Origin of the sequence: Anatilimnocola aggregata, assembly GCF_007747655.1 — a bacterium.
In the GTDB taxonomy this organism is placed as follows: domain Bacteria; phylum Planctomycetota; class Planctomycetia; order Pirellulales; family Pirellulaceae; genus Anatilimnocola; species Anatilimnocola aggregata.
In genome coordinates, this window is sequence record NZ_CP036274.1 from 8,014,762 (window position 1) to 8,245,447 (window position 230,686).

The window sequence follows — 230,686 nt, forward strand, 5'->3', positions numbered from 1 at the left end:
CGAACGTGGGGCGAAGTGCTGAGGGCTCGCTGCATCGAGCGGGATCCTGCTGGGGCATCAAAGCGAACGACTTTTGAGGAGCGAACTAAACAACATTGGCGCGTGCTGCGCGGTTCGTCCCCTATGTAGCCTTTCGGCAACTTGAGGCCACGAGTGTGGCGAATGCTGTAAGGTGGCCTTGTATCAAGTGTTACGACCACCGGCCAGAGCAAACGTGGCGAAAGCTCCACAGCGAACCAAGGTCTGCGAAAATCCTTGATTTGTCGCAACCGCTTAATAGCCATAAACTTACGCAACGCACAACGAGCCGTACCCAGGGACTGGTACGCCGGCTGCTTTTAATGCTGGCATAAGACCAACCTCTGGGAGAAATCACTGATGTCGACTTCGCCGCGAATCACTGCTCAAGCCACCGAAGAACTTCCTAAGGACGTGGCCGACCTGGCCGCGGCCGTTGCGGCCTTGCCGGCGGAAGTTCGCTCGCGGCTTGAACCGTTGATGTTTCGCGTAGTCGACAGCACCAAACGCCGTCGGCGAATTCTCAACCTGGTGCAGGAAGCTTTGAGCCAATTGCGGCTCGACATGAAGTACCTGGTCTTCGATCTCGAAGCAACCCGCCGCGAACGGGATTCTCTGAAACCGACCAAAGACGAAGGCTCTGCCGGCGACGACGATCGCTTGTAAGCTTGCCGGCCCTTCGACCAGCCACGTTCGCACTCCTTGTGCCGACGCTTCGCGCCAACTTGCCCGGTTGGCGCGAAGCGTTTTTTTATGCGCCGAGTATGCTACAAACGGTTGTCTAAACGACGAACTGTGTTGTTCAACTCCTCAAGCAAACCTATCATGCCCCAGCATCCTTCCCGTTTGATGTTCGCTGCATGCTGGTCGTTGGTTGCGTTATTCGCCATCGCACAAGATCCCGCTGCCAAGCTTCCCGCCAAGCCATTGAAGGACATTCCCCCCGCGGTGATGGAAAACGTCCATCAACTGTCGGCGAATGTCTATAGCAGTGGCGGCCCCAACGGCGAAGTCGCATTCGAGACGTTGGCGAAGCTCGGCATTAAGACCATCATCAGTGTCGATGGTGCTCAGCCCGACCTCGTGAATGCCAAAAAGTTCGGCCTGAAGTATGTCCATGTGCCGATTGGCTACGACGCGCTGCCCAAAGAAAAAGCGCTGCTCATCGCCAAAGCCGTGAAGGAATCGAAGGGCCCAGTTCTGATTCACTGCCACCATGGTAAACATCGCGGACCAGCAGCTGCTGCGGTCGCTTGTGTAACGGTGGACAACTGGACTCCCGAGCAGGCTCTCGCCTGGATGAAACAGGCCGGCACGTCGCCCAATTATGCTCAGCTAATTAAGGACGCGGGCTCGTTTCAAAAGCCACTGGCAGCCGAGCTCGACAAGATTCCAGCGGACCTTCCCGAAGCCGTCGCGCCGACGCCACTCGTCGATGCGATGCTCAAGATCGACGATCGCTTCGATACGGTCCTCAAGCACTTCAATGTAGCCATTGATGTGAAAGGTCCTAACTGGAAGCAGGCGACCACCGACGCAATTCAACTCGACGAGGACTTTCGCGAGTTCCAGCGCTTGCCTGCCGTCACTAAGTTGCCGGTTGATTTTCAGAAGTTGGCGGCCGACATGCAAAAATCGGCAGCGGAACTTCATCTGGCTATCGAGGCACTTGCAGCCGGCAAGGTCAAAGACACCGCTCCAGCGCGCGACCTCGTCACGCGCATGCAGCAGCAATGCGTCACGTGCCATAAGCAATATCGGGACCAGAAGTGAATTACAATTACAGTGCCCACCTTCCGGCACTTGCTAAGGCTCTGCCCATGATTCGCACGCTGGTTGTTTCGACTCTCTTCGTTACTTTTGTCAGTGCCGCGCTTGGTCAACCGCCACAGTTGCCGGGCAAGTCCGACGCCGATACCACCTTCGACTTACCCGAAGTCTTGCAGCCCGCCAAGACGCGCAGCGAAGCTGCCGAAGACAAGCTAACCGCGGCCACACACTACGCGCAAAGTCGCCTGTTGCAGCAAAAGGGAGAGACACTCCTCGCCCTGCGGCACCTGCAACGTGCCTGGCGTTACGATCCCGAGACCGATTTTCTTCTGGCCGAAATTGTGCCGCTGGCCTTCGAAGCAAAACAGAGCGAAGCTGCTGCCCGCTATGCCGTACTTGCAGCCGAGCGCGATCCCAAGGACGCGCTGCTGGTGCGCCGGCTGGCCATCTATCTGACCGATAAGCAAGACTACACCCGCGCGCTGCGGATGTATGAAAAGTCGCTCGCCAAGGACGATCAGTTGCAAGCTGGTGTCCCCACCGACCTGGGCGCCGCCACAGTCTATGCCGAACTTGGCCGGCTTTACTTTCTCACCCAACAATATCAAAAATCAGCTGCAGCCTTCACAGCAGTCCGTCGCGCACTGGAAGAAGAGAAGTCGTCACTCGACGACAGCGCGAAGAAGTCGCTCATCGGCGAAGCAGCAATCACCTATGTCCTCTGGGGCGAGAGTTTTCTCGAAGCGGGCCAGCATGCCGACGCGGAGAAGGCCTTTCGCAAAGCCGATCTGGCCAAGCCCAATGCTCCGCTATTGGCCTTCCGCCTGGCGCGAGTCGCCGCAGCACAAGACAAGCGTGACGACGCCATCAAACTGTTGAACGAATACTTCGCCGCCAAGACCGCTGACAGCGGCCGCGCACCGTACGAATTACTCGCCAAGCTGCTTGGTCAGCAAGCGGCGAATCCGGCCGCAGCGCACGAACAATTGATCGCGCGCTTGCGCGAACTCCACCAGGAACAGCCCGAGAATCATCCCTTGGCACTTTCGCTGGCCAATGCCCTGTGGACGACCGGCAAGTTCGACGACGCTATTCCACTCCTCACCGCCACACTCGCTAAGCAGTCCGATACCGACAGTTCGCAAAAACTGATCGAGCATCATTGGCAGCAAAAAGAGTTTCGCGAATTGCTGGCCGCAGCGGGCCAACTGGCCGAGCGGAGTGGCTCGCTCGATTCGCTGGGCGAGCTACTAACGCGATTGCAAAAAGATACTGCCGCTGTCACCGCTTGCATCAAGGTCGCGCAAGAACAAGCTGCCCAAACCGATCCCAAGGCCAAGCACGCGCCCATTCTGGCCGCTGCGATCATCGCCCGCGGGGGCGGAAAGATGGAGGCTGCCGGCCAGTTGTTCCAAGCAGCGCTGGCGCTCGATCCGCCCAACAAAACCGAACTCCGCACGCAGTGGGCGCTGGGTCTGTTTCTCGAAGATAAGAACGACCTCGCTGCAGAGATGTTTCGCCAGGTCCTTGCCGCCGAACCGGCCCCGGGGAATCCGGCCGCCATTCGCTACTATCTGGCTGGCGCTTTGGAGATGCTCGGGCAGACCGATGCCGCCTTGCAGGAAATTGACAAGGCTTCGCAACTGCAGCCGACCAATCCGCGCTACGAAAGTCGTAAGGCCTGGATCCTCTATCACGCCAAACGCTGGCCCGCCGCCGCAGCCGAGTATGAGAAGTTTTTGGACAAGCATTCCGCCAAGCAACAAGCGGCCATGCGCGAGCAACTCCGTAGCGCGAAGCTGGCCCTTTCGAACATCGCGCTCGAGCAGGGTGACTTTCCTGCAGCTGTCGAATGGCTCGAACAGGTGCTCGATGAATATCCCGAAGATCCCGGGGCCTTGAACGACCTCGGCTATCTCTGGGCCGACCGCGGCTTGCATTTGCAGCGTGCCCTGCGCATGACACAGCAGGCCGTGGCGCTCGAACCAGACAATCACGCCTATCGCGACAGTCTGGGCTGGGCCTATTTTCAGTTGGGTCAATACGAAGAGGCTGCGCGCGAGTTAGCCGTTGCCGTACAGGAAGAGAATCCCGACGGGGTGCTGCTAGAGCACTATGCCGATGCCCTGCACAAGTTGGGCAAAACCACCGCGGCCCGCAGTCACTGGCAACGCGCCGCAGAGGCCTTTCAAAAAGCGGGCGAGACGCAAAAGCAAAACCGTGTGCAAGAAAAACTGAAAGCGTCGTCGTAATCTTCACGCTGAATTCGCACTGAAGTCGTCCCGCAGGGACGCTGCCTGTAGCCGGCTTCCCTGCGGGACGAATACAGGTGGAGCAGCCGCTTTGGAGCGAGCAATGCAACACCTCAATCCGCTTGAGTAACAAATTGGCAGATGACGGCTGGTGAATGGCGTTTCGCTAGCGGCGCGGGCCGTTGCCCCCCGCAGACCCGTTTGGGTTGGTTTGGTATCATCCAAGGTTGCTGATTTGGTTTGCAATTTCAGTACTCAATAGGAACGGTTCGATGTCTCGATTTGGATTGCTGATGGCCGCACTGGCCCCACTTTATTTTGCCTCGCTAGGAATCGCTCAAGTGCCAACTCCTCCAGGCGGCCAGCCCGCAGTCCGGGCACCACTTACCACGGTTAGTCAACAAGCCAGTTATGCGATTGGGCTCGACTTTGGTCAGCGGTTGTCGCGCGATGGTGCTGCTGTCGACCTCGAACCGATTTTGCGCGGCCTGCGCGATGGTTTGACCGGAACCAAGCCCGAACTGACCGACGAGCAGATTCAAGGCGCGATGGATAAGTTCCTGGCCGCCCTGCGTGCCAAGCGCGAAGAAGAGGCCAAGGGGGCGGGCAATAAGAACAAGAAGGATGGCGAAGCTTACCTGGCCGCGAACCTGCAAAAGCCCGGCGTGCAGCAGACCAAGAGCGGTCTGCAAGTCAAATCGCTGAAGGCTGGCACTGGTGCCTCGCCCAAAGCGACCGACACAGTCAAGGTGCACTATCACGGCATGCTGATCGACGGCACCGTGTTCGATAGCAGCGTCGAGCGCAAGGTTCCTGCCGAATTTCCCGTGAATCGCGTCATTCCCGGCTGGACCGAAGCCCTGCAGCTGATGAAGGTCGGCGACAAGGTGCAACTCACCATTCCCGCCGCGCTGGCCTATGGCGAAGAGGGGAGCGGCCCAATCCCGCCGAACTCGGTGCTGGTGTTCGATGTCGAACTGCTCGATATCGTGAAGTAGTCATGATTTCATCGTGCGGCGTGGACTAAAGTCCACGCTACAACAAGCGAAGACCTAGCGCGATGGCGTTTCTTACTGCTGCCAGCTTTCGCGCGATTGTCAGCGGGCAACAGCGAGGGTTGCTCGCAGGAACATTGCGCTCGCTGCTCAGTGCTGCCGAGCCCCTGTACGGTGCCGTCGTGGCCCAGAAGAATCGCCGGTTTGACTCTGGCGCACTGCAGGCAACCAAAGTCGACGCGCCAGTGATTAGCGTCGGCAATCTCACCGTTGGCGGTACCGGCAAAACGCCGCTGGTCGTTTGGCTGGCCAAGTGGTTTCGTCAGCAAGGACGAGATGTCACCCTCATCAGCCGCGGTTATGGCAAGCGGCAGGGGCCGAACGACGAAGCACTCGAAATCGCTGCTTCGCTCCCCGCTGTGCCGCAAATCCAAAATCCCGATCGAATTGCCGCAGCGCGCGAGGCCTTGCGCAACTCGCGCGCAGCAGTGCTGATTCTGGACGATGCATTTCAACATCGGCGGCTTGCTCGCAATCTGGATATTGTCCTGCTCGATGCACTCGAGCCATTCGGCTATGGTCACTTATTACCCCGTGGCTTGCTCCGCGAACCCATCGCCAGTCTTCAGCGCGCGCAGGTGATCGCCCTCTCGCGCGCCGGTGCCATATCCACGGAGCGACGCGCCGAGATTCGCGCAATCGTGGCGCAGCACGCGCCGCAGGCCGATTGGCTCGAACTAACGCACGCGCCTGTCGCGCTGATCGATCACTCGGGGCGTGAAGAAACGCTAACTGATTGGCGTGAGAAACCGTTAGCTGCCTTCGCCGGCATCGGCAATCCCGCGGGTTTTCAATTCACGCTAGCGCAATGCGGGCTGCAGATCGCTGCCTGGAAAGAATTCGCCGACCATCAAGCCTATGGCCCTGCCGAACAGCAGGCTCTCGCGAACTGGTTGAATGCGCACGGTTCACTTGCAGGAGTAATCTGCACGCATAAAGACCTGGTGAAGTTGCCTGTGAACTCAATTGGCAAGTTGCCGCTGCGGGCACTTAAGATCGCTCTGCAGATTACGAGCGGGCAGGATCGATTGGAGAATCGATTGCGAGAGTTGCTAATTGCCTCGGCAGGAGCGCGGTGAAATGCAGAGTCACCGCGCGTGAGGACTTACCGGGTACCGGTCAGATAGTCCGACTTCGGCGTGTACACCACTTGCAGCGAATTGAGGACTTCCACTCCCTCGACCGCAGCGCGGACAAGTTCCTGGGCCAACTGCTTGTGATAGAACGATTCGACATGGCCTCGCAGTACGATGCCGCTTCCTTCACGGTCGACCTGCAGTTTCCGCAGCACATAGATATTGCTGGACTGCAGTGCTGCACGTGCGTCGACGAGTTGGCTGACTGCCGCATCGTCGTTGACTAAAGACTCACGCCTGAGTGTTCGCGTTTGCATTCGATTCCTCCTTGCCCAGGCTTCCTCGCCTGGAACGATCTCATTCATATCGGCCGCGCGCCGCCTACTGCGCATTCCCGCCGAATTCCATAGACCTAACTGTAGGAATGGCCTGGAGGGTGTCAAGCTTCCGAGCTCGCTTTTACGCAATCTTGCCACATTTCTTTAAGTGCGACAGCACTTCGGCCGCTAGCAAGTCTGGCGTCTTCTCGCCAGATAATAGGTGAAGATCCGGCGTTAAAGGGGCCTCATAGGGGTCATGAATGCCCGTAAAATTTGGCAGCTCGCCGGCGCGGGCTTTCTTATACAACCCCTTGGGGTCGCGCGCTTCGCAAACCGCAAGTGGCGCATCGACGAACACCTCGATGAAATCTCCTACTTCCCCGCGCTCTTCCACCAACTTGCGCACGGCGTCTCGATCGGCCCGATAGGGGCTGACGAAGGCAGTCAGGGTGATCAGTCCGGCCGAGGCGAACAGTTCGGTCACCGCGCCAATGCGGCGAATGTTCTCGACGCGATCTTCGGGCGTGAAGGTCAGACCAAACCGCTTGGCAAATGCTTCGCCATAACTACTGAGCATTTGCGGCGACGCATTGAGCCCATGGCGCACGTTGTCGCCATCGAGCAGCATGCTGTGAGCGCCACGCTGATGCAGTTGACGATCGACTTCATTCGCGATCGTGCTCTTGCCGCAACCCGATAGCCCGGTGAACCACACGACGCAGCCTCGGTGGCCATTCAGTCTTTCGCGCTCGGCGCGCGTCACGCTGTGAGGATGCCAAACGACTTGCGTAGCGGATGATGGATCAGACAACTTACACCTTTTATGTAGTCTTGGCTTCAGCCGACACGCATGTTGAGCATCGCGTGGGCTAACGCCCACGCTACGAAATTTAGTGCAGTCCTGCAAACTCGCACAAGTTCACCGCGAGGACATTTTGGGGACAACTCCAGACGAGAAAAAAGAGGGCTTCGCGGCACCAGCGACCGGCGGAATGGGTCGCCACGAAACCGGCTCCTTTGGCAGCGACGAGCGCCGCCTGCGTGGCGCGCAGCGACAGGCTGTTTGCTCGTCCCCGCGCATCTTCGGCCGCGCACGGCTGCTCGCCCTCGGCCAACGCGAGTAAATCATGAATCAATTCGTTCAACTCGGCGCGCATGGCAGTGGCAGGTTCGGCGAGCATATTCCGCTGCTGCGCCTCTTGTTCGAGATAATCAAGCGCAGCGGTCGTCAATCCTGCCGCGAGAGTAGAGGTCTGCAGCCCGCCTGTTTTTGCGCCCAAACCTTGCTTCATCACGTTTTCGATCGGGCCCCCAAGGAGCCACTGGCGATTGACCAGCACCTCGTCGCAATGGACTTCGCCGGTGCGCGAAGCCGTCAGACTCACCAGTTCCGGAGCCGGCGGAATTCTTACGCCGGGCAAGTCGGTTGGCAGAGCAACGAGGATTTGCCGGCCGTCGACCAGCGTCGCGCCGAGCACAATCGATTGCGCATGCTCAGCGCCCGTCACCCAGGGTGAATACCCTGTCAACTTGAAGCCGCTGCTGGTTTCTTCTGCGCGCATCACCGGTTGCATATGCTGCCGGCTGGTGGTCAGGTGCGAGATGCCCACTGTGGCGAAGATTTGGCCATCAATTAAGGACGGCAATAGTTTTTGCCTCGCGAAGACATTGCCACTGGCCGCAATTCGCGTGCAAGCACCGACGCGCTGCGTGATGACAAAGGCCGTGGTGAGGCAGGCCGCACTCAGTTGTAAATAGCCGCGCAGCAAGTCGGCTTCGCTCCAACCTTGGCCACCTACTTCGGGCGGCAAGAACCACTCGTGCACGCCAGCTGCTGCACACAATTCCAACTGTTTAGCTGGCCAAGCTTGGGGCGCATTGAGCGTGGGAGCCAGTTCGCGCAAGCTCGCGCACAGTTGCGAGAGAGATTCATCGTGCGGCGAGGTAATGCGAGCCATCACCCGATTATAGCAACTGGGTCGTACCTGGGGCCGATTCTCGTTTGAGCCGCGCGAATGCGATACACTCTACGAACGTACTTGCAGTCAAACGCATTTAGCATCGTAGGGTGGGCCGAGCACTGCTCGGCCCACCCTAACCAACAAATTTCGCACGTGAATGGTGGGCCTCGTTTCACTCGGCCCACCCTACGTTCACCGTGACCCTCCATTGAGCTCACCCATGCCCGTCACCATCGATCAGATCTTTGTCGAAACACCTCAGTACGAAGAAGTAGCCCGCGAATACGCCGAGCTCGAAGCTTCCTTCGCCCGCGCCAAGACCGCCGAACAGACGGCGGAGGTCGTTCATCGCTGGGATCAGATTCGCCGCCGCTTGGAAACGTGGGGCGCGCTCGTCTCGTTGCGGTTCAATCAAGACACGCGCAACGAAGAATACAAAAAGGAGCGCGAGTACAGCGACGAACTCCAGCCACGGCTGACCGACCTGGATGTCAAGATCAAGCGGCTCCTACTCGCTAGTCCGCATCGGGGGGCCCTCGAACAAAAGTACGGCACCCAGGCGTTTGCCCTGTGGTCTGCCGATGTGATGACGTTCGAGCCAGCCATTCAAGACCACCTGGTTCGCGAGGCCAAGCTGCAGGCCGAGTATGGCGAAGTGATGGCGACCGCCAAGTTACAGTTCCGGGGCGAAACGCTCAATCATTCGGCGATTGTCAAGTTTCGCGAAGATCCCGACCGAGCCACGCGGCACGAAGCCGAGCAAGTCCGCTGGCAATGGTACGCCGATAATCGCCCGCAGCTCGACCGAATCTATACCGACATGGTGAACCTGCGCCACGAGATGGCCCGCACGCTGAAGTTCAACAATTTCGTCGAACTGGGTTACCAGCGGATGAAGCGAGTCGATTACAACGCGGCCGATGTCGCCCTTTTTCGCGACGAAGTCCGCAAGTATGTCGTGCCATTGGCCGTTGAGTTGCGCAAGAAGCAGGCCAAAGACCTGGGCGTCGACAAACTCATGTTTTGGGACGACGCCATTCACGACGCGCAAGGCAATCCCGCGCCTCAGGGCGACCACGATTGGATGGTCGAGCGGGCGCACGAAATGTTCGCCGCGATGGGCCCCGAGCTGGCCGACTTCTTTCGCTTGATGACGACCGCCAAGCTGACCGACCTGAAGAACCGCGAAGGGAAAAGCCCGGGCGGCTTCTGCACGTCGTTCCCCTCGTATGGCTTGCCGTACATCTTTGCCAACTTCAACGGCACCAAGCACGACGTCGAAGTCTTCACGCACGAAGTAGGGCACGCCTATCAGGGCTACCTCAGCCGCGAGCAACCGCTGAGTGACTATCTCTGGCCAACGTACGAGTCGTGCGAGATCCACTCGATGGGGCTCGAGTTCCTCACCTGGCCGCACATGGAAAAGTTCTTCGGTGCCGATGCCGAACGGTTCCGTCGCATCCATCTCACCCAAGGCCTGCTGTTCCTGCCCTATGGCGTGGCCGTCGATCACTTTCAACACTTGGTTTATGAGAAGCCCGAAGCGACCGCGGCCGAGCGGCATGGCATGTGGCAGGAAGTGGAACGAATGTATTTGCCGTGGCGCGACTACGGCGACTTGCCCCACGTCGTCGATGGCGGCTTTTGGCAATTCCAACGGCACATTTATCTTCACCCGTTTTATTACATCGACTATACGCTGGCGCAAACCTGCGCGCTGCAGCTGTGGGTCCGTTCGCGTAAAGATCCGCAGAAGACGCTCGACGACTACAACGCCCTGTGCCGTCGCGGTGGCGAAGCTCCCTTCCAAGCCCTGGCACGCGGTGCCGGTCTGATCAGTCCCTTCGAACCGGGCTGCCTGCGCGATGTCGTCGAGCAGGCCCGCGTGGTGCTAGCGGAAGGAAAGCAGGGCTAACGGGACGCAGCACGGAAGGGGTGAAGAGAAGGGAGTATGATGAAGTCGCGCCTCAACCTCGCTCACGCGTCGGGCTATGTAATACAACTGCAAACTCCAAACTCCATCCCTGCCGAACTGCATTGAAACTTAAACTCCCGCACTCCTAACCTCCCGCCGGTACCCATCATGCCTAGCCGTCGTGCGATTGTTTGGTTGACGTTATTGTTTTCCCCGCTCGTGGCTGTTGCTGCCGAGCCCGACCGGAGCCCGGTCGACTTGGTGCTCGGTCCCGATGAATCGTGGCTGGTGACAATCAATCAGACGAGCGACACCGCGTCGCTCGTTCGCACCAGCGACGGCCAGGTGCTGCACGAGTTGGCCATCGGCGATCATCCCACCGGCATCTGCCTGCTGCCCAGCGGCCACGAAGTGCTGATCGCCTGTCATCACTCGGGCGAATTGCAACGGCTGCAAATCGTGGGAGATAAATTGAACCTGGTGAGCCAGCTGGCTGTCGGCTATTTGCCGCACAGCGTGGTGACGACCAAGGATGGCAAGACAGCTTATGTTTCGCTGCTGGCATCGGCTGAAGTGGCCATTGTCGATCTCGCCAAGAACGAAGTAACCGAAAAGATCACCGTGGGCCGTTGGCCGCGCAATTTGGCGCTATCGGCCGACGGCAACACGCTGGCTGTGGCGGCGAGTGGCGACCGGGGCATTTCAGTCGTCGATCTGCCGACCAGGAAGCAGAAGTTCCACGAAACGTTCATGGGGCTGAATATCGGCCAGTTGCAGATCGGCAAAGATCAGCAGCACGTCTACACCACATGGATGACCTACCGTGGCTTTCCGCTCAACATCTCGAACATTCGCCAGGGCTGGGTACTCGCCAGTCGCGTGGGGCGCGTGCGGCTCGATGGTCCCGCGCGGCGCGAAGCAATGGCGCTTGATCCGCGCGGCCGGGCGATTGCCGATCCTTATGGCTTTGCGCTCACCAGCGATGAACAGCGGATGATCGTCGCCGCCGGGGGCACGCACGAACTGCTCGTCTATCGCGCGCACGATCTCCCGCTGAAGGCAATCGGCAGCGACGACCATGTTCCCGACGATGTGCTCCGCGATCGCGACCGCTTCGACCGCATCGAGCTCGGCGGCCGCCCTCAAGGGTTGAAGATCGCCAAGGATGATAAGTCGGTTTACGTCGCCAACTACTTTTCCAATTCGGTGCAGGTGGTTGATATCGTCGGCAAGACGGTGACGAAAACCTTCGCGCTTGGCGGGCCCGACAAACCGTCACTCGCGCGGCAGGGAGAAACCATTTTTCACGATGCCCGCCGCAGTCTCGATCAGTGGTACAGCTGTGCCACCTGCCACGTCGATGGCGGCACCAACAGCATTCCCATGGACACCCTCAATGACAACACCAACTTCACCAGCAAGACGGTCCTGCCTCTTTATCACCTGGCCGACACCGCTCCCTGGACCTGGCACGGCTGGCAAAAAGATCTCTCCGCCGCGATGCGCAAGAGCCTCATCGACACCATGCACGGCCCCGTCCCGAACGACGACGACGTCGCCGCCGTCCTCGCCTATCTGCGCGAACTCAAGCCCGCCCCCAATCCGTTCGTCGCCAAAGATGGCCAACTCACGGCGGCGCAACAACGGGGGCAGCAGCTCTTCACCGGCAAAGTGGGCAACTGCATCCAGTGCCACACCGGCCCGCACTTCACCGACGGCCAGGTTCACGAAGTGGGACTCGAATCGAGCAAAGACTATTACCGCGGCTACAACACTCCCACGCTCCGCAACGTCTACCTCAAGACCACCCTCCTTCACGACGGCCGCTCCGCCACGCTCGCCGACGTCCTCCGCGAGCCCCACTCCCCCGACAAAGTTGCCGGTGAGAGAGCTTTGACTGAGGAGGAGATTAGAGATTTGGTGGAGTATTTAAAGACGTTGTAGGTAGTGAGATCGCCGGGTGCCTGTCGTTTTGCGGAGCAAAACACAGTGAAGTGTGAGTTGATACGGATTGGCTCTGGCGGCAAAGGTCTGCTAAAAAAGCTGGGCCAGTATGGTTGATTGGCCGGAGTGGTTCGAGCTGCTGCTGTGTTTTGCTCCGCAAAACGACAGGCACCCAACTTCAGTGCCGGTAGGCATCCCATTGCAAAGGTTGACAGGCACTCAAATACGTGCAGCGAAGCCACCTGCCAATCAGCTTTCAGCAGCCATCGATTCGTTCCCTCACTCAAGAGTGCGGTATGCGTGGCCGGCCCCAGCGTGTTCACCGACAGGACTTCAATACCCCAGGACATGCGCACGAGCTGACGTTCTCTTGCTATCGCAGGTTCAATTTCTTGAAAGCGGAACGAACTTGTAACTGGCTCGTTGAATCAATCGAGCGGGCTCGTGTGAAACACGATTTCGACCTCTGGGCCTTTGTGATCATGCCCAATCATGCACATGTGATTGTGCGGCCAAGACCCGAGAAGTATCGAATCGGCAGGATCAGGTCCGGCATCAAACTGCCGGTGGCAAAACAGGCGATTCAGTTTCTTATTGATAACGAATCGCCTTGGCTGGAGCGAATCACACGACGACGCGGACATCGCACCGAGCGATTGTTTTGGCAATCGGGAGGTGGCTATGATCGCAATATCACCAATGGCAAGACGCTGCTCAAAATGATTGAGTACTTGCACGACAACCCAGTCCGCAAGGAATGGTGCCAGAGGGGAAGTGAGTGGAAGTGGTCGAGTGCGGCCTTCTATGAAGGTGGTAAGTCGCCGCTGACTCCCGACCCCATTCCAGCCGAATGGTTGACTGATACCTGAGCTTGGAGAGCTGTCGGTGGCATTGGGTGCCTATCGTTTTCCGCAGTAAAGCAGAGCGAAGTGGCCGAGTTGGTTTGAACAGCTGCTGTGTTTTGCTGCGATTGAGAACCTAACATCGGCTCACATTGCCAGTTAAGTGGCCTTGGCCGTTGTGATGCTGTGCGGAATGAGGTTCATCCCGGTGTAGAGCACGCTTTCGCCGTTCTCAGTCACTTCGACACCTAGTTTTTGAACATGCTTGCTCAACTGCTCCAAGCACAGCTTGCGGCTCACTCGTCTTTCCCCGTTTTGCTCGCAGTGAACGGAGTAAGCAGAGAGGATTTTGGCCCGCGTGATTTTGGCCCCACGTCCACCCACGCGGAGCTTGGTTTTCAGCCACTTTTCGAAGCTTCCTCCGCTTCGCGGATTAGCAAGGGAGGTATCGTTCAAAGGCTTGGCTTGTTTCAACACCCGAATCACCAACTGCAAGCCGAACTTTCTCCCGCCTGAGCACACGTTACTTTTAGATTCAACCAGCTTCCGATGAATCTCTCGCAGGCTGAACCCTTTAGCCCTTAAATCACAGATTAAGTCGATGGTGGTCTGGGGAAGCTCACGAAAGAACACTCTGTTCTTGTTGCCTCTAGCCCCAAACATGCGACAGTTGTAAACATGACTCAAGCTAAGTATATCTTGAATAAGTTCAGCTTGATAATCGACAGATTCTTCAGTCTCAGTTTGGATTATGGTGATTCCTTTGGACTCACAAATCGTCTTTATTAAATCGAATCCCTGTCTTACAAGACGTTCACGATAAGTGATTATTAAAAAACCATTGTTGAACTTGTTGTCGATAATGTCCCGAACCATTTTCGTCAGAACACTTGAGTTGTAATTTAAGCCGGAGGTCGTCCGGACGTACTTGTGGATAGTGCAGCCGTCCTTTCCCCACTTCTCTTTTGCGAATGCCTCTAGGCGTTCAACTTGACGTTGTAAATCAGCTTTCTGAGAACTGGTTGAAACTCGCGCAACTAATAGCACAGCAGGCCGCGTGGGTTCATTGGAATCTCCCTGAACTGATTTCCCCTGCTCTAATCCGAGCCACTCGTGAACGTCCTCTAATCTGAAACGTCGGTGGCTCTTTCCGTCGAAGCTGGCCGCATTCAGCCTATAGCTTCGCAACCGGCCAGCGTTCGCCGCGTTTCTCGCCGTGTTGACGTGAACTTTGAACCTCCTGCTGAGTTCACCGATTGAAAGCCACTCCGTTGCGGTCCCTGATTCTGCGTTGATAGACTGGTAGCCAGACATTGCTTGCTCCATACGCAAGTGATGTTCAGGCGGGAGTGAGTGCTTGTAACACTTGCTCTCGCCGCTTTCATTTACGGGGCCAGCTAGAGAGCCGAACCCAGCGAAGGAAACGCCCCTCGCCGCTAGATTATGGGGAATGAAGCAAGAGAGAATGGCTCAAAAAACCTGCCATCGGCTCACAACGGCCACTCTTGCCTGCCATGTTCAGCCCGCTCCGCAAAACGACAGGCACCCAGCTTCGTAATTACAAGTCGACCGGAATGTACCCAAGACGGCAGAGAGAGAAACTACCCCTTCACCTGGCTGGCGGCGAAGTGGGCGGCGAGACGTTCGCGGGAAAGGGGCTTGTTGAAGATGGCGAGGTCTCGCAGGCGGCCTTGCAGGGCGAACAAGGCGTCGCTGCGGGTGGCGGCGTACAGAGTGCGGGTGGTGAACTGTTTGGCGAGCGACCCGCTGAGCTCGGGCTGGGCGAAGTTGCCGTTGAGATAGACACTCACGTGTTCGCCCTCGCGGACCAGAGCCACGTGATACCAACGGTCGACTTCCAGCTTGGTCTTGCCAACGAGCAGGCCGCGCGGTGAATCGTCGCCGTTAAAGACGATCAACTTTCCTTGCAGCGACTGCTGAGGATTGAACGTGCCGCCAATTCCCAAGTGCTCGCCGCGGTCGCGGTCAGCACCGGCCGCTGCACCCTCGCGGCTGAACATATAGCCTGTCACCGGCAAGCGATCGACGGCCAGCGAATTCAAAAAGCAGAACTCGACGGTGTAGTTGTCGGCCCAGTCGCGCACATCAGCCTTCACGCGCTGATCGCCGGTCGCGACATCGCCCAGGTAGGCAGCCGGCGTGCGACCGCTGGGCAATTCCACGCTGCTATTGGTCGCACTGCTGCCGACCAGGTCGCGGGCACTTTTGCCACTCCGTTCTTGCAGCGGCCAATAGGCCAGCGGTGCATCGGCGAGAATCGCACTGTTGGGCTGCGAAACCAATTGCTCGGCCGGTTGCACCGAATCGTTGTCGTTGGGCTGGGCTTCGCCGCGGAGGATATCGTCGACAGGGCGGCCGTGGGCAATGGTGTGCGGCCGCTGTTCGCGGTCGTGGACCACGCCGTGCGGATCGACTCCGAGCAAATGAAAAATCGTGGCCGTCACATCGGCGGGCCCGACGGGATTATCGGCCGGATAGGCGGCGTGCTTGTCCGAGGCACCATAGACTTGCCCACCGGGAACTCCGCCACCGGCGAGCCAGACCGTGTTGCACGGGCCCCAGTGATCGCGCCCCGCATTGCCGTTGATCTTCGGCGTGCGACCGAACTCGCTCGACCAGACAATCAGCGTATCGTCGAGCAAGCCACGATCATGCAAATCGCTCAGCAGCGTGGCCACGGGCTGATCGATCTGCGGCACCAGCCGTTCTTTCAGCTGCTTGAAGTTCTGGCCGTGCGTGTCCCAGGTCGTATCGACCCCCGGCATGTCGCGGTGCCAATAGACAGTGACCAACCGCACGCCCGCTTCGAGCATCCGCCGCGCGAGCAACAAGCTTTGCCCAAAGGTTCCCTTGCCGTACCGTTCGCGCAGGGGCTGCGGTTCGCGCGCCAGGTCGAACGCTTCGCGGGCCTTGGTCGAATTCACCAGGTCGGCGGCCTGTTGATAGTACTCGTTCATCGCGTGGACGCGCCGGCTGGCGTCGAGCCCCGCAGCCGCTTCGCCCATCAGTTGCCGCAAGTGCTGGCGACCGGCGACGCGGACCGGATCGATTCCTTTGCGCAGGGCCACCGCATCGATCTTGAAGTTCGGCAAGTCGGGATGCTGGTCGATGGTGAACGGATCGTACTTGCTGCCCAGCATGCCGCCGTTCTGCCCCGGGACAATGGCCCCGGCAGTGGTCGCGATGCGATCGGGGAGCGAGACAAAAGGGGGCATGCTCGCCTGGCTGGGGAGCAGCTTGTTCAGGACCGAACCGAGATGCGGATGATCGCTGGGGGAAGCCCCAAAATTTTCGGCAGCCAGGCGATGCTTGTGCCCGGTAAGCATCCAGTGGGCACCGGTCGAGTGATTGTTGTCGGTGTGCGTGACCGAGCGGATGAGGGCGACCTTATCCATCTGCTGCGCGAGGTTCGGCATTAGCTCGCTGATTTGCAGGCCGGGGACGTTCGTCGAGCGGGGCGAAAACTCGCCGCGAATGGTCGATGGCGCGTTCGGCTTCATGTCCCACAGGTCTTGATGCGCGGGACCACCCCACATGAACATCAGCAAGCAGCGCTTTGCCTTGCCAAAGCCAGGCCCATGCGCAGCGGCCGCCGCTTGCGGCAGGAGTAACGACGGCAGCGAGAGACCCAGCGGCGCGAGCGCACCGACTTGCAGCATGGCTCGTCGCGAGACACGGTCGCACAGCGGAGTCGAATTACCGAGAAGTTCGAGCATTGTCAGTCTCCGGCTTCTCTTAAGTGGCATAGGCTTCCAGCCTGTGATGCCAACTCGTCCTGACAGGCTGGAAGCCTATCCCACTAAGCAAACAAAGCGGTGATCGGTTCGCCGGCGTAAACGGCGTGTGGTCGGCCGTCGCGGTCGTGCAACTTCGCGCCGGCTTCAATGCCCAGGGCATGCAACATGGTCGCGGCATAGTCGTGCGGCGAGCAGGCGTTCGTCGCCGGATAGGCCGCGTGGCGATCGCTACTGCCGTAGATCGCACCGCCGGCGATTCCCGCGCCAGCCAGCAGCCCGCTGTAACAGTAGGGCCAATGTTCGCGACCGGTGCCGTTGGTGGTCTGCGGCTTGCGACCAAACTCGCCGACCCAAGCCACGAGCGTATCCTCAAGCAGGCCGCGGTCACTCAAGTCGGTCAGGAGTGCCGTGAGGGCGCGGTCTGCGGGAGGGATGAGGTCATCCTTCAAGCGGTTGAAGTTGTTGCCGTGCGTGTCCCAAAAGTTGCGGCCGTCGTCGTGCCAGTTGATGTTCACCAGTGGCACGCCATGCTCCAGCAATCTTCGTCCCAGCAGCACGCTTTGGCCGTGAATGTTTCGGCCGTAACGCTCGCGCGTCTCGGCCGATTCCTTGGCCAGGTTGAAGGCCTCGCGGACTTTGGGCGAAGCCAGCAGATCAAGCGCGCGGGCCTGATGCTGAGTCATGGCCGCTGGTCGCGGGAGCGCATCGAAGGCGGCCCGCTGAGCATCGATCTGCTGCAACAGTTGATAGCGACTGTGGAGCGTCTCGGGAGTCACGCCTGGCGGCAGTTCGATCGCCGGCAACTTCCAATCAGCTTTGTTCGGGTCGCCGGTGGCCAGCAGGGGATCGTAAGTGGGGCCGAGCCAACCGCCGTGCTGACCGGGGGCTTGTCCGCCGGGTGCGGCGGGATGAAAGACCTTCCAGGGCAACATGACGAAGGGTGGCACCGCCGATTGCGGTGGACGAAGCTTGCTCAGGACCGAACCGATGTGCGGCGTATCGCGCGAGCTGGGGGGCGTGGCATCGCTGCGCACGACCGGCGCGAGATGCCCCGTCACGCAAGTGTGTCCGCTGGAGAGGTGGGCCGGATCGTTATGCGAGAGCGAGCGAATGACCGCGACCTGATCCATCACGCCGGCCAGCTGCTTGAAGTGCTCGCTGATGTGCAGCCCGGGAACCTTGGTGCTGATGGGCTGAAACGGGCCGCGAATATCGGCGGGGGCGTTGGGCTTCAAGTCGAACGTATCGAGCTGGCTCGGGCCGCCCCACATGAACAGGAAGATGCAGCGCTTGGCCTTGCCAAAACCTGGGAGCAAGCGATTTGCTGTCCCCGTGAAATCGGCCCGCGCTTGATTGGCCGCTTGATGGGCAAACAGGGCCGGCAAGCCCAGCCCCAGCAGACTCGCAGCCCCGGCCTGCACCACCGCTCGCCGCGAAGTTTGCAGCGCGCGAAACTCCGCGCAGGCTCGATCGTGCTTCGCGCTCTTAGGCATGCGGAGGTTTCTCGCGGGGTGGGAAGTGTGTTGGGTGGGAAGCCTTGTCGATGGTCTGCTTCGCAAGCGGGCATCCATCAGCGGCGGCTAATGGTGTTTATCGTACCTTTCCGGCTGGCTCAAGGGAACATTATTCAGGGGGGAGTCATTTCCTCAATCTCGCGGTCACGCCGCTCGGTCTCATCCGTAACGGCGTCTAGATTGCGTTTTAGCCGTCCGGACTTGGTGTTCGGATCGCTAGTCATCCAACCGATAACCGTTGCGGCAACGGCAACCGTAACGAGCAGCACTCCAAGTGCGATAGCCAGCGAATTCTGCTTGGATCCCATCACTCCATTCTACTCGTGCATGAAAAAGTCCCGCTAGGTTCGCGGGCCGGGTAGTGCGTCAGTTTGAAATTCGCTACCCGGCGATTGCTTGCTGTCGTGGGTGAGACGGGTTGCGGCCGCCTGCCACTCGCGAGATCCCAGCGCCCCCTTCATTATTTTCGGTAGCGCAATGTTGCGGCCATAGGTGTAGCCGCAACCATTTGCGCGAGTCACCTTAAGGTCATCGTGCCACGCTTGGAGGTCGTAGCCAAAGTCCTTGCCGGTTATCTTTACTAGCCGAGCACGCCCCTCGTTCATCCGTTCATCGATGCTGTCAGACGTACGAACGAACGGCGGGAGTTTGAGTCCGCAGATTAGATGAACCGCCATTTGGGCTGGAGTCATTCTCATAGCCCTATTCTACCCATGCACGAAAAACCCCCGCCAGAGTGACCGGGCCGAAGCCCGCGCGTAGAATCTTCTCATGCCCAACAACCGCTCTGCCGCGCCGATTATCGCAGGCATTCTACTGCTGGCCATTCTTTATGTCGGGAGTTATCTGGCGCTGGTAGTGCCGGAAGGGCACATGGTCATTGGTAACGTGACCAGTCGAGGAGCCATTGCGACACCGGAGCACTACCGATTCGGTTCACAATTCTTCAGCATTTTCTTCTTGCCTATTGAGCAGTTGGATCGGAGAATGCGACCAGGAGCTTGGGTCGGCGACCTTTCCCATTACGGCAGTGGCGCCACATATCAGGAAATACCGGACCTGAGTCCGTGATTCAGATTGCATTCAAAAAGAGAGCTTGCGACGTAAGTCGCGCTTGCACGCAAAAGGGGGGTGTTGATAAACCCCCGGGGAATTTCAACACCGATGAGCATATTCCTCGGTAATGGCGCATATGTTGGTTGAAAAACTCGACTCGTTTATCAACGAATAGGATGATTTCGGTGGCGTGTACAAGACAAGTTACGTCGAGGCGGGAATGAGTTTTCAACGGCCGGTACAGACTGGCATGAATCAGGAAACCCGAAGCGTCAGCGAGGAGAGCGATGGTGTGGTACAGAATTGAATCGTGTCGCAATTCGTTCGCTCGAATCTCGTAACGAATCAAACGCGGTCGGAACCAATGGCTAAACGGCGACAATAAATCAATGCGGCGAAGAGCACTCTCCCTCGCTAACGCGCCGGGCTAAGGGGGAAACGAATTGCTTCCCGCCGTAGTGGTGCGACAATGACCGGCGCAGTTGGTTCCGCTGATGTTCTTTCTATGAGGGTCCGCGAATGTCTGCTTCTCCCGATCACGACTCGAAATCCTCGCTCAGCCGGCGCGAGGTGTTTGCTTATTCGGCTGCATTTGGTTCGTCGTTCTTGGCTGCCCAAGGTCTGCTGGCCAACGAGCAGGGCACAACGCCCGTGGCGGCCAAGAACGCCAAGGAACCGACCAAGCGCTACGACATGAAGAAGTCGATCAATCTTTGGGCGCTCCCCTACCCGCAGAAGATGACGCTCACCGAGTGTTTTCAGCTGTGCAAGGATGCGGGCTTCGAGGCGGTGGAAGTGAATTACGCGCTGGAAGGGGATTTGTCTCCCGAGACGTCGCCGGCGCAGATCAAGGCGATTGGCGAGCAGGCGCGGAAGCTGGGGCTGGAGATCAGCGGCGTCTGTTCGTTCTTGTTCTGGCCCTATGCCTTTACGCACGAGGATCCAGCCCGGCGAAAAAAGGGAACCGAACTGGCGCTGAAGATGATCGAAGCGGCCCGCCTGCTGGGGTCCGAGAATTTGCTCTGCGTGCCTGGTTCGGTCTATGCCCCCTGGATTCCCGATGAGCCGCCCGTGCCCCACGATGTGGCCCTGGAGCGAGCCACGGCCGGCGTGAAGGCGATGCTGCCGGCCGCTGAGAAGAACCAGGTCTATATCAACATCGAGAACATTTTTGCCAACGGCTTTTTGCACAGCCCGCAGGAGATGAATCAATTCGTCGATAGTTTCCATAGCAAATGGGTGAAGGTCCACTTCGATACTGGCAACATCATGCAATATCACTTTCCCGAACACTGGATTCCAATGCTGGGTAAGCGGATTCAAAATATTCACTTAAAGGAGTACAGCAAAAAGGTACACGAGTTCAATCTGAACGCCTTCCGCCTGCTGCTCGACGGCACCACCAACTGGCCCGCGGTGCTCGCCGCGCTCGACGACACCGGCTATCGCGGCTATCTGACGTTCGAGTATTTCAATCCCTTCCCGCACTGGCCCGAAGCGATCGTCTATCACACGTCCGATGCCATGGACCGCATGCTGGGGAGGAAGGGGTAGATGATGCCCTGGCCAGGTTTGGTGGTATAATTCCGATATCGGTTCGGTCTGTTTTGCGGAGGACTCTCATGAGCCAGCAGTTGATTATCCAGCTTAGTGACGATGCTTTTGCCCAATTGCAACTGCAAGCCGCGTCTCAGTCAATGTCACCGGCCGAGATTGCGACTGCCGACATGGAACGACTTTATTCTCGTTCTCAACATGGCGACGGTAATGCCCCTCTGCGGACAACGAAACAGCCAGCCCGCGGTCTCTTAAGAAAACACTTCGGGACGTTCGATTTGGGCTGTCCCGTGGGTACGGACAATGAGCAGATCGATGCTGACCTGGCGCGAGAGTACGGTAGCACTCACGAGGAATAGTGATGTTCCTCGATACGTCGGGTCTGTTCAACGTCTGTTCGCCCCGCGAACTATTCAATCGGTTAGCAATAAAGCTGTATGACTCGGCCGGTTACCGGATAACTCATGGCTATGTGCTATCTGAGTTTGTTGCCCTCGCCACGGCAAGAGGCTTTGATCGATACAAGACATTGGAGTTCGTGGACGACATCGTTTACGATCTCGATGTAGAAATAGTTTGGGTCGACAAGGACCTTCATCAACGCGGAATGGCCCTACTCCAATCCCGTCTCGACAAAAACTATTCCCTCTGCGACGCCATCAGTTTCGTCCTGATGCGCGAGAAGAGAATCGAAGATGCGTTAACCACCGATCGCCATTTTGAGCAGGAGGGTTTTCGCAGGCTATTGGATTGAGGCACGACTGGCGGAGTTTCCCTTGGCACAGCATCTGCGAGAGTTGTGGCTATGACATTCTCTCATACCAGCCGCGAAGTCGCCAAGCAGCAAATGCTTCACCAACACCTCCGTGCACGCGGCATTGCCGACGAGCGGGTGCTGGCTGCGATGGCGCTGGTGCCGCGCGAGCAGTTTGTCCCCGAGAACGAAGCCCAGCGGGCCTATGCGGACGAAGCGCTGGCCATTGATTGTGGACAGACAATCAGCCAGCCCTATATGGTCGCGCTGATGACGCAAACGCTGGAACTGCTGGGGCACGAACGAGTGCTGGAAATTGGCACGGGCAGCGGCTACCAGACGGCGATTCTGGCGGAGTTGGGGGCCGAGGTTTATTCCCTCGAACGACACGCGCACCTTTCGGAGCAAGCAGGGGTGCGGCTACGCACGTTGGGGTACACGAATGTGCATTTGCGCGTCGGCGACGGCAGCCTCGGCTGGCCGGAAGCGGCCCCCTTCGAGCGAATCATCCTCACGGCTGCGGCCCGCCATTGTCCACCGGCACTGTGGCAACAGTTGGCCGAGAACGGGCTCCTCATTGGTCCCTTCGGACCGACCGATCAACAGATCCTGACCATCATCCGCAAGATCGACGGCCGCGCAGAACTGCAGCCCTCGATCGGTTGCCGCTTCGTGCCGTTAGTCGCTGACTAACATCCTGGCTTTCATTCTGCCTTCTTACTTCTGCGTTCTTACTTCAATCTGGTCGTTATTCTCGGCCCGGCCTTCGGTATAAAACCAATTGTGAATCGGCTTAAGAATCTGCTGCACTTCACTTAGCAATTGTTGATCGATGGGGAGCCCGGCCCACTCGACCCACTTCTTCACGTTCTCGGGATTAGCTGAACCCACGATGCACGTTGTCATCCCCGGATGAGCAATGCTGAACTGCACGGCCAGCTGCGCGATATCAACCCCGCGGCTGCTGCAGTGGTCAGCTGCCTGTTTGGCGATGGCGCGCACTTCCGGCGTCGCCTTGTGCCACGGGGGCAATGGTTGCCGCGTCAGGAGCCGGGCCGAAAACGGCGCGGCGTTCATGACCCCTACGCCCTTGCTTTGGAGATAAGGCAGGAGGTCGGCGAGCATCGTGTTCTGAAGTGTGTAGTGGTTATAAGAGAGGACCACATCGAGCGGCTGTTGATCGAGCACATAGCGGAAGATATTCATCGGATAGCCGCTAATGCCGATGAAGCGGACTTTTCCCTGCTGTTGCACTTTGCGCAGGGCCGGCAGGGTTTCGTCGATGATCTGCCGCATATCGACGAACTCGATATCGTGGCAGAGCATGATGTCGAGATAGTCGACCCCCATCCGATGCAGACTGATGTCGACACTCTCAACCACGCGCCGCGCAGAAAAATCGAAGTGCGCGCCGTCATAACGCCCCAGTTTGGTGCCGAGCAGGTACTTATCGCGGGGCACATCCCGCAAGGCGACGCCAAGCAACACTTCGCTCATGCCGCGGCCGTAATAGGGGCTAGTGTCGATAAAGTTCATCCCCAAATCGAGCGCCGTGCGAACCGACCGCAGCGCTTCGTTCAGGTCGACACTTCGAAATTCCTGCCCCAGCGACGACGCGCCGAAACTTAACTGCGAAAGTTTTAATCCCGTTTGACCTAGAGGTCGCAATTCCATCGCCGGCTGCTCCACAAAGGCTGAATCTCATAACGTGAATTGAATTCCCCTCATCATTGCCCGAATGTTGGCGGCGGAGCCAGTAGGGGAAACCCTAAATTCCCACCAGCGAACTCGGAGGGGGTATGACACTCACTTGTCACCATCGCAGTCGATACTGTAGCGGTGACCAATACTCCATTTGGGGTGGTATTGCCGGCCCCTCCGCCGTATTCTGGAGCCCGGCTAACCATGAGCGGCAACCTTGCTGAAGGAACAGGATGGGGACCAAAGCGCATTCAACGGTCGTCAATCGAATTATCGATATCTACCAAGGAGAACTACAAACCGCGGCAGACAGTGTGATTGATGTCATTGCCGGCGATAAATTAATCGCCGTCGAATCATCGGCCAATCTGGAAGAAGCCGTGAAACAACTGATGGCCATGACCGGCCTGCGTTATATCGCCACTACCAATCACGATTCCCTGGTGTATGCCCAGCGCCTGTGTGCGGGCACCCCCATTGGCCTGATCAATAGCCAAGGGGACATTGTGAAAGAAGCCGCCGAGAATTAGTTGGTAGCCCGCCGGGCCTTACTCGGGAATAAAGTCGGTTCCCACGGTGATCTGCCGCGCTTGACGCGTTTGCGGCTCATAAACTCGAATGCGAACTTGCACCCCCCGCAGCGGAGCGGCATAGGGTGGTTGAGTCTGCCGCTCGCCTGCGTCATCAACGCCGTTGACTCCATCGGTATCGAGACCATCGAGCCCGGTTCCGGTGTTATAAGGCGGCAACTCATAAGCGAGAGGCCAGGTGTCCCAAAAAGGAATACTCGCCCCCGACGAACCAGAGAAGGAAGACGAGGGGCGCGATCCTGCAGCAACGCCTTGTGCGGCCAAAACCTGGTTGTAATAGAGATCTACCCAGGCTCCGACGCCGATGCGGGTGGGGGTACCTGAACCGAAAAGTGCGGCAAATCCCGGGTCGCCAGGCGTTAACGCGGTCTGAGAACTTGAATCCTCGTAGATTGGTGCGGTCGGATCAAAGGCCCGAATATCAAACGCCAATACATTTGAAAGAACCCGATCCTCGCCAAACGCATTGCCCGAAAGCGTATAGACATTGAGCGAATTCACGTCGCTTGGCTTGATGTCGATTTCTTTCCATGAAGTTGAATTAATGGCGGTGCCATTTCCCTGCAGTGCACATCCAAAGCGATTTTCGCGGAGCGATAGGTCGGCCAGTGAATTGGCGACAACCTGAAACTGCATCGATGTAGAGTTATAAGAAATTCGTGCAGAGACATCGTTATCGTCCCAGAAGTCGATGGCATTACTCAAAGTGCCATACGTCCCCAATACGCCGAGATCCGGCCGAATAATCAGCTGCCGCCGGCAAAGCAAGCGCGGTTCGCCCAGGTCCCAATCGCCGTCTCCATTCGTATCCGTAAACGTGGCAAACCAAACCACCTCAGCAAACTGAGAGGTCTGCGTGCCGCCGTTGTACCGCCCCTGAAACGGCACGTCCCCTGCCCGAATCGTCATTGCAATAACGTCGTCACCGTCTCCCACCAGCGTTGTGACGTTGTTGTTCACCACGTCCGGAATCTGATTCGTGTTGATCGTGGTAATATCGTTCGTTCCGCTATCGGGTCGCGAATCCGAATAGGGCCCTTCATAAATCGTGAAATAACCCGGCGAAGCATTCGGGTCAATCCACGGTTCCGGGCGCAGCGTGAGCGAGTCGAGATCGTCTTGAAGCTGTTGGCCGACGGATCGCAGCTGGCCGCCGAGTTCGATCATAGCGCGGCTATCGCGCACGGCATTGCCGACGTAGGCATAGAACTCTGCAATGGCGTACACCAAGATCAGCGTCAGCGCCATGGCAATCAGCAGCTCGATGAGCGTGAACGCACTACGAACTGCTGACGTGTTATGAATTCTCTTACCCATTCCCCACCCCAATTCCCATTCGCATTTCAGACTGAACCGCTATCGCTCTGCACTTCTCAAGTAGCCCGAGGCGTGCGAGGGAACTATTCTGATGGCCCGTTTTGCTGGGAGGAAAAGTCGTTATCGACTTCCCCTCGCTGACGCGTCGGGCTACCTGAAGAACCCTTGGCCTCTACTCAACACCGACTCTCGTATCTTCCTTCATTCTGCCTTCGTTCACCCCAGCTGCGGGTACAACTCGCTGGCCCAGCGCCACTGGCTGTCACCTTCGCGTAGCACCTGGCAGCGAGAGGTGACGGCTCCCAGCCGCAGCCAATAGTCGAGCAGTCGGCGGTCGACGGGCCCGTACTGGCGGCCGGAGGCAGTTTGCAGGAACCAATTGGCTTCGTCGCCTGTCACCTGTGCCCCCTTGCCGCTGCCCGCCCATTGCATGAAGTCGCTCAGGGCCTGCCCGTGGTTGGCACCATCGGTCGCCGGCACTGCCAACTTGCCCTGGCACGCCGGGCACTTAATCTTCTTGCCTGCCCATTGATCATTGATATGAAACGCATGCTCACAGTGCGCACAAACGAGTGATATGGACATCGCTACCCCTTCGCATTTCTCAAGTAGCCCGACGCGTTAGCGAGGATGCATTGCCAATCTCCCTCGCTGATACGTCGGGCTCCTTTTCAATCTCCGACTCCCTTCCCTAACTCCCAGTCCCTAGTTCCCAACTCCCACCCTAATCGATTTGCCGCCGCAGCAGCACGCAATTATCGGCGTTCAACTTCAGCCCGGGGATGAAGCCCACAGGAATCGAACGGTCGAGCAAGTAAAACGCTCGATGCCGCTGAATGTCCCCAGTGTCCATGCCCAGTTCCTGTCCCAACATAAATCCATCGGGATGAGCCGCGCCAATCGTTGCTTCTTCCACTTCGAAGTAGCCAACCGTCACCCACACGGCATAGCAGTTCGACTGCGTGCTGACGATGTTGTTGATTTTCTGAATGCCTTGATAGCGGAAATATGGATTCCGGTCGGTATTGATTGACGCTTCGGAGGAACGATAGCCAAATAGCGGCTCGCCGGTTCGCGAGGTCGACGACCGGAAGAACGTAGCTTCGACCGGCGACTTACGCATGTTCCCGGCAGCGGGCATTAAGTCGGCGGAGTTCGCAGGACGGAACGGATTGGCAAAGATGGTGGGATGCGTCTGGCTGATTCGCCCGAGCGAGCCCCCCGAAATCCCTTGCCGACTGACCATGACCTCGCTGAACGGGACGCGTAACCCGGGCAGAATTGAAGGCGAGCCCGTATAAGTAGAATCGCTGGGATCGTAACCAATGATCGAGTTCCAAATGGGCTCGTCAAAAATGGTGTTGATATTGATGCGCCCCGGATCGCGAAAACGCGACAAGCGATTGAACGGAGGCCGGTACAAGTAAGGCGGCCGATACTCGGGGCGTGGCGACGGCAACGTATCGGTATTATTCACCGAGTTGGGACTGTACCACTTTTCGGTCTTCACAAAGTTCGAGGGCGTTTCGACAAAGTCGAATAGCCGCGACAGGTTAAATCCGTCGGTATCGGTTGGGTTACTCTGGAACATGTTCAGCAGGTAACCAAACCCGCCATTGAAATCCGGCTCGCTCGTAGCTGTGTATGGATTTGCGCCAACAGCCACGTAGGGATTGTCGGGAGTGATTTCGAGATTCAACCGATTCGGAGCGCAGGTGGGAACCAGCAACAGTTCGGCCGGGTTCATAAAAGGACGATTGTGAAACGGAATCCACGGGAACGGCTTGTCGGTATCGCCTGGATCACCAGTATAAGACGCATAGTTACCACTCTGGGCAGCGGTGCGCGGGGTACCCATCGCCGGATTGATGTAGCCCAGCGTGTGGTGCAAACCGAGTCGCATGAAGCGATCGCCAGAGTTCTGAACGGCTGGGTTCGTCGGCGTATCGATAAACTGCGGGAACCATGGGTTTCCCCTTTGGACGCCACGTTGACTCGTGAATAATCTGCTGGGGCGAGCATTTCCAGTCGGATCCGGCGGATCATCACGGTCGATGTTCACCATCATGGAAGGCGTGCCCGAAGGAACTTGCTGATCGGTATCTTCCTCACCGTTGAAGACAGAGAGATCAACGGGAGCGAAATCGACGGTGATGTATGGATTCGAGAGTGGATCCCAGTCTTGAGTTGGGTCCGCCAACCGCTGCAGGAACACGCCAGCTTTGCGGGCATGGTATCGAGTCTCCAGCAGGCCGGAAGTACCAAGCAAACGGGTGTTATCCTGCGGCGCATCTGGGATCAGCGGCGGGTCGCTGTAGGTCACCGGATTGTCGTAGGAATCGAGCGGATTCGACCATAGATTGTCGACGTTGTACTCGGGGTAATAACTGCCGCCGACCGCGGGAATCGCATTCGGAAGGGGTTCGGTGATGTTAACACCAACGCGACGGTTTACATTCCCGGCGTTCATCCATGTCGTTGGTGGACGGATATCGACGACGAGTGCAGCCGGGGGCTGAATTTCGGCCGTTGCCGAAGGCGTGGAAAGCTTGGAAGTGGTATTGCCGCCTGCATCCGTAATCGACACACCGGTCGTACTGCTGAGGTTGATCTCTTGCAATGAAGGTCCGTGCCAATCGCCGACTTCGCGTCCGACGTCCTTGTTGTTGGAGCCAAGAACGGTCTTTTCGCGCGGACCAACGACCATGTATTGGCCCGGAGCGACTTGAGCGGTCCAATCCTTTTGATTGTAAAAAACTCGATCCTGTTTGGGATTCGTTGCACCGCCATCGGTGTTCGTAAACCAAACGTAACGCTCAATCTCGACGATGCGACCTGGGTTATTTTCATCGTATTGCAGGTTGATGAACTGACGCCCCGTGATCGTGGCGTCAGCTGGTTCGGCATAACGCGAGGTTTCCCAAGCGTTTTCGGTGAGCACCTGCGAATGGGGAAGTCCATCTTGATTGGCATTGACCGAACTAATCGCAACTTGCCAGACCGGCGAAGCCCGCCCGGAAGTTCCGGGCGACATCCGACCTAGATCCAGTTTTCCCGTGCTCTTGTCGTACAGTTCAAACGGCATCTGCGGGCTATACATGGCCTCGTAAGTACCGGGCTGGTTGTACATGGTGTGCGTGCGCGGGCAGTAGAGTTCAAAGAAGAGTGATCCCTGCGGAACGCGGAACTGGTCAAGATCGTCATCGGGGGTCGTCGGCTCTTCGACCTTTTTCTTGGTCGTGTCGTGAGCAGTATCACGCACGCGACGATCATGAAAGGCGAGTGCTTCTGTCAGTAACAATTCCGGTGCTTCGCAGCCCCAAACGACGCCACGTTCCGAAGTTTCGACCGTGGCCAGATTGCCATCAACCGACCAGCCATTCCAAGGATTGGTGTCGTATTCGAAGCCGGTCATGATGCCATCGACATCGCGAAAATCGACGACATTCACGGCCCATTGTGCCAATAAACGCGCTGTCTCCGCATTCGACAGGTTGCCACCACCGTTGGGCTTCGGCGGGTTGTAGCTGTTTCCTTTAAGTGCCATTGCAAGGCAATACAAATGTCGGGCAAGTAAATGGCGTGCATATCTGCGGTCGTTCGTGGCGCCCGACGCGCCGTCTTGCGCACCATCACGATCCACATCAACGCTGTTGACCGGAAAGGCACGCTGACCGCTGAAGCCACCGGTGCCTGGCAGAGCGCCACCCGAAGGAGCCGACGATTGAGTGCCGGAGGAGTTGGTGCCCCAAGCGTCTTCGTTGCTGGTGGCTTCCAGCACTTCGTCGATGGCCTTGTTGGTCGTCGAGTTATCGTTGATGCCGTTGCCGAGATAACGATTGATGTTGAGTGGCGTTCCTTGCCAGAATTCCCACGGCATAATCTTGGCCAGTTCGGCCTTAAGGTTGGTGGTATTCGTGGTATCGAAGCCACCTTGCTGTAACTTCACAATGTACATGCCGACAATCGTCGGTGCATTGGTGGCGCTGAGCTTGGCATTACTGGAACTGAGCGAGCCATGCTGATTGCGATCTTCCTGTCGAAGAATGGCCGGCACCGTGGGAATGTACGAGCCCATGGTAGAGAGCGATTCGCGCACGCGTTGGTAAGCACCGCTGTTCGAGTCGGGCTGACCCGCACCGCTGAACAGGGCATTGGCAGCATTCACGAGACGGCCATTGAAGTGCCCCATGTCGTTATCGTGATTGCGGAGCATCCGTTCCATATCGAGGACTGAGTAGGGCGTATCGTTGATCGCGGTCGCTGCATCCCACTCCATTTCGTAGGGGTCATCCCACGTTTCTGGTGCGGTGGCAAACGTCCCCACATTCGGCAAGCGGCCGCGAAAGAAGAATGGCCTTCCGCCAAAGTCGATGGCAACAGCACTGCGTCCCCAGACATCGGGTGGGCTGCCATACCAGGAATCCATCGAGACGTAATAGCCGGGTATGCCCGACGTGCGCAGGACGCTCAGCGGGTCATCCTCACCACTCTTGCCCGGCGCGTTGTCGCTGCCGTAGCGGCCGAGCAACAGATTGCCATAGTTGCCGTTCAACGACGCCGAGTTGAGCACCAGCCGATAGTCGACTTCCGCCGGTCCAAAACCCAAGCCGCGCGGCAGTTTGAGTGAAGCGGTTTGAGTGCCACCAACTCGGTTGTCGTTGGGAAACGTGGCAGCTGCGGGCTGCGCGGTAGTGGAAAAGATTGGGAAAGGATACGGAATATCGTAGCTAGCCTGATTGGCAGTATCGAGCTGCGAGCGGTTGCCGTGAACGTTTACGTTGATGCGGCCATCGAGGTCTTTGATGAGGAACGCATACAGCCGCTTGTAGCGCCGGCCTGTAGGGCTGGTCATCACTGGCAGGCCAATATCGACCCACACGCTTTCGCGCACACCGTCGCCGTCGTTATCGACGTCCCAGATGGCTTCCCAATAGCCGTTGGGGTTGGATGCAGATAAGTCCTGCATGGCATTCTGTTGGGCCATCTTGCGGATCAACGTTTCATATGCGGCATCGGTATTGGCCGAGGGAGTCAGATCGGGATTGCTTCCGGTAAAGTTGGTGTGGTCCCAGGGCATCGGGCGGAAGATGATCTGCCGGGCAAAGTCCTTTTGCGATTGGTTGGTTAGTTGAATGCTGCCGCTTGGCCAGCGCGACGACTCGAGCCAGTAGTTAATGAGTTCGGGGCGGACGTAGGACGGGATCAACGGCACGCCAAAGCGATTGTTGGCTTTGCGCGAGGCGATCAGGCTGGGTGGCACAACCGACAGATGCAAGTTCTGCAAGTCGGCCGCATCCCAGGGTTCATCGGCACCGCCCCCATCGACGGAGAACGGGCCTGCGCCACCAACAGATGAGTAGACACCCTGCTCCGTATAGCCGGCGTAATGCGGCAGCAGCACGGCCGGGCGATTATTAGTAGTGTTGTCGACTGCATCCAAGCGATAGGTCGACGAATCGTAGCCAAAACCCATGCCGTTGAACGGCTGGCCATTGATGACAAACTGATCGTTGGCCGCGGGCGAGATGGTCGTCCCACCGTTGCCGTTGATGGGCTCTACAAACAGCTCGCACTCGCTCGTCGAAACATCTTCGGGTTCATAGCCGGCGATTCGCGTGCTGAGATTGCGAGCATTGCCGGTGATGAAGGTGATGACGCGACCATTGTAGTAGCCTGGCCTGGTCGAGAGGGATGCGGTCGTCGAAAAGACGAGAAAGTGGCCACTCAGGGTTTTTTGCGTGTCAGTGCTGACCGCTTTTACGGTTCCCCTGACGTAATCGGTGCCGTACAGATCGCGCAGCAGATCGTGCCCTTGCAGCGAACTGCGGGTGTCTGTGCCGTACAGAACCTGCCCAAATGCCAGATCGAGCTCCATCATCGGATCGTCGCCGTAGCGATTGACGCCGGCGTGCATTTTGGCAGCGGTGTTGTACTGCATGGCGAGCACGGCGAAGGTGACGCCCATCAGCAGGAAAAGGGCGAGCAAGCTGACGACCATCAGCAGGACGATGCCGTTTTTTCGCTTGCGCGATTGGCCATGTTCGCGCTGGCGCGCGGGGCCGTAACGCCGGGGCTGATCTGCGAGTGTGCGAGCCATCCTAGGAGCCTCTCGAACAAAGGTGCTTTGGCCTGTTCCGGGCCGGGGCACTGCCTCTGGCCACTGCCGCCGGGTGCGGCTGGTGGTTGGTCAGCTGGCCTGCGGAGTCGCGCCTGGCTGACAGTGGTGATAAGGTTGTATGGAAAACGGGCCGAGCGAACTTGCGGGGACGTTCGGCGTCGATGGGGTGCGGCTGCAGGCCGCGGGGACTATTCTTTCGGTTCGAGCTTGATCGTTTTTTCATAGACCGCGACGACACCTTGGCAGACGATAACTTCGGCTTCATTGGCTGGATCGGTCTGCGAGGTTTCCCAATCGGAGCCGGCCAGTGTGACCTCAACAGTATTGGCCGAGGTATCGGGTTCGTCGGCATCCATCACGCGATACCAACGGCAGAGGGGCATATCGCGATTCGTGCCGGAGGCGGTACCCCTGGTCTTGGCGCGGAGCATGACCCACTGACCCGCATGAATGTTGAGCCGGCGAGCACGCTCGTCAGCGGTAAGCGAAGTTGAATTCTCCGTCAACGTCACGGAGCCGCCGTTGATGCCGGCATCGTGAAAGTCGCCGCTGTTGATCTTCAGTGCCCACTCGGTCGCCAAGCGGTCACCGGTTGAGTCAGCCGTGAGATCGCCGGGGCGATCGTAGAAGACAACGATCGACAGAACATAGCGATCTTCCAGCACTCCGCCTGTCGGCATTCGTTCGAGTTTGGGAGCGAGGGTTGCCATCCACGACATGTGCCCTTCGGACTGGCGTTTAAGAGCGTTGCTGCTGCCATCGCGAACAAAGATCGAAGCTGCTTGCAGGGTGTTATCGCGAACGACGACACCATCGCGAAAACGGTCGTAGGAGATATCGTCGTCGATCTGAAAGTTCAAATCGGCGAGAAGCTTACCCATGTAGTTGGTCGTGCCAATTCCATTGCTGAGCGTGACTCGTCCCATCAGGCTCGACGAACTGTCGTAAGGAAACTTATGTGCCTTGGAGTCGTTGAGATTTGCTGCGACGAAGCGAGGGTCGATACAATAAGCCATCGTGCCATCGGGATCGGCAACTTGTGCAAACGCAGAACCGTTGTAGTACAGCCACTTGGCCGGTTGGCGCATCCCTTGGGCATCGAACGCATGAACGTTCGTGATGCCGGCGACCGCCGTGGCATCGGCCTGGGCACCGCGACGGGCTTGCATCATGGCGGCTGGGAAGATGGCGATCGCCCCCATCAGCCCGATGCTGGTGATCATGATGGCAAACAGCACTTCGAGAATGCTCACGCCGGGGCGAGTACCAAACCTCTCGCGAGCGAACCTGCTTTGAGCCATTAGAGGCCCCCCTTCTGCTCACGAGCCGTGGCGTAAGTGCGGGCGTAGGTCAAATAATTCTGCGCCTGGGTTAGATCAGTGGAGTAAGTCGATAGATCGGTGGGAACTAAGTTCTCGGTGGAGGTGACCAGTCCCGAGGCGCGGCCCACCGAGACCCACAGGGCGTTGTTATCTGCCAGGTTCGAGAGTTCGAGATTGGCCATGTTGCTGGCCGTCGGGAGGTTCACCTTCGACGTCAAGCCAATCAACAAGTGAATGGTGCCCGGGGCAGAAGTTCCTGGTGGTGAAAAGTCTGGGTAGTTCGGCGAGTCCATTTCGGATGTCGTCGAGTCGAAGGCGACAGAGTGCACACTGCCGTTGGGCGAAAACATGATTCGCAGCCCGCCATCTTTATTGATCAGGCTGAAATCGATTCCCTCTTTGGCCGACATCGTGGCCGACTTATCGACGCCCGTCCCGAACCCGCTGTAGTTCATATCGATGGCGGTCGACTTGGGGAGTTCAATCGGATTGCCGATGCGAACCGGGGGACGCAGAATTTGAAAGGCGTAACCGCCAGTATCGGAAGTGGGCGGGTAAACGGATGGCGCGGTGATGTAGTACTTGCTACTCATGGTGTTGTAGCTTCCCACGTGCCAGGGGCCGCGGTAGTTGATGCGAATAAAGAATACGTTTGAACTGTCGAGCAGCGAGGGCAGATTCGTCGCGCAGGAATTCTGAAAGGTGAGTTCCCAGGTGGAAGTGTTGACGGTGACGCGCGCGTTGGTCGTATCGCCCGAGTACATGGCGGGCACTTCGCACAGAAACAGTTGGGTCGATTGCTGCGCGACTGGTGTTGCCGTGGGATCGCCCACCGGAGTGAGCAGGAATTCGAGGCCACAGGGTCGTCCCGTCGAAGCCGCGCGGGCTTTGGCGGTGGCAAAGGCGGCGTTGAGAATGCGCGACGCTTCCCGCGGCCGAGCATTCTCCATGATCGACTTGGCAGCGGGCAAGGTGACGGCCATCAGCAGAATGGCGATCATGATTACCACGAGCAACTCGATGAGCGTATAACCGCGAACTGGCTGCAAATGACAAGGATGGCGAGCGGCCATTACTCAGCCTCCTGATAGTGATTGGTGATGTTGTCGACCCAGTTCGAAACGCCATCGCCATCGCGATCCATCGGATAGCCCGGCAGTTGGCCATCGGTAAATGCGGTGAACGGTTGCGGCGCGGCGTTGCTGGCCGAGTAGTGATGAAAGCCGGAGGTATTGTCGGTGAAGATATCGAGCGATTTGTCCGTGCCGGGCGACATGATCAGCGGTCGCAGGGCAAAGCCGTTCGAGTCGAGCTTCAGCGGATCGAAGGGATCGGGAGCATTCGCGGCATCTGAGGTTTGCATCGTCAGCGCGCCATTTTCGATCGTGAAGCCAGGCGCCCAGCGGAGGAACTCGATGGGGCGACCCCAGGCGTCGAGAATCTCTTTCATGCCATCGCCGTCCGTATCGCCAATTTCGGACTCGGTGAAGTAGTCGAGGGCGTTTCGATCACCATCACGCATACACGAAACGATCAGATACAGGCACTCAGCACCCTGTGAAACCTCTGTCCAGCCGGTGGTGGCCCACGAAGAACCGGCGGCCGCCTGAGCCTTGCGTTGATACGCACGGCGAAGGGCGGGCGAAGCCATTGCTTGGGACGTTGCGTAATAGCATGGACCGTCCACCACATCGGTTTTGCGGTCGGGCATTTCCATCCGCATCAAATCGCGAATGGCATTGAGTCGCATTTGTCCTGCGGTTCTAGGATTCACTGTCGAACTAAGGGAAACGCGAATCGGTACGGGCCGCGTGCGATAGCTTTCCCACTTTTCCATGATGAGCTGATCGAGTTTGGCGACGATGACTTTCGTGCGCGAGACGCGCGACTGTTCGACGGCAGCGTTGAAGGCCGAAAGACTCATGGCGACGAGTAGCCCGAGAATCAACATCACCACCAGCATTTCGATCAACGTAAACGCGCGGGGCAGCGGAGCCCGCTGTCGTCGGTCGTCGCGATTGATAAGGGGCTGTGTCATGAAGTTGATCCTGAACTGCAGTTGCTCGCCGAAGGTCGCGAAATACGGAAACGAAGGCTACTGCGGGCGAGAGTCGCCCAGCGTTCTGCCTTCGCTGAAGTTCGTGAGGTTGTCTAAATCGCCTTCTTCGAGCTTGGTGCCACTGGGATAGAGCTTCAGATCGCTGTAGGTGCTTCCCGTGTTGTTGTAGATCTTGCCGAAATCGCCATCGAGGCCCGCAGCGATGATCTGAAACTTGGTGGGGTTGATTCCCTTTAGCGTTGTCGCTGTATTGCCGGTACCATCGGCGAAGTAGGGCTGAGCGTAGTACGAATCGCTCAAGCCTGAAGCTGCATTCGCGGAACTCAAGTGCTTACCGTAAGTTCGATTCTCGATGTAGATATACGGCGTATCGCGGCAATATTTCGCAATGTAAGCGGGCACGCTGTCGCCGTCGTCGTCGTTCAGGCGCCGTTCGTCAAACTCGTAATAGCCTGATCGAGTTGCCGTCATCTCAAAAGGATCGGCGGGATTGGTTCCCACCAATCGCAGCCACAGGACCAGCGCCTCGGCCTGATCGACCTTGTCTGAGTCGATCTTGGAGTAGAAATCCATCTTTTTGGCGGCAGTCATCTTGGGATAACAGCGCTGCAGATGGCGCTCGACGACGGTGGTATACGGCGTGCCGTAATCCTCCCCAAAGCTGGGTGGGTACTCGCCTTTCTGCTGCTTATAGGTCTCGATGCCGTTGGCCAGTTGGCTGATCTCGAGCGAAATCGCGGCCCGGCGGGCGGCGTTGACGGCCATGTTGATGGCAGGCAGGAGCAGGCCGACGAGGACGGCAATGATGCCAATCACCACCAGCATTTCGACCAGGGTGAAAGCTCGGGAAGCCGAGGGCCGACGCGTAAACATAACCAACTCCTTCGAGAACAGACGCAGCATTGATTTGATGAGATTTGGGTTGAAGCGAAAGTTGCAACGTGGGACAGGCATCCTGCCTGTCGGTATTTACTGTTCGTTGTTCACAGGCTGGAAGCCTATGCCACGGATTAGGTCAAACCTTGAATGAGCGAAATCAGCGGCAAGAAGAGTGCGATGACGATGAAACCGACCGCACCACCGAGGAAGCAGATGAGCAAAGGCTCGATCAACTTCATCAAACCGTCGGTGAGGGTGCTGACTTCTTCGTCGAATAAGTCGGCCACTTTGTAGAGCATGGTGTCGAGTTCGCCGGTTTCTTCGCCGACGTCAACCATGTTCACCACCAGTTCGTCCACCACGCGGGCATTCATATTCAGCAGGTAATAAGCCAGGCCGCAAATGCCCGCCGCCCCGGCAAAGCTGAGGAAGTTCGTATAGCCAGCCTTGGCCGCCACACCAGGGAGCATCATGATCAGAAGCGGAATGAAGGCACCGCTGCCGAACCAGAGGAAGGCCGTCACTGGATGAAAACCGGGGCGAGCATTCGCACCCATCGGCTTGGCGATCGTTTCGCCTTCGCGAATGGCATCGGTCACTTTGCCATACATCCGCTCGAACATCGCGTTGCCGGCGGTTTCGCGAGTAATGGTGAGAGCTTCGAGAATAGGCACACCGCTGGAGACGAGCGTTCCCAACGTCCGCGTGGTGCGGGCCATGATGTTCTTCTCGGTGAGCATGCCAATGATCGGCAGCTTGAGCCAGTACAAGTCCCAGCCCATGCGACCTTGCTTGAACTTGCGAATCAACTTCACGCCGATCCATAACACGACCGGCATCAGCGGGAGCGACCACCAACCGTCTTTCACAATCCACTTCGACAGGTTGATGAGAACTTCTGTCATCACCGGTAGTTTGAGACCGAACTCTTCGAACATCTTTTGGAACACCGGCACGATCTTGAGCATGATGAAGATCAAGATGAGGCAGGCGACGAGAACGACGACCACGGGATAGATCATCGCGCCTTTGACTTTGCGCTTCAGCGATTCCGACCGGTCGAGAAACTCGGACAAGCGGCGCAAAATGACTTCGAGAGCACCGCCCGCCTCACCCGCCTTAATCATGTTGATGTACAAGCGGCTGAAGACGCCCGGGCTTTTGCCCATCGCCTCGGAGAGGGTGGCACCACCTTCAATCTCTTCGCCAACGTCCATCAGCGCGTTTTTCAGTTTGCCGGGCTTCTGTTGCGTTTCGAGAATTCGCAAACTGCGCACGATGGGGAGACCAGCGTCCTGCAGAATCGACAATTGCTTGGTGAACAGAGCCAATTGCTTGGTACTGGCCCCACCGAGCGCGAAGCTCCGTTTCTTGCCACTCTTGCCACCTACTTTCGCGCCAGCTTGTTGGCGCTTGACGGCGATCTTGGTGACGAAGTAACCCATCTGCCGAATAGTGGCCTGGGCTTCTTCTTCGGACCCCGCGTCGATGACGTCGCGAATCTCGGCACCGGTGGCATCCATCGCTTCAAACTGAAAGGTAGGCATCGCCAAATCCCCTACTTGGTCAAACTCAATCGAATGATCTATGGGTTGGAGAGTCAGCCGCTCGGCAGGAGCGATGCTCTCGGTTCAGGACAAATCGTTCAGGACTAGACTTCTTGAATGGTTTCGCGGGCCACTTCTTCGAGCGTGGTAATGCCCTCATAGGCTTTGGACAGGCCCGACTCGCGGAGTGTCACCATGCCAAAGCTTTGAGCGCACTTGCGCAGGTCGTCGACCGAGGCGTTTTGCATGATCAGGTCGCGGATCGTATCGTTGGCGATCAGCAACTCGAACAGACCAACGCGTCCCTTGTAGCCCGTGTTGTTGCAGGTTTCGCAGCCGCGGCCGCGGAAGAATCGCTTGTCGGCGACGTCTTCCAGCTTCATGCCGATTTCGGCGAGCAACTCTTCGGACGCTGGCGTTTCTTCGCGGCATTGAGCACAGATGCGGCGCACCAGACGTTGGGCGAGAATCGCTTCGACCGTAGCGGTGATGAGGAACGTTGGTACGCCCATGTCCTTCAAACGCGTGATCGTGCTGGGCGAGTCGTTGGTGTGGAGCGTGCTGAACACCATGTGGCCGGTAAGGGCGGCTTGAATTGCGATTTCGGCAGTTTCCAAGTCGCGGATTTCGCCGACGAGGATCACATCGGGATCTTGCCGCAAAATGGCGCGCAAGCAGGCTGCGAACGTGACGCCGATCTCGTGATCGATGGGAATCTGCACGATCCCTTCAATCTCGTACTCGACCGGGTCCTCGGTCGTGATCAGCTTATCTTCCATCGTGTTGAGTTCGGTCAGCGCGGAATAGAGCGTGGTGGTTTTGCCAGAGCCCGTGGGTCCCGTCACGAGCACGATGCCGTTCGGCCGATCGATAAGCGTGCGGAAGGTCTTGAGCATCGCGGCATCGAGCCCCACCTTCGCCAGGTTGAGCGATACGACCGAGCGATCAAGCACTCGCATAACGACGCTCTCGCCGAACAGCGTGGGCAACACGCTGACGCGCAGATCGACCGGGTGACCACCGACGGTAAGTTCGATCCGACCATCTTGCGGCATGCGGCGCTCGGCGATGTCGAGATTCGCCATCACCTTGATGCGCGTAGTAATCGCAAACGCCAGGTGACGTGGCGGTGGCACCATTTCGAACAGCACACCATCCGCCTTGATGCGAATGCGAAACTCGTCTTCGAACGGCTCAAAGTGAATGTCGCTCGCGTGATCTTTGATCGCGAGGAGGAGCACCATGTTCAGCAGTTTGCGAACCGGCGCGCTATCGGCGAGGTCTTCGACATTCAAGCTGTGCTTGCCCGATTCGGCCTCTTCAATGGCCTTCTTCAATTCGCCATCGTCTTCGAGTTCGTCGATCAGCCCCTGAATCGTGTCTTTGTCCGACGCATAATAACGGTCGAGCGTCTTCTTGATTTCCGTCTCGGTTGCGATAACCGTGCGGATTTCATGCCCCAGGAGCGAACGAAGTTCGTCCTGAATGGTGATATTTTGCGGATCGCAAGTTGCAACGGTCAGGCGATTCCCTTCGAAGTGAACGGGAATGACGCGATATAACTGCGCCATCGACTCGGTGACTTTGCTGAGCAACTCGGGGGTGATGTTGATATCGCCGAGTTCGACGACCTTCATCCCCATCTGTTCCGACAGGGCCTGCACCAGCTGGTCTTCTGTTACCAGGTTGAGTTCTTGCGCGATCTTGCCGAGCAAGGTACCGGGACGGTTTTGCTGTTCTTCGAGCAACATCTCCAATTGGTCATCGGAGATGAAACCCATATCGACCAGAATTTGTCCGATGCGACGAATGGCCATGATTGGGAGCTAATGCTTGAGAGCTGGGAGTTAGGATCTGGGAACTGGGAACTGGGGTAATACTGCTTGCTGCAGCAACAACTAATGTCCGCCGCCGCGAGGGGTTGCGTTCAAATCGGGACCGGGTGCTTGATTCGGATCGTCCATAATGCCGCGTTGTGCGTTGTGAATGCGCTTGGCCAGTTCATCCTGGTTCTGCGCCTTCGTCAGCACGTCTTCGAGCGTAACCTTTTGCTCCAGCCACAGGCGGAACAAGTGGTCGTCCATCAACTGCATGCCGAACTTGGTGCCGGTTTGAATAGCGCTGTTAATACGGAAGGTTTTGTTTTCGCGAATCAGGTTCGCAATGCCCGGCGTGACGACGAGAATCTCGTAAGCCGCGCAGCGCCCGCCGCCAATCTTGGGGAGCAGCGTTTGAGCCACGACGCCGATAATCGACGTCGATAACTGGGTGCGGACCTGATCCTGCAGGTTGCCGGGGAAAGCATCGATAATACGATTGATCGTCCCCTGGGCACTATTCGTGTGCAGCGTACCGAACACGACGTGCCCCGTTTCAGCAGCTGAGATCGCCGCTTCGATCGTTTCCAAGTCACGCATTTCGCCGACGAGGATTACGTCTGGGTCTTGTCGCAATGCGCGGCGAATGGCTTCCGAAAAGCTGGGAACGTCGACGCCGATTTCGCGCTGATTGACCGTCGACTTCTTGTGGTAGTGATAAAACTCGATCGGATCTTCAATCGTGATGATGTGATGGTCGACCGTCTCGTTGATGTAGTTCACCAGGCTCGCCAGGGTCGTACTCTTGCCCGAACCGGTGGGGCCCGTAACAAGAAACAGGCCGCGGGGACGCATCACCATCTTGACGCAGACGTCGGGCAAGCCCAACTGCTGCGGGGTGAGCATGTTGTTCGGGATTTGCCGGAGCACCATCGAGACATTGCCGCGTTGCTTGAAGATCGAGACGCGGAAACGGGCCAGGTCGCCGAAGGCAAAGCCAAAGTCGGCGCTACCTCGCTCCTGCAATTCGCGCTGGCAACGCTCGGGGGCGATGCTCTTCATCAGGGCGACCGTATCTTCGGGCTCGAGTGTTTTGGTCTCGAGTTTGCGCATCCGGCCGTGCAGACGGAACACTGGGGGCTGACCGGTCACAATATGAATATCGCTCGCGCCTTGCTTGATCGCTGCCTGCAGCAGCTTGTCGATCAGAATGGAGGCCATGCAAATTCCTTTCGAGATGTTCCATCAAATAGAAGGGCGCTGCGAGACAACTGAGGACCGAGCGCAGTCCACTGCGCAACGGGCTCAACCGCGTTAGTTCATCCGAGGTATATGAATAAAGAGTAGAGGTGAAAAGAAGATTTCGCCCCGCCTCTCGCGAATCTGTTCCGAGCCCGAACCGTTGCCAGGGACCGAGAGCAGGGAAAATGCTTGAGTAAGCACCCGCCTGCGCCAGGCCGTTGTGTTGCCGCACCGCTGGGCAAAGTTCGAATGAATAAGTTGTCTGGTAGATGAGTAGAGTCTGTTCCGAGCAGACGTGTTGATTATCCCAAGCCTCAGCCGCTGGGACAAATCTTCCCAGGAAAAAACGAGATTTTGGGGAGCGATTTTATTTGAACGGCAACCAACGATCCGGTCGCAACGGTCGGCGATAGGGTCGAAACGAATGCCGGACTGGCCAGCCCGAGGTCAGATTTTCAGCAACCAGATCGATGCCGTCCGGTCAGCCAACACAATCCGCAACCAACTAACTGGCTGTTCTATGTGGGCCGGTAAGATCCTAACCCGACTGAATCTGGAAGTCGGCCGGCACCGCCGCCAGCGCCATCAATGTGACGCGGCCGATGCTCCGCGGCGGGCAAAAATGCTTCGCCAGCTAACCAATCACATCCTGCTCGGTACGCTTGGCGTTGCGATACACTTCTTCCAGGGTTGTTATACCCCTCATTACCTTGTGCATTCCATCTACATAGAGGGTGCTCATCCCTTGACTGATAGCTACCTTGCGGATCTCAGTAGAGGAGACGTTTTTGAAGATCAGCTCGCGAATCTTCGCCGTAATCATCATCAGCTCGAAGATCCCTTGGCGGCCGCGATAGCCACTCTTGTTGCAGTTGCCGCAACCTTTCCCCTTCATAAAAGTTGCCGTTTGCGCCAGTTTCAGAGGAATTCCTGCATCCAGCAAAACCGATTCCGAGAGCTGAATTGCATGCTTGCACTTCTGGCAATTCAAACGGACCAGCCGCTGAGCCAGCACCGCCACCACGCTGCTTGCGACCAAGTACGACGGCACGTGCATGTCGACCATGCGCGTCACAGCACTGGGCGCATCGTTCGTGTGTAGCGTACTAAAAACCAAGTGTCCAGTTAGAGAAGCCTGGATACCCATCTGAGCCGTCTCTTCGTCGCGCATTTCGCCAACGAGGATCACATTGGGGGCTTGTCGCAACATCGCGCGAATGATGCGGGCGAAGTCGAGTCCGATGTTGTGCTTCACCTCCACCTGATTGATTCCGGGAAGGTAATACTCCACCGGATCCTCGGCCGTGATGATCTTCTTGTCGGGCCGATTCATCGAATTGAGCGCGGCATAAAGCGTCGTCGTCTTCCCCGAACCGGTGGGTCCAGTTACGAGCACGATTCCGTTAGGCCGCTTGAGCAGAGTCTGGAATTTGGTGAAGTCACCTTCCGACAAGCCAAGCTGGCGGACGCCAACCTTGATGTTGTCCTTGTTCAGAATCCGCATGACTGCCGACTGGCCGTGCGCCGTCGGAATGATACTGACGCGAAGGTCCAAGTCCTTGTCGCCGACCGTCACCTTAATCCGTCCGTCCTGGGGGCGGCGACGTTCGGCGATGTCCATCTTCCCCAAAATCTTGATGCGGGAAATGATCGCTGCCAGCAGCCGCCGGGGAGGGCTGTCGCGTTTGATTAATATGCCATCGATTCGATAGCGAATCCGAACGACTGTTTCAAACGGCTCCACATGAATGTCGGAGGCTCGGAGCTGGACCGCCTCAGCGATCATCAAATTGACCATGCGCACGACCGGCGCGCTATTCTCGTCGACGATTTCCTGGCTGCTGGCGACCGATGCCGACTCGGTCTCGGTGAAGTCGATTGCCGTATCAGTGAATTCCTGGAGCACCGAGTCCGCCGATTCACCTTCGATCTGGCTGTAGTACTTATTGATCGACTCCAAGATCTTATCGCGGGGCGCCAGGGCGATTTCGATCTTGCGATTCAAGATAAAACGCAGTTTTTCGATCGTATCGATGTCGTAAGGATCGCTGACGATTACCTTTAGGGCGTCATCTTCTTCAGCCAACGGCAGAATGGCATTTTCGCGGGCGACCGATTCCGGAACGAGTTCGATGATGTCCTCGGGAATGGTCACTTCGCTCAGGTCGATGTAATCGCGGCCATGCTCCTGAGCCACCGCCCGCATCACTTCTTCGCCGGTGGCATAGCCCAGTTTGATCAGGGTTTCAGAGAGATTGGCATTCGAATCCTTGGAAACCTGGCGAGCTTCGGTGAGTTGGTCCTGGCTGATGATTCGCCTGCGGAGCAGGATTTCGGTGAAGTCTCCCTTACGAGCCACGTTGCAGTTCTCCAATCCGCGGAATGCCAGAAACAAAGTATCGTTAGCGTCGCCTGGGGTGGGCGAAGCGGCAGCTTAGCCCGCCCTATCTCCGCACGCGGAGACCCACCGGGGAAAATCTCAAACATCAGTCAAGTTCGATGCTGGCCATCAATCGGGGCCAGTTGCCGGCGTCGGTTTGAAGATGAGAGTGGGCAAACCAACGCCTGTTCCGTCGACAAACAGCAAGTTGCTGCAGTTTGCCAAAACTTATTCTGCGCCGCTGCGAAAGCCATTGTCAATTCGCCGCAAATTAGGAACAAGCAAAATTTGCGGATTTTATGGTCGCTAATCCGCAAATCCATCCTTGGCAGGTATTGGAGCGGGAAAGATCACAGACCTATAATCACTTCGGTCGCTTGGCGAACTTCTCTGTTCACTGGTCTATTCGTGATGACCAGCAACTGCTGCCCAGCGATGCGCCCTTCTCGTCCCCGGAGCCCCCTGTGGCCCGATTGTTTCGCTTCCTGGAAAAGAAACGCGGTACACGCCGAACCGGCTCCAACCTGGCCGGTAGCGTCGGCGAAGCGCTCTTTTTCGGAGCGTTGTTTCTCCTTGGCGTTGGCACCCTTTCGAGCCTGCTGGGGCCGCACGATCCTGGCACGTACGACTGGGGAAAGGGAGGCTGGCTGCTGATTCTGGTGGCTGCTTCGTTTGCCATCATGGGTGGCGCTGGTCTGATTTGGACCGCCATGCGCGTGGGCGTCTCGGCCGAGCGTCGCTCGGTCATGGCGCGAACCGCAACCGAACTCGACCCGCTCAGCGATACACTTTCGACCGCACCAGAATACCCCGGCCTGCCAGAACTGAGCGGGCTGATTAACAGTCCGGGCGTCGAGCTGAGTTATCGCCTGCCCCAAACAGAGTCAGCAGGCTGGCGTTTGCTCGCATCCACCGTCTTTGCGCTGATTTGGAATGCCGTGGCCTGCGTGATTACGGTGTGGGCCATTCGTGGCCATCTCTCGGGCCAGGGGGATTGGCTCTTCACACTCTTCTTGTTTCCGTTTGTCGCGATTGGCGGGTGGTCGGTCTACTACTTATTGCGTTTGATTGTCATTCACACCGGCATGGGGCCGACGACGGTCGAAGTTTCCGATCTGCCGCTGCATGCGGGGCGCGAGTATCGCGTGGCCGTCTGGCAGCAGGGACATATCCGCGTTTTTTCGTTCGAGGTATGTCTCGTCTGCGAAGAAGAGGCGACTTACCATCAAGGGACCGACTGCCGTACGGAAGTGCGGGAAGTCTTCCGCCGCGTGGTATTCGAACAGGCCGATTTTTTAATCGAGCCAATTCAGCCCTTTCAGTGCACGTTTCTGCTGACGATTCCCGCCGATGCGATGCACTCGTTCCAAGGTTTGCATAACTCGGTGCAATGGCGACTAGTCGTCCGCGGTTCGGCCGAAGGTTGGCCAGAATTCCGCCGTGCGTTTCCGCTGGTCGTTTATCCCGGCGCTGCCACCTCGCAGTTGAAGGCGAGCCCTCCTGCTGTTCGCACTCCACTGATTCCCTACACACCCGCCATGAACGGGGGCACGAATCAGGGAGCCATCATCAATGGAGCCCTGGCTGCAACGCGGGTGCGGGCATGAAAGGAACGAGCCTCACGGAAGAACCCTTGCTCAGCATTTGCCTGGGGGGGAGTCGCAAGCACTACTCCGCCGGTGAAGAACTGATCGTGGAGTATCAGATCGACGCGATTGACGTGACCGACATTCAAGCGGTCGAAGCTTCCGTCCTCTGGCTCACGGAAGGGAAAGGGGAAGAAGACCTCGGCGTTCATTTTTTCGAACGTCGCTTGCCCGCAGATGCCGAAGAGGGGGATCTGCGGCCGCTGCGGCGGTTCAAGATTATGCTCCCCAACAGCCCGCTCAGTTATGAAGGTGCGATCATGCGCATTCGTTGGTGCGTGCGCTTACGGTTGTTCGCTCGGCGGGGCAAAGAATATGTCCTGGAGCATGGCTTTACACTTGGCTCTGTTCCCCCCGCGCCGGTCCCGCCGCCGGAACAAGCTACGGATGAAGATTGAGTGCCATGACCTCCGGGCCCACTGCAGGCAGCAATCCGTTCGCGACGAAATTCATTCGCCCCGGCGCCATTCCGTATCAATTTCCGCCCGGCATTTCGGTGGAATCATTAACAACTCAATTGAAAGCACAACACTGGCGCGGTTCGATCATCGGTCCGCACGGCAGCGGTAAGTCATCTCTCATCGCCGCGCTAATTCCTACTTTAGAAGCACAAGCCCGAGTGATTGTTCGGCAGCAGTTGCATGGCGGCCAGCGCGCGCTCGATTGGCAATCGCTAAACTGGCGCAACTGGAACGAGCGTACGCTCGTGATCGTGGATGGCTACGAACAACTCAGCTTTTGGCAGCGACTATTGCTGCGCGCTCGTTGTCTTCAGCGTGGCGCGGGATTGCTGGTGACCGCTCATCAGCCCGTGAGTTTGCCGGCGATCTTCACCACCCAGCCGACGTTTGAGTTGGCCCTGCGGATCGTGCAGCAACTACTGCCCGACAGCGACGACCAGATCACTCCGGCCGACGTCGCCGAGGCCTATGCCGCGCAGCGCGGCGACCTGCGCGAAATGCTCTTGAGCTTGTACGACGTTTTCCGCCAGCGAAGTTAGCACCCGCGCGGGTTACCTGGCACGGCCTTTCTGCGGTTGTCTTCAAGGGGGCTGGCGGTAGGATGGTGAGTGGCCTGCCATACCTGGACGCTGTTGCGAAGATCGCCTTTTTTGTCGGTGCATACATGAGCAAATCGATTTCCCTGCTGGCAGCCGCCGGTTTGCTTGCGCTGACGATGCTCGCCGGCAGCCTGCTCACCGCCGGCGAGCCCGAGACGGCAGCCGAGCGCGGCTATCGCTGGCTCACGCAAAAATCGTACTTGCCGGCAGACTTCACACAGGACGTCTTCGACGAGGCTTGGACCGAATGGCCCGAGCCGCTCCGCACTCAGGCGAAGAACGCTACTCCGGAAGAACGTCGCAAGCTTGCTTTTTCTCGTTATGGCCTCACGCCGCGTCCCGATGATCCCACGAGGCCGCTGCAATATGTGGTCGATGAGAAGGGCGTTTGGACGATGAACTGCTTCGCCTGTCATGGCGGGCAAGTCGAAGGAAAAGTAATTCCCGGATTACCGAACTCGCGCTTCGCCCTGCAAACGCTGACGGACGATACACGCGCCTACAAACTGACGCATACCCGGCCACTCGGGCGGATGGACCTCGGCAGTCTGTTTGTTCCGCTGGGAACGAGCGACGGTACAACCAATGCGGTGATGTTCGGCGTCGCGCTGATGAACTTTCGCGATGCCGATCTGAACGTCCATAAGAATCGTCCGCCACCGAAGATGACGCACCACGATATGGATGCGCCTCCGTGGTGGCACTTCCGCAAGAAGGAGTTTCTCTATGCCGATGCCTTCGCGGGCAAAGGTCACCGCGGACTGATGCAGTTCATGATGGTGCCGCAAAACGGTCCAACCAAGTTCCACGAGTGGGAAGCCGACTTTCAGGACGTCTTTGCGTATATCAGTTCGCTCGCAGCGCCACCCTATCCCCATGCCATCGATCAACCGCTGGCCGACCAAGGCCGAGTTGCCTTCAATCGAGTTTGCGCCGAATGCCACGGCACCTATGCTCGCCACAAAGACGAAACAGACACCTGGCCGGCGAAAGTCATCCCGCTCGACGAGTTGAAAACCGACCCGGTCCGACTGCAAGCACTTTCGCCCGCTCAACGCGCTGCATACGGAACCAGTTGGTTCACCGATTATGGCAAGGTGCCGAACATCAACGAACCGAAGGGATACGTGGCTCAGCCCCTCGATGGCATTTGGGCGACCGCTCCTTATTTGCACAACGGCAGTGTGCCGACGCTCTGGCACATGCTGCATCCCGCTCAGCGGCCCGTTGTATGGAAGCGAACCGAGACCGGCTACGACCAAAAACGAGTGGGCCTGGAAGTGGAAATGCTCGATGCCGTTCCCGCGGACCTAAACAGCGCGGAGCAGCGACAGCACTTCAATACGCGCGGCTTTGGCAAGAGTGCCGCCGGGCATGACTATCCGGATGCGCTCAGCGAAGATGAGAAAACCGCCGTCCTCGAATATTTGAAGACGCTGTAGCCAACGCCTAATGAACATCGAGTCGTGGCAATCGCTGCAAGAAAAGATCGTCGCCTGCGAGCGCTGCCCGCGACTGCGTGAGTATTGCCGCGAGATTGCAGCTGAGAAGCGCAAGGCTTATCTGGCCTGGGACTACTGGGGCAAGCCGGTCCCGAATTTTGGCGTGGCTCCAGTGGGGCTGCTAATAGTCGGCCTGGCTCCGGCGGCACATGGAGCGAATCGGACGGGGAGAATGTTCACGGGCGACCGCAGCGGCGAGTGGCTTTATCGCGCGCTCCACCGCGCTGGCTTTGCCAATCAGGGGCACTCGGAGAAGATCGATGACGGCTTGCAACTGCTCGATTGCACGATCACGGCGATGTGCCACTGCGCACCCCCCGATAACAAACCACTGCCGACAGAAATCGCCGCTTGCCAACCGTGGCTGACGCAGACATTCAATTTGGCGCAGCCCCGCGTGCTGTTGGCACTTGGGCAGTTTGCCTGGAAGGCATCGCTCGACCAGGCGCGCCAACGGGGGTGCTTCACGGCAAAAAAGTTGCCGGCCTTTGGGCATGGGGCCGAAGTGCCACTGGCGGGCGACCGGTGGCTGCTCGGCAGTTATCATCCCAGCCAGCAGAATACGTTTACCGGTCGCTTGACCGAACCGATGTTCGACGCCATCTTCACGCGTGCCCGTCAACTTCTCTCACAAACATGACTCCGCATGCCATCGTTCGCCGCGAATCCCCTGCTGCTCGAAAACATCGCTCGCGTTCGCGCAGAAGTAGCTGAGGCAGCGGTCCGCAGCGGTCGCCGGGCAGACGAGGTGACAATCGTCGCGGCGACCAAGTACGTCGATGCGAATATCACACGGCAAGTGGCTGCGGCGGGACTGCTCGACTTGGGTGAAAGCCGGCCGCAAGAGATCTGGTCGAAAGGTCCGGAACTGACCGACCTGCCGATTCGCTGGCACTTGATTGGTCATTTGCAACGGAACAAGGTGCGACGCACGCTCCCCTTCGTCGCACTGTTTCATTCGATCGACAGTTTGCGCCTGTTGGAAGAATTGCAAACCGAAGCAGAAAAGCTAGGCCAAGTTGTGGCAATCCTGCTCGAAGTGAACATCTCGGGAGACGAGGCCAAGCATGGCTTTGCGCCGGCAGAGATGCCAAGTGTGATCGAAACCGCGGCCCAGTTCAGTCACTTGCAGATACGCGGGCTGATGAGCATGGCCGGCCTCGATACCGATGCTGTCACCGCGCAGCAGCAATTCGCCGCGGTTCGCCAATTGCGCGATCAACTCGCACCGAATGCCCCCGCGAACGTCAGCCTCGCTGACTTAAGCATGGGAATGAGCGGCGACTTTCGAGAAGCGATTGCCGAAGGGGCAACCATGGTAAGAATCGGCTCGAGTTTTTTCGAGGGGCTGTTTTAGGGTTGCCCGCCGACAGCAAAGTCTTAAGCTTACTAGGCAGACAAGGAGGTGTTGCATGCTGCGGATCACTTTGTGGTGCCTACCGTTATTGTTGCTCGTTCACTCCGGCTTCAGTTCAGCCCAGGAATCAAAGAGCAATGAACCCCCGACGCCGAACGATTTCATCGTTGCACGGCGAATGCTGGAGCAGCAAGGAAATAGCCTTCAGGAGAAACTCGGCGAGTTAAAGGGGAGCAGCGATTTCGCGCAAAGGTTGCGCTGGCATCTGATGGAGCAGCATCCAGTCTTCTATGGCCAATACCAACTTGGCATGGAATCGCGGCAACTGCTTGTTTATGAACCACTGAAAGTCAGCTGGCCTGGCAGTCAGCCACAAACAATTATCATTTGCGACGATGATTTTCGGCCGCTGGCCTGGAACGAAGATGGCGGTAGCCCGGTGTTCATCAGTGCCGAACTGGAGTTCGGCGAGAAAGATGAGCCGGTACTGGCCATCACGCGAACGCACCGCCAGTCACATCACGGGGCGCGCCATGGTCGATATCGGTTCAAGTTAGCAGACGATAAGATTCAGCCCGTGGGCGAAATCGAATGGCAGTTTGACGACCCTCGTAGAGCCCCACGCCGTTAGAGCAATCACTCACGTTACCGAAGTCAATGCACGTTAGGAGCGACGTTTGAACCAGGATTATCCCGCTGATGCCGATGGCGATGCCCTGCGGGGTGTGGCAGCCGACGGCAACGATCTGAACCAGCCGATGCAAGTCGACTTTCCCGTGGTCTTTGCCAGTCTGGCCGAAGCACAAACGTTCTTGCCGACCGCTCGCAGCCACGGCTATGACGTGGAAATTGGCGAAATAGAAGATGACCAGGTCGATGTCTACTGCGTGCGGACGATGCTGCTCACTTACGAGGCCGTCGTCGCCTGCCAGCATGAATTGAACGAACTGAGTAAGCCGTTCGGCGGCTTTTGCGACGGCTGGGAAACGTTCGGGAACATCGAGCGCGGGAACGGTTGATGAGGTACGTGCGATGATCATTTGGACGGGCTGGGGATTTCTGGTCGCGATCATTACTTTCGGCACGTGCCTCATTGCCCAGTACGTAGTCGATGCGAAACTGGGAGCCGGCTACTATTCGGCCCATCCCTGGGTCGTTGGGCTAGCACTCGTGATCGGAGGCATCGCCTCGTCGCTGGTCGGGTTCATGCTCAAAGCGCGCGGCGATCGGCAGGTCATCGATTCGATTACAGGCGAAGAGTTCACGATTGACAATTCGCACCATTCGTTTTTCTTTGTTCCCATGCACTGGGCAGGCCTGGCAGTAGCCGCGATTGGCATCGGCACGGCGATCTTCGATCTGGCCCGAATGAAGACAGGTTAACGGCCTGCCTGCGAGTAAGCTTCCCGGCTGGAAAGCAGACCGCGGAGCGTGCAGAGCACTAACGAGCAGGGCCTGAGTACTGAAGAGCAGGGCGTTTCGCCCGTCGCGATTGGCCATGAACGATGCGACTCAAGACGGCGTACTACTCAGCTGAATCAAAATCGAATTCGGGTGGAGTTGTGGAAAGCACATCAATGATTTCGTTGCACGCAGCGAACAGATAGTGCTGCACGGGAAACTCACAATAGGCCTGGGCAGACTGGCGATGAAAAAGCTTCGTTAGTTCCGAATCCGAAACCTTCCAAAAAACGTGTGGGTATTGCGGGGTTGGCTGGCTTGGTTGCAGGGCCGCAATGCGAAAACATTCTTCAGAGCCGGCCCAGAAAAGGGGGCGGCAAAACGGACGATCAGCACGCCTTTCGTGGCATCGCGATGTCGCAGCCAAATTCGAAATCCTTCCCGGTCGCTGTGCAAAGCATCAATATCGACGCGACAATTTGACCAATCGGGGTGAACTTCCCAACGTTCCTGATTGCCGTGAAACACGTTGCTGACTTTCCGTGGAGGTGAAATTAGCCTGCATGGATTCTGCCTGCGTCTCGAGACAACGGTCAATCCCTTGCCGGGCGTCAGAGCTGAAACAAGCCACACAGCGGGCGAAGTCGCCACGGCTGGAAAGCAGACCGCGGAGCGTGCAGAGCACTTACGAGCAGGGCGTTTCGCCCGTTGCGATTGGGCAGTGAATCTGCGACGATTGCCGGCTCAGCGCCCGCCTGACGCGAGGACATCTTAACGTTCGGTCGCAGGCGTTCTCTCCCCCTCAAAATTCATCGTTCTGGATAGAAGAGCAAGACATGGCTGCCGCGTTTCCCGAAGTCAGCAAGATTAAGTACGAAGGCCCTCAGTCGAAGAACCCACTGGCATTTCGCTGGTACGACGAAAACGAAGTGATCGAAGGGAAGACGATGAAGGAGCACCTCCGCTTCAGCATCGTCTATTGGCACACCTTCCGCGGCACCGGCAGCGACCCGTTCGGCCCCGGCACCGCCGTTCGCCCTTGGGATGACGGCAGCCCTAGCGTCGAGAACGCCGTGAAGCGCGTCCGCGTCGCCTTCGAGTTGATCGAAAAGCTCGGCGCTCCGTACTACGCCTTTCACGATCGCGATGTTTCGCCCGAAGGGGCCACGCTGGCCGAATCGAACAAGATTTTCGACACCGTCGTGAAGGCGCTGAAAGAAGAGCAGCAGCGGACGGGCATCAAGCTGTTGTGGGGCACGGCGAACATGTTCAGCCATCCGCGCTACATGCACGGCGCGGCGACCACCTGCAACGCCGACGTCTTCGCCTACGCTGCTTCGGCGGTGAAGAAGTGTTTGGAAGTGACCAAGGAATTGGGGGGCGAGAACTATGTATTCTGGGGTGGCCGCGAAGGTTATCAGTGCCAACTGAACACCAACATGAAGCGCGAACTCGACCACCTGGCCCAGTTCTTTCACATGGCTGTCGACTATGCCCAGAAGATTGGCTTCACCGGACAGTTTTTGATCGAACCCAAGCCGAAAGAGCCGACCAAACATCAGTACGATAGCGATGCCGCGGCCTGCCTCAATTTTCTGCGGGCCTACGATCTGTTGCCACATTTCAAATTGAATTTGGAAACGAATCATGCAACTCTGGCCGGGCACACGATGATGCACGAGCTCGACTATGCGGGTTTCCAGGGTGCGCTCGGTTCGATCGATGCAAATACCGGCGACTTGTTGCTCGGGTGGGATACCGATCAGTTCCCCACAAACTACTACCTGACGTCCGAAATCATGCTGATGCTGCTGAAGTATGGCGGCATCGGTACCGGGGGCGTCAATTTCGATGCAAAAGTTCGCCGCGAAAGTTTCGAACCAATCGACTTGTTCTACGCTCATATCGGTGGCATGGATGCCTTTGCTAAGGGGTTACGAGTGGCAGCGGCCATTCGTCAGGAAGGCGAATTTGAAAAGTTCGTAAGGGAACGCTACAGCAGTTGGGACAGCGGCGTGGGCGCTGAAGTAGAATCTGGCAAGGCAACTTTTGAGACGCTCGAAGCGTACATGCTGAAGAAGGGCGAAGTTGCTGCCAACCGCAGTGGTCGACAAGAATGGCTGGAAAACCTATTCAACCGTTACTTGTAAATTACTCTGGTAATTGAAGGTCGACAGATTGTCGTGCGTGAAAGTGCTGTGCGCGCCCCGGATTGGTGTGTAGTCGTTATCCGACTGCACGACAGCCCGCCGTGAATTGCGTTCCTGGTTGAATATGTCTTCTTTGCCCATCCACGATCTGACGCAACTGCGCGCGCAATGTGCCGAACTTGAGCGCGAGCGGAACGAACTGCTGCGCGAGCGCGAGGTCATGAATCATTCGCTCGAACTGCACGAGCGCGATCGACAACTGCTGGCATTTGAGATTCACGATGGCATCGTGCAGGATATGTCTGCCAGTGTGATGTTGCTTGATTCGGCAGCGAGACAAATTCAGTTTGAAACGCCCGCTGCGAAGGAACTGTACGAACAGGCCGTCCGCACGCTGCGCGAAAGCGGTGCCGAGGCGCGGCGCCTGATACGCGGGTTGATTCCCGTGGTACTCGACGAGGCCGGTTTTGTCGCCTCGCTACAAAAACTAGTGCTGCGATTTCAAAACGATTACGGCTTGCAGGTGGCGTTTCAGGCCGACGTGCAACTGCAGCACCTGGCACCCGCCTTCGAGATGATCATCTTGCGCGTGGTGCAGGAGGCACTCAACAACGTCTGGCGACACAGTCAATGTCGGCAGGCAGACGTGCAGGTGCAACAGCTGGGCAGTGAACTGCTGGTTCGCATTGCCGATCAAGGCTTGGGCTTTGAACCGGGTGACGTGAAGCCGACGCGGTACGGATTAACCGGCATGCAAGAGCGGGCCCGGATGCTCGGCGGGGCAACGCAAATCGTCAGTCATCCTGGGCAGGGGACGAAGGTCGAAATGCAGTTGCCGCTGGCGCGAGCAGTCCTGGACGATCCGTTTGCACAGCGTAAATAGGTGCCTGGTTACTCGCTGGGCACGAGCACTTGAGCGCGGCGAATTCGCAATTCTTCCAGCGTTTTCCGCCATCGATCGGTCTTGCGAAACGAGTCGCTGAGAATCTCGAGCAGGGGCTCGAAATTCAGAATCGGCTTGAAGTAGAGAGCTTCGGCGCCGGAGCGGAGCGAGTCGAGCACGGCGTTCATGCTCACCAGGCCAGTCAACATAATGACTTGAATGCCGCCGTCGTAACGCTTGATCTGCCGCAACAGTTCCAAGCCATCGGCCCGCGGCATCGAAATATCGAGCAGCACGATGCGAGCGTTGGTCGAGAGCAGCAGCTCTTCAATATCGACCGGGTCGCTACAGCTGATCACGTCATATCCGTGGTCATGCAGTCGTGCGTTGATTAGCCTTAGTACGGCGGGATCGTCATCAATGTGCAGAATGGTTCGTCGCTCGTTCACGTTTTGCCCCTAGAACGGTTTGCCCCTCCCGGCAGTGCGCAAGCGAAGCTGATCTTCACTCACACGACTGAAACGAGCAGCGGACTACGCCGCAAAAGCTCAAGCCGGGATACTCAAAACTAGGTCCGGAAATGTCTGCAGTCTGCGCGAGGGGGCTGCAGCGACAGATCGGCGTATTTCCGTAGTCGAGCGGTAAGACTTTTACCAATTATGCAGGCTGCGAACCGCGAAAGTTTCACACGGCGAGCCTGCTATTTGCTTGAGTAGCCCGTGCGGCGGACAAAGACCGCCTTATCGTCCCCCGCCGCATAGTAATCTCGCAGCACCGCTTCGAGGGCATAGCCGCAGCGCTCATAGAAGCGACGCGTGGCGGCATAATCGGGACGATTGGAAGTTTCGATATAAATCTGCTGGCCACCTGCCGCGGCAATGCTTGCTTCGACCGCTTGCAGCAATTGCTGGCCAATGCCGCGGCCCTGCAACTCGGGCCGGACGGCAATCCAGTACAAGTCGTAGCTAGCCAGGGTGACAGTGTTCTGACCGTAGCAGGCGTACCCGAGCACTTGGCCAGCCTGCTCGGCGAAGAGAAACTCATAGCCACTGCTTTGGCCATCGCGCAGGCGAACGCGCACTAATTCGGCTGCCACGTCCACTTCGTTCGCGCGGAACATGCCCGTCGCCGCGACGATTTCGCGGACGTGCTCTTCATCGGCAGCGGTCACTTCGCTGCGGAGAGTGGCTTGTACTTGGCCAACTTGCCGTTTACTTGCATTTGGCAATTCTGCACGGGTTGCAGCAATCGGCAGTGCGGTGCAAATGATTCGTTCCACGGATTGCGTCAGACTTAGTCCAGCTTGTTGGACTGCGGCAGCAAAGCCCGCATCGGGAGAGAGGCAAGGATTAGTGTTTACTTCCAGAATCCACGGCTGACCTTGCTCGTCAACACGAAAGTCGACTCGCACCCAGCCGGCGAGCTCCAAAACTTGCCAACACGAACGGGCGAGCGAGCCGAGCCAATCGAGCAGTGGTTTATCAGCGGGAGGGAAGCTAAACATTCGCGGTGTATGGTCGAACTCAAACGAGCCCTCGTCCCACTTGGCCGCGTAACCGATGATGCGCGGCTTGTCTGCGGGGAACTTGCTGAAGTCGATCTCGGCAGCAGGCAACACCTGCGGCTGCGCTTCGGCGGCCAACACCGACAGATTGAACTCTCGCCCGGCGATGAACTGCTCGGCGAAACACGGCTTCTGCAATCGCTCGGTCTGCTGCTGCAAGCGGCCGAGTAAATCAGTGGCCGATTCGGCGTGCACGAGCGCAGTGTCATCGAGACCGAGGGACGCATGCTCGCTGATGGCCTTGAGAATGAACGGACCGGACTGGAAAGACTTGCGGGCTGCGTCACGCTGCAAGTCCTCGCGCGTGTACCAGGCAGGCGTGGGGAGGCCAGCCAGTTTCAGCCGCTCTTTCGTCCGCAACTTGTCGTTGCTCAAATTCAGTGGGCCAGAAGCGCTGCCGGTGCAAGGAACGCCAATGGTTTCGAGCAGACCGGGAATGAGCCAGGCAAGTTGATCTCGCCCCGCGAGCGACTCGACCAGGCTGAAGACTACGTCGGGGCGATAGGCTTCGACCCGTGCCAGCAAGGGTCGCAGATCGAGGTCGCAACTCATCGTGTCGCAGGCGAAGTTCAATTCGCGACACGCGTCCGCGACGACCGCCACCTGCTCGAGCACGTCGCGCTCCGCAGCAGGAGCATCGTCGGGCACACTGTTATGAACGACGAGCACACGCAGGCGAGTTGCTGCCCCTGCGGTCATTGCGCCCGTCCTTGGCGAGAGTCGAACTTCTGCGCCAGCGAAACCGGAGCACTCGCGATTCGCTGCTGGGCGGAAGCCACGATGCGACCGATCAGGTCGGTGTAGGTGATGCCGAGCATCGTGGCCAAAATCGGCAGGTCGGAATGTTCGGGATGGATGCCGGCGAGTGGATTCACTTCCAGGAATGACGGGGCGCCACTGGCATCGCAGCGAATGTCGATGCGGCCTCCATCGCGGCAGTTGAGGGTTCGCCAGGCTCGCAGAGCTACTTCTTCCGCTGCCCGCACGACTGGATCTTCGTCGGGACGCACGAGCCGATATTCGACGCGTCCCTCGCAATACTCCTTGTTGACATAGGAATAGACTTCAGCTTCCGCAGTCGCCAGCAGCAGGATTTCCATGGTGCCCAGCGCGTAAGCTTCGGCACCGGTGCCGATCATGCCAATCGTGAATTCACGACCAGGAAGAAATGTCTCGACGAGCACCGGTTGTTGAAACTGCGCGAGCAAGCGCGAACAGGTTTGCTCGAGTTCAGCGGCATCGCGAACCTTCGAGGCGGGGGTCACCCCTTTGCCAGTTCCCTCGGCAATCGGTTTGGCGAAGAGGGGATAAGGAAGTTGCACGGCTGCGACATCGGCCAATCGCTCAACCACCGCAAAAGGAGCGGTCGGTACACCCGCTGCACGGACGACGGTCTTCGTCAGCCCTTTGTGCAGCGTGAGGGCCAGGACCAGCGGATCCGAAAATGTATAGGGGATTCCGTATACATCGAGAATCGCGGGAACTTGCGCTTCGCGAGCAATACCGCTCATTCCTTCGGCAATATTAAAGACCAGATCCCAGCGACTACCGGCGCTCAGGCGATCGATCAGTTGGCGGGCGTGGCCGATGCGGTCGGTCTGATGCCCCAGTTCGCGCAGGGCACCTTCGAAGGCGGCGACCGTCGATTCGCGGTCGAACTCGGCGGTTTCTTCTTCACCGAGCCCTGCAGCCAAATACTCAGAGCGCAGGTCGTAGGTCAGGCCAATGAGCATGTGCGGAGCAACGTTGCAAGGCAGAACTGCCACGCGCCCGGCGGCGTGGCCCTTGCCAGATACGTTAGCGACAAACCGAGCGGCTGAACATGCCACGCCTGCTCGATCGCCCGGCGAAACAATTAGTAGTTGCCGACTTGCTCGCCACCACTTCGCGTCGTTAAGGCCTTCGTGGTTTGGGGATCGATGCCGCTACTGATGAATCGCACGCTGCCGTCGAGTAAGCCGGCAATCGTGCCGCCGGGATGACTGCCAGGTGGAATCGCCCCGCTGTCTGCATTCCATTCGACAGGCTCCGCCCAGGAACTAGGCCCCGCCTTGGTTTCGACAAAGCCCAGCGTGTTCGACAGGCCATCAGCAACGTCTGAGAAGCGCAACGCCTTAGTCCCTTCGAAGGCGGTCCCCGGTCCAGTCACAAAGACATAGTCGGACCTTGCAGCGTTGTTGCTGGGGTTCGAGGGGTCCTGAAAGACCTTGATTGCCGTGTTGGAAACTCCGGCGTTCTCCGGGCTGTCCCAGGCCTTCGACTGGTCGAACTGGTTGAACAGTGCTTGTTGTTCCATATAAGGCAGAAGCAGCACGCGGCCGCTGAACAGCGGATTCCCTTGGTCGTCAGTAACGACCGCCGGGGGCAGTTGTCCGTGCACATCGTGGTAATTGTGCATGGCCAGCAAGATCTGCCTCAAGTTGTTTGACGACTGCGCCCTGCGGGCAGCTTCGCGCGCGGCTTGCACCGCGGGTAACAAAAGTGCTACCAGTATGCCCGAGCAGAAAAACAGCCCGACCACTGCTCCCACCAGAATGATGGCAATCGTGCCGCCGCCGGCACCCTTGCGCGGTGGTGGCATTGATTGATAACCTGTGCCGCCGGGAATGGTCACCGTTTTGCCGCAACTGCCGCACGGGCCAGACTGGCCGGCATACTGATCGGCAACTTCCGTTTGCTTGCTGCAATGAGGACAGCTGAATTGAATTGTCATGGCTGGGGCCAATCGAACAAGAATTAGAAATCGGGGAGAACTTCACCGCCATCGCGCGTGGTCAGAGGAGTTGAGAGTCGCGCTGAGTCTTCCGTGCGCAGCAATTTCACGTGGCCATCGACAAACCCGAGCATGGTTCCGTTGTGATGGTTTCCCTGCGGAATCGGTCCCGAGGTGGCGTCCCAATCAACTGGCTCGGCCCACGAAGAGGGACCCGAACTCGTTTCGACAACACAAATCGTGTTGGCCGTGCCATCGATGACGGCAGGCATCGAAAGGCATTCTTTGCCGTTGAACACGCAGCGCGGGCCGGTGACGAAGACATAGTCGGTGCGCGCCGGATTCGTACTCGGACTCGACGGATTTTGAAATGGCTTGATTCCCGTTTGCGAAATCGCAATGTTCTCCGGGCTATCCCAGGCCTTGTCTTTATCGAATTGATCGTACAGCGCTCGTTGCTCCATGAAGGGGAGGAGGCAAACGCGACCGCTGTAAAGCGGCTTGCCCGCCTTATCGACCACCACCGCCGGCGGAAAAGTATTGTAGGTGTCGTGATAGTTCTGCAATGCGAGCACATACATTTTGATGTTATTCCCTGACTGCACCCGCCGCGCAGCTTCGCGCGAGGCTTGCACTGCGGGCAACAACAGGGCGATCATAATTCCCGAGCAGGCAACCAGGACGACTAGAGCCCCAACCAGCAGAACGGCCAGGATGGCACCGGTTATTCCTTTACGCTGCGGTGGTGGCGACGACTGAAAGCCACTGCTGCCAGGAATGGTTACCGGCTTGCCGCAACTGCCACAGGGGCCAGACTGCCCGGCAAATTGGTCGGCGACGACGGTTTGCCGGCCGCAATGAGGACAAGAGAATTGAATCGACATTCAACTGCGCCTGGAGAGGATGAGTTTCCCAATGACGGAAATAGTATTACCGAGCCATAAGGATTTCGCTATCCGCAGGAGTTTATTCGCAGCGAGTTAGATCAAATTGGCGATCAAAATGGAATCACTTCGCCGCCGTTGCGTGTGGCGGCGGCGCGAATGATTTGTTGTGCGGCCGCGTGATCCATGGGTCGCACGCTGCCGTCGGCATACAGGATGAGACGAACGCGCTCGTGATTGCTCGGCGGGAGTGTGCCGGAGTCGACATCCCACTCGCCGGGCGCGGCCCAACTCGCGGGGCCCTGAGAAGTTTCGATCGCGATCACCGTATTGCTCGTGCCATCGGTGATGTCCGCAAACCGAACCGTGCTATTCCCCTCCAAGATTGTGTTCTTGCCCGTGACAAATACATAGTCGCTACGAAATGGTCCGCCGGTCGTTCGTGCTGGATCGAGAAAGGTATCGATCATGGTTTGCGAGACGGCGAGATTCTCCGCACTGTCCCAGGCCTTCGCTTTGTCGAAGCGGTCGTACAAGTCGCCGCGCTCAATGTAGGGGAGCAGAAGCACACGACCACTATAGAGTGGCTTGCCGTCCTTATCGGTGACGACAGCCGGCGGAAAGGTATTGTGCGTGTCGTAATAGTTGTGTAGCGCCAAGCCAATTTGCTTGAGGTGATTCATCGAATTCACGCGCTGGGCTGCGCTGCGAGCCGAAAATACAGCTGGAACCACGATGGCTGCGAGCAGTCCCCCGCAAGCGAGCATCGCCACCACGACCACTGCCAGAATGATTAGCAGTGGGGAAGTTCCCTTGGAGCCTCCGGTTGGTGGACCGATGGTTCCCGTGCCCGAGTAGGGAACCGTCACCTGCGCTCCACAACTCGCGCAGGGGCCAGTTTGGCCAGCGTATTGGTCGGCAACCACCGTCTGCTTCCCGCAGTGAGGGCAAGCAAATTGAATGGACATGGGAGTCGGCTTCGCTGTTGAAAAGAGGTTCTGACTGTCGTGCGTCCGTCGCCAGGCCAGCCTGCGCCGATTATAGGAAGTGGGGCGTGAACAAAGTAGCCCGACGCAGTTTCGAGGGGAGTCCCATTGGCAGTGCTGCAAGGTTAGTTGCGGCTGGCAATGCGGATGGCGATCAACGCCCCCAGACCAATCACAATCAACACGACGGCCACGATCGCGCCCTGCAACCAGGCCTTGCTAAGTTTGGCCATGCGGATCATTTCCAACTCTTCTTGCTGCCGCTTGAACTCGACGCTGTTCTTGCGCCGGAGGGTGAACTGTGCCTGGCACTGGGGGCAGAGGACGTCCTGGTCGAGCATTTCTGGTGGGGTTTCGAGTTCATGCCCGTTGGGGCAGGGAATATGCAGCAGTTCGGGCCCCTGGGGTGCGAGCGGATTGCCTCCAGCCGCGGGTGCACCGGGGAAGACGATGCCGGGCGGCGAAGGAGCTTCGACGACCGGTTCAGGAATCAGAAAGAGCATGCCGCACGTCGGGCAGTGGCATTGCTGACCAGCCTGGTCAGGGGTTCCCTCCAGCAAATGGCCGTTAGGGCACTCGAACTGAAACGACATTCCAAACTCCTGTTCGCTGCAATCCGCCTGTTCTGGCTGGCCGATCATACCCAGGCGGCAGTCCCTGGCATCATCTGCCGGGGATCGAGTTCTTGAATCTCACTCTCAAGACCGCAATTATAACTCGCACCTTAGCTGCGGGGCTTGTGCGCGGCGCGTAACGGACGCCTTGCAATAAAGGCTTGGTCGAGCGCATCTGATTTTCAGCCATCACAGGGAAGAGTCGCAGCAGACGGCGGCCTCTATTCCCCACGCTTGTCAGTTCTGCAGTTTCGCTCGCAAGTGCTGCCCTGAAAACCCTTTGCAGCCCGGGATATCCCAGCCATGAAGCTTTGTTGCAGCGTGCTTGCCTTGCTCTTGTTTGGTACCAACCTGGCTCAGGCAGCCGAAGTCGATGCCGTGGGAGTGGACTTTTTCGAGAAAAAAATTCGCCCCGTTCTCGTCGCCAACTGCTATCAGTGCCATTCGGCGAGCAGCAAGGAGATCAAAGGGGAACTTCGCGTCGATACCAAGCAGGGGATTCGTAAGGGTGGCGAAACCGGCCCTGCGGTCATCCCCGGCAAACCGGGCGACAGCCTGCTGATTCAAGCTTTGCGACATGAGGACGGGCTGGAAATGCCCCCCAAGCAAAAGCTGTCGGACGACGTGATTGCCGACTTTACGAAGTGGGTCCAGCTTGGCGCACCCGACCCGCGCGAGGCTACCGCGTCGACTGTGGGTAAGAAAATCAACCTCGCCGAAGCAAAGAAGTTCTGGTCGCTGCAGCCTGCGAAGTTGACGCCCCCGGCGGCTGCCCAGAATGCGGCCTGGGCACGCACTCCGATCGATCGCTACGTCATCGCAGGTCTGGAAGCAAACAAACTGGCCCCGGTTGCCGATGCCGACAAGGCGACGCTGATTCGCCGCCTGTATTTCGATCTAATCGGACTGCCACCAACGCCTGAAGAAGTGGACGCCTACGTCCACGATCGGTCACCCAAGGCGACCGAAGCCTTAGTCGATCGCCTGCTTGCCTCGCCACGGTTTGGCGAGCGTTGGGGGCGGCATTGGCTGGACGTGGCCCGCTTTGGAGAGTCGACCGGCAAGGAACGAAATGTCCCTTATCAATATGCCTGGCGTTATCGAAATTATGTGATCGATGCCTTTGCCAGCGATAAGCCGTTCGATCAGTTCATTCGCGAACAGATTGCCGGCGATCTACTTCCTGCAGCGACGAACGAGCAGCAGAACGAACACATCACCGCGACCGGCTTCCTCGCGCTCAGCCCACGCAGTTTGAATGAACGAAATCCCGAACAGTTCGCGATGGATGTGGCCGACGAGCAGATCGACGTCACCACCCGCGCTTTCATGGCGATCTCGGTCGCTTGTGCCCGCTGCCACGATCACAAATTCGACCCGATTCAACAGCAAGACTATTACGCCCTGGCTGGCATCTTCCGTAGCACTCAATCGTTCCCGGGCGTGAAGCGCGGCAATAACAAGACAGGCTACGAAGGAGACTTTGTTTCGCTGGTCAGCACCGCCAAGTCAGCTGGCAGCGAAGCAGACCGCCGCGAACTCGCGCGGCTCGACCGGGAAATTGCCGAGGCTAAGCGCGACCTGGCGAGGGCGAAAGAGGCTCTCGGGGATGTTCCAGCAGTCGCTCCCAACAGGCTGGCTGCCAAGCCGAAAAACAAAAACAAACTCGCCAAGGAAAACAAACGCCAGAAGCCCAATCTGGCCAATCCCTTCCAAAAAGAAGAGCGGCGGTTGAGTGAACTGAGCAACGCCCGCACAGAACTGGAAAAGAAGCTCACCCCGCCCGGCGAAAACGCCATGGGTGTGCGGGAATCGGCCAAGTTGATGGACTGCCACATTAACATTCGGGGCGAAGTCAACGACCTGGGTGACGAAGTCGATCGCGGGCTGGTCCGCGTGCTGATGTATCCCGGTGCTCCTCAAATCGACAAAACACACAGCGGGCGCCTGCAACTCGCAGCATGGATTGCCAACCGCAGCAATCCACTCACTGCCCGCGTGATGGCGAACCGGGTGTGGTTCCACTTGTTCGGTCGCGGCCTGGTCGAGACGATCGATAACTTTGGAGCGCTGGGCGAGACACCTTCGCACCCCGAATTGCTCGACTATTTGGCCGTGCGGTTCATGGATCAGAAGTGGTCGACTAAACAGCTAATTCGCGAGATTGTTCTCAGCCGCACCTATCAACTTTCGAGTGCTCATCAGGCGGCCAATTACAACAGCGATCCGGAGAACAAGTATCTGTGGCGAATGAGCCGTCGCCGCCTCGAAGCCGAAGCGATTCGCGATGCAGTGCTGGCCACCTCGGGCCGCTTGAATTTGGAGCGCCCCGCAGGTTCGCCCGTGATGAAGCTTAGTGGCGAACTGGGCCGCCAGATTAAGGGAGAGGAACTGCTGCAGGAGAACACCTACCGCAGCTGTTATTTGCCGATGGCGCGGGGTTACGTTCCCGAGTTTCTCAACGTCTTCGATATGGCTGATCCCGAACTCGTCACTGGCCAGCGAGACGTGACGACGGTTGCCACCCAGGCGCTCTACCTGATGAACAGCCCGGTCGTGCAAAAGATGTCCGAGGGGGCTGCCGATCGCGTGCTTGGTAACAGCAAACTGACCGACGACAATCAGCGCATCGATTATGCGTTTCGACTAATCGTCGGACATGGTGCTACCAGCGATCAAATGGGCGAGGTGCAGCAATTCCTCAACGACTACGCGGCCACGCAAGCGGTTGGCATGAAACCCGAACAACGTCGCCAGCAAGCGTGGACGGCGCTATGCCACACGTTGTATGCGTCGGCTGAGTTCCGTTACGTGTATTGATCGAAATTAGCAGCAGGCGCAGCCTGCATTAATACTCCCTCTCCTCGTGTACTCACGGGGAGAGGGAACTAAGAACAAGCCAAGTTACGAACCAAATCACGAATCACGTCATTTCACGAAACCAGGTGCCCTATGAACCCTCTCTTCTCTCGTCGTGAGTTGCTCAAGAGCTCTTCCTGCGGCTTCGGCTTGCTCGCGCTCGCGGGACTTTGCGAGCAGCAGTTGAAGGCTTCGCCGGCTGCAAGTGAATCGGCGTCGAGCAATCCCTTGGCACCTCGCTTGCCTCACTTCACCCCCAAAGCCAAGCGCGTGATCTTCATGTTCATGCAAGGCGGGCCCTCGCACGTCGATACGTTCGACTACAAGCCAGGGCTGGAAAAGGACGACGGCAAGTCGCCCGGGCAGGTGCCAGGCAAGGGAAACCGCAAGCTGCTCAAGTCACCTTGGAAGTTCAATCCCAGCGGCAATAGCGGCCTGCCGATTTCGGAACTCTTTCCGCACCTCAGCAAGCATGCCGACGATCTGTGCCTGCTGAACAGCTTGCATTGCGACCTGCCAAATCACCCGCAGGCTGCCGTGCAAATGCACACCGGTAATTTTCAGTTTGTCCGCCCCTCGCTGGGCGCTTGGGTGCTGTATGGCCTGGGGAGCGAGAACCAAGAACTTCCTGGGTTCATCACGATTAATCCCATTGCCCGCATCGGTGGCGCGCAGAACTACGGCAGTTCGTTTTTGCCCGCAGCGTTTCAAGGAACGAAGATCGGCGGCGAAGGAGTGCAACTAGCCAGGGCCAGCGTGCCGAACATTCGCAATGCCGAACTGAGCGGCCCGCAGCAGCGGCAACAACTCGACCTGCTGCAAAAGTTGAATCAAGACCGCTTGAGTGCCGACCAGGTGAATCCGCAACTCGAAGGGGTAATCGAGTCGTACGAACTGGCTTTCCGCATGCAGTCAGCAGTTCCCAAGGTGATGGACTTCGCCGATGAATCTCCCGCCACGCTCGCAGCTTATGGCATCGGCGGTGCGGCCGGTGCGAAAGCAGTCGGCAAGGGTGGCGGCGGAACCGACAACTTTGGCCGTCAGTGCCTCATGGCGCGCCGCTTTGCCGAAGCGGGCGTGCGGTTTATCGAGGTCGGTTTCGGCGGCTGGGACCAACACGCCTCGCTGCGGAATCGGCTCACCGCGAATTGCTCCGGAATCGATCAACCGATTGCGGCCCTGCTCAACGACCTCAAGCAGCGCTCGATGCTCAAGGACACGCTCGTCATCTGGGGCGGCGAATTTGGTCGCACGCCTCATGCGCAGAACGAAGATGGCCGCGACCACAATGCGACCGGCTTCAGCATGTTCATGGCTGGCGGCGGCGTGAAGGGTGGTCTGCGATATGGTGCCACCGACGAGCACGGCATCAAGGCCGTCGAAGATAAGATGCACATTCACGACCTGCACGCGACCGTGCTTCATCTGATGGGGCTCGATCACGAGAAGCTCACGTACCGTTACAGCGGTCGCGACTTCCGCCTGACCGATGTCCACGGCAACATTGCCACGAAGATCATCGCGTAGCTGCCTTGCATGCGGTGCGAACTATCCGCAGCACGTCGAACTATCGATCGAACTTTGCGAATCCCGTGGTTGCAGGCTCAGGGCAGAACTTAGTCGCACCTGCTTGACAACTATTCACTAAGTTGTCACAATTATGGCGACAGGTCTGGCAAGCGGGTGGAAGGAGCGCGCCTGCGCGGCAAGATCGGTTCGCGCCGCTGAGAGGAACTCATCTTGGGTCTTGGCTGGTAAATTCACCAACGGCGACGAGAGTCGCGGTGGAGTTTATCAACAAAGAGGATGAATTCAGGATTCGAAGATTGGGCGCAATTCGTTGTCACCAAACGACTTGATTGTGCTGCACGCAAAAGGGGGGTGTTGATAAACCTCGCTGCACAGTCGGGCAGGGAGATTACAGCGCGGAGGCGAAGGAGCGGGCCGTGAGGGACTCGCCAGAGGGGGCGGTGGCGACAGGACTGTCGTTCCAGCCGAAGCGACGGGAGAAGCGGCGACTCCGATGCTGGGCATACCAGCGGCGGCGGGCAGCGTTCACACTATGTCGTCGTTTTCGTTTACCGTCTGGCATCGGACCGCCCTCACGCCTTGGTTGAGTTCGGCAGCTAGCGTATTAGCTGCAGAAGCCCGCGAACTCGACCTTGGTGAACTCTTCGGCTTCTACTGTTTGTAAGCGTTAGTCGCGGTGAAAAGTTTCAAAAGGGGTGGGTTATAGCGACTCGGCGACCGAGCCAGAAAATCGAGAGCACAATGAGGGCGTGCCAAGAAACCAAAGCGACCGTGTAAATAAGCATCCGTATAACCATCCCCTGCGAGAATCTTCGACCATGACGATTCCCTATAGAGCAGTCGGAGTGCCAACCACGAGCCCGGGCAGGGGGAATGTGCGTAAGGTGTTGGACGCACAGCAAGATAGGAGAATTCCTGCGCTTGGCCGCAGTTTTGGACTGCTCCTAAAGTGTATTCGTTTTGATTGTACGAACTTCAAAGTGATACAACGGAGCCGCTGCTAGCGGAGGAAAAGCAATCGTTGTGAGCGGCAAGACGACGTTGACCCAAATTGCCTAAACCGATACGCTGCCTCCCCTTGATGCTTTCATCGGAGCGTGCGAAAGGACTTGCCCGCCATGCCACGTCTGACCGTTCTCATTCCCTGTAAGGACGAAATCCGCCACATCCGGGCCTGCATCGAATCGGTTCGGCCAATTGCCGACGAAATTCTGATTGCCGACTCGGGATCGACGGACGGCACACTCGAGGCCGTGCGCGAAATGGGTGATTGCCGGGTGATTGAGCGCGAGTATGTGAACTCGGCCAATTTCAAGAACTGGGCCATTCCCCAGGCCAAGCACGAATGGGTGATGGTCGTCGATGCCGACGAACGCGTGACGCCCGAGCTAGCGGCGGAAATTCGGGAAGTCTTGCAAGCTGAACCGAGCGTCGATGGTTACTGGCTCCGCCGGGACTTCTATTTTTTAGGTCACCCGATTCGTCACGGGGGCTGGGAAACCGCGACCCTGGTGCGTTTGTTTCGGCGCGACTGCCAGTATCAACCACGGCGCGTGCATGCCGATGTGGTCGTGCCGAGCGGGAAAGTGGCACCTTTGAAGGGTCGACTCGAACACTTCACGGCCATCGACCTGGCACATTTCATCGAACGGCAGCATCGCTATAGCACCTGGTCGGCGCTCGACAGTTTCGAGAAAGGCAAGCGAGCTGGCATTCTGAAAATGCTCACGCATGCTCCCCTGCGATTCTTTCAACTGTACTTTCTACGGGGTGTGTTTCTCGATGGTGGCGCCGGCATGCTCATTTGCGGCTTGCAGGCCTACTACACCTTTTTGAAGGACATCAAGCTCTGGGCACTCGCCAACGACCGCTCCGAGGAGTGTCAGCAATTGGCCCCGCGGCAACCGCGGGGAGCCGATGCACCCGGGAAGAGTCCGCAACTGCTGCGGGCCTCGGCATAAGCGGCACCATCGCCACGGTCGCTATCGCCACCGAGCAGTTTTGCAGTTAGCTCGATTTTTATGATTGCCGCGACGTGCGCAATCACGAAGACATTTCCAGCGATACCGCACTGGGGAGTACTGTGTCGCTGAGGTGGTGACTGCCGCTGGCCAAGACGCTGGGCAAGTGGCGAGTCGCCGAGGTGTTGACCGTCCGCAGCAGGACGGCGCAAAGGATTGCTATTGCTTTGGCTCGCGGCTTTGTATCCCGCTGGCCCATCGGATGGAGCGCTCACCCTTAGCGATTCGAGGCGACATCCTGCTGCGGACTCTTTCTTTCTGCCGCCAGTTCCCACTGCAAGAAACGGCCGATCACAAATTGCCCTTCAGCCTCGCAGGATCATTTCCCGGCTGGATCCTGCGAGTCACTCATCTGGACGACGAAAAACGCGAGATATTGCGGCACCCACAGGATGAGTGCCGCGGGTAGAATCCAGGCCGCGACCGGCCCATCGAACGATTCGCGCCACTCGCCTGCACTCCACAGGCCAATAGCAAACAGCCCGAGCATCAAGGCGTGAGCAATGGTGCGCCGCAGGGCCTCCGATCGGAGCGGCAAGCATTCGCTGGCCAAATGGGCAAACCAAGGTCCCACCGCAAACAGCAGCAGCCCATAAGTTGCCAGCGCTCGTAGTCCTGCCTGGCGATAAACGCCCAAGGCAAGGCTCAGGAGCACGGTGACCACCATCAGACTTTGCAGCGAGAATTGCAGCAGTGGTCGCGGGGGCTGAGGAGGTTGCTTCGGCATCGGTTCATTCTAACGGCGAACGAGGGGCAGGGAGTCAGAGTTCAGGGGGTCAGTAGCAGCAGATCGTCCAACGCGGTACCTTGAACTCGTTGTTTTTGGCTTCCCCCTAGTTCCAGCCCCCGACTCCCTGCCCATGCCCGCGACTGTAAAACACTTGGAAGTTGATGAAGAATCGCCCTATGTCGGCGACCGGGCTGATCGAGCGGTGCAGACGCTGTGCGGGCTGTCGCGGTCGCAGGTGAACGGACTGTTCGACCATCAGTGCGTGAAGGTGAATGGCCTGATGTGCGACGATGCATCCCGCCGCTTGATGGCTGGAGATCGAATCGAACTGACCTACCATGCTGGCCAGCGCTATCACCCGATGAACAAGCCCCGGAAGAATCTGGGCTTTGAGATCGTTTTTGAAGACCGGCATTTGATTATTGTCAACAAGCCGGCTCAACTCCTCACGGTGCCAACGAAGAAGGGGGAGACGAATACGCTGCTCGACAAGGTGAGCAACTATGCTCGCCACGTCGGCCACGTGCGGGCGGCCTTCAATGCCCATCGCTTGGACCGCGGCGTATCCGGACTGCTGGCGTTCGGCAAGAGTATGGAGATCTCGCAGGCCATTCGCGATCAGTTTGCCCTGCACAAGCCCGAGCGCGAGTACGTGGCCATTGTTGCCGGCCACATGAAACCGCAAGCCGGCACGATGAAGAGCCTGCTGGCCACCGACCGCGACTTGAATCGCTTTTCGACCGATGACGAAGAAGTGGGGCAGCTGGCGATTACGCACTTTAAAGTTGCCGAGCATTTGCACGATACGACCGTGATGTCGATTTGGCTGGAGACCGGCCGGCGCAATCAGATTCGCGTCCATTTTGCCGAACAAGGGCACCCGGTCCTCGGCGACCCGCGCTATGAGCCGGAAACAGCTGCCCACAGGCATTGGGCAAATACGCGGATCGCCCTGCACGCACGCAAGCTGGGGTTCGAACATCCCGAAACGGGCGAGATGCTGAAGTTTGAAGTGCCGCTGCCCGAAGAAATGATTCGGTTCATCAATGGGCAGAAGGCAGTGCTAAAGCGGAAGTAGGCTTCTTGTAGCGTAGGCAAAAGCCCAGGCTACAACACCTGCGCGGCGGCAAAGTGCCGTTCGATCGTCTCGTAGCGGAAGTCGAAAATCCGCTTTAGTAAGCGCTGCACCGTCAGCCGATGCGTGAGCGTGCCGAGCGGACCGAAAGGCAACTGGTAGCGAACCGTGTCCTTCATCAATGTGCCAGCGGGGGTTTCGCTGAACTCGTGCGTGTGATGCCACCGCTTGTACGGCCCGCGCAATTGCCGATCGACAAATCGCTCGCAAGGCTCGTATTCTTCAATGCGAGTGCGCCACCAAATGGGCAGGCCATATAGCCGCAGACGATATTCGATCAACGCTCCCGTCCGCATTTCCAAAGGAAGTTGCGTGAGGATACGAAAATGGAGCCACGGCGGCGTAATCATTTGCAGATTGCCGGCATCGGCAAAGAAGGCAAAGACTTCGTCGCGCGAGCGGGGAATCAGTTGCGCGCGTTCGAGCACGTAGGTGGATGACATGAGGAGGGACTTGGCTAGCGACAACAGAAAATCACTACGGCATAGTACCGCTGCGGCAAGCTCGGATTAACTGCGAGCGCGGTACGAGGCTGCCTAGTAAAGTCGCTGATAGGCTCCGTCGAGCAAGACTTGAAGCTTGGCCGCGTCGAACTCCGGCATTTGAGCCTGGTCGGCAAACATCTCGGCCGCGCAGGGCAAGCTGCTTAGGTCGGGCCTTTCGTGGTTCTCCCACAACTTCGACCGCAACAGAGCTTTGGCACATTGCAGGTAGCATTCTTCCACTTCCACCGCGATGGCCAGGTGGGGCAGTTGGCCACCGGCGATCAGCGGGGCTAAATGGTCTTCATCGCGGATGATGGCTGCCCGGCCGTTGATCCGCAGCGTTTCGCCCATTCCCGGCACGAGGAAGAGCAGGCCAATCCGACGTGTCTCAAGCAGATTGCGAAAAGTATCGACGCGGCGATTGCCGCGGCGATCAGGAATGAGCAGCGAATGCTCGTCCAGCACGTGGACGAAGCCCGGCGCGTCACCGCGTGGCGATGCATCGCAGCGACCATCGGCCCCATGCGTGCTGATGACAACGAACGGCGAATTGGCAATGAACCGCCGCATATGATCGTCGAGTTGTTTCAACTCCTTGCGCAGCGCCAACTCGCCCGGCGTGCCGATCACCTCGACCAATTCATCGACGGAAGTAACCTGTTGCTTGAACTGAGTCAGGGACATGGCGTTGTCTCTCCAGGAGATTGGGAGCAGTTAGTGTAAGTCCCGCAGGCAACTCTTGGCCACGCCTGAGTGCTACATAGCAGCCCGCGCCGGACTCATTTAGAATGAAGCCTGTGTAGATTGCCAATTCGCAAATTCGATTCGCCCTGTGGGTTTCGCCAAACATGATCAATACTGCGTGGTTCAGTCGTCGCCTGATTGCGGCGAAGTTTAATCGTTCTCTGCTGGCGGTTGCCCTTGCTAGTGTCAGCCTCACAATCGCTGCTTCAGCTGCCGAAAAGGCCAATGTGGCCGCGGAATCGCAGGCCCGGCTGAAAGAGACGGTCGGCTACCTGTCGTCCGACGAACTGGAAGGGCGTGGCGTAGGTACCGAAGGACTGAATAAGGCAGCCGACTACCTGGCCGCGGAGTTTCGCAAACTCGGGCTGAAGACCGACCTGTTCGACGGCACTCCCTTTCAAAAGTTTGAAGTAACCGTCACCACCGAGATGGGCCCAGCCAAGCAGAACTTCCTCTCGCTGGTTGGTCCGCTTGCACCGGGGGCGAAGGAGCCGGAGAAGGTCGTGTTCAAGTTGGGCGAAGACTTCAATCCGCTGGCCGCGGGCGGCACGGGCGCGTTCGATGCAGACCTTGTTTTCGCCGGCTATGGAATCACGTCAGCCAAGGATCCCGAATACGACGATTACAAAGATCTGAAGGTCGAAGGGAAAGTCGTTGTCCTCCTTCGCAAGGAACCGCAGCAGCAAGATCCGAAGAGCAAGTTCAACGGCGACAAGCCTTCGCCCCACGCGATCTTCATGCGCAAGATTGGGAATGCGTACGAACATGGGGCGGCAGCTGTCATCTTTATCAATGACGGCTTGGAGTTGAAAACCGCGCGCGAAGTGGCGCAAAAGGTGTGGACCGATGCGGTCGCCAAGTTGGCCGAAGAGCGGACCAAGTTCGGCGAAATCAAAGAGCCGACAGCCGATCAACAAGAAGCCTATACCGCCAGCATCAAGAAACTGGCCGAGCGGATCGTCGAATTGAGCAACGATTTGGCCAATCCCGATCAAGTCCTGACGTTCACAGGTGCTGGCGACGAAATCCAGCAGCGGAAAATGCCGGTGCTGTTCGCCAAGCGATCTCTCATCGAACCCATCGTTAAATCAGTTACTGGCAAGTCGCTGGCCGAAATCGAAGCTGGCATCGATGCGGACCTGAAGCCGCAAAGTGCCGTGCTGACCGGCTGGAAGGCGATCGGCGAAGCCAACGTCGTACAGAAGAAAACGGAAGTGAAGAACGTTATTGCTGTGCTCGAAGGGGAAGGGCCCCATGCCGACGAGACCATCGTCATTGGAGCGCATTACGACCACTTGGGCCTCGGAGGTGCTGGCTCGCTCGCGCCGTGGACGAAGGAAATTCATAACGGGGCAGACGACAATGCTTCCGGCACTGCCCTGCTGTTGGAAGTGGCTCATCAACTGGCAACTTCGGGCAAGAAACCACAGCGGCGAATTGTGTTCATGGCCTTCACGGGTGAAGAGCGAGGCTTGCTCGGCAGTGCGCATTACACCCGTCAGCCACGTTTTCCACTCGATAAGACGGTGGCCATGTTCAACCTTGATATGGTTGGTCGCCTGACCGACGACAAGCTCATTGTCTATGGCACCGGCACAGCGAAGGAGTTCGATCCGCTCGTGGAGTCGCTGGCCAAGAAGTACGACTTCAAGTTGACGAAGAAACCAGAAGGCTATGGTCCCAGCGATCACAGTTCGTTTTATGCTAAGAAAATTCCGGTGCTGCACCTCTTTACTGGCACGCACAGCGACTATCACCGCCCGAGCGACGACTCGCCCAAGTTGAACATCGAAGGCATGCAACGGATTGCCGCGATGCTGGTCGATGTTGTCAACGACACCGACGCGCTCTCCACGCGGCCCGAGTACATCGAAATCAAAGGGATGGCGATGATCGGCGGGGCTGGCGATTCGGACCGGCCGTACTTCGGCAGCATTCCCGACTTTGCCAACAACGAAGAAGGAGTGCTCCTCTCGGGTGTGGCGCCGGGTGGACCGGCGGAAAAAGGTGGCCTGAAGGGTGGCGATCTGATCATCAAGATCGGCGACAGCAAGATCGGCAGCCTCGAAGACATGCAGTCCGCCCTGGTCAAGCACAAGATTGGCGAGAAGGTCAAAGTAATCGTCAAACGCGACGGCAAAGAGCAGACGTTCGACGTAACGCTGACGAAGCGCGGTCGATAGTCGGGTTTTGCACTTTGTCCTCCCCCGTAGCTCGGTCACTCCGCGACCGAGAACGCGAGTCATGGAATGACTCGTCTACGTTGCTCAGTCACTCCGTGACTGAGTCTGATGTAAAGAGAGACTGAAATGGCGCTGCCTCGCGTACTTGAGCCCGAAGTGATGGATACCGATGCCGAGGCTTCATCGTACAACTCGATGGATCACTCAGCAGTGAACAGGCTGTTCGTCGCTGACTTGCTGGCAGTGCTCGCCACTCAACCTGCTCCCAAATCGCGCAGCCGACTCGTGCCCGACGATGATGACGCAGCCACACTCGATGTTCTTGATCTGGGGACCGGCACGGCGCTGATTGTGGTTGAACTTTGCGACCAGCTTGCTGAGTGCCGCGTGATGGCCGCCGATGCTGCCGCAGCGATGCTGAACCTGGCGCACTACAACCTGGAAGTGGCCGGGCACATGCACCGCGTACAACTCGACCAGATCGATGCCAAGCAGTTGCACTATGTGAATGGCCAGTTCGGCATTGTCATGTCGAACAGCCTGATCCATCACATTCCGGAACCGATTATCGCCCTGCGCGAAGCCGTGCGCGTCACACTGCCCGGCGGGCTCCTCTTCTTCCGCGACTTGCTTCGTCCCGAATCGACCGCGCAGCTGGCTGAACTCGTGCAAACCTATGCCGGCAACGAAACAGAGTTCTCTCGCAAAATGTTCACTGAATCTCTGCACGCCGCTCTCTCGCTCAGCGAGATTCGAGAACTGATTGCCTCACTCGGCTTTCCCGCCGAAAGTGTGCAACAGACCAGCGACCGACATTGGACGTGGACGGGCTGGAGAAATGCAGAATGAAGAATGTAGAACGCAAAAGTTGATGCAATCGCTGCCTTGCCCGGTTTCGTTCTGCGTGCTCACTTCTGCGCTCGAATCGTATTGGCTAGCGCTGGACTCTCACCGCTCAGCATGTTGTAATTGCAGCGTTGCGTGTGCCCACCCTTTCACTCTCCCGCCGAGGATCAGAGTCGATGAGTAAATCGTTATTATCGCGTCGTACGGTGTTGAAGGCCGCTGCGGCCAGTTCGGTGTTTCCGCTGTTTACCATCGCCGGGACCAAGGCGAGCGGCAAAGTGATCGGCGCGAACGATACGATTCGGATCGGCGTCGCGGGGATCAAAGGGCGCGGCGGTTCGCACATCGATGGTTTTGCCGGGCAGAAGAATGTCGAAGTCGCCTGCCTGATCGATCCCGATTCGTCGTTGTTCGAATCGCGTACGAAGCACGTCAACTCCAAGGGTGGCAACACCCCCAAGTGCGTGCAGGACATTCGCAAGGCGCTGGAAGACAAAACGCTCGACGCCATTTCGGTCGCCACGACCAATCACTGGCATTCGCTGATCACGATCTGGGCTTGCCAGGCCGGCAAGGATGTCTACGTCGAAAAGCCGATCAGCCATAACGTGTGGGAAGGTCGCAAGTGCGTCGAAGCGGCCAAGAAGTACAACCGCGTGGTGCAACACGGCACGCAGCGCCGCAGTAGCAGCGGCGAAGCCAAAACCATGGCCGCCATTCACAGCGGCGACTACGGCAAGCTGCTGGTGAGCAAAGGCTATTGCTGCAAGAGTCGCTGGAGCATCGGTACCAAGGCCGTCGAAACGCCGCCGTCGTCGCTCGACTTCGACATCTGGAATGGTCCCGCGCCAAAGCTTGACTTCCATCGCAACCTTGTCCATTACAATTGGCACTGGTTCTGGGAAACCGGCAACGGCGACATCGGCAACCAGGGCGTTCACGAAATGGACGTCGCCCGCTGGGCCATCAAAGACGGCACGCTGCCGACCAAAGTCTGGACGATGGGTGGCCGCTTTTTGCCCGACGGCAAGGACCAAGGCGAAACTCCCAATCAACAACTTTCGGTGATGGAGTTCGGCGATACGCTGTTAGTCTTCGAGACCCGCGGCCTCACCGGCAATAAGTCGCACCCCGACTGGCCGACGCAGGTGACGAACGAGTTCTACATGACCGATGGCGTCATCAAGGGTGGCAAGTTCTACGCGAAGGGGAGCGACAAGGGGGAATCACTCAAAGGTGGCGACGATGCCACCGTCGCGCCCGGCGGTCCGTTCGGCAGCTTCACTGCGGCCATGCGGTCGCGCAATCCCAAGGACAACAACGCCGACGCGGAGACCGCGCACTACTCGGCGGCGCTCTGCCACCTGGCGAACATTTCCTATCGCCTGGGCAAGCAGGTGCCTTACAGCAAGACCGCCCCGAAGGAAGCTGGCGATAACAAGATCGTCCACGAGTCGTTCGCCAAGATTCGCGAGAACTGCGCCGGTGTCGGCGTCAAGCTCGACAATGCCGAGTACACCCTTGGCCGCACGCTGACCTTCGATCCGGCCAAGGAGCAATTCGTCGGCGACGATGCCGCGAACCTGCTCCTCACGCGGCCCTATCGGGCACCGTATGTGGTGCCGGAAAAGGTGTAGGGGACAACGAGCATTCGCTTCCGCCCCCGCCCCTGCGGCGGGGGTTAAACGGCTTTTGCACAAGTGGCAGACCTAACCAACGAACACCGACTTCAACAGTCGGCAGAAGCGCACACGCCAATGAACCACCGCCGCAGGGGCGGTGGCGTAACGAACTATTTCGTGGCCAGTGGTGCGCCGCCCATTCGGGGTTCGAGCACGCCGAGCGACCAGAGAACGCCATTCTGCAATAGCTTGCGGAAGGCTGGACTCTCGAAGTCTTCAGCATGGCCCAGCGAGGTGTAAAACACGCGGGCTTTCTTCTCGCCTGCCAGATTGGTCCAAGCGACGGGTTCGATGGGCGTATTCGGAATGGTTCCCATTAGTAGCGGAGTGGTGCTCGCCGCAAGAGGTGCGGCTTTGTAAAGCGAGCCGTTGCCGGCGAAGCCTTCGAGATTCACGCCCCGCAAGATCATGTGAGAACTGCTGCCATCTGCGAGTGAGATGGTTGTCTTTGGTCCCGCTCCGTGATGGCCCGTGTAGTGCCCGCCGAATACCGCTGGATCAAAATCTTGCCAAAAACTCAAGCCTTGCTTTTCGAGAGCATCTGCGTCCTTGGTGTTCCGCAGCGCCCAGGCATGACTGGCGGTGCGAATGCCAACCAGCGGTTTACCGGCGGCAACGTGTTCGCGCAAGGCATCAAGCTGTTCCTTGGGGGGCGTGCGACGGCGAACGCTCACGAGCACGACGTCGGCACTCTTCACGGCAGCTGCCATTCCAGGAAACTGGTTCTTGTCTTTCGGATCGGAGTGAACGATGGTCACGTTCAACCCAAGTGGCTTGAGGTCGGTCTCGGCAAAGGAGGGGAGCGTGACTTCGGTTTTGTACTCGTCGTCGCCAATCAGCATGACTACGTTCTTGCGCTGATCGGAATAGCGGAACGGTTCGCCCCCGACAAAGTCGACACTGGTGATTGTTGGGCAGACGAACTTTTCAATGTGCTCGACGATTAACTGCGTACCCGCATGATGGCTGACGAACGGTGCCTTGGCCGGGTTGTACATCGTGTCGGTCAGATCCCGCATGAGCACCACGTTCTTACCATTCTTGGCCATTTGCCGCAGGCCGAAGGGGCGACCAAGGACGCACATGTTCGTATGCACGCCCATCAGAATGACGTTCTTCACGCCGCGCGCTTCTAGCAGATTCCAAATCTCGACGCCGCTGTCGCTGATGACGTCTTGCTTCCCATCGATGGTGAGAAGATCGATCTGGCTCTTCCAAGGCGACTTGGGATTGCGTCCCCTGGCGGCTAATTGCTCGGCCCAGCGGCGATGTTCATCCAGGTCGTCGTCTTCGCCCCCATCGGTCTGATCGATGGGGTACTTACCGCCGTCTTCTTCGGGAATATGCCGGCACCAGGCCGCGATATCCTTGGGCAAGTTGGCAGCTGTCGGCAGGCCTTGGGCCCGCAGACGCGCGGGGTGTTCTTTATAGGCTTCCATGCAACTACTGGGGGCGTGAATGATGAGCACGCCCTTGCTGCGGGCATTTTTCAGCACCTGTTCCATCCGCGGAGCCAGTTCCAATTCGCGCCGCACCGCGTTCAAGCAATGATGGGCGTCCCACATATCGCAAACGATGATCGCCGTTTGCGCGGGCTGCCATTTCTCTGTGGTTTGCTTGAGCGACCACTGATCGCCGTCCGCTTTGGTGCGCGACTGCTTGTTCACCGTGATTTCAGCCGCGGAGAGCGCGCCAGCCAGGGCCCAAACAAGAAACGCGAAACTGCGAAGCACTGGCAACGACATAGCCGCCTCCCGGAGAAGTGATTGGCCTACAACTGCCGCTAAGATACTACAGTTCCCAGACGGCTGCTTTGCCGTGGCCGCACGCGAACAGCTTGTCGGCCGTTTCGCTCAGCGTGATCGAGTGAACGTGCATGGGCACTTTTTCGCTGCGGGCGACCTTTTTGGCCTCTAGGTCATAAATCTGGACAAACCCACCATTATCGCCGCCGGCACCGATCAACCACTTGCCATCCGGGCCGAAGGCAAAACTCTCGACTAGCCCCTTGGCATCGCCGAGAAACTCGTGCACTTTCTCGGCTTTCTCCCAGGCAAACAGTTCGACGCGCGACGGACCATCAAGGTGGTCGATGTTGCCGATGTGCCCAATCCCGCCGACCACAATCTGGGTTCCGTCTGGCGAGAACGCAAGCGAACGAATCCCGCCGATCGAGTGAATCCGCTGCTTGGCGTCCCAGGTGTAGAAGCCCGGAGCATCGAGCGATTGAACTTTGCTCCCCGTCGAAGCATCCCAAATGCAAATGTGCCCGACGCGGTCAGCTGTTGCCAGGTGTTGGCCGGTTGGCGAGAAAGCGACGGTATAGAGCATCGACGGGAAATGATTCGGAGTGCGAGCCTCGTGCCCGTGGAGTTCGTGCACCTGCTTGCCTGTTTCGATTTCGAACACGCGGCAGACCATATCGTCGGCAACGCTGGCCACGCGTTTGGCATCGGGTGAGAGGGCGAGCTTGCGAATCCAACGCGAATGGGCTTCGAGGGTGCGCTTGATTTCGCCTGAAGTGATGTCGCGCCAAATCAGCTTGCCGTCGTAACTGCCACTGACGAGCGTTTCGCCCGCGAGGGCCAGCCCGGTGACGTAGCTTTGATGCCCTTCCCACGATTTGAATTCAGGCTTCTCGGCCAGCAGATCGAGATCGTAAATCTTGCCGTCGGAAGCGCCGAGAAACAGCCGGCCAGTATCTTTCACACGTGCCAGCGAGAGCAGGATTTCAGGGCGACCCTGGTCTTTTAGCAGCTTGAATTTTTCGGGAGTGGCCATCGCATGTTCCTTGTTAGCCCGACGCGTTAGCGAGGGAGAATCTCGTGCCGATGTGATTTTGCAGTTCACCCTCGCTAACGCGTCGGGCTACTTGAAGACAAAGCCAGGCACTAGGCAAGTACTTCTGTTACTGGCTTGGTCCCTGGATCGGTAAGTGGCAGCGGGCGAGCGCCGACGTGGTAGTCTTTGCGATGATCGATGCCGACAGCACGGTAGATCGTGGCGAACAACTCGGCCGCGCCGATCTTGCCGTCTTTTACGGTGCGGCCATCTTCGTCGCTCGCTCCATACACGGTGCCGGGCTTGATGCCGCAGCCCGAAAGGGACGAGCTCCAAGCGCTGGCGAAGTGATCGCGGCCGAGACTTGAATTGATTTGCGGCGTGCGGCCGAATTCGCTGAGCGTCACGACGAGCGTATTCTCGAGCAACCCGCGTTCGCTCAGATCGTCAAGCAGCGCGCTCATCACGTGGTCGAGTTCGCTAACGAGCTCCAAGTGCGTTTCGAAATTTTGCCCGTGGCTGTCCCACCAGGCGCGAGAGATTTTGACAAAGGGGACGCCCGCTTCGACCAGTCGCCGCGCGACGAGGCATTGCTCGCCGAACAACGTGGGGCCGTACTTATCGCGAACGGACTGCGATTCCTTCGAGATGTCGAACAGGGTTTCGCTGGCCATCAGGCCACGCACGCGCGAGTACGATTCGTTATGGCTGGCCAGCGACGCCGACTGCCGTCCGTCGGCAAAACGCTCGCTAAGCAGCTTGCGCAGTTCGCCCCGCTGCTGATGATCGAGATCGCTGATCTCGGCGAGCCGACTGAGATTTGGCGGCACGTTCCCTTGCGTGAGGAACATCGCGTTGTAGCGAGCCCCGAGAAAGCCCGATTGGCTGATCGCATTGCCGCGACCTTCGGTGGCCGTATAAAAGCTGACGTAGTCGGGAACCTGGCTATCGATGCGTCCCAGTTCGCGGGCGAGGACCGCGCCGAGATCGGGATACTTGACCGTTGGCTCATCACGGCGACCGAGATGCATTAGCCGTGCGCCGCCGCCGTGATCGGCGTTCTTGGTATCGAGCGAACGAATGATCGACGTGTACTTCGACAAGCGCGAAGCCATCTTTGGCATCAGCTCGCTGATCTGTACTCCGGGGACCGAAGTGTTGATGGCCCGGTAAGGACCACCCGTCGGTCGGCCGGGCTTGGGATCGAACGTTTCGAGCTGACTCGCACCACCGGCGAGCCAAAGGAGGATCACCCGTTTGCCCTGCTGCTTCAACTCGCCGGCCAGAAGCGGATTCTGCAGCACGTCGAGCGACGTCATATCGGCAGCAACGGCCGCGGTTGCTGCAGTAGCAGCTGATGCCCCGAGAAAATTGCGACGGGAAAGGCTGAGGTCGGTCATGATGGAATCCTAAGTAATCAAATCCTGCGTTTTCGCGGGTCGGCCACTCACTATCTCTCCCCTGAGTACCGAGGAGAGGGAGTGAGGAGGTTGATCGTTAACTAATAGTTGAATCGGCACTCGCTGCTGGTCAGCAGAGCCCAAACGATTTGTTTCACGGCATCGTCGCGGCGATCGGCCCGCGCTTGGAGGTAGCTTTCGAGCGCCTGCACTTCTTCGGCGGTCGGTTCGCGGCCAAAGATGTTCCAGACAGCGGTGGTGGCCACTTCGCGGTCATCGGTCAACTTGGTTAGCTTGCCGAGCAGATTGCCACCATCAACACGGAGCAATTCGGTGCTCGTTCGTTCGGCATTGCTCAGTGAGAGTGCTTCGTCAACGCTGACTTGAAAGTCTTCGCCTGGGAGTTCGAACTTATCGCCGAAACTGCGGCCCGCGTTTTCGAGTTGCTGAGCCTTGGTATCGAGCGCGCTGCCAGCCAGATCGGCTCCGTATTGATCGGGATTCACGAGAGCCACTTTGAGTGCGGTTCCGTATTGCCAGGGTGTGAGCGGGCGGACGATGCCGACGGCGAACAGTTCATCGCTGGGCCTTTTGTCGGTCGATTTCCACTGGCTGCTGCGGGCGTAGGCGTCGCTGAGAACGATGCCGCGCGTAAGCCGCGCCAGATCGTAATTGTGTGCTTGCAGGTCGCGAGCCAGCCAGTCGAGCAATTCCGGATGGCTGGGCAAGTTGGCCGAGTGCATTTGATCGACGGGCATTACCAGCCCGCGGCCGAGCAGGCGATTCCAGACGTGATTCACGATCGCTCGTGAGAAGAACGAGTTGGCTTCCGGAGCCAGGGCAATCTCGACGAGCTTCGCGCGGCGGCTGTACTCCGGCGCAGGAGGAGCCTTCTTGTCCTTCTTCAGTTTTTCGAGCAGTTCTTTCTCAGCCTTCTTTTCTTTGTCATCGGGCTCTTTGTTTTCGGGCTCGTCGAAGACCTGGCTAGTCAGAAACATCAACTTGGCTTTGCGCGATTCGCCAGCGGTCGTTTTGAACTCGACCATGCCGTACGGCTTTTCGCCGACGTAGTCGCCGTTTTCGAACGAACGGGCGAAGAACGACTTCATGCCGAAGTAGTGATCCTGCTTCCAATCGTCGACCAGCGGATGATCGTGACACTGGGCACAGCTGACATTCACGCCGAACAGCAGCGAACTCGCTTCAGCGGTCAGTTTGTCCTGGTCCTTCATCCGCGACTTGACGAAAGCAATGGCACCCTTTTGTTCAGGATCGTTCTCTTGCCCCAGCAGCAACTCGCGGAAGATGCGATCCCAACTGCGGTTTTCTTTGAAGGCTTCGGTCAGGTAATTGCGTAGTGAGGCATTGGTGCCGCGCATTAGCAGGGCATCGAACGTGGCACCTTGTTGACGGGCAAAGGCGGGAGCAGCGAGCAGACGCTCGACCATCTCGCGTCGCTTGGCGGCATCGCTGGCTTGTTGATAGGCCTTCACTTCGGCCGCAGTCGGCGGGCGGCCATGCAGATCGAGCATCGTCCGCCGCAGCAGGTTGGCATCATCGGCCAAGGGGGCGGGCTGCACACCTAGCAACTTTTGCTTCGCGCCAACGTAATGGTCGACCGCTTCTTCGATCGACTTGTCGGCAGAGAGTAATTCGTCTCCGCGCGCAAGCGTGGCGAAAGACAAACAGAGCAGACTAAAGGTCAGGAGCCATCGAGGCATCAGCGAGCCTCCTGGTTGCGTGCTTCGTCAGGTTCGACGTGGCCGCAAAATCAGGCAAAACGGAAGGTGGGGACAGAACGGCGGGAGGTCTGTTTATTGTCAGCCAGTTTGCGGATCAATGCAAGCTGATTTGTGTGAATGCAACCGGCGCGGAAACTGACGAGGATTGGCTCCTTCTCAAGTTCAAACCGGCCAGACCAAAGACGACAGCCGTGGCGTTGGCATGCTGAATGGGAAGCTGGGCAAGGTTCGAAAAGGCATACGCGCCGTGACCAGACGTGTCACGACCGGAAAGTCTAATGGCGGCTGAACGATCCCTGACAATCTGGCAGTAAGTGCGTGCAAATTACGCGGCATTTCACGATCAGTTTGGCATTATGTCACGATTATTTTCATTCTAACAAAGGAGCAGACTATTCCCTAGGCACAAGCCCGCGCAAGAGGCGAGATGTCCCCAGACGGCCTGAGCGAAACGGAAAATTGCCTCGCCATTCCGGAAATGGATTTTGGAAACTTTTGATGCTTAGTAAGGACTTGCGACTTGCTCGCGAAGCATAAGCCGTTCGTGCTGAAGCCATTGCGAGGCGAGGAGCAAATGCGCAGAAACTTCGAATTATGGAAATTTTCAAATGGCAATTGTCGACTGATAGGCGGCTGGCGAGCAGTGAGGCGGAAAGCGACAAGGGCGGACGAATTGCCGCTGGCACGAGAGAAGCAGGACGGCAGCGACTACTGTGCTGGGGGTGCAGAAGGAGCTGGAGAAGCCTGAGATGTCACTTCGGCAAAGCGTTCGGGGTAGTGGGCATGGTTGGTCCCCATCAGGCGGTCCCAGAAGTTGAAGTAGAGGCCAAAGTTGGCGCGGTTGGTTTCGTGATGCTGAGCGTGATGGGTGGTGGTGTTGAAGAGGCAACCGAGCGGGGAACGAACGAACCAGCGGGGGTAGAGTTCGTAGCCGCAGTGGCCGAGGACATTGAAGCCGATCTGCCAGATCATGAACGAGGAAAAGGCGAGCGGGTGAATAGGAACCGTGAAGATGACCAGCGGAGCGATGCCGGCCTGCACGAAGGCTTCCCACGGACTGAAGGAATAGGCGGCCCACGGTGACGGGTTGGTCGAGTAGTGGTGAGTGCCGTGCATCAGGCGAAAGAGACGCGGGTGATGCATCAGCCGATGGGTCCAATAGAAGTAGGTATCGTGAATGACAATCGTGAGAGCGAAGCTGGCAAAGAACCAGGGCCAGCCGAACCTCTCGATGCGAAAGTACATGGGCGTCCAGCCCGAGATGACGGCGAACGTGATTCCGCCACCAACGAGGCCATAGATGGCCAGACTGCGGAGCGAACATAGGAGTTCCCAGCCAATTTGAGCGGCGGGAGTCGGCTTGGTGCTGATCTTCCGCCCGGCCAGCCAGCGAGCCAGCATCAAATGCAACGTCACCCAAGCAAAGCCCGCCAGGCCCGCGTACCAAAAGGCCCGCTCCAGCGAAGCGGCTGGGATGGCCATCAGTGCGATCCAGATGCGTTCGGACATGGAGGAATGGGGCTTGGGTGCTAGGGAAATGCGAAAGGAGTAGAGGAATGTTTTTAAGGTAATGGTTGCGATTGCACGTAGCTACTCCAGTGATGCGAGGGACACGGAAGTAGTGAAGAAAGACTGAGGTTGCTAGCAGGCGATGGTTGCCTGAGCACATTCACGCTCGGTCGCTGCCACCAAGTTCGCTCTTGGCGACGAACGGTTGCAACTCGGTCCCCGGCGCGAGCCAGAGGAGGAGCGGTGTCGTCATCAGCGTGGTGAGTAGCGCAACAAGAACCAGGATACAGAAGATACTCTCGGGAATGACGCCCAATTCGCGTCCGACATTGATAACCATCAGGCCCATCAGGCCGCGGGTGTTCATGAGCGCGCCGATGCAAGCTGCTTCGCGCAGCTTGAAACCGCCGAGCCACGCGGCGAACGTGCAGCCGCCCCACTTACCGCTGATGGCGGCGGTCATGACTGCGGCCAGAATCAGCCAGTGGGTGACTGTTTCGAGCGAGCCGATGTTGGTGTGGAGGCCGGTATAGGTGAAGAAAATTGGAAGGAAGAAAACCGAGAGAAAGTCCCGCAGTTCGCGGCCCAGCGCTTTGCGGAGAGGTTCTTCATCCGAGAGAGCGGCACCTAGCAGGAAGGCTCCGAAGATCGCGAAGATGCCAATCAGACTGGTCGCGATTCCGCAGGCGAAGAGCGCAACAAGCACAAGCGCCAGACCGCCGGGTGTGAGGTCGCTTTGGTCTTCGCCCACATAGCAGCGGCGGAGGAGCCACTTCATGACAGGGCGAATGATGAAGGTCACGATGGCGAGAAACGCGACGGTAAGTAAGGTCATTTGCAACAGTCGCCAGGCGTTGAACTGCGCCTGCACAATGCTGGAGACTGCGGCGAGCAAGATCCAACCAATGACGTCGTCGACGGCGGCAGCGGTCATGGTGACCGCACCGATGCGAGTGCGGACGATGTTAAGTTCGAGCAGAATCCGGGCGAGGACTGGGATCGCCGTGATCGACATCGAGACGCCCATAAACAACAGAAACCCAGCGAACGAAACCGGGTGGCCACCGTCTTGGTATACGTAGGGGTAGATGAGGGGTGCGAGACCCGCCCCCAAGGCGAATGGCAAGATGACACCCGTCAGCGAAGTTGCGATCGCTGCGGAACCGTGCCAACGAAGGTGACCGAAATCAAATTCCAAGCCGACCAGAAATAACAGGAGGATCAGCCCGAGTTGACTGAGGATTTGCATGACACTGGCGGTTTCCGGCGCGAAAATCCAGCCAGTCACTGTGGGGAACAGCCAACCGAATAGCGAGGGGCCGAGTAAAAGACCAGCGGCAATTTCGCCAACGACCGCTGGCTGCCGACACCACTTGGCGACCCGCGCTCCAACCTGCGAAGCCGCAATGATGACAGCCAGTTGCAGCAGCACTCGGAGCAAGAGTGTTTCGGTTTTGGCATCGCCAGCAGCGAGAATTGGGAGGCAAATCATGCTCCCAATCATCCTCAGTGGCAAACCGATGTCAAGACAACTATTGTTTGAACGTTTAATTTCCTGGTTTGTTCGCCCATTCGGCCGAATTGTCGCCCTCTTTACCCGACTTCGTGCCCCCGGTCTGACCTTTCTCTCAAGCTTCCCCCATTTCTCCGTAACGCTGGCATGGCCCCGAGTCATATCACAACGGCTGTAACGATGTTGCGCCCTGGGAAAGCAGAAACAGTTAGCGATGCTTGACGGCCCCCTTGCCGGCAAATAACGTAGCGTGATGCACCCTTGCCGCTCGTTAGACAGCTGGACGCCCAATCCCGCCTGACGATTATCCCGCCTGCCGATGCGTCCGCTCAGACCCTTTTTCCAGTGGGGAAGTTGCCCATGCCGCGCCCTGTCGTCGCTTGGTTGTTCATCGTGTGCCTTAGTGGTTCGCTGATTGCCGTCGCTCAAGAGAACCCTGCAGCTGCTCCTGCCGAGGGAGATGCGGCTGTCCGCGGCTCCATCGTCGAAGACCGCTTGGCAAAGAAACTGATCGAAGCGGGCGATGCTCGTGTCGATGCCGACGAAGGGTCGAAGGCGATTGAGATTTGGAAGTCGGTTATCGAGCGCTATCCACGCAGTAAGTTCCGCTTCGACGCACATCTGCGTTTGGGTAACTACTTCCTCGATAAGGAACGTGCCTACGAACGGGCCCGACCTCACTTCGAAGCAGCAGGCACCGAAGATAACCGCAGCGAAGAGCAGCGAGCCGAAGCGACACTAAAGCTTGGCGTTTGCTACTATCACAATCGCAACTACGGCAAGAGCTTTCAGATCATGCGTGATGTGATCGAGCGATTCCCCGTCAGTCCGCAGGTGAACGAAGCTTACTACTACATCGGCCTGGGCCACTTTCAATTGGGCCACTACAGCCGCGCCATTCAAGCGCTCGAAAAAGTCGGTACCACCCTCAGTGGCGAAGCCGGTCAATCGTCCAAGCTTGAAGCGGGCAAGCGGTTCTTCTTGAAAATCGAAGATGCCGATCTCGCGGTGCTCGAGCCGAACCAAACGATCAAGGTGCGGGCCAAAACTACCAGTGGCGACGAAGAAGACATCGAGTGCTTCCCAGTCGGTCGCAACGTTCGCCTGGTGCTGGGCAGCATTCCTTCGCGCTTGGGCAAACCGCGCAAGCAGAACGGCATGCTCGATGTCCGCGGTGGCGATAAAGTGCAAGTCACCTATACCGACGAACACACTGCCGATAAGAAACTGAAAGTGCCAATCGACCGCGAGGTGCTGATTGTCGGCACGGCGAATGTGGCGGTTACTGATGGTGCCTTTGCCGAAACCGTGAATGGTGTCGTGCTCGGCAAGACGGTGAATGTGCGCATCAACGATGGCGATCGCGATGCTTCGGATGGTGCCGACACGATTAAGGCGGTCGTCGAAGTTTATCGTCAGAAGTCGGAACAAGAAGTCGAAGCTGAGATTGCCGCTCTCAAGGGGAAGCCTGCGGTTCCCGCAGCTGGTGACGAAGAGAGTACTGAACTCGAAATCGAACGCTTTAAACTGGTCGACAAACTCGAACTCACACTGACCGAAGCCAAGCCGAACATAAGCGCAGCTTCTCGCGAAGCACCGACCCGCTCGGGCGAGCAACCGGTGGATCCGGCCAAGCCGGCAACCACACCTGCCCCTGGTGAAGCTTCTGAAGGTGCAGCACCTGCCGAAACCGCTGCTCCTGTCACGACGACCGCCAGCACCGAAGAGCCAATCGACGATGGCTCGCTCCATTCGGGCTTGTTCCAAGCCACGGTGGTGCTGGTGAAGTCGGAAGAAGTGGTTGCTGACGATCAAATCCTGCAAGCGTTGCCGGGCGATCAAGTGCGGGTGACTTATTTAGACGAAGTCCACTTCAAAGACGGTGTCCGCGATGTGCAAGCTCGCGTGGCCTGCCTCGAAGGAAACATTGGCGGCGTCCGCGTGACGAAAGCCGAGATCACCGATCAGCAACTCCGCGTTCAAACGCAACTCAAGACAGCTGACGCGCTGACGCAGATTGGCAATCGCTATAAGGAATTCGGCCTGAAGGACAAGGCTGTTGAAAAGTACGATCAGGCCCTGGATGTCTGCGACGAGATTGCCGACGAAGCTCGCAAGATCGGCGGCTCGCTGCTGGAACAGACCTATGTGCAACTGTGGAACATCTACTTCGCCATGGACAAACTCGACCTGGCCGCCGCGATGTGCTCGCGGTTGCAGAATGAGTTCCCCGCCAGCGGCTTTGTCGATGACGCCATGTTGCAACTTGGTGATGTCGCTCGCAAAGGTGGCGACTTGCAACGAGCAATCGGCATTTACTCGCGTTTGGCTGGCATGAAGACCAGCCAACTACGTGGTGAAGCTCAGTTTGGCATTGCCGAATGTTACGAGACAATGGCCAACAAAGCTCCGAATCCTGCCTCTGCTTCGCAAATGCAAGATCGCGCTTTTCAGGAATTCAAGAAGGTCTACGATCAGTACCCCGAAAGTGGTCGCGTGGGTGAAGCGGTCGCTAAGATGGCGAATTATTACTACACGCAAAAGGACTATGCTCGCGCTGTTGACACGTTCGAGACCGTTCTTAACAACCATCCCGATGCGAAGTTTCTCGACGTGATCCTGTTCAACTATGGACGCTGCTTGTATCGCATGGAACGCAAGGGTGATGCTCGCCGCCGTTTCGATCAACTCATCAGTGAGTTCCCCGAAAGTCCCCTGGCCACTGATGCCAAGAAGATCTCGGAAGCGCTGGCGAAAGCCGGCTTCTAATCGCTTAATCTCGCAACCATTGTCCACCAGCTAATTTCAACCTGTCAGGAATACCGTATGCGTCGCCATCTCGCCTCCGCAGTGATTGCTGCCTTTGCTTGGACGCTGCCAATCGCCAGCACTTGGGCGCAGGCGCCTGCCGCTCCCATGCCACCCGTTGCCAATCAAGAGGCAGCGAACGACGAGGTCAGCAAGCAGGCCTCGGCGCTGGAAGCGGAGCTTGGCAAGTACAAAGACAATTCGCCCGAAGCGGCCGAGGCGATGTTCAAGCTCGTCGAGCTATACCATCGCGAGGGGCGATTGTTCGGGCTCGTTCGCGTTGGTCAGCAATTTGTTTCGGCTCATGCCGGCGACGCCCGCCATCAAGCCGTGATGCTCAAGCTGCTCGACGGCCTGGAAGCCCTCTCACGCAATAAGGAAATGGGGGCGGCCTGCCGCCAGTTTGTCGCTCGCTATCCCACCTCGCCAGAAGTGGCCAATGTCGAAGTTCGCCTGGCGAATGCATTGAGCCAACTCGAAGATCGCAAAGCCACTGCTGAGGCCAGCCGTGCGGTTTGGCAACGCCAAGGCGGCAGTGAAGTCGGTCGCAGTCACGGCGTTCGAGCGGTGCAACTGTTTAGTGGTTTGAACGCGGAAGGTATTACCGCCTCGGCAGTGCTGGCCGAAGAAATGCTCGACAAGTTGCCCCCCGGCGAGTTTGCTCGTCAATTGGGGGTGCACTCGTTTCACGAGTACCGCCGTTTAGGGCAATGGGCCAAGGCGTCGGTTGTCGGCAATAAATTGCTGCAAAAGAACCTCGCTGGCGACAACGAAGGAAAGCGCCAGATTCATCTTTGGCTGGCCGAAAATCACGGTAATTTGGGGCAGCATGCCAATGCGGCCGAGAGCTTTCGGCAGGCCCGTTCGCTCCGTGACGACCAGTTTTCGCACTTTCAACTGGTCTACCGCATGTTTCACGCCGGGGCCAAGCCCGACCAGTTGCAACCATTGGTCGATCAGTACGTGCAAAAGTTTCCCCAGCGGCCAGATCGCTTTCAGCTGCAGTCTTATCTAGCCGCGTCGTCGATCGCAGCCGGTGATAAACCACGCGGCGTTGCGATTCTCGCTACGCTGTTGCCCGTCGAACCTGCGTTCAACGGCAATGCTTCGTTGTTTGTTCGCGAAAATGGTAACGAGCCAGCGCAGCTGGCCGACAGCGAACAGAAGTTGAAGGCGGCTCTTGGGCAAGCAGCTAAAGATCCGGCGTATTTGCGTTACGTTTTGGCATTCGACTTGTACCGCGATCGTTTGAAGGACGTGGCTAAGGCTAAGCAAACGGCTCGCGAGCTAATTTCGCAATCGCCGACTGATGACGGCCATACGGCGGGCCCCATTGAATGGCTCCTGAGCAATGCCGCTGATGAGAACGAATTCAAGAGCGACCTGGCTCTTATCATGCAGGCTCGGCAGCAATATCCGCAGCTCGGCAACATCCGCGAGTGGGTGCGCAACTGGATCCAAGCTGTTCGCCAGAACAAGGATCTCAAGGAGCGGGCCGCCTTCGCTACTGAAGAGCAAAAGAAGACCGATGCCATTCCACTCGTCGCGCTGTGGATTGAACAGCGGTCGGCCAATTCCAATCAGGTTGAAGCGCTACGAAACAACCTTTTAAAGCCAGAATACTTTAGCAAGGTGAATGACCGTGCCGCCCGAGCGGCCTTGCAGCTTCAGGCTGACTATTACCGCCACAATGCGGCCGCCAATAAGCGCGGCGAGCAAGTGCGAGTCTACGCTCAATTCGCCCAGAAATTCCCAACCGATCAGCAGGTTGCCTATTACTGGCTGGAAACTGCCACCGATTACGGCAAACCCGAGGATGCCAAGGCCGCGGCCCAAAACTGGCTGAAGTTTCAGCCCCAATCGTCGAATGGCGATATTTGGCGGCGCATAATGATCGCAGCTGACAAGAACAACGATCCCGAGATGGCCAAGCAGGCTTTCGCGTGGATTCAAAACTGTGAGAAACAACACGGTCACGATCCGCAATACTCGTCGGGCATAGGCGATATCCTGCTCAAACACAAAATGGAGGCGGAAGCCGTTGCGTGGTGGACGTTTTACTCCACCTACAATCGCCAACATAGCGAAGCCCGCGAGTGTGCCCTGCGTCTGCTTGGTAGGCTGAAGGAGCCTGCCCAGCGTGCACCATTGCTCGCCGACCTGGTAAATGCCGATACCGACTTCTTCGGTCGCTTTGCCCTGATGCAAGCCGCGGACGCGCTGGCCACCAACGATTTGGCCAGCTTCGAGAAGATTCTGAAGTCAACTCGGGCCCGCCAGGCGGAGCGTCCGCTCCGTGGTGCCGATCTCGATATGTGGACCGTCAATGGCTGGGTTGATGGTATTCGCCAGAACGCGATGATGGCCGAGCCAGACAAGGCTCGCGTGCTCACCGCCATCCGCGATTTGCAAGTGCAGCCAGCTGCCGCTGGTGCCACGCTGGCTCTGCTGGATTCCCAACCTGCGGCTGCAGGTCAAAAGATTCAGCGCCTGCTCGAATTGCAAAAATTGACTCGCATCGTTGGTAACGATTGGTGGGACTTCGATCGCATTACGCCGTTCGTCCAGTCCGCCGTCGGTCGTAAAGACTTCCTGTCAGCTGCCACCTTGGCAACTGGCATGTTGGCAAACATTCCGAATGTCGATGAACCACGGAAGAAAGCCGTTCGCGATCTGGCAACTCAATCACTCGCTCGCATGGGAGCAGTGGGACTCACCATTGATGACTCCAGCCCGCTGGCGCCGCTGTTGCAGGCCGCGCTCTACTTCCGCTTGGGTGATGAGCGCTTGGCTTTTGACGCCTACCTCGCAAACAAGGCGCTCTTCGACGCCAATCGAAATCAGCTTCCTCCTGACTTGCTCATGTTCGTCTGCGATCGCCTGATCGCCGGTGGTGGTGACGCGAATCACGACAAGGTCGAAGAGATTCTCCGCGGCTGGCTCATCGCCTTCAGCGAATCGATGCAGGTCGAAGACACCGTCAAGGCACGGATGCAATTGCTGCTCGCCCGCAACTTCTACAAAGCTCAACGCTTCGATATCGCCCGCAGCGAGTTCACGACCGTCGTGAATCGTTACGCCAAGACCCCGCAGGCCATCGAAGGTGAATTCGGCATTGGTGAGACGTATCTCTCGCAAAAGGTGTACGATCAGGCGGAAGCCGTCTTCGAAAAGCTTGCTCGCAGCACCGAAATCGATGTCGTCGTGCGTGCCGAGTTCCTCCGCGGTGTGCTCGCCTTCCGGCGTGGTGACCGTGACGAAGCTCGTGATATTTTCCGCGCGGTGCTCGAACGGGTGCCAAATGTCGAGTTGGCCAACCAGGCTCTCTACAACCTGGCCGAAGTCTACGGTGCCGAAGAACGCTATATCGATCAGCTGAACCTGCTGCGCACGGTTGGTCGCTTGGGTCGCGCCAGCAAGCGGCGTCACGTTCCCGGCATGGCCCTGTCGATCGTGGTACACGATAGCGACTTGGGCATCAGCCGCGGTCACAATCGCATTCCGGTGCGCGTAACCACGGAGCCAGGTGGCGATAGCGAAATGGTCTATCTCACCGGTTCGGGCGCAGGCAAGGGTCTGTTCCGGGTCGATTTAGAAACTCGCCTCGGTCAGGCCACTAAGGATGACCGTGTGTTGCAATTGACCGGCAACGACACCATCAAGTGCGACTATCCCGAAGAGTTCAAGAGCGAGTTCAAGAACGTTCCATTGTCGGACGTGGAGATTCGCGTTGCTTCGGATGCTAAGTTCGAAATGGCGAGCAATCCCATCGTCGACAAGCAAACGGAATCGTTCAGCGAAGCTCTCGCTCGCGAAGCTGCGGAAGAAGATGGCGACCAGCGCCGTTCGCAGGTTCGCCCCGCCACGCAGATCAAGCCGGGCAATCCGGTTTATCTGCGCGTGAAAGATGGCGATCGAGACTTGACCAACGATGCCGACGAAATCGTGGTGAAACTCGCCGCAGACAGTGGCGATCAAGTTCAAGTCAAGCTCAAGGAAACTGGTCCTCATACAGGCATTTTCGAAGCCAGCGCGACAACGGGCGAACTCCCCGCCGGTGCGTTGGCGACCGATACCGCCATCGATCACAGCCCACTCATGGCCATCGATCGCGATCCCAAGACCACCTGGATGAGCCAACCCGACGGCGGAACTCCCAAGTCGCTTACGATCGATATGAAGGATCTGAAAAAGACTGCCCGCGTTCGCGTGGGTGTCGCCGATCCGACGAAGCATGCTCCAGTGCGAGCTGATTTGTATGGCAGTCAAGACGGCGAATTCTGGTTCCGCATTGCCAGCCAACCTGAGAAAGCAACGCTCCCTTCGGCGGGCGAAGCTGGACGAATGAAGCAGAAGGTCTACAACGGCGAATTTACGAACTACACAACTTGGGACCAGATCGCCGCGCTGTGGAAGAACAGCAAAGCCATCGAAGAAGCGGATGCTGAAACACTTCGCTGGGTGCGCCCGGTCGAGCAAGAAGATTCGACCAAGCGTTATGCAGTGATGTGGCACGGCAAGCTCGTGCAGCCCCGTTCTGGTGCCGTCCGAATTCAAGTGCTTGGCAATCGCACGGCGCTGGCCGTGAATGGCCGCGAAGAACTGCCCATCGGTGGTAGTGGACGGAGTTCCGATCTTTGGCTGAATGCCGGCGTTCACGATGTAACTATCTTCGCCGCTTCCGCTACTGGTCAAACACCAGTCGAAGCACTGATTGCTCGTTCGGATTTAGACAGCAGCAAAATCACACTGATTCCTTTCCGCGCCAGCGATTTCGACCTGGAGAGTCCAGTTGCGAAGAAGGCTCTTGCCGAGGCTGCTGCTGCGTTGCCGAACGAAGGCAACATTCCGCTGCTGCTTGAAACCGTCAAGCTGACGAAGAAGACCGAGAAGTTCGGCGTGACGAAAGAAACCAGCAATGTGGATCACATTGGCTTCTGGCAGTCGCCCGAAGATATCGCCGCTTGGGAAGTCGAAATCCCCGCTGCCGGCATTTACGAAGTCTGGACCCAGCATGCTCATGCTGGCCCCGGTGGCAGCTACAAGATCGAAGTCGACGGCCACTCGGCCACCGTGCAAGTTCCCGATACTGGTGCCTGGACCACCTACCGCGCTGAACGCGTCGCTCGCGTGCAGTTCACCAAGGCTGGCAAGCAAACAGTTACCCTCAAGCCTGTCGAGATCAAGGGTGACGGCTTGGTCGATATCAAGGCGCTCGCCCTTCGCCCTGCCAAGGGTGCCAGTTTGATTACGGTTGGCAACGACTGGGAATTCCACTTCCCCGAACAAGGCCTGCGCTACGTTCGTTTCACTTGCAACGAATATCTGGGCGAAGCCCTTGAAGTCGGCAACATCGAGATCGCAGCTGCCGATCCCGCTGTTGTGCACATTCCCACCAAGGAAGACGTGTTGGCACTGGCGGGCAATAACTCGCTTGAGATTGCTGCTGGTGATAACGTCGTCGGCACCTATACCGACGAGCAGACACTCAATGAGAACGGCGGCAGCCAGTTGCTGACAAGCAAGTTGCAAGCCACCTATTTCAACGCTTCGATCCATGCGATCGCCTATGATTTCGAACGTCAGAACAACGGCAACGTCGCCAACATCCGCAAGGAACTGAAGCGCATCGATCCGGGTGAACGAATTGTGGTCGAAGTTACCGACTACGATCAGGACAGCTCCAATCAGCGTGATCAGGTCAAACTGCAGGTCATTGTGAACGATGGCGAGCCACTCGAACTGGTTGCTGTCGAAACCGAAGAGAATACCGGCATTTTCACCAAGGAAGTCGATACCGTTGCTCCGGGCGCTGACCCGAAAGCTGCGGCTGGCAAGTTGGCCGTGAAGATGGGAGATCGCGTTTACATTCGCTATCTCGATACCCACAACACTTTCCCTGGTCATAGCGTGCCACGCGAAGCGGTCGTCTATGTGACTGAACCATCGCTGGCCAAGATTCGAGTGCTTGAAACGCGCGTCGTGCCGCCACCGAAGGGCTCGACTGCCCCTCTAGGAACGGTGGTACTGCCGCCTAAGGAAGGCAAGGAAGTCAGTGGCGTCGCATTCGAAGCCCCGCTGACGGTTGAAGTCATCGATCCCGATGCTGCCAAAGACAGCCGCAGCAGTGTGGTCGTCAAACTCGTCACCAGCGATGGTGCAACGGCTGAAGTTCTCTGCTTGATTTCGAACCAACTCTCCAACGTACCCACGACCGTCGACGGCGAATGGGCCTTGGAAGAAGGTCGCTTTGTCGGCCAAGTGATCCTGCAACTGGGCGGCAAGAACAGCGCTGCCGAAGTCGCTTTGACCACTGCCATGCCCCGCAACCTGATCGGCAAAGTCAAGCTGAGCGAAGAAGCAACGGAAGAAACCGCTGGCGCAAACCTGGTTACGCACGTGCTGAACCTCACGGGCAAAGACCTGGTAACTGCCTCGTATACGGATGCTCGCCGTCCGGATCGCCCAGCCCAAACTCTGTCGGCCCAAGGTCGCTTGATCTCGAATGGCGTTCTGGTTTGCACCGATCGCGACTACGAGAAGGAGCTTGAACATCTGCACGTCGGCGAAAAACTGTTCCTCAAAGTTGTCGATCCCGATCTCGACGCCTCCGATGCGCGCGATGTTGCAGAAGTTGTCATCACAACCGAACTGGGCGAAAAGGAAACGGTTCGCCTGGAAGAAACGCTCGCGCATAGTGGTGTCTTCACTGGCTCTCTGCAATTGAAGGCCGTCGATACTCCCAAGGTCGACAATCTCGATCCGGCCGATCCGGTGATTGAGACTTACTTTGGCGACAAGGTCACCGTTCGCTATAAGGATCTTGCGGCCAGCACCGAATCGGGTGAATTGGAATTGCAGATCGAAGTTCCGGTGGTCGTTGGTACCGATGGCCTGGTGGCTGCGTTCAGCAAGACGTTCAACGACGAAACCCTGGCTGTTGAAACCAAGTTCCGCGTTGCTGAGAGCTACTTCGAACTCTTCAAGAGCCACAAGACGCTCGGCCGCGACGACGAGAAGAAACTCGACCTGGAATCGGGCCGACGCATCCTGCGTGAAGTGATGGAAGACTATCCCGATCCGAAGTACGCTCCGCGCGTGGCTTATCTGCTCGGTCAGTTTGCGCAGGAACTCGGTCAGTGGGACGAAGCCATTCGTTCCTACGACATGATCTTGCGTCAATTCCCCGATCATACGCTCGCACCTGACGCCCAGTACAAGCTGGCTCAGACCTACGAAGAAGCTGGCGATTTCGATCAGGCCCTCGAAGCTTACGTAACGCTGGCCGCTACGCACCCCAAGAGCCCGCTGATTCCGAACGTGATGATTCGCATCTCGGACTACTTCTACAAGACCGAGAAGTTCGATATTTCAGCTCAGGTCGGCGAGAAGTTCCTCGAACGATTCAATGCTCATCAACACGCGCCGCGAATGGCGTTCCGCGTGGGGCAGTGCTATTACAAGTCGAAGAAGTACCTGGTTGCCGGTAAGAGCTTCGATGCCTTTGCCAAGTTGTTCCCCGATGACGCATTGTGTGCCGATTCGCTCTTCTGGGCTGGTGAAAGTTTCCGCATGGGTGGCAGCAATCGCGAAGCGTTCATTCGCTACAACAACTGCCGCTGGAAGCATCAGGAAAGCGAAGCAGCCAAATACGCTCGTGGCCGCCTGGCTCTGCCTGAAATGCTCAACCAGTTCGAAGCCGAAGCTAACAGCGTGGACGAATAAGTTGGAGTTCCGGCTTTAGCCGGTTCCTCCGAACATCATTGAGATCTGCCGGCTGAAGCCGGGACTCCAACAATAAAGTAGTTTGCTCATGACGCTCGCGAGTTTGCTGTTGACCTTGGCCTTGGCTGGCCAGGTCGACGATATCCTGAACGATGAAGCTAGTGCCCAGAAGAACAAGGGTGCGAAGCCTGCTGCGACGGCTCCGGCCACTCCAGCACCAGTCGCCCCGAAGGTGAACGACCCCGCGCTAGCGACAGAGCCGACGGCCGATGCCGCGGCAGCAGCCAAAGCGCCGGGTGGCAAAGGGGACGACAAGAAAGCCGAAGGCAAAGCGGGCGATGCTGAACCGGAGGAGGGAAGCAAAGGGGAGGGGGACGACAAAGAGAAGAGCGACGAACCGACTGGCACAGCCAAGCTGTTTAACGATCTGACCAAGACCGGTGCCCTGGGTTACATGATCGAGGGCGGCATTTTCATGTGGCCGATTCTCTTTCTGGGCATTCTGGCCTTCGGTGTGATCATCGAGCGCTATCGCGCCCTGCTGATGCTCAACACCAAAGACGAAGCACTTCGTTCGCAAGTGCTCAAGCTGATGCAATCCGACAAAATTGAAGATGCCTTGGAATTGGTCGAACGTCACAAGGGCCCCGTCCCTGCGATTCTCGGAGCTGGTTTGCGTAAGTATCTGATCGCGCGCCGCCTGGGATATGATCCCGCCAAAATCGAAGAGCAAGTCACCAAGGGCATGGATGAGTACTCGGTGCACATCGTTGCGGCAATGGAAAAGCACTTGCCCATTCTGGCTACGGTCGCTTCAGCAGCTCCGATGTTGGGGTTCCTGGGAACAGTTTCCGGCATGGTCTCGTCCTTCGCCGAAATTGTTGCCACCATGGGCGAAAAGAACATCGTAGAAGCTGCTGCCGGCGGCATCATGGTCTCTCTGCTAACGACGGTGCTCGGGCTAATCGTTGGTATTCCGGCCTTCGTCGCGTTCAACTATTTCACCAGCACGATCAACGGCTTTGTGCTCGATGTGCAGGAATCAGCCGCGGAACTGATTGAAGCGGTCACGTTCCAATTGGCGCTCGCGGGACGAGAATCAGACGTTGCCGAGTTACCGCCAGTTACTACGCATCGCTGAGCACTTTGAGCATCAGCCCCTCACCCCAACCCTCTCCCCGGAGTACCGAGGCGAGGGAGTTTGCCGAACAAGCTTCTTACTTCTGCCTTCACACTTTTAACTTCTGACTTCGTATGCGTCGCAACGGGATGAATAAACTGCTTGTTGAACCGGCCGCTGTCGCCACTGGCGATATCGCGTTCAACCTGATTGTGTTTTTTCTCGTCTGCGCGTCGACGCAGCCCGACCGTGGTCGCAAGCAAGATATCCCGTCGAGTCAGCAGACGAAGACCGAACAGAAACAAGAGAACACCGAAATTCTGGTCACCAAAAGCGGCATCGTGCTGAATGGTGCAGCAGTTCGCCAGGCAGAGCTGCCAGGCAGGTTAGCCACACACTTCAAAGGCAAGCCTCGACCGGAAGATCGCGTGGTAGTTATCAAGACTCGTCCTGATACCCCTTACGAAAACTGGATCTCGGTCACGTCGCTGGTGCAAGATGCGGGCGGCAGTATCACAATCCAGCGCGAAGAAGAACGAACCGTCACCGTCGGTAATTAACAAAACAATGGCCGGGTTAGTACCCGCCTCAACCCTTCACCGCAACCCTCCCTCCGGAGTACCGAGGAGAGGGAGTTTGTTCAAATGAAAATTGCCCGTCGAACCATGAAAGCGGATGTGCCGTCTACGGCGATGGGGGACATTGCGTTCAATCTGCTGATTTTCTTTGTGATTCTGGCTCGCGCACAGGACGACAGTCATATTCAATGGAAGCCAGCACAGGTCGCCAACTTGGAGAACAACAAGGGTGGCCGCGTGACCGTGGTCATCGATGTCGACGGCAAGATCTTTTTGAACGGCCAGCAGAGGAGTGAATCGGAACTGAGTGGGGCCATTGGTGAAGAACTTGGCGATGCGCCCGCTGGTGAACGAACCGTCATGCTGAAGGTCGATAAAGACGTGACCGCGCCGCGGTTTGAACCAGTCATTGAAGCCATCAGCCAGGCTGGCGGCGAACTAATTCATATTCTCGAACAAGATCAATCGGCTCAGCAGCCTGTGGCTTCGCCCGCAAGCTCGCCCAGCCCCTAGCAATCGATTGAAAAGGTGACGTATGGAAAGCAATCAACCACGCACTTCGGCCGGCTTCGGTCCGCTGAAGGATTTGCATAACCTGAAGAACAACGGCTCCGCGTCGCTGGCGGAGCTGAAAGAGTTTCTCGGCAAGTTGCAGGGACGCAGCCCGCAGGAAGTGGTCGGACTCGTCTCGACTAGCCTGCTTGTGCAAAGCATGGTCATCTCGGTGATCGGCACGATTGCCCTGCTCGCGGTGTTCACCATCGGGCCCTACATGATTTACGGCGCACCAGAGGCGAAAAAGACAGCCGCGGCTCCCCCAGTTGCCGCCGCACCAGCGGCCGCGCCTGCCGCTGAGACCGCGAAAACCGACGCCCCAGTTGACGACAAAACTCGCGCCATGAAGGCTCTGGGCATCGACGAGACCAAAGAGTCGGACCCCAACGCCAATCCGCTGGAAAACAAGCTCGATAACCTGCTCGACAATGTGAAATAACGTGTTTGCCCAATTCCATCGCAGTTTGAACACCCTGCAAAAGATCACGCTCTACTACAGTCCGCTGTGGTTGGCGGGACTTTGGTTGTGGCAGGCTGCGCCGAGTTCGGAATGGGTATTCCCAGTTGTGGGGTTGCTGCTGTTGCCCGCGATCTTGCTCAGCGGGATCTGGTTGCGCAAGGTCCGTGAGAAAAGCACGTCGCAGCTGACTTGGAGTCGCGTCGTTACCGCGGCCTATATCGCCTGCTGGCCGGCCGTGCATTTTCTGAGCGATGCCCTCGGCCTGAACGGCCTTAGCGACACAATTCGCAGCTTCGCGCCCTGGGGTCTCTTTAGCATCGGCCTCGCCTGGGCCATTTGGTATCTGGAAGTAAGTTCGCGGCGGATCGAACTCGGCCGCATTGAAGAGCACCTCAAGCAGGGTGATTTCATCCATGCTGCGACCGATGAAGATGCGCTCGCACCTCCACCCGGCAAGCGCAGCTGGAATCCATTCGATCCGCATGCCTGGTACTACGGCCGCAAGAATCGCAAGCTCAAACAGTCGACGTTCGTTACCATCGCTTACAGCGCTGGCTTCTGGATCGGCTGGGCCTTGTTGCTACTCGGCCTGCAGTTTGGTGGCTGTCAAGAGTCGGCGGACATGCCACCGGGTGGTGGCCAGTACAAACAGGTCGCGCAGCAGGTCAAAATCCAAAAGGTCATCCGTAAGAAATTCGTCATCAACCCGTTCAGTGCTATCAAGTTCGATGTTCCGCCAATCGACGACGTCAAACTACAGCTGCAAGAAGTCACCGAACATGCCTACACGGTTGGCTACGGTGAAGGAACCGGCGCGGGCTTCGGCGGGGGCAAGAAGGGTGGCAAGATTCGCTTCATCCGCCTGCAGTACGACGGTGGCGACTGGGACCAGGAGTTCGGCATCGGTGGCGATGAGAACATGCTCCTGCAGTTCGATTTTCTGACGAACAAGCAGCACAAAATTGCCGAGAATACCGAGTTCCGTAGCATTCAGCAACTATCGAATTTTGCTCCCGAAGCGACACCGCCGTTCCTCTATATGACCGGCCAAGGAAACATCAGCCTGTCGAACAAGGATGTCCGTGTGCTCCGCGAATATTTGATCGACCGTCACGGGATGATTTTCGCCGACAACGGCGGCAGCAAGCATTTTCACAATCAATTCATCGCCGCCATGAATCGTGTACTGCCCGAGATTCGCCCGGTGCCAGTACCGCTCGATGACACGATCCACCGCATTCCGTATCCGCTACCGTTCCTGCCTTATGTCGCGCCTCACGGTGGCAAACAGGCTTTGGGTTGGTCACTCGATGGTCGATGGCTGGTCTATTACCATCCTGGTGATATCGGCGATGCCTGGGCCGATGGTCACTCAGGCGTAAAGCCCGAAGTTTATGAGGCCTGCTACCAACTCGGCGCGAATGTCATGACGTATGCGTACGTCGAACGATCCAAATGGCTGATGGGCAAGCAGCAAAAGGGGAAATGAGCATGACGATGGAATGTTTCGCTGGATCGTACTTGTACCGATCGCTTAAGAGCCTGCTACTTGCGGCGCTCCTTACTCTTGGCCTGCTTGCTCCTGCGGGTCAGGCCGATGAGCTGAACGAACTCTCGCTCGATGGCTGGAAGCAACTGAAAGAAGTTGAACGTTATCAGCTGCAGATTGCCGAAAAGTATGCCCGCGAAGCAAACTGGAAGATCGCCGCAGCCGAGTACGAAAAGTTCATGGAACTGTACGAATCGAGCAGCGGGGCGCCTTATGCGCAACTGAAGTGGAGCATCTGCCAGGTGCAGTTGCGCAAGCAAAACACGGCCATCAAAGAAGGCTTTCAGTCGGTGATCGACTATTGGCCCGATTCACCACAGGCCACGGCAGCTGCCTTTTATATCGGCCGCACCTACAAGGAAATTGGTCGCATCAAAGAAGCGAAGAAGGCCTTGCGCGATGTCGTCGCCAAGTATCCTGGGCATCTCGTTTCGATTTATTCCATGAACGACCTGATCGATATCTCGACGATCGAGAACGACATGCCGGCGCGAGTTGAATTCTGGAAAAAGCTGGCCTTCGATACCAAACGAAATCGCGACTCCAACCAAAGCTGCATCAACGCCTCCGTGAACTTGGCGGCCTATCATTTTCGCGAAGGTGCCTTCGACGACGGTGTCAAGTCACTCGAAACAACCTACAAGCCCCCGCAACTGGCCCATCGCGTTCATGAATACGTTCGCCAGCCGCTGGCCGAATTGATGAGCCAGTCAGAGACGGTTGCCAAGGGTGGCAAGCTGGCCGATCAGGCAATGAGTTGGCTGAAGACACAATCCCCAACCGATCTGGCCACGCCAGAAGCCAAGGCTGAGGCCAAACGCAACGGTCTCAACTTGCTCGATCTGCTCGCCATCGCCAAGCGCGACGATCAGGTTCCCGCTGCTTACGAACAGCTGCTAAAGACACTGGGGGGCACCGACGATGAACTCTTGGGTCGCCTCGCTGGGTTCTATAAGTCGCGCACCAAATGGGATGACGCGCGGACGACGTATCGCCGCTATGCGAACAAGGTCGAAGGACTCAACCAGGTTGCTTCCAGCTATCGCGAACAAAACAATCTGCCGCTCGCCATCGAAACCTACGTGCAAGCGGTTGCCCTGGCCGAGGTGGATAGTCGCGGCAAGTTGCAGTCCGATTTGGCTCGCACTTATCGCGATGCTAAGAAGGTTCCCGAAGCGGTCGCCGTGTACGAGGATTTGTATAAGTCCGACACGACAAACTCGAATCGCTGGCGCTACGCGATTGGCGAAACCTATCGCGAAGCAGGGCAGTTGAAAGAAGCGATTGGGCACTATCGTCAGTGCGATAACTTCCCCGAACAGTACAAGATGATGGCCTGGTGCCATCGCCATCTGAAGCAATACAACGAAGCCATTGTTCTCTATACACAGGTGGCCAGCGATCAGGCTTCGGCCCCTTGGGCGATGCTGCAAATCGGTTACACGCGGGAAGAAGCGGGCCAATCGGAACAAGCAATTCAAATGTTCCAGCAAGTCTGCAAGAAGTTCCCTAGCGACGGAAACGCGAGCGTTGCCCACACTCACCTGAACAACAAGTACAAGATCTTTCTGACCCTCGGCGGCGTGAAGGATGAATAAGCAATGGCGCAGGCTGAGTCGAGGCCTGTTGCTAGTTCAATCCGCGCTCGTTCTAGGCCTCGCCAGCGGCGGTTGCAGTTCGACACCGCCGCGGGTTGCGGCACCGGGGCTGCATCCGGCAAAAATCGCGGCTGCCGCAATGGAAGAGTACGACGCGAACAAAGATGGCGCGCTCGCTGGAGAGGAGCTGACATCCGCTGCTGCAATCAATAGCGCCCTCTCGTTCTACGACACCAGCGGCGATGGCAAAGTCGACTCAGCCGAGATCCAAAACAGGATTCAATCGATCGCGGTGACGAAGGTCGGGCTCATGCCCTTCTATTGCCGTGCCTCTCTCAACGGCCAGCCACTCGCGGGGGCGACCGTCACCTTGCGCCCCGAGCCCTTTCTGCAAGATTCGTTGCTCGTTGCCAGCGGGATGACAGACGACAAGGGGCGCTCGCAGCCGGCCATTGCCGACGATCTGCTGCCGGCCGCCGACCGCGGTTTGCAGGCGGTGCAGCCAGGACTCTACCGGGTCGAAATCACTCACCCGACCATTTCCCTCCCCGTTAGATACAACACGAACACAACGCTGGGGAGAGAAATTTCGGGTGACAGTCTGGTCGGCGTCGATGTACACTTTGCACTGCAAAACAACTAGGTTTTCCCGCCAGGTGCATTGATGTCCCTCCCCGTTCGTGGCGTGCGTCGGGCGCGCGTGCAGTTCGGCTTTACGCTCGTCGAACTGCTGGTCGTGATTGCGATTATCGGCGTGTTAGTCGCCCTGCTGTTGCCCGCGGTCCAAAGCGCGCGCGAAGCGGCGCGACGAACCCAGTGCGCAAATCATCTCAAACAATGGGGACTCGGCGCTCAGTTGCATGTCGACCAGGTCAATGTCTTTCCGCATGGCGGCTGGGGATTTCGCAATCTCGGCGTCCCCGCGCAGGGGCTTGGTCCGCAACAACCTGCGGGGTGGATCTACAGCACTCTGCCATTCGTCGAACAGAAGAATCTATTCGACCACAAGGATCCACTCTTCGTCGTGCAAAGTACGTTCAGCATTCTCACCTGCCCCAGTCGCCGACCGGCCAGGGCTTATCCCGCTGGACCGGCCATTTACGCTCCCTATTTAGCGGCGTCAGCTACCAAGGTGGCGCGCAGCGACTACGCGATGAACGCCGGCACTATTGTGCTTGATGATGGTGGCCCGAACTCGCTAGTGCAGCCTGCCGCCAAAGAAACGGACGGAGTCGCAGGCCGCGCCATTTGCTACGCCATGCGCGAAGTGACTGACGGCCTGTCGAACACTTACCTGTTCGGCGAAAAGTACATGAACCCCGATCACTACACCACCGGCGGCGATAGTGGCGACAACGAGAACGCCTACAGCGGCAGCGATCGAGATACCGTCCGCAATCACAATCCGCCCTGCCAAGATCGCAAAGGCTACGACAACAGCTATGCCTTTGGCAGCGCCCATCCGGGCGGCTTCTTAATGGCCTTTTGCGACGGCAGCGTGCGCCTTATTCCCTTTAACATCAGCGCCACTGCACATCAGCAAACGCTCCTGCGGGGCGATGGAAACACGCCGCAGTAGCGCTCTGTTCACCAGAAACATCCAGAACTACTTGTGCTCCGGCGTCAGCGTCTCCACGGTTACTGCCATCACGATGGGCGCCGTGTCGTCGTTGCCTTTGAGTAATTCGATCGCGGCGATTTTATCGGGCTTCTGGGGAGCGACCGATAGGTAGCGAAGTTGTTGACCGCGAAGCTGGAAGGCGAATTTACTGCCGGGAACATCGACGCGGCGAATGTAGTCGGCAAAGTGTTCGCCGTTCTTCAGTTCGTGATCCTCGCGCGAGCCATCTTCATAGCGCAGGCGAACGATGAGCGACGTCGAGCCTTCTCTTCCGAGCGGTGAGGCCCAGCCCGCGACTCCGCTCAAAAGGTGAATCGCTTTGACCGGCGCGTTGCAAGGCAACATTACTCCCTTGGGCATCGTGGGCGGAAACTTTCCGCTGGGGCCATAAAAGAGAATCGCATTGGGCACGCGATCGCCTTGCGGATCGATCAGCTGAAACGGAACTCCTTCAAACGTCTTCGGCGACCAGTCGGCGAAGACCAATCGCTCTGCTGCGGATTTCTCGTCGTAGAACATTCCCTTGGTCGTCACGATCGAAGCCACTTTATCAAGTGGAATCGGTAGGAACTTGCCGCGCTGCGTCATGAACTCGAGCAGGTCGGTTAGTTCAACTTTCGTCAGTTGTTTTTCGAAGCCCTCGGGCATTAGTGACTTCGTCGAGGCCGCCAGTTCTTCGATTTGATCGCGCTGAATGGCATGCTTCTTCCCTTCGGCATCGATCAGTTCGATGGCCGTTTTGCTTTCCGAGGCGAGCAAGCCGGTGAGCACGCGGCCGTCATCGATCAACACCGTGAAGACACGATAGTTGCCTTCCACACTGCGGCTGGGATCGAGCATGTGAATCATCAGTTCTCGCTTGGGATGAACGGCCATGCCGGTCAGGTCGGGGCCGACTTTTGTCCCTTCGCCGCTATGCGTATGGCACTTGGCGCAAACCTTTTTGAAAGCTGCTTTGCCCGCAATCGGGTCGCCCGTGGTCGTTCCAATCGAGGCCAGCTCTTCGATAACCTTCTGCCGGTCGGCATTGGGCAAGCCACCGCCAGCGGCGAGTAACTTCTTCGCAAGGTCGCGGAGCGTCCGGTCGGGATGCGAAGCGAGCGACTGCTTTTGATCGAGCGATAGATCGGTAAGTGAGAACTCACTTGCCTCGGCCGCATCGAGCATCGTCTTCGTCCAATCGCCACGCGAGACGATGGCCTGCATCACGGCAGGGCGGACTGCGGGAGTGACCTTCGCCAGGCTGGCCAGCAGAGCCTTGCCCGTCGCTGGTGACTCACTCTTGGCTGTGGCTTCAATCAGGCCGGTTGCCAATTGGGGCGAGATGCGCGGCGAAAGAAGGCTGAGTAATTGACCAGCGACTTCCGCATCTGCTTTGCGAAACTCGACCAACTGCTTCGCTGCATCCACACGCGCGGTGTCAGTTGCTTCCGCGTTCTCGACGGTTTTCAACAGCGACGCGGCAATCTCACCCGCAAATTGGTCCAGTTTTTGACTACCGAGTTTACGAGCCAGTGAGATGACGGTCGATTGCTCAGTAGCAGGTACTTTTTTGAGCAGAGATGCCAGGGCCAGTTCTTGTTCGTCACTAAGCTTGGCACTATTTCCGCGTGGCCAACCCTTTTCAAAGCCCGCAAGGATGGTGGAAACAGCTGCCTGTTCCGCTCCGGTCGCCGCGACGAGCAGCTTGCCAATCTTGGTATTCGCGTTCTCGCCACGGGCAAAGTGCTGGGCAACCAACGACACGCGATCTCGCAAGAGAGGATTTGAAAGATCGAGTTTCGCGTCTGCTGAGAGGAGATAGTTCAATAGATACTCGGCATTATTCGCGGCGGCAGCGGTGGCTGCATCGAGCAGCCAACGATCGCGCAGTGTGTCTTCGCGTTTCAGAGCGCCGATGAGTTTTGCTGTCGAGATGGGAGTGGGCCGTAGTTCAGAAAGTGCGAGCAGCATGGCCAGGCGAACCTGGCCATCGGCCTCGCCAGAGAGCGAGATGGGCACTATCGCTTCCTGAAGGGCGGACCCGGCAACCGCCGCCAGAACCGCATTGCAGCGCACACCAGCTGACGAATGCTTGAGGCTAGCCTCAATTGCCGCCTGAAATTGCAGTTGGTCGCCACCTTGCGTTATCGCCTGCAACACCCAAAGTCCATGCATGGCCGCCGGGCAGGTTTCCGCAGCATCGAGAGGAGCAGTCCTGATCAGTTCACTTAAATCCTTTTCTAAGCTGCCGTTACTTTGCTCCACCAACAACCGCTGCGCATGCAACCGCCAGAACATGTTGTCGTTCGAGAGCGTATCGACCAGCAATTCGGCCGATGCGTCTTTTAAGGAACGGTGCTTTTGCTTGTCGGCAGCCGTGTAAACGACGCGATAGATTCGCCCGTGCTTCTTATCGCGGAGGTTGGTTTCGTAGGCATTGCCGCGGCCGTTTTTGAAGCCGGCGGGAGTGGGGTTATGCTGCACGATGTAGTTGTACCAATCGATGACCCATACATGACCATCGGGCCCAACCTCGGCCATGATTGGCGCGGTCCATTCGTCGTCGCTGGCGAGCAGGTTCCAGCTGTTCTTGCTGCTGAAGTCGGCACCATTTCGATTGAGCACGAACGTCGCCGCCAGGTGGCCGGTAGGATCGGTGACGAAGGCGGTGCGATTCCAATACTCGCGCGGATATGTGCGCGCTGTGTAAATCGCATGCCCCGCAGCAGCGGTGAAGCTGCCGTGGTGATCGACTTCGCGAACCTTGTCTGTGATGGGGTGGAACTTGTCGTCTTCGGCGATGCTGCCGAGCACACTGCTGCTCCAGCCACGCACTTGTTCGTAGTAGCGATTGGCGATGGGCATGTACACGCTCGGATTGCCATTGGCCGTGCTGCCGAGCAAGATCCCTTCTTCGCTAATGCCAACGCCCCACGAGTTGTTGTTGGTGTTGCGCAGGAATTCGAACTGCGTGACTTCGGGGCCGTTTTTGCCGGCGTCGACTTTGAAGCGATAAAAGCCCGTGCGAAACGATTGTCTTTGACCGGCGATCTCACCATCAAAGCCCGCATAGCCAACCATGCCGTAGTACCAGTTATCCAGTCCATAGCGCAAGTTGCTCGGGCCGGCGTGCGTGTCGCCCGTCGACCAACCGGTGAAGAGAACTTTGCGCGTGTCGCACTTGTCGTCGCCGTCTTCGTCTTTGAGAAACAGCGTGTCCGGTGCTTGATGCACAATCACCCCGCCGCGGCAGAAGACAAGACTTGTCGGAATGCTGAGACGTTCGGCAAAGACGGTGAACTTGTCGGCACGGCCGTCTCCGTCGGTATCTTCGCAAATGCGAATGCGGTCGCGACCTGCGCCGGGCTTTTGCAACTCGTTGGGGTAATCGACCGTTTCGCAAACCCACAGTCGGCCCCGCTCGTCCCAATTCATGCAGATGGGCTTGCCTTGTAACTCGGGCTCGGAGACGAACAGTTCGACATGGAAACCCACCGGTGTGACGATGTGCTTCATCGACTCCGCAGGGGTGACCGGCAATTGCATCTGCCACTTGCCGGCATCTTGTGAGCCCCACTTCTTGCCGGCGGGATAATACGGGACGTCAGCATCGACGTACTCAAAGGGCTTCACGTCTTTGGCGATCTTGGTCATCTGTGGGCGGTCAGCGAAGACTGGCACGATTGCCGGATTGTCTTTCACCGCCCAGCGAATGCCTCGCTCGAGCAGGTTTTGAAACCCCGGATTGCCCCACGTTCGCTGATCGTGCCCCCAAGCGGTGTAGAAGACGCGGCCATCGCCGTGCGTGCGCACCCACGTCCAAGGTTCTTTCCCGTCCTTGTCTTCACGATACTCCAGCACGGTGCGATCGGTCGGATTGTGCTTGTCGTGAACGTAGGTTTCGTCCCAACTCTCGAAGCCCCCGAAGCCACGCATCAGCGGATGCTCTCCCTCGCTGATCTGCGTGCGGAACGTGCCGGTACCGTGGCGTTTGAACTGCGCGCCGACCAGGGCAATGTATTTGGGCGAATTCAGAAAGCAGTACGACGCGCAGTGCAGCGGAACGAAGCCCTTGCCCGCTTCGATATATTCCAACAGCGCTTTCTCCTGCTCAGGACTTATTTCTGTCGTGTTCGCATAGATCACGAGCCCGTCGTAATCGCCGAGGGTTGTCTTGTTGAGGTCGCTCATCTTCTCGGTGTAAGTCAGATCAATGCCGCGCTCTTTAAGCACCGGCATGATTTGCTTGAAGCGAGCTTCGGGTTGGTGATGGCCCTTGTCGCCGAGAAAGAGGAGATTTAATCGCTGGGTTGCGTCGGCCGCTGAAGCCGGAGCAACAACAATGGCCCCAACGAACAACATGAGAGCGGAACGAAGAGAAAAGAGGAGCATCGAACCACCCTTCGAAGAGAGGACACTGCAGAGACACAGAGTTCGCGGAGAGGAATTCTCCGTGTTCTCCGCGCCTCTGTGGTTTTCATTCTGATCTTATCCCAGCGTAAACTCGGGCAGTCGAACAATTTCGCCACCCTTGAGGGCCGATTCGTGGGCGCAAATGCCGACGCAGGTCCAGTTGGCCGCGGTGACGGCATTTGGCGCGGGATCGCGATTCTCGCTCAGGGCGCTAAGCATCTCGTTGACCAGGTGAGGATGCGAGCCGCCGTGACCGCCGCCTTGAATGAACGACAAGTGATCGGCATCCTGAATTGACTTCGTGAACTTGCGAATTGGTTCTGGCAGTAGATGCGCGAAGTCGGGGACTTCGATCTTCGAGGCAATTTCGTGTTCGGGCTTTTTGGCCGTATGCAACACGTGTGGCTCCCCTTCGACCAGGGTCCACTCGAAACTCTTCTTCGTGCCATATACGTCGAAACTCTCGCGATACTGCCGCGCCACGTCATACAAGAACCGCCAAATGTGCGCGGTAATGTCGCTGTCTTTGACCTTAATGTGGCAACTCTCGACAGCGAACTTGTTGCCCGACTTCTGCGCGATGTCGTCGCGCACGGTGCCACTGCCGAAACAGCTGACGTACTCGGCCTTGCCATCGACAAGACCCAAGCAGGGGCTGACGACATGCGTGGCATAGTGCATGGGAATCATCCGTTCCCAATAATCTGGCCAGCCGTCCATGTCTTGCGGATGCGAAGCCGCCAAGTGTTGAATCTTGCCGAGTTCACCCTGCTTGTAGAGCTCTTTAATGAACAGATACTCGCGGGCATAGACGACCGTCTCGGCCATCATGTACTTGAGGCCGGTCTTCTTCACCATCTCGACAATCTGGCGGCACTCGTCGATCGTCGTTGCCATCGGAACTGTGCACATCACGTGCTTGCCGGCCTTCAGTGCGGCGAGCGACATCAACGCGTGATCGGGAATTGGCGAGTTGATATGCACAAAGTCGACGTTCGGGTCCTTCAGCACATCGTCATAACGGGTGTATCTCTTTTCGATCTGAAAGCGATCGCCGACGACGTTCATCTTCTCGGCATTTCGCTGGCAGATGGCATAGACATTGGCCTGCGGGTGAGCCTGATAAATGGGAATGAACTCGGCACCGAAGCCCAGTCCAATCATTGCCACATTCCACTTCTTGCCATTCATCGTTGCACCACACGTTGCTCGAACCGCTTCTGCAGATCGAAAGGAGAGGTTGTGTTTCCAGGCCGCCAGCTGCACCGCCTGAAGCAGCAGCCAACATTTCTTTCAGTAGTTTAGTTAATTCGCCGCCGCATGCCATCAGGGCGACAATTTCGTCGCCAGACGGCCTGTTTGCTCAACCGGCTGGAGTCGCTCATAATGCCCAGTCCGTCAGCCATCACCATTTTGCAGCACTTCATGAGTACACCGTTCCCTACCACTTGGTCGCCCCCCGAACCGCTACGCATCGCGTTGTGGCAACGGGCTCTGCTATTGGTGGTCGGGTTGGCGCTCGGCTGCTTGCTTGTGACTGCCGCCCTGTTGCCGCCCAGCGAGTATGGCATGGGCACTCACCAGCAGCTTGGCCTGCCGCCGTGTTCGTTCGTGATGTGGTTCGATCTGCGCTGTCCGGCCTGTGGCATGACCACCTCCTGGGCCCACCTCATGCGCGGGCAGATCATTCGATCTGCGGTCGCCAATACCGGTGGCTGCTTGCTGGGAATTTTCGCTGCCCTGAGCACTCCGTGGCTGCTAGCGTCGGCCATTCGCGGCCGTTGGCTCTTTGGTCCCTTGTCGCCCGAAGTCACGCTCTGGGTCTTTGGCAGCATCTTCCTGGTTACGCTCGTGCAATGGGCGTGGCGAATTCTCTAATCGCTCGTTCTTGAGAAAAAATTGCCGATTCGGGCGAAATGCTCTGGCAAGATCTGCCGCATTCCGGCATAGTCCCGCCTTGAGACCTCTCTGGGGGCAGGAAGCGCTCGTACTCAGATTTGCCAGAGACCGGTCTGCTTCATCTGCAAGGGATTGCCGATGCACCGTTCGATAACCATGAATCACCGCCGCTGTTTTCTCCTCGCTGTAACCGCTGCGCTCATGTTGGCGTTGCCAGGTTGCGGCTTCATGTCGCACCTCATGTACTGGGCTCGCGGCAACCCCGTCGACGCCAAGTTTCCCGGCCTCAAGAACAAAACGGTAGCCGTCGTTTGTTTCGATACCAACCTGACCGGCCCCGGCAACGTGGCCGATGCTCTGGCCAAGTCGGTGGGAAGCAAGCTAGCGCTGAATGTTCCCAAGATCAAAGTTGTCGAACATCAAAAAGTCACCGATTGGATCGACGAGCAGTCCGATCACGTGGCCGACTTCAAAGATGTCGGGCGCGGAGTGAAGGCAGACATGGTCGTCGGCATCGACATGGACGACTTCCGCATTCACGACGGAGCCACGCTGCTGCGCGGCAGGTCGCGAATCTCGGTCAAGGTCTACGACCTCTCCAAAGGTGGCGAAGTGGTCTACCAGACCCCCGTCGACAACGTGACCTATCCCGAAAATGGGCCCCGACCGGTTACCGACAACGAAGGAGCCTTTCGCTCCCTCTTTCTCGATATTCTGGCCAAACGCATCTCCAAGGACTTCTATCCTTACGACAAGGCAGAAGACTTCGGCCTGGATGGCCTCTACACCGGCGACTAACTTCGTCGTCGTGCCGCCTGTAGGTTACGTCGGACCCAGCGGTCGGAGCGACTACGACGGCAGCCTTTGAATGCGGCGAATCGCATCGGCCAGCCGATCAATTTCGCTGCAAGTGTTGTAAATCGAAAGTGACGGGCGAACCGTCGTTTCAACCCCCATCCGCCGTAACGAAGGTTGCGAGCAGTGATGCCCGCTGCGGACTGCGATTCCCTCTTGATCGAGGTGGCGGCCGATCTCTTCTGTCCGCTTGCTGGGCAATACGAACGACAGAACGCCCACTTTTTCACGGGCGGTTCCAATCAAGCGCAGGCCATTAATTCGCAGCAGTTGCTCGGTTCCGTATTCCAGCAGGTGATGTTCGTAGGCTGCAATATTCGGCAGCCCGAGCCGATTCACATAGTCGAGCGCTGCCCCCAGGCCGACCGCATCGGCAATGTTGGGCGTGCCCGCTTCGAACTTGGCTGGCGCCTCGCTATACGACGTCTCTTCAAACGTCACGTTGCGAATCATATTGCCGCCACCTTGCCACGGCGGCACAAAATCGTGCAATTCTTCCTTGATGTAGACCGCCCCGATGCCGGTCGGGCCAAAAATCTTGTGCCCCGAGAAGACAAAAAAGTCAGCTCCCAGTTCCTGCACGTTCACGGGAATGTGAGCGACCGACTGCGCGCCGTCGATCAGCACGCGAGCGCCGTACCGTTTGGCAATCTGCGTCATCTCATGCACGGGAAGAATCGTCCCCAAACTGTTCGAGGCCTGCGTCAGCCCGACGATCTTCGTCCGTGGCCCGAGAATCTTTTGATACTCCTCCATCATGATTTCGCCCCGGTCGTTGACCGGAATCACGCGGATGTGAGCACCCTTTTCTTTGGCCACCATTTGCCAGGGAACGATGTTGGCGTGATGCTCGAGATTCGACAGCACGATCTCGTCGCCGGGCTGTAAAAACTTAGCGCCGTAGGTCTTGGCGATGAGATTAATGCCTTCCGTCGTACCGCGGACGAAGACAATCTCTTTCACGCTCGACGCGCCGATGAAGGCCTGCACTTTTTGCCGAGCCGACTCATACGCATCCGTCGCGCGGGCTGCGAGGGTGTGGGCGGCACGGTGAATGTTCGAGTTATCGTTCTCGTAGAAGTGGCTGATCGCATCGATCACGCTTTGCGGCTTTTGTGTCGTTGCCGCGTTATCGAGCCAGGCGAGTGGCTTGCCATGCACGCGCTGCCGCAGGATCGGAAAATCGCCGCGCACGGCGTTCACGTCCATCGGCCGCGAGCCCTGTGCGGAGTACTGCTTATTCAGTGCTTGCCGCTCGCGCAGTTCGACTGCGGTCGCCCCCAGGCCGTTGTTTCGTCCCGGAAAATGCGAAGCGCGAATCGACTGCACAAACGCACTCAAGCCCCCCGATGTTCCTTGCGCGCCGGGTACTTCGGCCGCACTGCCGTGCGCGGGGAATGCAGGCGCATGGATGAACGTCGGTGTCCCGCCGAACGAAGGCACGCCGCCGAAACCCGGTGGCGAGAACGGCACACCGGGGAAGGAAGGACTGGTGGGCAAGTTCCCCATGCCAGGATTGGGGGGAACTGCCGGCGGCGAACCGACTGGCAGCGCGCTCGGGCCAGGCATTCCGCCCGAGTGTACGGGAAAGGAATTGTGCGGCACCGAGACGGGAGGTGAAGGCATACCGGTCGGAGCAACCGACGAAGGTTCTGGCAGAGGAGTTTCGGCAGCAGGGAGCGCCTTGGCATTCGGCGGCTCGTTATAAAGTCGCGAAGCGATCCGTGAAATCATGTCAGGGGTAATCTCGTCCACAGCAGTCACTCCAGCAACCTAATGAATCTGCGCGAATTCAACGTCAGCGAACGATTACTTCACCTTGTTCGGACGATGATCGTAGTCGTGGTAGTAACCGACTTCGACGTTCTCCAGCACGCCCAACGCATCGTCAGTCAACACCGCGCACGACGAATAAAGCGTGAGGAGGTAGGAAGCTACGCCCAGGCTATCGAGCCCCATCAAGCGGGCCGACAAGCTGGGGCTCACTTCGCCAGGGATCCCAGCCTGGTGCAGGCCGACGACACCCTGATCCTTTTCGCCAATCCGCAGCAGCAAGATGCTGGTCGTGCCATACCACTGGTTCGATTGATAGCGGCTCTTCATTTCCAACTTGTCACAAGGGACGAGCGGGATGCCGCGCCACATGATGACCGGCGTACCGAACATGTTCATCGTCACGGGTGGCACACCGCGCCACGTGCATTCGCGCTCAAAGGCCGCAATCGCCTTGGGATGAGCCAGAAAGAACGCAGGTTTCTTCCAAACGAGTGCCAGCAGTTCATCCAGATCGTCGGGAGTAGGAGCGCCGTAACGCGTGCTGATGCGCATGGCCGGATCGACTGAGTGAATAAGCCCGAACTTCTTGTTGTTGATCAGTTCCCACTCTTGCCGCTCTTTGATCCCTTCGATCGTCAAGCGCATCTGCTCTTCGAGTTGATCGTAGGGCCCGTTGTACAGGTCAGAGACGCGCGTGTGAACGCGGACGACAGTTTGAATCGCCGACAGCGAATACTCGCGCGGATGGGCCGAGTAGTCGACGAATGTCTCGGGGATCTCAACGTTCTCCGCAAAGCCCGAAACGAGGTCGATGTTTCGCTCGCCGTAGCGATTCACGGTCGATTGCAATTCGACATGCTCGTTAATCGCGCGCTTGAAGTCATCGGTCTGATTCGGCGTTTCGCTTAGCATCGAATCGAGATCCTTGCGCGACAACGTCAGCAGCACGCACGGTGTTATCGTCCGCACCGTTACATCCGAAGGCTTGTCGCTGACCAGGTCAGACTCGCCGAAGAATTCACCTTCGGTCAGCAGGGCGATGCGCAAATCGCTGCCGTGGACACCCTTGCTCAGGACTTCGACCTGACCCTGAGCGATGATGAAGAACTTGCTGAGATCCTCCCCTTCGACAATCAGCTTGTTGCCGAGCGAGACCTCTTCGGTCTTAAAGCGATTGGCCATCCGGCCGAGGATCGTATCCGAAAGTTTTGAAAAGTGAGGTACGCTCCGGAGCGCTTCGAACGGGAACGTAATCGCGCCGTCGTTGACGTCGACTTCGATCCGTTCCGCCTTCGTCAGTTCGACCTTGGTCCGATTGACGCGGTACGTGCCACCATCGACTTGCACCCACGGCAGCAAGCTGAGGAGCCAGCGCGGGGTGATCGACATCATCTTGGGTGATGTCTTGGTGGTGTTCGCCAGATTGCGGGCGACCGACGTCGTCACGCTACGTTGCAGGAGGTTGTCGGACATTTCGGTTCTCGATAAATGGGATTTCAGATTCGTTCTGGAATTGTGCTTACTTAGCCCGACGCGTCAGCGAGGGGGAAGTGCTGGTCATCGTCGATTGGCAATTCACCCTCGCTGACGCGTCGGGCAAAACGGACTAAATACCGGACCCATACTCAAAGCCGCGATTTTCGCGCATCGTGTAGTCGTGGTAGTAACCGACTTCGACGTTTTCTAGTACTCCCAGCGCATCGTCGGTCAGTACCGCCGCGGAGAAGTAGAGTGTGAGGAGATACGAAGCCACACCTAAGCTATCGAGCCCCATTAAGCGGGCCGACAAACTGGGGCCAATCGCACCGGGAATCGCTGCCTGGTGCAAACCAACGACCCCTTGATCGGCCTCACCGGTTCGCATGAGCAGGATGCTCGTTGTGCCGTACCATTGATTCGACAGATAGCGGCTCTTCATTTCCAACTTGTCGCAGGGGACGAGCGGAATGCCACGCCAAGTGATGACGGGCGTCCCAAAAAGATTCATCGTCACGGGTGGGACGCCGCGCCACGTGCATTCGCGTTCGAAAGCGGCGATCGCCTTGGGATGAGCGAGGAAGAACGCTGGCTTCTTCCAAACCAGCGCGAGGAGTTCGTCCAGATCGTCGGGCGTTGGTGCGCCGTAGCGAGTGCTGATGCGCATCGCGGGATCGACCGAGTGAATCAGCCCGAACTTCTTGTTATTGATGATCTCCCACTCCTGCCGCTCTTTGATTCCTTCGATCGTCAGCCGCATTTGCTCTTCGAGCTGATCGTAGGGGCCGTTGTAAAGATCGGAGACGCGTGTGTGGACGCGAACAACGGTTTGAACCGAAGAGAGCGAATACTCGCGGGGATGAGCTGAGTAATCGACAAAGGTCTCCGGAATTTCAACGTTCTCGGCAAAACCCGAGACGAGATCGATATTGCGCTCGCCGTAGCGATTGACGGTCGATTGCAGGGCAAGATGCTCGTCGATCGCGCGCTGAAAATCCTCGCCCCACTGCGGGAACTCGCTCAGGACCGAATCGAGATCCTTGCGCGAAAGGGTCAGGAGAACGCACGGAGTGATCGTGCGGACGGTGATGTCCGAGGGCTTGCCGCTGACAAGATCGGTCTCGCCGAAGAATTCGCCTTCAGTCAACAGCGCGATTCGCAGGTCGCTGCCATGCACCCCCTTGCTCAGCACTTCGACCTGGCCCTGGGCGATGATGAAGAACTTGCTGCGGTCTTCACCTTCGACGACTAATTCATTTCCCAGTGAGACTGCTTCACTCTTGAAGTGCTGGGCCATCTGCGCGAGCAATGAATCGGGCACGCGCGAGAGGAGCGGCACGCTGCGGAGCGTTTCGGGCGGAATGCTGATGGCATCGCCACTCAGATCGATCTCGATCCGCTCGGCCTTGCTCAGTTCCACCTTCGTGCGGTTCACGCGGTAGGTGCCCCCTTCCACGTTCACCCACGGCAGCATGCTCAGCAGCCAGCGCGGGGTGATCGACATCATCTTGGGTGATGTCTTGGTGGTATGAGCCAGGTTGCGCGCGACCGAGGTCGTTACGCTGCGTTGCAAGAGGCTGTCAGACATAGAGAGTTCCACCCCACGATCAGGAAGGGCATTGGAACCTCCGGTATGTCCGGTCGGCATGAATTGGATTGCTAGTTTATCGGCCCGCAAACCTTCACCAGATTAGCTGTTTCCCCAAGCGTCGACCAGTAGTGCAGGATTCCTGATTGACATGTCGACACATTCCGATATAATCGATTAACGAGGCACAGCAATGGCAACCAAACCAAAAAACAGCTCGCTGACTCCACTTCCCGCCCTCGAGCAGGCAGCAGAGTGCTTGAAAGCGCTGGCTCATCCACACCGATTGCGGATCCTGCAAATGCTGCTGCGGGGTGAGTATGCCGTCGGCGAACTAGCAGAAGCCTGCGAGATTCCCAGTCACATGGCCTCGGAGCATTTGCGACTAATGCAACGGTGCGGCTTTCTCAAGGCAACCAAAGAGGGTCGCTTTGTGTATTACAGCGTGGCTGAACCACACCTGGCCAGCATCATGGCTTGTATCGAAGCTCGCTTCGGGAGTTGATTCTCGTTTTTTGTCATACATATCGTAATCTCGCGACACGTCCATTTTATTGATCGGTCGATTACAGGAGCTTCGTCATGACCCAGACCATCACGCCACAGGACTTTCAGCGCCTTTGCCAAAGCGGACAGGACGTCGAACTCATCGATGTTCGCACGCCGGTGGAGTTCCAGGAAATGCACGTCGAGATCGCTAAAAATGTGCCGCTCGATCGCCTCGACCCGCAGCGCCTGCAACAAGAGCGAACAACCGGCGAAGCGCCGCTGTACGTGATTTGCCGATCAGGCGGTCGCGGCAAACAAGCCTGTGAGAAGTTCCAGGCCGCTGGAGTGACGAACGTCATCAACGTCGAAGGAGGAACCATGGCCTGCGCTGCCGCCGGGATGTCGATGGTTCGCGGCAAGAAGGCGGTCTCGCTCGAACGCCAAGTACGAATCGCCGCTGGTTCGCTCGTCTTCGTCGGTTCAGCGCTGGGTTACTTCGTACATCCTTATTTCATTGGACTCCCCGCCTTCGTCGGCGCGGGACTCGTTTTCGCCGGTGTCACCGATACCTGTGGCATGGGCATGATGCTTGCGCGCATGCCGTGGAATCAGGTTGCCTCTCCAGGCGGAAGCTGTGCGCTGCCCAAGTGACGTCGACGGTGCGCGTTGCCGTGTATTCCATGTGGGTTGAGAATCTCTGATCGGTACGAACAGAAGGAGCATTCCCAATGCGGTTTTTTTCTGGCCTGCTAGTTGTCGCAGTTTCAGCTTGTGGATTCGCGGCCTGTGCCGAACCTCCCAGCTTTCAGTTTCCTGCTGTGGTGGACTACGGCGGCGTTGCGCCCTTGCCCGATGCCGCCGAACAGCCACGCGCGGGCGTAAAGGTCGTGTTCGACATCACACCCGAAGCAAAGCCGGAGGACGTCAACAAGGGGCTCGAAACAGTAGCTCGCTATTTGAATCTCAATGCTCAGGCCGGCCACAAGACGAGCGATGTTCGCATCGCCTTAGTCTTGCACGGCGGCGCTACCAAGGTGGCTTTGAGTGATGCAGCCTATGCGCAGCATACAGGCGCGAAACACAACCCTAACTCCAAGCTGCTTCGAGAACTAAAGAAGTGCGGGGTCGAAGTCTTTGTTTGTGGGCAGTCACTCGCCCGGAACAAGTTCGCTGCCAGCGAGGTCAATCCCGACGTGACCATTGCTGTTTCCGCGATGACAGTGAACATCAACAAGCAGCTGGACGGTTATGCCTATCTTGCCATTCACTAAGCTCAGGTCCACGAATCCCACTCCGCACGCTCCTCTTCTGACGGGAACTCGGCCATGCAACTCAAACAATACTATCTCGCCTGTCTCTCCCAGGCTTCTTACCTGATCTTGGATGAGAAAACAAAGACCGCAGCGGTAGTCGATCCGCAACGAGACATCGACCAATACACTCGCGATGCGGCAGATGCAGGTTGCCAGATCAAGCATGTATTCCTCACGCACTTTCATGCCGACTTTCTGGCCGGACACATCGAACTGCGCGACAAAGTGGGAGCCACCATTCATCTCGGTCGGCGCGCGGACGCTGAGTTTGCCGTGAACAAAGTGAAGGATGGAGATCGGATCGAATTCGGTGATGTGCGATTGCAGATCCTCGAAACGCCTGGACACACTCCTGAAGGGATTTCGATTCTCGTTTTCGATCTCGCCAAGTCGACAAGCGAACCTTTCGCGGTCCTCACTGGCGATACCCTGTTTATTGGCGATGTCGGTCGGCCCGATCTACTCGCGTCGATCGGCGTGACTGCGGACGAATTAGCCGACATGCTGTACGACTCGCTGACGAACAAGCTCGTCACTTTGCCGGATGCCACGCTGGTTTATCCAGCGCATGGTGCCGGGTCGATGTGCGGCAAGAGCTTGAGCAAGGAAACGGTTTCGACGATTGGCGAGCAGAAGAAATTCAACTACGCACTGCAACCAATGAGCCGCGCGGAGTTCAAGCAACTGGTTACTGCCGAGCAACCCGAAGCGCCAAGCTATTTTGTTCACGACGCGATGCTCAATCGCCAAGAGCGGCCGAATCTCGAAGGGACTCTCACCAAGTCGTTGAAATCGATGTCGCTGAACGAAGTCATCAGCCAGCGAGATCAAGGCGCGCAATTATTGGATGTCCGCAGCGCGCTTGATTTTGCCGGAGCGCATTTGGCTGGCTCGCTTAACATCGATCTGCAGGGAAAATATGCTACCTGGTGCGGCACCATGCTCGAACACGAGCGGCCGATTGTCGTGATCGCCGAATCGGGCAACGAGCCAGAGGCTGTGATGCGGCTCGGCCGAATTGGGTTCGATAATGTCGTCGGTTTCTTGCAAGATGGCATGAGTGCGTTGCGCGAACATCAGGAGTTCATTCGCCAGATCGATCGCATCACAGCCGTCGCGCTCAGCGAACAGCGCGCAGCAGATTTGCCGCCACAGATTGTTGATGTACGCTCCGAAAAGGAGTGGAACAGCGGACATATTGCCGGCAGCGTGAACATTCCACTCAATCACCTGCGAGAACGCGCCACCGAGCTTGCTCCCGACCGACCCATAGTCGTGCATTGCGAAGGTGGATATCGTTCGGCCATTGCGGCCAGCCTGCTGGCTCAACTGGGGCATTCCCAGGTGCAAGATCTCGCTGGTGGCTTCAAAGCCTGGAGTGCATCCCAGCTGCCGACAGAAACGAATGCAATGGCAGCCAGCACTTCGTAGCCTCGCGCTACAAATACTATCACTAAGGACATGATCAATGAAACTGCTGATCATTGGCGGCGTGGCCGGAGGTGCCTCGGCAGCGACGCGCGCTCGGCGTCTTTCTGAAACCGCCGAGATCGTGATGTTCGAGCGCGGGCCTGATGTCTCGTTCGCGAATTGCGGGCTTCCCTACCACATTGGCGGCGAGATCAAGGACCGCAACAAGCTGCTGGTCACCACTCCTGCCAAACTGCACGAACGATTCAACCTTGATGTGCGAGTCCGCTCGTCGGTCTTGGCCATCGATCGCACGCAGAAGACCGTACATGTGCGCGAGCTGAATACCGGCCGCGAATACGACGAGTCGTACGACAAACTGATCCTCGCCCCCGGTGCTGCACCTCTTCGTCCGTCACTACCGGGCATCGATTTGCCTGGTATTCATACGCTGCGCAATCTGCCCGACATGGACCGGATCAAGGCGATTGTCGATGCCGGCGCGAAGAGTGCCATCGTTATTGGCGCGGGCTTTATCGGCCTGGAAATGGTCGAAAACCTCATTCATCGCGGCGTGCAAACCACCGTTGTCGAGTTGCAAGACCAAGTCCTGCCACCACTCGATAGGGAAATGACTACTCCGCTCGCCGAAGTTTTGGCCGCCAAGGCCAAGGGAGTCACTCTTTTGCTCAGCGAATCGGCCGAAGGTTTTGAAAGTGCCGATGAAGAGATTGTCGTGCAGCTCAAGTCTGGCAAGCGGCTGCAAGCTCCGCTGGTGATCTTGGGCATTGGTGTGAAGCCCGAAAATCAACTCGCGATTGCGGCTGGACTGGAAGTTGGCCCTCGTGGCGGCATTCGCGTGAACGAACAGCTGCAAACAAGCGATCCCGACATCTACGCCGTGGGTGATGCCATTGAAGTGCGTGACGTGATTTCCGACAGCCCGACGCAAGTTCCCCTCGCCGGACCGGCGAATCGTCAGGGGCGACTTGCGGCCGATCACATCTTCGGCAAGCAGGTTCGCTATCGCGGCACGCAAGGGACGGCGATCGTTGGCCTGTTCGGCAAGACAGCAGCCCTGACCGGTGCCTCCGAGAAGTCGCTCCAGCGGAGCGGCATCCCTTACCGTATGGTTTACATTCATCCCGCCCATCACGCCGGCTATTATCCCGGCGCACAAGCCATGGCGCTCAAGCTCCTCTTCACGCCCGATGACGGCCGCATTCTCGGCGCCCAAGCTGTCGGCGGTGAAGGAGTCGACAAGCGGATCGATGTGATCGCGGTGGCCATTCAGGCGAAGATGACTGTCTTCGATCTGGAAGAAGTCGAACTCGCTTACTCACCGCAATTTGGTTCGGCGAAGGATCCGGTGAACATGGCAGGCTTTGTCGCTGCAAATCTCCTGAGGGGAGATCATCCGCAGATCGACGTCGCCGCTTACGAGAAGCTGGCGGGCGACGATCAGCCTTTCTTGCTCGACGTGCGCACCGCCGATGAGTTCAACGCCGGGCACATTCCCGGTGCGACGAACATTTCCATCGATGTGCTGCGTGCCCACCTGGACGAATTGCCACGCGGGCGAGACATCGTGGCCTATTGTCAGGTCGGCCAGCGTGGCTATCTGGCCACTCGCATTCTGCTGCAAGCGGGCTTTCGGGTGCGCAACCTCAGCGGTGGTTACAAGACCTACCTGCTGTGGCACCCGGCAGAGGCGAAATGAGCGAGCACTAACCGCCGGGACGATTGAGCGTCAGGGAGTAGAGGATCACAACAGCCCCGGTCGACAGCAGGCTCCAAGGAGCCCACTCGGCCGGTCTCCAGTCGCGACTGGCAGCCATGGGTGTGCTGCTTTGAAACATCGACTGCTGCCCAGTCGGGCTTGGGCTGTTGTCACCCGCGAAGACATACGATTCGACGACCAGGCATTCTGCCCCGAAGATGCAGGCATAAATGCCAAGGGCTAAAAAGAAGGCGCGCCACATGAGCATGACTTTCCAAGGGGGCTGAGCGGGGCCATCCTGGCAAACTCTCGTGCTCCGTCCGTACTTGGCTTGTATCGACGCGATCAGCAGTTGAATTCCACAATTCAAGCTGCTGCCGCACGATCGTCAGAAGCGCTCTGTCTTCACTTCATCAATCCGTCGCGACTACTGTCTGGCTCCGCCATTCACGGCTGCAGAAATTTGCCGGATTTGCCGCCCCTGCAGATCGATCTCGACAATCTGTTCGGCAGTGGTGATGAGCGTGCGCCCGCCGGGCAAGCGGAAGGCATCGCTGGGGCGGGCAATTTTGTATTCCCACGTGACGCGACTTTCATCGTCCAATTCCACGACGCGCCCCTGGCCATAGTTGGCCGTCAGCAGGCGCCCCGAAGGGAGCACTTGCAAACTATTGATGCGTCCCTCAATCGTCCACTGCCGCACGCTGCTGCCGTCGGGTGCCACTTCGCGAACCAGGTTGGGGCAGGCGAAAATGGTGTTGCCGTTGTGCAGCCGCTCGGCATCGAAGCACTGATCGGGCGTGCCATGTTCCCACACCAGGTTGCCGCCTGAATCGGCTTCGACGACGCGGTTCCCGCCGAAATCGGCAATCAGCACGCGCCCCCCCGGCAGCGGCTTGGCTCGAATGGCATTCACGCCGCTGAGTTGCCAAACCACTTGGCCGCGATTGTCGAATTCACAGACTCGGTTCTCCCAATGAGAGGCGACCAGCACGTTGCCGCCAGGCAACTTTTCCGCGCTCCAGGCTTGCATGTTCAACTGCCAGGTGATGTTGCCATCGGTGTCCAACTCGCAAACTTTCCCCATCCCGCCGGTGGCAATCAGCGTGTGGCCATTCAAGCTGCCGCGGGCGTGAACCGCCAATCGCTGCGGCGGTTGCAACACAACCTGGGTGCCCGGACCAGCCAGCCACTCGCGCCAGCGCGCCATCGTTGCTTGCCGTTCGGCCGCCGCTGCATAGGGCGAATAGTCGAACTCCTGCCCAGTCAGCCCGCATAGCCATAGGGCAGCTTCACGGCGGACATCGACCTGGGGCGAATCGAGCAGGCGAATGAACGCAGACAGTGCGGCAATCTCGCCCCGCTGGGCGACACCTTGTGCGGTCAGCAGCGACACCTGGTCGTCGCGATCGGCCAGCAGTTGAGCGATCAGCGGACGGTCGACGACTTCAGTACTGCGGCTAATGACAATCGCCGCGGCCAGGCGCGACGACAAGCGTTCGGCAGTCGCTGCCGCCCGAAACTCCGGCAAGAGCGACGCCCGCATGTGGCGCTGCAAGAGAAACGAAAACTCGTCGCGCAAATCGGCGCGCTCCATCACAATCGCCACCACCAGCCAATCGTCGTCGCTCAAAGCCGCGGGCTCGCGGGCGATGAGCTGCAACGCAGCTCGATAGACTTGCGTCGATTCCGAATCATGCCGATCAAGGACGTGCCGCAAGCGCCAGCGCCCTTCCGGCAACTCGGTTGCCAATCGTTTGAGCCATTCTTCCCGCGGAATCGCCGGCAGCTGAATCAGCTGCTGCATGGCCGACTCGCGCAAGTGATACTCTTCCGCATCGAGATCCTTCAACCAGCGATCTCGATCGGCCGGCGTATGCTGCGAGAAGCGCTGCAGCAGTTCAACCGCGCCCGCTGCAGTCCCCGGCACCTTGCGGGCAATGAGCACCTCAGCCGGATCCCAGGTCTGCTGCTTGGGCGCATTGGGCTCGGTGATGACACCCGCCGGATCGCCACCACCCACACGAATGCGCAGCTGAGCGTGCAGCAGCTGTTGGCCGAAGAGTACGAACGCGAGCGCAGCAATCATCCGTTGGACAAACGAGCGGGCAGGCAGGCTCATGGTTCGTTCCTCTCCGTCGACTCGGCAGGTAGGGGGATGACTTCTTTGGTGGGAGAGGTTGGCTGTGGAATTTCGTCGGGCTCAAAAAAGCCATTCTGGTTGCGGTCGAGTGTCGCGAATTTCTCGGCACTCCCCAGAAACTCCTTCGCGCTGATGACGCCATCGCGGCTAGTATCCATGGCTGCGAACCAACTCGGCAGGTTTTCGCTTGGTGCACGCGTTTCGACCGGACCAACGGCGAACAATTGTTCCTGGTTCTCGATGCTGCCACGGGCGATAACAATCACAATCTCTTCGGGAAGTTCGTCGACCGTGATTGCCCCGTCGCTATTTGCATCTAGTTGCTGCAGCCGGGCAGCGGCACGCTCGAGTTCACGGGCATCGAGCCGATCATCGGCATTTTCATCGAGCGCGAGAAAGAGCGAATCTTCTTGGTCTTGCACCCGAGCATGTACTTGCACGCGCTGGGCACCTTGCCTTTGCCGCAGAAAATCGGTGATCTCCAGCAGATAGACCTTGCCATCCGCATCGGCATCGAGCGCTTCGAACCGACCAAACTGCTGTTGCACCGCAGCGCTGACCTCGCTCGATTCCAGGTAGCCATTCGCGTCGGCATCGTACATGGCCAGCCCTTGCTGGGCCTGGGCGGCGAAGTCCACAGTTGCGAGCGTATCGTTGCGCACAAACTTCAGCGAGACGCCCGGACTGCGAAAGGTGACCCGATTGGGCCACGAAATGACTGTGGGAAAGCTGCCTTCGCGGCTGGGCAGCAGGTTGCCGTAAGCGACGTCAATCATTGGCGAAGTTCGAGGAGAACCGGCCTGACTCACTGTGGGCTGGCCAAATTGGAGTCGCAGAAAAAGATTGGATCGCGCCGTATTGAGCCTCGGAAATTCCTTGCGGCCGATCTTGCCATCCTTGTCTTCGTCGAGATGAATAAACAGTTCGCGTTGTTCGCCAAAATCATCCGATCCCAGCGTGCCACCGAGCGCATACTGCTCTTCGAGCGCGGCGCGAATCGAATCCCAGTTCGCATGCTCGCCCAGCACGCGGGCAAAGTCGCCGCGAATGCCGCGTGTGCGGTTGCCGGGCATCAGTTCCACTTCGGTCGTGCGGCGCAATTCGCCGACCACCAGTGTTTCGTCATCGTCGCTATCGAGCAGCCTTAGTTGAGCGGCAGCAGCTTCGATTTCTGCCTTGGTCAATTGGCCATCGTTGTCGGTATCGAGCGCTCGCCAGGTGGGACTGCCGCGGCGATTGCGGCCGTGGAACTGCTCGATGCTGCGGACCGAAAAGGCTCGCGCGCCGCCGGCATTGCGAGTCAGAAAGCGGGGCAACTCCGCCAAATCGACGCGGCCATCGCCATCGAGATCGTATTGCTGAATGATTTGCTTCGGCGCGTTCTCGCGGTCAATCGGCAAATTGCCGAACTGGCCATAGCGAAACTTCGGGCTTGTAGTTACTTCTTTCCAGGTCGCGGTTCCATCAAGGTCGGTATCAGCCAGCTTAAGCACTTCCTGCAGCAGGCGATCGAACTCGTCCGCTTGCGGCTGGCCATCGATCCACAATTCGAACTCGACAATCAGCGGACCTTGCGGCGCGAGGAGCAACAGGCGCTCGGTCGCTAACGGCTTTTCGTCGGGTTTCTCGGTAGGGACTTCGGCGGCAACAACCGGTTCCGGCGGCGCTGGCTCCGGAGTTTCCACTACAGGCATCGGCGGCGGAATCGGGGGTGCTGCGACGACTGGCGGCTTCACCGCTGAAGGGACAACGGTCGGCGTCGAACTGCGAACACAACCAACGACCGCGCACAGCAGCAGAATGCTGACCAGGGACAGCGATCGAATGTTGGAAGTGAACATGGTGGCAGCTGCTGGGGGCAGAAACCAAGGCCTGACTATTCTACCCCTCCCTTGAGCGCGGATCATCCGTTTTCTGCGCAACGCGAGCGAGCGGGACTTGTGTTATCGCTCCATTCGTCACAACCGGACTGCACAAGCCTTAGCCAGATAAATGCCCCAGCCCGACGCGTGGCCCAGCTGAAACCTATAGTTGCCGGGCGAGGTTGTCGCCCGAATTTCCTCATTCAGATGTGCGAGTGGCTCCCATGGGTTTACCTGCTCGGCGAATCCGCCAACCAATTTCGTTCATGGGTTCCCTGTTTCGTCTCGTCGATTTCGCCTCGATTGTCGGCGGCCTTTGGCTGGCCTCGTGGCTGATTGGCCGTTTGCCGCAGCACGAAGTGGTGGCGGGTTGCCTGGCGATTGTCGGGCATCTGCTGATCGCCGAGTTCACCGGCCTCTATCGCAGTTGGCGTGGAGTCTCCAGCGAGCGCGAAGTCTTCTGCACGCTGCTCACTTGGGGTTTGTCGTTGGCATTGCTGGCCACTGTCAGTCTCACCTGGCTCGGCATATCTCCCGCACAGTGGCATGGCCAGGCTCGGCTGCTGATGCTCGTCTGGGCCTGTTCGACCGCCGGCTTCATGGTCATTTCGCATTCGCTCCTGCGCTCCGCCAAGCGGGCCTTATGGACGCGCGGGATGAATCGCCGCCCGGTGGCCATTGTGGGTGTGACGGAGTTGGGCTTTCAACTGGCACGCAATTTAGACGCCTCACCCGAACTGGGTCTGCAGTTGGCCGGTTACTACGACGATCGGCCGGCCGATCGCAATCCAGAAATGCCCGCTGGTCTCAAGCGGCAAATCGGGCGGATCGAAGATCTGGTTGCCGATGCCAAGGCGGGCTTCATCGAGACGATTTACATTACATTCCCGATGCGGGCCGAAGATCGCATTCGTGGCGTGCTGAGCAAACTGAGTGATACGACGGCGTCGGTTTATATCGTGCCCGACTTCTTCGTCTTCCAAATGCTTCACTCGCGCTGGACCGATATCGGCGGCTTGCCCGCGGTCAGCGTGTTCGAGAATCCGTTCTACGGCGTCGATGGCGTGGTCAAACGTGTCTTCGACCTGGTGGCCGGCTCGCTCATTTTGCTGGCCGCTGCCATCCCGATGCTGCTCACGGCCATCGCCATCAAACTCACCTCGCGCGGGCCGGTCTTCTTTCGGCAGCGCCGCTATGGGCTCGATGGGAACGAAATCCTGGTCTGGAAGTTCCGCTCGATGCGGGTGTGCGAGAACGGCGCGAAGGTAACACAAGCGACCAAGAACGACGCGCGGCTGACGCCGATCGGTGGTTTCCTCCGCAAGAGTTCGCTCGATGAACTGCCGCAGTTGTTCAACGTCCTCGGCGGCAGCATGTCGCTGGTCGGGCCGCGGCCCCATGCCACCGCCCACAACGAGCAGTACCGTCAGATGATCGAAGGGTACATGCTGCGGCACAAGATCAAGCCGGGCATCACCGGCCTCGCCCAAGTTCGCGGCTGGCGCGGCGAGACCGACACGCTCGAGAAGATGCAAAAGCGAATCGAATGCGACCACGAATACATTCGCGAATGGTCGCTCGGCCTCGATCTGAAGATCATGCTGCAGACCGTGCTCGTCGTCCTCAAGCGGAAGAACGCGTACTAAGCAGTGCGTGTGGGATGGGCAGCTTGCCAAGCCAGCAACGAGATTTTCGGTGACAGTTGCTTGACAACTAATCACTAAGTATAGATAATTCAGGTGGCTGTTTGGCAACCTGGTGGAAGGACCGTCCCTGCGCGACGAGAGCAATTCGCGCCGTCGCAAGGAGCCATTTCTTGGGGCTCCTCGTTAGGCACCGAGCGCTGCGAAAAGCTCTGCGGAGCTTCAACAACGGGGGTTTATCAACAAACAGGACGATTTCAGAACTTGCAATTTGGGCGCAATTCGTTGTCCCAGAACGACTTAATTGTGTTGCACGCAAAAGGGGGGTGTTGATAAACCTCGCGGCACTGCGTCGTCACTGACCCGAACCAGAGTGACCCTGAAGCGTGAACCGCCGCAGGGGGTGTTCAACAATCGGATTGATTGTTAGGTGCCGAATGGCATAACACTCGTGTTTCCGCGAAATTGACTACTAACAACAGGGCGGATTGTTGAACGTTTAGGGTTTTAAGAACTCTTCCGGCTTGAGGGCTGCGGGGGTGATGCGAATCTGGCGAATGGCCCCCTGATACCAGTGGACCTTGTTGAAGCGCACGCCGATTGAAGTCTGGCCCGCGGCCAAGGGAGTTAGTTCGATGTCAGCTGCCAGTTCTTCTTTGCCGTCGACATAGTGCTGCATCTTCTTCGGCTGGACGACGAGCGCCGCGTGGTACCAGGGGCCGAGCGGGTGCAACGAATCTTTGGCGAATAGAGTGTGTTTTCCTTCGCCCGTTTGCAGGTAGGTATCGAGGAACCATTGTCCATCGACTGGCAGGCGAGTTTCAAAGAGGACGCGGTCTTCGCTGCCGGTGGGCTGAAAGTGCAAGTACCGCTGCTCTTTGGGTCCGCCTGCTGCTGGGCGAAAAATGACTTCCACCGTGAATTCCTTCAATCCCGCGAGCGGATTGGTGTCGAGATACAGAGCGTCTCCTTTGCCATCGAACTCAATGGCCTTTCCTTTTTCCGTCTCAATGACCCGGGGTTTGCCGACGAGAGTTACCTTGTTTCCGCCGATCTTTTCCAAATTGTCGAGTTGCCAGACCACCGACTGCTTGGCCGGAGTTTCGGCTTGGAGCGAGAGGCTGCTAAGAGCGAGGGTCAACAAGAGGGAGAGACAAAGGTTTAGCTTCGGCATCGACGATTCTCCTGGCAGACGCGGATTTTAGCGGAGAGCAATTTACGACTTTGCCCGAATGTACCAACTCTGCGCAGCCCCTAGTATTGCCCGCGACTGCGCTGCCCCGCACAGCGTCGGGCTACTTTGATCGGCTGGTCAGGCGTATATTACCAGGCGCGCGGTTTGCATTACGAAGCGAACCAATTCAGTTCGCTAACGTGCGGAGTTTGCTGGCATGACCCAGAATCCTGAAATGCATTCCGAAATGAAGGTCGTCAGTACTGTCGATCTCGATACGGTCGCCCCGCCCCGCGATAACCCGCCGCTGGCCGTGCGTTGCTTTGGTGCGACCGACAAAGGTCAACACCGGGCCAATAACGAAGATCAGTTTCTGGTGGCGCAGTTGGCGAAGTCGCTCCGCGTCTTGCAGACCAGTTTGCCGCAACCCAAAACGCGGCACAGCAGCGACTGCAGCCATTTGTTTATCGTGGCCGATGGCATGGGGGGACATGCGGCTGGCGAACAAGCCAGCGCGCTGGCCATCGATTCGGTCGAGACCTACATCCTGGAAGCGCTCAAGTGGTTCACGCGCGACGAAGGCGAGTCCGACGATAAGTTGCTTTCCGACTTTCGCCAGGCCCTGGGGCATGCACACGAGCGAGTCCGTTACGAAGCGGTTGCTCACCCCGAGTTGCTCGGCATGGGAACCACGCTCACACTCGCTTACAGTTTGAACGAGGAGTTGTACGTGGCCCACGTGGGCGATAGCCGCTGCTATCTGTTTCGTGACCGCACTTTGTACAGTGTGACGCAGGATCACACACTGGTCGAAGACATGGTTCGCAAGGGTGCGTTATCGCCCGAAGAGGCCATTCATCATCGTTGGCGACATGTCATCACCAGCACTGTCGGAGGTGAATCGGCAAAGGTGCGAATCGATGTGCATCGCCTGCACTTGATGCCCGGCGACACCGTGCTGCTCTGTTCGGATGGCCTCACCGAAATGCAAACCGGCGATGAAGTGGCTGCCATTCTGCAGTCTGCACCCGATCCCGAAACTGCCTGCCGGGAATTGATCAATGCCGCCAATGCCGCGGGTGGGCGAGACAACATTACGACCATCGTCGCCCAATATGCCCGTGGCGAGTGTTAGCCAGGACAATGTTAGCTGGGCTTTAAGCTTTGCTGATCGACAATCCGCGGAGTTCTCGCGGCAGCGGAAAGTGAACATCTTCGAGGCGGAGCGTACGGACTTCGACCGTGGCCTGAAAGTGCTCGCGCAGATATTCGACGCACTCCTGCACGACCGACTCGGGCGCGCTGGCACCGGCCGTGATGACGACGTTTTCGACTCCTTCGAACCAGGCATCGTCCACGTCTGCTTGGCCGTCGATTAGGTAGGCCTTCACGCCATGCTCGGTTGCCAGTTCGCGCAGCCGCTGGCTGTTCGAGCTGTTCTGGCTGCCGAGAACCAGCACCAGGTCGGCTTCGGCGGCGAGCGTGCGTACTGCCTCTTGGCGATTGGTCGTGGCGTAGCAGATGTCTTCTTTCGGCGGGCCGATGATCTGCGGAAAGCGAGCTTTGAGGCAACGAATGATGCGATTGGCATCGTCGACCGAGAGCGTCGTTTGCGTCAGATAAGCGAGCTTGGCGTCATCCGGAAAGTTGAGGGCGTTGATGTCTTCTTCGGTCTCGACCAGGATGATCGCAGCTGGTGCTTCGCCCATGGTGCCGATGACTTCGTCGTGCCCTTCGTGGCCGATCAGAAAGATGGTGTATTCTTCTTTGGCAAAGCGGATTGCCTCCAGGTGGACCTTCGTCACTAATGGACAGGTGGCATCGATGGCCCGTAGCTGGCGGTCTTTCGCCAGTTGGCGAATGGCCGGCGAAACGCCGTGCGCCGAGAACAGCAGCGTGGAGCCGGTCGGCACGTCTTCCAGATGATTGACGAAGACGGCCCCTTTGTCTCGAAAGGTTTCGACGACGTACTTGTTGTGCACGATCTCGTGATAGACATACACGGGGGTGCCGAAGGCCTGAATCGCCAGATCCAGGCTTTCAATCGCCATGTTCACCCCCGCGCAAAATCCGCGCGGAGCAGCCAGAATTATTCTCATCGCAGTGCAAGGCTCCTTACCCGGCATCATAACACGCCTCGCTTGGAGTGGCAGGAGCAGTTTAAGCGGGGTGAAGTAGAGGCCAATCTAAGAACCGCAGAACGGGGCGAGAGAATCACAGGAAAACCGCGGAGGTGAATCTTCAGAAATCGCCTGCGAAAGGCCTCTACTTTACCTGCCGCGCTAGCAGGCACATCAATTCGGGTACGCTGGAGACAGCGAGTTTTTCGAAGATGTGGACGCGATGTTTCTCGACTGTCTTGGGGCTGATCCCCAGATGACGCGCGACTTCCTGCGTCGTCTTCGCGTCGATAAAGCCTTGCATCACTTGCCGCTCGCGATCGCTCAAGCGATGCAACCGGCGATGCAGATCGCCAGTCTCTGCCTTGCGACTCCGATCGGTGGCGAGGGCTTTTGTTACCTTGTCGATGAGCGCCACTTCCTCAATCGGCTTCTCGAGAAAGTCGATCGCGCCGTTGCGGATGGTTTCGACCACAGAGGGCGTTTCAGCAAAGGCCGAGATGACAATGACCGGCAGGTTGATGTGACGCTCGTTCATCTTACGCTGCAGTTCGAGTCCACCAATGCCCGGCATTCGCAGGTCGAGCAGTAGGCACTCGTTGTCTTGCGGCACATAAACCGACAGAAAGTGCTCGGCCGAATGATAGCCCTTGGTGTGGATGCCACTGGTCGACAGCAGCAGGCCGATGGCGATCCGAAAATGCTCGTCATCGTCGACCAGATGAACGCAAGGCTCCGTGGTTAATGGGGCGTGACGGGCTGTGCGGAGTACCAATGCGGGCATATTGATCACAACGGTTCTTCCTGAAGAATTTGCGGTAGGACCACGCGAACAACGGTGCCGCGATCCTGGGGAATAAAGTCGATGCGGCCGTGATGCTCGTGGACAATGCTGTGAACCACGCTTAGCCCAAGACCGGTTCCGCCTGCTTTGTGCCGCGTCGTAAAAAAGGGCTCGCCTAACCGCCAGGCTTGTTCGCGGGGTATGCCGCAGCCGTCGTCGGTCACGCAGGCTTCGATCTGTCCTTCGCACAGGCCGCAGCGAACGATCACTCGCTTAGCTCCGGCCTCGATGGCGTTCCGCAGTAAGTTGACGAAGACCAACTCCACTTCCAGGGCACTGCCGCGCGCCGGCAAGGGATGATCGGCCAGTTGCACATCAATCTGGCAATTTCGTTCCGACGCATAGCTGCGAGTGATGGTCTCTGCAGCGGCAAGCACATCGCGCAGATCGAACTCGTTGTGGCTGGCCGGTTCATCGCGGCAAAAACGGAGCAAGCTCCGTACGATCTGAGTGCAGCGGCGAATGCTGCTGAGGGAGTTATCGAGGCACGTGCGCAGTAAACCCGGAGAATCGCTGGGCAGTGATCGCAGACCCGCTTGAGTAGCAGCCAGTGCCGCGCCGAGTGGATTGTTGATCTCGTGGGCAATGCCGGCCACAAAGTTACCCAGTGTGGCCAGTCGCTCGCTGCGGCGTTCGCGATCTTCGTCTTCCTTGCGAACGGTGATGTCTTCGGCAATGCCCGCCACGCGCTCGACTTTGCCCGTCGCATCGCACACGGGAAAGGCCCGCGCGCGAACCCAACGAATCGCCCCATCAGGGCGACGAATACGAAAATCAGCTGTGGGAGAAGGACCATCGTGGTCGACATGCAGAAACGCCTGCACGCGGTGTCGATCATCTTCGTGCACTGATTTCCAGATGGCATGCTGTTCGGCACGCAGGGCATCCTCGACACGAAAGCCCCAAATGCTTTCGTAGCCTGGACTGAGATAGATCACTCGTCCTGGCGCGCTAGTGGTGCGATCTTCAATCCAGAAGGCGGAGTCTATACTTGCTGCCAATTGCACGAGCCGGTCATGGCTTTCGCGCAAGGCCTGCTCAGCCAGACGGCGATCTTCCACTTCGGAGCTCAAACGCTGATGGATTTGCCCGCGGCCAGAAGCATCGTCCACATCTTGAGGAGTTGGCCAGGTATTGTGTACGACGAAGTCGTGGCTCTTGCGCGGCGTGATGTCGATCGCCATTCCCACACAGCCCACAATGTCACCGTCGACCGAAAGTGGCTCGAGATACAAGCGGTACGCTTTGCGGCGAAAGATATGATCCAGTGACGAGGCCTGTCCCAACAAGGCCTTGGCATGCGCAACGATCAGTGGCGAGTCACTGGTCAGGTCTTCGCCCAAGCAAACGCTGATGGGGGAACCGACAAGAGTCTGCAGATCGCGGCCGAAATCGCCACCGCTACCGCCCGCCGAAGCCACGGTCAATTCGCGGTCAGTGGTCCAAACCAACGCCGGCAAACGCCGCAACATCAATTGCCAGGCGAGTTCGCCCCGCTGAGTGGCCGCTGAGTTCCCCACGGGAGCCGCTGGCTGACTTACTGCAGCATTCGGTGCCAGAGTTTGAGAGAACTGCTGCTCTGCGACAATTGCCGTGCGCTTGCGAGTAGACAAGGAACGCATTCCTGTGCAAAGGTGATCTGCGGACCACAGGGAAAGAAAGCCATTTGCTGCCAACGAACTCTAGGCTGCAGCGGTTCTTATGCGAGGGCCGAACCGAGGAGGAAATCCCTGCCAATGCGCGGGCATTGCCGCGTCTGTGTGCGGGCGGCGGGGATGGTGAGGAGGGAATGGACGGTGCGACCAGAACACCTCCCAGACCAATGGGGAATTCCTCCATCTTCGTTGGCAGAGCGAGAAGCCGGGGTAACGTGGATTCCAGTCGATAAAACGACCTCGCTTTCCAGTTCATCACTTGCGAACTCCCAGGGCCCCAACCGGAATCCTTTCCGGAATGGTGCTCTTGGAGGGGCGGCCTGGACTTCGGCGAAGAGACACGAATCTGCCCCAGTGTCACTCGCGCGTGCCAGGCTGCCCTTTACATATTGTCAGTGTCGTCATCGTCGTGCGGACATCCACATCAGCAAACGTCCGTGATGTCTGAGGAAATTCCCGCCCCTCGTACGCCGTTGCTGCATGTATTGGCAGATATGAGTCGCGGTCAATGGGATGACGGCCCATCGACCAACAATTCGTTGCGATACAAATCCAATGTGCATAACACAGAATGTGACAAACCGCTGACACTAGGGGATGACAGATTCAATGACAGATTCAATGACAGAACGCAGGAGCTATTGGCACGTGTTCGCCGATTTGCTGCTGATAGCAATGAAACCTAAAGAATTCCCTCAAAAGAGGCGTTTTTAGTAATAGGATATCGGGCGCACTTTGAACGTTTTTCCGGCAAAACCTCCAAAACCAGCAAGATATTCACTTTTGTTATCTTAGTTTCGGGATCCTTGGGCAGAAGGAGTCCGGTGGTGGACCATTTCGTCTGTTTGCATATCGTTGATGCGAATCCTCTCTCGCGAAACAGTCTGATCCAGATTGCGAGTCAGCTTCACTGGCGGCACCAGCTATATGAAAGTGCCGAAGCGTTTCTCGCGCGCTATCGTCCACAAGAACTGGAGTGCCTGCTGATCAGTCTAGATCAGCCTGGGATGAGTGGCCTGCAACTCATCCAGGAGGTGCGCCGGCGCTATTGGTCGGTCACCATTGTGGCAACACATCCCTGGCCTTCGACCGCAGTCGTAGTCGATGCCATGCAAGCCGGCGCGTGCGACTTTCTCGAGCAACCATTTGATTCAGCGAGCCTGAACGAGAAGGTGACGCGTGCCACTACCGGCGATGAACAGACCAAGCGACGTTTGCGCGAACGAACCACGCGCCTCACCACCCTCTCGGCGCGCGAGCGCGAGGTGCTCGATTTGCTGCTCGCAGCGGCGACGACGGTATGCATTGCGAACCGCTTGCAGATCAGTCCCAAAACCGTCGAAAAGCACCGCACGAACGTAATGACCAAGCTGAACGTTGGCAGTGTGCCCGAGCTGATGAAGCTCTGGCTGCAATGCACACCCGGTGCGCTGCCGGAACTACCTGCTGCAACCCGGCAGTACGTGGTGCCTATGAGCCATCTCGGTCAGATGTTCTCGTCCCCGGCCACCATTGGAACTACGTAGCGAATCTCAACGATTTACTTACCTGCCTTTCGATTCGGCCAGGTAGGATCTTTCGCGAGCGGCAATTGCACGGCTTTGCCCGTCGCCGCCGCCTTGTAGATCGCCAAAATCACTTCCACACTGCGGCGACCTTCGTGACCGTCGATGAGAGGCTTCGTCCCCTTCTTGATCGCCGACAAAAAGTCTTGGAACAGCTTTGTGTGGCCATGATGGCCAATCGCTTTGGGATCGGCGGCCCCACCACCGGTGTGCGTTTTGCCAGCCATGCGGGCCAGAAGTTCTTCATCGGCTTTGGTCTTTTTCGCGAACTCCCAGCGGATGATATCTTCTTCCCGCATGCAGGCGCTTCCTTGATCGCCGTGAAGTTCGATGCGTTTGAGCTCGCCCGGAAAGGCGGCAGTGCTCGCTTCGATCACGCCCAGCGCGCCACTTTTGAACTTGATCGTGGCGACTACAACATCTTCTACTTCGATCCGCTCGTGCGCAAGTGTAGCGGTGGCGGCGGTGACTTCCGCCACCGGGCCCATGAACCACAGCAGCAGATCGAGGCTGTGAATCGCTTGATTCATCAGCGCGCCGCCGCCGTCCAGTTTCCAGGTGCCGCGCCAAGCACCACTGTCGTAATACTGCTGCGTGCGAAACCACTTCACGTAGGCGTCGCCCAACGTCATGCGGCCGAAGCGTCCTTTGTCGATCGCCTGCTTCAGCAGCTGCGACGAATGGTGAAAGCGCGAGGGGAAAATCGTCGCCAGCGTAACGCCGGCTTGCTCGCAGGCTTTGATCATCGCATCGCAGCGTGCCAACGTAACATCCAGCGGCTTTTCGACGACCACATGCTTGCCCGCTTTGGCTGCGGCTACACAAGCTTCCATGTGCGCGCCACTGGGCGTGCAGATGCTGATGCCATCGACCCGCGGATCGGCAAGCATCGCGTCCAAGTCTTGATAGGGTTTGCAGCCGGGGATTTCAGAAGCGAACTTCTCGGCTGACTCTGCAGTCTGGCTGTAACAAGCCGTGACCGCAGCCCCTTTAATATCTGCAATGGCCCGCGCATGAAACCGGGAGATCATTCCGCAACCGACAATACCGAAACCGAATGGCATGGTGATACTCAGGGGGCTAGGGACTGGGAACTAGGGACTGGGGGAAATGCAGAACGCAGAAGTCAGAATGCAGAATAATACGAAAGGAGCAGCTTGGCACTTCCCTTCGTTCTGCATTCTGCATTCTCACTTCTTCATTCTTCGTCGACTTCCATTTCGAGTTGGCGCATTTTGCGGTATAGGTTCGAGCGGTGCAAACCGAGACGCTCGGCGGCGGCGGTCATGTTGCCACGGCAAGCTTCAATGTGTCGCTTGATGTACTCGATTTGAAACCGCTGGGTGGCATCGGTCAGCGGAGCATCGAGCGAAAGTGCATTCGCGGCGGTCGACGCCGGTGACAGGATGAATGCGAGATCTGGCGCGTCGAGTTTGTCCTGATCGTCCGGGGCCAGGTACGCGAGTCGTTCCATCAGGTTTCGCAGTTCGCGCACATTCCCCGGCCAGCGATGCGCCAGTAATCGCCGCTTCGCTGCGGTGGTGAATTTCACAATTCGACGACGGGCCTGCAGGCAAAAGTGCTTAAGAAAATGTTCTGCTAGAGTGACAATATCGTCGCCACGGTCGCGCAGCGGAGGCATATCGAGCGTGACGACGTTCAAGCGAAAGTACAAATCTTCGCGGAACCGCTTCTGACGCACCAAATCGGCCAGGTTCTGGTTCGTCGCGGCGAGGACGCGCGCGTTCGTTGCAATGTTCGTCGAACCGCCTACGCGGACGACGATCTTTTCCTCCAGCACGCGGAGCAACTTCGCCTGCCCGGCGAGGCTCATGTCGCCAATCTCATCGAGAAATAGGGTTCCCTTCGACGCAAGTTCGAATTTTCCCTGCCGCATTTCGCGGGCATCGGTGAAAGCTCCCTTTTCGTGGCCGAAGAGTTCGCTTTCGAGCAGAGTTTCGGTAATCGCGGCGCAATTGACGGCCACGAAAGGCTCTGCCCGACGCCGGCTGCCATAGTGAATCATCTGCGCGACGACTTCTTTGCCCGTGCCGTTCTCGCCGAGGATCAGTACTGCGAGATCAGTGTCGGCTACGCGGCGAACCGTCGAGCGCAGCGCCTGTACTGCCGGGCAATCACCGATCATTTGCACCCGCTGGGCAGCGTCGTCTGTGATCTGCTTGCGAGAATGGAGCAAGTCTTCGACTTGCTGCGTGTTTTCGAGCGCGACGGCTGCGTGCGCCGCAAGTTCGACGAGTGCCTCCTGATCGATATCGGTGAAGTTGCCGCCGATCTTATTGATGACTTCGAATGCGCCGAACAGTTCGCCGCTGCGACCCCGCAGCGGCACGCACAAGAGCGACTTGGTATGAAACTTCAACTGCCGATCGACGCGGCGGTCGACTTCCCCTTGCTCGGCCTCGACATCCACGTCGACTCGCCGCGGCTGTCCGCTGTGAATCACCTGTCCCACGATGCCGGTGGAATCTGGAATCCTCAGTTCGTTCCCTTGTACACCAAGAGCGGGACGACCAATCAATTGCTTGGCCGCGCGATCCCAGAGAAAGATCGTCGCTCGTTCGGAACCGAGGAGCCGCGTGGAAGTCGCCGCCATCTGTTCCAGCAGCGGAGCCATTTCGAGCGTCTGTTGCCAGCGAGCAGCGATCTCCAGAATTGCCTGCAGCCGCATCAAGCGTTGATCGAGCCGTTCTCGCTCGCGTACGGCCGCGAGCGCTGCATTGAGCCACCCCGCAGTCGTGACAAAGGCATCGCTCGGTTCGGGACGTTCCATCCAGGTTCGATAAGCGGCAAGTAGTTCTCCGGTGCCACTGTGGGGAGAAAGGGGTGTCACATACCACTGGCGCTTCAACTGGGCTTCGTCACTATCGAGCACTTCGGCTAGCAGGTCGGTCGGCAGTGGCCGCTCCGGCCCCGAAGCACCCAGCACGCGCCATTTCCCTTTTTCTCCCTTCACCAGCGCCAGGTAATCGCCACCCAAAGCCTGGCAAACGAGGGGAAGGGCCTGCTTGAGGAACGCGGCGGGTACATTCTCAAGCGCCGCGGCATAAAACAGATGCGAGGCGGTCTCGGCAAGGGCTGGGTGGGCATCGAGACTGGCCAGCGTAGGACGGGGAGTTTTGGCCATGAGTTGAAAATTCGTCCGCGCGGGCAGTTGCCAGTGTCGTCAAGGAGATAGCGCTATCCTACGGAAGTGTGGTCAAATCGAAAAGTCTGGCATAGGCGATTTCGGCAAGCTGCGGTATTCTGCGGGCATTGGAATTTAGGTAGCCCGAAGCGCAAGCGAGGGTTTTGGCAACGGAACGTACGCTCACAAGTCTCCCTCGCTGACGCGTCGGGCTACTTGGCAGCTAGAGGTAACTCACACATGGGCATGTTCGACGGAAAAAAGGGTCTGATTCTCGGCGTCGCCAATGATCGCTCGATTGCGTGGTACATCTCCAAGTTCATCATGGAACAGGGGGGCGTCTGCGGGTTCACTCACCTGCCCGATAAGGCCGACGACGAGCGCAAGAAAAACCGCATGCGGGTGCAGAAGTGCATCGACGATTTTCCGCAGCAGGCCAAGTTTCTCGTCCCGCTCAATGTGCAAAGCGATGAGAACATTGCGGAAGTCATGGCCCTCGCCCAGAGCGAGTTCGGCCAAATCGACTTCCTGCTCCACTCCATAGCCTTCGCTACGCTCGATGACCTGAAAAAGGACACCATCGAGACCAGTCGCGAAGGTTTTAAGCTGGCGATGGAAATTAGTGCCTATAGCTTGCTCGCCGTTTGTAACGCTGCCAAAGGAATCCTCAAGCCTGCCAAGCTTAGCGATAAACGCGAAGTGGTCGAAAGTGGTGCCGCAGTGCTCACGCTCACCTATTACGGCGGCGAGCGAATCGTTCCCGGATATAATGTCATGGGCATCTGCAAAGCGGCTCTCGACTCGTGCATGAAGTACGCTGCCTACGACCTCGGCCTGCATGGCATTCGTGTCAACGCACTTAGCGCCGGCCCGCTGAAGACCCTCGCCGGCTCGGCTGCTGGTGTCGGTGATATGCAAACGGTCTACGACCAGATGTCGCCACTGCAGCGCTGCGTCACGCACGAAGAAGTCGGTCGCACCGGCGCGTTTCTCCTGTCTGAGATGTCGGAAGGGATCACTGCCGAGACCATGCACGTCGACGGCGGCTTCTCCGAAATGGGCAGCCCCGGCCGCATGCTGGATAAGTATCGCAGCAAGTAGTTGCTACTGTTGATTGACCGATTTCAACGGACACGGGCTCTATCCACCCGTGTCTGCTGCGGCCATTGCAGCCAACATCTCCACGGCTCGATAGTTGCGCGCTGTGGCAGTTACTCCCAGCTTCTTTTCGACAATGCCAGCAAGCTTTGACTTGCCGAAGCCATCCGGCGTATGAAGATAGAAAACGCGACCAAGTAATTGAAATCGTTCGGTTGCAGTAGCTTGCTTCTGGAGTGTCGCCAAGTCGGGCGAATCTGGTTCGACTGCGAGAAAGAAGAAGTGCAGCGTTTTTGGATCGCTGATCGCCTGCGGAAACGGGTTATTCACGATCGCTGTCTGCAGTTCGCCTAGGGTCAACAGCAGTAGCGCCGGTCGAAAGCCGAACTCCGCTTCAACTTGGTCCCCGATTCGCTTGCCGAGTGCTGGTCCCTTCTTCACCGTAGTGGCGAACACCACATTGCCGCTCTGGATGTAAGTCTGCACGCGTACGCAGTCAAGCTCTTCCAGCATCGCTGAGAGTTTCTTCATCGGCAGGCTATGGTTGCCGCCAACATTGATGCCACGAAAGAGTGCGATCCAGGTATGCATAGGCCATTCTTACCCAGTGAATTGCGGAATGCCTAGTTCACCCGAAGGGTCAAGAAAAGACAAGGGCCGCCGCGGAGTGATATACACCCAGCAGCGGCCCTTGCGGAACAGTCGAGGCAGCAGTCTTCAGTCCGTTGAAGCGGCTTACTTCTGATCCTTCTTTTCATCCATGACTTCGCGCAGATGCTTGATGTGCTTCTCGGTCGTCGCGTGAGCATCGTCGATCTCACTGGCAAGTTCGCTCGACACATGATTGCGCAGCACCTTCAATTGCGTGGCAGCCATCATGTGGGCACCCAGCTGGTGACCAAGGAAGGCCTTGTCGAAATCGTTACCTTCGTAGCGCGACAATTCCTTCTTGCACGATTCCAAACCTTCGGCAGCCACTTCTTGGTGCACTTGGCTCCAATTCAGCTGACCGCTGACTGGACGCAAGGCAACCCGCGGCTGACCAGCATTGCCGGGTTGGGTGTTGGGCTGAATAGTGGTCCCTTGCACGGCCACGCGAGCGGCCGGGTTATTCGGCGTAGTGGCCGGATTGGCCCGGGCACCTTCGCGATTGTCGTTGCGATCGCTGTCACGACGTTCCTCGCGGCGATCGCCATCGTTACCGCGGCCCTCTTCACGCCCTTCGCTGCGAATACTGGTATTCGTAGTGCCAGCCCACTTCGCGAACTTTTCTGCCCCGGCAGTATGATCCTTGATCATCAGCGTAGCGACTTCTTTTGCTTCGTCCGATTTCAGCCTCGACATGGCGAACTTGGCGATTTCAACTTCATTTCGATTGCAAGCTGCAATCAATGCGGCAACTTCCTGATCGGCGTTTCGTTGAGATTGCTGACCTTGTTGCGATTGCTGAACTTGTTGATTGCCCCCGGCGACACCGGGACGAACTTGGTTTTGCTGATTCTGATTTTGCTGATTCTGAATCGGCTGCCCTTGACCAGGCTTGATCTGGTTGTTGGTACTGGGTTGTGTTCCCTGACCAACGGCCAAACCACCAAAAAGCACTACTCCCGCGACCGACCATCCGTAAACTTTGCGCATGTGCAACTCTCCTAAAAAGAACTTCGTGAAAACCGAAAAACCAGCGTGCTTGGGAGCAACACAGGGGATACATTCCGCCTCTGCGAATCCCGGTGCATCGGCCCAAAACACTACGACTGGCAAGACTCTCGCTCCGCCGCCCCACGCAGCGAGAGTTGTGAACTCCTAAAGAAGCACGCAACTGCGATCGCCTTAGCGAAGCGCAGTGGCGTGCGCAGTGACACCGTTATGTCGATGAATGATTTCGTACAGGTCAGCGGCATATTCTGGAGCCTGCACCGTGACAAGCGTTCGTCCCGATTTAAGTTCTCCTTCGTAATACACGGCATCTTCTTCCGAGATACCGAGCCCCACCAGCGCGCCTACTAATCCAGCCGTTGCAGCACCACCCGCTGCACTAGCCAATACTGCGGCCAGGATGCCGCCGGAAATGACTGGGCCAATCGCAGGCAAAATATTCGCTGCGATTCCGAGTGCCCAGAGCGCTCCAACACCAGCGCCCGTCGCCGCTCCGACCGCGGCACCTTCAACTGCCTTGGTGCCAGCATCTGCCGGCCGGGGATCAACGTATTCGCGTCCGTTGGCATGACGCAGCACCATACCGATGCGACTCTCCTGAATTCCAAATGCTTTCATTTCGCGAACTGCTTCTTCTGCTTCGCTGCGATTCTCGAACACGCCGACAATTGTTGTTTGTACGGTGACTGACATATCACTACCCCTTCACACCCATTGCTGTTTCCTTGGTGCCAGCGTCCTGCCTGCACTCGATTCTTGATCTGAGTCCTCGCACAATCTGCAAAGGCGATGCCCACTTCGCATTGGCATGAAAGTTCATTTCGCTTCTAGCGAGAATTCGCCTAGTCGGCCGCCAATTCGCGAGGAATTAACTTCGCGATCTTCGCCTCGACATCGACGAACAGAAATATTGCCAAAGAATCGGCGTTTAAGATTACGAGTGCACAAACGTCAGCGCGCAAAAATCATTCAACCTGTCCAAACAGAAACCAGCGCGGCGTGACTAAGCAAACAGCTCGCGAATGGGCAGACCGGACGATAACAGCGGAATCGGCCGGCCTTGAGAATCGGTCAGCGACTGCTGCGGATCGACGCCGAGCACTTGATAGATCGAGGCGAGCAGGTCACCCGGGCTTAATGGGCGGTCTTTTGGCTCGCTCCCATCAGCAACCGTTGAGCCGATGATCTGTCCTGACTTCACTCCACCGCCGGTGAGAACTGCCGACATCGCGGCGGGCCAGTGTCCGCGTCCTGCCCCCTTATCAATTCGCGGGCTGCGACCGAATTCGCCAAACGAAGCCACCAGCGTATTGTCGAGCAGTCCGCGCTCGGCCAGATCGGAGACGAGCGCGCAGAAGGCCTGATCATATCGCGGCAACCTGGCTCGCAAGTTTTTCTCAATCGTGGTGTGGTCGTCCCACCAGTCGACATCTTTCTCATACAGGTTGATAACGACCAACGAACTCCCCGCCTCAATCAGTCGCCGCGCCAACAGTGCCCCCTGACCATAGGCATGACGGCCGTAGCGGTCGCGGGTCTTGGGCTGTTCTTGTTCTAGATCGAAAGCCCGCCGCGCCTGCGGTCCACCCGCCAATTCCACGGCCTGGGTCAGGGCATCATCAGCATCTTGATAGCCAACGTTGGCATCCCGTTGCGCTGCCAGGCGATCAAGCGAGCGGAGCAGGTTCTGGCGATCTTCCAAGCGGGGGAGTGAAATCTCTTTCGGCAACATGAACTCCGGCGGGCGATAATTCCCCAAGCTCGGATCGCCGCCGGAGTTGAGTGCCTGATGGCGCGAACGAAGATAACTCGCCCCTAGATAAAAGCCCATATGCGTGCGGTAATCTTCGGGCACACACACATACGCGGGCATTCCCTCCTGGCGCGGACCCTGTAATTTCGAAACGACTGCCCCCATTGCCGGATGGCTCTGCCCGCGGGCCCGAGCGTTGAGGAGCGGATAGCCCGTCTGCAGCCAATGGGTAGCGTCGTCGTGTACGCTCAGGTGATGCGTCACTGACCGCACCACTGCCAACTCCTTAGCCAGCCCATGATGCGCCGGCATGATCTCGGGCAGCAACAGCCCCGGCAATGACGTCTCGCAAGCTTGAAACGGACCGCGAATTTCAGCCGTCTGCTCGGGCTTCATATCATACGTATCGATATGGCTTGGCCCGCCAGCAAGAAAGAACAGAATCGCCGATTTGGGGGCGCGGCGCTTCGTTGCAGCTTCGCTCAGCGCGGTCGGAAGCACACTCGCGGCGGCCAGCGACCCTGCGGCCAACGTCGAAACTTGCAAGAAGCCCCGTCGTCCTGCTAGCCGGTAGCGAACCGAACTTGCCGAGTCCTTTGCCATCGGAGCGTACGCCTTATCGCGGACTTGAAGAACCATCGACATCCGTTGATGCCGACTCATCGTAGGACATCTCCCTTGGCAATGCCAGCTTTCGTGTTGCCCCTCCTTAGGCGCGCACAACTTAGTCGCAAGCACCGCGCGATGCAAATCTTCCACAGCCAACGAGCGACGATAACTCGCACCCCCAAAAATGTAGTTGCATTTCGTCGCAAAACTCGCCACAGTTCACCGTTACCAACCGCCGAATTCTCCCCCGCTAACCCCCTCCCTTCAGTCACTCTGCTCGCAAGGTTGCTCCGCATGGCTGCGCCTCCCCTCCGCGAAGCTTACGATTGTGTCGTCATTGGCGGCGGCAACTCCGCCCATCTGCTGACCGCGGCGTTCAGCCAGGCCGGCTTGAGTTCGCTTCACTTGCTGCGCGAAACAACGCAGCCTCCGGCAGCTTGGTTGCATCCGCGGCTGCTTAATGTTGGCAATGACGAACAGCCTCGCAGGACTGCGCTCGCCGGCGTCCAAGTGCTCGATACGAGTGGCCGACTGCTGGCGTCACTGACTGCGAGCGCTGCGGGCGCTGCGGGCGAACAATCGGCCGCGAATCTGCCCAGCTGTCAGCATGAGCGCGCCAGCTTGGGCACGACGACAGTCTTTCAGCTTCCGAGCAGTTGCGATGTCAGTGCGAGTGAGTGCGACAAGCTCGAATTGTGCGGGACTCGCTGGCGCCACAGTATTCAGACACGTGCGGTGATTAACCTGGTTCCTGCACATAGCGAGCAGGCATGGACGGCAATTGGCGGACTCTATCGCGGCGTGACCTTTTTACCCGGTGAAGAGCGGCAAGGCTTGTTGTTTGCGACTTATCGTGGGTGCGAAGTTTTCTGGCTCATGCCTGGGCAGAATGGCTTGACCAGCCTGGGTTGGCTGCGTCCGAGCCCAGTTGGCACGAATATCGATTCGCTGGCAGGTTCGATGGAAGAAGCTCTGGTGGCCTGTCCCGCTCTAACGCAGCGGCTCATCGCCGCGCAACTGGTCGGCAACTGGCATCAGACTCACGAAGAACCAGCAATCGGCGGTACCCCGAACCACTGGCTTACACTCGCCGCCAGCGAGTCATGGATCGATCCCGTTTTTTCCGGTGGTCATTGGCTGCTGGAGTCATTCCTACCACAAATCGTTTCTCTGGTCTCGTCAGTTTGTATATCCGTGCGCGACCAACGAAGTGCCACGCAACAATTGCAGTTTGAATGGCTTCAGGCGGCGCGGTTACTCCGAGCGCGAACCAACTGCTGGTATCATCCGACCGACGCTACCGCCGATCTGGTGACGCGTGAAATATTCGCCCAATTGTTGGCCAGCGACTCTCACCACGGTCCCACCACTGGCCTACTACCTGCCAGCAGTTTTTCTTGGGAGGCCCGCGGCATTCTGGCCCCTCGCCGCGCGTTGTTAAGTTTGTGAAACATGTCTAACGCGGTCTCTACCTCGACTGGTAATTGGCGACATTAGTTAACCGCGGGCTGATTTCGCGTTTTTTTGTCGCGATTTGCCGAAAACTCGGGTTCTGGCGGCGCGCGCGGCCGCTTGACGGTTTGACCGGGGCGTGAATAGCATGAGAAGTTTGTTTCTGGCCCGAGTTGTTCGTTTTCATTGTGGATGCAGGCCGCATGCAGGTAACAAAAGTCGCCCTTGTAGGGATGGGCACAGTGGGTGCTGGAGTCGCCCGACTGCTAATCGATCATGGCGATCGAACCGGCAGGCATGCGGGACGCATACTGTGGGTCGAAGAGGTGGTCGTCGCCGACCCCAAGAAGGCCCGCGACTATGCGCTGCCCAAGACCGTCACGCTGTCGGACGATCTCTCCCGGATCACCAATAATCCGGAGATAAAGATTGTTGCGCACCTGGTCGGGGGACTCGAACCGGCCCGCACGATCATGCTCAAGTTGCTGGAAAGTGGCAAAGACGTCGTCACGGCGAATAAAGCGCTGCTGGCCGAACACGGTCCCGAGATTTTTGATCGCGCCCGCGAATTGGGCCGCGCAATCGCTTTCGACGCTGCAGTCGCCGGCGGCATTCCGATTATCACGAACATCAGCCAATGCTTTTCGGCGAACCAGATTCTCTCGCTCCGCGGCATTCTCAACGGCACAAGCAATTTTATCGTCTCGCAAATGGACGAGCAGGGTGAAACGTATGCCGAGGCGTTGAAAGAAGCTCAGCAGCGGGGCTATGCCGAAGCTGACCCAACAATGGACGTCAGTGGCGCAGACGCAGCACAAAAGTTGGCAATCCTCGCGCACCTCGCCTTCGGCGCGCAGGTCCACTGGAACGACATTCCGCGCGTCGGCATCGATACGCTCGATGCAGCCGACCTGCACTACGCCCGCGAACTAAACTATCGAATTAAGCTGATTGCAGTCGCCAAGCTGCGCGACAGCGGGCTTGAACTGCACGTCACGCCGAACTTGGTGAAGATTGGCACTCCGCTGGCCGAAGTTCGCTTGGCTTACAACGCCATCAGCGTGGTTGGTGATGCCGTTGGTTCCATCTTCTTCCACGGTCTCGGTGCTGGGCAAATGCCCACGGCTTCCGCCGTCGTCGCCGACATGATCGATATGGCCGTCGGCCGCACACCGATCACCTTTCGCACCGTCGAACTGTGGTCCAAGAGCGAAGCCCGCGTGCAGCAGTGCGATCACTCCGCACTCCCCAGTCGCTTTTACATTCGCCTCACCGTCGAAGATCGCCCCGGTGTGCTGGCCGAAGTTACCGGCGTGCTTGGCAAGCATCAAATCTCTATCGCTTCTGTCATTCAACACGAACCGAGCGAAGAAGACGGCGGCCAATCCATCGTTCCTCTCGTCATCATGACCGCCCAAGCCACCGAAGGCGCGACGCAGAAAGCCATGGCCGAAATCGGCAAGCTTACCTCCGTTCGACCCAACGCCGTTCGCATGCGCGTATTGGACTAAGGCTTATAAAATGAAGTACGCAATTGTGATTCCCGACGGCTGTGCCGATGAACCGCAGGAAAGCTTGGGTGGTAAAACGCCGCTGCAGGCTGCAAAGACGCCAGCCATGGATGCAATCGCGCGCGCGGGAGTTGTCGGTCGCGCGAACAATGTGCCGCTACATTTGCCCGCAGGGTCGGATGTCGCCAATCTCAGCTTGTTCGGCTACGACCCCAATGTGTACTTCACCGGTCGGGCACCACTCGAAGCCGCTGCGCAAGGCATTCAGTTAGGCCCCGAAGATTGGGCCATCCGCTGCAATTTAGTGACCGTGCAAGATCAGACAATGAAGTCGTTCACCGCGGGACACATCTCATCGGAAGAAGCGAAGGCGCTGCTGATCTCGGCCCAAAAAGAACTGGGAGCGGACAATCTGGAGTTTGTACCCGGCGTCAGCTATCGCAATCTGCTGCTATTTCGTGGCGCCAAGGTGAAAGCGCCGTTCAGCAAAGAGACCCGCGCCACGCCGCCGCACGATCTCACGGATAAATCCGTCGCGAATGATTTACCCAGCGGACCCGGTAGCGAAATCTTGAATTCGCTCATGGGCTTTAGCAGGCCCTTGTTTGCCAATCACCCAGTAAATCAACGGCGATTGGCGGCGGGCAAGTTGCCTGCGACCAATCTTTGGCTTTGGGGTCTCGGCAAAACACCGAGCCTGACTCCCTTTTTCGAATTGCATCAAAAACGCGGCAAGATGATTACTGCGGTCGATTTACTCCGAGGACTCGCGGCCCTGATTGGCTGGGACCGAATCGAAGTTCCCGGCGCGACCGGCTATCTCGATACCAACTACGCGGCCAAGGGTCAGTATGCGATCGACGCTTTGGATAGTACCGACGTGATCTGCGTTCATGTCGAAGCGACGGATGAGGCATCGCATGAAGGTCGCGTTGATGCGAAAATCGCCGCGCTCGAAGCCATCGATGAACAGATTGTCGCGCCACTCCATGCGGCGTTAAAGCAGTACGGCGACTACCGGATTCTGGTCTCGCCCGACCATCCAACGCCTTGCCGCACGAAGACTCACAGCCACGGCTTCGTTCCGCTGGCGATTTGCGGGACCGGCGTCACGGCCGACGCCGCCACCACCTACGACGAAGTTGCTGCGGCAGCCTCTCCTCTTTCCTTTGAGGAAGGGTGGAAGATGATGGCTCACTTTTTGGGGGCTAGGGACTAGGACCTGGGAACTGCAATGCAATTAGCTATCTTCCTTATCCTGACCTCCGACTCCTGACCTCCCTCTCACACTAACTCTCTCTAACTTATTAGCAGAACGTCCCATGCCAATCATTGTGCAGAAGTTCGGCGGCAGTAGCGTCGCCACTCCCGAAAAAATTCTCGCCGCTGCTCGCAAGGCAATTCGCGCGAAGCAAGAAGGTAACCAGGTAGTGATGGTCGTCTCGGCGATGGGCGACACGACCGACGACCTGATTGACCTGGCCAATCGCATTACCGATAAGCCCCCGGCGCGCGAAATGGACATGCTCCTCTCGACCGGCGAGCAACAAAGTTGCGCGCTGATGGCAATTGCCATCAGCTCGCTAGGGCACAAAGCCGTCAGCTTGACCGGCGCACAGATCGGCGTGAAGACGGACGCTACTTTCCGCAAAGCGCGCATCAAGAGCATCGAAACAGCCCGGCTGAAGAAGCTGCTTGACGAAGGGAATATCATTATCGCCGCAGGCTTTCAGGGGATCGATGACGACTTTAATATCACCACACTCGGTCGTGGCGGCAGCGATACCACGGCGGTCGCGCTGGCAGCTGTATTGCGTGCCGATGCCTGCGAAATCTACACCGACGTTGATGGCGTCTATACGACCGACCCGCGCGTGATTCCCGAAGCACGGCGCGTGAGCCGCATCAGCTACGACGAAATGCTGGAATTGGCCAGCCTTGGCGCGGGGGTGATGCACAGTCGCAGCATCGAATTCGGCAAGAAGTTTGATACGCCGATCCACGTCCGCAGCAGTTTCACAGATGTTCCCGGTACCATGATCGTCACCGAGCCGGAACGGCCCGATATGCCGGTCTGCGGCGCTGCCATCACCAAGGACGAAGCCCGCATCACCGTGCAAGGTATTCCCGATAAACCGGGAACCAGCCTCGAGATCTTCTCGAGAATCGCCGCGCGCAACATCTCGGTCGATATGATCGTGCAAAATGTGGGCGAAAGTGGCAAAGCCGATATCTCGTTCACCGTTCCCAAGAATGAACTCGATGCTTCGCTGGACGCCGTGCGCGAAGGTGTGAAGTTGGTCGGCGCCGGAACAATCACCTCGGACGACAACGTGGCCAAGGTTTCCGTCGTCGGTCTGGGAATGGCTCGGCAAACGGGCGTGGCCGAAAAGATGTTCCGCGCACTGGCAACGGCGGGCATCAACATCGGCATGATCACAACCAGCGAAATCAAAATCTCAGTTCTGGTTCCTCGCGACCAATCGCAACAAGCGCTGCGAGTCGTACACTCGTCGTTCGAACTCGAAAAAGCACCGACGACTCCCATCAAACCATGGATGCCCAAGCATATCGGCACCGATGCAGCTGCAGTTGTTGCCAGGCTGCAAGGTCTGAACATGGAAGACCTGACCATCGACGATGTTTCGCTTGATTCGACGCAGGCTCGCGTGACGATTCTCGGCGTACCGGACACCCCGGGCATCGCGGCCAAAGTTTTCGAAGAGGTTGCCGCTGCCGGAATCTTTGTCGACATGATCGTGCAGAGCTACCCAACGACTGAGGCACTGGCAACGCTCAGCTTCACGGTGCCGCAGGAACAACTGGAACACAGTGTTACCGTTGCCAAGAAAGTCGCGGCAAGTCTGGCTTGCCGTGGAGTGACGAACAGCCCTAAGATTGCCAAGCTTTCGGTTTCTGGCGTCGGTTTGCGGACGCATACGGGTGTCGCCATTCGCATGTTCCGCTCGCTGGCCGAAGCCGGCATCAATCTCGACTTGATCAACACGAGCGAAGTCCGTGTAAACGTCGTCGTCGATGGTGCGCAGGGAGAGAAGGGACTGAAGCAATTGCAAACTGCCTTTGCAGATGTGTTGCGCTAGTTCTCTCCCGTTCAAAAGCTTAGATCATGTCGCTGCACCTTTCTCGCAACTGGATGTGAGCGGGCGCGCTAGTCTTCACGCTGATTGAAGCTGCTGAATCTGCTCGTGCAAATCAACCAGTTTTTTAGAGATGCCGCTTTCGGCCTTGTCGTTAAAGCTTGTCTTCACGCAATCCAAGCCGCGACAAGGCCGAATCGCCCCAGTGCGACTTAAGCCGTCGCACGGCCAAAGATCATTCGACCAGCGCTGGTTTGCAGCACGCTGGTGACTGAGATCTTCACTTCTTTGCCGACGTGTTCGCGGCCCCCTTCAACGACAATCATAGTGCCGTCGTCAAGATAACCAACGCCCTGGCCAGCTTCTTCGCCCGGCTTCACAATTCGCACGGCCAGAGCTTCGCCCGGTAAGAAAACGGGCTTAAGCGAATTGGAGATGTCGTTCAGGTTGACGACTTGCACGTTGTGCAGCTTGGCAACCTTGTTCAAGTTGTAGTCGCCGGTGACAACCTTGCCACCGAGATGCTTGGCGAGCAGAACCAGCTTCATATCGACCGGCTGATTGACGAACTCAGGCATTTCGCGGTCGTATATCTTCAGGTCGATGTTCTCGTTGCTGCGCAAGCGATTGAGCACATCGAGCCCGCGACGCCCGCGCGCGCGGCGCAATTTGTCGCTGCTATCAGCGATGGCCTGCAGTTCGTTCAGCACGAAGCGCGGCATGATTAGCTGACTCTCGAGCACATTGGTTTCGGCAAAATCGGCGATGCGACCATCGATTACCACACTCGTATCGAGAATAAACGGCTTCAGGCCCTTTACTTCCTTGGCGAATTCCACGTAGGGAATAATGAAGCGAAAGTCGTCCTTGGTTTGCAACAGCACGCTGATACACGTGTAGCAAAGCACCATGCCGAGCATCAATTGCACGACGATGCGAGCAATGGGGACCTCGCGGTTATTGGGGTCTGCTTCGGGGAGCAGCGGTGCCAAGGCAAGCATCAAGATGTAGGTCAGCAGAACACCAATGAGTAGGCCAAAATAAACCCCCGAAATGACGTCGATCTGCTTGCGTGGAACAAAAATATCGGCGGCAATTACGGAGCCCGCAAGGAGCAAGATCCCAAAGAAGATCATCCACGGAATAGCCGGCGACCCCGTATAGTCGCGCAATAAGCCGACGAACAGGGTGGCCACACCGCTGGCGACAAGCATGAACACGCAACGAAGAACAAGCAGTGCCATCTGGCTGAAGAATCACAGGCAAAAGGGAGGGCCAGCCGCGGAAAAATATGAGTTACTACTGCGCGGCCGGGGAAAAAGGGCAGGCATTTCCCACACGAAGTATAGGCCACAGCTGCCCAATCAGCCACCGGATAACGGTCGCGGTCGCACGACTTAACGCGGTTTTCGCGCTATCGAAACTTGATTTGCCGTTAAAATCGCTCACTGCCCCGAACTCGATCAACAATTTCACCGAAGCCACCGTTCCGGACGAAAACGATTCAAGGCTACGCGAGTAGTGAATTATCGCGTACGACGGAAGTCGTCGCCTGACGAATGAACTGTCGCGTACGTAGCGTTTCAGTGACTTGAGAAAGGGTTGTACGGGCGGCCGCTTCCGTCGGGACGAGCCGGCCGGTGATGCTCCCTTTCGTGCTATTAATCGTCTCGGGCTTGAGGGCAGGGACAACGCCATGAGTTGTGTGTTGCATCACCTGGTTGCGACCACCGGCCTTGGCCGAATACAGCGCGGCATCGGTTCGCGAGAGAAGGCCAGCAACATCGTCTTGCGGCAAGACCTCGGCCACGCCACAACTGACCGTGACAGGTGAGAGCTTTTCGATCGTGGTCCGCATCCTCTCTGCAAAAGCCACGGCCCCGCGTAGACCAGTGCCAGGCAGCACGGCCACGAATTCTTCGCCACCATAACGGCAGATGACATCCGACTCGCGCGCATACTGATCGAGCATCTGGCCAACCTGCTTCAGGACTTCATCGCCCCGCGACAAGCCCTGCTCGGTGTTCAGATGTTTAAAGTGGTCGATGTCGAACATCGCGACGGAGCAGACCAATCCATACCGCCTATGCATATCGAGCTGCGAAGCCAGCATGGTTTCCAGCGACTTGCGATTCCCCAGCCCGGTCAGGTTATCGGTACGCACTTCACTGAACGACATCAGCTGATTGGCTTGTTGGCGGATCAACTCGTACGCTTGCGCTAACCGTTCGGTCAGGTGCTGCGTCGGTTCAAGGAGCTTTTCTGTTTCATTGGCCAGTTGGCCCATCGGTTCGTGCTCTTGAATTTCACCCGCTTCGGTCAAGTCGCGCAATCGGCTACGAAACTTCCCGAGGCTTCCTTGATGCGTCGCCAAATCGCGACGCACCTGCTGCGCAACCTTCTCCAAGTCGCGAATGATTCCCCGGGCCCGCTTCAGCTCGCGCCGCAGCTGCGCGTCATCGCTGAGAACGGGTTGCGTACGCTGGCCAAAGCAGTAGCCAATTACGGCAATGGCAGCCAAAGCGACCGAAGCCGGCAAACCCAAAGTCAAAATATCCATGGCGAATGTCTCAGTCGGGCAGTTGAAGGCAGGCGGGATGATTTCAGGCAGAGTCAGGCAGGGGGACCAACGGCGAACAGTTGCATCGACTACATGCGAGTGTTCATGCCGTGCATGCAGGCTACTCCAACCACCACTAGCACCACGGCAATGCCGATCCAGTGGGTTGTTTCCATTTGGTTGATCTGGCGAATGAGCAGATCCATGTATTTCGATACTTTGTCCATCTGACGGATGCTCCGCAAAAAGTTCGCGACCAGGCTGGACGTACGCGACTGGCGCGTACGCCCCCTAGTTCAAGCGTAGCTTATGGTTAAGTCGCGTCTCGGCGGGTTAAGATGTCGTCCTCGCAGCCGCCAGCAGACGGCCTGCGCGACATAATCGGAGCGACCGGACCATGCCAACAAAACACTCCCCCGCGAATCACTTCCTGGACTTGCGAGCCGGCGGTCGCATGCTAAAATTCATAGTCTCCCGTTAAGGGGCCGTAGCTCAATTGGTTAGAGTACCGGACTGTCGATCCGGTGGTTGCGGGTTCGAGCCCCGTCGGCCTCGCTTTAAAGGCTCGCTGTCTGTAATGGACAGCGGGCCTTTTTCTGTTGACAGGCAATGACTTACGCTAGTTGCTAGCCATTTCGGCCCGGGAGCCGTCAAGCTGCCCAGTTGGTCTCTGGTTGACTCCGCGGTGCTGGAACAGTCAGTAGTTGGTGCAAACCCTGGTGCAAACTGTGCCGGAGCTGATTCTTCACTGCCAGCGAAAGGTTCGCCACTGTTGGCTAATTCTGGCGCCGCCGCCAGTGACAGACTTGGCAGCGCGTTGAGCGCACCCTGGACATCCAGTAGCTTGGGATCGGTATAGACATTCATCGTTAGGTCGATATGAGAATGACGCATGGCCGCCTGAGCCGTTCGCGGCGACACACCTCCTTTGGAAAGGAGCGTTCCGAACGAATGCCGTAAGGCATGGACATCGACCGTGTGGCCCCGTTCATCCCTCTTGGCGATACCGGCCAGTTCCAAATCCCGATCCAGGATTTTGATCAGCTGCTGTGGTACGACAAACAGCAATTCATCCGCCGCTAGCTTCTTTGCCCCTGCTGCTGACAAAGCAATAGTAAGCTTCGTTTCGGCGTCAGCAATGCCCCGTTGGCGGTTCAAGCGATCAACGAGCCACCCACGCAAATCAGCAGCCAGATCAGCTCGCAGTGGAATCGAAGAGCCTTGCCGGTTCTTCTCATCAGCAGCATGGAGTTCTAGAAACGGAACCTGAGCGTCCAGACGGACTTGCCCGGCCGTCAGCGAAGCCAGTTCCCCCTTACGCAGCCCGGTCAGCACCAGGGTCTTGTAGATGAGTGCCCGTTCCCTGCCGAGCCATTCCAACTGCTGCACAAGCGCCGGATTCTTTGCCAGCTTTTCACGTGCTCGCTTCGTTGCTGACTCCAATGCCGAAAGCTCCAGGGGGAGGTACGACCAGCCTCGACGCTGACGTTTCTCGGCAGGTTTCTGCGAACGAATTGTCGCGCGACCATATTCTGCTAACGGGCGAAAGCGGGCCACATGCAGAAGTGTCTGCAGCTCGCTTTCTGTCAACGCTCGACGCTGCCTGGTACGACCGGCGTTTTCGTCGGCCCGCTTGACCTTGGCCAGCGGGTTTACGAGCAAGCGGCCGCGCTCAACGCACCATTTGCAAAACCCTCGCACGGCTTGCAGGTAGGAATTGCGGGTACGGGCAGCCATGCGCTTGCTAGCTTTCGACTTGGCAACGAGCCATTGTTCGACGGCCTCAGCGTTGATGTCCGCCAGTGACCGAATCTCAAGGTCGAGAAAGATCCGTTCAGCAAGCCGCTTCGTTCCGGAAACGTGAGTACTTGATGCTCCACCGACCTCCAGATGAGCCAGGTATGCGGCGAAGTGCTTAGCAATTGGGATGCCTTGGAAATCGACGACAGCATCTTCGGTTGCTGTGCGTAGGCCGCTACGGACCCGATCTGCCCGCTGTTCCAGTTCTTGCAAGACCGCCCTAGCTGCGGTTTCGTCCTTACATCCGGTTGGGACTTCGCGCACGACCCCTGAACCATCCCGGTACTTAGCGATGTAGGTACGCGAGGTGATAATGATCCGATCAGAGCCATCGCGCCCCTTTGTCAGTGGAGCAGTCTTATTCCTGCCCTGCGAATCTTTCCAGCGAGCGCACCGCTCTCCTTTACGCTGGAAGATTTCAACGGATTTCGGCAGCCGTTTGGTGACGGTCTTCTTGTAAACAGAGCCCATTTACGATTCTCCCCTAAAACTCTCGTGGTCGCAAAGACCGATGAATTTTCAACTGCTACTTTTGGACTGGCGAGCCGCCACTGAAGCGGATAGCCACGCTGTGGTTCATACCCGCTCTTCCATTGGCATAAGACAATGCGCCTGGCATCTAGTTCGTCAACATCCTCTTCGCTTGCCCCCGTTCATGATTGCAAAACTATGTTCAGTCCCGAAAAACCGTGGCGGGTAACGTTTAAGTGCCACGGAGTGAGGCAAGTGATTGCTCTGGCCACATACCGTGCGCAAATGACACCCTGGTTTTTCTTGATTTACGAGTTGAGATACTTGGTTGCAAGCTCCGGGTCAGTGCACCAGAGGTCCAGCGACTGATGCTTGCCATCCTTATTCCAGCTTTCTGGGCGCTCAATGTTGATGTCCACTTGCGGCTTCAAAACCGGAAAATACTCCTTTACGGCGTTGCGCATTACCGCGGCGGTCACTTTCGCGACGGCGGCCAATTGATGCCTGGGTGCCTCGAACACAAACGCATCGTGAAGTGGGAGCAGAAGTCTCGCACTGTACTGTGGATAAAGCCGATAGAGGCGATTCCCCGCCGCTTTAAAGACAACAGCTGCCGATCCCTGAACCGGCGTGTTGCGCATCCAGTTCGTCTCCCACTGGGTTAGCAGGCCTTCCCGCCCGCGATAGCGTCGGACGCCTGTGACTAACTCCACATAGCCGCGAATCTGACCATAATCGGCAGCCTGCTTCAGCGCACGCGCCAGTTCCGGGAACAGACCGAGGAACTCGTCCAGCTGTTGCTGGGCGGAGTGTTGGGCAATCCCTAGCTGGGTTGATAACCCACGAGCTGTAATGTTATAGATCGTGGCCAGCGTGAAGACTTTCATCCGGGACCGCTCAACTTTATACCACTTCTTGAATTCCCCATCAGGCAATTTGATTGCCTCGGATGGAAGTTGGCTGTGGTAGTACTTTTTCGCCATCCTGGAATACACATCGCCGGAATTGAACATCTCAACCAATCGCGGTTCGCTGTATAAAGCAGCTGCGATGCCAACCTCTATCTGCGACAGATCTACTTCTCCGATTCCCCTGGTCTGAGTGTTTTGGGGTACAACGAGCGGGCGCAGGGCCTTGCCAATGCCGCCAATGTTGGGCCAGCGCATGCTGTTACGGGTGGACTCAGCGCCCAGTTGCCGGTGGTCAGGATGACAACGACCGTCGGCGCCGATCAATTCACCACTGAACATCTTGTCGTTTAACAGCCGCCGAATTCGGCGGCACTGTCGCAGTTTAGCAATCGCCGGATCGCGGTCTTCAATTGCTTCCAGGCGGTTATCATCGAACGAGTATTCGTCCCCTTGGCGGAAATATTCGAGCAGTCCTTTCTTCTGCATGAACCGCTCGACCTGTCGCTGGTTGTTCGCGTTTTCCAATCCGTGGTCTTGCAACTCTGCGGAGAGCCGTTTGAAATTCGCCACGCAGGCTTGGTGAACCTGTGCCAGCCGTTTGGGGCAGAGGTAAATACCGTCATAGTGCATTCGGGCGTTGGTCACCGCCCATGGCATTTCTACTGTTTGCAGGTGAGTAAGTGCATTGGTTCGCATCGCTTCGTTGACCTGCAGCGAATAGAGAAGGCCCACGGCCACCGCATCTGCAGCGGAGTAGTCAATTTGTCGCTGGGAAAACGGTCGTCCTACCCTGTGCCCGAGGAACGACCTTCGGCGTTCTTCTTTGCTGCCGGCAAATGGGTGCTCAATACCATGCTGGCGGCAAACTGAAACTAGGTCGCACCGGTTCGCAATTTCTTGCTCTGAGCCATACTTGGTGTACACACTTCGCGTGCCATCGTCTTGGTTCCGCGGCTGATTGCGAACGTGGAACCGACCCAACAACTGGCAGCGTTGGGCCACCCAGGAATCCCAGAGTACTCGTGGCTCGCGCAGCCCCAGCTGCCATAGACATTGCAGGTTCGCAGACGCAAAATGGCAACAGAACGATAACGGCAGATCCAGCACAGCCTGCACGTACGGCAGCACGGCCGAGTTGTCCACGCCCGCTACAAACCGGAACAGTTGGACCTTTCCATCTTGGTGGGTCTCGATAAGCGCGAAACTGAAGAGCAACGGGACGACTGACCGCGGGTCATTCCAAAGTTGCGACTGGCCATCGAGAACCTTCACCACCACGCCGGGGCGAGAGTACTGTACCTCAGTAACAAATCCGACGTGCGTTACGGGCCGCTGGCGGACGAACTCGACCATCGCCTGCCCGCCAACCTCGTCCCCTACAAAATGAATATTCGACTCATAGTAGGCCGCTGAACGAAGCAGGACTGGTGTGGCTGGTGCTGCTTGGGGGTTAGCTTCTGACCGTTCCAGCCGCGCTTCCCAGCCGGGCAAAAGGAACTTTCTGAATATGTCACTTGTCATAAGTATGGGGTCCATCGTTTTGTTCGCAACTCTTTCAGGTGGGACACAATCCATAAGTACATTGCTTAATAAGGCTTTGTGTCTACCACTTCTGGGTGGTGCGGCGGGACACGGTTCGTCTGGAAAGGCCCAACTCAGTAGCAATTTGCTGGTTTGAGGCGCCCTGTGCTTTACGGCGCTGGATATGGGCTGCTTGGACCACTCGAAGGCTGCGATCGGCATCGCGACGGCTGAGAACCTCGAAATAAGCGCGGGCCTGGGCGAGAGAATCAAACTCCACATCGAAATCTACGTTGGGCAGCTTTCCAGTGTGGAAAGTAATGACCTCCCGCGGCTTCGTAAAAGGCCTAACGCGGCCAATTGCCTGCACGATAACGTCGCCCTCCTGTTGCACCAAAATGTCTTGGGCGAGCGCAGGAATAGCGGTGCTTCGGGAGGCAGGATTGCCGACCTCAGCGAGTCGGCCCCTTAGGGAATCGTAGCGAATCTCGACCCTCCATCCGCCGTCCACTGGGTCAAGATCTTGCAAAGTTCGCTCAATAGCCTCGGGATTTGCGTAGTAGCTCATCAAGCAATAGGCAGCGTCGAACTCCTCGAAACGATTGATGCCGGACACCCCATAGTTAATTAGCGGAACGTTCACGGGGTCGGCAAGGCAATGCGAGTCCCAGTTCTCGGTAATCACACGAGCATTGGAGATACCAAGCCGTACAAGACAAGCCTGAAGCCCATTGGAGCAGGTTGGGATAAACCGTTTGCGAGCAATTAGCAAAGTGCGTTTGCCGGCGCGAATGTTTCGAGCTATCTTTTCTGCGTAGAAGTCAAAGATCTGCGGCGCATTTCCGGGAAAGTACTTAGCGGCTCCACCGATCCAATTCAAATTGAAGAATCGAGTGTTTGGGTTTGAAAATCGATGGTCAGCGTAGGGCGACGTTGGTGATTTGCGGTTCGAGTCTGGATCTGTACGATAACCAACCAGATGTGACGCTGTCGAAGCGGAAAAGACAACGTACTCTTTGCCGAGCCGTACTGGCGCGGCGAAAGAAAGATTCCCTTCGCGCAGTCGGCGAGAGCGAACGTCCGATTTTCCAAATGCGCCGAGATCAAAGCCTAGAAACTGAAAGTCACGCCCTGCACGCTGACGACCGAGACGCTGAGTCGCAATCGCCCATTTGCGTGAACCGCGCGGTGCGGTCCAAGAATTCAACCTCAAATCACTTTCGCTGGCTGCGATCAGTGTCTCGGTCCAGCGAACCCATTCCTTGGGAAGCTCGCCTAACTTCGAGTCGGCTGATAATTGCCGCTGGATCGTGAGAAACTGTGACAGTCCCACGGCTGTGATTGAGCGGCGCCGATCGTGGAGCAAGATATTAGATTCGTCGACAAGAGTCAGCATCCGCTTAGCCCGAATGGTCTTCCGCATACGGCTGACGAATTCGGTGTCAAGGTTTAGGTGCTGTTGCGTCGCAACAATTACCTTCTGGCCATGCAAGGCGCTATACTGACGGGGCCAAGTGCAGGTAGCAAACAGTGGGCAAGTATGGCAAAGTTCCATACGCCCGAGCTAGGCGCATCCGCTCTTCTCAAAGCTTTGCCATTCACGGTTAAGGTCGCCACACCGTTGAAACGGGCGAGGCCGCAGTACACTGCGTTCAACCGATGCCGGCAGACGCTTCAATACTTCCTCAAGGATATCGTTGCGTGGTACCATAAGTAACACGGCATCAAATTTTGTGTCGTCTTTCGATATGTGCTGAATAATCCTTATAATCAACTCTGTCTTTCCGACACCAACGGGCAGATTGATCAGTAGCCGACCGTCAGCGTGGGTCAATTGCTGCAGGGCGTGCCGACCAGTAAGGCCCTGGCGAAAGTCCGCCAGGGCCATGAAACCATCAACTCGCACTGCCATGGTTAAATCTGCACCCCCAGCACGTTCATGGACGCGGCAATCTCAGGGTATGTTGCCAGCAGCTCGTTGGTGATCCGTTGGTACACACTAGCGATGTCCAGTTCACCCTTTTCGAAGCGCTCGCCAAAGATACGAATCGACGATGCCCCATCATCTGCTCCAGGTGGCAGAGGAACCCAGTTCAAGCTGTAGTCGTAGGCGGCCGTTTTTTGCACCGTGACGACAAGCGGATTCTTTCGCGACATAAAGTGCTTCAGCATTTCGCGCACCTGGGGCAAGAGTGCTCCGGGGCGACTATCCGGTCGGATTTCAAGGACCCCCACGTTCCTGACCGTCACGTCGTAAATGGGCAGCAAGGACTGCAGCGTGACTTTAATGCCCACTCGGCAGAGCAAGCAGCCTGACCCGTTGCACTGGACAGAGCCCCTCAGCTTTGCGATGTCAGGCCAATGCGTTTCGACCTGTACGACCCCGGCGGTGAAAGGGACCAACAGCCGCGTATTATCGCCAACCCGAATAAGACGCACTGCAGCGTTCGTAGTCTCCTCAGTCGCCACTGGCCATGCTTCGAACGCACTGACCATCTCCGACGACTTGCGATCGCGAGAGGTCGCTTCCTGCGTGGTTTGCACGTGCGATTGGTGGGAACGCCCGGTTTTGGTCGACCCGCCGTACGGCTGCTGACTTGCCGCGCTCGACAGTGGCGAGGATTTCGGGTTTGGCGGCAGCACAAGGTTTTTTTTCTCGGTGTTGCGCGAGCGGTTAATCGGACCCATTACATGGTCCCCTTTGCTGGCTGGGCCCGAACCGGCCGACAACCGTTCGCGATCCAGTACGCGATAACATCGCGGTCCCAACGCACTAGTGCGCCGATACGCACTGGCGGTGGCATCTTGCCGCCATCGACTAAGCGGTACACATGCCGTTGCGAACAAGCGAGAAGCTCAGACACGTGCGCAACAGTGATCAGTTGCACGTTTTCAGAATCAGCCATCCACACCCTCCTCCATTAGTAACAATCGCTGACCGCACCGTGCGGTTCGCAGCCCAATGATCGAGAAGGTGGGAGCAGCGGGCGAAGCGTTGATTCGATCGACTAAACCCCCGCACGCTAGATCCGAGCTCGGTCAACGCTTCATTAACGCTTGAGCAATGCTCGGTCTTGGCTTGTCGTCTGTTGAATGTCGCACGTCTGAACTGGACACTTGGTTCAGAACATGTTGCCAGCGGTAAGTCGGCGCGAAGTTGGCTCCAGCACTCAAGAGTACTGTCCGACGACTGTGGATATGGCCGGCGAAACCTTGCCAGCGACCTACATTCGCAGCAACGATGCGAAGCCAATGCCGAACGACAAGGCACTGAGGGAAGTGACTGCCGATATGGTCACACCAAGCCAACGAGAACAGCGGAAGTGGTGGCGGCAGTCGTAGAGACTGGCTGGCAGACCCAAATAGTCCCAATGGATTGAAAACTATCTTGCGTGGTGGGATCTGCCTTCCAAATGACCCGTCGCAGCTGTCCACTTCACCCGCCAAGAACTCGGCGATTCGGGGTAAGTCAGAACGCCGGCGCGGGTTCGGATTTCATATCCAACATGGTCGGACAGTACCCATTCAAAATAGCCAAGACATCTTTCATCTAACGTTGAGTTCATTCGCTGTCTTGACCCGAAACGCTGCGCGCGTCTCTGAGCGACATCCTTAAGTACCACTTATGCGAATTGGGGCCTTGCGATCTCCAAATTCGCCCGCGATTGTCACACCCAAAGCAGCCATCAGTGGACTTTTTTCCGGCATGACGATTGGTTCGCAACGTTGCAATCTTTACTCGCTCAACATTCGCTGCTTCCTTAGCGCTAACCCAGAGAGGCGAGGCTCTATCAAACGCTGGGACTGCCGTCATTAACTTATCCAGCTCGGCATTGGCATCAAAAACTGCTTCCGAACCATTTCGTGGAAATTGAGCCAAATTAGGTTTGTCGGTATCTTCGATAGTGATTGCCACCGGACAATTTCCTGCAGTGACAGCGGTTGCTGTGAGAAGGTTGCCCTCATTTTCGGCCAGCAAGTCCGCGTAATGGTATTTGGGCGACAAAACATCAAGTCGTAAAGCTCGCTTCCCTTCTTCTACAAGATTTCTCAGGCATTCTCGAACACGCTTCAAAGCTTCGCGCAGGTTAAGCGCTTCGTCAGTCGTCAACCGGATTCGCATCCGGGTTGAACGGGCCGAATCTTCTACTGCATACAACGATGGTTCGAACAGGGACCAGAGGTCGGCCATCCCATCGATATCTGGCGAGGAGTTCAGATAGCACAAGCTAGATTTCAGATCAGAGGCGTATTCCGCGCCAAGTGGCAAGTCGAACTTCCGTGTCGAATCAATCCTAGGCCGCTGCAATGCGGTACCAATGCGATCATAACACTGATCAATAATTTCTGAATTGCGAACAAGAGCGTCAAATATTATCTCGCGAATAGGCGAGACATTCGAGGCATTCGATCCCTCACTATGGACGACGACACCGGGGTTCAATGAAGCCTTCAGCCACGTCTCGAAAATGCAGTGCTCGGCTTCATGAGCTGCATCAACAATCAGCTGATATCTGTGCTCAGAATAAATCACAAAGTTCAAAAAATCTTTGCTCCAACTCTCGGCCTCCTGCACAGAAAATCATTCAGGCATTCCAAATATGTCAACCATGAGTTTTAAACGCTGCTCTTGGACAACTCCCTTTAGTGCCTGTGCTACGTTGAGCGACGCAGTCATAGCTGCAGGGGTGATGGAGGAGCGGTCGAGGTTGCGTTCAACGTCGATTCTTTGATTGGCGAGGGATTTGCGAATCTCCAGAATACACGAACCCCCCTTCCTCCCAAGTTCCTCAAACTGAGCCACAAGTTCTAGGATTCGCGTTAACTGCACCGCACTTCTGCGGCACTGTCTTACGTCTGCAAGGATGCGTCTGAATTGGCGAATTGTTTCAGCCAGCAGTGATAGTTCTTTGGGCAGAACGTGGTGGGTGGCTTGGTCCAGGCGGTAAAGCAGATCTTTTTGGCGAATTTCGCCCTGCGAGATCACTTCCCAACTTTCATCCTCACTGACCACAGGTCTTTGATTAGCAGTCGCGTCAGTTTTGCAACGCATATTCAAGGCAAAATCTATGGAGAAGCTAAACAGCCTTTCGGCGCGATCGAGTACGACTTTGAGCAATTCGGAGTTCATCTGCGTCGCCACCTGTATTCGCTTTCCTACCCAGCGGCGGCTGGGTCCCCTGCTCGACCAACTAAATTTCTGACGGAAACGCGTCACAATACATTGACGCCAGATTAGCATCTGAGCGATCGCATTGCTTCATTTGTCCGCAATTCTGGGTCTACACAGCGGTGGTTGACGGACGGGAAGAGGGCAGATGTGGTTTTCTCTTCAACCCGCATACGGCTCCTCTCGGCCTATCTTGCGATTGCGGTTTTCACCCCAGCTTCTTGAAAGGAGGTGCGCTTGCAGCTCACCACGTTGGTTGTCTGTTTTTCGTTGGCCTTGGCGGCTTTGGCGGTAGCTTTGGTGCGGCAAGTTCGGCTGCACCGAGCGACTCGAAGACTGCTGGGAAGGTTTGTTCAGCACAGGAGAACTTGTAAGCATGAAACACCTCGGTCTCGTGATCGTCGCCGTCGCAGGCTACGGCCTCGCCGGTTGCAGCACCGACGAACGCCTGGCGGACCTGGCTCAGCAGGTCACGCATGAACAGGCTGCTCAGAATGAACGGATGGCTGAAGCCTCCCGGACTGTAGCCCAGGGAAGCCAACAACTCGTCGAGGCCGATGCGCAGGCTCGCCGTGAACTAATCGACCTTCAGCACGAGCTGCGTCGCGACCAGGCAGGAATTGCTCAGCAGCGCGACGTATTGGAGGTCGAACGACGGGAGCTCGCCCAGGCTCGACACAAAGAAGCACTTATTACCAGCGGGCTTACCGCCGTGGGAATGCTACTCGCAGCCCTGGCTCCGCTGGTGATTGCTGCTATTTCACTCGTTGGTCTGTGGCGAGAGACAACGAAAGAAGAGGAGGGGCAGGTATTCATCGAAGAGCTTGCCCACTGCTTACTGGCTGAGCAACGGCCTTTGCTGCCGGAGCCCGCTCGTTCAAGACTCGAAACACCGGACGAGGATCAACAGCCTCCGCCCTTCTAGAACGCTCACCCATCGAATCACCTTCACCCAGAAAGGTCTGCATGTCACATATCGTTCAGATACAAACTCAGGTGCGTGATAGTGATGCCGTCCGCGCTGCCTGCTTGCGGCTGAAATTGCCAGCTCCCGTACATGGAACTGCACGCTTATTCACCACCTCCGTCACTGGCTTGGCCGTCCAGTTACCGGGCTGGAAATACCCGGCCGTCTGCCAGCTGGAAACCGGCCAGGTTCAAATCGACAACTTCAATGGTCACTGGGGACGGCAGCAAGAGCTAGACCGGTTCCTGCAGGCCTATGCGGTCGAGAAGGCCAAGCTCGAAGCTCGTCGCAAAGGTTTTGTCGTGCAAGAGCAGCCTCTTACTGATGGTTCGATCAAACTTGTCATTCAAGTAACAGGAGGTGTCGCTTGAACAGGATCATTGAAGTAACGATCTCTCCTACCGGCGAGACACGTTTGGAAACTCACGGCTTTGCGGGCGGAGCCTGTCGACAAGGTAGTCAGTTTCTCGAACAGGCATTGGGCGCAATGCTGCTGGAAAAGCTCACGCCCGAGTTCTACGCCAGCCAAGTCAACCAGGACCAGGTCGCTCGACAGCAGGGTTGCAGTCCTTAGGAACTCCCGAGAGCCCAGCTGCAGTCCCTCTTGGCTGCGACCTTGCCGGTTTAAGCCAGTCTCCAAGGTCGCTAGTTTCTGTGCGGTCTTGGTGTCTCGCAATCTCTTAATTATGCGAGAGCTAGTCCGCACCAAGCTCAAAACAGCAGAAAGCGACCTGGGTCAGGTTGCACGCCTCAAACGCCACGCTTGAGGGCTGCCTTCATTGTCGGCATTGGTTGCACCTTCTGACATACCGTTCCCGGCAGTTACGTCGGGAACGCGTGAACACGAGCCAAGCAATCCACTCGCCGGACAATTTGTCTGGCTTCGCCTAATTCTATCTCACCACCCTCGGAGTCACTCCATGCTTCAAGATCGTTTGTCGGAACTAATCCAGGCTTGCTTCACAGGCATCTGGGTCGAAAGTCATGAGCATGAAGATGCTCTGGCCGAAATCGGTACACTGTGCCAGCAGGAAGCCTGGCGATTAAATATCTGGGATCTGGAGCAGGGACTGCGCATCCCCGGCCAGGAGAGCCCTGCGGGAAGTGCAGCTAGTGCCGTTGATCCCCTCGCAGCCATCCGTTCGGCCAGCACGCTGGCCGCTGCCGGCAGCACCGGGATTCTGGTGCTCGTAAATTTCCATCGCTTCCTGCAGTCGGCGGAGATTGTGCAGGCTCTGAGTCGGCAGCTCATCGACGGCAAGCAATCGCGCACGTTCATTATTGTTTTGTCGCCCGTGGTTCAGGTGCCCACCGAACTCGACAAATTGTTCGTAGTGGTCGAGCATCCCCTCCCGTCACGCCCCCAATTGGCTGAGATTGCCGCCGGAGTTGCCACTGAAGCGGGTGAACTGCCAACCGGCACTGAATACCAGCGTTTACTGGATTCTGCGGCTGGCCTGACTCGCTATCAAGCCGAAAGTGCCTTCAGCCTCTCGCTGGTGCGGCACGGCAAGTTGCAGGTGGAAACCCTTTGGGAGCTTAAAGCTCAGACACTCAAGAAGAGCGGGCTGATGACGCTCCACCGCGGCCACGAGCGATTTGACGACCTCGGAGGGCTGGATGCGGTCAAAGCCTTCTGCCAGCGATCCTTGCGGCCCCAGGCCAACCGTAACTCCGCTGTGCAGGCCCGGGGAATCTTGCTCCTGTCCCCGCCTGGCTGTGGCAAGAGTGCGCTCTGCAAAGCGCTGGGCAACGAAGTGGGACGACCTACGTTGCAACTTGATGTAGGCAGCTTGCTGGGTTCGCTGGTGGGCCAATCGGAAGCAAACATCCGGCAAGCGCTGCGGATCATCGACGCGATGGCGCCAGCCATAGTCTACCTAGATGAATGTGACAAAGCGTTCAGTGGTGTCTCGGGAAGCGGTGATAGCGGTGTGTCGGCCCGGCTGTTCGGGTCATTCTTGAGCTGGTTAGTGCGCCGTTTCACGGCGTAATGGATCTCCGAGAAACTCGGAGTGGGTTGGATGCAAGTTTACCCACGGGTCACCAGACCCACCTCGGACCGAAAGGAAAGGGGGAAAGTAGCATGTCTGGAAAGCGATTGCTGCCTCGAAGCCGTTTAGGGCAGGCATCGCGAGACCCGGGCGATACGGTGAAACCTGGATTGGTTGAACCTCAGAGTCCACGCTGTAATGATCAGCAGGCCGGATACAACGGTTGTATTTCCGGTTGCCTCTCGCATACCACAAAGTTAAGCCAGTTGTGGCAACGCATCCGCGAGGGGACGGGTTGCAATGAGCAACCGCAAGGACTTGAACGAGGCACCTACCTCGCCCTGAATGTCCATTACGTTGGAAGACGGGATCGCCTAAGGGACGCGAGTCCTACGGCGACGGAGACCCCATAGTAGTCCGAGATAGGGAAAGCCTGTCACATGGCGAAGGGGGTCAGGTGTTTGATTCCAAATCATTTGGAGGTATGCGAAATGCAAGAAGCCGACATTTTAATTGGAATCTATCGTGAACGAGGAACTCAAGGGATGCCCCTTGAGCGCGTCTATCGACAGTTGTTTAACCCTGAACTCTACCTCCGAAGTTACGGCAAGATATACAGTAACAGCGGAGCACTGACGAAGGGGGCCACTGGTGAAACTGCAGACGGAATGTCCCTGGAGCGAATCCATGCGATCATTGATGCTTTAAGGCATGAACGATACGAATGGACGCCGGTGCGGCGGATCAACATTCCCAAGAAAGCGGGTGGTACTCGTCCCTTGGGATTGCCGACGTGGTCCGACAAGCTCTTGCAGGACGTAGTTCGCTCTCTTCTGGAGGCGTACTACGAACCGCAGTTTCGGGATTCATCCCATGGGTTTCGGGCTCAGCGGGGCTGCCATACGGCGCTCTTCCGAGTCAAACAGTGGAAGGCATGCCGTTGGTTCATTGAAGGCGACATCTCCAAATGCTTCGACAAAATAGACCATTCGGTCTTGTTGAAGATCTTGGGTGAACGCATTCAGGACAACCGCCTGCTGCGACTCGTCGCGAACATGCTGAAGGCCGGGTACTTGGAGGACTGGAAGTGGAATCGCACGCTCAGTGGTACGCCACAAGGCGGTGTGATCAGCCCACTTCTTTCCAACATCTACCTGGATCAGCTCGATCGCTACGTCGAAGACGTGCTGATTCCGCAGTACACGCGAGGGAAAATACGTGCCAGAAATAGTGACTACCGTCACTATGAATACCTGTCACGTGTGGCCAGGAAAGCTGGAGATCGGGAAGGTTGGCGAGCGGCACGACAAGCCATGCGCTTGTTGCCGTGCGGTGACCAGAGCGATCCGGAATTTCGGCGGCTAACCTACGTGCGTTATGCGGATGATTTTCTGTTGGGATTCATTGGACCGAAAGTTGAGGCCGACGAGATCAAAGCGAAGATCGCCTGCTTCCTGCAAGGACAACTTCAATTGGAGTTGTCACAAGCAAAGACGTTGGTGACGCACGCTAAGACCGAATCAGCCCGCTTTCTTGGTCACGAGATCAAGGTTAGTCATTGCGCCACGAAGGTTGCTGGATCACAGCGAACCAGAAGTGTGAATGGCAAGATTGCCTTACTCGTGCCCGCCGATGTTCAGCGGGCGAAAGTCCAGCGGTTTATGAAGGCTGGAAAGGTCATCCATCGTCCCGAACTGTTAAGCGATGACGATCTCTCGATCATCTCGCTTTATCAATCGGAATGGCGAGGGTTGGTCAATTACTACCTCATGGCCCACAATGTCTCGAAAAGGCTTTCCAAAGTCCGTCGAGCCATGGAGATTTCGCTCTGCAAAACGTTGGCGGCCAAGCATCAGATGACGCTTTCTCAGGTGTTCCGAAAATACCGGAGTGAAGCGATCACCGTGCATGGTCCTCTAAAAACCATCGGAGCTATTCAACCTCGGCCCGATAAGCGGCCGTTGGTAGCTGTCTTCGGTGGGATTCCTCTGCGGAAACAAGATCGTCCCTTCGGTCTTTCCGATTCGGCAACATCTCCTTCTTGGAACCGACGGTCTGAACTCGTCAAACGGTTGGTCGCGGATCACTGCGAACTGTGCGGAAGTACGAACCAAGTGGAGGTTCACCACATTCGCAAGCTCTCCGATCTCAACCAACCTGGTCGACGAGTGAAGGCACCGTGGAAAGAAGTGATGATTGCTCGCAGACGAAAGACACTAGTAGTCTGTCGTGCTTGCCATCTGCAAATTGACAATGGCCAGTACGACCGATCCTCGATTCATTGAAAGATAACACTGGAGAGCCGGATGCGATGAAAGTCGCAAGTCCGGTTCGGAGGGGGGCAGTTGGAAAAGTGCCCAACCGGGACGGTTGGGGAACTCGCTGGCTGCCTACCCTACAACGACCACGAGTCGGACGTCTTCGTGGTCGCAACGGCCAACGATATCTCGAAGCTACCACCCGAATTCTCCCGAGCGGAGCGCTTTGACGGTGTGTTCTTTCTGGACCTGCCGGAACTCCGCCAGCGGCAAGCCATTTGGCAGATCTACCTTGCCAAGTACCGACTCGATCCCAGTCAGTCACTCCCGCCGGATGACGATTGGACCGGCGCAGAAATCAAAGCCTGTTGCCGGTTGGCCGCTCTACTCGATGTGCCACTCGTGGCTGCTGCGCAGAACATCGTGCCGGTTGCCCGTACTTCAGCAGAGTCGGTTGAGAAGCTGCGCACCTGGGCCAGCGGTCGCTGCCTGAGTGCTGACCGGCCGGGAATCTATCAACCGGCAGCCAAGCAAGCCAGTTCACGTCGGCGTGTTGCTCGCGGCAGCTCAGATTCATCGCAGAATTAAGCCTTTGAAGTCAGACAACGACGCACAAGGGTTCAATGGGAACAGTGAATCAATGCCGGAAATACTTGAACCTTTAGCAGCGTAGCTCTGCTAACGAACCCACTTCAACCTTTCAGGAGACCTCCATGACCACATTGCTAGATCGCCCAACGGCGAACCAACATTCAACCGCAGCCGAGCGATTGCGCACGACAATGGCCGCCGTCCGGATCGCCTTTACCTGGCTAGGCGTCCGCAAGACGCTGAGCCCCGAACAGAAGTCACAAGCGGCGGACACGTTTGGGGCTGAACGCGAATACCTGTCGGCCGGCAAGAAAGTAATCGACACCTCGCATCCCGCGTTCAAGGCTGTCACCAGCGTTCGCAGTCGCATCATTTCGTACTGGAAGGGGATCAGCCTCCCGTACCCCGAGGCCGGTATCCGGCTCATTCGCCAGGAAGACATCGCATCGTTCACCTCTCAGCTCGAAGTCTGCAAGGTAGAACTGGAAGGCGCCGTGGCGAAGCTCGACGAGTGTTATGGCGAGCTGAGGCAGGCTGCCCGCGAGCGGCTGGGGTCGCTCTACAATTCGGGCGACTATCCAGCCACACTGCAAGGCTGGTTCGATGTGGCCTGGGACTTCCCTAGCGTGGAACCGCCCGAGTACCTGCGGCAGCTCAGCCCGCAGCTTTATCAGCAAGAGGCCTCTCGGATTGCGGCACGTTTTGATGAAGCGGTGCAGCTGGCCGAGCAGGCCTTTACGGAAGAGCTCTCGAAGCTGGTTTCGCACCTCACCGAGCGGCTCAGCGGCGCCGACGATGGCAAGCCTAAGGTCTTCCGCGATTCGGTCATCGAGAACCTGCGCGAATTCTTTGACCGGTTCCGGCACCTGAACATTCGCTCGGATGAACAACTGGATGACCTCGTGGTTCAGGCCCAGCGGGTGTTGCGAGGCGTAGAACCGCAGCAACTCCGCGACAACCAGGCCCTCCGGCAGCAAGTGGCATCGCAGCTCTCAGGCGTGCAGTCCGTACTCGACGGCCTGCTGGTCGACCGTCCCCGCCGTAACATCCTCCGCCGGGGGAAGTGAGGTTCAAACCGATGGAACTTGTCATCGAACCCACGGGCCTGACTCGCTGTATCTACGGCGAGGCGATTGACCTGGCGCTGCTCGGCCAATTGACCATTCGGAGAGGTTCGCATGTTGAACCGAACTCGCAGGGCCATTGGCTCTGCGATCTCTCGCCAGTCTCTGGTCCGACGCTCGGGCCCTTTGAGTCGCGCAGTGAAGCACTGTTGGCCGAAGTTGCCTGGCTCTCGGAGCATTGGCTCGCGCCAGCCGGCTGAGGCTGGCATTCTGTCTTGATCTGACTTCTCGTTCGTCCATTTGTCGGGCTCGCTTTGCGCGCATGCGGAGGGCGAGCCTTTTTTTGTTTGTCTTAATCCCAGGAGCTGTCCCATGACCCAAGCTGAACTGAATCAAGCCGTGGCTGACGCTACCGGTGAATCGTTACGCACGATCCGCCGCCGTGGCTTCAGCGTCGTCACACCGCTGCAAGTCTTTGACCCCGACCAGAACGATGACTATTCGCTCCCCAGCATTGTCGACTGGGACGTGCTCGAACGGCAGCAACGTTGCCGTGCGGCGTAATGCCTTTCGTCGCATTCAACAACTGGCGGCAGCCTGGCTGCCGCCCCCTGGTTTGCCCCTTCTTTCATTCGGAGTTATACGCCTTGATTCAAATTACTTGTCTGCTTGCCAAGCAGCTTCGTTCGATCATCAAGAGAACCTTTCGCCACCAAAGCTCGCAGGCCGTGTTAACGCTTCGCTCGGGTGACGATGGCCTGTTCATCGAGTTTCAAGGAAACAATCAGGCTCTGCAGTATCACGATCTTCGGCCCCAGGACCGCGAACAGCTGATCGTTCCGTTCAACCTGCTCACGGACGTGCAGGGGGCGAAAGCGGAACCCGTGTATATCAATACCCGTCGGCCTGGGGTGCTGAGTGCCAGCTGGCATGACAAGGGTGAGCTGCGCGATTTGGAATACGATGCCCCAGAGCCGGCTGCGGACGCGAAGTCGTTTCCGACACTGCCAACGACATTCACTGAAAACCCCTCGTCCTTGGTCACAGCCCTCCGCGCGGCATACGAGACCACCGATCTGGAGAGCAAGCGGTATGCTCTGGGCTGTGTCCAAGTTCGGGGCCAGGAAGGGGTGATCGCTGCCACCGATGGCCGGCAGCTGCTGAAGCAAGCTGGCTTCTCGTTCGGTTTCGAAGCCGAGATCTTGCTGCAGCCCACCCAGTTCTTTGCGCGCAAAAGACCTCCCCACTGATCAGGCGGTTCGAGCTGGCAAGTGCGATGACAAATTGTTCGCCTTCCAGATTGGACCGTGGACGCTTTGGCTCGGGATCGAGCTGGCAGGCCGCTTTCCGGATATCGACCGTATCATTCCCACCTCGTACAGCAAATCGACCCTGCAGCTGGCTCCCGCCGATGCCAGGTTCCTGGTCGACAATTTGCCCAGGCTTCCAAGCGGTGACACGAATCGCGAACTGACGCTCGATCTCAACGGGAGCGTGATTCTGCGGGCCTCATCGCCCAGCTCGCCGCGGCCTACTGAGCTGGTCCTGCGCAATTCAAGCAAGCAGGGAGTTGACGTTCGCATTTGCACTGACCGGAAGTTCCTGGCACGGGCTGCCGAGCAGGGCTTTGCCGAAATCTCCCTGCCAGACAATTTGTCACCGGCAGTAGCCCGGGACGCGACGCGCATTTACCTGTGGATGCTGCTCGACCCGAAGGAGGCGATCCAACCGACGCCAGACTGCCTCCGCATCGAATCGCCACTCAAATTCAGCTCTGGCGGTTCCTCACCACGACCAACCCAGAAGGCCAGAGTAATGCCCCTGACTCGAATTGCGACCAGAACCTGAACATCCGCATGGGCAATCGCCGCTTTACCCGCCTGACGAACGCGTTCAGCAAGAAGGCTGAAATGCTGGCTTACAGCATCGCCATCACATTCATGTACCATAATTTCGTGCGGGTTCACCAAACCCTGAAAACTACGCCAGCAATCGCCGCTGGGGTTGCTAAAATCAAATGGACGATTCAAGACATTGTGAATCTGCTGCCTGTCCAAGAATCGAAGAAGCGCGGCCCGCACAAGAAGCAGGCGAAGGAATAGAAGTGTGGAGCACGTAGACCTCACTCCAGATCAAGTCATTGGTCGAACGCTAATTGAGATTCGCCAAGTCTGTGAATCCAATGTGAACGGAATGGACTGGGCGACAATCTACTTCGTGCTTGACTCGAAACTGTCTTTCACGCTGCCAGGCGAATGGGGAGCTGGCCTGTGCCTCGATTTCGTACCAGATGAAGCTGTTCCGCTGAGCGGTGCGGATGTAATCCACGGTACGCGTATTTTGGCGTTACTGCGGCCAAAGGAAGGTGCCACTATTCCTAACGAATCTCTGTGCCTGTTATTCGAAAATGGGTACATCGCTTGTGATATTATGGGCGACTACCACGGCACTGGCTCGCCGGGTTTGTATCTCTTTCCGCCCGGCGAAGTCGATTTGGGACAACTTGAGCCAGTCTGGGGTGATATTTCAAACTGACCCACTACCCGCCGGCGCGTCGATAGTCACCAAAATGAGTGGCATCACCAATTTGCTGGTGCCTCTTACCGAGTATGACCTGTGGGAAGGAGCCCCCTTATGCGCACCGCACAAGTTCGAGTCTGGTTGATTGCCACGCTGCTGGCGAGCCTGTCGGTCGCCAGCGGGCAAGAGCCGATCGTTTATCAGGATGGAGACGCCTGTGCTGAATATGCGGCCGAGGATTGCTCTTGTTGCAAGGCGGCCCTGCTCGGCTTCATTCAGCCTACCGATCCCGCTTGGGCCGGCTTCATCAGCCCGATGACGAATCCTGTTTTCTTTGAAGATCCGCGGACGCTCACCGAAGCCCGCTTCATCTTCATCGATCATCAGGTTCCTTCGTTGGCGGGCGGCGCCATTCCCTCCAGCCGGTTGCAGGTTCTGGCCGTGCAGCTGCGTGCGGCGCTGACCCATGATCTCTCGCTGATCGCCACCAAGGATGGGTTCATCTTTCCGTCGGCCGGCGCACCGCTGGACGACGGCTGGGCCGATGTTTCGCTGGGACTCAAATACAATCTATGGAAGGATTGTTGCTGCCAGCGGATCCTGAGCGTGGGAGCGACTTACGAACTGCCAGTGGGAAGCACGCAGGCCCTGCAAGGAAACGGCGACGGCGAGTTCAATCTGTTCGCTTCGTACGGGGCACTGTTCGGCGACAGCAACCATTTCCTCACGACCCTCGGCCTGCGCCTGCCGACCGATCGCTCGGAGGAAAACCAGGTCTTCTACTGGTCTGCCCACGTCGACCGCCAGTTCTGCGGCACCTGCTGGTACGGGTTCCTGGAAGGGACCTGGTACCATTGGCTCAGTAATGGCGACAATGCGGCCTTCAACGGCATCCAAGGTGGAGACTTATTCAACTTCGGCTCGACCGGAGTCGCCGGCACGGACATCGTGACGGGGGCTGTGGGCCTCAAGTACAAGCCGTCCCTCCTCAACGAGATTGGCGTCGCCTACGAGGTGCCCCTCACCGATGAGCGAGGCGTCCTGCAACACCGGTTCACTGCCGATTACATTCTGCGATATTGATCCGAACGTGAATCGCCGAAGAGACGTATCTTCTTCCATTTACAACGAGCGCAGAGGTTGCTTTCAATTGTTCTTGGTTAGATTGGAGACCCGTACCATTCCTCTCAAACAACTGAACTGGCCTGAGAATAACCTCTCACGCTATGCTGCGAAAATAGCATTTTCAGACGGCCTCTAAGAGAAAAATGACATTACTTTTAAGCACTCCAACTACGGAGCAATGACTGTTAAGGTGAGAACTTTCGTCGGGCTCCAGCTGCCAAGTTGGTCCTTCGCGCGGGCCAGGTATCTCACAGTGCCGATGGGCAATCCCACAGTCGAAGAAACTAACTTCCAATTGCCCAGCGCAGTGCTGGTAGCGTTGCCGAGGAAAACATCAGTCTCAGAATCGATCACATTATTACCGTTGAGGTCGAGATACATTTCAACAGCAACTACTGAGCCATCCGTGTCGGCTACAGTATTCGCTGTGAGCGTCACGTTAGCCCCTTGCACGACAGACGTTGGTGAAGCCGTCAAGCTGCCAATTGTAGGCTTGCTGTTGACCCAGAGACTCTGGCTGACAATCGGGCTGTAGGCACTATTATTGTCTTTAGCCCGGGCGATAACCTGCACTGTGCCCAGCGGAAAGGCGGAAGTTGAGAGAACCTTGAACCAGCCATCTGCGGCCGTTGTGTCGGAACCCAGTGACACGTCGCCGGCATCGATAACGCCGTTGCTGTTGGCATCGCGATAAAACTCCACGGCGGTAACGGTTCCCGGTGCGGCATCGCTCACTCCGCTGGCCGTGATCGTCAAACTGTCACCCTTATGGAGCAGATTCGACGAGACACTAATCGAGGCCAGCGCGGGCGGCAGATTGACCAGTCCCGTTGTGTATCGAGTAGCGCTCCAGGCGTTATTGTTGTCGCGGGCTCGCGACAAGTACTTTACCGAGCCTACCGGGAAAGATACCGTTGAACCGGTCCATTTCCAGCCGTCGGTAACACTGTCGTCCGATCCCAGAAACTCATCCGTGGGATCGATTACGTTGTCATTGTCCAAGTCACGGTAAAACTCGACCAGCACAACGTAGCCATCCGTGTCGGCTACAGTATTCGCTGTGAGCGTCACGTTAGCCCCTTGCACGACAGACGTTGGTGAAGCCGTCAAGCTGCCAATTGTAGGCTTGCTGTTGACCCAGAGACTCTGGCTGACAATCGGGCTGTAGGCACTATTATTGTCTTTAGCCCGGGCGATAACCTGCACTGTGCCCAGCGGAAAGGCGGAAGTTGAGAGAACCTTGAACCAGCCATCTGCGGCCGTTGTGTCGGAACCCAGTGACACGTCGCCGGCATCGATAACGCCGTTGCTGTTGGCATCGCGATAAAACTCCACGGCGGTAACGGTTCCCGGTGCGGCATCGCTCACTCCGCTGGCCGTGATCGTCAAACTGTCACCCTTATGGAGCAGATTCGACGAGACACTAATCGAGGCCAGCGCGGGCGGCAGATTGACCAGTCCCGTTGTGTATCGAGTAGCGCTCCAGGCGTTATTGTTGTCGCGGGCTCGCGACAAGTACTTTACCGAGCCTACCGGGAAAGATACCGTTGAACCGGTCCATTTCCAGCCGTCGGTAACACTGTCGTCCGATCCCAGAAACTCATCCGTGGGATCGATTACGTTGTCATTGTCCAAGTCACGGTAAAACTCGACCAGCACAACGTTGCCATCCGTGTCGGCTACAGTATTCGCTGTCAAGGTCATTGTCCCGCCAAGAATTACTGGGTCCGGGCTGTCGGACAACGACGCGATGGATGGGAGGGCATTCTTGATAGTGCTCGTTTTGGTTGCCGGGTTGCCCCAGATGGCCGGCAAACTTTGAGCGCGGGCAAAATAGCGATTGACGCCAACGTCGAACCCTGCGGTTGAGCCTGTCCAGACCCACCCATCTGCTCCACTGGCATCTATACCCAGTAGTTGGTCCGTGCCGAGTTCCAACGATCCGTTGGCATTCAAATCACGGTAGAACTCTACGGCCGTAACGCCGTAACCTCCGGAGGCGCTCACCCCATTCGCGGTCAACGTGATTGCGGCTGGGCGGGTCACGATTGTCGGGCTGGCAGAGAGTGATCCCACCACCGGAACGATTTGCGGCTGAACTGTCCCGGTGGCTGTGGCCGCCGGACTCCACAATTCGCCATCCCAGGCCCTTGCCAGATAACGGTGATCACCTAAGTAGAAGCTTGCGGTGGAACCGGACCACGACCAGCCGTCGCTGCTGATCGTATCCCCACCGAGGAACAGGTCGCCCTCGCCAACCGCCCCGTCACCATTGATGTCTCTATAAAACTCCAGGGCGAGCACTTCATCGACGCCATCAGGATCTGACACACCATGTACCGTCAATGTCAACTGCAATCCTTGAGTTACGAGGTCGGGACTGTCGGTCAATAGCGCAATGATGGGCGCGTCATTGACTGCCGTGACAGCGATCGTTCCTGCTGCCAAGTTGCTTTGAGCAGCCACCGTCGTACCGTTCTGACTGGACTCCGCATGAAAGGCACCGACCGCGTTGATGTTCATGGACGGTAGGAACCTAACGCCCGCCTGACCTTCAGCAACAGTGATGAACGTGCCGTTGGCAATCACCGTCACACCGTCACTCTTGTACAGCGTTCCGCCCGTAATGCCGGTGATCTTGAAGTGTGTTACCTCCATACCATCGGCCGCGTGCCGATTGATAACGATCGCGCCGGAGAGTTTGTCTTCTAGCGTGCTGAGGCTTGTGATTTGCGGCGTGTCGCCGACCGGCGTTACCGACACCATGGCGATGGTCGGGCTCGTTCCGGCAGCTAAAGTCGAACCGTCCTGCGACAGTTCGACGGTGAAACGACCAGCATCGTTGCTGTTGGCAGACGGCAAGAATCTCACGCCGGATTGACCTTCGGCAACCGAGATAAGCTCGCCATTGTTTATGGCCGTTATACCGTCACTCTTATACAAACTGCCGCTCGTGATATCGCTAATCTTGTAGTGCGTGATCCCCTGTCCAATGGCAGGGCTAATCGTGACCGGCGGCGAGAGGGTATCTTCCTCAGTCGAGACATTAGCAACCAATGCCGCCGCTCGATTTCCAAAATTCTGACCAATGACTGGCTGTCCACCCGTGATAATCGCATCATGAAGTCCGCTGGCTGGTGATGTCCGCGCAAAACCAGGCTGCATGACTTCTCGCACATGATGGGTACCATTTCCAACGCCCAAAAAAACGTAGTTGCCGTTGGTATCCGTGACCACAGTGGGGTCCGTGTTGCCGTAGGCAATTTGCAGCGACCAACTCTGCAATGTACCCGTGTTCCCGCCGACAGCGTCGTCGAGCCGCAAGGTCCAAGTCCCATTCGGGTCTCGGCCTTCTAATTGCCTCAAATCGAAAAATGGTCGGAATGAGCCCGTGAAGGGCGCCGTTGCGGACGAGATGTAAGTCGCCGCCTCGTCGTCGAACGTCGTTTTCGTATAGTTGGCCCCACTTCCTCCCAGGTAATTGGCCAAGATAATCGGCGTGTTACCAGGTGAGATCAATGTGATATAGAGCTCGCCGTCACGTGGGTGTGTAATATCTACCGACACATTGATGTCAGTGATAACACCAGACAGCCCCGAAACGGTTTGGGTGGACAATGTCTTGGGACCATCGGGGATCGTTTTCGGGGTGTCGGTCGAATTGAAAGTCAGGGTCGTCGCGACGTCGGCAATGCCATTGTTATTCTTGTCGAGGTACACTGCCCAGTTGGCCAAGCCGGGTTCGTTGCCACTTTGGGTACCACTGGCATCATCGTCTCGGAAGACGGTGCCGCTGATCGAACCCGGCACATCAAAGGCCTCTGCCACCGTTGTAGCTGAGGCACTGCCACCGTCACTGGCACTGAAGCCCATGCCGCGACGTGCGAAGGCGGCCCAAATCTCAGTCTGATTCTGGCCGCCGGTCAGCGCCAAATCAGCAGCCAGGATGGCGTCTCTCCCCGCCAGGAACGACGGATTCGTTCCTTGTACTTTCAGCCCGTCCATGACCAGTTGTAATGCCAGGTTGTTCCCTGCATTGCCGTGCAGCAGATCTGCACTGAAGCCATGCTTCTGAATGAGCTGCCAGTTCATATCCCACAGCGTCGCCGCCCATATCGCTCCTGCATAGTGTGATTGGACTGCACTGTAGGAGTTATAGGAATTATAGGTCAACGGGTTGATCGTCATATCAAAGCTGTAGGGATATGGGCGAATCCCAGGACCGTTGCTGGGATAGCCAGCGGCATAGTTGCCGATCGGGTAAGCGTCGAATTTGGCGTCAGTGGCAACCTGCGTAAACATCAGTGCCCACCAATCGCCCCAACCTTCACCCATCGCGCGGCTCTGCTTGGCATTAAGCGCAGACACGTTGGCCGGACCGCCGGTCAAACGCTCAGAGATCCCATGTCCGTATTCGTGAACGAGGATATCGGTATCAAACGCGGAATCGCGAAATGGGTTGCTCCGGCGGTGCAGCGTCATCCGCGGGCTCTGCCCATCAGGAAGTGCCGCAAAGCCGTCACCGCCGCCGTCGCCGTCCTGGATATCGACGATCACTGGATCATTGCCGAGGCCCCCTCGACCATAGTTGTTGACCTGGAAGTTTCCCGCCGCCTCCGTAAACCCATACTGGTAATGAATGTCGTGCAGGAGGTTGATCCAGTAGAAAGCATTCGTGATCGCCGCCGACTGGTAGTTCGCTGGATCTTGACTGGCTTCGAAGGGGAAATTGAAGCCTAGGCTCGCTCCCCCAGACGGACGAGATCCCCCCGTGTTGTCCGCATTCAAGTCTTCTTGGGCCAAGACATTGTTGCCGCGAGTGTCGGTGAATTCGGAGCCTGCAGCGCCATTCGTGTCGTGCCAGCCAAACGGGGAGGCAAGGGTGTCGTGCGGGTCCGTCAGGACCGACCGGCTACCGTCGTAAGGCGATTGGACGGGCCTGGAATAAACGTTGTAGGTTGCGTGCCCGATTCGATCATCCGTGTAAAGAGACTCACCCGTTTCGGCATCGACAAATGCGTCAAACCAGCTCGTATAGTCACGGCTATGCACGTCGAGTCGCCAAGCGAGTTCCAGGCCCTTGGCCGTTGGCACGTAAACAAGCTTAGCTGCCACGTCATCGAGCATCTGGTCTTTAACCGACAGCGTGACCGCCGCGGCGGAGACATCCGAAGTCACCGAAGTCACTTGCGGTACAGTCAGCGAGCTGAGGCCAAAATCGTCGTTCCACGCCAGGAAAGCTTGCGGAGCACTGATCACGAATCGCGGACGAAGGTCTTCAACTACACGAACATCGCCGACGAAACTGCTTGTCGCATGAATGACTTCGCCGCGGTCAGAAACATGAATGCTTAGGTCCGCGCTCATGACCTCCAATCCGTTGAATATCTGTTGGAGGTAAATATGCGTTACGCCTGAGTGCTCGTCCGTGTACTGGTCTGAAACGAGGGAGCTTTCCAGGTCTGCTGCGTTCAAGCCGAGGTCCGCCGCATGTTCCTTCAGAAAGTCGACCGCGATTTGCAGTGGAGCGCCTTGCTTCGGTCCCGACAGAAATGTCGCATCGCCGCCAAGCCGATGTTGTGGCGGCAGATAGAAAGTATCGAGCGATTCGTCGCCGCCATGCAGCATCATCCGTGGCTCAAGCTTCTCGGCGAGCAGCCGTCGCCGTTTTACAGCATGACTGCGGCGGATTCGATTTGCACTGCGATTGGCCATGGTCGCACTCCAGGATGCGAAGCAGTTTCAGGAATCAGCAATCCGCAAGAGCACGGTTTGCCGCTCCCCAGTTGTGATCGGAACTCGAGAAACAAACACAGACGTTCGGTATTGATAGTTCGCGAAAGCTGCTGGGGCGTGATAAGCAATGAATGCAGAGCATCTAGGCAACCGCAATTGCCGTGGATGCCCAAGATCAGTGGGGAGGTGCCAAATCCGGTTTCCGCGCGCGGCGCTCCAGTAACGAATCCAACTTAACGGCCGCTGCCCGGTGCTCACGGTTGTCGAAAAATCCGGTAGTGGGCAAAAGGCTGCCGACGGCTGCTTCGCGGGTAATGCGGCGGATCGACAAGCCAAGCGACTCGAGCATCGGCAACGTCAACTTAGGCAGGGAGGCTGCCTGCGGATTCACGCTGATCTCGCGAATTTCAAACGCTAATCTCACCGATTCAGTCACGCTGTAGCTGCTGACGGGAGGCGAGCCAGGAGGGGCATTCGGCGCCAAGGAAATCCGCCCGCCCGCGTCAGGTGAACTCAGTCGGACCAGATTAAAGTTCTCATCATAACTGCGCCCCGTCGCATCCCGTTGCAGCTCCTCAATGAGAGAACCGATGTTGACATCAATCCTCTTTTGTGTCGAAACCGCGACGCTTAGCTCGGTCATAGGTCGCCGAGCGGATTCAGGAGCGCGAATCACGGCTTCGGGAGCAACCCCTTCAGCGACAACCAGCCCACCGGGTGTCTCAGGGTCGAGCTGGACCAGTAGGTTATCGATCACATAGGCATAGGGCCATCCGCCGTGCGTCGATCGTACCAGCATGGCTGCCGATTCTCCGTGCCGCTCAATTACAACTTCAGCGGGCACATGCCCATGACCTGGCACCGATAAAATGGGAACCGACAGGTGGAACCAGGCAAATGCTCCACCTTCGTGCGTGAACCGCAAAAGCTCTCGATCAAGCGTCCGCGCGAGGCCGGCGCCACCATCGAGAATAAACGACTCATCCGAGGAATCAGAGTGAGTGATTGGTGTGGACGCAGTGCCCAGTGAAGCAATCCGTTCGGAGGCAGTCATGGTCGATTTAGCATCGCGGAGCGCGTACACGACAGCCATAGGGGTTCCAACTGACCCGAGGACGATGGCTGCTGCTACCGCCGCGAATTTGACGTTAGCCCAGGCCATCATGTTCATTGCGCCTTGTGCAACAAGAAGAGCCCCGCCAGCCTGAGCTGCAGTGGTCGCCAGCAACACTTGAGCTTGAAGTCCCGATGGTGCCGCCTCGGCGGAAGCAGCTGTGAGTGCGGTTGTTACTGTCGTTACCGTAATCGCTCCCACTCGCCCGCGAAGCATTCCCCGGAGCTTCTCTAACCCGCGCGAAACCCGCTTCTTTGCGGCTTCTTCGCTCAGCCCCAGCGCTAGAGCCAGTTCGCCAAAACTCTTTTTTCCATAGAACCGAAGGCCGACGGCGTCCCGATAGGCAGTCGGCAGTCTGGTCATGGCCTCGTCAACCAAAGGTAAAAGTTCCTGTACCTCGCCTTGATCGGTCGGTGAGTTTGTGGTGCGGAGTCTCATTTCGGCTGCCTTTAGCTCATGCTGCCGCCGCCGTGATTGGGCCTTGCGCGCGTCAGCCGCCGCATAATGAATGACATTCATCAGCCACCCGATTAATACGGTGTTTTGCGGAAGGGACTTGGCTTTTTTGGCCAGCACGATAAACACTGCCTGGGTCACATCCTCGGCAGTTGCGGCGTCGCCCGCACGCCGCAGGCTAACCCCATAAACCCAGTCGATGTGCCGCGACACTAACTCCGAGAACGCCGCTTGCGAGCCCGTGGTTGCGTAGTCGTGCAGGAGTTTCATTTCATCCATGGCAATCTCTGTTCTCAGCAATTAATGGACGCCCAAGACGATCAGGGACAGAAAAACCGAGACTTTCGCCAGAATTCTTCTTTGGATTGATTGGGCCGCGACTCACTTCTGCCGCCAGAAGCGCTGCACAGATGGTCAATGGATGAGTGATCTTCAGTGGCACTTTGGTGCATTGTTTCCGCACGCCTCTGAATTAGGCGTCAGGCAATTCCAGAAGGCGGTGAGGTTTTCTCGCGAGCATCATCGCATGGAGGGCCTCTCGTTTGTTGTCGGCGACGCCGAGAATCTGCCATTTGAGGATGACACTTTCGATGCCGTGGTCAATGTCGAGTCTTCGCACTGTTATCGGTCAGACCCCGCATTCCTGGCTCAGGTGCGACGGGTATTACGAACAGGTGGCCACGTACTTTTCGCGGATCTCATTGGGATCTGGATTTCCTGGGTCCGTGGTCAGGGTCAATTCGGGCATTTTCATTGCTGCAAATCTCAACTCCTGCTTCGCGGTGGCCTGATTTTGGCTGTGGTCGCTTGCCTAATCACTTCTTGTACACGGGATTTTCGTGCGGCTGAGGCGGCAATCTCGTTCAGTTTCTGAGCAACTGCGAAGCCATCGGTCCGAGAAGCTTCGGTTGCAAGATCCAAAGCTGCTTGGGCAATCGTTCGTTGCTCATCTGGTTTGACCACCACTGACGCAGCCCGACCGAGTGCCACGGCTTTCAGGTCTAAGTGGTTGGCTTCGTACTTGGCTGACATCAGGTCAATTGCCCGCAAGGTAAGGGTCGCATCTCCCGCGTCAGATGCAATGTCACGAGCAATTCTCAGCAAGACGAAATTGCCTACAACATCGCGCTCATCTTTCGCAGCTTGGACAATAAGTTTGTGTGCGAGTTCAATCTGTTGCGTTGGAGACTTTGAATTCCGGTACTCATCTTTAAAGATTTCCCGTACCAATTGAGTCGCCTTCTTCTCGGCCTCTTCGTCTGGTTTGGGTAGCTTTACAGCTTCGCCCGTAGGGATGGCTTCGATGGTACCATCCGTCGAACGCTCCACTGCGGTTGAGCTGTCTTGTGGCTGAAACGGCAACTGCGAAGCGGCCGGATTTGAAACGTTTGTCGGGGGGATTAGCGGATACGGCGGCCAATACTTACTGCAACGGATGGAGTACGACTCAGCGTGGTGTCGATGTGCCAGATTTCGTTGGCGCACGAAGCTCGAATGCCGATTTTGGGCTTGGCTGGATAAACGCGTTGTCGGGGTCGGCGCCAGCTGTGAAGCCGGACCAAGCGGCGCCAGGTGTTCGCCGAAGCAAAGACCTTGCCGATTCGCTGGGCCAACCGGGCCAGCGTTCTGGTCGGCAAATGTCGGTACTCATCGGACGTGACCATGTCCCGGATCGCGTTGACTTCGTCCCGCGTGAATTGCTGCGGCGAGGATCGTGGACAGGACGCTTGGTCGGCCAGGCTGCAACGCGTCTCGTTGCTCCAGGCGTGGTACCTGGTGTGAGACAAGCCCACAATGCGGAGCACGGCACGCAGGGTGAAATGCGATCGGGAGCGGTCAATGGCTCTCAGCAGCCGTGTCTTAGCAATGCCTTACGGCAACCGCACGTTGGCCAGGGAAAAGCCCGCGACCTTAAGCAGCAGCGTAATCAGTCGCAGCAGCGAGACGAGGCAGTCAAGGCGACGACGGAGGGCCAGGACCTGTTGCTGCAGGTGAATGTGGTCTGGTTGGCGGCTGGCAACGTGACGACTGGCGCCGCCCTCGGCGCGAGCCAGCCTCGCGCCGTAGATCGGGGTACTCCGCGACGGACAGCCGCGTCGATGCTCTTGGTGTTGCAGACCATCTCTCGCAGGCGATGATCATAACGACGCTGGGTGCGGGTGGTTGAGGTCATGCCTCAATAATCACCCAAAACACGTTGGATTGAAATTCAATGGGGCAGTTAGAAGGGCAGTCCAAGTGGCGAGAACTCGCGCGAAAAGTCCCAAATGTCGTGACACGCAGCACGGAAGAGTGCCTAGTTGCTGTTCATTCCAGGAGACCGGCGAACAACTTGCAGAATCATCTTGTTCATAGCCGAAATAGCTCCTAGACTAGATCCATCAATGCCCGTTGATGCTTCCCGCCGGTTCGTAATCTCACCGCATTTGCCTGCCGAGGTCAACCATGCTCACGCTGTTCGGACGTCCCTTTAAATGTTGCGATAGAGTTTCCCGCCGTGACCTGATTCGCGTCGGCGGAATAGGCATGTGCGGGCTTTCCCTGGCTGGTTTGTTGCGAGCACGAGCCGCGGCCAAGGGAACCGAACGGCGAGCCACGTCGGTCATCTTTGTGGAGCTCGCGGGTGGCCCGACTCATATCGAAACCTACGATCCGAAGCCGAATGCGCCAATCGAATATCGCGGCCCGCTCGGCACGATCTCGACCAACCTGCCCGGTGTGCAGTTCAGCGAACTGATGGTTCAGCAGGCGCGAATCATGGCCAAACTGGCTGTCCTCCGCGCGGTGACCCACTCGTCGAGCAGCCACGGCACCTCGGCCCATCTGACGCAAACGGGCTACTATCTGCGCGATCCGCAGAGGCGAGAAAACGACATGCCGTGCGCCGGCTCGATCACCTCTCAGCTGCGCGGTCCAAATCAGATTGGTGTTCCAGCCTATGTTGCTATCCCGCAAGTCATGCGGTTCGGCGGCCCCGCTTATTTCGGCAAACGGTTCAGCCCGTTCGAAACCGGCGGCGATCCCGCCGCGAGCAAATTCGAGGTGAACAATCTGAGCCTCAACGCTTCGCTCAATCTGGAACGCTTGTCCGATCGTCGCTCGCTGCTCTCCGCGCTGGATGGACAGCGCCGCGCCGCCGACGCCCAAGGAACGGGTGCAGCCATCGATCATTTCAGTCGCGAAGCCTTCGACATGGTCACGGGCGATCGAGCCCGCCGGGCGTTCCAGATCGACGCGGAGAACGACACCACGCGCGACCGTTATGGCCGCCACACGACTGGACAGAGTTTGCTGCTGGCGCGGCGGCTCGTCGAAGCGGGAGTGACGTTTGTCACCGTTCGCGTGGGTGGCTGGGACGATCACGTGCAGATCGAACAGCGGATGAAGGACAAGGGCCCCGCCTACGACCAAGGGCTGGCCGCACTTATTGAGGACATCCACGAGCGGGGCCTCAATCGCGATGTGCTCGTTGTATCGATGGGCGAGTTCGGCCGCACGCCGCGAATCAACGCCAATGCAGGTCGCGATCACTGGGGCACTCTGATGAGCGTCGTGCTGGCCGGCGGCGGCTTGAAAGTCGGCCAGATTGTCGGCTCCTCGAACGACAAGGGAGAAACCCCGCAGGATCTTCCCTACCGCCCCGAAAACATCCTCGCCACGATCTATCGCCATCTGGGAATTGACCCGCAATCGACCTTCAACGATTTTTCCGGCCGGCCACGCTACATCCTGGAGAATCGCGCGTTCGTCAAAGAGTTGATTTGATTCACCGCGAGCAACCGTTCTGCCTGGAAAGGGACCACCGCGATGCTGAATCGTTCCCCATCGTCGGCCATAACCACCAGCCGCCGGCGACTGCTGCAGGGCGTGACCGCCGGCGTGCTGGGCTGCTCGTTGCCGAGTTTGCTGGCCGCCGAGTCTCAAGCAAAGTCCGTGCGACCGTCCGGCGCGCGGGCCCGCAACGTCCTCGTCATCTACGAGGAAGGTGGCATCAGCCAGATGGATTCGTGGGATCCCAAGCCGGATGCCCTGTTGGATCATCGCAGTCCGTTTGCGCCTATCGCCACCAAGGTTCCGGGTATTCATTATTCTTCGCTCCTGTCGCAGGTGTCCCAGCATGCGGACAAACTGGCCGTGGTCCGCTCGATGACCTCGACCACCGCTGCCGGGCACATCGAAGGCTGTCTGGAATTCTTCAAAGGGTATCGCTTCGACTCGCCCGCATTCCGCGGCGCCGATCTCCGCACGCATCGTTTTCCAGATATTGGTTCGGTCGTGACCGAGTCGCTGGGGACCGAGTGCCCGCAACTGCCCGGTTATGTGCTCTGCCCCGGCGCCAATCTGCCGAACCACGTGGGCAACCCGGGATTCCTCGGCTCGGGCCGAGCGCCGTGGAAATTGGGAACGAAAAGCCTGGGGGAAAATCTGGCGGACCGGGCCTGGCGAGTTCGTTCGCTCGATCCCCAGCCGGGAATGAATGCTGAGCGAATGTCACAGCGGCGAAACCTGCTGCAGAGCCTCGATCGCGCCGGCACGACCGTGCAAAGCCAAGGTGAATCGCAAGCCCGCTTCCACGAATACGCGTTCGATCTGCTGACCAGCCCTGAAGTGCAGGGAGCGTTCCAGTTGGAGCGAGAGTCCCCCGCGACGATCGAACGCTATGGCACGGACCACCGTGGCAGGTGCTATCTGCTGGGACGCAAACTGATCGAAGCTGGCGTGCGCTTCGTCACTGTCACGGTCATCCAGCCGCCGGAACTGGTGGGCCGTCCGGGGACCGGCGAATCGAACGGCGTCTTTTTGAACTGGGATCATCATGAGGGGATCTATCGCAACGGTCCCTGCGGCGGTCCCCAGGGAATGAGCAATCAAGAGCGGTACGGTCTGCCCCATGCGGTGATGATGCCCAGCCTCGATCGTTCGCTCAGTGCGCTGCTGGAAGACCTGCACCAGCGCGGCCTGCTGGAGGAAACGCTCGTCTGCTTCATCACCGAGATGGGGCGCACTCCCCGGCTAAACAAATGGCAGGGGCGCGATCACTGGTCGCGAGCGATGTCGATCGCCTTCGCCGGCGCGGGAGTGCCTGGCGGCCAGGTGATCGGCGTCACCGATCGCGAAGGAGGCGACGTGGTCGAACGCCGCTACACCCCCTACGACTACGCCGAAACGATCTACCGCAAACTGGGCATCAACACCGATCAGCGGCTGCGGATGGCCGATGGCCGCCCGGTGGAATTTTCCGACGGCGGCGTGCCGATTCGCGAGTTGTTTTGATTGTGTTCAGTTGCGACCTGGAATGGTAAGATGAAGGTTCCGCCTGACGAATCCCGCCCCAAGTCCCCGCCTCCACAAAGGACTCCCCATGCTTTCGCTTCTTGGTGCGCAGCAAGGGATTCTCCCGGCGCGAAGTGCTGACGATTGGCGCTTTGGGCTTGGGAGGCCTGGCCCTGCCCGATCTGCTGCGGGCGGAGTCAGCCAGCGGCGTTCGCTCGTCGAAGAAGGCGATCATCATGATCTACATGTGCGGCGCGCCGCCGCATCAGGACATGTACGATCTGAAGATGGACGCCCCGGCGGAAATCCGCGGCGAATTTCAGCCGATAGACACAAACGTGCCGGGCATTCGCATTTGTGAACACCTGCCCCGGCTGGCGCGGATTATGGACAAGCTGGTCCCCATCCGCACGGTGGTGGTTCGCCCAACGGCAGTCACGATTCGTTCATCTGTTACACCGGTCGCTCATTCCTACAGCCCCCCGGCGGCTGGCCGTCGGGGGGAGCGACGCTCTCGAAACTGCTGAGGAGCCGAGACGCTGGCACGCCGCCGTTCGTGGGGCTCGCGCCGGTCACCGGGCATCCGCCGTATGGCTCGCCCGGCCATCCAGGGTTCCTCGGCGCTTCGCACAGCGCCTTCCGGCCGAATGGCGAAGCCAGGGCTGATCTGACTCTGAATGGCATTGCGGTTGATCGCCTGCAGGACCGCCGGCAGTTGCTGTCGAGCTTCGATACGATTCGCCGCGAGGTCGAGAACTCCGGCAAGCTCGCGGGCTACGACGCCTTCACGCAGCAGGCCTTAGGTGTGCTCACCTGCAGCAAATTGGCCGAAGCGCTCGACGTGAGCCGCGAAGAACCACGGGTTCTGGAGCGGTATGGCAAAGGCGATCCGAAGAACTACGGCGACGGCGCTCCCCGCAAGCAGGAGCACTTCCTGATTGCTCGGCGGCTCGTGGAAGCCGGCGCGCGGTGCGTCACGCTCAATTTCGGCCGCTGGGATTTCCACTCCAACAACTTCTCCGAGTTCAAGAACACCCACGGCCCGCAGTTCGATCAAGGCCTGAGCGCGCTCGTCGAGGATCTGCACGAGCGCGGCCTGAGCGACGATGTTTCCGTCGTCGCCTGGGGCGAGTTCGGCCGGACGCCGGTCATCAACAAAGACGCTGGCCGCGATCACTGGCCGCAGGTCGGTTGCGCGCTCCTCGCCGGCGGCGGGCCATGTGATTGGCACGACCGATCGACTCGGCGGCGAGCCCGTCGATCGCCCGGTTCACTTCGGCGAAGTCCTAGCGACCCTCTATCACCAGCTGGGCCTCAATCCCAACAAGACGACCGTCCGCGATCTCGCGGGCCGGCCGCAATATCTCGTCGATCGGCACGAACCGATGCGGGAGCTGATCTAACTACAGCGGCCACAGCGTCAATACCGACCAGCTGGAAGGGGAATTACGGCACGACGATATCCCTTTTCGTGCTCGCGACAATCGCGAACAACTCCCGCTGCTCGGCTTGAGGAACCTGAAACTTGTCGAGCGAGTCCTGAAAGTCCTGAAGAAATACCTGCCATTCCGGCTCGGTAATGGCCAGGTGCTCGTGCGATTCGCGCATGCTCTTGCCGGTGTACTTCTGGGGTCCGCCGGTGGCCCAGCAGACCATTTCGGTAACCAGATATTTGAAGCCCGCCTTCGACACGCGGTGGTGAGCCTCGTCGACCTTCGCGTTCGCATTCAGCGCCGGGTTGACCATGATCCGGTCGATGAAGTCATCGACCACGGCTGCGATGCTGTAAACACCGCCTAACCGCTCGTAGATGGAAAGTGAATTTTGGGTCATTCGTGATCTCGTCAGATGCCGGACGGATGAATCGCCGCATCGTATCGACTACGATTAACATCCACAATCACTGATTCGTTTGTGCCTCGGCTGTTCTCAATCGATTGAATCTTCCATGCGTTACCGAATTGGTCTGTTTGGGCTCTGCGTCTTGGGGATCACTGCCGGATCACTCTGGGCCCAAGTCGCCCAGCCGGCTGCGCAGCAGCAGCAGGCCGCTGTGCAGCCTGGCGAGCCGCTGAGTCGCCTCGCCTTTGGTTCGTGCGCCAAGCAGGACAAACCGCAACTCATCTGGGACGCGGTGATCGAAACTAAGCCGCAGCTGTTCTTGTTGCTGGGAGACAACATTTACGGCGACACCCAGGACATGCAGGTGTTACGCGACAAGTGGAACCTGCTCGGCGCTCAGCCCGGCTATCAGCGGCTCAAGAAGTCCTGTCCGATTCTGGCCACCTGGGATGATCACGATTACGGTGCCAACGACGCCGGCGCGGAATATCCGGAGAAGCGCGAATCGCAGCAGATCTTTCACGATTTCTTCGGTGTCCCGCCCAACAGTCCGCGGCGCAAGTACGAAGGTGTGTATCACGCGCAGGTGTTTGGTCCGCCGGGCAAACGCGTGCAGATCATCCTGCTCGACGTCCGCTATTTTCGCAGTCCGCTCGTCAAGGGTTTCAAGCCCGGCGAACCGGGGGACGGTTACCGCGGCGTGTATCTTCCCAATGACGATCCTGCCGCGACCATCCTCGGCGAGGCGCAGTGGAAGTGGCTCGCGGAGCAACTGCGTGAGCCGGCCGAGTTGCGTTTGATTTGCTCCGGTACACAGATTCTGCCGGACGAGCATGGTTCGGAATGCTGGGGCAACTTCCCCCGAGAACGCAAGAAGCTGTTCGCGACCATTCGCGAGTCGCAGGCCAAGGGTGTGGTGCTCCTCAGCGGCGATCGGCATCTCGCGGAGTTGATGAAACTGGCCCCGGAGGAAGCCGGCATTGGCTATCCGCTGTACGAAGCGACCTCCAGCAGCCTGAATGCCCCCAGCGGCAATGTGACGAAGGCCGGCGTGCGCTTCGCCAACGAGATCAATCGCTATCGAGTGGGCCTGACGTTCTTCGACATTAACTTCGGTAACGTCCTGATTGATTGGAATCAGCCTGACCCGCTCGTGCGCGTGCAAGTCCGAGAAGAACAAGGCCAGGTGGTGCTCCAGCAGCAGATCTTGCTCAGTCAACTGCAAAAGTAGCTCCGGCCCGGAAAAATACATGCTTGGACTTTGATGCGTTTTCGGGTAGGCTTGAGGCATCATCGCCCGACTCTCCGAGGTGCCCCATGCAAACGCAGGTTGCTCTCCCTCCCCTTTTGAACGTCGGCCGCCGGCGCTGGCTCCTGCAGGCTGGGCTGGGTGCTCTGACGGGGCTATCCGTTCCGCAACTCCTGCGAGCGCGAGCAGTAGCGGCGGAGCGCGGCCGGGAAAAATCACAGGCGGCAGTCATTCAAATCTGGTTGTCCGGCGGCCCGAGCCAGATCGATACCTGGGACCCGAAGCCGGAGATGCCAGCGGAGATCCGTGGGCCGTATCAGCCGATCGCTACTTCGGTGCCCGGCATTTCGCTCTGCGAACACTTGCCGCTGCAGGCGGCGATGATGGAGAAGTTTGCCATCATCCGCTCGATGGATGCCAGCGCGAGTAATCATTCTCCGATCACGTTTCAAGCGGCGAATCCTCGCGCGCAGCGGACCGAAACCGGACGCCAAGGAGGTGGCTATCCCTCGATGGGTTCCGTCGCGGCGAAGTTCCACGGCGCCAACCAGCCAGGGATGCCGCCGTTCGTTGCGTTAGCGAAGAGCCTGGTCAGCGATATCTACGGCGCGGGCGACTTGGGGCAGGCGTTCGAGCCGCTCGACGGGCTCAATGTCAACGGCCGGTTCGCCATGCCGGAAGGCCTAAGCATCGATCGCTTGCAGGATCGGGCCGCCCTGCGACAGAAGATGGATCGGTTCGAGCAGCGAGTTGCCACAGCTCAGGGGTTTGGCGATCAAGACCGCAGTGTGCGTGAAGCGTTTGACCTCGTGCTCGGCGGAGCCGCTCAACGGGCTTTCGATTTGAGCCAGGAATCGGAGGCCACCCGCGATCGCTTCGGCCGGGACTCGCTCGGCGAGAAACTGCTGCTCGCGCGGCGGCTCGTAGAAGCCGGCGTGACCTACATCACGCTCAGTGATGCCTGGGGGCACTGGGATCATCACGGCGATGAAGTTCGCTGGGGCGGCATCGTGAAAGGCTTGACGCCGATGCTGCCAGTCCTCGATCGCGCGATCACGACGCTGATCAAAGATCTCGACGAGCGCGGCTTGCTGGACAACACCCTTGTGATCGTCGCGGGCGAGTTCGGCCGCAGTCCGATCATGACCAAAACAGCCGGCCGCGATCACTGGCCGGCGGTGATGTCGCTGCTGCTCGCCGGCGGCGGTATTCGGGGTGGACAGGTGATTGGCAGCACCGATCGTCGCGGCGGTGAAATCCGCGACCGTCCGCTCGGCCCCGGCGATCTGGCCGCCACCGTGTTCCACCACTTGGGCATCGACCCCTACGACCATTGGATCAGTACCTCTGGCCGGCCAACACCGCTGGTCGAAACGGGGAAGCCGATTGCCGAATTGTTTTGAGCAGGAGTCCATGTCGATTCGCATTCCCACGATTGCCGATGTCCGCGCTGCCGAACCGATCATCCGGCAGCATGTGTCGCCGACGCCGCTCACGCGCTCGAACGCGAACTGCAGTTGCCACCGACGCGGCGCGTCTGGCTCAAGGACTATGGCTGGACCCCCGCCGGCTCGTTCAAGCTCCTCGGCGCGCTGAACTGGATGGCGAATTCACTGGATCGGATCGGCGACCGCCCCGTGGCAGCGCATTCTTCCGGCAGCTTTGCCTCGGGGATTGCGTTTGCGGGCATGCGTTACCAGAAGCGCGTGATTGTCGTCATGCCGGAGACCGCGCCGCGGATCAAGTTTGAACGCACCCGCTCCTTCGCCGCGGAGATCTGCACCTACGACATTGCCCGCGATCACGAGACGGGCGAGCGCGACCGGATCACGCGCGAGATCGCCGAGCAAGAACAGGCCGTGCAGGCTTCGCCTTACGACGATCCCTTTGTGATTGCCGGCAACGGCGTGGGCGCTTTGGAGGTTGTTCAGGACCTGCAGCGCACGGGGCGCGGCGTTTCACATTTTTATTGCCCGATCAGCGGCGGCGGATTGATGGCGGGTCAGGCTCTTGCCATCGCCGACGGCTTTCCTGCAGCACAGATCATCGGCGTCGAACCCGCTGGGGCGGATGATTTTCGCCAGTCGCTCGCAGCGGGCTCGATCGTGCGGCTCGCGAAGCCGACCAGCATCTGCGATGGCCTGCTGTCCTACGATGTCGGCCACCATAACTGGCCGATCCTCCAGCAACTCGTTCGGCAGTCGCTGGCGATTCCGGACACAGCGACGCAGCAAGCGATGAAATGGCTCTACGACCAGCACGGTCTGCGAACCGAACCTTCCGGCGCCATTACCGTAGCTGGATTGCTGGGCGGCCAGATCGATCTGACGGGCGACGGCGACATCGTCGTCGTGATCAGCGGCCGCAACGTGGATGAGAGCGAGTTTCGGAGGTTTGTTGGCGATTAAGGCGGGAGAGGCATCGATGCGCCTTCGGTTCCGTAGTCGCAGGATGCAGTTACCCTTAACTCGCTCCAAGTCGTTATCTACATCGAGATTACCAATCGCGACAATAACTCGCAACTGGTCTCGGTTACTCTCGAACAGTACTGGTCCATAGTGGTCCCCACGAGTGCAAAAGGGTACAGAGTGGTACACATTAGGCTCGCATCAATTGCGTCTTCAGCCCGTACTAATCGCCGGCATGATTGACAACAAAAACAATTTACTTCCGAGCTGTGCTTCATGAACCCAGGATCTACGGAGTGCGCGGTCGGTCTCTCGGCTGTAGCCAATAACATATTGCTTTGGCACAAATTGGCCTGCGCTCATCTTGAAAACAGCGCAATCGCGGCTGCCGGGACAGATGTTGGCTCTTACTCAGGCTTCGGTCCCGCGTTTGGCTTCTTTACGGATTGATCAGTCGGACGTCAGGTCCTGTGGCGGGGTTGTTGAAGTCGTTGGGGCCGGGGGCGGTGAGGGATTCGTCGGCCATGTCGGCGGCGTCCCAGCTGAAGAGGTCGCTGCCGTTGCCGCCCCAGGCGTCGTCGTCCGAGCCGTCGGGCGCGATGATGGGGAGCAGGGCAAGCACTTCGGGCGGTGGTGCAGCGGCGTTGGAGTTCCCCTGCCAGGCCGTCAGGAGTGCGAGCAGGGCTGCGTCGTTATCCATTGGGTCGCTGTAGGTGTTCGCCGCATAGGTCATCGTGTTGGGAGCCGAAGTCCAGGTGCTGTTCTCTTCACCACCCAGCCCACCGGTGATCAGCAGGTCGTTGCCGTCCCCACCCGAGAGCGTGTCGCTCCCCGTGCCACCGATTAGCACGTTGTTCCCCGAGTGACCCAGCAGCCAATCGTTACCGTCGCCGCCCGACAGCAGGTCGTTGCCGCTGTTGCCTTGCAGCGTATCGTTGCCGCTGTAGCCATACACCCGGTCGTCTCCGGCCCCGGCATCGACGCTGTCGTTACCAGCCCCGGCATGGATGTAGTCGTTGCCCCCACCGGAGTTCACCACGTCGTGGCCACCACCGGCATAGATCACGTCGGCTCCGTTGCCCGAACTGATCGAGTCGTTACCGTCGTTCGGGCCTTGGAAGTCCTGCGGAGTCGGGTCGCCCGGATTCGTCGGCGCGTTATCCCCCCAGATCACGTTCTGGCCTTCGCCACCTGTGATCTGATCGTTCCCGTCGCCACCCACCAGCCAGTCGTTGTTCGAGCCCCCCGCCAGCGAATCGTTGCCCGCTTCGCCATAGAACACGGCCGGGATCTTGGCCGTGGTCTGCGACATCGTGTCGACTCCGTTGCCGCCGTACAGCACGGCCTTGCCCGGCACGTTGTAGTTCATGATCGCGCCGCCGATGCGCACCCGCACCTGATGCGGAAGCGCGGCCGTGGCATTGGCCGAGATCTGCATCAGGTCGTTCCCCGTGGTCCCGCGGCCGAACACGTCGCCGATCTGCACGCCCGTCAACTTGCCGTTGTCGACCAGGTTGAGGTCTTCGATGCTGACCCAACTGAAGGGAGCCGTGTTGGCGCTGAGGACGTTCCCCGACGAACCGGCTCCCACGATCATCGCCGTGTTCTTCGGCACGTCCGTGACATCCAGGTTCAGCACATCGCCCACCGTATCGCCGGCCTGATTGAGCGCCGGCACCGGATCGCCACCGTCGATGAAGATGGTGCTTCCCCCCGCAGTCGCGGCCGTGGTCGGACGAATCAGCCGCGTCGTGGCGGGGACGGCTAGGCCCACGTGCATGGCTCCCGTGTTCCCGATGACCGGGGCCGGAGTTTCGCCGAAGATATCTTCACCATCGTTGCCGTACAGACTGATCGTCCCCACGCCGCTGGCCACGCGGGTGAACGGTAGCTCCGTCACCGGGGTGACCCCGCCCCATTGGTTCGACGTGAAGAGGAGGAACTGATCGTCGCCGTCGAAACCACGCAGGGCCACCGTGTTCAGGTCGTGCGGCACATTGGTCGGGGTGAACCGGCCGTCGATCGTGTCGCCCCCTTGCGTGCCCGTGTAATCGAAGCTGTCGATGTTGCGGAACGTCACCCCGCTGGCGTTGATTCCCGTCACCGCATAGTCCGCATTCATCCCGCCGGCTGCAGCAATCAGCACGTTCGGGTCAGCGGTCGTGTCACCACTGTCGATGATGAACAACTGATCGTTATTGTTCGCTAGGTTGGCGTCTTCCCCGTCGACCACCACCGGGCCGGCGATGTTGTCGACCGTGTCGTTGGCGTCCAGGCCATCGCTGCCGGGGACGTTGGTGTAGTCGGTGGGAGGATCATTATCGACGACGATCGTCGTTTCGCCGTGCAGGCGGAAGGTGTCGCTCCCCAGGCCGCCCGTCAGCGTGGCCGTGACGCCGCTGGGGAGGCTTCGCAGTTGGATGGTATCGGCGGCCCCGCTGTCGGCACCCGGCCCCGCACCAGTCCCCAGCGCGCTACCGGCGTCGAGAGCCAGCGTGGTCAGGCCCAGGGGGTCGAGGCTGATGAGGTCCAGCGTTTCGCCCACGGACGCGCCGGTGTAGCCACCACTGCGGATCGTCACGTCGGCGAAGTTCGCGAAGCGAGTCGCGGCCACGCCACCGTTGCCGACCAGTTGCGAAGCGCCAGTGAAGGTGACGTTCGGGTTAACGACCAGCGAGTTGTTGACCGGATTGAGCGCGTCGTACTGCGACGTCGTCACCGGATCGAGGATGTCGACCACGCTGATTGTCGTCGTGGCCGACGTGCTGCTGGCATCGATCAGCAGCTTGCTGCCGACGGCCGTCTGCTCGCGCAGATGCACGCTATTGACGTTGGCGAACGAGGCCGCGAAGCCCCGCAGCGTACCGCCCGCTGCCTGCACGCTCAGGTCTCCCTGGTTCGCGCCGAAACCGGCCTGGCTGTCAGACAGGTAGGCCACGTCGCGGGCAGTGGTCACATCCAGCACGATCGAGTTCGTGCCGCCGCGGCCATCGAAGTACACGCCCGCCCGATTGTTGCTGAGACTGACCGGCGTGCGGGCGTTGGCGGCGAAGGCTCCGCTGACCGCCTTGCGCGTGGCATCCATCGAGGAGATGCCGGTGGGTGTGACACCCGGTAGCGTGTTCACGCCATCCAAACCGAAGTCGACGAGACCACCTTCGCTGGGGAGTTCGCCCGTGCCCGCCAGAGCGTGAATGCGAACGGCGTCGTTTCCCGCGTTCCCCGCGAAGGTCAGGCTGTTCACCGTGGAGTCGTCGCCGTTGTAGACGCTCGCCCCGTTCAGCGTCACTTTCAAATTCGAATCGCTGGTGAGTTGGACGTCGAATACGCCATCGGGGACTAGCGGGTAGTTGAGCAGGTCAAAGATGTGGTTCACCAGCGGCGAGCCCAAGCCGGTGGTCTGCCGAGTCTCGATCTCCCGATAGGTGATGTCAAGCTGCGAATTGGGTGGATTGGGAAACGAGATGGTCGTGTTCGGGTCGCCATGCGATTCGTTGACCGGACCCGACACGCCCGTCAGATCGACGAACAGCGTATCGCCGGGCAGAGTCGGTTCGGTCGGATCGTCGCCGTCGATGGTGAACGGCGTGGTCGTACTGGCCCGCACCTTGAAGGTGTCGCTGCCGTCGGGATTGTTCGTCCCGTTGTTGCCGTTGAGAATCGTGCTCGCAGCGCTGATCGTGGCCGCAAAGAACTGGTCCCCCAGCAGGATCGTATCGTTGCCATTCCCACCATTGATCGTGATCGTATTTAACGAGGCCGTCAGCACTGCTGTAGCCGTGGTCGCCGCGTTGAATTGATCCGTGCCGGCTCCCAAGCTGATCGTGATGTCGCCGGCCGCATTCGCGGTAATTGTACCGGTAAGTGTGACCGCATCGGCCTCGCTGCCGGTCGTAAGCGTGACGTCACCATTATTCGCAGTCAGCGAGCCGAACAGGTCGACCGTCGCACCATTAAGGGGATCGGCCCCACCGAGATCAACATTGAGCGTGAGGAACGTGCCAGCCGACGCGCTGCCGCCAGCCTGCACCTCCAACGCATCACCCGCATTCAACGTCACACTGCCACCCGTCGATTGCACCGTAACCCCGCTGTTCACCGTCAGGTTTTGAGTGAGGGCCAGCTGATCCACGGTGGAAAGCATCACATCCGCAGCTGCGCCGCTGGCGATTACGTCTTCGCTCACGTCCAGGTTGCCAATCGTGCTGATCGCAATGCCGGTTCCCGTGGCACTCACGCCTATCACCAGTGCGTCAATTCCACCGACCGTCAGGTCGCCCGAGTTGGCAATGAACACGCCACCGGTGCCGCCAACCGCCTCGAGATTTGAGCTAACTGTTTCCAGCGGATCGGCCAACGTACCGACACCTGTGGTACTGAGAAGGACCAAATCGTCAGCTGTGATATCCGGGTTCGTGGCATCGAGATCGGTAATCGCAGTGGCCGCTGTCAGGAACACATCACCGGCCACACCCGCCGCGATCGTTCCCACGCCAATCCCACCCGCAGTCGTCGTGAGAGTGATGTCGTTTGTGTCGGAGTCTGTATTCGACTGCACGTCCGTCGCCGTCATCGTCCCGCCGGATTGAATCGTGATCGAGCCGGCGGCCGTATCGATATCGAACAGGTCGATGCTGCTGACTTCCACGATCAGAATGTTGCCGGCTGCAGTAACGCTGGCATCGAGCGAAGCAACTTCCGTCTCAATCGCGTTAGTAGCTCCGATGCCGGTAGCAGCAATGATCGTGACGCGCGAGCCGGCAGCGTTCGCAGTAATTTCGGTATCGACGTCCGCACCGGCATCGACAACACCACCCGCAGTACTGGTGATGGTGACTGCCAAGAGCGTGGCATTGGTTGTCGTCAGATCGCCCAAAGTAATGTTGCCGGTCGCGGAAACGTGAATAGTTCCGGTACCCGAATCGATGGCCGTATCTGGATCCATCGTCACGGCACCTCCAACCGGTACGCCCGCGTCGCCGGTGATTGTGATGGCTCCGTTGTTGCTTGCCACGTCGCCGGTCGCATTGAACGACACGTCGTTGTCGGCTGTCAGGCTGATCGCACCACCCGCCGAGTTGACCGACGCATTCACGAGCAGATCGGCAGTGGCTCCATTGGCATCGAGCGTGACGCTGTTTGCTCCGCCGGCCGAGACCGCCTGGCTAATCGTGATATTGCCGCTCGTGTTGTTGATGACGCTGATGGTTCCGGCAGTCGTGCTCACGCCCGTCGTAGCGGTGAAGCAAGGCCCCGCGCCCACGGTGCCAATAATCACGCCACCGACGTTGACGACGCTGACGTTTCCGCTCGCAAATGCGGCGAGGTTATCGACATCATTGCTGTTGTCCAAGGTGACATTGCCACCACCTGCACGCACGCCCAGCGTCCCGGCCGTGATCGTCGCGGCCAAAGTCTCAACGACATTGCCGGCAGTTGCTTGCAGTCGAACTGAGTTGCCACCAGCGGCAATGTTATCGCTGATCGTGATATCGCCCGTCAGCACGCACAATTCTAGATCACCGCTGGTAATACCCGTAACCCCGGGCGTGAAACAACCGTCGATCCCGACAGTTCCAATCGTAAAGCCGTCAGCGTCCTGGAAGGTGAAGCTGCCGGTGGTAGTGCCAGCCAGTGTATCGACATCGTTGGTGGCGGTGGGCAAGTTGATGCCTCCCGTGCCAGAGCGGAGGCCCAACGCACTGGCCGTAATTGTGCCGGCCGATTGGCTAATCCCACTGCCGACGGCGTCGGTCTGAAGCCGGAGCGTGCCGCTTCCCAGGTTCACGTTGTCGCTGAGCGTCAGATTGCCAGCGATTACGCAGATCGTCGCATCGTCGTTCGAAGTAGTAATGCCATTCCCGCCGGTGCCCAAGGTTAAACTATTGGCATCGCGATACTCGACCTCTCCACCGACATTCGCAATCAGGTTGCTGACGTTGTTGGTTGTCGGCGCATCGAGGTCGAACACGCCGGTGCCACCACCTGTGGTTAGCAACGACAAGGTGACCGAAGTGATCGTGCTGGTGGCGGTCTGAGTAGCGTTGCTCGTGGGACCAGCTTCGGCGTTCAGGTCGAGCGTCACCGTGCCCGCAACGGCCGAGACACCACCGCTGAGGTCCATCAAGCCATCGTTGTCAGTATCAGAGAAGCCTGAATCAAACGTGACGTTGCCAAGAGTAGCAGTGACCAGGCCGGTGCTCTGAATCACGATCCGGTCACCAGCTTCAAACAGCACGTTGCCCGTCGTCGCGGTGACGGTAACGCCGCTGTTCACTGTAATGTTGTCCGTATTTGTCGCGGCTGATTCCAACGCCTGGGCCGTGATGTTGGTGGCCGAGGTGTTCACAGCGAACGTAATCGGACTACTCGCGATTAGAAAGGCTGCGCCACCGGTGTTCGCCGAGGTCGCTACTCCGACGACCGCATTCACCACGAATCCGCCGGTGCCTACCAACTCCGTCAGGCGCACATCCCCCGCAGTCGAGTTGTTGAAGCCGACATTCGTCAGATTCATCTCAATCGCATCGGCGGAACCAATTCCGCCGGACGCCAAGAGTGCCGCATCGCCGCCCGATAGGTTCAGAACACCAGCGTTGTTATCGATGATGGCCCCCCCGCTTCCGGCTGTCGAAGTAGTGTTCACCGTGATCTGACCGGGGGCAGCGCCCACTTCCAGCAAACCCAACGCCGCGCCCCCGGTGCCACCAGCAGCTGTATTCACCCGCACCACAAGTGCCGTTGCGGTCGCATTGGTAGTGACGATGCTCGTGCCACTCGCCTGAGTGAATCCCTCTGACCCGGCACCATCCTGGTTGGCACTGATAGAAATGGTGGACGCACCAGCATTCACATTGGCATTGAGCGACACGGTGTTGCGTGCCGTCATGCTCACGCTGCTCACGGTGGTAATGGGCGCGGCTGCACTCTGCGAAATTTCATCCGCGATCGCCACATTCAATCCACCCGCCAGGTTCACCGCAGCAGTGGTGAACGAGACGTCACCACGCGTACCGCTTGCGTCAGCAGTAATCGTCAGGTCGTTGACTAGATTGCCTCCAGCGCTGTTAAAACCTGCGAGCGTAACGTTACCGCCCACCGAAGTGGAGCCAGTATTCGAGGTATCAATCGCCAGATTCACATTCGCATTCGTCGCTGAAACGGCTGACGTGCCGAAGTTAACACCACCGACATCCGTCACATTGGCGGTGCTGCCGCTTTCCGTATCAATCGTCAACGTCGAAGCCGCAACAACTCCCAGGATGATGTTGCCGCCGCCGGTCACGGAGAACGATGCCGCATCATTCGTTGTATTGCCATTATCGAGTGAGATATCTCCAGTCAGCGTGATCGTTCCGTCGGTCGTAGTTCCATCGGTGTTAAGCGACAAATCGTTGATGGTAAAGTTCGCTATTCCGGCACCGTCCGTATCAAGGACAGCCGGGAGTGTGATTGCCCCCGCCGCGAACGCCATTGTTGTCCCGGTAGTAATCGCCAGATCTGCACCTTTGGTAGCACCTGAGGCGGTATCCACATCCACCGAGGTAATTCGGGTATTGGCAGCAGTCCCCAGGTTCACATTGCCGCCATTGCCGTTGTTTCCTTGCTCGGTATCGATCGTGAGGGTCGCTCCCCCCGAAGCTGCGGCAGGCGAAATCACGATCGTCGCCAAAGAGGTTGTGTTGCTATTAGCAACTACAAAATCGCCTGCGTCACCGGCAGCGAGGTCAAGACTAATGTTTGCCGTCAAAGTGATTGAACCGTCGGACGTACCGCCGTCAGAATTAAGGCTGACATCGTTGAAATACTGCCCCAGCAAATTGGTAAGGGCAGGGATCGAGATATTTCCCCCCGTAGTTGTCGCGGACGAATCGAGTGTCAAATCGACCCCTGCTACGTTCGACGACCAATTATTGATGAGGGAGATTGACCCGCCGACACCGTCTGCTTGATGAGAGTCAATGGTAATGGACGCGGTCGGACGCCCACGCCCCGACAAACTAATATTCCCTTCGACAAAGATGCTCTGGCTAAGCCGAAGCTCTCCAGAGGTCGATCCTTGTGCCACCTCTGTCAAACCTGCCAAAAAATAATCTGCTCCGCCGTTGTCATCCACCAAGCCGTGAGCAATGAAACCACCAGTTCCGCTAGCGACATTGGTATTGATCGTTAGCAACACATTCGCAGCCGTGGCGTAAATGTTAGCCAAACCAAGATTGACCTCGCCAGGTGCTGCTGTACCATTTTCCGTGTCAATGGTTAAGGTGCTGGCAATCGCTACCTTAGTACCGCTGTAAGTAAAGGCAGCCGTATCACCGCCATTGGACAACGTGACATTGCCATCTAGTATCAGCAGACCTGCAGTACCCGCGCCCGAGCCATTGGTGTTAATGGTAACGTCGTTCAAAAAAGCGCCGCCAGTTCCACCAAGCTGTTTGAGCGTCACTGCGCCGCCGTTGAATGCTCCGGCGGTCACATTGGCATTGATGACCAGGTCGCGACCCGCAACGTCGGCGCGGATTAATGTGGTACCAGTGAAATTGACGGCTCCGGCGTTACTATTGTTGCCAGATTCCGTATCAATGGTGACTGTGGCTCCGTCGAGCACAAATGCCGTCGCGGCGGCAATGGTGATTGCAGACCCATCGGTGCTCAGGTTTGAGCTCGTGCTGATTGTGCTTCCGCTCAGCGCGATGGTGCCTGTTGCGCCACCGGCTACGGAGTTGATCGCTTGGTTGATGTCGATCGTTTGTGCCGCCAGCGAAACGGCACCGGTCGAAGGTCCAACTCCACCTCCCAAAGTTAGCGCTGCGTTGATCGAGATACTGTCTGCACCACCCTGGCCGTCAATCGATACGGCAGCCGCAAAGCCTGTGGGCACCGATGTGATCGTCACACCGTCGTCACCGGTGATATCGCCCAGAATGTTTAAAGCGACCGTGGGAGTGACGAAGTTCAAGTCTTCTGCACCCACATCGAAGTCGGCCAGCATCATTCCACCGCCAGCATCCGTGATGATGGTGTTGATCGCACTGGCAAAGCCGTCCACGACGTCGTTGTCGATATCCAGCGTAACGCTACCCGCAGGCGAGGTCACCACCACCGGTTCCAGACCGGTGAAGTTCACGGTTCCCGTGCCTCCCGCTCCGCTGAGCGTAATCTTGCCTGCTCCAACACCAGTTACCTTATATTCGAGCAGATCGAACGTGCCACCCTGAAGTAGCAGGTCGTCGCCGGTCACGGTCGCTTGAGTGCCGCCGTTGAAATTGACGAGCTCGGCAAATACTCCTCCGGCGTAATCGATTATTGCGGAGTCATCATCCCCTTGGCCATTCAGTGTGATGCTATCAACATTTGCCAATAAGGCGGAGTACACCACGACACCGTTCAGGCTGACTTCGAGGTTGCCACCAACTTGAATGACAAGAAAGTCGTCACCATTGGCAGTGCCATTGATGCCGGGTGTTGCGCCCGCTTCCGTCAGCGTGACGTCGCCGCCGACATAGCTGATGGTGTAGTTCACACCGTCTTCGTGGAAGGTATCCCCTTCTTCCAACACGCGGCCATTGTGAGTGAAGCGACCAGTAATCGAGGTCGCGTCGAGAATGGTGAGAGTGCTGCCCGTAGTTGGGGCTGCTGTTGTATTGAGCACCAGCGGCGCGTTGGCCAGTGTTGCAACGCCATTGACGACCAGTTGATCGTAGTCTGTCCCGGCTATCCCCGAGCCATTGATATCGACCACGAAAACCGCGTCGCTATCAAAGGTAATGGTGCTTCCCAGCATCAATTTGCCCACACCATTGGCAGCGGGGGCAATCGTCGAGACGCCCGTTTCCGCCGCATCGACGCTGCCGCCTACGGTGCCGTTGTTGCCACCGAGCGTCGCGCCACCGGCCACCGTCACCGCACTCGCGGCATCCGTACTGCCATTGACCAGCAACGTGCCGTTACTGACTGTCGTCGAACCGGTGTAAGAGTTGGAACCAGAGAGCGTGAGTGTACCTGCTCCTTGCTTAACCAGACTGCCCGCTGAACTGCCGTCGCTAATCGAACCACTGAAATTCCCTGACAGGTCGTTGGTATTGCCAATGGAAAGTGTGTTGCCGTTGAGTGTCGCGCTCCCGGCACCGGCTAAGGCTCCGATGGTTTGAGACGCGCCAACATGGAAGAAAGCGCCCCCATCAATCTCGAAGTCGGCGAAGGCACCGAGTGCTGTCGCGTTGTTCGAGTGCAGGGTGCCAGCCTCAATGTCCACCGCCGTTCCGCTTACCAAACTCGTCGCCGGGCTCGACAGCACCAGATCGCCCAGACCTTGCTTGACAAGCGTCGTGGGAATGCCACTGTCATTCAAACCGCCCAGTTGCAAGGTGCCGACACCAGCACCGTTATTCGCAACAATCACCGTTGCTGCAGTGTTGACGGCTGCCGCTCCCAAGGTCAAACCATAAGCCTGACCTGCCGGAGTACCCGAAGTCGTGACATTCAAAGTTGCCCCGTCGCCGAGATTAAGGCCACCCAGGGTGACATTGGAGGCAAAACTGTTCCCCACGACAACCGTGTTGCCGGTGACACCTGCCGGCACATTCACTGCATTGACGTACGTCGCCGGCAGATTGGCAGCCGTGTCGGTGTACGCGTACGTGAAGTTGCTGATCGTTTGAGTCGAGGTCTCACCGCCGGTGCCACTCGTGAACCCGATGAAACTTGTGGGACCAACTGCGACGGGAATATTGATGGCCAAGGCCGGCAGCGTGAACGTGTTCGCACCTTGGGTGAGCGTCGCAGATAAGCTGGTTCCGTCGTACGATAAGCTAACCGAGATCGGGGTTCCGTTGCCAACCAGCACCGGGGCCGGACTGCCGCCAGGAAGGGTGTAGTTGAGGCCGACTACGCCGTTGGTGATCAGCTTTGCACCGCGAGGTCGGCCCTCCCAGATATCGAAGCCCAGCGCCACGCTGGGTGTGATTCCGGCGTACCCAAAACTGCCGCCGCTTCCGCCCAAGGCACCCACGCCCCGAGGGTCGTTATGCATGACAAACGTAAACCCATCAGAGCCAGTAGGTGTGGTATTAGGATTGTTATAAGTGAAGTTTACGGTGAACTTGCTGGTGGCGACCCGCTGATTGAAATAGGCGCTGCGGGCCTGATTGGCGGCACTTGAAATGGTCAGCACGTTAGTGGCTACTGTCGCCGCGCCATTCAACGTCCAGCCGGCTCCATTGGTGCCAAAGCCGGATAACGAACTGACCGCTGGGCTGACCGAAAGCGTGCCCCCGTTTTCTGTAACCGTTCCCGTGCCCAGTGCTCCTGGTGCTGTCGCGACAAAACTGCCCGCAGAAATAGTGGTGCCACCGCTGTAGGTATTGTTGCCATGCAGCGTGACTGTTCCTGTACCGACTTTGGCAATGGTCAGGGCATTCGCACCGTTAGTAACTCTGCCCGCAAAATTTGTTGAAGCGTCATTATTGCCGATGGTCAGAGTAGCCGCCGCCGCACCGCTGTTGGTGATGAGTGCATTTCCGCTGGTACCGGCACCATACGTGGCCGGCATCACAACGTTGTTGATCGTTTGATTGAATCCGTTCAGATTGAAGGTCGCTCCGGAGACGTTGGCGATTAAGATGGACGCCGAAGCGGGGAAGGCATCGGCAACACCCAGGCGAGCCTCACCTTGGTCGATGCGCAGCGTGGCCGGCGTGAAGGAAGTCGTAGCGTTCGAGAATTGAACGGTGCCAAGCCGCACCCCGACGCCGTTGGAAGCAGTCGAGGTGATGGGGCCAGTGAGATTGAGTACCCGATCCCCGGCATCGGACCCTAAATGGTTTCCACCAGCAACAGCATTTCCGGAGATGCTGATATCTCCGCTCCAGGTTGTCGTGGCCGCGGCACCATTGGCGAAATGCAGAACTCCTTGCCCAGAAATCCCGCCACCTTGAATGTTTAAGGTATTCGGGATGTTGAGGTTTGGCCCCACACGCAGTTGGTTGTTGGCGGTGTTGTCGACCGTCACCGCGCTGGTGCCGAACGCGCCGCTATTGCTCGCCAGAATGCGACCACCACCGGTGATGGTTGTGGAGCCTGAATAGGTATTTGCAGTGCTGAGTGTCAATACCGGGCTATTGTTGCTGCCGCGGGCCGTAATGCCACCAGTGGTACCGGTGATGGGGTTAGTGTTGACAGTGATCGGGCCGTTGTTTCCATTGGCGTTGGCAGTGTCGAAAGTAATGAAGTTAGTGCCAATGCCGATCCCGCCCGAAAGCGTGAGCGTGCCACTATCGGATTGAACTTCTGCGTTGCCCGCCAACGAGATCGGTCCCGCAAAACTACTCGTACCTGCACGATTGCGCAGCGCTCCGGTGCTTCCCACGCCAGTCCCATTCAGGCTGAGGCCCTCGAGCGAGGAATAGCCCACTGAACCTTGGAGTTGCAACTGGGCACCACTAGCGACAGTTGTCGAACCTGCCACTGCGCCAAGTGCATTGTTCCCACTGATGGCCAAAATGCCGGTGTTCACCAGGGTATTGCCAGCGTAGGTGTTGTTGCCGTTGAAAGTCAGCAGGTTGGCACCACCCTTAATCAGGTCGCCAGCGGTGGTCTGGGCAACGACACCCACGATCCGCGAGTTCGCCGTGTTCGTGTTGATCGTAACCGCATCGGCGAAGTTCGCGGAAGCAAAGGTAGCCGTACTGTTTGTACCGGCCTGGGTGCCGTTGATATTGAGCGTGCTGTTGGCGCTTGCCGCTAGTTCGCCAAACGAGACGCCACCGACTTGCAGTTCGAACGTCGCCGTGCCGGAGACAGATACCGGGTTGTTCGGCGCAAACGCCGAACCGGCTGCATTGGCGTAGGCAGCAAATGAACCGACGGTCGTCGGTCCACTGACCGTGGCGGGATTAATGTTGGCCCAGGCAACCGCCGTTCCAGTGGTGCGCCGAATGTTAGCAATTAACACGGAGCCGACACCTCCTTCGCGCGAGGCAATTGCAATCGGATAGGCAACGCCAGCCGTCAGTGTGATGGCAGCCCCCGCATCCGAACCACCTGATGTCGCCCGGTAAGCCACTCGTTCATTCAAACTGGCGGTGCCACTGGTCAAAAACCGTCCGTTTTGATCGCGGTCGAGATAAATGGCCGCTTCGTCATCAATATTGGTGGTTCCTACCTGGTTACCAACACCAAACTGGTAGTCGCCCGTAGCCGATGGGGTGAAATAACCTCGGAAGAGGAACATGTAGTTATCGGTATTCGACATCGCATAGCCCGAACCGGGCGAGGCCGTAGCCCCCGTAAACGCTGCATCGTTACCAAAATTGATCGTTCCGGAGCGGACGTTGGTACCTGCCGGGGTCGTTCCTAACAGACCGCCGGTGGCAGTATTGTTACCGATGTTGGTAATCAGTGCCGTTCCGGCCCCCGCATCGAACCAACTCATCGCCAAATTGCCGTTCGGCCCCCGCGGTGCAGAAAACTCCGTGGCCGGCGAGACAATTACCGTCGCCCCATTATTGGTAAGCGTGCCGGTGCCAATCGGATTGGTGTTCACGGTGCCATTAAAGGTAGTCTGGAGATTGAGCGTACCTGCGCTGACCGTCGTGCCACCGTTGTGCGTATTGTTACCGCTGACGACGAGTGTGCCGCTCCCTGACTTCGTCAGTCCTCCCGCCCCTGCGATAACGCCGGACAGCGTGCTGGTGAGGTCGGTGTTGGTGACATTCAAACCAGCGGTTGTGATGATCGCACCGGTCCCCGAGACATTCACGCCGCTTAGGCTAATTGCCCCGGCCGAAGCAGTGAGTGGGGAATTCACATTGATGTTGCCCGTCGCATCTGGATCACTCAGCGCGACGTTAATTCCAGCCGAGGTAATTAATCCCACGCCCGAAAATGTGACGCTGTTTGCACCGGCAGTAGTCAGGCTATTGTCGATTGCCAGTGAGGCGGCCAGGTCGGCGGTGGGGATGGCGATGGTATTGGTACCACTTCCGACTGCGGTATCGCCTCCAGTCTGAGTAAATACTCCGGTGCCTCCCGCCACGACAAACGAGACGGTTCCGGTGGCTTCCGAAATTGTCAGTGCCTCGTCGTTTTCGAGCGAAATGGCTAACGTGTTGGCAACTTCGAACCAGGTATAAACCGCCATCAGCGAGCGGTCTTCGAGGGCCTCTAGGAACGAACGGCGGCGACGTTTGAGCGCCTTCGCCTGTTGTTGCTTGCCAAGAAAACGAGACCACAACGACCGAGCTGTGCGGTTGAGCATGGGAGAGGTAAGGCTAGTGAGAGAGGTGTGTTTCGCCTAGGCTGAGCCGTTACTCTCAAGCTCGGCGTGTGTGTACTGGGTTGGCTGGGCTAAAATGCGCAGAGTATGCCTACGAATCCGACTATAAAGAGGGGCTCTATAAATTGCCAGCGGACAAAGTGACTTTTCTTTAGTTTGCGGCAATTCGTCCTACAGAGAGGGGGTTCGATCATCCCTTTTGGGCTATTGATTGCGTCGGCTGGTCGCGATCAGAGGTATTGTGCCGGCGGTCGAATAGTACCGCGACGGTCGGGATCGATGGTCGGCGAAAACCGACCGAGAAACTGGCCGGGCGCGCGATCCGCCATAAGTCGCCGCAATAAAGACGCCTGAACGCGGCCTCAACTTGGGCAATTCGGTCTTCGCGAAACACCCGGATAAACAACTGGTTGTCCACATCCACCACGACCAGCTGCACTTCGCGGCACCAGAACCGAACCCCGGTTCGAATTCCTAGCCGAGAGCATGCGGGATCTGGACCAACTCACGATAAGTATTTCCGCCTGCCGACCGAGAAACTGGCCGGGCGGGTGTTGGAGTGATCCGCCGTTCCGATGGTGGCATGAGTCACCAGCTTTACCTAAATATCTGCAATTTACGTGTCACAATAAGTTGCCACCGGCGTAGATATCGGAATCTCTCTTTCGAGTGTTCTACCGGCTCGATTCCTGCGGTGAATTGACAATCTCCGCAACTCCGGCTCGCGCTCTACTTCATTACTGCTTTGGCCTCTCGCCTAGCAGCGTTCTTCCCCCCCAGCTTCTCGAAAGGAGGTGCGCTTGCAGCTCACCACGTTGGTTGTCTGTTTTTCGTTGTCCTTGGCGGCTTTGGCGGTAGCTTTGGTGCGGCAAGTTCGGCTGTACCGAGCGACTCGAAGACTGCTGGGAAGGTTTGTTCAACACAGGAGAACTTGTAAGCATGAAACACCTCGGTCTCGTGATCGTCGCCGTCGCAGGCTACGTCCTCGCCGGTTGCAGCACCGACGAACGCCTGGCGGACCTGGCTCAGCAGGTCACGCATGAACAGGCCGCTCAGAATGAACGGATGGCTGAGGCCTCCCAGACTGTAGCCCAGGGAAGCCAACAACTCGTCGAGGCCGATGCGCAGGCTCGCCGTGAACTAATCGACCTTCAGCACGAGCTGCGTCGCGACCAGGCAGGAATTGCTCAGCAGCGCGACGTATTGGAGGTCGAACGACGGGAGCTCGCCCAGGCTCGACACAAAGAATCACTTATTACCAGCGGGCTTACCGCCGTGGGAATGCTACTCGCAGCCCTGGCTCCGCTGGTGCTTGCTGCTATTTCACTCGTTGGTCTGTGGCGAGAGACAACGAAAGAAGAGGAGGGGCAGGTATTCATCGAAGAGCTTGCCCACCACTTACTGGCTGAGCAACGGCCTTTGCTGCCGGAGCCCGCTCGTTCAAGACTCGAAACACCGGACGAGGATCAACAGCCTCCGCCCTTCTAGAACGCTCACCCATCGAATCACCTTCACCCAGAAAGGTCTGCATGTCACATATCGTTCAGATACAAACTCAGGTGCGTGATAGTGATGCCGTCCGCGCTGCCTGCTTGCGGCTGAAATTGCCAGCTCCCGTACATGGAACTGCACGCTTATTCACCACCTCCGTCACTGGCTTGGCCGTCCAGTTACCGGGCTGGAAATACCCGGCCGTCTGCCAGCTGGAAACCGGCCAGGTTCAAATCGACAACTTCAATGGTCACTGGGGACGGCAGCAAGAGCTAGACCGGTTCCTGCAGGCCTATGCGGTCGAGAAGGCCAAGCTCGAAGCTCGTCGCAAAGGTTTTGTCGTGCAAGAGCAGCCTCTTACTGATGGTTCGATCAAACTTGTCATTCAAGTAACAGGAGGTGTCGCTTGAACAGGATCATTGAAGTAACGATCTCTCCTACCGGCGAGACACGTTTGGAAACTCACGGCTTTGCGGGCGGAGCCTGTCGACAAGGTAGTCAGTTTCTCGAACAGGCATTGGGCGCAATGCTGCTGGAAAAGCTCACGCCCGAGTTCTACGCCAGCCAAGTCAACCAGGACCAGGTCGCTCGACAGCAGGGTTGCAGTCCTTAGGAACTCCCGAGAGCCCAGCTGCAGTCCCTCTTGGCTGCGACCTTGCCGGTTTAAGCCAGTCTCCAAGGTCGCTAGTTTCTGTGCGGTCTTGGTGTCTCGCAATCTCTTAATTATGCGAGAGCTAGTCCGCACCAAGCTCAAAACAGCAGAAAGCGACCTGGGTCAGGTTGCACGCCTCAAACGCCACGCTTGAGGGCTGCCTTCATTGTCGGCATTGGTTGCACCTTCTGACATACCGTTCCCGGCAGTTACGTCGGGAACGCGTGAACACGAGCCAAGCAATCCACTCGCCGGACAATTTGTCTGGCTTCGCCTAATTCTATCTCACCACCCTCGGAGTCACTCCATGCTTCAAGATCGTTTGTCGGAACTAATCCAGGCTTGCTTCACAGGCATCTGGGTCGAAAGTCATGAGCATGAAGATGCTCTGGCCGAAATCGGTACACTGTGCCAGCAGGAAGCCTGGCGATTAAATATCTGGGATCTGGAGCAGGGACTGCGCATCCCCGGCCAGGAGAGCCCTGCGGGAAGTGCAGCTAGTGCCGTTGATCCCCTCGCAGCCATCCGTTCGGCCAGCACGCTGGCCGCTGCCGGCAGCACCGGGATTCTGGTGCTCGTAAATTTCCATCGCTTCCTGCAGTCGGCGGAGATTGTGCAGGCTCTGAGTCGGCAGCTCATCGACGGCAAGCAATCGCGCACGTTCATTATTGTTTTGTCGCCCGTGGTTCAGGTGCCCACCGAACTCGACAAATTGTTCGTAGTGGTCGAGCATCCCCTCCCGTCACGCCCCCAATTGGCTGAGATTGCCGCCGGAGTTGCCACTGAAGCGGGTGAACTGCCAACCGGCACTGAATACCAGCGTTTACTGGATTCTGCGGCTGGCCTGACTCGCTATCAAGCCGAAAGTGCCTTCAGCCTCTCGCTGGTGCGGCACGGCAAGTTGCAGGTGGAAACCCTTTGGGAGCTTAAAGCTCAGACACTCAAGAAGAGCGGGCTGATGACGCTCCACCGCGGCCACGAGCGATTTGACGACCTCGGAGGGCTGGATGCGGTCAAAGCCTTCTGCCAGCGATCCTTGCGGCCCCAGGCCAACCGTAACTCCGCTGTGCAGGCCCGGGGAATCTTGCTCCTGTCCCCGCCTGGCTGTGGCAAGAGTGCGCTCTGCAAAGCGCTGGGCAACGAAGTGGGACGACCTACGTTGCAACTTGATGTAGGCAGCTTGCTGGGTTCGCTGGTGGGCCAATCGGAAGCAAACATCCGGCAAGCGCTGCGGATCATCGACGCGATGGCGCCAGCCATAGTCTACCTAGATGAATGTGACAAAGCGTTCAGTGGTGTCTCGGGAAGCGGTGATAGCGGTGTGTCGGCCCGGCTGTTCGGGTCATTCTTGAGCTGGTTAGTGCGCCGTTTCACGGCGTAATGGATCTCCGAGAAACTCGGAGTGGGTTGGATGCAAGTTTACCCACGGGTCACCAGACCCACCTCGGACCGAAAGGAAAGGGGGAAAGTAGCATGTCTGGAAAGCGATTGCTGCCTCGAAGCCGTTTAGGGCAGGCATCGCGAGACCCGGGCGATACGGTGAAACCTGGATTGGTTGAACCTTGTAAACGACGGTCGAATAGTGCAGCGCGCGGCGGTTGAAAAGTGTGGCGCTGAGGTGGGGAAGGGTCTCAGTCTAAATCAGGGTGTTGGGGCATTCCAGTAAGAATCCTTCCTCCTCCGGAGGAGGAAGGATTGCGACGGTTGTAACGACGGCTAGGATTCTGCCGTTTCATCGGCGGGTGACAAGGATGAGGTCGCCGGTTTCGGGCGCGATCCTTTGCGGCGGCGCCGCGCGTCTTGCAAGCGATAACTTTCGCCGGTCGATTCGAGGATGTGGCAGCGGTGTGTCAGCCGATCGAGCACGGCGCCGGTCAGGCGCTCGCTGCCCAGGACTTCGGTCCATTGCTCGAACGGCAGATTGGTGGTCACGATCAACGATTGGCGTTCGTAAGCGCTACTGATGACCTCGAAGAGCAACTCCGCGCCCAGCTTACTGGCGGGGACGTAACCCAGCTCATCGAGGATCAGCAGATCGAACTTGGCTAGTGACGACTTCATCCGCAGCAGCGTCCGTTCTTCTCGGGCTTCCATAAGTTGCGTGATCAGTTCCGTCACGCGGCAGAAGCGGACCCGTTTGCCCCGCTGACAGGCGGCAATGCCAAGCGCGATGGCCAGGTGCGTCTTCCCCGTGCCCGGATGCCCGAGAAAGATCACCGACTCGCGGCGTTCCACGAACTCGCACCGCAGTAGTTCTGCCACCAGCACGCGATTGAGCGAGGGCTGGGCGGCGAAGTCGAAATCACCAGGCGATTTCAGGTTGGGAAAGCGCGCTGACTTGAGCCGCCGCTCGCTGGCACGCTTCTCACGGTTGAGTAACTCCAGCTCACACAGTTGCAGCAGAAAGCCCAGATGATCGACGTTCTCCGTCGCACACCGCTGGGCCGTTTTCTCGCAGCCCTCCAGGAACGACGGCAACCGTAGGGCCTTCAAGTGATGCTTGAGCAGCACCGTGCTTTTGGTTTCGAGAGATTTCATAACACACCTCCCGTCGTCAGCGCGCAGGTCAGTTCACGGTAAGACAGGAGATTGGGAGGAGGGATCGAGTGCGACTGCAGATGCGGATGATTGTCCAGCCGAAACCACCGCGTCGGCTCTTCCAGTCCCTGCTGCACGAGCAGCCGAATCGCATCGACGGCCAGAACGTCGATCTCCAGTGCCCGCTCAATCGCCGCAGTTAATGCAGCCAGCGAGATAGTCTCCAGCAGCCGCAAGGTTTTGATGAACTCCCGGCGGCCGTGTGCGCCGCCATCTGCTTCCAGACGCCGCCGGAGGAGATCGAAACAGTCCGGCAAGCCCCAGTTTTCCAGGGGTTTCGCGAAGTCCAAGCCCCCTGGCTTCCGCTCCAAGAGTGCCAGGTAATGCAGCGGGTTGTAATGGACCTGCTCCTTCGACCAGTCGCGTGGATGCTGGGCAACCAACTTGTCGTTAACGACCAGCCGAACTTCCTCCAGGCCGCCAATTGCGGTCACTTTCTGATGAGCATACTGCGTCGGCACCGAGTAATCGTTGCCGTCGAAGCGAACCAAGGAAAGAGAGTTGGCCTGGGCCGGTTCGACTCGCCGCGCTTCAAAGCCCGACTTCGGCAGCGGCAACAACGCAGCCTGCTCCTCTGCCAACAACGTGGCTTTGTTCGCCGGTTGTCCGCGTAACTGGCGTTCCAGATCTTCACAGCACTGCCGCTCGAGTTCGGCATTCAGCACTTCCAGGCTGCCGGTCCGTGGTACCGGCACCAGGAAGTTCCGCCGCGCGAAACCGATGAGGTTCTCCGTATGCCCCTTCTCCATCGGCCGTCGCACCAGGCAGAAGTGATGCTCAAACAGATAATGACTCTGCAGCCGTAGGAACTCACGCGTCGGCGTGTCACCCCGTTTCCCCACGAACCGGGCCACAGCAATCCGGCTGTTGTCGTAGCTGATCCGGCGGGGCACGCCGCCGAAGAACTCAAAGGCCCGCTGATGGCCCGCTTGAAACGTCTCGGTGCATTCGCGAGGAAAGACCTGCACGAAGAACGCGTCGCTGTACGGCAACGACATGACGCAGTACGCGACTTTCGTCGGCATGCCTTGCAGCACCACCTCCGCTTCGCCGAAGTCGAACTGGGCTTCGCCCGGTTGATGCGACAAGGGTAAGAACACCTCCGCCGTGGTCGTTCGCCACTCCCGCACGACCTCGCCGACCACCGTGATCCCGCCGGTGTAGCCATGCTCGGCACGCAGGCGGTCGAAGATCCGTTTAGTGGTGTGGCGCTGCTTGCGGGGCGCCGTTTTGTCCTGCTCCAGGATCTCGTGGATGATCGGCAGGAACGGATCGAGTTTGGGCCGCTCCCGGGGCAGACGTTGTCGATAACCGGGCGGCTCAGGGTGCTGCAGGATCTTTTCGAGGGTCTGCCAGTGAAGGGAAAATTCCCTGCAAACCGCTCGTTTGGATTTCTTCTCGGTCAGGACAAGACGACGGATTTCGGTCCAGTTATGCATATCTCGCAGCATGGGCTACGCTCGCGGATCGTAAGGCTTGAGACGCTGGGAAGCCTCAAATCTGCCTTACGGATTCTCACGAGCAGGGCTAGCGCTGCACTTTTCGACCGACCATCGGCTCCGCCGCGCGCTGCACTATTCGACCGTCGTTTACACAATTTGCCCGGGCCGAAGCCTCGTTTGCTCAGGCCTTCAAGCTCAATCCCAAGTTGGCCACTGTTGAGGGGCACCTCGCCTTGGCCGAGACGCAGTTGGCGCTGGATGGTTTCGCCGAGGCTGAGACCTCGGCTGCTGCAGCGTTTCGCCTCGATGGCAATTCCGCCAAAGCTCAAGCCATCATGGGGCTCGCAAAGCTAGGGCAAATGCGGAACAAAATTGCATTAGGGCATCTCGACGTTAACGACCCAATATCCAAAGCTGTGCGCAGCGATCCCCAATTGACGGGGTGGATTCTTAACGAAATGAACCGCATTAAGCCGGGCTATAGAATCGCTGGACTGGGCAACAGTGAGCAAATGGGCCGAATCGAAGATCAAGTCGCCGCGGCAAACGCCATCGGTAAGGAAGCTGTGGCACTCGCCCAAAAAGGTGACTTCAAAGCCGCCGCCGACACCATGCTCCGCTGCGCCGATGCGTATCCTAACGTCACACCTGGCATCCCCTGCATGATTCGCCAACAGGCCGCGCAACTCCGTTTTCAATCGGGCGACAATCAGACCGCGCTTGCCGACGCCGACCGCACGATCCAACTCTTCCCCGATTTGCCGCCGGGGTACGTCGCGCGGTACATCGCGCTGAAGTTACTCAACCGTGACGCCGAGGCCGTGGCGGCCAAGCAAAAGCTAGTGGAAATGAAAGCCCCGGAAGCCGAACGACTCGAAACCGCCCTGCAAGCCATTCAAGCCATGCAAAGCAAGGCCAAGCCGTAGCGATAATTGCCCCCGCCCTGTGCCAAATTAAATGCACACTCAATGAAACTGGTGCATCGTAGTGGGATGCTGACTTTTGTCGGCAGCTAGTTGGAGAACTGAGGGGCCAAAAACGCGAATCGCGCGTTGGCACGCACGCCACCGCGACGAAATCACGATCTCCGGCCCGTCGTTGGTCGCGATCGATCTGCCGTCGGGCGAGATAGCTAACGCTCGAATTTCGCCCGCAATCGCGGCAAAACTTGCCAATGGCTTGCCATCTGTAGCATTGACGTATATCAGTAGGCCGTCGAGATGCGCCGTGACTAGCCAGTGGGAATGCCACGTCAGCGCCGAAGACTGCGGGCTTTGAAACACACCCACCATGTCGATTGCTAACCAGCTCAAGGCAGCGCTGATTACCTCCGGTAAGGCATATACCAAACTTGCGAAGGAGGCTGGCGTTTCGTATGTAAGACTACTGCGATATATAAGCGGTAGATGTCGACTAGGCCCCCAGCCATAGTTCGGACTGCTGGCGGGCCTTTTTCGCGCACAGGTAGAATGGCGGAATGAAACTCACACTGCGCGAACTATTCCTCGTAACTGTAGTCGTTGCTCTTGGGCTCGGATGGTGGCTAGACAATCGGCAAAGAGCTGCTCAAGTCGAATCACTCACAGCGTATCACCGCGCGCTGAAGGAAGTTGCAATGGTCGCACATCAGCAGCGGCCCATCGACAAATCCGATCAGCACCATCTTCGCCTTGTACTAGAGCAGCTTTCGGTTACGAGCAATTGGCAACATCCGGCAGATAAGCGGTAATCCACATAATGCCCACCAACCGCGCTCCCCTCATCGTCGCTATCGTCTTGCTGCTGCTTCTGCCGTCCGTCGGATAGTAACCGGTTCCGGCATCTGTTTTGACACGCCGACCAATTTGAGCCCCCTGAATCTTCGAAGTTACAAACCGCTTACAACATCGCAGCTCGGCTGGCGGTATCGTGATAGGCAAATTTGCCGAATCAGGAGCTGCGCGATGTTTCGATTTCTGCTGACTGTCGTTGTCCTCTGGCTGGCAATTCCGCTCGCTGCCTTTGCGCAAACAGGCGATGCCGCTCCCAAGAAGCCAGAGGCGCGAATGCCGATCGGCAGGACGCATGGAATGTCAGGTGGAACGTTGCAATCGAATCACGAAAAGAGTGATGGCACGCGCGTGCTGCATGGGCTGCAGGTGGTGTACGGGCCGCGGTTGCAGATCAAAGAGTACAGCGTATTCAATCTGGGACGCTGCGAGCAGCTTGTGCAGATCCATCCCAACGGCAATTCTTTCCGCATGCAATGGCGGGAGCACAATGGTGATGGCCACGAAGCGCTCTATGCCTCAGGGGCGGACACCATGATCGCCGAGAAAGTGATTGTCGACGGCGGGAAGGATATCGGCCCGATCAAGGTTCCGGAGCGAATCTGTCTTGGGTGGGTGCGAGCGGGGAAATGCTATTCAGGAACGTTCCTAATGCGCGAAGTGCAAGGCTTCCAGTTCGTGCTCCGACTGCACGAATACAAGGAAGGCAAACTCGTCAACAGCAAGCCCTTTCCTTTCGAGCGATTCGGGATCCCCGTGGCAGAAGCCACCGAAGAAAAGTGGCGCTGGTCCTTTCCCGAGTGGCCGCAAGCGGGGAAAGAATAGCACCACCAGGCAGTGGCGAGCCACGATTCCGCAGCCGAAGAATACTCTGCTCGCGCGAGTTAGCAAAGCTTCTTCACGTTGACGAAGCGCATGGCTGAGAGGTTGGACGCTTTGATCTCAAGCAGTGGATAGCAGCCATTGCCTGGGAGGGTGGGAATGAACCGCCGGATAACTTCGCACCGGCAGGTCTGAAAGCGACGGTGCCTTTCAGCAACTCCCTTAGATTCAGCACCTGGACGCACGCTGTTTTCTATCGAGTAGGGGGGCAAGAGGCAGCTCTCCACTTCACACACTAAAAATTCCGCACTTGGACAGAGGCGCTAGGCTGAGTTTTGAGGTGCCATCTTCAGAATAATGGCTTCGAGATCCTCGCGCGTCTTGATATTGCTTGCAATCTTTGTGTCGGGAGGAACGTCGTCGTTCCACGGCTTCATGTCCATTACATCGCCGAAGTAAAGCGTTCCGCTAGCCCAGCGCAGCCAGGTCGTATCGCTGATGAACCCTGCTAGCCCGGCATGGTGTCGCACTTGTCGAAGCCAATGTCGATGAGCGCTTCTGTTGTGATTGAGGTTGCCATATGTTCAGCCTGAAGCGGAACGTGTTCCTATCTACCGCTCTTGTTCGGATTTTGGCTTTTTCGGTGGCAAGGCAGGATTGAAGATCTTCGCCTCAGCTCCACACTCACACTTGAAAATAAAATCTGTGCCGCGGCCATAGGGCTCGATGCGAATCAGTGTCATGTGGTCAAAGCCGCAGACGGGGCATCTTCGTTCTTCGTGTGAATCCATGTGGCAATCTTACGAATTCACTTCGCCGCGGCTAGACGGAATCGTACAGCGCGGCCAAGCGGCGGCCAAATAGACAAAATATCCGCTACAACCCGAAAATATAGTATTACGTTTCGCCGATTGACATGCCCGTTCTGCAGGCAACAGTTTATCTGTGGTGGCAATCAGGCGGGATTGGCGCCATTACGCCTGATTGTGACGACGCTGGCAAGTGAGCATCGCAATCAGGCTTTTTCGTGCGCATAGAAAAGCCCAGTCAATAGGGACCGGGCATAGCGGGCGATTTCTGGGCAGTCGTCGCTTCGCTAGGGAATGACATCGGTTGTAACCGGAATAAGCTGCATGAGAAGCTTCTGCCTGGCGCACACTCGGCACGCAACTTGACGCCCGCTAACCGTGTGGAAGAATTGTTCGTGGTGCATTCGAGCAGGTTGCTACCACTACGCCTGATTGTGACGACGCTTGCAGGTGAGCGTTACAGTCAGGCTTTTTCGTGCGCGCAGGTAGGCATTTCCCCATTGCTAAGAGCGCGGGTGTCATCCGATGTCACCTGCAGGACTCAGCGACTGCCCAGAAGCCGAACTCCTGGCCCCGCAACTCTGGCGGGGCATTTTCGTGCGCGGGTAGAATGGGGCGATGGATCAGAACCCCTACGAGTCACCTAGCTCGCCATCAAAAGCTCATGCGGCACCAGCGCCGCGAAAGGCTGCTTGGAGAAGTGGTGCGATTATTGGTGCCGTCGTTGGGCTAATCACCGGCATCCTTTTTTCCCCGACTGACTATGAAGCGGCGTTTGTAGTGGCACTTATGTCTACGGTGATTGGGGCGGTAGTTGGCGGCTTCATAACGCGCAACACCCCAAGTTTAAACAGATGACCAACCGCGCACCTCTCATCGTCGCCATCGTCTTGCTGGTGCTTCCGCCATTGCTGTACGTGGGGAGTTATCTGGCGCTGGTGAAGCCCCAGGGCGACATCGTCTGGAGAAAGTCTCGGCCTTTTTACTGCCACTACCGAGTTGGCAGCGAGAGAGTCGTCCCCAATCTTTTCTGGCCGCTGGAACAACTTGACCGAAAACTGCGGCCAACCGAGTGGATCGGCCCAGCAGGCAAGGATGACTAGAGCCGGTTGCAAAACCGCGTCTCGCTAGCTGAACCGTTGTGTGTTGGTGATCGTAAGATTCACGAAAGGAGTTCGTCAATGTGCTCAAGGTCTCGCGAATTGGCGGGATCCAGGATGGAACCGACGGAGTTGGGGTATCGTCCGCAGCTGAATGATGAGCAATGGGCGTTGATTGCCGATTTTTTTGTCGAGCCGGATCCGGACCCACGTGGTGGTCGACCGCGGGCCGCTGCTCGGCATTGCCTCGAAGGCATTTTGTGGGTCTTGAAGAGCGGCTCACGCTGGAAAGATCTGCCGTCTTGCTTCCCGTCATACGCGACGTGCTGGCGACGCTTTGCCGCCTGGTCGGTCGACGGAATCTGGGAAGCGGCCTGGCGACGACTGGTGCTCGCGCTCGATCAACGCGGCGACATTGAGTGGGAAGAAGGCTTTGCCGATGGCACGTTTGCCTCGGCAAAAAAGGGGGCGATCTTGTCGGCCCCACCAAACGCGGCAAGGGAACCAAGCTCATGTTGCTGGTCGATGGCAACGGCTTGCCACTGGGAGTCGACGTCAACAGTGCCAGTCCTGCGGAAGTCGGCCTGATCGAGCCGCTGCTCGAAGAAGCCGTCACCGACTACGTTCCTGATCGCCTGATTTATGATCGCGCAGCCGACAGCGATCCTTTGCGCGAACACCTGGCAGATCGCGGCGTGGAATTGATCTGCCCCCATCGCCGTGGCCGAGTGCGGCCACCAACTCAAGACGGCCGCGCACTGCGTCGCTATCGCCGCCGCTGGATCATCGAACGCACCATCAGTTGGCTTCATTCCTTTCGCCGACTGGTCACACGCTACGAGTACTACTCGTTCCTCTTCCATAGCTTCGCCAAGCTGGCCTGTATGATGATAGTCCTCAGACGGTTTTGAAACCGCTTCTAGGCAACACCTTGCCAATCGACCGAAAGGCGAGGCCGGGAGCGTGGAGTATCCCGCGAGACCTACTGCAGTCGGCAATCACGATTGAGTGAAGTCCACTTCACCTCAAGCCGGCGGGATCGTCGGAAAGAGCGGCGGACTAGGTACCGTGCTCACTGCCCTTCTTAGGAGTATCGGCGTCACGGAGATGCCCGGCTGCAACTGCGGCGCACGTGCCGACCGGATGGATCGCTGGGGAGTCGAAGGTTGCTGGGGGAATATCGAAACGATTTATAGCTGGATGGAAGAGAGCCAGGCCGCGTTCGGTTGGCTGGAGAAAGCCAGGGCAGCAGCAGCGGCGTTTTCAACGGGGCTCGCCTTCGGGCTAGATCCTGCCCGACCGCTTACGAGTTTGGTCGATCTAGCGATTGAGTAGGCCCAGAAAAATAAGGACGTTGCGTAAGGTCCACGAGGTGCAACCGAATCAGAGGGCAAAGGAAGCTAGAAGCTGAACGAAAGACGCGAAGATGCCAATTCGGATCCATTCCGTTGCAGTGAGAGCTTCATGATCGTCGCGTTGGTTCATAAGTTCGGTACACCACGCCCCAGATCATGCAACTATTGATCAAACCCAGTGCGGTAGTACAATCGAGGGGATTGTGGCGTTCGCAAGCTGACGAGACTTTGAATGCATTCGACTTCGTTTACACTTCTTGAGCGGGTCAAAGTCGCGCGAAACGATGCGGACTGGGATCGATTCGTCAATCTCTACACGCCAATGCTCTTTGCTTGGGCGAAGCGGTTCGGGTTGGGAGATGCGGACGCATGCGATCTAGCGCAAGACGTCTTACTAATACTACTTAAAGAACTGCCAAACTTCGAACGAGGTCGCAAGTTTTCCTTCCGAAGTTGGCTTAGAACGATCGCGACTAACAAATGCCGCGAGCACTTGCGACGCAAGAAGCCGCAAGCGCTAGATCCGATGTCGGCGCTCCAGCTTTCTGATTTCGACGCCGAACCCTTCTGGGAACATGAGTACAGGCAACTCTTAGTCGCGCGCGCGCTCACTGTGATGAAGGCAGAGTTTGAAGCAACGACTTGGCAGGCGTGTTGGGAGCACGTTGTGTCAGGGCGTAAAGCCGCCGACATAGGGGCGGAGTTACGTCTCAGCGAAGGTGCCGTCTATGCCGCGAAATGTAGGGTCATGAAACGACTGCGTGAGGAACTCGAAGGACTACTTGAGTAACTAGCTACCACAGCATTCGGACAAGCACGAAATGTCACCCGAAAGTAATGACATGAATCCTGAGTCATGTCTGACAGACGAACTACTTAAGCGTCTTTATGAAGGCTTGCTGAGTGAAGCCGAGCTTAATGTGGTCGTGCCTCACCTCGAGTCGTGTGCTATTTGCGAACGACGTTTAGCTAACGTTTCTGTGGGCGGTGGAGAGGTTGCCCAATTCGTTCGACAAGATGCTGAGGGCCAATTACCTGAGGTCGTCGAAGATCTGATGCGAGCCCTGCGCAGTCGTCGATCGCCGTCGTTGAAACAGGATTTGCCCGCGCACTTCAACTGCCCCCACTGCCATAACCCGATTGAACTTGTTGCGGACGAGGATCTCAACGAAGTGGTCTGTCCCTCATGTGGAAGCTCATTGCAGCTTGACCATTCGGAAACAAAGACTTGGAATCCTACTCAGCTCCCGATGCTCGGTCGTTTCCAACTCATAGAACGCGTTGGTCAAGGCGCTTTCGGCACGGTGTATCGGGCCTACGACAAGGAACTGGACAGAACTGTCGCTGTCAAAGTACCACGCAGCGGCCGGCTCGCGACCCCGGAGGACGAAGATCGTTTTGTTCGCGAGGCCCGTAGTGCTGCAAAGCTACGTCACCCGGGAATCGTTGCCGTTTATTCCGTCGAACGCAGCGATCGCTTCCCCTACCTCGTTACCGAATTCGTGCAAGGAGTAACTCTTGCGGATGCGTTGACCGGGCGAAGATTCACGCATAGAGAGGCGGCCCGCCTGATCGTTCAAATTGCTCGATCGCTCGAACATGCTCACGATCAAGGTATAATCCATCGCGACCTAAAGCCCTCGAATATCATGCTCGGGGATGATAGCGGTCCCCGCGTCATGGACTTTGGTCTGGCAAAGCGCAGCGCCGACGAAATTACCATCACGTTAGAGGGCCAAGTACTCGGCACTCCAGCTTACATGAGCCCAGAGCAAGCCGTGGGTAGCGGACATCGTGCCGATAATCGTTCAGACGTCTACTCGCTAGGCGTTATCTTGTATGAGTTGCTTACCGGCGAACTCCCATTCCGTGGGAATGTTCGTATGCTACTCCACCAAGTTGTGCATGATGAAGCGCCGTCCCCCCGAAAGCTTGACCACCGCATTCCGCGGGATCTGGAAACGATCTCCCTTAAGTGCCTTTCGAAAGATCCCGCGAAGCGCGTTGCCAGTTGCGGCGAGTTGGCTGCGGAACTTGAACGCTGGCTGCGAGGGGAGCCAATTCTCGCACGACCCATCGGACGACTTTCCCGCTTCGTTAGCTGGTCACGGCGTCACCCCGATATAGCAGGTCTGCTCGCAACCGTCCTCACCGTGTTACTTATCGGAATTAGCGTTTCGACATTCTTTTGGATCAGATCTGCGCAGAATGCAGTTGTCGCCGAGGCAAACGCGCTGCAGGCAAAAGCGAACGAATTAAAATCGAACCTAAACGCAAAAATCGCGGACGAGCATCGGCATGCTGCTGAAACAAACGCGAAGCGCGCTAGCGCAAATGCCGAGAGAGCAGAAGAGCAGTCGCGGTTTGCGAAGCAAAAGGAAGAAGACGCGCGTTGGAGTGCCTACGTATCGGCGATGAATTTGGGATTTCAGGCTTGGCAAGATGGATATGTGGGAAGGGCGCAGCAACTACTTGAGGAGCAAATACCGCAGCCAGGACAACGTGACTTGCGTAGCCTGGAGTGGTTACTGTTATGGCAGCAATGCCATGAGCAGTCATTTGCCCTTCGCGGGCATCAGAAACGTGTCAACTGCGTAGCGTATTCTCCGAGTGGTGAAACTCTCGCCTCTGCAAGCGACGATGGGAGTGTAATCTTATGGAATACCTCGGATCGCACCATTCGGAATCGTATTCACCAGCCAAATGCCAAAGTGAAGGCACTTTCCTTCTCGCCAAACGGGAAATGGTTTGCCACAGCAGCAGACAATGGCAACGTGATCATTTGGAATGCGACCTCACTTAATAAAGAACGAGAGTTCCTCACTGGTCTAACTACGCTTGATGTGGTGAATTCGATACCTTTGACTTTGGTAATTTCGGATGACGGCAAACTTCTAGTTGTGGGAGGCGAAGCATCAATTCGCGTGTGGGAGACAAGATCTTGGTCTGAGGTTTTTCGCAGGAACATTGGGCATTCCGCTATCGCCATTTCTCCAGACAGTGAAGTGCTTGCCATTAGTGATCACAGCGGTCAAACCAGACTGTTGGCAATCAGCGATGGCCGCGAACTTGCAAGTCATGGAATATACACCTTCGCACTTGGATTTAGCCGGGACGGAGCGTTTCTCCATTCGGCCGTCACGAATGGAAGCGGCCTTTACAAGTACGATCGCAAACTTGGGCAAATCGCGCAGTCTGTATCCAAGGAAGCAGCGCCAACTAAAGACTTAGCAATTTCTAAATCTGGTGAAATTGGAATCTTAGTAGGAGGTGACGGATCGGCGTCAGGAACGATTGATGTGTGGGATCTGAAAACGTATTCTTGGATCAGGCGACTATCCGGGCATGATGGATCGGTGTGTAGTGTTGCCTTTGCGCCCGATGACCGCAAATTTGCCACAGGTGGTGCTGATGGAACGGTGCGGGTATGGGATAACGAATCATTGCTTCAAAATGGACGTTCGCAGGGACATCGCGAATACGTCCTCGCTTGCTGTTTCTCGCCGGACGGTTCTCTCGTGGCCACCGGCGGCGTTGATAAGACAGTTCGAGTGTGGGACTCGCGGACCGGCGAGCTCTTGCAGCTACTTCCACAACCCGAACGCGTTTTCGGAATTGCGCATTCGCCAACCGAAAAACTGCTCGCGATCGCAAGTGCCTCGCAAGCGGGTGACGGACTAAGAATTTGTTCAACGAGCGACTATCAGCAAGAGTCCGTTGCAGTAAATGGACTTGAACCGCTAAGTGTTTCGTTTTCGCCTGATGGAGAGCGCATCGCATGTGGAATGAGGTCCGGGGAGGTTTTGCTGCTCGATTCGACTGATCGCACTGTTCTGAACTCGTGCAAATATCACCTAGGGCCCGTTTATTCAGTGGCGTTTTCAGCCGACGGCACATTGTTAGCAACGGGAACTGGCGACAATCATTGCGCTGTAATAACATCCGACACGCTCGAACTGCGGTACTTCTTACGGGGTCATACCAATGCAATTCGTCAAGTTGCGTTTTCACGCGACATGCAACTTCTCTGTACGGCATCCTTAGATGGATCAGTTAAAGTCTGGGATCTGCATTCCGGTACGCTTAAGGCGACTCTGGCAAAATCACCTTTGTCCGCATTTTCTGATTCCTATGCAGTAGCGTTCACCCCCGACGGAAAGTCAATTGTCGGAGCATATTCCAATGATCAGTATGATGGTGAGCTGCGGTTGTTTCAGGTCTCGGATTTAACTCAACATGGCAAATTTGCTGTACCTTTGGCTCTCGTTTCCAGCATGGCGTTGAGCTGCGACGGAAAGCAGGCACTACTTGGGCTAAATGATGGTCGCGTATCAATTATTCGCCTCGATGATCCCACTGCTACTAAGACTCTAGGTGTCCGCTCCGATTGCTACGGAAGTGACTTCTCACCGGACGGGAGTAAGTTTGCCGTCGGCGGCTACCAGCATGTGTCTGTGTTTGACACATCTACTCGTAAGCAGCTGTTCACGAAGAGGGTAGGAACCCAAAACATTACTGGTGTTCGATTCGTGGAGAACGGCCGGCGGCTATTGACAAGTGAAAGTGAGCCGGCTCACGGGCCTCGCAGTCCAGGCGAGCTGTGTGTTTGGGATGCAGCCACCGGCGCTAAAGTGACCACCTGCTTGATTGACTCACAGAGCGGCCTCATAAGCTTAGCGCCCGATGAAAGGGAGCTGGCACTTGTCGGCGTTGCTTCGCAGACCGGAGCGCCGAACATCATATTTCTACCCGGGATTAGTACTGTTCAAAAGAATGCTCGAATTGTGCTTCCAAAAGGCGTTGGTGGTGCAGGCTTCGAAAACATCATGTTTTCACCCGACGGAAAGCTGCTCTTGCTAGCAGAGGGTTCCTATTTCGATAGTGAGCCGGGCACGGTGATCATTGTGGACCGGAAGACGAGTAGCGTTATTGGAAGCCTGCGTGGGCATGCAACTTCAGTGACAAGTATTGCGTTTTTAGACAACGGGTCCACCGTCGTCACCGGCGGAACAGATCGCACTCTCCGCGTCTGGAGCATGAAAACTGGTCAGTTGCTTCGAACTGTTAATACTCGTGAGGCTGTCCTGGCAATTGCGACGTCACCTAACAGCTCACGTTTAATAACATCGCATTCCGACAGAGTCTGCCGTATCTGGGAAACGGTCACGTGGAATGAGATCTGCTCGTTTCGAGCACCATCGGGCCTGTACGGTTCGATCAATGTATCGCCCGATGAGACCTCGTTGCTGGTCACAGGTTCTAACCGAACCTCGATTCGACCAGACTATGAGGTGTTAAGAATTGCCAAGCCGGCAGATGTAGAGACCTATCGCGTTAGGGAAGTGGAGTTTCACGAAGAAGTTCGACGGGCATCAGTGCAGCGGCGTGAGGACGCAGAGTCACTGCTTACGAGGTTGAAGACGGCACACGAAGATGGGCTGATCGGCGAATCTAGTCTATTCTTGGGACATCGTCTGTTTTCGGTCGATTCCGATGTTCTTGATGTCTCGGAGCATGAGGCTCGGGCGCTTTTTACCTCGGCATTCGAGGGAGCCCTAGCATGGGATAAATTGCCTATTCAATTGAGCAAGATTGAGCCTATTAAATTGCGAAAGAGTCGCGAGCAGGGTGCGGCAAATGCGAAGCGAAAAAAAGAGGGGCTCGAGTATATGGCGGGGCTCTTGCAAGACGCGAAGCAGAATGATTCCCAGGCCACCCAAAACAGCGCCCTTTCGTCGTTGGAACGAGTGCTAATATTCGATCCGGCCAACGTGGAGGCACAGCAAATGACGGCGAAGATCCGAGCCAGCGCGCCGGCTGCGTCAATTACGAATACCCTTGGGATGACGTTGATCAAGTTAGAGTCCGGTCGGTTTTGGATGGGAAGTCTAAATAACGAAGAAGGGCGACGACCTGATGAGGTAATCCACCCCGTTCGGTTTACAAAATCGTTGTTCTTGGCCGCGCACGAGGTGACGCGAGGTCAGTTTGCGGAGTTCATTGAAAAGTCAGGGTATGTGACAGAAGCGGAGTCGGCGGCATCCGACGCAACGCGTGACGTTCTGACTTGGCGCAGTCCGGGGTTCGAACAGGATGATCGCCATCCAGTTGTGTCTGTTAGTTGGCATGATGCAACGGCATTTTGCGAATGGTTATCAAAAGCAGAGAATAAGAAGTATCGCCTTCCTAGCGAGGCTGAATGGGAGTATGCGTGCCGCGCTTACTCGACAACCCCATTCCATTGGGGCGATCGTCTTGACCAGGGAGAAGGCTGGGGAAATCTTGCGGGTCGGGACGATGATGATCTGACGAAGCCAAGCGCTCGGGTTCCCTGGAGCGATAAGAGGGTGTTTACAGCGCCCGTGGGAACCTTCAAAGCGAACGCTTGGGGATTCTATGACCTTGTGGGCAATGTGAGTGAGTGGTGTCGAGATGACTATCAGTCATATCCTGTATTGCTGGTAACCGATCCGAAAAGTGACCGCTTCGGATCACTTCCTGTCGTGCGTGGCAGTTCATTCTCGAGCGAGCCGACGACATCCCGTAGTGCGTTTCGGCACCGCCTTCCTGCAAAAAGAGTTTCAACTAGCACTGGATTTCGCGTTGTTTTGGAAAGTGACGACGAAAAGTAACGGCGTGTTTTGTCGTTGAGGGTGTACCACGTTGCCAAGCAAGACGCGGCAACTTAAGTCGCCTTGCTGTCGCCAGCGATAGCTCGGCTACGAGCCAGTTCATCGGTCCATTCTACCGCTCGCTTCGCGGGTTCGGCGAAGGACCTCACGGTTAGCGGACTCGACTTTGGTGCTGCTGCCGCAACTGAAACACTTGGGTGGCTCCCGATACCTGGCGATGTCAATTTCGCTTTCAGCGAGAATTCTTTCGTTCCGGTGTAAGGTTTTCGCCCGGCGCGCATTTTATGGTTGTCTACCGTGAACTTGAGACAGTCAGTCAACCTAGGAATCACTTCAATGCCCCGTCATAAACACCGTAGCAGTAAGACGTTCCGTCGCCTCGGCAATGGTGTGGAATTGCTTGAGCGTCGCGAAGTCATGGCGTCGGCGATAAGCGCGGCGCTTACCCAGAGCGTATTAGTCATTGAAGGGACACCGGGAAATGACTCGATTCGCGTCCGCCAGATGAACGGTCAAATCAGCGTAGAAGGAGTTGCCGGATCGTGGTCCGCCGGACAGGTGACGGCAATTCGCGTTGCGGCCCTCGATGGCAACGATCTGGTCGACTTGTCATCGGGCCTCAGCGGTCAGCAGAAACTGAATGTTCCCGCCTATGTCGATGGCGGCTTGGGCGACGACAGCGTGGTAGGAACCAATGCCAAGGATGAATTGGTCGGAGGAGGCGGCAATGATTGGCTGCTTGGTGGTCTGGGAAGCGACATTCTTCGCGGCGGTGCTGGAACCGATCGTCTGTTCGGCCAAAACGCCGATGACACGCTCCTCGAAGGGGAGATGAGTGCTCAAGTCATTTCCACCGGCATCAGCGCGGACGGCAAGATTTATGTTCTGCGCGATGACGGCGTTGTTGAGCGAGTCGGGTTTGGCGCGATTGGCACTGGCATCAAGAGCCTCGGAGTTGCGCCGGACGGCGTGGTTTATGGCCTAATGCAAAATCAGATCGTTTACCGCTATGCAATCGGGACGAATTCCTGGAGCAGCATTTCTGGCGCGGAAGTCACCTCGTTGAGCGTAGCAGCCAATGGCGCCGTTTATTGCTTGACGAGCAGCAAGATTGTGTATCGCTACACCGGCATGAACAATCGCTGGGACGCCATCTCGGGTGCCGAGGTGACTTCACTGCAGGTTGCTGCGGATAACAACGTTTACTGCTTGACTACGGGCAAGATCGTTTACCGCTATTCGGGCACAGGCAACAGTTGGACTGCGATCACCGGCGCAGAAGTCACTTCGTTCAGTATTGCCGCGAACGGCACCGTCTACTGTCTCACGGCTGGTAAGGTTGTCTATCGCTACTCCGGCAGCGGGAACGCTTGGAGTGCGATTTCAGGTGCAGAGGTCATCTCACTCAGCACGACGCCCGACGGAGGCGTCTTTTGCCTGACTCAGGGAAAATTGGTCTATCGCTACAACGGCGCCGGCAATAGCTGGACGCCCATCTCCGGTGCGGAAGTCATTACCTTGACGACCACGGCCGACGGCAGCTTGTATTGCCTCACGACTGGCAAGATTGTCTACCGTTACACCGGCAACAGTAATATTTGGAATGCGATTTCTGGTGCCGAAGTCACCTCGCTAGGCGTATCGCCGGATGGCGGGCTCTATTGCCTAACCGTGAGCAAAGTGGCTTATCGCTACACGGGAATCTCCAACGCCTGGAATAGTTTGCCCTTGGCCACTACCGATGGTGGGAGACTCACCATTCGTGGGAGCGAAGGCAATGACACCATCACCGTCTCTCCACTGTCGGCGGGTCGTATTTTGGTTTCCGGAATCGCTGGCAGTCTGTCCGGCGAGTGGAGCACGGCTGGAATTACCAGCATTCAAATCGAAGGGCTTGGCGGCGATGACACGATCGTTAACCAAGGCGGAACCGTGCCGGTTGTAGCTCATGGTGGCGTGGGAAACGACCGCTTAGCGGGCTCCCACGCACTGGACGCGCTCTACGGTGATGAGGGAAGCGACTTGATCGAGGGGAGCAGCGGCGTCGATGGAATTTATGTCAGCAACAATGTGCTGTACGTGATTGGTACACCTGGTGACGACACACTCGAGTTTCACCGCAACAATGGCCGCGTAATCATCCGTGGTCACCGGCCCGACCTAGGGCTGCATACGGATCTAACACGCAACTGGCCGACGCCGACCCGTGTGGAGGTTTTGGGATTGAATGGCAATGACACGATCACGAATGTTTCGGTGCTTTCGCCGGTCATCATCAAAGGAGGCGACGGCAACGATTTTCTCCGCGGCCTGAACCCGACGGATGGTCTGTATGGCGAAGAGGGGAACGATACGCTCGACGGCAGTGCAGCCTTCGACATACTGGCTTCGAACGACGGCGTCCTATTCGCTGCCGGCACTCCCGGCAACGACATCCTCACTGTTGCTCAGAACGATGGCTATATCCTGCTCCGCGGGGCAGGGAAGGAAGTGACTCGTAAATGGGCTTATAAGCCATTGCCGGGAGTGACCGAGGTGTATCGCGTGGAAGTGAGTGGCCTCGGAGGCAATGACACGATCACCAGCATCGCAACGGAATTTGGAATTACTGCTCGCGGTGGCGCGGGAAATGACCGGCTTACGGGTGGAGATGGTGATGATCGACTGGCGGGCGGCGTCGGAAACGACCTATTGATTGGCCGCCTCGGTAATGACACTTATGTCTTCGAGGACGAAGCGACACCTTTCGAAGTTGACACTATCGTCGAACTTGTTGGCATTGCAAACGGCATAGACACGCTCGAGTTTAGTGACGTGTCGCGCGATCTGTTCGTCTCTCTGCGGGTGAACGGTACGATTTCGACCGAATCTCTGCGGATCATAAATGGTATTGGAGGAGCATTTGAGCGGGTCATTGGCGGTTCCGGGAATGATGTACTCCACGGGAGTGAACAGCCCGACTTTCTATACGGAGGCGACGGAAATGACACGATTTATGGATACGATAGTGATGACATCTTATTGGGTGGATTCGGAAGCGATTGTTTATATGGTGGGCAGCACAATGATGTTATAGACGGAGGCTTTGGCTACGACATCATCTGCGATACTGAAGGGGCAAACTTGTTCTTCGCTGATTTAGTCATCCAGGCCGCTCAAATCCGCAATGGCACCGCGATCGTCACTACCTCTGCCGACACCGTTATTACAGGAAGCTCAGACACGGCAAAGAATGTTATTGTGGCACGTTCCGAATCGGCGGTGGGAACGAGCTTCGAAGGGGGCTCTCCCAAGGTCGGTCCCAGCGATGGTGCAATTGTCGTAACAAAGACATTGAAATATGTTACGGCCGGCACGGTCATCGGTGGTATCATTGGCGGAGTCATCGGTACAATCGCTTGGGGGCCTGGCCCTGGTACGGCGGCTGGTGTCCTCGCCGGTGCCAAATGGGGTGCATTTACGGGGGCGGCGATAGGTATTGGAGAGGGAATCTGTGATTTGATCGCCAGCATATTTTAACTCATGATTTGCATTAAAATCATTACGTTACTCCCCAGGCACTCGTTTCAACTTGCTTGAGGCTAACTTACTGGCGGCCACCAGACGGCAGCATAATAGGCAACCGCTACTGGAATTTACTTCACTGCATTCCGGCTTCGATGTGCAATCTTAAGCGTTTAAACTCGCCCATCATCCCTGGTGCAGGTTCTCCTTGGCCGTGAGCAGGATGAGGTCGCGGATCTGCTCCGGTGTGTTCGGCCGGCCCCGCTTCCGCTTCTTCGGTTTCTGCTTCTTCTCGGCACGGATCCAGCCCAGGATGGTGGACGGCGCCACGATCGTCGTCAGCTGCCTCAGGACCTTGCCGCCGAGCTTCTGGGCAAACTTGACCAAGCGATTTCGTTCCTTGAGGGTGACCGTGATGCGTTTCGGCAACTTTGACCGGAGAATCTGGTTCTCGACCTTCAGATATTTGATCTGGCGGGCCAGTTCTTTCTGCGTGGAGCCGGCGATCACGAGCAGCAGGGACCGAAAGACGTTGGTCATCGAATTATACGCATCCCAGGTTGAAATAGCGCGCATCCTATTGCGCCAGCGCAGTCTACCCAGCATGATAGGGCAGCCCATTCAGTGTGGAGGTTGCCTTGGACGTGCATTTGCATTTGTCGCTCGAAGAGTTGGTTCGGCGGGAGCGAGTCGAGAAGGATGCGGCGCAGTCGAAGCGATTGCGGATTGTGATTCTGGCGATCGGTGGGTGGACGGCTCCGGCGATTGCGATGTCGGTGGGTCTGTCGCGGCGAGTTTGTCAGCGGTGGGTTTATCGCTTCAATGAATTCGGGCTCGCGGGTTTGGATGATCGTCGCGGAGCAGAACCCAAGCCGACGCTCACACCCGAGCAGCAAGTGCAAGTTTGCGAGCGGCTCGAAGCTGGGGCGACGCTCGCGGATGAGGTGTGTTCGCTGCGCGGCGTCGATGTGCAGCGGATTCTCGCCGAAGAGTTTGGCGTGCTCCGTTCGCTGGCCGCGGTTTATCATTTGTTGCATCGGCTGGGCTATTCCTATTTGACTCCGCGGCCTCGTCATCGGCGGTCGAATCCCGCAGCGCAAGAGCAATTTAAGCGGGAACTGCCGGCGCGTTTGCAAGCCCTGCGCACCGAGCATGTCGGCAAGAGCGTGCGGGTTTACTTTCAAGATGAGTCGCGTTTTGGCCAACATGGAACGACCACAAATGTGTGAGCTCGTCGCGGCTCACGACCGACGGCCGTGCGGCAGACCGAATACAAATATCTGTGGGTGCTCGGTGCCGTTTGTCCGGAGACGGGCCACTCCGATGGTCTGCTCAGTCCGCACCTGAACACGAAGATCGTCAACATCTTCTTGCAGCAGTTCTCGCAAACGCTGACCGCCAATGAACACGCCGCGCTGATCTGGGATGGTGCCGGCTTTCACACCAGCAGCGAGTTGAACGTGCCCGCAAACGTGACCATCATTCAACTGCCGGCCTACAGCCCGGAACTCAATCCGATCGAAAATCTCTGGCACTATTTGAAGAGCCACTACTGGTCAAATCGGGCCTACGCAGACTACGCCGACCTGGAAACCTCGGCGATCAAAGCCTGGCAACTCGCCGTCCTCGACCCGGATCTGATGAAAACCGTGTGCGCCGCACCCTACGCCGACGGCGCTACTTTGAAGTAGGATGCGTATTACAATGGATTTGACGCAGCGAAATGATGGGAGTGCTTTCTTTTTTGCACCCCGCCGGGACCGTCGGCCATTTGAAACGTATCGCGCGTTAGGTCGATGTGCTGGAGCGACGTTGCTCAATCGCATCCGAGAGCGCAGAGAATGCGCGCCGCTGTTAACCCGATGCCTAAAAAGTTCGAAGAGGGTTGCGACCGTTTCGGACACCGATCGGGACTCGGAATCAGCAATTACCGCTCTCACAACCACTTATGAAAATCGAAAAAGAGAGTACTGTCACGTAGAGGGTTGTGCACAGGGAGGTGGTTAACAGCCCATCTTCACAGACGGCTTTCGAATCATTCTCTCGGCTGTTAACCCGAGGCCAAAACTAGAGACTGGGGTATCCGGCCGAACTCTCCTCATTACCGCTTAACACAAAACCGCGTCCCTATCTGAGACGACAAACAGATATCGCGTTTAGTAGGAGAGTCCCGACCAGGGAGGTCGTGACGTTGGACCATGCGCAGAAGCTGCACGATCTGACGGGGACCGTGAACAGCACGCGGTTCTTCCGCTGGACGGCCGGTGCGCGATGCTGCCGAGGTCACGCGTATTTACTCGACGATTTGCCAGCTGTGCCCGTTACTGAAAAACGACGTCTGCGGAATGTGTGGCTGCAGATGCACTGGCGTGGTCAGCATCACGAACAAGATCGCAATGGCCACCGAGCATTGTCCGCTTGATTCACCGAAGTGGTGAACTTGTTCACGGAGAGATGCGACCGGATCGTCTCGCCGCGATCACTTCACCTACGGCCGCACTGTCCTCGAACCGCTTGGCTACGCCGGGTCTGCCACGGGATCTTCGCCATCGAGTCGAACGTGCAAGACTGGTTTCCGCGTGCATATGATCGGGGGAATGAACCAAGTTGCATCCTCGGCCTGTGTTACCCCCGACTTGAGGAGTACAATGCAGCGTTGGCTAATGAGTAAGCCGACGTAGTGGACGACCCCTGGGTGTTCCGCCACGTCGGCTTTTTTATCGTCGGTACCCAACACAACAGGGAGAATACCGGTGATAGACACAAACATCTTGTTGGTTGACGACGACTCGGACACCTGCGATTCGATGTCGGACGTGTTCTTAGATCTCGGCTACACGGTGGATACGGCCCACGATGGTGCAAGTGCCTTGGAATTGTCCGGGGGCCATCATTACCGTTTGGCGCTGCTTGACTACAACATGCCCGACATGGACGGCCTGGAACTCTGCCGACGCTTGAAGAACATGCAGCCAAACATCGTGGTTGCACTGATAACCGGCTTCACTTCCATCACCACCACGGGAGAGGCAGCCGAGGCGGGGATTAGGTGTTCGTTCCTAAAGCCAATCAATTTCTCATTGCTGATGCCGCTTGTGGAAAAAATTGTCGGAAACTTTGTTTTTCGGCGTTTGGGATCAGATGTCCCAACGTAACCTTGCGGCAAAAATGGCGAACTGAAGTCAGTAACCAATCTGGCTATTGCCCAAGGCGGTGGTGCTTTGTGAAGTCATCCGCAGCTGCCGAGGATGAACCTGCGAATTATACTCTGGCCCTCTTCTTAATTAGTCGCGCAGGCGATCAATCTGCCCGCTTTGGTTGACAGTTCTTTAAGTCAGCTTTGCACTTCCTAGCAATTCCCGAAGCTTTGCGAGCATATCGCAACGAATTTGGCATTCTTAGCTTGCAATCGATCACTTAGCCATTTAACGCCGCGGGCATCCGAAGTCTCCTCTAAAGTTTGGCAGATCTGAGGTTTTCGAGAGGCTGGATGACGCAGGGCGAGTAAGATTCAGACCATATACACGGCTCACTGCATGGGAGAGCTAATTATGACAATTGACCGAATCTGTTTACGAAGCATCGCTCTGTTTATCGCAGGTTTTCTCCCGCCACCCGGCTTGGCTGCCGATTGGCCGCAGTTCATGCGAAACAGTGAGCATACGGGGGACGCGGCAGAGGAAGCGTTGCAACTTCCTCTCGGCCTCGCGACCTGTGTGCGACTGGACGACGCGATTACCACTTCGCCGGCCGTCGTGAATGGTACGGTCTTTGTCGTCGATCAAATGGGAACCGCATATGCCATTGATCCAATTGAAAGCAAAATCCTGTGGCAATCTTCTCCCGACGGCAATCGTGCGATGGGTGGCAATACGTCATCTGTCTGCGTTGCACGCGGACGAGTTTACTATGGCACCACTGCCGGCCGGCTGCACGTGCTCGACGCCAAAGACGGAAGGCTGATTAAAAGCTTCGACGTTGGCTGGCCGATTCTGGGTGCAGCGGTGTTTGCGAACGATTCCATTTACCTGCAATCGGTCGGGGCGATAGTGCATTGCTTCGACCTCAATGGCACCGAACGCTGGCGCTGGGATCACTACAAGTCGTATCAAGACCCGAAGACCAACAAGCTCGCCTCGGGTTTTCCCGGAAGCTTTCACGATCCGCATTATGCCGGCGGAGAGGTGGCAGTCGCAGGGAACCGCGTCGTCGTGAACATGGGCTGGGATTTGTACTGCCTGAAGGACCAAGGGGAAAAGCCCGAGATGGTTTGGTGCAATCGCGCGCCGCTGGGTAAGGATCCCGGCATTGCGATGGGCCCCGCGATCAACGGTGAGTGGGTCTATGTAGGTCATCCAGGAACGGATCAGTTCGGCGGGTTCATGCGTGTTCGGCTTGCCGACGGCGGTTTTGATCCGAAAGTAGATTTCCGTTCAAGCGGGTATCCCGGTTCCGTGTGGGCGGTGTTCGCTACACCAGCTGTGCGCGAGGGGACTGCGTATGTGCCGACGCATTACATGGGCGTACACGCGTGGAACTTCGACAAGCACCAGGCACTTTGGGCGGCTCGGACGGATAATACGCTCGATCAGTCGAAATTTACATCGTGCATTTCGTCCCCGGCGCTGACTCGCGGGCATTGTGTGTTCGGCACGATCACCGGCGAACTGCACGTCATCGCTGTCGAATCGACTGGAGGTTGGCCGCAGTTCAGGCCGACCCCATTCACGTTCAAAACGCCACTCGGGCGGCCCATTGGCTCGTCGCCAATCGCATGCGGCGGCGCGGTCTATTTCGGCTGCGACGACGGCTATTTATATGGACTGAAAGCAGGCGGCAAGCTCCAATTGCCGCAACCCAGGAATGACCTACACGCGGTCCGCTCGCGCGCCGTTCCGGCGACCGGTAGTTCTTACGGCGCGCCGGTTGCCAGCATGGATCAGGCGAATACCGGCTGCGTTGACGACCCGCGATTGAAACCGCCGCTCCGCTTGCGGTGGGCAACGCGACCCTTCGATCTACGCGTGCAGATGAGCGCGGATGAGGACAGCCTCTATTTCATTTCCGAGGCTGGGACTTTCGCCGCCCTCGAACAAGCCACTGGTCGAATTCGCTGGCGCCAACGACTCAATAGCCCGATCGGCGGCTGGCAGCAATTGTTGCTCGACCGGGGCCAGTTATTCGTTACTCGCAGCACGTCTGCTCTCCGCGCGCGAAAGCCTGAAGAAGGAGGTTCCGCCTTCAACGCTTTCGACGCGAAAACTGGCCAACTCCTCTGGCAAGCCGAGTGGGGTTCACTGCAAGGTACTTGCCGCACTTCGCCGGTAATTGTCGGCGACGTCGTAGCAGGAATCACTTTGGAAGGGAGTCCGCCAAAACCGCGAGCCCGCGCCTTTCACGCGGAAACGGGCGCAGCACTCTGGTCGCTCGACTTGCCCGGCAACGCCAAGCTTATGGCCGGCGGCACCTGCGTGCTCGATGGCAAAATGATCTTTTCTTGCGGCCAGACTTGGGGCGCCGGACTTGGCGCCACAGTCGTGGTCGAGCCCGGGACGGGTAAGGTTCTCTGGGAAACTACCGAACACCATATTCACGGCTACGGCAGACCGGCGGGCCGCGATGGTTTGATCTATCTCGGCGGACAGTCGGGCGCTCCGATGGTATGTCTTTCGGTCTTCGATGGTAGCTTGAAGTGGAAGGTCGATATGGTGAGCTATTCTCACAGCCCGTCGCTCGGCCAAGATTTTTTCGTCACGCGCAGTTATGGCGGGCACGGAATCCTCCGCGAGTTAGCCAGCGGCAAGCCAATCATCCGCAATGGCCGCGAAGCCCTGGGCGGCTGCCCGGACCATTCTTGTTCACCGGTGTTGCTAACGACCGGGCGGATTTCGTATGCAGTCAGCTCCAGCGGCTTGTATGCCCGCAACGTCGATTCGGGCGAAATTATTTGGCAGAGCCTGGGCTTCGCTCCGCGGGCCTGCACCACACCGATCGCCGCCAACGGCCGGCTGTTTTTCAGCCCGAATGTAAACAATTCGATTTATTGCTTTGAACCGCTTGGCGTGCAGCGGGACCAGCCATAGCTCACTCGTCCCTCGCATTAAGTCGATAGTTTCTGTGCGGCTCGAATATGACCGAATCAGAAGCAAGGTATTCTCATGAGCGTGACGCAAATCCGGCGAGACTTTCATCATCACTTCGGATCGAGTCATGGGCGAACTCCCAAGCAAGCAGGCGCCGAATAAACCGCTGCTCGAAATGTTTCAAGTTTGGACTGACGATGACTGGTCACTTTCGATAGATGCCGCCACCATCTTTTCCGAACTCGATGCGGCCGACGACTACCTCAGGGCGAATTTTAATCGAGTGATGGGTTAATCAACTCGCACTTCTGGTTTTTCTTTCTTCACCTGACCTATTCTTCGGGCAGCAACGACGCTGGGAAGGCGGACCAGTTCTTTCTGCGTGGAACCGGCGATCATGAGCAGGAGTGACTGAAAACGTTGACCATCGAATTACACTGGATTTCAGGCAGTGAATGAGGGGAGTGCGTTCTTTTTTGCACCCCGGGGGCACCATCGGCCATCTGAAACGTATATCGCTTTCGGTGGAAGTGCCGGATCGATGTTGCTGAATCGCATCTGAGAGCGCGATGGGATCATGCGACGCTAGAAATTCTCTTGGTGCCACGGTTAACAGCCCATCTTCACAGACGGCTTTCGAATCATTCTCGAAGCTGTTAACCCGAGTTTAAATCTCACGACTGGGGTACCTGGCCGAACTCTCCTCATAACTGCTTAACACAAAACCGCGTCCCAATCTGAGACGAAAAACAGAGAGCGCAGTTAGTAGGAGAGTCCCGACCGGGGAGCTTCTATTTCGGCCCTAACTTGGGCCGACCCAACGGTTAACGCGAAACGCCGGCCAGAGAGTTCTGCCGGCTATTGTCGTTTACGCGTTGCTCTGCAGGGGTTTACGGCGAGTGCCGAACTCTCTCCGGTGTTCCTACCGCGCTCTCTATTTTTGCCCGGCGACCGATTTCTTCGCTACTCTCCCGCGAACTCTCTCCGCTCTCTGTTTTCGCCCGAAACTTGGTTAACAGTCTCGTTTGGTTTGGGGAACTAGTCGGGACGCAGATACTAACTGGAGAGCGCGGTGGCAGCTCCGGAGTGTCGGTCCGACGCACGCCAGATTTAATGATGAAGGTGTGAATGAGCGGCACTTTCAAGGCAAGCCATGCGGCTTTTTTTGGCCCCTGTTTAGCGGGCATGTAGGCTGAGCATTCACATTTCAGGCCAATTTCCGACCGAATCGATGCCCGCCCGGGTGAACCCGCGAACTTCGACGCGATTCTGCTGTTGAAGTTGCACCCCATGCGATATGATCACGCTGGGCGTAGCCAATTGAGGACTCTGGATCTGAGGTGCGCTCCCGCCACACAGAGACGTGGTGTTCAGTAGTCATGAGAACCTAATGGCCCTAGCCACCGAACTTCAAACGCCCGTTATGCGCGGCCTTGCCAAGGCCCCAACGGGCATCCAAGGGTTAGATGAAATCACAGGAGGAGGTCTGCCGCGCGGACGACCGACACTTGTGTGCGGAAGTGCCGGCTGTGGCAAGACGCTGCTAGCGATGGAATTCCTGGTTCGCGGCGCGACCGAATTCGATGAACCCGGCGTGTTCATGTGTTTTGAAGAGACCACTCAGGAACTGACGCAGAATTTGCGTTCGCTGGGCTTTGACTTGGACGAACTTGTCGAGCAAAAAAAGCTGGCGATGGATTTCGTGCGGGTCGAGCGAAATGAAATCGAAGAGACCGGCGAATATGACCTGGAAGGTCTGTTCGTGCGTCTTAATTACGCGATCGATGCGATCGGCGCCAAGCGGGTGGTGCTCGATACCGTGGAAGCGCTTTTCGGCGGTTTGTCCAATGTCGCCGTGCTGCGCGGCGAGCTTCGCCGCTTGTTTCGCTGGCTCAAGGACAAAGGAGTCACTGCTGTCATCACGGGCGAGCGCGGCGACGGGACACTCACTCGACACGGTCTGGAAGAGTATGTATCGGACTGTGTCATTCTTCTCGATCACCGGGTGACGGATCAGATGTCGACGCGGCGGTTGCGGATCATCAAGTATCGTGGCACCACGCATGAAACCAACGAATACCCGTTCCTGATCGACGAGGATGGTATCAGCGTTTTGCCCGTCACGTCGTTGGGATTGCTGCACAAAGCGAGCACCGAACGGATTTCGAGCGGC

General features: G+C 57.7%; 173 protein-coding genes, 1 tRNA gene and 5 pseudogenes (2 of these 179 running past the window's edge). 101 read left to right on the forward strand and 78 right to left on the reverse strand.

Translation table 11 applies throughout. The annotated features are described in order from the left end of the window. Positions 1-35: the beginning of a hypothetical protein gene (locus ETAA8_RS30505; RefSeq protein ID WP_145097985.1), read on the reverse strand. 2,695 nt of this gene lie to the left of the window's left edge; 35 of the gene's 2,730 nt are visible here — the first part of the coding sequence; its start codon is at positions 33-35; its stop codon lies off the left edge, out of view. Positions 36-378: 343 nt separating this feature from the next. On the opposite strand from ETAA8_RS30505, the gene ETAA8_RS30510 reads away from it, so the two are divergent. The 5 genes from ETAA8_RS30510 (at position 379) to lpxK (ending at position 6,174) form a co-directional block, all read left to right on the forward strand. After that, complete coding sequence (locus tag ETAA8_RS30510) at positions 379-684, forward strand: transcriptional regulator (protein ID WP_145097989.1); 306 nt, start codon at positions 379-381, stop codon at positions 682-684. 159 nt (positions 685-843) lie between these two features. Continuing rightward, positions 844-1,791 (forward strand): cytochrome c, encoded by a 948-nt coding sequence (locus ETAA8_RS30515; protein WP_202921362.1) that lies wholly within the window; start codon positions 844-846, stop codon positions 1,789-1,791. 47 nt (positions 1,792-1,838) lie between these two features. Next, entirely contained in the window at positions 1,839-4,040 is a 2,202-nt protein-coding gene (locus ETAA8_RS30520) for a tetratricopeptide repeat protein (protein ID WP_145097995.1), read from the forward strand. A 272-nt stretch (positions 4,041-4,312) separates the two neighbouring features. Then, a complete protein-coding gene (locus tag ETAA8_RS30525; RefSeq protein WP_145097997.1) occupies positions 4,313-5,038 on the forward strand; it encodes an FKBP-type peptidyl-prolyl cis-trans isomerase in 726 nt (241 codons plus the stop codon). Positions 5,039-5,100: 62 nt separating this feature from the next. Beyond that, positions 5,101-6,174, forward strand: coding sequence for a tetraacyldisaccharide 4'-kinase (gene lpxK, locus ETAA8_RS30530; RefSeq protein WP_145098001.1), 1,074 nt, complete (start codon positions 5,101-5,103; stop codon positions 6,172-6,174). Between the two features lie 26 nt (positions 6,175-6,200). Here lpxK and ETAA8_RS30535 read toward each other — a convergent pair whose 3' ends face one another. The 3 genes from ETAA8_RS30535 to ETAA8_RS30545 form a co-directional block, all read right to left on the reverse strand. Then, positions 6,201-6,488 carry a BON domain-containing protein gene (locus ETAA8_RS30535; RefSeq protein WP_238397618.1) on the reverse strand — a complete coding sequence of 96 codons (288 nt, stop codon included), beginning with the start codon at positions 6,486-6,488 and terminating at the stop codon, positions 6,201-6,203. Positions 6,489-6,630: 142 nt separating this feature from the next. Further along, on the reverse strand, positions 6,631-7,302 hold the full coding sequence (cysC, locus tag ETAA8_RS30540) for an adenylyl-sulfate kinase (protein ID WP_145098004.1): 672 nt from the start codon (positions 7,300-7,302) through the stop codon (positions 6,631-6,633). A 79-nt stretch (positions 7,303-7,381) separates the two neighbouring features. Further along, positions 7,382-8,449 (reverse strand): acyl-CoA dehydrogenase family protein, encoded by a 1,068-nt coding sequence (locus ETAA8_RS30545; protein WP_145098007.1) that lies wholly within the window; start codon positions 8,447-8,449, stop codon positions 7,382-7,384. Positions 8,450-8,672: 223 nt separating this feature from the next. On the opposite strand from ETAA8_RS30545, the gene ETAA8_RS30550 reads away from it, so the two are divergent. The 3 genes from ETAA8_RS30550 (at position 8,673) to ETAA8_RS30560 (ending at position 13,180) form a co-directional block, all read left to right on the forward strand. After that, positions 8,673-10,367, forward strand: a complete 1,695-nt coding sequence (locus ETAA8_RS30550) for a M3 family oligoendopeptidase (protein WP_145098010.1) — start codon at positions 8,673-8,675, stop codon at positions 10,365-10,367. Between the two features lie 168 nt (positions 10,368-10,535). Beyond that, positions 10,536-12,311, forward strand: coding sequence for a cytochrome c peroxidase (locus tag ETAA8_RS30555; protein WP_145098013.1), 1,776 nt, complete (start codon positions 10,536-10,538; stop codon positions 12,309-12,311). Between the two features lie 296 nt (positions 12,312-12,607). Then, positions 12,608-13,180, forward strand: coding sequence for an REP-associated tyrosine transposase (locus ETAA8_RS30560; protein WP_145098016.1), 573 nt, complete (start codon positions 12,608-12,610; stop codon positions 13,178-13,180). A 132-nt stretch (positions 13,181-13,312) separates the two neighbouring features. Here ETAA8_RS30560 and ETAA8_RS30565 read toward each other — a convergent pair whose 3' ends face one another. From ETAA8_RS30565 to ETAA8_RS30585, 5 genes are all read right to left on the reverse strand, one after another. Then, entirely contained in the window at positions 13,313-14,467 is a 1,155-nt protein-coding gene (locus ETAA8_RS30565) for an IS607 family transposase (protein WP_202921364.1), read from the reverse strand. Between the two features lie 287 nt (positions 14,468-14,754). After that, positions 14,755-16,890, reverse strand: a complete 2,136-nt coding sequence (locus ETAA8_RS30570; protein WP_202921365.1) for a DUF1501 domain-containing protein — start codon at positions 16,888-16,890, stop codon at positions 14,755-14,757. A gap of 83 nt (positions 16,891-16,973) precedes the next feature. Next, a complete protein-coding gene (locus tag ETAA8_RS30575; RefSeq protein ID WP_145098024.1) occupies positions 16,974-18,404 on the reverse strand; it encodes a DUF1501 domain-containing protein in 1,431 nt (476 codons plus the stop codon). 134 nt (positions 18,405-18,538) lie between these two features. Next, on the reverse strand, positions 18,539-18,733 hold the full coding sequence (locus tag ETAA8_RS30580) for a hypothetical protein (RefSeq protein ID WP_145098027.1): 195 nt from the start codon (positions 18,731-18,733) through the stop codon (positions 18,539-18,541). A 33-nt stretch (positions 18,734-18,766) separates the two neighbouring features. Beyond that, entirely contained in the window at positions 18,767-19,123 is a 357-nt protein-coding gene (locus ETAA8_RS30585) for a hypothetical protein (protein WP_145098030.1), read from the reverse strand. A gap of 73 nt (positions 19,124-19,196) precedes the next feature. Here ETAA8_RS30585 and ETAA8_RS30590 point away from each other — a divergent pair, with 73 nt between their 5' ends. The 5 genes from ETAA8_RS30590 to ETAA8_RS30610 all read left to right on the forward strand — a co-directional run bounded on the left by ETAA8_RS30590 (position 19,197) and on the right by ETAA8_RS30610 (position 22,485). After that, positions 19,197-19,496 (forward strand): hypothetical protein, encoded by a 300-nt coding sequence (locus ETAA8_RS30590; protein WP_145098033.1) that lies wholly within the window; start codon positions 19,197-19,199, stop codon positions 19,494-19,496. Positions 19,497-20,000: 504 nt separating this feature from the next. Next, positions 20,001-21,035, forward strand: a complete 1,035-nt coding sequence (locus ETAA8_RS30595; RefSeq protein WP_145098036.1) for a sugar phosphate isomerase/epimerase family protein — start codon at positions 20,001-20,003, stop codon at positions 21,033-21,035. A gap of 68 nt (positions 21,036-21,103) precedes the next feature. Beyond that, positions 21,104-21,397 (forward strand): hypothetical protein, encoded by a 294-nt coding sequence (locus ETAA8_RS30600; protein WP_145098039.1) that lies wholly within the window; start codon positions 21,104-21,106, stop codon positions 21,395-21,397. A gap of 2 nt (positions 21,398-21,399) precedes the next feature. After that, positions 21,400-21,792, forward strand: a complete 393-nt coding sequence (locus tag ETAA8_RS30605) for a type II toxin-antitoxin system VapC family toxin (RefSeq protein ID WP_145098041.1) — start codon at positions 21,400-21,402, stop codon at positions 21,790-21,792. A gap of 51 nt (positions 21,793-21,843) precedes the next feature. Next, complete coding sequence (locus ETAA8_RS30610; protein WP_145098044.1) at positions 21,844-22,485, forward strand: protein-L-isoaspartate(D-aspartate) O-methyltransferase; 642 nt, start codon at positions 21,844-21,846, stop codon at positions 22,483-22,485. A gap of 24 nt (positions 22,486-22,509) precedes the next feature. On the opposite strand, the gene ETAA8_RS30615 is transcribed toward ETAA8_RS30610, so the two are convergent. Continuing rightward, positions 22,510-23,466, reverse strand: coding sequence for an aldo/keto reductase (locus tag ETAA8_RS30615; protein WP_145098048.1), 957 nt, complete (start codon positions 23,464-23,466; stop codon positions 22,510-22,512). 260 nt (positions 23,467-23,726) lie between these two features. On the opposite strand from ETAA8_RS30615, the gene ETAA8_RS30620 reads away from it, so the two are divergent. Then, on the forward strand, positions 23,727-24,023 hold the full coding sequence (locus ETAA8_RS30620; protein WP_145098051.1) for a hypothetical protein: 297 nt from the start codon (positions 23,727-23,729) through the stop codon (positions 24,021-24,023). Positions 24,024-24,041: 18 nt separating this feature from the next. On the opposite strand, the gene ETAA8_RS30625 is transcribed toward ETAA8_RS30620, so the two are convergent. The 11 genes from ETAA8_RS30625 to ETAA8_RS30675 all read right to left on the reverse strand — a co-directional run bounded on the left by ETAA8_RS30625 (position 24,042) and on the right by ETAA8_RS30675 (position 42,746). Then, positions 24,042-25,400 (reverse strand): PulJ/GspJ family protein, encoded by a 1,359-nt coding sequence (locus ETAA8_RS30625; RefSeq protein ID WP_145098053.1) that lies wholly within the window; start codon positions 25,398-25,400, stop codon positions 24,042-24,044. Positions 25,401-25,616: 216 nt separating this feature from the next. After that, complete coding sequence (locus ETAA8_RS30630; RefSeq protein ID WP_145098055.1) at positions 25,617-25,985, reverse strand: RING finger protein; 369 nt, start codon at positions 25,983-25,985, stop codon at positions 25,617-25,619. Positions 25,986-26,124: 139 nt separating this feature from the next. Further along, positions 26,125-31,500, reverse strand: coding sequence for a hypothetical protein (locus tag ETAA8_RS30635; RefSeq protein WP_145098057.1), 5,376 nt, complete (start codon positions 31,498-31,500; stop codon positions 26,125-26,127). 209 nt (positions 31,501-31,709) lie between these two features. Further along, positions 31,710-32,822 carry a type IV pilus modification PilV family protein gene (locus ETAA8_RS30640; protein ID WP_145098059.1) on the reverse strand — a complete coding sequence of 371 codons (1,113 nt, stop codon included), beginning with the start codon at positions 32,820-32,822 and terminating at the stop codon, positions 31,710-31,712. Then, positions 32,822-33,916: a type II secretion system protein gene (locus ETAA8_RS30645; protein ID WP_145098066.1), complete on the reverse strand. Its 1,095-nt coding sequence runs from the start codon at positions 33,914-33,916 to the stop codon at positions 32,822-32,824. The genes ETAA8_RS30640 and ETAA8_RS30645 overlap by 1 nt, the downstream gene beginning before the upstream one ends. After that, a complete protein-coding gene (locus ETAA8_RS30650) occupies positions 33,916-34,881 on the reverse strand; it encodes a type II secretion system protein (RefSeq protein WP_145098069.1) in 966 nt (321 codons plus the stop codon). Before ETAA8_RS30650 ends, ETAA8_RS30645 begins: the two co-directional genes overlap by 1 nt. A gap of 57 nt (positions 34,882-34,938) precedes the next feature. Further along, entirely contained in the window at positions 34,939-35,775 is an 837-nt protein-coding gene (locus ETAA8_RS30655; protein WP_145098072.1) for a type II secretion system protein, read from the reverse strand. Positions 35,776-35,912: 137 nt separating this feature from the next. Further along, positions 35,913-37,328, reverse strand: coding sequence for a type II secretion system F family protein (locus ETAA8_RS30660; RefSeq protein WP_145098075.1), 1,416 nt, complete (start codon positions 37,326-37,328; stop codon positions 35,913-35,915). A gap of 104 nt (positions 37,329-37,432) precedes the next feature. Beyond that, complete coding sequence (locus ETAA8_RS30665; RefSeq protein ID WP_145098078.1) at positions 37,433-39,145, reverse strand: GspE/PulE family protein; 1,713 nt, start codon at positions 39,143-39,145, stop codon at positions 37,433-37,435. An 81-nt stretch (positions 39,146-39,226) separates the two neighbouring features. After that, positions 39,227-40,366, reverse strand: a complete 1,140-nt coding sequence (locus tag ETAA8_RS30670; RefSeq protein ID WP_145098081.1) for a type IV pilus twitching motility protein PilT — start codon at positions 40,364-40,366, stop codon at positions 39,227-39,229. A gap of 655 nt (positions 40,367-41,021) precedes the next feature. Then, positions 41,022-42,746: a GspE/PulE family protein gene (locus ETAA8_RS30675; protein WP_145098084.1), complete on the reverse strand. Its 1,725-nt coding sequence runs from the start codon at positions 42,744-42,746 to the stop codon at positions 41,022-41,024. Between the two features lie 485 nt (positions 42,747-43,231). Between ETAA8_RS30675 and ETAA8_RS30680 the strand changes: the two genes are divergently transcribed. From ETAA8_RS30680 to ETAA8_RS30730, 11 genes are all read left to right on the forward strand, one after another. Beyond that, entirely contained in the window at positions 43,232-44,374 is a 1,143-nt protein-coding gene (locus tag ETAA8_RS30680; RefSeq protein WP_145098087.1) for a hypothetical protein, read from the forward strand. Then, positions 44,371-44,811 (forward strand): hypothetical protein, encoded by a 441-nt coding sequence (locus tag ETAA8_RS30685; protein ID WP_145098091.1) that lies wholly within the window; start codon positions 44,371-44,373, stop codon positions 44,809-44,811. Before ETAA8_RS30680 ends, ETAA8_RS30685 begins: the two co-directional genes overlap by 4 nt. Before the next feature lie 5 nt (positions 44,812-44,816). Then, positions 44,817-45,413, forward strand: coding sequence for a DEAD/DEAH box helicase family protein (locus ETAA8_RS30690; RefSeq protein WP_145098093.1), 597 nt, complete (start codon positions 44,817-44,819; stop codon positions 45,411-45,413). Between the two features lie 125 nt (positions 45,414-45,538). Then, positions 45,539-46,915, forward strand: coding sequence for a c-type cytochrome (locus ETAA8_RS30695; RefSeq protein ID WP_145098095.1), 1,377 nt, complete (start codon positions 45,539-45,541; stop codon positions 46,913-46,915). A gap of 10 nt (positions 46,916-46,925) precedes the next feature. After that, positions 46,926-47,615, forward strand: a complete 690-nt coding sequence (locus tag ETAA8_RS30700) for a uracil-DNA glycosylase (protein WP_202921366.1) — start codon at positions 46,926-46,928, stop codon at positions 47,613-47,615. 6 nt (positions 47,616-47,621) lie between these two features. After that, the gene (locus tag ETAA8_RS30705; protein ID WP_145098098.1) at positions 47,622-48,332 is read left to right on the forward strand and encodes a YggS family pyridoxal phosphate-dependent enzyme; all 711 of its coding nucleotides are present in this window, start codon (positions 47,622-47,624) and stop codon (positions 48,330-48,332) included. A gap of 55 nt (positions 48,333-48,387) precedes the next feature. Beyond that, on the forward strand, positions 48,388-48,963 hold the full coding sequence (locus ETAA8_RS30710; protein ID WP_145098101.1) for a hypothetical protein: 576 nt from the start codon (positions 48,388-48,390) through the stop codon (positions 48,961-48,963). A 46-nt stretch (positions 48,964-49,009) separates the two neighbouring features. Continuing rightward, on the forward strand, positions 49,010-49,351 hold the full coding sequence (locus ETAA8_RS30715; protein WP_145098104.1) for a ribonuclease E inhibitor RraB: 342 nt from the start codon (positions 49,010-49,012) through the stop codon (positions 49,349-49,351). A 13-nt stretch (positions 49,352-49,364) separates the two neighbouring features. After that, positions 49,365-49,715, forward strand: a complete 351-nt coding sequence (locus ETAA8_RS30720) for a hypothetical protein (RefSeq protein ID WP_145098107.1) — start codon at positions 49,365-49,367, stop codon at positions 49,713-49,715. An 854-nt stretch (positions 49,716-50,569) separates the two neighbouring features. Further along, positions 50,570-51,883: a xylose isomerase gene (gene xylA / locus ETAA8_RS30725; RefSeq protein ID WP_145098110.1), complete on the forward strand. Its 1,314-nt coding sequence runs from the start codon at positions 50,570-50,572 to the stop codon at positions 51,881-51,883. Positions 51,884-52,007: 124 nt separating this feature from the next. Continuing rightward, the gene (locus ETAA8_RS30730) at positions 52,008-52,766 is read left to right on the forward strand and encodes a sensor histidine kinase (protein ID WP_145098113.1); all 759 of its coding nucleotides are present in this window, start codon (positions 52,008-52,010) and stop codon (positions 52,764-52,766) included. 8 nt (positions 52,767-52,774) lie between these two features. Here the strand turns inward: ETAA8_RS30730 and ETAA8_RS30735 are convergent, their stop codons facing one another. The 7 genes from ETAA8_RS30735 to ETAA8_RS30765 form a co-directional block, all read right to left on the reverse strand. Then, on the reverse strand, positions 52,775-53,215 hold the full coding sequence (locus ETAA8_RS30735) for a response regulator (RefSeq protein WP_145098116.1): 441 nt from the start codon (positions 53,213-53,215) through the stop codon (positions 52,775-52,777). Positions 53,216-53,466: 251 nt separating this feature from the next. Next, positions 53,467-55,029, reverse strand: coding sequence for a GNAT family N-acetyltransferase (locus ETAA8_RS30740; RefSeq protein ID WP_145098119.1), 1,563 nt, complete (start codon positions 55,027-55,029; stop codon positions 53,467-53,469). Further along, complete coding sequence (locus ETAA8_RS30745; RefSeq protein WP_145098122.1) at positions 55,026-56,063, reverse strand: D-alanine--D-alanine ligase family protein; 1,038 nt, start codon at positions 56,061-56,063, stop codon at positions 55,026-55,028. Before ETAA8_RS30745 ends, ETAA8_RS30740 begins: the two co-directional genes overlap by 4 nt. Before the next feature lie 122 nt (positions 56,064-56,185). Beyond that, positions 56,186-57,043 (reverse strand): DUF1559 family PulG-like putative transporter, encoded by an 858-nt coding sequence (locus tag ETAA8_RS30750; RefSeq protein ID WP_145098125.1) that lies wholly within the window; start codon positions 57,041-57,043, stop codon positions 56,186-56,188. Positions 57,044-57,066: 23 nt separating this feature from the next. Next, on the reverse strand, positions 57,067-57,927 hold the full coding sequence (locus tag ETAA8_RS30755) for a DUF1559 family PulG-like putative transporter (protein ID WP_145098128.1): 861 nt from the start codon (positions 57,925-57,927) through the stop codon (positions 57,067-57,069). A 113-nt stretch (positions 57,928-58,040) separates the two neighbouring features. Beyond that, positions 58,041-58,895, reverse strand: a complete 855-nt coding sequence (locus tag ETAA8_RS30760) for a DUF1559 family PulG-like putative transporter (RefSeq protein ID WP_145098131.1) — start codon at positions 58,893-58,895, stop codon at positions 58,041-58,043. Positions 58,896-59,038: 143 nt separating this feature from the next. Next, the gene (locus ETAA8_RS30765; RefSeq protein WP_145098134.1) at positions 59,039-59,506 is read right to left on the reverse strand and encodes a hypothetical protein; all 468 of its coding nucleotides are present in this window, start codon (positions 59,504-59,506) and stop codon (positions 59,039-59,041) included. A gap of 324 nt (positions 59,507-59,830) precedes the next feature. Between ETAA8_RS30765 and ETAA8_RS30770 the strand changes: the two genes are divergently transcribed. Both ETAA8_RS30770 and ETAA8_RS30775 read left to right on the forward strand, forming a co-directional pair. Beyond that, the gene (locus ETAA8_RS30770; protein ID WP_145098137.1) at positions 59,831-62,347 is read left to right on the forward strand and encodes a PSD1 and planctomycete cytochrome C domain-containing protein; all 2,517 of its coding nucleotides are present in this window, start codon (positions 59,831-59,833) and stop codon (positions 62,345-62,347) included. Between the two features lie 132 nt (positions 62,348-62,479). Beyond that, positions 62,480-63,913 (forward strand): DUF1501 domain-containing protein, encoded by a 1,434-nt coding sequence (locus ETAA8_RS30775; protein WP_145098141.1) that lies wholly within the window; start codon positions 62,480-62,482, stop codon positions 63,911-63,913. A gap of 391 nt (positions 63,914-64,304) precedes the next feature. Here ETAA8_RS30775 and ETAA8_RS35050 read toward each other — a convergent pair whose 3' ends face one another. Further along, positions 64,305-64,478 (reverse strand): hypothetical protein, encoded by a 174-nt coding sequence (locus ETAA8_RS35050; protein WP_202921367.1) that lies wholly within the window; start codon positions 64,476-64,478, stop codon positions 64,305-64,307. Positions 64,479-65,034: 556 nt separating this feature from the next. Between ETAA8_RS35050 and ETAA8_RS30780 the strand changes: the two genes are divergently transcribed. Beyond that, positions 65,035-65,877: a glycosyltransferase family 2 protein gene (locus ETAA8_RS30780; protein ID WP_145098144.1), complete on the forward strand. Its 843-nt coding sequence runs from the start codon at positions 65,035-65,037 to the stop codon at positions 65,875-65,877. 379 nt (positions 65,878-66,256) lie between these two features. Here the strand turns inward: ETAA8_RS30780 and ETAA8_RS30785 are convergent, their stop codons facing one another. Then, complete coding sequence (locus ETAA8_RS30785) at positions 66,257-66,664, reverse strand: hypothetical protein (protein WP_145098147.1); 408 nt, start codon at positions 66,662-66,664, stop codon at positions 66,257-66,259. A 133-nt stretch (positions 66,665-66,797) separates the two neighbouring features. Between ETAA8_RS30785 and ETAA8_RS30790 the strand changes: the two genes are divergently transcribed. Continuing rightward, entirely contained in the window at positions 66,798-67,745 is a 948-nt protein-coding gene (locus ETAA8_RS30790) for an RluA family pseudouridine synthase (protein ID WP_145098150.1), read from the forward strand. Positions 67,746-67,774: 29 nt separating this feature from the next. On the opposite strand, the gene ETAA8_RS30795 is transcribed toward ETAA8_RS30790, so the two are convergent. Together ETAA8_RS30795 and ETAA8_RS30800 are read right to left on the reverse strand one after the other, a co-directional pair. Continuing rightward, positions 67,775-68,245, reverse strand: a complete 471-nt coding sequence (locus ETAA8_RS30795; protein ID WP_145098153.1) for an SRPBCC family protein — start codon at positions 68,243-68,245, stop codon at positions 67,775-67,777. A 93-nt stretch (positions 68,246-68,338) separates the two neighbouring features. Continuing rightward, the gene (locus tag ETAA8_RS30800; RefSeq protein ID WP_145098156.1) at positions 68,339-68,971 is read right to left on the reverse strand and encodes a pyridoxamine 5'-phosphate oxidase family protein; all 633 of its coding nucleotides are present in this window, start codon (positions 68,969-68,971) and stop codon (positions 68,339-68,341) included. A gap of 164 nt (positions 68,972-69,135) precedes the next feature. On the opposite strand from ETAA8_RS30800, the gene ETAA8_RS30805 reads away from it, so the two are divergent. The 3 genes from ETAA8_RS30805 to ETAA8_RS30815 all read left to right on the forward strand — a co-directional run bounded on the left by ETAA8_RS30805 (position 69,136) and on the right by ETAA8_RS30815 (position 73,697). Then, positions 69,136-71,214: a M20/M25/M40 family metallo-hydrolase gene (locus ETAA8_RS30805; protein ID WP_145098159.1), complete on the forward strand. Its 2,079-nt coding sequence runs from the start codon at positions 69,136-69,138 to the stop codon at positions 71,212-71,214. A gap of 126 nt (positions 71,215-71,340) precedes the next feature. Beyond that, positions 71,341-72,063, forward strand: a complete 723-nt coding sequence (locus ETAA8_RS30810; RefSeq protein WP_145098162.1) for a class I SAM-dependent methyltransferase — start codon at positions 71,341-71,343, stop codon at positions 72,061-72,063. 173 nt (positions 72,064-72,236) lie between these two features. Further along, positions 72,237-73,697, forward strand: a complete 1,461-nt coding sequence (locus ETAA8_RS30815) for a Gfo/Idh/MocA family protein (protein WP_145098166.1) — start codon at positions 72,237-72,239, stop codon at positions 73,695-73,697. A 155-nt stretch (positions 73,698-73,852) separates the two neighbouring features. On the opposite strand, the gene ETAA8_RS30820 is transcribed toward ETAA8_RS30815, so the two are convergent. The 6 genes from ETAA8_RS30820 to ETAA8_RS30845 form a co-directional block, all read right to left on the reverse strand. Continuing rightward, positions 73,853-75,487, reverse strand: a complete 1,635-nt coding sequence (locus ETAA8_RS30820) for a ThuA domain-containing protein (protein ID WP_145098169.1) — start codon at positions 75,485-75,487, stop codon at positions 73,853-73,855. Between the two features lie 46 nt (positions 75,488-75,533). Beyond that, complete coding sequence (locus ETAA8_RS30825) at positions 75,534-76,523, reverse strand: WD40 repeat domain-containing protein (protein ID WP_145098172.1); 990 nt, start codon at positions 76,521-76,523, stop codon at positions 75,534-75,536. Between the two features lie 110 nt (positions 76,524-76,633). Then, complete coding sequence (locus tag ETAA8_RS30830) at positions 76,634-77,923, reverse strand: DUF1501 domain-containing protein (protein WP_145098175.1); 1,290 nt, start codon at positions 77,921-77,923, stop codon at positions 76,634-76,636. Positions 77,924-78,024: 101 nt separating this feature from the next. Further along, the gene (locus ETAA8_RS30835; protein ID WP_145098178.1) at positions 78,025-79,644 is read right to left on the reverse strand and encodes a DUF1549 domain-containing protein; all 1,620 of its coding nucleotides are present in this window, start codon (positions 79,642-79,644) and stop codon (positions 78,025-78,027) included. A 729-nt stretch (positions 79,645-80,373) separates the two neighbouring features. After that, complete coding sequence (locus tag ETAA8_RS30840) at positions 80,374-81,174, reverse strand: sterol desaturase family protein (protein WP_145098182.1); 801 nt, start codon at positions 81,172-81,174, stop codon at positions 80,374-80,376. Between the two features lie 160 nt (positions 81,175-81,334). Beyond that, entirely contained in the window at positions 81,335-82,666 is a 1,332-nt protein-coding gene (locus tag ETAA8_RS30845; protein WP_202921368.1) for a cation:proton antiporter domain-containing protein, read from the reverse strand. Between the two features lie 381 nt (positions 82,667-83,047). Here ETAA8_RS30845 and ETAA8_RS30850 point away from each other — a divergent pair, with 381 nt between their 5' ends. The 10 genes from ETAA8_RS30850 (at position 83,048) to ETAA8_RS30895 (ending at position 100,659) form a co-directional block, all read left to right on the forward strand. Further along, the gene (locus ETAA8_RS30850) at positions 83,048-85,456 is read left to right on the forward strand and encodes a tetratricopeptide repeat protein (RefSeq protein ID WP_145098188.1); all 2,409 of its coding nucleotides are present in this window, start codon (positions 83,048-83,050) and stop codon (positions 85,454-85,456) included. Between the two features lie 57 nt (positions 85,457-85,513). Continuing rightward, entirely contained in the window at positions 85,514-93,220 is a 7,707-nt protein-coding gene (locus ETAA8_RS30855; RefSeq protein ID WP_145098191.1) for a tetratricopeptide repeat protein, read from the forward strand. A gap of 88 nt (positions 93,221-93,308) precedes the next feature. After that, positions 93,309-94,361: a MotA/TolQ/ExbB proton channel family protein gene (locus ETAA8_RS30860; protein WP_202921369.1), complete on the forward strand. Its 1,053-nt coding sequence runs from the start codon at positions 93,309-93,311 to the stop codon at positions 94,359-94,361. A 128-nt stretch (positions 94,362-94,489) separates the two neighbouring features. Beyond that, positions 94,490-94,900 carry an ExbD/TolR family protein gene (locus tag ETAA8_RS30865; RefSeq protein ID WP_238397621.1) on the forward strand — a complete coding sequence of 137 codons (411 nt, stop codon included), beginning with the start codon at positions 94,490-94,492 and terminating at the stop codon, positions 94,898-94,900. Between the two features lie 84 nt (positions 94,901-94,984). Next, complete coding sequence (locus tag ETAA8_RS30870) at positions 94,985-95,431, forward strand: ExbD/TolR family protein (protein WP_145098198.1); 447 nt, start codon at positions 94,985-94,987, stop codon at positions 95,429-95,431. Between the two features lie 22 nt (positions 95,432-95,453). After that, positions 95,454-95,912 (forward strand): hypothetical protein, encoded by a 459-nt coding sequence (locus tag ETAA8_RS30875; RefSeq protein WP_145098201.1) that lies wholly within the window; start codon positions 95,454-95,456, stop codon positions 95,910-95,912. 1 nt (position 95,913) lies between these two features. After that, positions 95,914-97,422 carry a DUF4159 domain-containing protein gene (locus tag ETAA8_RS30880; RefSeq protein WP_145098203.1) on the forward strand — a complete coding sequence of 503 codons (1,509 nt, stop codon included), beginning with the start codon at positions 95,914-95,916 and terminating at the stop codon, positions 97,420-97,422. A gap of 2 nt (positions 97,423-97,424) precedes the next feature. Beyond that, entirely contained in the window at positions 97,425-99,080 is a 1,656-nt protein-coding gene (locus tag ETAA8_RS30885) for a tetratricopeptide repeat protein (RefSeq protein WP_202921370.1), read from the forward strand. Further along, on the forward strand, positions 99,073-99,723 hold the full coding sequence (locus tag ETAA8_RS30890) for an EF-hand domain-containing protein (protein ID WP_145098209.1): 651 nt from the start codon (positions 99,073-99,075) through the stop codon (positions 99,721-99,723). The genes ETAA8_RS30885 and ETAA8_RS30890 overlap by 8 nt, the downstream gene beginning before the upstream one ends. 21 nt (positions 99,724-99,744) lie before the next feature. Further along, positions 99,745-100,659, forward strand: coding sequence for a DUF1559 family PulG-like putative transporter (locus ETAA8_RS30895; RefSeq protein ID WP_145101129.1), 915 nt, complete (start codon positions 99,745-99,747; stop codon positions 100,657-100,659). Positions 100,660-100,686: 27 nt separating this feature from the next. Here the strand turns inward: ETAA8_RS30895 and ETAA8_RS30900 are convergent, their stop codons facing one another. Beyond that, positions 100,687-105,075, reverse strand: coding sequence for a PVC-type heme-binding CxxCH protein (locus ETAA8_RS30900; protein WP_145098212.1), 4,389 nt, complete (start codon positions 105,073-105,075; stop codon positions 100,687-100,689). 96 nt (positions 105,076-105,171) lie between these two features. Further along, positions 105,172-106,287, reverse strand: a complete 1,116-nt coding sequence (locus ETAA8_RS30905; protein WP_145098214.1) for a Gfo/Idh/MocA family protein — start codon at positions 106,285-106,287, stop codon at positions 105,172-105,174. A gap of 195 nt (positions 106,288-106,482) precedes the next feature. Between ETAA8_RS30905 and ETAA8_RS30910 the strand changes: the two genes are divergently transcribed. Both ETAA8_RS30910 and ETAA8_RS30915 read left to right on the forward strand, forming a co-directional pair. Beyond that, a complete protein-coding gene (locus ETAA8_RS30910; protein WP_202921371.1) occupies positions 106,483-106,974 on the forward strand; it encodes a DUF2752 domain-containing protein in 492 nt (163 codons plus the stop codon). 249 nt (positions 106,975-107,223) lie between these two features. Then, positions 107,224-107,793, forward strand: a complete 570-nt coding sequence (locus ETAA8_RS30915) for a hypothetical protein (RefSeq protein ID WP_145098220.1) — start codon at positions 107,224-107,226, stop codon at positions 107,791-107,793. Positions 107,794-107,844: 51 nt separating this feature from the next. On the opposite strand, the gene ETAA8_RS30920 is transcribed toward ETAA8_RS30915, so the two are convergent. The 3 genes from ETAA8_RS30920 to ETAA8_RS30930 all read right to left on the reverse strand — a co-directional run bounded on the left by ETAA8_RS30920 (position 107,845) and on the right by ETAA8_RS30930 (position 112,690). Further along, positions 107,845-109,605, reverse strand: a complete 1,761-nt coding sequence (locus ETAA8_RS30920; protein WP_202921372.1) for a SufS family cysteine desulfurase — start codon at positions 109,603-109,605, stop codon at positions 107,845-107,847. 54 nt (positions 109,606-109,659) lie between these two features. Then, positions 109,660-111,099, reverse strand: a complete 1,440-nt coding sequence (locus ETAA8_RS30925; RefSeq protein ID WP_145098222.1) for a family 2B encapsulin nanocompartment shell protein — start codon at positions 111,097-111,099, stop codon at positions 109,660-109,662. A gap of 133 nt (positions 111,100-111,232) precedes the next feature. Next, the gene (locus ETAA8_RS30930; protein ID WP_145098225.1) at positions 111,233-112,690 is read right to left on the reverse strand and encodes a family 2B encapsulin nanocompartment shell protein; all 1,458 of its coding nucleotides are present in this window, start codon (positions 112,688-112,690) and stop codon (positions 111,233-111,235) included. 193 nt (positions 112,691-112,883) lie between these two features. Here ETAA8_RS30930 and ETAA8_RS30935 point away from each other — a divergent pair, with 193 nt between their 5' ends. The 5 genes from ETAA8_RS30935 to ETAA8_RS30955 all read left to right on the forward strand — a co-directional run bounded on the left by ETAA8_RS30935 (position 112,884) and on the right by ETAA8_RS30955 (position 117,622). Continuing rightward, positions 112,884-113,195 carry an ArsR/SmtB family transcription factor gene (locus ETAA8_RS30935; RefSeq protein WP_145098228.1) on the forward strand — a complete coding sequence of 104 codons (312 nt, stop codon included), beginning with the start codon at positions 112,884-112,886 and terminating at the stop codon, positions 113,193-113,195. 77 nt (positions 113,196-113,272) lie between these two features. Next, positions 113,273-113,830 (forward strand): rhodanese-like domain-containing protein, encoded by a 558-nt coding sequence (locus ETAA8_RS30940; protein ID WP_145098230.1) that lies wholly within the window; start codon positions 113,273-113,275, stop codon positions 113,828-113,830. Positions 113,831-113,907: 77 nt separating this feature from the next. Further along, positions 113,908-114,450: a DsrE family protein gene (locus ETAA8_RS30945; protein ID WP_145098233.1), complete on the forward strand. Its 543-nt coding sequence runs from the start codon at positions 113,908-113,910 to the stop codon at positions 114,448-114,450. 54 nt (positions 114,451-114,504) lie between these two features. After that, positions 114,505-115,923: an MBL fold metallo-hydrolase gene (locus ETAA8_RS30950; protein WP_145098235.1), complete on the forward strand. Its 1,419-nt coding sequence runs from the start codon at positions 114,505-114,507 to the stop codon at positions 115,921-115,923. Between the two features lie 37 nt (positions 115,924-115,960). Further along, on the forward strand, positions 115,961-117,622 hold the full coding sequence (locus tag ETAA8_RS30955; protein ID WP_145098237.1) for an FAD-dependent oxidoreductase: 1,662 nt from the start codon (positions 115,961-115,963) through the stop codon (positions 117,620-117,622). A gap of 7 nt (positions 117,623-117,629) precedes the next feature. Here the strand turns inward: ETAA8_RS30955 and ETAA8_RS30960 are convergent, their stop codons facing one another. The 3 genes from ETAA8_RS30960 to ETAA8_RS30970 form a co-directional block, all read right to left on the reverse strand. Then, positions 117,630-117,890, reverse strand: coding sequence for a hypothetical protein (locus tag ETAA8_RS30960; RefSeq protein WP_238397622.1), 261 nt, complete (start codon positions 117,888-117,890; stop codon positions 117,630-117,632). 159 nt (positions 117,891-118,049) lie between these two features. Further along, a complete protein-coding gene (locus ETAA8_RS30965; protein WP_145098240.1) occupies positions 118,050-119,744 on the reverse strand; it encodes a PQQ-binding-like beta-propeller repeat protein in 1,695 nt (564 codons plus the stop codon). Continuing rightward, positions 119,741-121,606: an EF-hand domain-containing protein gene (locus ETAA8_RS30970; RefSeq protein ID WP_145098244.1), complete on the reverse strand. Its 1,866-nt coding sequence runs from the start codon at positions 121,604-121,606 to the stop codon at positions 119,741-119,743. The genes ETAA8_RS30965 and ETAA8_RS30970 overlap by 4 nt, the downstream gene beginning before the upstream one ends. 245 nt (positions 121,607-121,851) lie before the next feature. Here ETAA8_RS30970 and ETAA8_RS30975 point away from each other — a divergent pair, with 245 nt between their 5' ends. Further along, positions 121,852-123,273 (forward strand): undecaprenyl-phosphate glucose phosphotransferase, encoded by a 1,422-nt coding sequence (locus ETAA8_RS30975; protein WP_145098247.1) that lies wholly within the window; start codon positions 121,852-121,854, stop codon positions 123,271-123,273. A 496-nt stretch (positions 123,274-123,769) separates the two neighbouring features. Here ETAA8_RS30975 and ETAA8_RS30980 read toward each other — a convergent pair whose 3' ends face one another. Continuing rightward, positions 123,770-124,444, reverse strand: coding sequence for a LamG-like jellyroll fold domain-containing protein (locus ETAA8_RS30980; protein ID WP_145098250.1), 675 nt, complete (start codon positions 124,442-124,444; stop codon positions 123,770-123,772). Positions 124,445-124,661: 217 nt separating this feature from the next. Here ETAA8_RS30980 and ETAA8_RS30985 point away from each other — a divergent pair, with 217 nt between their 5' ends. After that, complete coding sequence (locus tag ETAA8_RS30985; RefSeq protein WP_145098253.1) at positions 124,662-125,579, forward strand: PP2C family protein-serine/threonine phosphatase; 918 nt, start codon at positions 124,662-124,664, stop codon at positions 125,577-125,579. A 22-nt stretch (positions 125,580-125,601) separates the two neighbouring features. Here the strand turns inward: ETAA8_RS30985 and ispH are convergent, their stop codons facing one another. The 3 genes from ispH to ETAA8_RS31000 form a co-directional block, all read right to left on the reverse strand. Further along, a complete protein-coding gene (gene ispH / locus ETAA8_RS30990) occupies positions 125,602-126,543 on the reverse strand; it encodes a 4-hydroxy-3-methylbut-2-enyl diphosphate reductase (protein WP_145098256.1) in 942 nt (313 codons plus the stop codon). Positions 126,544-126,709: 166 nt separating this feature from the next. After that, positions 126,710-127,348 carry a response regulator transcription factor gene (locus ETAA8_RS30995; RefSeq protein WP_238397837.1) on the reverse strand — a complete coding sequence of 213 codons (639 nt, stop codon included), beginning with the start codon at positions 127,346-127,348 and terminating at the stop codon, positions 126,710-126,712. Between the two features lie 5 nt (positions 127,349-127,353). Further along, positions 127,354-129,021: a two-component system sensor histidine kinase NtrB gene (locus tag ETAA8_RS31000; RefSeq protein ID WP_202921373.1), complete on the reverse strand. Its 1,668-nt coding sequence runs from the start codon at positions 129,019-129,021 to the stop codon at positions 127,354-127,356. A gap of 869 nt (positions 129,022-129,890) precedes the next feature. Between ETAA8_RS31000 and ETAA8_RS31005 the strand changes: the two genes are divergently transcribed. Further along, positions 129,891-130,589, forward strand: coding sequence for a response regulator transcription factor (locus ETAA8_RS31005; protein ID WP_145098263.1), 699 nt, complete (start codon positions 129,891-129,893; stop codon positions 130,587-130,589). A gap of 14 nt (positions 130,590-130,603) precedes the next feature. On the opposite strand, the gene ETAA8_RS31010 is transcribed toward ETAA8_RS31005, so the two are convergent. Both ETAA8_RS31010 and ETAA8_RS31015 read right to left on the reverse strand, forming a co-directional pair. After that, positions 130,604-131,692 (reverse strand): Gfo/Idh/MocA family protein, encoded by a 1,089-nt coding sequence (locus ETAA8_RS31010; RefSeq protein ID WP_145098266.1) that lies wholly within the window; start codon positions 131,690-131,692, stop codon positions 130,604-130,606. A gap of 134 nt (positions 131,693-131,826) precedes the next feature. After that, positions 131,827-133,773: a sigma-54 interaction domain-containing protein gene (locus ETAA8_RS31015; RefSeq protein WP_145098269.1), complete on the reverse strand. Its 1,947-nt coding sequence runs from the start codon at positions 133,771-133,773 to the stop codon at positions 131,827-131,829. A 240-nt stretch (positions 133,774-134,013) separates the two neighbouring features. Here ETAA8_RS31015 and ETAA8_RS31020 point away from each other — a divergent pair, with 240 nt between their 5' ends. Then, positions 134,014-134,874, forward strand: a complete 861-nt coding sequence (locus ETAA8_RS31020) for an enoyl-ACP reductase FabI (protein ID WP_145098271.1) — start codon at positions 134,014-134,016, stop codon at positions 134,872-134,874. Between the two features lie 39 nt (positions 134,875-134,913). On the opposite strand, the gene ETAA8_RS31025 is transcribed toward ETAA8_RS31020, so the two are convergent. The 4 genes from ETAA8_RS31025 to ETAA8_RS31040 all read right to left on the reverse strand — a co-directional run bounded on the left by ETAA8_RS31025 (position 134,914) and on the right by ETAA8_RS31040 (position 138,943). Continuing rightward, a complete protein-coding gene (locus ETAA8_RS31025) occupies positions 134,914-135,462 on the reverse strand; it encodes a DUF1697 domain-containing protein (protein ID WP_145098274.1) in 549 nt (182 codons plus the stop codon). A 144-nt stretch (positions 135,463-135,606) separates the two neighbouring features. Next, positions 135,607-136,509 carry a DUF4142 domain-containing protein gene (locus tag ETAA8_RS31030; RefSeq protein ID WP_145098276.1) on the reverse strand — a complete coding sequence of 301 codons (903 nt, stop codon included), beginning with the start codon at positions 136,507-136,509 and terminating at the stop codon, positions 135,607-135,609. A gap of 192 nt (positions 136,510-136,701) precedes the next feature. Beyond that, a complete protein-coding gene (locus ETAA8_RS31035; RefSeq protein ID WP_145098279.1) occupies positions 136,702-137,220 on the reverse strand; it encodes a hypothetical protein in 519 nt (172 codons plus the stop codon). Between the two features lie 310 nt (positions 137,221-137,530). Next, the gene (locus ETAA8_RS31040) at positions 137,531-138,943 is read right to left on the reverse strand and encodes a DUF1501 domain-containing protein (RefSeq protein ID WP_145098282.1); all 1,413 of its coding nucleotides are present in this window, start codon (positions 138,941-138,943) and stop codon (positions 137,531-137,533) included. Between the two features lie 240 nt (positions 138,944-139,183). On the opposite strand from ETAA8_RS31040, the gene ETAA8_RS31045 reads away from it, so the two are divergent. From ETAA8_RS31045 to ETAA8_RS31060, 4 genes are all read left to right on the forward strand, one after another. Beyond that, entirely contained in the window at positions 139,184-140,338 is a 1,155-nt protein-coding gene (locus tag ETAA8_RS31045) for a hypothetical protein (RefSeq protein WP_145098285.1), read from the forward strand. 206 nt (positions 140,339-140,544) lie between these two features. Then, positions 140,545-141,852 carry a homoserine dehydrogenase gene (locus ETAA8_RS31050; protein WP_145098288.1) on the forward strand — a complete coding sequence of 436 codons (1,308 nt, stop codon included), beginning with the start codon at positions 140,545-140,547 and terminating at the stop codon, positions 141,850-141,852. 10 nt (positions 141,853-141,862) lie between these two features. Continuing rightward, entirely contained in the window at positions 141,863-143,071 is a 1,209-nt protein-coding gene (locus ETAA8_RS31055) for a cofactor-independent phosphoglycerate mutase (protein WP_145098291.1), read from the forward strand. A gap of 103 nt (positions 143,072-143,174) precedes the next feature. Next, a complete protein-coding gene (locus tag ETAA8_RS31060; protein ID WP_145098294.1) occupies positions 143,175-144,953 on the forward strand; it encodes an aspartate kinase in 1,779 nt (592 codons plus the stop codon). Between the two features lie 209 nt (positions 144,954-145,162). Here the strand turns inward: ETAA8_RS31060 and ETAA8_RS31065 are convergent, their stop codons facing one another. The 3 genes from ETAA8_RS31065 to ETAA8_RS35055 all read right to left on the reverse strand — a co-directional run bounded on the left by ETAA8_RS31065 (position 145,163) and on the right by ETAA8_RS35055 (position 147,737). Next, positions 145,163-146,194 carry a PIN/TRAM domain-containing protein gene (locus ETAA8_RS31065; protein WP_145098298.1) on the reverse strand — a complete coding sequence of 344 codons (1,032 nt, stop codon included), beginning with the start codon at positions 146,192-146,194 and terminating at the stop codon, positions 145,163-145,165. Between the two features lie 266 nt (positions 146,195-146,460). Continuing rightward, a complete protein-coding gene (locus ETAA8_RS31070; protein ID WP_145098301.1) occupies positions 146,461-147,510 on the reverse strand; it encodes a GGDEF domain-containing protein in 1,050 nt (349 codons plus the stop codon). 89 nt (positions 147,511-147,599) lie between these two features. Continuing rightward, positions 147,600-147,737 carry a hypothetical protein gene (locus tag ETAA8_RS35055; RefSeq protein ID WP_202921374.1) on the reverse strand — a complete coding sequence of 46 codons (138 nt, stop codon included), beginning with the start codon at positions 147,735-147,737 and terminating at the stop codon, positions 147,600-147,602. Between the two features lie 254 nt (positions 147,738-147,991). Between ETAA8_RS35055 and ETAA8_RS31075 the strand changes: the two genes are divergently transcribed. Continuing rightward, positions 147,992-148,065, forward strand: a tRNA-Asp gene (locus ETAA8_RS31075). Between the two features lie 351 nt (positions 148,066-148,416). On the opposite strand, the pseudogene ETAA8_RS36005 reads toward ETAA8_RS31075, so the two are convergent. The 6 genes and pseudogenes from ETAA8_RS36005 to ETAA8_RS31100 form a co-directional block, all read right to left on the reverse strand. Then, positions 148,417-149,781, reverse strand: a pseudogene (locus tag ETAA8_RS36005) (tyrosine-type recombinase/integrase); the annotation flags it as partial. Between the two features lie 308 nt (positions 149,782-150,089). After that, positions 150,090-152,228, reverse strand: a complete 2,139-nt coding sequence (locus tag ETAA8_RS31085; RefSeq protein ID WP_202921375.1) for a DNA polymerase — start codon at positions 152,226-152,228, stop codon at positions 150,090-150,092. Positions 152,229-152,295: 67 nt separating this feature from the next. Next, on the reverse strand, positions 152,296-153,636 hold the full coding sequence (locus ETAA8_RS35060) for a helix-turn-helix domain-containing protein (protein WP_202921376.1): 1,341 nt from the start codon (positions 153,634-153,636) through the stop codon (positions 152,296-152,298). A 141-nt stretch (positions 153,637-153,777) separates the two neighbouring features. Further along, on the reverse strand, positions 153,778-154,125 hold the full coding sequence (locus ETAA8_RS31090) for a DEAD/DEAH box helicase family protein (protein ID WP_145098306.1): 348 nt from the start codon (positions 154,123-154,125) through the stop codon (positions 153,778-153,780). 2 nt (positions 154,126-154,127) lie between these two features. Next, positions 154,128-154,520 carry a hypothetical protein gene (locus ETAA8_RS31095; protein WP_145098309.1) on the reverse strand — a complete coding sequence of 131 codons (393 nt, stop codon included), beginning with the start codon at positions 154,518-154,520 and terminating at the stop codon, positions 154,128-154,130. A gap of 380 nt (positions 154,521-154,900) precedes the next feature. Continuing rightward, complete coding sequence (locus ETAA8_RS31100) at positions 154,901-155,119, reverse strand: helix-turn-helix transcriptional regulator (RefSeq protein WP_145098312.1); 219 nt, start codon at positions 155,117-155,119, stop codon at positions 154,901-154,903. A gap of 223 nt (positions 155,120-155,342) precedes the next feature. Here ETAA8_RS31100 and ETAA8_RS31105 point away from each other — a divergent pair, with 223 nt between their 5' ends. Beyond that, the gene (locus ETAA8_RS31105) at positions 155,343-155,555 is read left to right on the forward strand and encodes a hypothetical protein (RefSeq protein ID WP_145098315.1); all 213 of its coding nucleotides are present in this window, start codon (positions 155,343-155,345) and stop codon (positions 155,553-155,555) included. A gap of 220 nt (positions 155,556-155,775) precedes the next feature. Here the strand turns inward: ETAA8_RS31105 and ETAA8_RS31110 are convergent, their stop codons facing one another. Beyond that, a complete protein-coding gene (locus ETAA8_RS31110; protein ID WP_145098318.1) occupies positions 155,776-156,756 on the reverse strand; it encodes a hypothetical protein in 981 nt (326 codons plus the stop codon). Between the two features lie 39 nt (positions 156,757-156,795). Continuing rightward, the gene (locus ETAA8_RS31115) at positions 156,796-157,344 is read right to left on the reverse strand and encodes a hypothetical protein (RefSeq protein WP_145098320.1); all 549 of its coding nucleotides are present in this window, start codon (positions 157,342-157,344) and stop codon (positions 156,796-156,798) included. A gap of 415 nt (positions 157,345-157,759) precedes the next feature. On the opposite strand from ETAA8_RS31115, the gene ETAA8_RS31120 reads away from it, so the two are divergent. The 14 genes and pseudogenes from ETAA8_RS31120 (at position 157,760) to ETAA8_RS31185 (ending at position 167,860) form a co-directional block, all read left to right on the forward strand. After that, positions 157,760-158,308, forward strand: coding sequence for a hypothetical protein (locus ETAA8_RS31120; RefSeq protein WP_145098323.1), 549 nt, complete (start codon positions 157,760-157,762; stop codon positions 158,306-158,308). Between the two features lie 41 nt (positions 158,309-158,349). Next, the gene (locus ETAA8_RS31125; RefSeq protein ID WP_145098325.1) at positions 158,350-158,721 is read left to right on the forward strand and encodes a DUF1257 domain-containing protein; all 372 of its coding nucleotides are present in this window, start codon (positions 158,350-158,352) and stop codon (positions 158,719-158,721) included. Then, positions 158,718-158,924, forward strand: a complete 207-nt coding sequence (locus ETAA8_RS31130) for a DUF2997 domain-containing protein (RefSeq protein WP_145098328.1) — start codon at positions 158,718-158,720, stop codon at positions 158,922-158,924. Before ETAA8_RS31125 ends, ETAA8_RS31130 begins: the two co-directional genes overlap by 4 nt. A 346-nt stretch (positions 158,925-159,270) precedes the next feature. Next, on the forward strand, positions 159,271-160,344 hold the full coding sequence (locus ETAA8_RS31135) for an AAA family ATPase (protein WP_145098331.1): 1,074 nt from the start codon (positions 159,271-159,273) through the stop codon (positions 160,342-160,344). Between the two features lie 545 nt (positions 160,345-160,889). Further along, complete coding sequence (locus ETAA8_RS31140; protein WP_202921377.1) at positions 160,890-162,629, forward strand: reverse transcriptase/maturase family protein; 1,740 nt, start codon at positions 160,890-160,892, stop codon at positions 162,627-162,629. Positions 162,630-162,689: 60 nt separating this feature from the next. Then, positions 162,690-163,190: a hypothetical protein gene (locus tag ETAA8_RS31145; RefSeq protein ID WP_202921378.1), complete on the forward strand. Its 501-nt coding sequence runs from the start codon at positions 162,690-162,692 to the stop codon at positions 163,188-163,190. A 125-nt stretch (positions 163,191-163,315) separates the two neighbouring features. Further along, entirely contained in the window at positions 163,316-164,260 is a 945-nt protein-coding gene (locus ETAA8_RS31150) for a hypothetical protein (protein ID WP_145098334.1), read from the forward strand. 11 nt (positions 164,261-164,271) lie between these two features. Continuing rightward, positions 164,272-164,517, forward strand: a complete 246-nt coding sequence (locus tag ETAA8_RS31155) for a hypothetical protein (RefSeq protein ID WP_145098337.1) — start codon at positions 164,272-164,274, stop codon at positions 164,515-164,517. Between the two features lie 112 nt (positions 164,518-164,629). Continuing rightward, entirely contained in the window at positions 164,630-164,821 is a 192-nt protein-coding gene (locus ETAA8_RS31160) for a hypothetical protein (RefSeq protein ID WP_145098340.1), read from the forward strand. An 83-nt stretch (positions 164,822-164,904) separates the two neighbouring features. Then, positions 164,905-165,507, forward strand: coding sequence for a hypothetical protein (locus tag ETAA8_RS31165; RefSeq protein ID WP_145098343.1), 603 nt, complete (start codon positions 164,905-164,907; stop codon positions 165,505-165,507). A 34-nt stretch (positions 165,508-165,541) separates the two neighbouring features. Next, positions 165,542-166,105, forward strand: coding sequence for a beta clamp domain-containing protein (locus ETAA8_RS31170; protein ID WP_145098346.1), 564 nt, complete (start codon positions 165,542-165,544; stop codon positions 166,103-166,105). Continuing rightward, positions 166,099-166,305: pseudogene (locus tag ETAA8_RS31175) on the forward strand (IS1 family transposase); the annotation flags it as partial. The gene ETAA8_RS31170 and the pseudogene ETAA8_RS31175, both read left to right, overlap by 7 nt. A 58-nt stretch (positions 166,306-166,363) precedes the next feature. Then, on the forward strand, positions 166,364-166,792 hold the full coding sequence (locus ETAA8_RS31180) for a hypothetical protein (protein ID WP_145098352.1): 429 nt from the start codon (positions 166,364-166,366) through the stop codon (positions 166,790-166,792). A gap of 99 nt (positions 166,793-166,891) precedes the next feature. After that, positions 166,892-167,860: a hypothetical protein gene (locus ETAA8_RS31185; RefSeq protein WP_202921379.1), complete on the forward strand. Its 969-nt coding sequence runs from the start codon at positions 166,892-166,894 to the stop codon at positions 167,858-167,860. A 210-nt stretch (positions 167,861-168,070) separates the two neighbouring features. Here ETAA8_RS31185 and ETAA8_RS31190 read toward each other — a convergent pair whose 3' ends face one another. After that, a complete protein-coding gene (locus tag ETAA8_RS31190) occupies positions 168,071-173,617 on the reverse strand; it encodes a M36 family metallopeptidase (RefSeq protein ID WP_145098355.1) in 5,547 nt (1,848 codons plus the stop codon). Between the two features lie 196 nt (positions 173,618-173,813). After that, positions 173,814-175,487 carry an RNA polymerase sigma factor gene (locus tag ETAA8_RS31195; RefSeq protein ID WP_145098357.1) on the reverse strand — a complete coding sequence of 558 codons (1,674 nt, stop codon included), beginning with the start codon at positions 175,485-175,487 and terminating at the stop codon, positions 173,814-173,816. 85 nt (positions 175,488-175,572) lie between these two features. Between ETAA8_RS31195 and ETAA8_RS36010 the strand changes: the two genes are divergently transcribed. After that, positions 175,573-176,082 carry a class I SAM-dependent methyltransferase gene (locus tag ETAA8_RS36010; protein WP_391484828.1) on the forward strand — a complete coding sequence of 170 codons (510 nt, stop codon included), beginning with the start codon at positions 175,573-175,575 and terminating at the stop codon, positions 176,080-176,082. On the opposite strand, the gene ETAA8_RS35065 is transcribed toward ETAA8_RS36010, so the two are convergent. Then, complete coding sequence (locus ETAA8_RS35065; protein ID WP_202921981.1) at positions 175,974-176,537, reverse strand: hypothetical protein; 564 nt, start codon at positions 176,535-176,537, stop codon at positions 175,974-175,976. The two genes, ETAA8_RS36010 and ETAA8_RS35065, sit on opposite strands and share 109 nt — an antisense overlap. Before the next feature lie 308 nt (positions 176,538-176,845). On the opposite strand from ETAA8_RS35065, the gene ETAA8_RS31205 reads away from it, so the two are divergent. From ETAA8_RS31205 to ETAA8_RS31220, 5 genes and pseudogenes are all read left to right on the forward strand, one after another. Further along, positions 176,846-177,346 (forward strand): hypothetical protein, encoded by a 501-nt coding sequence (locus ETAA8_RS31205; protein ID WP_145098364.1) that lies wholly within the window; start codon positions 176,846-176,848, stop codon positions 177,344-177,346. A 388-nt stretch (positions 177,347-177,734) separates the two neighbouring features. Beyond that, a complete protein-coding gene (locus tag ETAA8_RS31210; protein WP_202921380.1) occupies positions 177,735-178,973 on the forward strand; it encodes a DUF1501 domain-containing protein in 1,239 nt (412 codons plus the stop codon). A gap of 42 nt (positions 178,974-179,015) precedes the next feature. After that, positions 179,016-180,482, forward strand: coding sequence for a DUF1501 domain-containing protein (locus ETAA8_RS31215; protein ID WP_145098370.1), 1,467 nt, complete (start codon positions 179,016-179,018; stop codon positions 180,480-180,482). A 104-nt stretch (positions 180,483-180,586) separates the two neighbouring features. Continuing rightward, complete coding sequence (locus ETAA8_RS35690) at positions 180,587-181,009, forward strand: DUF1501 domain-containing protein (RefSeq protein ID WP_261343654.1); 423 nt, start codon at positions 180,587-180,589, stop codon at positions 181,007-181,009. Next, a pseudogene (locus tag ETAA8_RS31220) lies at positions 180,931-181,885 on the forward strand (DUF1501 domain-containing protein). Before ETAA8_RS35690 ends, ETAA8_RS31220 begins: the two are co-directional and overlap by 79 nt. A gap of 43 nt (positions 181,886-181,928) precedes the next feature. Here the strand turns inward: ETAA8_RS31220 and ETAA8_RS31225 are convergent. Then, positions 181,929-182,315 carry a group I truncated hemoglobin gene (locus ETAA8_RS31225; protein WP_145098373.1) on the reverse strand — a complete coding sequence of 129 codons (387 nt, stop codon included), beginning with the start codon at positions 182,313-182,315 and terminating at the stop codon, positions 181,929-181,931. Between the two features lie 115 nt (positions 182,316-182,430). Between ETAA8_RS31225 and ETAA8_RS31230 the strand changes: the two genes are divergently transcribed. From ETAA8_RS31230 to ETAA8_RS31240, 3 genes are all read left to right on the forward strand, one after another. Further along, complete coding sequence (locus tag ETAA8_RS31230) at positions 182,431-183,555, forward strand: alkaline phosphatase D family protein (protein ID WP_145098376.1); 1,125 nt, start codon at positions 182,431-182,433, stop codon at positions 183,553-183,555. A gap of 86 nt (positions 183,556-183,641) precedes the next feature. Further along, positions 183,642-184,976: a DUF1501 domain-containing protein gene (locus tag ETAA8_RS31235; RefSeq protein ID WP_145098379.1), complete on the forward strand. Its 1,335-nt coding sequence runs from the start codon at positions 183,642-183,644 to the stop codon at positions 184,974-184,976. Positions 184,977-185,090: 114 nt separating this feature from the next. Next, positions 185,091-185,981: a threonine ammonia-lyase gene (locus ETAA8_RS31240; protein ID WP_202921381.1), complete on the forward strand. Its 891-nt coding sequence runs from the start codon at positions 185,091-185,093 to the stop codon at positions 185,979-185,981. Between the two features lie 439 nt (positions 185,982-186,420). Here the strand turns inward: ETAA8_RS31240 and ETAA8_RS31245 are convergent, their stop codons facing one another. Beyond that, positions 186,421-200,238, reverse strand: coding sequence for an autotransporter-associated beta strand repeat-containing protein (locus tag ETAA8_RS31245; protein ID WP_145098382.1), 13,818 nt, complete (start codon positions 200,236-200,238; stop codon positions 186,421-186,423). A 208-nt stretch (positions 200,239-200,446) separates the two neighbouring features. Continuing rightward, positions 200,447-200,695, reverse strand: a complete 249-nt coding sequence (locus ETAA8_RS31250; protein WP_145098385.1) for a hypothetical protein — start codon at positions 200,693-200,695, stop codon at positions 200,447-200,449. A gap of 500 nt (positions 200,696-201,195) precedes the next feature. Between ETAA8_RS31250 and ETAA8_RS31255 the strand changes: the two genes are divergently transcribed. From ETAA8_RS31255 to ETAA8_RS31270, 4 genes are all read left to right on the forward strand, one after another. Further along, positions 201,196-201,744: a hypothetical protein gene (locus ETAA8_RS31255; RefSeq protein ID WP_145098388.1), complete on the forward strand. Its 549-nt coding sequence runs from the start codon at positions 201,196-201,198 to the stop codon at positions 201,742-201,744. 41 nt (positions 201,745-201,785) lie between these two features. Beyond that, a complete protein-coding gene (locus ETAA8_RS31260) occupies positions 201,786-202,157 on the forward strand; it encodes a DUF1257 domain-containing protein (RefSeq protein ID WP_145098325.1) in 372 nt (123 codons plus the stop codon). Next, entirely contained in the window at positions 202,154-202,360 is a 207-nt protein-coding gene (locus tag ETAA8_RS31265; protein WP_145098328.1) for a DUF2997 domain-containing protein, read from the forward strand. The genes ETAA8_RS31260 and ETAA8_RS31265 overlap by 4 nt, the downstream gene beginning before the upstream one ends. Before the next feature lie 346 nt (positions 202,361-202,706). Beyond that, entirely contained in the window at positions 202,707-203,780 is a 1,074-nt protein-coding gene (locus ETAA8_RS31270; RefSeq protein WP_145098331.1) for an AAA family ATPase, read from the forward strand. A 335-nt stretch (positions 203,781-204,115) separates the two neighbouring features. Here the strand turns inward: ETAA8_RS31270 and istB are convergent, their stop codons facing one another. Together istB and istA are read right to left on the reverse strand one after the other, a co-directional pair. Continuing rightward, positions 204,116-204,937 carry an IS21-like element helper ATPase IstB gene (gene istB / locus ETAA8_RS31275; protein WP_145086466.1) on the reverse strand — a complete coding sequence of 274 codons (822 nt, stop codon included), beginning with the start codon at positions 204,935-204,937 and terminating at the stop codon, positions 204,116-204,118. Continuing rightward, a complete protein-coding gene (gene istA, locus ETAA8_RS31280) occupies positions 204,934-206,448 on the reverse strand; it encodes an IS21 family transposase (protein ID WP_145086469.1) in 1,515 nt (504 codons plus the stop codon). The genes istB and istA overlap by 4 nt, the downstream gene beginning before the upstream one ends. Positions 206,449-206,645: 197 nt before the next feature. On the opposite strand from istA, the gene ETAA8_RS31285 reads away from it, so the two are divergent. Continuing rightward, on the forward strand, positions 206,646-207,365 hold the full coding sequence (locus tag ETAA8_RS31285; RefSeq protein WP_145098391.1) for a tetratricopeptide repeat protein: 720 nt from the start codon (positions 206,646-206,648) through the stop codon (positions 207,363-207,365). A gap of 1,017 nt (positions 207,366-208,382) precedes the next feature. Further along, positions 208,383-209,033, forward strand: a complete 651-nt coding sequence (locus ETAA8_RS31290; protein ID WP_145098394.1) for a hypothetical protein — start codon at positions 208,383-208,385, stop codon at positions 209,031-209,033. A gap of 320 nt (positions 209,034-209,353) precedes the next feature. Here ETAA8_RS31290 and ETAA8_RS31295 read toward each other — a convergent pair whose 3' ends face one another. Continuing rightward, the gene (locus ETAA8_RS31295) at positions 209,354-209,560 is read right to left on the reverse strand and encodes a hypothetical protein (RefSeq protein WP_145098397.1); all 207 of its coding nucleotides are present in this window, start codon (positions 209,558-209,560) and stop codon (positions 209,354-209,356) included. Positions 209,561-210,693: 1,133 nt separating this feature from the next. On the opposite strand from ETAA8_RS31295, the gene ETAA8_RS31300 reads away from it, so the two are divergent. The 7 genes and pseudogenes from ETAA8_RS31300 (at position 210,694) to ETAA8_RS31330 (ending at position 222,445) form a co-directional block, all read left to right on the forward strand. After that, entirely contained in the window at positions 210,694-210,942 is a 249-nt protein-coding gene (locus tag ETAA8_RS31300; protein WP_145098400.1) for a hypothetical protein, read from the forward strand. A gap of 114 nt (positions 210,943-211,056) precedes the next feature. Then, positions 211,057-211,302, forward strand: a pseudogene (locus ETAA8_RS36015) (transposase); the annotation flags it as partial. 56 nt (positions 211,303-211,358) lie between these two features. Further along, positions 211,359-211,850, forward strand: a complete 492-nt coding sequence (locus ETAA8_RS31310) for a transposase (protein ID WP_261343586.1) — start codon at positions 211,359-211,361, stop codon at positions 211,848-211,850. Positions 211,851-212,007: 157 nt separating this feature from the next. Then, entirely contained in the window at positions 212,008-212,274 is a 267-nt protein-coding gene (locus ETAA8_RS31315) for a hypothetical protein (protein WP_145098408.1), read from the forward strand. Between the two features lie 252 nt (positions 212,275-212,526). Then, entirely contained in the window at positions 212,527-213,084 is a 558-nt protein-coding gene (locus tag ETAA8_RS31320) for an RNA polymerase sigma factor (protein ID WP_145098412.1), read from the forward strand. Positions 213,085-213,115: 31 nt separating this feature from the next. Further along, entirely contained in the window at positions 213,116-218,926 is a 5,811-nt protein-coding gene (locus ETAA8_RS31325) for an SUMF1/EgtB/PvdO family nonheme iron enzyme (RefSeq protein ID WP_145098415.1), read from the forward strand. Positions 218,927-219,262: 336 nt separating this feature from the next. Next, positions 219,263-222,445, forward strand: coding sequence for a tectonin domain-containing protein (locus ETAA8_RS31330; protein WP_145098418.1), 3,183 nt, complete (start codon positions 219,263-219,265; stop codon positions 222,443-222,445). A 171-nt stretch (positions 222,446-222,616) separates the two neighbouring features. Here the strand turns inward: ETAA8_RS31330 and ETAA8_RS31335 are convergent, their stop codons facing one another. Beyond that, positions 222,617-222,970 carry a hypothetical protein gene (locus ETAA8_RS31335; RefSeq protein ID WP_145098421.1) on the reverse strand — a complete coding sequence of 118 codons (354 nt, stop codon included), beginning with the start codon at positions 222,968-222,970 and terminating at the stop codon, positions 222,617-222,619. Between the two features lie 104 nt (positions 222,971-223,074). On the opposite strand from ETAA8_RS31335, the pseudogene ETAA8_RS35495 reads away from it, so the two are divergent. Both ETAA8_RS35495 and ETAA8_RS31350 read left to right on the forward strand, forming a co-directional pair. Then, positions 223,075-224,121, forward strand: a pseudogene (locus tag ETAA8_RS35495) (IS630 family transposase). A 500-nt stretch (positions 224,122-224,621) separates the two neighbouring features. Further along, complete coding sequence (locus ETAA8_RS31350) at positions 224,622-224,852, forward strand: hypothetical protein (protein ID WP_145098430.1); 231 nt, start codon at positions 224,622-224,624, stop codon at positions 224,850-224,852. A gap of 96 nt (positions 224,853-224,948) precedes the next feature. On the opposite strand, the gene ETAA8_RS31355 is transcribed toward ETAA8_RS31350, so the two are convergent. Continuing rightward, complete coding sequence (locus ETAA8_RS31355) at positions 224,949-225,194, reverse strand: hypothetical protein (RefSeq protein WP_145098433.1); 246 nt, start codon at positions 225,192-225,194, stop codon at positions 224,949-224,951. Between ETAA8_RS31355 and ETAA8_RS31360 the strand changes: the two genes are divergently transcribed. The 4 genes from ETAA8_RS31360 to kaiC all read left to right on the forward strand — a co-directional run. Then, complete coding sequence (locus tag ETAA8_RS31360; RefSeq protein WP_145098436.1) at positions 225,184-225,585, forward strand: response regulator; 402 nt, start codon at positions 225,184-225,186, stop codon at positions 225,583-225,585. The two genes, ETAA8_RS31355 and ETAA8_RS31360, sit on opposite strands and share 11 nt — an antisense overlap. A gap of 396 nt (positions 225,586-225,981) precedes the next feature. Beyond that, entirely contained in the window at positions 225,982-228,513 is a 2,532-nt protein-coding gene (locus ETAA8_RS31365) for a PQQ-binding-like beta-propeller repeat protein (protein WP_202921385.1), read from the forward strand. A gap of 127 nt (positions 228,514-228,640) precedes the next feature. Beyond that, the gene (locus ETAA8_RS35075) at positions 228,641-228,808 is read left to right on the forward strand and encodes a hypothetical protein (RefSeq protein WP_202921386.1); all 168 of its coding nucleotides are present in this window, start codon (positions 228,641-228,643) and stop codon (positions 228,806-228,808) included. A gap of 1,095 nt (positions 228,809-229,903) precedes the next feature. Continuing rightward, positions 229,904-230,686, forward strand: the beginning of a protein-coding gene (gene kaiC / locus ETAA8_RS31370; protein ID WP_145098442.1) for a circadian clock protein KaiC. 984 nt of this gene lie beyond the right edge of the window; only the first 783 of its 1,767 coding nucleotides appear in the window; its start codon is at positions 229,904-229,906; its stop codon lies beyond the right edge, outside the window.

Excerpts from the sequence above, each read along its gene's own strand:
- ETAA8_RS30580 (WP_145098027.1), bottom strand. The coding sequence starts at position 18,733 with ATGGGATCCAAGCAGAATTCGCTGGCTATCGCACTTGGAGTGCTGCTC.
- ETAA8_RS31245 (WP_145098382.1), bottom strand. The coding sequence starts at position 200,238 with ATGCTCAACCGCACAGCTCGGTCGTTGTGGTCTCGTTTTCTTGGCAAG.
- ETAA8_RS30705 (WP_145098098.1), top strand. The coding sequence starts at position 47,622 with ATGCCATCGTTCGCCGCGAATCCCCTGCTGCTCGAAAACATCGCTCGC.
- ETAA8_RS30720 (WP_145098107.1), top strand. The coding sequence starts at position 49,365 with ATGATCATTTGGACGGGCTGGGGATTTCTGGTCGCGATCATTACTTTC.
- ETAA8_RS31020 (WP_145098271.1), top strand. The coding sequence starts at position 134,014 with ATGGGCATGTTCGACGGAAAAAAGGGTCTGATTCTCGGCGTCGCCAAT.
- ETAA8_RS31030 (WP_145098276.1), bottom strand. The coding sequence starts at position 136,509 with ATGCGCAAAGTTTACGGATGGTCGGTCGCGGGAGTAGTGCTTTTTGGT.
- ETAA8_RS30830 (WP_145098175.1), bottom strand. The coding sequence starts at position 77,923 with ATGACCGACCTCAGCCTTTCCCGTCGCAATTTTCTCGGGGCATCAGCT.
- ETAA8_RS31320 (WP_145098412.1), top strand. The coding sequence starts at position 212,527 with ATGCATTCGACTTCGTTTACACTTCTTGAGCGGGTCAAAGTCGCGCGA.
- ETAA8_RS30550 (WP_145098010.1), top strand. The coding sequence starts at position 8,673 with ATGCCCGTCACCATCGATCAGATCTTTGTCGAAACACCTCAGTACGAA.
- ETAA8_RS30835 (WP_145098178.1), bottom strand. The coding sequence starts at position 79,644 with ATGCCTCGATGGCTCCTGACCTTTAGTCTGCTCTGTTTGTCTTTCGCC.
- ETAA8_RS30945 (WP_145098233.1), top strand. The coding sequence starts at position 113,908 with ATGCGGTTTTTTTCTGGCCTGCTAGTTGTCGCAGTTTCAGCTTGTGGA.
- ETAA8_RS30760 (WP_145098131.1), bottom strand. The coding sequence starts at position 58,895 with ATGTCCATTCAATTTGCTTGCCCTCACTGCGGGAAGCAGACGGTGGTT.
- ETAA8_RS30635 (WP_145098057.1), bottom strand. The coding sequence starts at position 31,500 with ATGGCTCGCACACTCGCAGATCAGCCCCGGCGTTACGGCCCCGCGCGC.
- ETAA8_RS31060 (WP_145098294.1), top strand. The coding sequence starts at position 143,175 with ATGCCAATCATTGTGCAGAAGTTCGGCGGCAGTAGCGTCGCCACTCCC.
- ETAA8_RS30605 (WP_145098041.1), top strand. The coding sequence starts at position 21,400 with ATGTTCCTCGATACGTCGGGTCTGTTCAACGTCTGTTCGCCCCGCGAA.
- ETAA8_RS31135 (WP_145098331.1), top strand. The coding sequence starts at position 159,271 with ATGCTTCAAGATCGTTTGTCGGAACTAATCCAGGCTTGCTTCACAGGC.
- ETAA8_RS30740 (WP_145098119.1), bottom strand. The coding sequence starts at position 55,029 with ATGACCGCAGGGGCAGCAACTCGCCTGCGTGTGCTCGTCGTTCATAAC.
- ETAA8_RS30640 (WP_145098059.1), bottom strand. The coding sequence starts at position 32,822 with ATGGCTCAAAGCAGGTTCGCTCGCGAGAGGTTTGGTACTCGCCCCGGC.
- ETAA8_RS30785 (WP_145098147.1), bottom strand. The coding sequence starts at position 66,664 with ATGCCGAAGCAACCTCCTCAGCCCCCGCGACCACTGCTGCAATTCTCG.
- ETAA8_RS30965 (WP_145098240.1), bottom strand. The coding sequence starts at position 119,744 with ATGAGCCTGCCTGCCCGCTCGTTTGTCCAACGGATGATTGCTGCGCTC.
- ETAA8_RS30710 (WP_145098101.1), top strand. The coding sequence starts at position 48,388 with ATGCTGCGGATCACTTTGTGGTGCCTACCGTTATTGTTGCTCGTTCAC.
- ETAA8_RS30845 (WP_202921368.1), bottom strand. The coding sequence starts at position 82,666 with ATGATTTGCCTCCCAATTCTCGCTGCTGGCGATGCCAAAACCGAAACA.
- ETAA8_RS30900 (WP_145098212.1), bottom strand. The coding sequence starts at position 105,075 with ATGCTCCTCTTTTCTCTTCGTTCCGCTCTCATGTTGTTCGTTGGGGCC.
- ETAA8_RS30645 (WP_145098066.1), bottom strand. The coding sequence starts at position 33,916 with ATGGCCGCTCGCCATCCTTGTCATTTGCAGCCAGTTCGCGGTTATACG.
- ETAA8_RS31160 (WP_145098340.1), top strand. The coding sequence starts at position 164,630 with ATGACCCAAGCTGAACTGAATCAAGCCGTGGCTGACGCTACCGGTGAA.
- ETAA8_RS31325 (WP_145098415.1), top strand. The coding sequence starts at position 213,116 with ATGTCACCCGAAAGTAATGACATGAATCCTGAGTCATGTCTGACAGAC.
- ETAA8_RS30800 (WP_145098156.1), bottom strand. The coding sequence starts at position 68,971 with ATGTCCCTGACTCAGTTCAAGCAACAGGTTACTTCCGTCGATGAATTG.
- ETAA8_RS31185 (WP_202921379.1), top strand. The coding sequence starts at position 166,892 with ATGCGCACCGCACAAGTTCGAGTCTGGTTGATTGCCACGCTGCTGGCG.
- ETAA8_RS31070 (WP_145098301.1), bottom strand. The coding sequence starts at position 147,510 with ATGGATATTTTGACTTTGGGTTTGCCGGCTTCGGTCGCTTTGGCTGCC.
- ETAA8_RS31120 (WP_145098323.1), top strand. The coding sequence starts at position 157,760 with ATGAAACACCTCGGTCTCGTGATCGTCGCCGTCGCAGGCTACGGCCTC.
- ETAA8_RS30985 (WP_145098253.1), top strand. The coding sequence starts at position 124,662 with ATGACCCAGAATCCTGAAATGCATTCCGAAATGAAGGTCGTCAGTACT.
- ETAA8_RS30950 (WP_145098235.1), top strand. The coding sequence starts at position 114,505 with ATGCAACTCAAACAATACTATCTCGCCTGTCTCTCCCAGGCTTCTTAC.
- ETAA8_RS30745 (WP_145098122.1), bottom strand. The coding sequence starts at position 56,063 with ATGCTCATTGGCCTGACCTACGACCTGCGCTCTGAGTATTTGGCTGCA.
- ETAA8_RS30865 (WP_238397621.1), top strand. The coding sequence starts at position 94,490 with ATGAATAAACTGCTTGTTGAACCGGCCGCTGTCGCCACTGGCGATATC.
- ETAA8_RS30980 (WP_145098250.1), bottom strand. The coding sequence starts at position 124,444 with ATGCCGAAGCTAAACCTTTGTCTCTCCCTCTTGTTGACCCTCGCTCTT.
- ETAA8_RS30890 (WP_145098209.1), top strand. The coding sequence starts at position 99,073 with ATGAATAAGCAATGGCGCAGGCTGAGTCGAGGCCTGTTGCTAGTTCAA.
- ETAA8_RS30940 (WP_145098230.1), top strand. The coding sequence starts at position 113,273 with ATGACCCAGACCATCACGCCACAGGACTTTCAGCGCCTTTGCCAAAGC.
- ETAA8_RS30510 (WP_145097989.1), top strand. The coding sequence starts at position 379 with ATGTCGACTTCGCCGCGAATCACTGCTCAAGCCACCGAAGAACTTCCT.
- ETAA8_RS31115 (WP_145098320.1), bottom strand. The coding sequence starts at position 157,344 with ATGAACTCCGAATTGCTCAAAGTCGTACTCGATCGCGCCGAAAGGCTG.
- ETAA8_RS31230 (WP_145098376.1), top strand. The coding sequence starts at position 182,431 with ATGCGTTACCGAATTGGTCTGTTTGGGCTCTGCGTCTTGGGGATCACT.
- ETAA8_RS30595 (WP_145098036.1), top strand. The coding sequence starts at position 20,001 with ATGTCTGCTTCTCCCGATCACGACTCGAAATCCTCGCTCAGCCGGCGC.
- ETAA8_RS31125 (WP_145098325.1), top strand. The coding sequence starts at position 158,350 with ATGTCACATATCGTTCAGATACAAACTCAGGTGCGTGATAGTGATGCC.
- ETAA8_RS30855 (WP_145098191.1), top strand. The coding sequence starts at position 85,514 with ATGCGTCGCCATCTCGCCTCCGCAGTGATTGCTGCCTTTGCTTGGACG.
- ETAA8_RS31215 (WP_145098370.1), top strand. The coding sequence starts at position 179,016 with ATGCTGAATCGTTCCCCATCGTCGGCCATAACCACCAGCCGCCGGCGA.
- ETAA8_RS31100 (WP_145098312.1), bottom strand. The coding sequence starts at position 155,119 with ATGGCTGATTCTGAAAACGTGCAACTGATCACTGTTGCGCACGTGTCT.
- ETAA8_RS30885 (WP_202921370.1), top strand. The coding sequence starts at position 97,425 with ATGACGATGGAATGTTTCGCTGGATCGTACTTGTACCGATCGCTTAAG.
- ETAA8_RS30665 (WP_145098078.1), bottom strand. The coding sequence starts at position 39,145 with ATGGCCATTCGTCGCATCGGACAAATTCTGGTCGATATGGGTTTCATC.
- ETAA8_RS31290 (WP_145098394.1), top strand. The coding sequence starts at position 208,383 with ATGTTTCGATTTCTGCTGACTGTCGTTGTCCTCTGGCTGGCAATTCCG.
- ETAA8_RS30590 (WP_145098033.1), top strand. The coding sequence starts at position 19,197 with ATGCCCAACAACCGCTCTGCCGCGCCGATTATCGCAGGCATTCTACTG.
- ETAA8_RS30770 (WP_145098137.1), top strand. The coding sequence starts at position 59,831 with ATGAAGCTTTGTTGCAGCGTGCTTGCCTTGCTCTTGTTTGGTACCAAC.
- ETAA8_RS31205 (WP_145098364.1), top strand. The coding sequence starts at position 176,846 with ATGTCGGTACTCATCGGACGTGACCATGTCCCGGATCGCGTTGACTTC.
- ETAA8_RS30970 (WP_145098244.1), bottom strand. The coding sequence starts at position 121,606 with ATGTTCACTTCCAACATTCGATCGCTGTCCCTGGTCAGCATTCTGCTG.
- ispH (WP_145098256.1), bottom strand. The coding sequence starts at position 126,543 with ATGAGAATAATTCTGGCTGCTCCGCGCGGATTTTGCGCGGGGGTGAAC.
- ETAA8_RS30535 (WP_238397618.1), bottom strand. The coding sequence starts at position 6,488 with ATGCAAACGCGAACACTCAGGCGTGAGTCTTTAGTCAACGACGATGCG.
- ETAA8_RS31330 (WP_145098418.1), top strand. The coding sequence starts at position 219,263 with ATGCCCCGTCATAAACACCGTAGCAGTAAGACGTTCCGTCGCCTCGGC.
- ETAA8_RS30670 (WP_145098081.1), bottom strand. The coding sequence starts at position 40,366 with ATGGCCTCCATTCTGATCGACAAGCTGCTGCAGGCAGCGATCAAGCAA.
- ETAA8_RS30565 (WP_202921364.1), bottom strand. The coding sequence starts at position 14,467 with ATGTCTGGCTACCAGTCTATCAACGCAGAATCAGGGACCGCAACGGAG.
- ETAA8_RS31045 (WP_145098285.1), top strand. The coding sequence starts at position 139,184 with ATGGCTGCGCCTCCCCTCCGCGAAGCTTACGATTGTGTCGTCATTGGC.
- lpxK (WP_145098001.1), top strand. The coding sequence starts at position 5,101 with ATGGCGTTTCTTACTGCTGCCAGCTTTCGCGCGATTGTCAGCGGGCAA.
- ETAA8_RS30615 (WP_145098048.1), bottom strand. The coding sequence starts at position 23,466 with ATGGAATTGCGACCTCTAGGTCAAACGGGATTAAAACTTTCGCAGTTA.
- ETAA8_RS31255 (WP_145098388.1), top strand. The coding sequence starts at position 201,196 with ATGAAACACCTCGGTCTCGTGATCGTCGCCGTCGCAGGCTACGTCCTC.
- ETAA8_RS30840 (WP_145098182.1), bottom strand. The coding sequence starts at position 81,174 with ATGTCCGAACGCATCTGGATCGCACTGATGGCCATCCCAGCCGCTTCG.
- ETAA8_RS30870 (WP_145098198.1), top strand. The coding sequence starts at position 94,985 with ATGAAAATTGCCCGTCGAACCATGAAAGCGGATGTGCCGTCTACGGCG.
- ETAA8_RS30935 (WP_145098228.1), top strand. The coding sequence starts at position 112,884 with ATGGCAACCAAACCAAAAAACAGCTCGCTGACTCCACTTCCCGCCCTC.
- ETAA8_RS31065 (WP_145098298.1), bottom strand. The coding sequence starts at position 146,194 with ATGGCACTGCTTGTTCTTCGTTGCGTGTTCATGCTTGTCGCCAGCGGT.
- ETAA8_RS31190 (WP_145098355.1), bottom strand. The coding sequence starts at position 173,617 with ATGGCCAATCGCAGTGCAAATCGAATCCGCCGCAGTCATGCTGTAAAA.
- ETAA8_RS30690 (WP_145098093.1), top strand. The coding sequence starts at position 44,817 with ATGACCTCCGGGCCCACTGCAGGCAGCAATCCGTTCGCGACGAAATTC.
- ETAA8_RS31055 (WP_145098291.1), top strand. The coding sequence starts at position 141,863 with ATGAAGTACGCAATTGTGATTCCCGACGGCTGTGCCGATGAACCGCAG.
- ETAA8_RS30570 (WP_202921365.1), bottom strand. The coding sequence starts at position 16,890 with ATGCTCGAACTTCTCGGTAATTCGACTCCGCTGTGCGACCGTGTCTCG.
- ETAA8_RS30575 (WP_145098024.1), bottom strand. The coding sequence starts at position 18,404 with ATGCCTAAGAGCGCGAAGCACGATCGAGCCTGCGCGGAGTTTCGCGCG.
- ETAA8_RS30730 (WP_145098113.1), top strand. The coding sequence starts at position 52,008 with ATGTCTTCTTTGCCCATCCACGATCTGACGCAACTGCGCGCGCAATGT.
- ETAA8_RS35060 (WP_202921376.1), bottom strand. The coding sequence starts at position 153,636 with ATGCGGAAGACCATTCGGGCTAAGCGGATGCTGACTCTTGTCGACGAA.
- ETAA8_RS31155 (WP_145098337.1), top strand. The coding sequence starts at position 164,272 with ATGGAACTTGTCATCGAACCCACGGGCCTGACTCGCTGTATCTACGGC.
- ETAA8_RS35075 (WP_202921386.1), top strand. The coding sequence starts at position 228,641 with ATGGGCGAACTCCCAAGCAAGCAGGCGCCGAATAAACCGCTGCTCGAA.
- ETAA8_RS30815 (WP_145098166.1), top strand. The coding sequence starts at position 72,237 with ATGAGTAAATCGTTATTATCGCGTCGTACGGTGTTGAAGGCCGCTGCG.
- ETAA8_RS35050 (WP_202921367.1), bottom strand. The coding sequence starts at position 64,478 with ATGCCAGACGGTAAACGAAAACGACGACATAGTGTGAACGCTGCCCGC.
- ETAA8_RS30585 (WP_145098030.1), bottom strand. The coding sequence starts at position 19,123 with ATGAGAATGACTCCAGCCCAAATGGCGGTTCATCTAATCTGCGGACTC.
- ETAA8_RS31210 (WP_202921380.1), top strand. The coding sequence starts at position 177,735 with ATGTGCGGGCTTTCCCTGGCTGGTTTGTTGCGAGCACGAGCCGCGGCC.
- ETAA8_RS30695 (WP_145098095.1), top strand. The coding sequence starts at position 45,539 with ATGAGCAAATCGATTTCCCTGCTGGCAGCCGCCGGTTTGCTTGCGCTG.
- ETAA8_RS30515 (WP_202921362.1), top strand. The coding sequence starts at position 844 with ATGCCCCAGCATCCTTCCCGTTTGATGTTCGCTGCATGCTGGTCGTTG.
- ETAA8_RS30820 (WP_145098169.1), bottom strand. The coding sequence starts at position 75,487 with ATGTCGTTGCCAGTGCTTCGCAGTTTCGCGTTTCTTGTTTGGGCCCTG.
- ETAA8_RS31300 (WP_145098400.1), top strand. The coding sequence starts at position 210,694 with ATGACCAACCGCGCACCTCTCATCGTCGCCATCGTCTTGCTGGTGCTT.
- istB (WP_145086466.1), bottom strand. The coding sequence starts at position 204,937 with ATGAAATCTCTCGAAACCAAAAGCACGGTGCTGCTCAAGCATCACTTG.
- ETAA8_RS31235 (WP_145098379.1), top strand. The coding sequence starts at position 183,642 with ATGCAAACGCAGGTTGCTCTCCCTCCCCTTTTGAACGTCGGCCGCCGG.
- ETAA8_RS30925 (WP_145098222.1), bottom strand. The coding sequence starts at position 111,099 with ATGTCCGACAACCTCCTGCAACGTAGCGTGACGACGTCGGTCGCCCGC.
- ETAA8_RS30610 (WP_145098044.1), top strand. The coding sequence starts at position 21,844 with ATGACATTCTCTCATACCAGCCGCGAAGTCGCCAAGCAGCAAATGCTT.
- ETAA8_RS30700 (WP_202921366.1), top strand. The coding sequence starts at position 46,926 with ATGAACATCGAGTCGTGGCAATCGCTGCAAGAAAAGATCGTCGCCTGC.
- ETAA8_RS31035 (WP_145098279.1), bottom strand. The coding sequence starts at position 137,220 with ATGTCAGTCACCGTACAAACAACAATTGTCGGCGTGTTCGAGAATCGC.
- ETAA8_RS30955 (WP_145098237.1), top strand. The coding sequence starts at position 115,961 with ATGAAACTGCTGATCATTGGCGGCGTGGCCGGAGGTGCCTCGGCAGCG.
- ETAA8_RS30650 (WP_145098069.1), bottom strand. The coding sequence starts at position 34,881 with ATGACACAGCCCCTTATCAATCGCGACGACCGACGACAGCGGGCTCCG.
- ETAA8_RS31150 (WP_145098334.1), top strand. The coding sequence starts at position 163,316 with ATGACCACATTGCTAGATCGCCCAACGGCGAACCAACATTCAACCGCA.
- ETAA8_RS31050 (WP_145098288.1), top strand. The coding sequence starts at position 140,545 with ATGCAGGTAACAAAAGTCGCCCTTGTAGGGATGGGCACAGTGGGTGCT.
- ETAA8_RS35055 (WP_202921374.1), bottom strand. The coding sequence starts at position 147,737 with ATGGACAAAGTATCGAAATACATGGATCTGCTCATTCGCCAGATCAAC.
- ETAA8_RS30655 (WP_145098072.1), bottom strand. The coding sequence starts at position 35,775 with ATGTTTACGCGTCGGCCCTCGGCTTCCCGAGCTTTCACCCTGGTCGAA.
- ETAA8_RS30520 (WP_145097995.1), top strand. The coding sequence starts at position 1,839 with ATGATTCGCACGCTGGTTGTTTCGACTCTCTTCGTTACTTTTGTCAGT.
- ETAA8_RS30930 (WP_145098225.1), bottom strand. The coding sequence starts at position 112,690 with ATGTCTGACAGCCTCTTGCAACGCAGCGTAACGACCTCGGTCGCGCGC.
- xylA (WP_145098110.1), top strand. The coding sequence starts at position 50,570 with ATGGCTGCCGCGTTTCCCGAAGTCAGCAAGATTAAGTACGAAGGCCCT.
- ETAA8_RS31010 (WP_145098266.1), bottom strand. The coding sequence starts at position 131,692 with ATGCCATTCGGTTTCGGTATTGTCGGTTGCGGAATGATCTCCCGGTTT.
- ETAA8_RS30685 (WP_145098091.1), top strand. The coding sequence starts at position 44,371 with ATGAAAGGAACGAGCCTCACGGAAGAACCCTTGCTCAGCATTTGCCTG.
- ETAA8_RS31090 (WP_145098306.1), bottom strand. The coding sequence starts at position 154,125 with ATGGCAGTGCGAGTTGATGGTTTCATGGCCCTGGCGGACTTTCGCCAG.
- ETAA8_RS30525 (WP_145097997.1), top strand. The coding sequence starts at position 4,313 with ATGTCTCGATTTGGATTGCTGATGGCCGCACTGGCCCCACTTTATTTT.
- ETAA8_RS31260 (WP_145098325.1), top strand. The coding sequence starts at position 201,786 with ATGTCACATATCGTTCAGATACAAACTCAGGTGCGTGATAGTGATGCC.
- ETAA8_RS30810 (WP_145098162.1), top strand. The coding sequence starts at position 71,341 with ATGGCGCTGCCTCGCGTACTTGAGCCCGAAGTGATGGATACCGATGCC.
- ETAA8_RS30795 (WP_145098153.1), bottom strand. The coding sequence starts at position 68,245 with ATGTCATCCACCTACGTGCTCGAACGCGCGCAACTGATTCCCCGCTCG.
- ETAA8_RS31040 (WP_145098282.1), bottom strand. The coding sequence starts at position 138,943 with ATGAGTCGGCATCAACGGATGTCGATGGTTCTTCAAGTCCGCGATAAG.
- ETAA8_RS30875 (WP_145098201.1), top strand. The coding sequence starts at position 95,454 with ATGGAAAGCAATCAACCACGCACTTCGGCCGGCTTCGGTCCGCTGAAG.
- ETAA8_RS30895 (WP_145101129.1), top strand. The coding sequence starts at position 99,745 with ATGTCCCTCCCCGTTCGTGGCGTGCGTCGGGCGCGCGTGCAGTTCGGC.
- ETAA8_RS31085 (WP_202921375.1), bottom strand. The coding sequence starts at position 152,228 with ATGGACCCCATACTTATGACAAGTGACATATTCAGAAAGTTCCTTTTG.
- ETAA8_RS30625 (WP_145098053.1), bottom strand. The coding sequence starts at position 25,400 with ATGGGTAAGAGAATTCATAACACGTCAGCAGTTCGTAGTGCGTTCACG.
- ETAA8_RS30620 (WP_145098051.1), top strand. The coding sequence starts at position 23,727 with ATGGGGACCAAAGCGCATTCAACGGTCGTCAATCGAATTATCGATATC.
- ETAA8_RS30860 (WP_202921369.1), top strand. The coding sequence starts at position 93,309 with ATGACGCTCGCGAGTTTGCTGTTGACCTTGGCCTTGGCTGGCCAGGTC.
- istA (WP_145086469.1), bottom strand. The coding sequence starts at position 206,448 with ATGCTGCGAGATATGCATAACTGGACCGAAATCCGTCGTCTTGTCCTG.
- ETAA8_RS31025 (WP_145098274.1), bottom strand. The coding sequence starts at position 135,462 with ATGCATACCTGGATCGCACTCTTTCGTGGCATCAATGTTGGCGGCAAC.
- ETAA8_RS30905 (WP_145098214.1), bottom strand. The coding sequence starts at position 106,287 with ATGAATGGCAAGAAGTGGAATGTGGCAATGATTGGACTGGGCTTCGGT.
- ETAA8_RS30545 (WP_145098007.1), bottom strand. The coding sequence starts at position 8,449 with ATGGCTCGCATTACCTCGCCGCACGATGAATCTCTCTCGCAACTGTGC.
- ETAA8_RS30555 (WP_145098013.1), top strand. The coding sequence starts at position 10,536 with ATGCCTAGCCGTCGTGCGATTGTTTGGTTGACGTTATTGTTTTCCCCG.
- ETAA8_RS30805 (WP_145098159.1), top strand. The coding sequence starts at position 69,136 with ATGATCAATACTGCGTGGTTCAGTCGTCGCCTGATTGCGGCGAAGTTT.
- ETAA8_RS30850 (WP_145098188.1), top strand. The coding sequence starts at position 83,048 with ATGCCGCGCCCTGTCGTCGCTTGGTTGTTCATCGTGTGCCTTAGTGGT.
- ETAA8_RS31015 (WP_145098269.1), bottom strand. The coding sequence starts at position 133,773 with ATGGCCAAAACTCCCCGTCCTACGCTGGCCAGTCTCGATGCCCACCCA.
- ETAA8_RS30560 (WP_145098016.1), top strand. The coding sequence starts at position 12,608 with ATGCGTGGCCGGCCCCAGCGTGTTCACCGACAGGACTTCAATACCCCA.
- ETAA8_RS30630 (WP_145098055.1), bottom strand. The coding sequence starts at position 25,985 with ATGTCCATATCACTCGTTTGTGCGCACTGTGAGCATGCGTTTCATATC.
- ETAA8_RS30660 (WP_145098075.1), bottom strand. The coding sequence starts at position 37,328 with ATGCCTACCTTTCAGTTTGAAGCGATGGATGCCACCGGTGCCGAGATT.
- ETAA8_RS30780 (WP_145098144.1), top strand. The coding sequence starts at position 65,035 with ATGCCACGTCTGACCGTTCTCATTCCCTGTAAGGACGAAATCCGCCAC.
- ETAA8_RS30750 (WP_145098125.1), bottom strand. The coding sequence starts at position 57,043 with ATGACAATTCAATTCAGCTGTCCTCATTGCAGCAAGCAAACGGAAGTT.
- ETAA8_RS31365 (WP_202921385.1), top strand. The coding sequence starts at position 225,982 with ATGACAATTGACCGAATCTGTTTACGAAGCATCGCTCTGTTTATCGCA.
- ETAA8_RS30960 (WP_238397622.1), bottom strand. The coding sequence starts at position 117,890 with ATGCTCATGTGGCGCGCCTTCTTTTTAGCCCTTGGCATTTATGCCTGC.
- ETAA8_RS30600 (WP_145098039.1), top strand. The coding sequence starts at position 21,104 with ATGAGCCAGCAGTTGATTATCCAGCTTAGTGACGATGCTTTTGCCCAA.
- ETAA8_RS30765 (WP_145098134.1), bottom strand. The coding sequence starts at position 59,506 with ATGTCGTTTCAGTTCGAGTGCCCTAACGGCCATTTGCTGGAGGGAACC.
- ETAA8_RS30825 (WP_145098172.1), bottom strand. The coding sequence starts at position 76,523 with ATGGCCACTCCCGAAAAATTCAAGCTGCTAAAAGACCAGGGTCGCCCT.
- ETAA8_RS30915 (WP_145098220.1), top strand. The coding sequence starts at position 107,224 with ATGTCGCACCTCATGTACTGGGCTCGCGGCAACCCCGTCGACGCCAAG.
- ETAA8_RS30995 (WP_238397837.1), bottom strand. The coding sequence starts at position 127,348 with ATGCCCGCATTGGTACTCCGCACAGCCCGTCACGCCCCATTAACCACG.
- ETAA8_RS31195 (WP_145098357.1), bottom strand. The coding sequence starts at position 175,487 with ATGGATGAAATGAAACTCCTGCACGACTACGCAACCACGGGCTCGCAA.
- ETAA8_RS30910 (WP_202921371.1), top strand. The coding sequence starts at position 106,483 with ATGCCCAGTCCGTCAGCCATCACCATTTTGCAGCACTTCATGAGTACA.
- ETAA8_RS31140 (WP_202921377.1), top strand. The coding sequence starts at position 160,890 with ATGCCCCTTGAGCGCGTCTATCGACAGTTGTTTAACCCTGAACTCTAC.
- ETAA8_RS31225 (WP_145098373.1), bottom strand. The coding sequence starts at position 182,315 with ATGACCCAAAATTCACTTTCCATCTACGAGCGGTTAGGCGGTGTTTAC.
- ETAA8_RS31105 (WP_145098315.1), top strand. The coding sequence starts at position 155,343 with ATGTTGCCAGCGGTAAGTCGGCGCGAAGTTGGCTCCAGCACTCAAGAG.
- ETAA8_RS30775 (WP_145098141.1), top strand. The coding sequence starts at position 62,480 with ATGAACCCTCTCTTCTCTCGTCGTGAGTTGCTCAAGAGCTCTTCCTGC.
- ETAA8_RS31270 (WP_145098331.1), top strand. The coding sequence starts at position 202,707 with ATGCTTCAAGATCGTTTGTCGGAACTAATCCAGGCTTGCTTCACAGGC.
- ETAA8_RS31335 (WP_145098421.1), bottom strand. The coding sequence starts at position 222,970 with ATGACCAACGTCTTTCGGTCCCTGCTGCTCGTGATCGCCGGCTCCACG.
- ETAA8_RS30755 (WP_145098128.1), bottom strand. The coding sequence starts at position 57,927 with ATGTCGATTCAATTCTCTTGTCCTCATTGCGGCCGGCAAACCGTCGTC.
- ETAA8_RS30975 (WP_145098247.1), top strand. The coding sequence starts at position 121,852 with ATGGGTTTACCTGCTCGGCGAATCCGCCAACCAATTTCGTTCATGGGT.
- ETAA8_RS30790 (WP_145098150.1), top strand. The coding sequence starts at position 66,798 with ATGCCCGCGACTGTAAAACACTTGGAAGTTGATGAAGAATCGCCCTAT.